We start from the raw sequence: 225,157 nt of genomic DNA, 5'->3' as shown, positions 1-225,157 counted from the left end.
TGCCCCCATCGGAAAGAACGTCGTGCTCAGCGGTTAAGCAAACTTATTATGTACTTCGCGTGGATACCGGATGAGGCGCTTGGCGTCCAAATCAAGATGTTTGAGACGCAGGGGAGTTGCTGCCCAATCCGTACGCCTGTTGGCATCAGCAATGCAATCAACGCCTTGTCGCTTTTGCTGACTGGTGCCATCTGGCATGGCGTCAAAAGCTTTATGGATAACGTCAACCACAGGGATCGGGCGCGGGGTTGAGATCCTCGCAATCCGCGCGCCCTTCAAGGGCTGTTTGAGATAGACCCGCTCATTGCGCCCTGGATCGCGCTTAGACCCACGCAACCCAGTGAGCCAGTGGAAGAACTCACACACAACACGCAGCATACCTTGGCGTCTCGAATAGCCGCTACCGGGTTCTCTCCCGATCTGAGACCCTTCGATTTCCCTACCACTGAATACGTACAAACGGCATCAATCGGAAGAAACCCAGAAAACGCAAGCTTTGCCAAAGTCCCTAGAAACAAAGATCAAAACCAATTTGAGCGACGTGGGGGAAACCCGGGAAAAAGGTTGGGTGGCGGACAGGAAGGGATTCGAACCCTCGAGACGGTCTCCCGCCTACGCACTTTCCAGGCGCGCGCCTTCGACCACTCGGCCACCTGTCCACCGCCGTCTCTATCCAATTCGGGTATGGGGATGCAAGCAGGTTAAGTACTAAATTTTTCAGCCGTCCAGATGCAGGTAAACACGGCGGTTCATCCGCCCCTTCTTTTCGATCTTGCCGATGCGCAGCGCGCCGATCTCGCCCGTCCGCGCAACGTGCGTGCCGCCGCAGGGCTGCAGGTCGACCGTTGCGTCGCCTTCGCCGATGCGAACCAGGCGGATGTCACCCGCCCCGCGCGGCGGTTGCACCGACAACGTCTTGACCATGCTCGGATTGGCATCCAGTTCCGCCTCATTGATCCACTCGGCACGCACCCGCATGTCGCTGGTCACGTGACTGTTCAATACGTCTTGAAGGCCTTCACGATCCTCCGGCGCGTCTGCCATGTCAAAATCCAGCCGCCCGCGCCCGGCCCCGACCGACCCTCCAGTCACACCAAAAGGCAGCGCCACTGACAGCAAGTGAAGCGCCGTATGCACACGCATATGGGCGTAACGGCGCTCCCAATCGAGGCTTTGCATGACGGTCGCACCAAGGCCGGGCAAGGCACGTGGCTCGGCCGGGACAAGAATGATGCTGTCACCGTCCCCCTTGATTGCGGTCGCAATGCTCAATGCACCACTATCCCAGCTGAGCGTTCCACTATCGCCGGGTTGCCCACCGCCCGTCGGATAAAAGATGCTCTGATCCAAGATAATCCCGCCCTCGGGCGTGTGACCCGTCACGACACCGCTGGCATCGCGCAAATAGGCGTCTTCGCGGAACAAGGGCGTTGTCATCTGCCATCTCCATCTTCGCCCGGCATATCCGGGTCCATATCACTTTCTTCCAGATGCGCTTTGGTCGGCGGCGCAGATGGGGGCGTTTTTACTTTGGGACCGGCCTGCAACACCTCGGGATTGCGTAGCCACACATCCCGCTGGGCAAAGGGTATCTCGATCCCCTCTTCTTCGAACCGGGCAGCGATCTGGTGGTTAATCTCGTTCTTGACGGCCAACATCCAGTTCACATCGCGGAGAATGATACGGATTTCGAAATCAAGGCTGTCGGTACCAAACCCCATGAACAGGACAGCCGGGGGTGGATTGGCCAGGGCCATGGGATGCGCATCGGCAATCTCTTTCAGTACGGCCTCGACCCGGCGGGTGTCAGTACCATAAGCCACACCGACCGGAATGATCACACGCCCCACCGTGTTGCCGCGCGTGTAGTTCGTGACAGTACCGGAAATAAGATCCGCGTTCGGAACAATGACATCCGTCCGATCAAAGGTTTCGATCCGCGTGGACCGGACAGAGATCGAGCGGACATAGCCCATCTGCCCACCCACTTCGATCCAATCGCCCTCTGATATTGGGCGTTCGATCAAAAGGATGATGCCCGACACAAAGTTCGACACGATGGTTTGCAGGCCAAAACCGATACCAACGGACAAGGCCCCGGCGACGATGGCCAGACTGGACAAATCAATACCGGCTGCAGTGATCGCAAACAGGGCAGCCAGAAAAATGCCGACATAGCCAAGACCAGATACAATCGCGACCTGACCGCCTGGGTCGATCCGCGTTTTGGGCAGGACTGACACCTTGAGTGCATTTTGTACGGCGCGCGTGATCAGGTACCCGACCGTGAAGACGATGAGGAGTGTAAAGAAACTGCCCGGCGAAATGGTCATGTCGCCGATGGTCAGTCCCGATCGAATGGTCGCCCACACCTCTGTCAGATCGGTGACACGTGCGCCCCAGATCAGGGATAGCGGGATGATCGCCAACAGAACGACCACAAAGCCAAGCAAAGTCGGCACAAGACTGTCTCGGGCGCCATCACCCGGTCGCAACGTGGCATAGGTATCGCGGATAACACCTTGCAACAGAACCACCATACCGATCAGCGCAAGCGTGAGGATCATGGGATAGGTCAGGAACTTGGCAGCCGCCCCGAACCCAAGTGCTGCCAGAATTGGGGCAACAAGCCCCACCAGGATAACCAACCGACCAACACTGGCGATGATACGGTCACCATATGGGACTTCCTGGTCCGCATCTTCCGCCGCGTCGCGCACGCGGCGGCGCAGCAGCCAGCCCAAGCGCGTCAGCATCAGACAGGCCAGAACGATCAGCGGGAAGTTCAGAACCGCATCCGAACCCGCATCGTAACGATCGAAGTCAGAAAACTCTGCCAGAAGGATGTAAAGTGCCAAAACAATGCCAAGAGTGACGGCATATATGCGCCCCTCGGCCCGACGACGCGCCGGGACCGTAAATGACACGCGCAGCGCTTCGTCCTTGGGAAACAGCCGGCTGGCGAGCCAGCGGGCAAAGAAAAGGACCAGCCCAACAACTTCCAGAGTATCCAGCAGCAGGTCACCGCGCGGGCCAAATAATTGGGTAGCGCGTACCGCGCGCACAAATGCAACCAGCCCCAGCATTGGGAAAAGGATTTGCCCAAGGGAAACGATGAAGCCAGCCACGCGGGCACCTGACCGCGTATCTGACCTTTGAATACGTACGGCCAGCAACTCTGACCAATACCGCGACCGCGCCAGAAGAACGACGCCCACAACCAGCAAAACAGCAATCAGCGGCAGGTTATCCCGGGCATTCGAGCGGCGGGACGGATTGTGCCATGCTTGCCGCACACCAGCGACTACAGCAATCATCGTATCCTGCGCATGGCGCATCGCCCCGGGCCAGTTGGCTGGATTGACCGGCCATGGTCCCATGTTCAGCAGCGCATCGGTTTGGCGCTGACGCAGGATGTCATCAATCTCGGTGATCACCCCGTTGGCGCGACTGAACGCTTCCTCGGCGGTCCGTCGCGGCGTGCTGAGCCGTTCCAGCTGTGCGTTCAGTTCAGCGCGGCGATCCGCGATCTCCGTTGCCTCGTCCTGACCGTCCTCTGGCGCCGGACCAAGGGCCGCAATCTGATCGCGCAGGGTTTGCAAGCGGCTGTCATTGGCACTCAGTTGGTTTTGAAACTGCTGCCGCCATCCGGCGACCTCTGCCCTCAGTATTTCAAATGCCTGGTCCGAGGCGCGGGCGGCTTCGACAGCCTGTTCCGCCCGGGTCGCCGTGTTTTGCCACCGGTCGTAGTCTGGTCCGTCAGCTTGCGCGACTGCCAGCGTTGCCAGCAGCGCCAGACAAACAGACAGAACCGCAGCGCGTAGCCACGTCAGGCCCATCATACATCCTCAAAAACGCCGGGAATACTTGAAGGACCTTGCTCAAGCCATTGTGGCACCGGCAATTCTTTCTCCCGCAAAAAATCCGGATTGAACAATTTGGACTGATAGCGCGTGCCAAAGTCACACAGGATCGTCACGATGGTGTGGCCCGGCCCCATATCCTTGGCCATACGAATGGCACCAGCGACATTCACACCCGAAGACGCACCAAGGCACAGCCCCTCATGTTCCAGTAGATCAAAGACAATGGGCAGCGCTTCGGCGTCCGAAACGTTGTAGTTGAAATCAGGCGTCAGCCCCTCAAGGTTCTTGGTGATGCGCACCTGCCCGATCCCTTCAGCAATCGAACTGCCCTCCATCGCGATCTCGCCCGTGGTGTAGTAGCTGAACAGGCCCGCGCCATCGGGGTCTGCCAAACCTATTTTGACGCCCTTCGGCTGCAAGACCTCGGCCACCCCTGCCAGCGTACCGCCGGAACCGACGGCACAGATGAACCCGTCAACCTTGCCATCTGTCTGTTCCCAGATCTCCGGCCCGGTGGTGTCGACATGGGCCTTGCGGTTAGCAACATTGTCGAACTGGTTGGCCCAGATGGCACCATTCGGCTCCGTCTTTGCCAGCTCCTCGGCCAAACGACCGGAGTAGCGTACAAAGTTGTTCGGATTGCGGTATGGCGCCGCGGGCACCTGCACCAGCTCTGCACCTGCCAACCGCAGCATATCCTTTTTTTCCTGGCTCTGCGTCTCGGGGATGACGATGACGGTTTTGAACCCCATCGACGCACCAACCAGCGCAAGGCCAATGCCGGTATTGCCTGCTGTCCCTTCGACAATCGTGCCGCCCGGGCGCAGTTCGCCGCTGGCCACGGCTTCCTGAATTATGGACAGCGCCGCGCGATCCTTTACCGATTGACCAGGGTTCATGAACTCGGCCTTGCCCAGAATCGTGCAGCCGGTCTCTTCGCTGGCGCGGCGCAGCTTGATCAGTGGCGTGTTTCCAATGGCCGAGGCCAGATCAGGCGCGTAACGCATGGGCGAGTTCCTTTTGTCATTCACGAAAGGTGTAGCTGTGGTATCCGACGACCTCAAGCCGCGTTGGGTCACACAGCGGCGCGCAAACGCGCACGGTGACGGGCCAACCAGTAGGTGAGCAAAGCCAGCGGGGCATTGGCAACCCGGCGATCATCGGCCATCTCAAGCAGATCTACAAAAGACAACAGGTGGCTGCGGATGTTTTCGCCTTCGTCTTCCTGACCACCAATACCGGCACTGTCATCGGGCAAATCGCAGATCCCGACAAACAGATGAAAGAAGTCAGTCGCTGCACCGGGCGAGGCATAACACTCGCCAGCAGGTTCAAGCAGGCGAAACTCAAGCCCAGCCTCCTCGGCCCCTTCCCTCCGCGCGGCTTCTTCCGCGGTTTCGCCAGGATCAATCAATCCGGCAACAGGTTCCATCTGCCATTGTACCGGGTCGTTCCGACCGATTGGACCCAGACGGATCTGTTCCACCAGCAAAACCCGATCTCGCACCGGATCATAAGGCAATACGATCGCAGCATCGGACGAGATAAATACGGCGCGCTCGATCTGGTCAGACATTTCGCCGCCAAAAGTCTCATGGCGCAGCGCCACCTCATCCATGGCAAAGAAATTCGTGTGGGCCCGCGTGTGCGACATGATATCCACGCGCCCATCCAGAACTCCCTGCCCGTGTCGGCCCGATTGCGCCAGTACCTTGCTCCAGGCCCGCGCGCGTATACGCGGAAACCGGCGGGCCACCTCTTTGGCATCCAGTTTGCCAAAGCCATCCATAACCTCATCGGCGGCCCAGACGGTCATTGCACCCCAGCGCTCTTGCCACGCGGAAAAGTCCCAGACATCGTCAGTGGATGAAACCGTTTGACCCGGAACATAGACATCCGCGGCCTCGCCAGAGGTCAGCGTAACGGCGCGCAACTCGTAATCAAAACCACCCTCATAGTAGTTCAGCCGTGCGAAATCCTCGGTCGAAAGGCCGCGCACAATGATACCTGCTGTTTCAGCGTTGGCACGTTGGCGCAGAACGGGGTAGTGCCCTTCCTGCTCGGACAAGGCGACGTAGTCACGCAAGGATGCAGGCGCCAAATCGATGCTGTCGGCGCTGCGTCCCAGAACGCGCTCAAGCAGCGGCACGTGCTGCAACGTGCCGTAGAAAAACAGGTTGTTCATTACCTCACCGCCAGGTGCGCCACGCATATTCAGTTAAAACACCCGTGATCGCCCCGCCGATTAGCAAAGTAGCCCAGATGGGGACCGTACTCATCAAAAGCGCCCACTCCGATCCGATCTGAAAAATCGCCAGCAAGGCCTCAAACGCGCCATCGTACCGGTTCTTCATGGCGATACGCACCATCTCGTTGCACGACTGCACGAACAGTGCCCAGAAGACCATGACAATCGGACCAGTAAGCCCGACATTGACAGCCGATGTAAGCCCACGCCCCGCGCGCGAGCCAATCACCATCCAACCGGTGATCGCGCCCACTAGGATATTCACGTAGGTAAACCAGCCAAAGTTCGTGTCTTCCTCGAACAACGGCATGATCATGCCCGACACGATAAAGGCCAATAGCCCAAGGCCCAAAGCGGCCACTAACTTGGCTGCGTCAGGCATATTTTTGGTCTTTCATGGCTATCCAGGTCGTTTGATCGTGATCTGCGTTACGTCGCAGTTGGCACTTTCAAAGGTCGCCGCGCAAGAGGTGAGGTAAAAATTCCACATTCTACGAAATCGGTCATCAAATCCCATATCGGCAATCTGGTCCCACCTCTGGTTGAACGCCTCATGCCAGCGTCTGAGTGAGATGTTGTAGCTTTGACCAAACTCAATGGATGTCTCGACGCCCAGACCTGCCTTGATGATCTGCTGACGCAGAACAGATGGGCTGGGAAGCATACCACCCGGGAAAATGTACTTCTGGATAAAGTCGACGCCACGTTTGTAAACCTTCCAACGGCGGTCCTGCACGGTGATGATCTGCAACGTGGCATTCTTACCGGGTTTCAAGCGCTGTTTGACCGTCTCAAAGTAGATGGGCCAGTACTTCTCTCCAACCGCCTCGAACATCTCGATCGAGGCGATGCCGTCATAAGTGCCACGCTCATCCCGATAGTCCTGCAGCTTGAAATCTACAACATCGGAAAGTCCTGCTTTTTCAATGCGATCTTGCGCATACTTAAACTGCTCTTCACTGATGGTCAGACCTGTGACCTTCAATCCGCGTTCCTTGGCTGCATATTCGGCGAACCCGCCCCAACCGCACCCGATCTCAAGGATATGATCCCCAGGCTGCGCCCCCATCTGGTCTACCATGCTGGCATATTTCGCGATCTGCGCAGCCTCATGGCTTTCCTGCCCCGTCTCAAACAGGGCTGATGAATATGTCATCGTGTCATCCAGCCAAAGGCCATAGAACTCGTTGCCAAGGTCATAGTGATAGCTGATGTTCTTGCGCGCTTGCTCGCGATGGTTGCGCTGCAACCAAAAGCGGAACTTCTCGAACCGGCGCACCAGACCCATGCCGGGGAACCCGTCATAGATGTCGTCGTTGTCCGCATGGACCCAATCCATAAAGGATTGCAGATCTGGCGTGCTCCACCACTCGTCAAGGTAAGCATCGCAAAAACCCAAGTCACCCTCACGGATCAGCCGGGCAAACAGGTCATCGTTGTGGATATGCACCTCTGCCACCGGACCGGGGTTTGGTCCCTCGGCCCGAAAGTGGCGACCGTCCGGCAGGATGAAATCCACCCGGCCATTGTTCATCCCCTGAGCCATGCTGAAAACACGGGCGAAATAGCGTGGCAAGCCCGTTTGGCCGTCAGTCGTAGTAAGGATCATACACGCTCCCCGTTCGTGTTTTTGTCAAGTTAGCTTGACACATTGAGCCGCGCAACCATGCGCACGCGGTTGTCATCAGAAATTACGGTTTTCATAAGCACTTAGCGCCCGTTTCCGCCCCTCATCCGCTGGTACAATCGGGCCGGGATAGATGTCATTTGGCGACAGATTCCAAGACCGCGGGATCGCGTCGAAATATGACAGCGCCTCCGGCGCCGGATTGCGCTGGCCTTCGGCAATCCACCGGCTGACATAGTCGCGGTTCTTGTCGAACTTATCCAGTTGGGTCACCGGGTTGAACACGCGGAAATACGGCGTCGCATCGGGGCCTGATCCCGCTGACCACTGCCACCCCATCGCATTGCTTGCCGGATCCCAGTCAATCAGGCAGTCATCAAACCATTGCTGACCGATCCGCCAATGCGTCATCAGATGCTTGCATAGATAGGATGCCACGATCATGCGGCCCCGGTTGTGCATGCGGCCTGTTACGTACATCTCGCGCATCGCGGCATCGACAAATTGAATACCGGTTCGCCCCTGTTTCCAAGCGAGGACCTGTGCGGTTTCGCCTTCGTTCCAGGGAAAACCGTCCCAGTGTTCTTTCCAGTTGCGATCCAGAATATGGGGGGTGTGATGCATCAGGTGGTACGCGAACTCACGCCATACCAGTTCCTTCAAGAATACTTCCGCCCCGGCTTTGCCTTCATGAGGCGCACGCATGCCTGCATGCCAACACTGGTGCGGGCTGATCTCACCCAAAGCCAGATTTTCCGACAGGTTCGATGTGCGATCCTCGGCTGGAATATCCCGGCCCTCGACGTAACCGGCGACTTTGGTTTCGATAAAATCGCCAAGCCGTGACTGTGCCGCGGTTTCGCCAAGCCGCACATGAGGGCGGACAACGCCTGCCCCGCGGTTCATCGCGGCACCAAGGGTCCAGTCAGCCAACACCTCGCTCTCAGGCCAGCTTTCAGGCGCTGGAATGCGCCCCGGCAGAGACAGCGGCGCATCAACTTCCCGGTCCTTCACTGATCGCCAGAACGGTGTGTAGACCTTGTAGAAGCCGCCAGTCTTTGTCTCCGTCGTCCATGGCTCGAACATCAGATGGCCACCGAAACTGCGCGCTTCAATGCTCTGATCTTTCAAGGCAGCTTTGATTGCTGTATCGCGCTCCACAGCTTGCGGATCGTAAAGGCGCGACCAATGAACCGCCCCTGCTCCAGTCTCGGCGATCAGCTTTTGCAAAACGTCCAAAGCGTCGCCCGAGCGGAAGATCAATCTGCTGCCTTTGTCGTCCAAAGACTGGGCAAGATGTTCAACGCCCAATCCCCAACGCCACTTTGGCGCAGCGCCCAGATCATCCACACTGGCGTCACGGATCACGACCGGAATGACGGGCCGATTGCTGTCACAGGCGGCTTTCAAAGCCGGATGATCGCTCAACCGCAGATCGCGGCGAAACCACATGATGATCGGTGTGCTGCTCAACGCCCCGTTCCCTTTTCTTACCGAGGCTTACGTAGCACGCGCGCCGATGGATCAAGTTGTCGCAGGTTGTCTTTACGTCAAAGGACCGCGTCAAGGACCGTCAGAAGCTGATCAATCTCTGCGTCATTCGTGTAGTGTGTGAAACTCAGCCGCAAAACACCCTGATCCGGATCGACCCCCATGGCGTGAAGCGCCCGGACTGCATAGAAATCCCCACCTCCGGCCATGATACCATGATCGGCAAGGCGGGCGGCTACTGCGACCGGGTCACGTCTCAGGTCCAACGCAACGGTTGGTGCACGGATCGCCGCGTCCGTGGGACCTATAACACGCAGATCATTGCGGTCTTTCACAGCATCCATGACCCGGGTCAACGCGTCGATTTCTCGTGTGCGCATGAGGTCATGAACGACTTGTCCCCGCGGGGACACTTGTGTCCCACCACCGCTTGTATGGTGATCGTAAAGCGCGTCCACATAATCTGCCATGCCCGCACATGCTGCCACTTGAGCATGATCGGGCCCAGCGGGAGTAAACCGTTTATAGAGGCTGTCAGCGTTGAAGTAGTGTCCCTGGTTCGGCAGCAGCTCTCCCAAGGCGCGCCGGATGACCATCAGACCCTGATGCGGACCGTAGGTTTTGTAAGCCGAGAACAGATAGATGTCGGGGCCAAGATGGCCAACATCGGGGAAGCCGTGCGGCGCGTAACTGACGCCGTCGACACAGACGAACGCCCCGGCGGCATGGGCAAGCGCGGTGATCTCGGTCACCGGGTTGATCTCTCCCACCACGTTTGAGCAATGGGGAAAGCAGACCAACCGGACCTTTTCGTCCAGCAGGTCTTCCAGCACTGCGGTATCCAGATGGCCGTTGCCGGGATCCATTTGCCATTCACGGATTTCGATCCCCCGATCCGCCAAACGTCGCCATGGGCCAGTATTGGCCTCGTGATCTTGATTGGTCACCACGATCGCTTCACCCGGCTGCATCATCTGGGCGAAGGCTTGCGCCAGGACATAGGTGTTCTGCGTGGTTGATGGTCCAAAACTCAACTCATCCGTATCCACACCAAGAACGGCAGCCATCCGCACGCGTGCCTCGTCCATCTCTTCCCCGCCTAGCCGTGATGCCTCGTAGTCGGCATAGGGCTGCACCTTGCGCTGCGTGTAAAACCGGAACAGGCGATCAATGACCTGTTTGCAAGTGTAGCTCCCCCCGGCGTTTTCGAAGAAAGCCTGTCCCTGCAACGATGGTTCGGCAAAGGCAGGGAATTGCGCGCGCACAAACTCAAGATCAAGAGGCATCGGCTGGTCCTTTATCTTAACAAGAAAAAGGCCCCAACCAATTGATCAGGGCCTTTCGATGCTATCCCAGCTGTCATCAAGGACAACTGGGAAGTCAGGTCTTACTCAGCCGGCAAGCCATTGCCCGTCGCACCCGGAATTTCCGAATGGACAGCAGGCACGCCTGCGGCCTCGCGGCGACCATCGTTATAGATCGCCTTGATCAGCGCGATGCACATCAACGCCATCACGATCGAGAACGGCAACGCCCCAATCACCATGGCCGTCTGAATGGCCCCGGTCCCGCCGGAAATCAGCAGGCCTGCCACAACAAGGCCAAGGGCTGAACCCCAGAAGAGGATGTGGGGACGCGCCTTAGGACCTTCGTCACCGGCCGCGTTGATGGTGTTCACGATCAGCACGGCAGAGTCCGCCGACGTCACGAGGAACGTCATCAGCAACACAACGATCAGAACCGCCATGCCCCACGCCAGTGCCTGTGCAATTGGTGCCAACATGAACTCGGTCATGGCAAAGATCTTGTCGCCATTGGCCGCGTCCAGAATGACGCCATTGGCATCGCCGTTCAGTTCCAGGTCAATGGCTGTGCCACCGGCCCATGAGAACCAGACAAAGCACATCAGCGACGGAACGATCATAGCACCCAGCACAAACTCGCGGATGGTCCGACCGCGCGAGATGCGCGCCAGGAACAGACCCACGAATGGTGCAAACGCGATCCACCAGGCCCAGTAGAACACGGGCCACCAGCCCTGCCACTGTGCCAGCAGGAACGCTTCGGATCCGTCCACACCGTCAGACGCGTAGACGTTGAAGCTGAGCCATGGCAGCGCGATCAGGTAGTCCCAGATCCCAACGAAGAAGGCCGCTGCACCAAAGAAGGTCGCGCCGAACAGGATGAAGAAGCCCAGAAGGACAATCGACAGAACCATGTTGATGTTGGAGAGCCACTTGATGCCCTTGCCCACACCGGACAGTGCCGACAGGGTCGACGCGCCCATGATGACCAGCAGCGCCACGATGATGCCGAGTGTCGTGGCAGAGCCATCGTCGAGCACCAGGCCGCCAATCCCGATCCGGGTCAGACCGGCCACGAATTGTTCAACGCCAAAACCAAGCGTTTGCGCCACACCAAGGATGGTTGCAACAACCGCCACGATATCGATGAGGTTGCCCAGAAAGCCCGACAGCGAAGAGCCAAACAGCGGCGTCAGCGAGGAGCGGATCGTCAGCGGCAGACCGCGGCGGTAGCTGAAGAACGCAAGCGCAAGACCCGCGATAGCGTAGCACGCCCAGGCGCCCAGACCCCAGTGAAGGAACGACCAGACATAGGCCTCGCGCACGTTATCCTCACCCAGCGCAGTGGTGGCGCCTTGGATGACGGAGGGGTTGTTCTTGAAGTGGGCCACCGGCTCGGCCACGGCCCAAGTCAGCATGCCGACACCGATCCCGGCACCGAACATCATCGAAAACCAGGAGAAGTTGCTGAACTCGGGCTTTTCGCCCGGTTGGCCTAGGTTCAAGCGCCCTGCAGTCGGCCAGAGGGCGAGCCCGAGGCAGACAAGCACGAAAAACGTCACGACCCAGATGTACCAGGCGGCGAAGTTTTCCAGAATTACGCTGTTCCAGTCGCCCAGAATCGTGCCGGCCTCGGTTGGCCAGACAATGCACCAGACGACGAGCATACTGATGATGATCTTACTGATCACCGCAACGTTGACGCTGAACCCTCGATAAAAACCGCTATCAGCGGTTTTGATCGGCAGCTCCGTCAATGGAGGTTGAATAGACATAGATACCTTCCTGTTGTCGTTTTTATGACAAGAGCAAAGCACGGGTAGAGACATAAACGAAGTGTTAATTCGAACAGTACAGGTCGCATTGGACACCAGAACGCCGTTTTTGTTTCTGATATGAAAAAACGGCCTTCAATTTTCAAAAACAGCGCCGTTTCTTGCGTCGAAAATGGCCGTATTGCCCGCAAAATATGTCTCATTTTTAGAGATTCGCGGCTTTCATTGCTCTGTGCATGGTCGGACCCGACGGTACCGTTCATCCTCGATAACGGCCCAAAATCGTCAAATCACACCCATTTACTGTCGCTGTTTCACCAGTATTCGCCCTGAACCCTGTCACCCTTAATGCACGCACCGCGCGAAGCCGCGGACAAAGGGTGTCGTTTTCAGACCTTACAAAACGATGACGCCCACACTGGTGCCGACGTCACACAAGATGGCAGGCCAACTCAGAAACAGGGAGCCAATCTCATGGCGATAAAGGAACCGTTCACGGACCTTGATATCAACAAACAGGAGTCAGGGTTCTATGAAGGCTACAGCCTTCCCATCGCCCTCAAGTCCAAAGCGATCATGGTCGCGCTTGTCTTGTGGGCCATCATTTTCCCGGTCAGTGCCAATGGCACTCTGGACAACTGGAACTGGGCGTTGTTGCAGGGCTTCAATGCATTCTACATCATCTCTGTGGGTGCATTTGCGTTTTTCCTGTTTGCCCTCGCCATACTCCCCACAGGCAGGCGAAAGCTGGGGGGCGTCGATACGGTCCCGGAATTCTCCAACTTCTCCTGGTTCTCGATGATGTTTGGCGCCGGACTTGGTGTCGGCCTTATGGTCTTTGCGACGGCTGAGCCGCTTGGGCTATGGGGATCCAACCCCGTTGTTATCGCGGGGAACGTCGAGGGGAATTCGTCCGAAGCCTTGACGTCAGCGTATCGCTACACGTTCCTGCACTACGGATTCCATGCCTGGGCTATCTACGTGGTGACGGGTTTGAGCCTTGCCTACTACGCCTACACCCGCGACATGCCTTTGACGATCCGGTCTGCCTTGACCCCGCTTCTGGGGAAGGTCGCCAACGGAATCGTGGGGCATGTTGTCGATGTGCTGGGCGTTGTCGCAACCATCCTTGGTGTATCTGTGACCATCGGATATGGGGTGAGCCAGTTCGTCGATGGTGTTTACGCCGTGACTGGCATGGATTGGTTGATGGGTGCCAGCGACGGGGATGCACCACCTGCCCCGTCCACCGTCGGCCTGTTGTCAGCGCTTGCCATCATCATGTTCCTGTCGATCCTGTCTGCAGTGTCGGGCGTCGGACGCGGGATCAAGTACCTGTCGAACCTGAACCTCGTTCTATCGATCATCCTGCTGATGACTTTCGTGATCTTTGGCAGCTTCGTGTTTGCCATGACGACCTATGGAACAGCGCTGGTAGATTACATCATCCAGTTCATCCCGCTCAGCTTCGAAGCGTATAGTCCTTTGGCGCAAGATGCCTTTGCCGCCACTCTGCCGGCCGACGCCGCACCGCTTGCGGCTGATCTGTACGGTGGGGCGACAAATGCGTGGGGCAGTCTGGATGGCTTTACCGAAGGGCTGGAGGGCGCCGCAGCCTCTCTGCCCCCCGAGACACAGGATGCGGTGTACGATGCAGGCAGCCAGGGACGGCTCTTTGGCTGGCAATCGGGCTGGACCACGTTTTACTGGGCCTGGTGGATCGCGTTCTCGCCCTTTGTGGGCCTGTTTCTCGCCCGCATCTCAAAGGGTCGCACGATCCGTGAGTTTATCTTGGGCTGCGTGTTCGCACCCGCATTGGTATGTTTTGCTTGGATGACTATCCTTGGCGGCACCGCCATTGATCTGGAGCTGCAAGGCGTGGCCGAAGGCGCGATCATCGGCGCGTCAAACACCAACAAACTGTTTGTCACACTCAGCTACATGATCGAGGGCGGCTTCCTGTCTGCCATCACCATCATGTGCGTTGTGCTTATTATGACGTTCCTTGTCACTTCGGCGGATTCCGGGATTCTTGTGATGAACACGATCATGTCCGGCGGCGCGCAGGAAACAGGTATCAAGCACCGGATCATCTGGGGTCTGATCATGACAGGGGTGATCGGCGGTTTGATCATCGCGGGGGCTTCAGGACGCGGGGGCGACCCCCTGGCATCGCTTCAGGACGCAATGATCATAGGCGCCCTGCCCTTTACCATCATCATGGTCCTGATGGTGTTGTCGCTGATCAAGGCATTGTTCAATGACAGCCGCCGCGCCAAGGAGGACGGTGCCATCGGTCAACCAGCCGAGTAAACGCAGGTATGAACGGCGAAGGGGCGCATGTTATGCACCCCTTCCACATCGCAGGTTCAAGCTTAAAGTGCCGCGCGCATCTTCTCTGCATGCGCCTTGATCGCCTCCATATCACCCATTTTGCCCGGTGGACGCATCGAAACACCGTCGTGACGTGGGTGGATATGAAAGTGCAAATGAAACACCTCTTGGCCGCCCGCCGTTTCATTGAACTGCTGAACGGTGATGCCATCGGCATCAAATGCGGTCTTGGCCGCGTTTGCCACCTTCTTGACCGTGGACATGACGGAGGCCAACTGTGCGTCGCTGGCATCCAGCACATTGCGGCATGGTGTTTTGGGGATTACCAGACAATGTCCGTCTGTGCGCGGCATGATATCCATGAAGCAAAGGGTGTCATCGTCCTCGTAGACGGTGACATTGGGGATTTCGCCCCTCAGGATCTTGGCAAAGATGTTCTGGTCGTCATAGGCGGTCATCGCGGGTCTCCGAAAACTGTTCGAAGACCCGTCTAGACCGATCAGGCGTTCACGTCGACCACGACGCGGCCCTTCACTTGCCCTTGCAAAATGTCTGCACCCAGCTTTGTCAGATCGGACAGAGTGGCGGGCTGAACCATGGCTTCAAGCTTGTCCATGGGGAGATCTTTCGCGATGCGACCCCAAGCGCGGACGCGGTTGTCATAAGGTTGCATGACACTGTCGATGCCCAAGAGGTTCACACCCCGCAGCAGGAACGGGACAACTGTCGCGGGCAGACCTGCACCCCCCGCGAGACCAACAGCAGCAACCGAAGCGCCATATTCCATCTGCCCCAATACCCGAGCAAGCATGGCTCCGCCCACGGCATCCACGCAGCCACCCCAGGTTTCAGATTCCAGCGGCCGCTTGACCGTTTCGTTGATCTCCTCCCGCGCCACGATCTGTGTTGCCCCGAGCGATGTCAGGTAGTCTGCGGTTTCTGGCCGTCCGGTCACACCAGCAACCTTGTGGCCCAGATTGGCCAGGATGGCCGTTGCCACAGACCCAACACCACCCGCGGCACCGGTCACAAGCACCGGACCAGGCTTGATACCATGATCTTCCAGCGCCATCACCGCCAGCATTGCAGTAAAGCCCGCCGTACCCACGGCCATGGCCTGCCTCGTATCAAGGCCTTCCGGCAGTGGCACCAGCCAATCCGCCCTGACGCGCGCCTTCTGGGAATAGCCGCCCCAATGCGCCTCGCCCACGCGCCAGCCGGTCAGCACGACCTTGTCGCCGGGTTTGTAGCGGTCATCATCCGACGCCTCGACCGTCCCGGCAAAGTCGATGCCTGGCACGTGGGGGTATTTGCGAACCAATCCGCCACCCGGACCAATGCAAAGACCGTCCTTGTAGTTCACGGTCGAATACTCAACCGCTACGGTCACCTCAGCCTGCGGCAGATCATCCAGCGACAGTTCCTGCACCGCAGCGGACGTTTTGCCACTTTCTTCGTCCTTGTTGACCACCAGTGCATTGAACATTTTGTTCTCCATTTTCCTGGGGATGATCCCCTGCTTCATCTTGCAAAGTAAACTTCGGGGTCCGGGGCAGCGCCCCGGTTCCACATCTATAACCAGAACGATTCTTGTACCGTGGCCCGGCGTATCCCATCGAGGGTGTCGACTTCGAGGTCAGTTCCGGGATCCCAATGCGTCATGCGCACCATACCGATGGCCACGTTGGTCTTAAAGTCCGGCGACCATGCAGCCGACGTTACCTGCCCCACGCGTTTACCGCCGGCCAGAAGTGGCCAAGGCCGGTCACAGGTCGGCACCGCATCCCCATGGATAACGATGGGGCGAATTTGCTGAACCGGCCCTTCCTTGGACACGCGCAAAAGCGCATCACGTCCAATACAACCGATAGCCGTCTGCGTGTCGCAGAACCGCCCCAACCCGCACTCATGCGGTGTGTTGTCGTCGGTCATGTCATTGCCATAGCTCAAGAGCCCACCTTCGATCCGCTCAATGGCATTGGGGCAGCCCGCACGGACCTGTAGGTCTTCGCCTGCGTTAAACAACGCGTCCCACAGCGGCATGCCAAGCGCGCTGTCTGGCACATAGATTTCGAACCCGCCTTGCTTGGAGTAACCTGAGCGGGCAATGGCCAGGTCCTGCCCCTCGAACTGGAACATATCGAAGCGGAAAAAGCGGATGTCGCGCACGCGGTCGCCAAACACGCGCTCCAGCAGATCATCGGCCTTGGGCCCCTGGATGGCCAGCGGCGACACGTCCGGCTCATCCACCAGCACGTCCAGGCGGTAGCCGTTAGCGATGCCCTTGACCCAGAGCAGCAGATCGCTGTCAGCAATGGAAATCCACCACCGGTCCTCGCTGAGCTTGACCGCAACAGGATCGTTGAGCATGCCGCCCGTCTCATCCACGATGGGCACGTAGTAGCACTGTCCCGGCAGCATCCGGCGCAGATCGCGCGGTGTCAGCATCTGCATCAGCCGCCCGGCGTCCGGACCGCGAAGTTCGACTTGCCGTTCGACCGAGACGTCCCAGACCTGAACGTGGTCTTTGAGATGGCGGTAATCTGCCTCGACGCTTTCGAACACGGTCGGCAGCAGCATGCGGTTGTAGATGGTGTAGGCTTTGACGCCTGCCGCCTCGACCCCTTCAGAAAAGGGTGTGCGGCGCAGGCGGCGTGACGGAGATATGACGGCCATCAGTCGTCCTTTGGCATGAACACAATATCAGTAACGGGAGCGGTCAGACCGGCGGCCGTCATCATGGCGTGGACCTGACCCCGGTGGTGGGCCTGGTGGGTGAAAAGGTGCACCACGCAGGTTTCAAGCGGCATTTCAAAGTCCTGCTGTAAGGTGCTGGAATGCCAAGACAAATCGCCCTTGAGCGCGACGGTGTCGAGGCGGTCGCCCCAAAGGCGGATCGTGCCGTCCATGCGGAAGCGCTCCGCACTCCAGACCGCGAATGTCGGGGTGAATTCCTTGTGCTGTTCGGGCGGAACCGACGGCGGAGGCAGGTCCGCGTCGAACCGGCTCATCCAGATCGTGTCGCCCCACAGGATGTGGTTGAGCGTCGCCATGATGGACCCGAAGAACGCGCCGCGATCCTTGCGCAGGTCCTCGTCCGGCACGCCTGTGAGCATTTCCGTCAGTTGGCGGTTCTGCCAGGCGTTGTAACGGGCCATGGTACGTACATAACCCGCGTCGATCATGGCTTGGGACCTTTCCAGTCGATCGGGCAGATTTCCGCGGATTTGCCGCCGAAATCCCAGATTCGGCCGTAGTCACGCACCTTGGATTTCACGCCGCGGGCTGCGATGATATCCGGCCCCATCCAGTACTTGGAGTTGGTGATCATCACCGGGTGATCCTCGGACTTGCCGGTGATCATCTCGATCTCGCCCTGGATCTTGCGCCCGATATAGAGGCCGCGTTTCTTGCCTTCGCGCACGATCTCGACCTTCTCGCGTTCGGCGCCCACGATGTCGCTGACCAGCATGGTGAAGAGGCCCGTAGTGCCGCCTGCGGCGCCAGAGAATATCTGCAGTATGCCATTGTAGGCCTTGCCGCTTGCGCGCTCGTCCACATAGGCCGCGACGCGCCAGCCGCCTTCCCCCATACGACCAGGGATATCGACCATCAGGCCGACGTTCAGGCCGCTCAGGTCCTCGCCTTCGAAATGCCCTTCGTCGATGGCAATGGCCATCCACGCGTGGCAATGCCCTTCAGTGGGGGGATGCGCGCCAAGCGAGACGACGCAGGGACAAAAGAGCTCGCACGAACAGTTGAGAAACAGTTCGCCCTTGATAGCCCATTCGGTGGGCGACATCTGCCGCCGGCCCGGGTTGGGCATCCGGCTGTCGATGCGCTGACTGACCGGCAACTTATCCGCGTCGGGGCGTTTTTTCACGGCCATCTTATCCTCCTGAAACAACGGGGTATGCGAGCACACCGATACCACCCAGCACCAGTAGAACCCCCATGGGTTTTGTAACAACATGCCCGATCTGGGGCAGTTTTTCGATCACCATAAACAGCGTGGCAAGGCCCATCCACAAAAGGCTCATCACCCCACCAACGAAGCCAAGGGCCATAAAGCCCCAACAACAGCCCACGCAAAACGCGCCGAGGCCGAGCCCCATGCGCAACCCGCCCGCAAAACCGGTGCGCCAGTGGCCGAGAAAATAGGTCATGGGGCTATGGCAAACGCCGTGGCAGATTTCCTTCGCTCGGGTGAATTGGAACAGACCGACGGCCAGCAGCAGCAGGCCCGCAAATGTGGTGGTCTTGGATATGCCCAGCATGTCGATGATGCCACCATAAAGCAAGACCAGTTGCACAGCCGATATCAGCGCAGCAAAGGCGACCCAAACCACGAAGTAGCCCAGTAGCACACCCAGCCACCCTGCCCGCGTGCCGTTTGCCGACACCATCAGGTCCTCGTAGCTGCGCAAGGTCGGCACCAGTGTTGGCAGCATCATCGCCGCCATCATGATCGCCCACATCGCGAACAGCGGACCGAAGTTAGCCATGGGCATGTACATGGGCATGCGCGGGTCCATAGCTGCCATGTGCGCGCCCATCTCTCCGGGCCGTCCGATCAGATCGAGGTCCATGTTCATCGACATGGAATACATGACCCACCACGACGCCAAAATCGCGCCGAAAAACCCAAGCCACAGGGTCGAACGAACGATGTGCGACATGTGTCCTCCCTGACCTCATGCGACTCAATGCTTGCCAGATTAAATGTCAGACATTAAAATGTAAGACAAATGAAAATTGATCCCGACAGCACAGTTGATCTTTCGGCCCAGATTGCCAAGGCGATCCGCGATGCCATCATAGCGGGTGATTTGATTGTGGATCAAAGGCTTCCGTCCGAAGCGGAGCTTGCCGACCACTTCGATGTGTCACGGCCTACGGTCCGCGAAGCATTGAAGCGACTCGCTGCGCAATCGCTGATCCGCACCCAGCGCGGCGCGACCGGTGGCGCGTTCGTAAACAGGCTGCGGTTCGAAGATGCCTACGCGCAACAAGTCACGACCTCGACCTTGTTGCTGTCCATGAACGCCGTCAGCTTCGATGTGGCGTGCGAAGCCCGGTACGCGCTCGAACGTGCCTGCGCTCCACTGTCTGCTGAACGTCGCACGCCGGATCAACTGGCGACCATGCGCGCTGAAATCCACCGTCAGGGGCAGCCGGGCCTCACGGATGAGGCATTTTGCGCCTCTGACGTTACCTTTCATCGAGCATTGGTGGACGGCGCAGGCAACAAGGTGCTCAGCTATCAGCTTGCGGGTGCCGTCGAGGCCATGCAGCCCCTGATGAACATGATCACCTTCACTGCCCGGTCGCGCGAAGCGATCGTGGCGCTGCACACAGACATCGCGGACGCGGTCGAGGCGCAGGATGCACCCAAGATCGACGCGACATTGGTCAAACTAGAAGCCTACACGCGAGAGCTGGCCCATTCGGTCGTCACTGCCCGCGCGCAAAAGGCCGCAGAAAAGGAGCACAAGACCGCCTGATCCTTCCCCAAAAAGTCGCAAAGGCATCCGAGGGGTCGGGCACTGATCGTCAACCATACGTCAGGGAGGACGCTATGAATTTAAGACCAGATCCCACATTTCACCCCTCGCCCAAGATGGCCATGGAAGCCCCGGTTGAGAAATTGGCGTTTACGCTGATGCTCAGCCCTGATGGGACCAAACCCGATGGCCTTGCGGTTGTCGATGTTGATCCCACGAGCGACACTTACAGCCAGATCGTCCATGAGCTTTATGTCCCCAACCTTGGTGACGAGTTTCACCATTTCGGTTGGAATGCCTGTTCTTCGGCGCTCAGCCCCCTCACCGGCCACGCGTTTCTTGAACGCCGTTACCTGATCATTCCTGGCATCCGGTCGTCGCGCATCTACATTATTGATGTAAAGGAACCGCTCAAAGCCAAGATCCACAAGATCATCGAACCCGAAGAACTGTTTGAGAAGACGGGCTATTCCCGCCCTCACACCATTCACTGCGGACCCGAGGGCATCTATGTATCGACCCTGGGCGGCGGTGGTGAGGATGGCACCGATGGCCCTCCCGGTATCTTCATCATGGATTGCGAAACCTTCGACATTCTGGGCCGCTACGAGATGGACCGCGGCATTCAGGACAAGCATTACGATTTCTGGTGGAACCTGCCGCGCGACTACATGGTCAGCAGCGAATGGGGCCTCCCGCCGCAATTCGAAAATGGTGTGGTGCCCGAGGATCTTCTGTCCAACAAATACGGCCACACGATCCACTTCTGGGACCTGCGCGGGCGCAAGGTAACGAAGTCCATCGACCTGGGAGAAAACCACCAGATGGCGCTGGAGATCCGCCCTGCCCATGACCCGGTCAAGGAATACGGCTTCTGTGGCGTGGTGGTCGACACCACCAACCTGCAGGGTGCGATCTTTACCTGGTGGCGGGATGAGGACGGTGAATGGCAGGCCAAGAAGACGATCACCATCGACCCCGTGCCTGCGGACGCGGACGACCTGCCCGATCTCCTCAAGGGCTTTGGTGCGGTGCCACCGCTGGTCACAGACATCGACCTGAGCCTCGATGACAAGTACCTCTACGTTGCCTGCTGGGGTCTTGGTGAAATGCATCAATACGACGTGTCCGATCCGATGAATCCCGTGCTCGCTGGCAAGGTCGAAATTGGCGGCATCGTCAAGAAAACCAAACACCCCAATGGCAAGGACTTTGGCTACGGTCCGCAGATGGTCGAGATCAGCCGCGATGGCAAACGCGTTTACTGGACCAACTCGCTTTATTCCACCTGGGATGACCAGTTCTATCCCGGCGAGCGTGGTGCGGCGATGGTCATGGCCCACGTGGGTGAAGATGGCGGACTGACGCTGGATGAAAACTTCTGGACCAAGTTTCCCGAAGGCTACCGCAGCCACCAGATCCGGCTTGAAGGTGGCGACTGTTCGACGGACAGTTTCTGCTACCCATCAGTCTAAATGGACATGACGACGGCGGCGGGCCTCTGGCTCGCCGTCATCCTCTCCGGCCTCTACCACGGCCTGAACCCCGGCATGGGATGGCCACTGGCTGTGTCGTCGGCCCTGTTTGAACGCAGGCGCAGTGCGCTCTGGCCCGCTCTGGGTGCCCTATCGCTCGGTCACTTCGTGGCTATGCTGGGCATTCTGCTGCCGTTTTCGATGATGACATTGCTGATCGATTACCAAGGCGAAATACGCATTGGCGCGGGGCTGATCGTGATTGCGATGGGCGTCTACCTTGCCATCACGCGCAAACATCCCCGTTTCCTTGCGCGCATTCCTCCGCACAAGCTTACGCTGTGGTCTTTCCTTGTCGCACTCGCGCATGGCGCCGCCTTGATGCTGGTGCCGATTTACCTGGGCCTATGTGCAATTGAGGAACTGGATGCGGGCCACCGCGCAGCCTCCGCCTTGATGGCAACAACAGCGCTGGCCCTTGGCGTGGCTGTGCTGCACACCGCTGCCATGATGGGGTCTGGCGGGGCCGTGGCCTATGCCGTGCACCGCTGGTTGGGCCTCAATTTCCTCAAGCGGGGTTGGTTCGACCTCGAGCTTGTCTGGGCACTCAGCCTGATTGTGGTAGGTGGTGTCGGGCTGTGGACCGCGTTCTGAAAAAGGCATTGACCTGGCGGCAACAGACCGCAACTGTCTGAGAAGAGACGTGCGGTACCGGAATGCCCAATATGTTGCGACTGATCGATAGAACATTGGGTAAATGGCTGCGCCACTTTTTCTTTGCCATTGTGCGCACGTATTTTTCGCTGTTCTACAATGTCAGCTGCTCGGGCAAACACCTGCTACAGGACACGCAAGGCGCGCTGATCCTTGCCACCCATGTCAGCCGCTTCGACGGACCGTTGATCGCCGCGATCCTCTATACGACGCAGCGTATCCGGCCCGTTGTGCACTACAAAGAATACTACAACTGGATGCAATGGTTCCCCATGTTCGTGGCCCGTGCGATCCCGGTCAGTTCACCCAAGTCCTGGCCAGCGGAAAAGCGGCAAGCCCAGAAAGAGGCAAGCATGCAACGTATTCTGTCTGCCCTCGATAGTGGCGAAAGCATCCTGCTGTTCCCCTCAGGTCACACACGACAACAGGAACCCGAGGTGATTGCACCACACCTGTCCGGTGCGCAAGACATCCTGCAAGCCAACCCCGATAGCCCCGTCCTGCTGCTCAGGCTCGACGGTTTGGGCCGGTTCCAACCCGCGCGATATGACTATTTCTGGACGTTCATCGGACGCAGCAAGGGGCGTCGCCATATCTCGGTCGACATCAAAACGGTCGATGACCTCGACCCGGGCATCGATCTTGCGGCCTTCAACAAAGATCTTGAGGACCGGTTTAACACACCCATACGCGACAGCTTCTAGACTTGCCTCGGGCCATACTTGGCCCTACGTGCCGCGCATGATCGACATACTGAACATCCTCGCCGCACTCCTGACTATCGCTTTCGGCCTCTTCGGTTTTGTAGCGCCGCGGTACACGGCCTCCGCTCTAGACCTTGCGCCGACAAACAGCACCATGGGGCTGAGCGAAATGCGCGCCTCTGTGGGCGGGCTTTTTGTGGTGGCGGGGCTCGCTGCCATCTGGATCGATGCACCATTGGCCTATGCAATGATCGGCTTTGCCTTTGCCGGCGCGGCCTTGGGGCGGTGTCTGTCTTTAGTGTTTGACAAACCTCCGGTGAAAAAAGTGTTGATCTTTGGTGGTATCGAAGCAGTGCTTGCAGGATGGTTTCTGATCGCTAATCCCTTTTGATCAGAGGCTTACATTCCAAACTTAATGAGCACCATTTCCATTTCCTATTTCAAAAAATTCCCGACTTGAGCCCCTCACAGATTGCAAAAGGTGCGCTCTTCACTTATCTAATCGGTGTCCTTCGGGACTATGGACATAAACGCGCTCGTAATAAACGGATCGGACCCGGGGGCGGTACCCGGCGGCTCCACCAAATATCCTGTCGTTTGCGGGATCATGGGGCCGAAATAGGATCGACGGACGTCTAAAGGTGTTAGCTTTGTCTCGGCTGTCTGCCACCGTTACCGGCGAAAACAGTACAATTGCAAACGACAATCGTGCTCCGGTTGCTATGGCTGCGTAAGCAGTCCTAGTCGAACCGACTTTAAGCCCTAGCGCCTAGCCGCGTTAGGCGGGGTTCGCAGGCACCTGGCAACAGAAGCCTGCACTTTCACAAAGATTTTCGTGTTTTCTGAATACCTTCAAGGATTGTTAAGTCCGTGGCGCTATCGCTGTGGTGTTAATAGTCCGATTGAATACGAGGGGCGCATGCCGCACAAGGTCAAGACCCTGCAAGGCTGGTACGACGAGGTGTGGATCAAGGGTGATCTTGACGCGATCCCCAAATTTCTTGCGCCCAACGCCCGCTCGCGCGGGATCATGGGCGATACTCCCTTTTCGATCGAGGACCTCAGCGAGCTTGTGACCATGGTCCGCGAACTGCTTGGCCCCATCGAAATCACCCTGCCAATCACCATGGAGCAAGACGACTGGCTATCGGCATTGGTTGAGATCAAAAGTCACTCGGCGGACACGGGTGATCCGGTACATGTCTTCGGGCAAGTGATCGCACGGTTCGAGGGAACGCAGATGGTCGAAATTTACACGGGCACAGATTCACTGACGCTATTTGAGCAACTCAGCTTACTTCCCGAAAATGCGATGGCTGTCATGCTTGGCGGGACGCGTCTGCGATAGTGGCTGCAAAGTGTTTTGTTCATACCTTCCTGTCAGCACTCCCATTTTCTCCAGTGTCCACACGAGAAACCTACCATTCAGTAAGCTCTGTTGTGCAGTTGACGATCGTATCCCACATCCGGCAGCCATTCTGCTTCGAAATTCCTTTCTGTTAAAACATGCTGAGCCTGCTACCGGTATGTCGACTTCGTTATGGGGTTGCATTTAAATCTGCAAAGCTTCCGGCAATCCAAAGGGTTGACGGACGCGACATCCAAGCGCAATTTTGTCAGCGGGGCCAACGCGACTGCCCCATCAGGCCGAACATCCTTACTGGCCCAAACGTCGCATCCTTTTGTTGTGCTCAAAGGATGCTGCAATGGACCATTCGTATTACTCCATATCTGCGTTTGAACTACTGACTTTGTTGGGAACAGACAAGGCGCCGTGCCTGATCGACGTATGCCTAACCGAAGACATTAAAGCTGAACCGTGGCGTCTGCCTGGCGCGCAACATGTCCAACACCGCGACGTCCAGCTGTGGGGTGCTGCACATGCCCGAGACAGACCAGTCATCACTATTTGCCAAAAGGGTTTGAAGCTGTCGCATGGCGCCGCAGCCCAATTGCGCAGCATGGGCTTTGACGCACGAGCACTGACAGGCGGGAACCGCGCATGGTGTACCGCCAATTATCCACGCATTGCGTTGAGCGACTCTCCTGCACCGGGAACATCATGGGTTTTGCATGCGACCCGCGACGCACATGCGTGTATTGCTGCTTGGGTGATCCTTCGCTGGTATGACCCCCGCGCCATACTGATGTGGGTGGCCTCCGAACATGTGCAGGATGTTGCCGCGCGCTTTGAGGCATATGCTCTGCCAGAAACCCCTCTTGCTCAGAGCTTCGCCGCAACCGGCCTCAGGTATCCTGATCTTTTGGATTTTGTCACATCCGTTGATACTCTGACAAATCCCGTCACATCACTGCTTGGCGTGTTGTCCAATCTTCATGAACGTGATGAAGACTTGATACACGCCGCCCTGCCGTTTCTTGACGCGGCCTGGCTGGTACATCGGCAATCCGATCGGCAGGAGGTCGCATGAGGGAACAGAGCTGGTCCCGACTGATCCAGGTCTTCGGACGCATCGGTTTGCTGTCTTTCGGTGGGCCTGCAGCACAAATTGCATTAATGCACGACACGCTCGTGTCGCGCGAAAAGTGGTTGACCGAGGATCAGTACCTGCGCGCCCTATCGCTCTGCATGCTGCTGCCCGGACCCGAGGCAATGCAATTGGCCACATATGCGGGCTGGCGGCTGCGCGGTGTGGCGGGAGGGCTGCTTGCCGGATTGCTTTTTGTCATTCCGGGGGCCGCCGTGATCCTTGTTCTCGCACTCGCCTATATTCGCTTTGGCGATATCCCTATGGTGCAGGCCGCGTTCCTTGGCATCAAGGCGGCTGTCATCGTCGTCGTGTTGCAGGCACTTATGCGGCTGGGACAAAAGGCACTGAACGGCCTTATCGCGTGGGGCCTTGCTGGCGCGGCCTTTGTTGCGTTGTTCGTGTTTGGTGCCCCTTTCCCTTTGGTCGTGATTGGCGCAGGCTTGGTTGGCGCGTTGCGTGCCGATGGTGCAGCCGCCGTGACAAACCCCGCCCCGGTCAGGACCCAAACTGCGCGCACCATCGCGGTTTTCGGGACACTCTGGCTCGCGCCGCTTGTTGCGCTATGGCTCACTGCCCAGAGTTTCCTGCTCGAAATCGGCCTGTTCTTTTCCAAACTTGCGGTCGTGACGTTTGGCGGGGCTTACGCCGTGCTCGCCTATATGACCCAGCAAGTCGTCCAGGATCACGGCTGGATTACAACCGGGCAGATGATAGACGCCCTGGGGCTTGCAGAAACCACACCCGGCCCACTGATCCTTGTAACCGAGTTCGTGGCACTGCTTGCGGGCTACGCTCAGGGCGGTCTGACACTTGCCCTTGCGGCAGGCGCGCTGACGCTGTGGGTGACTTTTGTGCCGTGCTTTCTCTGGATCTTTATGGCTGGACCATATCTGGATCACATCGCCACACGGCCCCGGCTGTCGGCCGCGTTGCAGGGTATCACGGCTGCCGTGGTCGGCGTCATCCTGAACTTGTCGGTATGGTTTGCGTTGCATGTCGTGTTTGCAGATGTCGGCACAGCCAAGATAGGCGCCCTGCCCGTCCCAGACCCTTCGACCCTCAATCCTTGGGCGATCGGCCTGACAGTTGCCGCAGGGCTTTTGATGCTGCGCTTGCGCGTCAGTTTGCTGGCGACATTGGCGATCATGGCGGCGTCAGGTTGCGCACTTTCACTTTTGGGGCTGGTTTAATCCCATTGAACGCGCGCCACCTCTTCCCTCTGCGTTAAATTGGGATATGGTTGATACACGCAGCACGAGGATCACCATGAGCCGGAGCATTGATTACGGCAACCTGATGCACGAGGCCATGCGCGGCCTTATCCGAAAGGTGTTGACGGATGTTGCACAGAACGGGCTACCCGGCACACATCATTTCTTCATTACCTTCGACACAAGCCACCCAGACGCCGAGCTGGCCGACTGGCTGAGTGATCGCTACCCGGGCGAAATGACGGTGGTGATGCAGCACTGGTATGACAAACTTGATGTCGGGGCCGAGGGCTTTGCCGTGACACTGAACTTCGGCGATGCCCCGGAACCCCTGTACATACCCTACGATGCGATCAAGACCTTTGTAGATCCGTCGGTCGAATTTGGGCTCCGCTTTGAGACCCAAGGCGAGGACGAAGACGAAACCGCGCCAGCGACACCGCCGGAAATCTTACCAAGCCGCGCACCCGCCGCCCCCAAACCAGCGCTTGAAGACAAAGCGAAGGCTGACGATGAGGGCAAAGATGCCGACATCGTGTCTCTCGACAGTTTCAGGAAGTAACCCGGCAATCAGTCCCGGGTCAGGAATGTTTCCACTGCACGCAGGATTTCCCCGTCCTGGATGTTCTGGAAGTTCAAGTCCAATCCGCCTTCAGTCAATGTGCGGTCATATTGCTGCAGGCTGTAACCACCATCGGTGCTCACGAACAGGGAATAGACCGTCAGCGTCTCTGCATCGATGCGCGCCCAAACATAGGGTTCGCCTTTCATCGGGTCGAGTTGCACTTCATGACCAAAAACGTTCTTTCTTTGAGCCGCTGCATAGACTTCGCCTCGGCCGCTTGGCACAAAATCGACGGAATATGATTTTTCTGACAGCTTACCGGATGCTCTACGCGTGACCGATGTCCACGTGACAGTGAACCCGTATTTCGTCGTATTGATCTTTACGCTCATATCGCGGGGAATCTTTGTTCCGTCCGCTTGAATAACATCGGCACTGCCCGAGTATTCACCGACAAACGGTGCAATATCCGCCCGTACAGGTGCCCCAAGTGCGAGCATGGTAAAGCCTAGTGCAAAGAGGGCAGCAAAAAAGGGCCGCGTCGAGCCGCCAACAAGTGCGCGTGAGACATTCATGAGGTGGTCCTTTTTCCTCCTGTTTCCCCAGATATAGGAACGCTCGCACACGGATGCACCCTCGGTTCGCCAATGTGTGATGACATCATCCATGATCCAGCGCACCAGTCCTTGTCTGCGCTGCCCTTGGCCGGTAGATGCATGACATCACGACGACACGCCTAAAAGGAGCCGCCCCATGGCCGACACCCGCACTGAATCCGACAGCTTTGGTCCGCTGGAGGTTCCAGCCGACAAGTATTGGGGTGCGCAAACGCAACGCTCCATCATGAACTTCCCGATTGGTTGGGAAAAGCAGCCTGTGGCTGTGGTGCGAGCACTTGGTGTGATCAAGAAGGCCTGCGCAATGCAGAACAAGGCGCAGGGCACGCTTGACGCGAAACTGGCCGATGCGATCATCGAAGCGGCGGGCGAAGTCGTTGCGGGCAAGCTGGATGACAACTTTCCGCTGGTGGTCTGGCAGACCGGGTCTGGCACGCAATCGAACATGAACGCCAACGAGGTGATCGCGAACCGTGCTATCGAAATTCTGGGTGGTGTGATCGGCTCAAAGGACCCGGTGCACCCCAACGATCACTGCAATATGGGCCAGTCGTCGAACGACACATTTCCGACGGCCATGCACATCTCGACCGCGATGACAGCGCGCGACGTGCTTTTGCCGGGTCTTGAGAAACTGCACGCGGCGCTCGAAGCCAAGGTCGCGCAGTTCGATGGGATCATCAAGATCGGTCGAACCCATACGCAGGACGCAACCCCGCTTACGCTTAGCCAGGAATTCTCGGGCTACAACCATCAGGTCGCCATGGGCATTCAGCGAGTCAAAGACGCGCTGGGCCGCATCTACGAATTGGCGCAAGGCGGCACAGCCGTTGGCACTGGCCTGAACACCAAGGTCGGCTGGGCCGAGGCGGTCGCGGGCCACATGGCTGACATCACCGGCCTGCCCTTTGTCACCGCCCCCAACAAGTTCGAGGCGCTGGCAGCCCATGATGCCATGGTCGAAATGTCCGGCGCACTGAAGACGGTCGCTGCGTCACTCTTCAAGATCGCCAATGACATTCGGCTGCTGGGTTCCGGCCCTCGCTGCGGCCTTGGTGAACTGGTTCTGCCCGAGAATGAGCCGGGTTCGTCCATTATGCCGGGTAAGGTGAACCCGACCCAATGCGAGGCACTGACACAGGTTTGTGCCCACGTCATGGGCAACGACGCCGCTGTGGGCTTTGCCGGGTCGCAAGGGCATTTCGAACTGAACGTCTACAAGCCGATGATGGCCTATAATGTGCTGCAATCCATGCAGTTGCTTGGAGACGCCTGTTCCGCCTTCACGGACAATCTGGTGGATGGGCTGCAGGCGGACGAAGTGCGCATTGACAAGCTGATGCGCGAGTCGCTGATGCTGGTCACCGCCCTGGCGCCCGAGATCGGCTATGACAACGCAACGAAGGTTGCCAAGACCGCACACAAGAACGGCACAACGCTGATAGAAGAAGCAGTGAAACTTGGCTTTGTCACCGAAGAACGGTTCAACGAGGTGGTGCGCCCAGAAAACATGATCGGCCCCAAGTGAGCACACCGATCAACCTAAACAAGGTTCGCAAGACCCGTGCGCGCGCTGAGAAGAAGGCGCGCGCCGACGCCAATGCGGTCACATTTGGGCTGACCAAGGCGGAAAAGGATCGCGCAAAGCGGGAAAACTCCCGGTCTGCGCGAGATTTGGACGGCAAAGCCGCCGAAACGTCCCCGTATGGTGCGAATGGGAACGACAAAAAGCCATAAATCTTAGTCAAGTTAGCGGCGTTGAGAGTTATAGGTGTTTCATGACACAGATCGATGACACAGCCGTGCGCGACCGTATCCGCGCCCTGCGCCGCGCGCGCCGTTATATTCGTGCCAACCAGGGATCGTTGGCGCGTCTGCTGAACACATATGAGCGTATTGCCGAACTCGACCCGTCACGGCGGTTCTGGGCAGAGCAGTGAGCACCCGGCCACAGAAGCACTCCCTCACCCTCAAGGGCCATCGCACCAGCGTGTCACTGGAGCCTGAATTCTGGAATGCCTTTCGCATGATTGCGGAAGAAGAGCGTCGCCCAATCAATGATTTAGCAGCTGAAATTGATGCGGGGCGCGGCACCAATGTTGGACTTGCATCCGCTATTCGGGTCTTTGTCCTCAAGCGGCTGATGGAGTAGTAAATACTTGCTTTGCCGCCGCGACCTTAGGCCCATAGCACGGATCACCGTCTTCAATGACAGTGGTCCGGTACGCACAATTCCGCTCCGAAACCACTATCTCAAAAAGTCACCGGGCTCGGAGCACTTTGTTTTTAGCGAAAAGCCTATGCAACAGATGCCTCGTAAATCTGATTGATATTGCCACCAAGCGCTGCGTGAAAGCCGTCGTCGCTCATGTCGCGCTGCAATCCTTCGGTCAGCGCACGGCTGAAGCTCGCGATCATCTTGTGGTTCTGGGCAAGCCGCGCACTGGCATCCTGCGTCGAGTATCCACCGGACAGCGCGACAACACGCTGCACACGCGGATGATCTGCCAACGCATCATAGATACCGGGTTGCTCGGGCAAGGTCAGCTTCAGCATGATGTCTTGGCCTTCGCCCAACGCCTCAGTCTGTGCCAGCAGGGCTTCAGCCAAGATCGCCTCAGCCTCGGCCTTGGTCTCGGAATGAATGTTCACTTCCGGCTCGATGATCGGGACCATACCAGCGCCTATAACCTCATGCGCGACGTCGAACTGGTTTGCGACAATCGCCTTGATCCCATCCGCATTGGCCCCGTGGATCACGGACCGTTCCTTGGTGCCGTAGATGCCCATCGCCTTAGCCGCCGCCAGCGTCTCCGCCAGCCCGGGAATGGGCTTGAGCAACTGGACCCCGTCGGCCTCGTCCTGCAGTCCCTTGTCGATCTTCAGAAATGGCACCACGCCACGCTTATCCCATAGGTACGATGGCACCGCCTGCCCTTCGATCTGTTCGTGCAGTGTTTTTTCGAACAGGATTGCGCCAATGACCTTGGCGCTTGTGAAATCCGGGCTCAGGATGATGCGTTCCCGCATTTTCTGGATCTCGCCAAACATTTCGTCTTCGGACCCATAGTCCGAAGCATCCACCCCATACAGCGCAAGCGCCTTTGGCGTGGACCCGCCAGACTGGTCCAAGGCAGCGATAAAGCCGCTTCCGTTTTCCATCTGGTCCTGCATCTTGGCAAAGTCGGTCATACCGTGCTCCAAAGTCATGACTTCAATTGCCCCAGACCTAACGCATTAACGCCGTGCAAGAAATCCCGCCAAGCCCCTGTTTGCGCTATCTTTTGCCGATATGAAGCCAGATTCCGTCTTTTGCACGAACGGTCAGGTGTGCCACAGGTACGGGCGCCCGTCCCTCCACGCATGATACCGTAACATCACGCAGCAACCGCGCCAGAATCAGCGGACCTTCGACCATGGCAAATCCGGCGCCCGTACAAACCCGTGCGCCAGCAGAAAATGGAATGTAGGCATCACGCCCACATGTCTTGCCGTTTTCGGTTTGCCATCGACCTGGGTCAAACTCGTCTGGGCGCTCCCACAACCGCTCGTGACGGTGCAAATGCCACGGACTCAGCACCAGCTGACTGCCCTGCGGCACCTCACGATCCCGGAACTTTTCAGGACAAGCCGCCTCGCGCACCATCATCGGGACAGGTGGATACAAGCGAAGCGTCTCGCGGAACACGTCTCGGGTCACCGGCAGTTTTGACATCACGGCGAAATCGCAGTCTGCCAGAGCCGTCGCCTCTGCAGCCACTTTTTCTTGCCACTCCGGGTAAAGGGCCATCAGATACAGCGCCCATGCCAGCGCGGATGCACTGGTTTCGTGACCCGCCAAGAAAAAGATCGCAACCTGGTCCATCATTTCTTCGGGGGAAAAGGTCTCGCCTGTTTCGGGATCATGTGTCGTCATGATCTTGGTCGCCAGATCATCAGGCGCGGTGCCGTCGGCAATCTCCTGTGCTCGCTGAATAACCAACTTGGCAATCAACGCCCGAATACGCGCCGCGCTGGCTCTTGTGTCGCGGCGAAACAGCCGTGGCATCCAACGCGGCAATGGGACAAAGGCGGCAAGGTTCAGAATTGGCTGGCTGCGCTGATAAGCGCGGAACTCGTGAAACACTGCGCTGGCCAACGCGTCCTCGATCGGAATGGAGAAGAGCGTGCGGAAGATGACATCAGCCGCCGCATGACTGGTCTGTTCTTCGATCTCAATCACGCCCTCGGACATACGACTGGCGGCGGCCTCCGAAGCATCCCACATGGCCGGGAACGTCTCGCGCAGGCGCCCGCCTTCAAACGCCGGATCAATAATGCGCCGCTGTCGTTTCCATGTCTCCCCATTGGTCAGAAACACTGAATTCCCAAGTAAAGGGCGCAGGCCCTCACTTACACGGTCAGACTTTGGAAAGTCCTCCGGCCGGTCCTTAAGGACCGTTTTCACCAACTCCGGTTGGTTCATCAGGTAACTGCGAAAAAACGGCGTCCGAAACTCGGCCATCCACGCGCGGTACAGACGTGCAGGCTGGGCCGATAGGATGTCCTGTCGAAAGAGCTGCATGTAGCGCCACAGCGACACACGGTCCGGGCGGCTGGGGGCTTGGGTGGGATCATGCGGCGACTGACGTGTACTTGGACACTGCGTGATCTATGCGTGACTTTGACGGTGGGCGATCTGCGTATCGATCCGCCAATGTCAGCGGCCCCGCCGTGATCCGGAAATAATCATAGTCCTTGGGCCGGTCGAAGGCACAGAGATACTGAAAATGCAGCCGGAAGAAACGCCAGCGCAATTCTTTCCAACGCGCCGGACTCAGGCTTTGAGTAAAGGCGGCAGAGAACACCAACGGCCAACGCTTGTTTTTGGGAGCAACACCCGAGACCGATACGGGATCACACAGCGCAAAGGCGCATCCGTCGCCCGGCGCCGTCACATCGACCCACGTCAATGCGTCCTGCACCGACAGAAATTGAAGATCGGCACGCAGGCGGTGTGCGTCCGGCAAGAAGGACACCATGGGAACCACCTGCCCTAAGGACAGGAATGCCAGTGCAGGTCCATTGGCGGGCACCTGCCCCGCCCGGATCAGGTCTGCCAGGATCGAAACGACCAGATGGGCACCGGATGAATGACCAACGATCAGCACTTCGTCGACGTCTTCTGACAAGGCCGCCGCTATACTGCTCCGGAAGTCGCGCATGCGTTCTTCCAATGCGGGTGGGTTCGCCCCTTTGGATGCAGCGGAATAGGCATAGTCATGCATGAGGTAGTAGGCAAAAATCTTGCCATCCTTGGACTTGAACCAACGCAATAGAGTGATGCAAGCCGCGGCGCCAAGAAGCAGCCCCCCCCATGAGCCAACGGAGCCAAATACCGCGCCAGCGCGCCACAGGGCATACCAGAGAGCGAAAGCCAGCAAGGCTTGTCCCAGCAACATGCCAACGGGGTACAAGGCGGCAATCACGGGCCCTTTCCGCAGTCGCATCAAGCGGCGCAACGCGCCGGAGGCAATGTAGGTCCACGCCGTACGCATCAATTGCAAATATGTGCCGGGTATCGAAGCCTCCATTGAGCCACGCACAATGTCGGACCAGACCAGAACCTCAATATCCGCATGCACATTGGTGCCATCCATCTCAGCATCGACCTGCCAGCCATAATGTTCAGATTTGGGTGCCGGACGCAGTGCAATCTGGTAGCCCGAGATATCCGCCTGTGTCGCCCCTTCCTTGCGATAGAGTTCGCGGTAGCGGCGGGGATGAATCGGATCGTAGCCAGGAATGTAGAACACCCGGCGACACGAGACGGATTTTGGATGCGGCCTGCTCATTCATGCACCTTTTGGTGCAATCTAGCGCGCTTCTACGGCCAAAGTAAGGCTGTGACTGCTTAGCCCAATGTGGCGAGTGCCGGGAACTGCTCGAGCAACCAGAACGAAAACCGGGTGAACAGTCCAAACAGCATCGCAGCACCGACCAGCAACAGCAGTCCGCCCATAACCTTTTCGATCAAGGCCATGTGTCGCTTGATCCTGTTCATGAAGCCCATCGCCCTGCTCATGAACATTGCGGCCAACAGGAACGGAATACCCAGGCCGGCCGCGTATATGCCAAGCAAGAATGTACCCCGTGTGACCGAGGCTTCAGATGCTGCAAGGGTCAGAATAGCACCCAATTGCGGACCGATACACGGCGTCCAGCCGAATGCGAAAGCCAATCCAAGAATATACGCACCAAACGACGACCCACCCTGATCTCCCGCATCCATCCGCGCCTCACGGTCAAGGAATGGAATGCGGAACACACCCAGAAAATGTAGGCCAAAGACCATGATCACGGCACCGGATATCTGGGCGAAGAGTATCTGGTTCTGCAAAAAGAACGCGCCAAAGGCTGACGCGGCAAAGCCGAGAATGATGAAGACAGTCGATAAGCCAAGCACAAAGAACAAAGCGGTGACAGTGGCACGGCTGCGGCCTGACTGGCCTTCTGACATCTCTCCGACAGTCATGCCCGACATGTATGCCAGATACGGCGGCACAATAGGCAGCACACAGGGGCTGAGAAAGCTGATGATGCCTGCCAGAAGCGCAACGCTCATGGCAGGAATCAGGCTTGCGTCGATGATATCGATTCCGAACATATCCCCCACCTAACCGTCCTTATCCCGCACGTCACGTGCAACACGGTCACATGTCTGTGGACAGGATGTAACATCGCGCCTATTTCGGCTTTTATGAATGACGCACACGAACTAGATGCGGTCGGGTTACTATGCCCCTTGCCCGTGCTCAAGGCACGCAAGCGCCTGCAAAAGCTTTCCTCCGGCGACTTGCTGATCATCGCCGCTGACGATCCTGCGGCAGTGGTGGACGTGCCCCATTTCTGCACTGAGGCGGGTCACGTACTTGTCTCAGCAGACACCAGCGGTCCAATCCAGCGTTACACAATCCGCAAAGGATAAGGGCGCGCCGCTGGCACGCCCCTTTGTTTACTTACCAAGCGACCACCAGCCGCGCTTTTTTGGCTTGGGTGGGTCGTCCGGAACAGATGCTGGTGCTTCGGCCACGGCTTCTGGCACCTTCACTTCTTCTGCCTGCACTGGTTTCGACACCGGTTCAGACGCAGACGCATCATCGGCTTTCACCGTCTTGGACTTCGTGCTGCGCGACCGTGTAGAGCGCGTCGAGGTTTTCTTGGGTGCTTCTGTCGCCTCTTCAACTGGCACCTCAGGTGCTTCGACCTCAGGTTTCACCTCAGCCGGTTCAGTTTCAGCGCTCTCCGCCTCTGTTGCCGCAGCCTTTGCGGCGTCCGCTTTGGCCTTGGTGGACGGACGAGACCGAGACGACCGGCTTCGCGTGGTCTTCTTCACCGGTTTTTCCGCCTGCTCCGTGGCCTCGTCTTGCTTCGGCTCCTCGGCAGTTGGTGCTTCGTCGGAAAGTGGTGCCGCTTCGTCAGACGCCGCTTCATTGGCCTCTGATGTTTCACCTTCTACCTGATCAGCCACCGTCTCCGTGCCGGACGACTTGCTGCGGCTCCGGCTGCGACGCCGACGACGACGACGTTTGGGCTTTGGTTCACCGTCCTCGCCTGTGGATGTCTCTGGAACAACCTCCGACAAGGCATCTTCGTCCTCGTCTATCTGGTCCATGATCGATGTATCGACGGACACCACGGGCGCCTCAACCGCGTTCACAACGCGAGTTGCGGTCTTGAATTTCTCGAGCGAGAAGTCGGGGCTCACGAGATGCGGGTCACCTTCAATCCGGACAGAAAGACCATAGCGGCCCTCAATCTGCGCGATATGCTCGCGCTTCTGGTTCATCAGGAAATTTGCGATGCCAACAGGCGCATTGATCAACACCTCGCGTGAGCGGCGGCGCGTCCCTTCCTCCTCAATCTGGCGCAGAATGGACAGGGCCAGATTATCATCCGACCGGATAAGGCCCGTGCCATGACACGCCTGACAGGGTTGCGTCGTTGCCTCGATCATGCCGGGGCGCAGACGCTGACGGCTCATTTCCATCAGGCCAAAGCCGGAAATCCGACCCACCTGAATGCGGGCGCGGTCGGTCTTCAGGCGATCCTTCATACGCTTTTCAACGGCGGAGTTGTTCTTACGCTCGTCCATGTCGATGAAGTCGATGACGATCAGACCGGCAAGGTCACGGAGACGCAACTGGCGCGCCACCTCGTCAGCAGCCTCCAGATTGGTTTTGAGCGCGGTTTCCTCGATCGACCCTTCCTTGGTCGCCCGGCCGGAGTTCACATCAATGGCCACCAAAGCTTCGGTCACGCCGATCACGATGTAGCCGCCCGACTTCAGCTGAACGGTCGGATTGAACATGCCACCCAGATAGGTCTCGACCTGGTAGCGGGCGAACAGCGGCAGGCTGTCCTGGTACTGCTTCACGTTCTTGGCGTGGGACGGCATGATCATTTTCATGAAGTCCTTGGCGATGCGATAGCCGCGCTCGCCCTCGACAAACACCTCGTCAATCTCGCGATTGTACAAATCGCGGATCGATCGTTTGATCAGGTCGCCCTCTTCATAGATTTTCGCGGGCGCGATGGACTTGAGCGTCAGCTCGCGGATCTGCTCCCACAAGCGTTGCAGGTACTCATAGTCACGTTTGATCTCGGCCTTGGTGCGCTTGGCCCCTGCTGTCCGAACGATCAGACCGGCACCCTGCGGCACCTCGATCTCGTTTGCGATTTCCTTGAGCTTCTTGCGGTCGGCAGCATTGGTGATCTTGCGGGAAATACCACCGCCACGGGCGGTATTGGGCATCAGTACACAATAGCGTCCAGCCAGCGAAAGGTAGGTGGTCAGGGCAGCACCCTTGTTGCCGCGTTCTTCCTTGACCACCTGCACCAGCAGGATCTGACGAACCTTGATGACTTCCTGAATCTTGTAGCGGCGCGGCCTGGGTTTGCGCGGCGGACGAATGTCTTCGCTGTCGTCCTCATCCGCGACAGATTCGATGCTGTCATCCTTGGATGTTGCATCCGCCCCCTTCGCTTTGACGTCATCGTCCTCAACGGCATCGGCAGTCGGAGCATCGTGCTCTGCTTCATCAGCCTCATCCGTATCTACAGCTTTTTCAGCTTCATCGGCTGCCGAGGTTTCAGATGCAGAGGTTTCATCCTCCGCTGCTGGTTCAACCTTCTCTGCGGTATCATCAGCCTCGGAAATCTCTTCGCCCGCTTCCGGCGTATCAACAGGCGTATCCTTGACCGTTTCCATTGGGGAAGAGGCCTCTCCCTCTGGAACGGCTACATCCGTTTCAGCATCAGCGCCTGTATCGAGGTCGATGGTCTCCATTCCCTCAATCTCGGTCGATACCTTGGCGTCCGTATCAGCGGCTTTTGACGCTTTGGACTTCGACCGCGACGACCGCTTTCGCGTCGGCTTGGGTTTATCCTCTTCGTCATCGCGCGCCTTCAACGCCTCGGCATAGGCGCGCTCTTCCTCCATCAACGCCTCGCGGTCAGCGACTGGGATCTGGTAGTAATCCGGGTGGATTTCCGAGAACGCAAGGAACCCATGGCGATTGCCGCCATAGTCCACAAACGCCGCCTGAAGCGACGGTTCGACCCGTGTTACCTTTGCGAGATAGATGTTGCCAGCAAGCTGGCGTTTGTTTTCGGATTCAAAGTCGAACTCCTCGACCTTGTTTCCGTCGACCACCACAACGCGGGTTTCTTCCGCGTGGGTGGCATCGATAAGCATTTTCTTTGGCATGAAATTCCATTGCGCGCCCGCAATCGTCTGGCGCCTGGCGGCGCAAGCGTGTTGGGGGCGTGTCTTGTCTGAGCGAATATGGACGCGCTGCAGATCAGGCCGGAGGGGCCTTCTGCCGGGAACTGTACTGTCCTCACGCGCGTCATCGCGGTTCTTCTCCGACACGGTGCTTCGTTGCATCGTGTCCGTTCATAAGCTGCGCCAGACCTTGGTCCGCGTCAGCAATTCGTGGCCATTGCTGGCCCAATCGGTCTGTGAACTGCGGCAGGGTGTCCTGTCCGTTCCGTCCAACAGCGAAACTCAAACGAAGCGACGCACCACAGGCGCATTTGCTTCGTCTCTTTAGATAAGAGTAAGGTGGGGTAAATGACAATGGGCAATCGCCCGAACCGGCAAATGACGCATCTTCCCATTCCCTCCCGGTACGAAAAAGTGCGCGCAACCTCTCTAGATGACGCGCGTGTCTCGCAGTTGACACCAACCGATCCGGGCAAAAACCAGCACTCGTTCAGGTTACCAAGATCAATGGGCGGTGGTCCGATACTTCGGGTTGATCCGGCACATCAAAGGCGCTTTTGGCCATTAAGTCATTGGACACCAACATGTAGTCGGCAAAGCGTTGGCTCTTTGTATAAAGCGTCGTGCGGGTATCCATGATGCGGTGATGGGCAATCAAGTCATGCAGGCCGTTCTGTGCAAATTGCGCAAAACTGGCACTGTCCGGTAAGAGGTTGAAATCCCCCGCGAGTACCGCCGGGATGTCTTGCTGCCAGAGCGAGCGAAAGAGAGCTATCGCGCGTTCGGTCTGCCGTGTACGGGCCGCCGTGTCGCCTTTGCCCGACGGGTCTCGCAATCCATGGAAATGGCCAACGCAAAGCGACTGACCTGTGCCGGGGTCCTGCACCCGTACCACCTGCATCGCGCGTGGCACGGGTTCTGCGCCCCAGCCATCTGGGCGAAACGTGCCATGGACAAAACCCTGCGCGAATTGTGTAACCGCCAAGTTCCGCCGAACCCACAAGCCCAAGCCATGCTCAGAGGGGACGGCAACGCCTTTGTCATCCATTAAAACACCGCGCGTCGCCGCCGCGAAAAAGGACTGGTGGTCCGGAAGCAGCGCAGAAATGTCACCGAACAGGTCCGACCGTTGTGCAAGATCGCGGTAGGGATCGACATAACGTAACCATTCAGGGCTTTGCACCGGGGCGCGTGTGACCTCCTGTAGGCACAAAACATCGACATCGAGGCTGGCAATCCAAGGTGCAAGTGCATCCCAGACCTGCCCACCCCAGGCATTCAGACTGACAATCTTCATCGTCGCATGACCCCACCAATGACCCGCTGCTCACGTCGGCACCGTCTCACTGGTGGCGGGGACAGACAAGTATGCTTCGCGGATCAACATCAGAGTGCCCTGACCAGGCTAAAGATGAATTCCAAATCCGCCGACTTCTTCGATAGCCGCCCACAAATCGGGCGCAACCCGTTGGCCAAGCGAGGGTAAGGGCGTGTCAACAGGACGCAAGTCCGGCACCTGTACAGCGATGCAACCGGCGCGCACAGCCGCTGTAATCCCGCTGTCGCTGTCCTCGAAAGCCGCACAGCGTGTGGGGTCCACGGCAAGGGCTGCCGCCGCCTGGAGATATGGGGCCGGATCCGGCTTGCGTGCTGGCACCTCGTTGCCGCCTACGACCGCCTCGAAATGTCGCAAAAGCCCGGCTTTATCCAGATGCTTGCGTGCAGTGTCACCATTGGTCGAGGTTACAACGGCCATCCTGGCCCCCTGCCCGGCCAACCGCTCGAGGCTGTCACGCACCGTCGGACGCAAGGGCACGGTCTGCGCCACCCGGCGGGACACCTCAGCATGCCAGGCCACATTAAACCCGGCCAAATCGAATTCCGGGCCCAGAAACGATTCCAGCCGCTGCCGCGCAGCGTCGCCCGAAACCCCGACCAACGTTAGAAAATGCGCATCAACGGCCTGAGCGGCGAACCCATGTGGCACCAGAATATCCCTTGCCACCGCGCCGTAGACCCGCTCGCTGTCCAAAATCAGCCCATCCATGTCAAAAAGGAAAGCATCCGGCATCATCACTGCAATCTCCCAACACCAATGCCGCACTCATGCCACGCCCGCATACGAAACAAAATGACCGCCGGGAAACCCGGCGGTCACTTGTTTCAACAGGCTGTCACGTAAGGTGATCAGAGATAGTCAGAACGCTGCAAACCGTATTTGGCCATCTTCTCGTTCAGAGTCCGACGCGGCAGGCACAACTCTTCCATGACGCTGGCGATGGACCCCTTGTGACGACGCATCGTATTGTCGATCAGCATGCGTTCGAAAGCCTCGACATATTCTTTCAAAGGCTTGCCTTCTGTGGTCATCACAGGCTGCATTTCCTCGTGATCGTTCATCAACAAGGATGCAATGGATCCGGTGCCGCGACGGGCCTGCAAGACGGCGCGCTCGGCAATATTGATCAACTGGCGCACATTACCCGGCCACGGGGCCTGCAACAGTTGAGCCGCCTCCTGCGCCGACACCTTGGGTGCCTCACAGCCATATTCATCCGCAAACTGATCGCTCAGCCGGGTGAACAGGGTCAGAATGTCCTCGCCCCGCTGGCGCAGCGGGGGCACAGTGATCTTCAGGGCCGCCAGACGGTAATAAAGGTCGGGGCGCAGCGCGTCCTCACAGGTCCGGCCGGCTTCCTGCATGTTGCAAATGCCCACGATACGGGTCTCTGCCGGGGTGCCCTGCTCGTTGATGATCGACAACAGTCGGGCCTGAAGCGCCTCACTCAGGGCTTCGATATCCTCAAGAACAAGGGTCCCGCCGCGTGCCTCCTCGATCGCGGGCAAGGCACTGTCCTCCGGCAACATGGGACCGAACAGACGCTTGGCCAGCGCCTCCTCTTCCCAAGCCGAGCAGCTGACCAATACGAATTTCTTGCCGGCGCGGCTGCCAACGGCATGCAGTGCATGGGCGACCAGCGTCTTGCCTGTGCCAGTTTCGCCGTCAATCAGCACGTGACCGTCGGCCTGCCCCAGATCCAGAATATCCTCGCGCAGACGCTCCATCACAGGCGACTGGCCGATCAGCTTTTTCATCAACTGGCCGCCATCGCTCAACTCGCGACGCAGCGCACGGTTATCCATAGTGAGACGGCGGGCGCCGGTAGCGCGCTTTGCAAGCTCACTCATGCGATCAGGGTTAAAGGGCTTTTCGAGGAAATCGAACGCACCCACCCGCATCGCTTCAACGGCCATGGGCACATCGCCGTGGCCTGTAATCATGATGACCGGCAACGCACTGTCATTGCCCATCAACTTCTTCAGAAATTGCATCCCGTCCATTCCGGGCATTTTGATGTCTGAAATCACGATGCCAGGATATTCCGGCCCCAGCACCTTGAGAGCATCTTCGGCGCTCGCAAAGGTTTCGGTGTCGTAGCCTGACAAGGCCAGCCATTGGCTGATGGATTGGCGCATGTCCTGCTCGTCATCGACGATGGCAATTTTCATGGCTTGTGTCATTGTGGCTTACTCCGCCGCTCTGATCTTGTTGTCTTCACCCCCCGAACCCTCGTCATCGAGAATCGGAAGCTGCATTTCAAAGACGGCACCGCCCGCTTGTCCGTTGCGTGCAACCAACCGTCCGCCTAAATCGTTTACAATGCCGGAAGAGATAGCAAGGCCCAACCCTACGCCATCGCCCGGCTGCTTGGTGGTGTAGAATGGTTCGAACAGGCTGTCCAAATCTTCGATACCCGGTCCGTTGTCGCGCACGGTCAGTGTCGCCGTCTCACCCGCCGACAGGATAATATCAACCTGTGGCTCCCGTTCCGACTTGGTGGCGTCTATGGCATTTCGCAATAGGTTCACCATCACCTGTTCGATCCGCATCCGGTCGCCAAGAACTTCTATCGGTTCCGGGGGAACAACGCGGTTAATCAGAACCCGGCGCTGCCGCAGCTGCGGCTCCATCATCGACAGGCTGGACGCCAGCGCATCGCCCATATTTACAGGGCTTAGCGCATCCTGACCTTTGCGTGCATAGGATTTGAGCTGGCGGGTGATCGCGCCCATCCGCTCAATCAGATCATCGATGCGACCAAAACCGACCAACGCCTCATCCGGGCGGTTTCTGCGCAGCAGCAGACGCGCACCGGCCAAATAGGTTTTCATTGCTGCCAGTGGCTGGTTCAACTCGTGACTGACCGCTGCCGACATCTCACCCAATGCCGCGAGTTTCGACGACTGCTCAAGGGTTTGTTCGGCCTGCGCAAGGTCTTCCTGAACCCGTTTTCGCTCGGCGATTTCTCGCTGCAACTGCACATTCAGGTGGCGAAGCTCTGCCGACTCCCGTGCGAACAACGCCAGCCGCAAAGCTGACCTGCGGCTCATTGCATAAAATGCGAGCGCTAGAAGAATGGCGAATCCCATAATCTCAAGTGCGAGAACTCCGTTCACGCGCTCACGAACACTAGCATAGGTGGTAAATGACGTCATTCGCCAGCCACGAAACGGAATGCGGGCTTCAAGACGCATCACACCCTCGCCCTGCAAGTAGGCATCGGGCGGCAGCGCGGTCCAATCCGCAGTTGCGCGAATGGCGCGTTCGATCGCACTCTGTGGAGTTTGGCGTGCCAGTGCATCCTCTTCCGTGCGTCCACGCCACCTCGGTTCAGTACTCAAGATGATCTGACCAGCGCTGTCGGTGACCAATACAGCAGCCGATATACCGGCCCAAGCCCGTTCGAACTTTTGCAAATCCACCTCGACGGCGATCACGCCCAGAACATCGCCCCCCGCCGTCACACGGCGAGAATACGTAAAGTCGAAGCCGCCTGCCTCACGTTCAGTAAGCGTAAAAATGGTACCACTCGCTCGCAGCGCATTAATGAAAAAGGGTTCAGTTCTGTGATTGGAACCAAGGCGATTGCGGTCCGTCGCAGCGACAGTCCGCCCGTCACGATCCAGCAGATATAGATTGGCCGCGCCAATCTCTTCTACAAAGGAAATCAGGCGTTGCGTAGATTGCTGATAATCTTGACTGTTCAGCGCCCCAATCAGAGTTGGGTCGCGCGCCAGAAGCTGTGGAACAATCTGACTCTGACGCAGTTCGCTTAGCAGGTTACCAGAGTACAGTGCGAGCCTGAGCTCTGCCCTGTTTCGCGTGGTTTCGGTAAACCGATCTGTCAGTAGCCGGTTCGTGAAAAAGACTGTTGTGACCGCTGCAACGGTCAAAAGGACAAGCGCAGCTCGAACACGCCAACTTGTGGCGGATGTGCGGGGCGCAGGGGATCGATCAGCAGCTGGCATGAAGAGGAACCTACGGCGTCGATGGTTCCGGCTCAAGTCACGCAGACGTCAATTGCCCCACCACTGCGCGAAAGAGCGCCTGTCCATCGGTCCCACCATGGCCTGAGTCCGCCGCCCGCTCCGGATGGGGCATCATACCAAGGACGCGGCGGTTCTCAGACAGAATACCCGCAATGTCATGGCGCGATCCGTTCGGGTTGTCGGTATAGCGGAACGCAATGCGATCATCGCCCTCAAGTGCATTCAACGTGCTGTCGTCTGCAAAGTAGTTTCCGTCATGATGCGCAATGGGAATGTCGATTACATCGCCAGCATTGTAGCCTTCGGTAAACGCCGATTGCGACGTCTCAACTTTAAGGCCAACCGTTTTGCAGATGTACTTGAGCCCGGCATTGCGTAGTAGCGCACCTGGCAGGATTCCGGTCTCGGTCAGGACCTGAAAACCATTACATACGCCAAACACATATCCGCCCTGCTCTGCATGCGCCTTAACGGCTTTGCAGATCGGTGAATTGGCCGCGATGGCACCACACCGCAAGTAGTCGCCAAAGGAAAAGCCGCCCGGTACACCCACCATGTCAACGCCCGCAGGAAGCTCGGTGTCTTTATGCCAAACCATTTCGACATCCGCACCCGCATTGCGAAAGGCGACGGCGAGATCTCGATCACAGTTCGATCCGGGGAAAACAACAACGGCAGCTTTCACGTTATGCGCTCCTTTGTATTCAGGTTTTGACAGCTACTGAGGAAAAGATTCCAATAAAGCTTGGCCAGCGAGCTACTGCACTAGATCGGTTTAAAATGCCGCGGGTGGCTCAGCTCATCTCCACCCGATAGCTTTCGATCACCGTATTAGCCAACAGCTTCTCGCACATCGCCGTCACGTCTGCTTCATTGGTGCCATCCGCCAGGTCGAGTTCGATCACCTTGCCCTGGCGCACCCCATTCACCCCACCAAAGCCCAATGCACCAAGTGCGTGACGCACTGCTTCGCCTTGTGGGTCCAGAACACCGTTCTTCAACATCACATGCACGGTCGCTTTCATGTTCGTCTCTTTCAGTTGATAAGCGTCGGTTTAGAAATGGGCGCCGCGTTCTTTGGCATCACACCCAGACGGCGGGCCACCTCGGTATAGGCATCGGTCAGGTTGCCGAGATCACGACGGAACACGTCTTTGTCGAGCTTCTGGCCTGTCTCAATGTCCCACAAGCGGCAGCTGTCCGGGCTGATCTCGTCCGCAACGATCAGGCGCATGAAGTCCCCGTCATAGACGCGGCCAATCTCGATCTTGAAATCGACAAGGCGGATACCGACCGCCAACATGACACCGCTCAGAAAGTCGTTTACCCGCAAGGCAAGGGACAGGATGTCGTCCATGTCCTGTTGGCTGGCCCATCCAAAGGCGGCGATATGCTCTTCGGTCACCAGCGGGTCGCCCAGCTTGTCATCCTTGTAGCAGTATTCGACGATCGGGCGTGGCAATTGCGTGCCCTCCTCGATCCCAAGCCGTTCGCTCATGGTGCCCGCCGCATAGTTGCGCACGATCACTTCAAGCGGCACGATCTCGCAGGCGCGCACCAACTGTTCACGCATGTTCAGACGCTTGAGGAAGTGCGTTGGCACGCCGATCTGGCCGAGGCCAGTCATGAAGAATTCGCTGAGGCGGTTATTCAAAACACCCTTGCCTTCGATCACGTCTTTCTTCTGGGCGTTGAAGGCGGTGGCGTCATCCTTAAAGTATTGAACAATCGTGCCGGGTTCGGGGCCTTCGTACAGAACCTTGGCCTTGCCTTCGTAAATCTTTTTGCGTCGCGCCATGGGCGTCCTTTCGCGTGTGCAGGGGTGATGAGTCTCCCTGCCGATGGGCACCTCATAAGCAATCGACCCAAATGCCGCAAGCAATGGGGTTGCGCGGCGTGCCTTGGCCTGCATATCTGGAGGAAAGACAAGCCAGAAAGGGGGTGACCAATGAGCACCTTTGACGAGCGCGAAAGCGCTTTTGAAAACAAATTCGCCCATGACGCGGAAATGCAGTTCAAGGCGGACGCCCGCCGTAACAAGCTGCTGGGCCTGTGGGCCGCCGACCTGATGGGCAAGACCGGCGACGCCGCCGAAGAATATGCACGTGAAGTTGTGAAATCCGACTTCGAAGAAGCGGGGCACGAGGACGTCTACCGCAAGGTGGCGGGTGATCTTGGTGCGAAGGCGGATGAGGCCACAATCCGCGCCAAGATGGCTGAACTGATGGCAGAGGCGAAAGCTCAGTTGATGAGTGAACTAGAGTAGTATCATTGGCTTGAAGCTTAAAATTGATGTGAAACGAAGCGCGCGCCTTTACCGGTGCGCGCTTTTTGATTTGCATTGTCACCAGTTGCCTCCCGCCCGTTAAGAAATAGCACACCCTTGCCCGCTAGCCCTTGATTGGGGACTGCGGGAAAGGGTCGGTACATGCACAGAATTCAGGCATTGGCGGTGGTGCGCACCGCCCTTCGGGTCGGCATGCCGATGACTATCCTTACGGCATGTGTCATGCTTCTGGCGCGCCAAATCCCGATGGACGTGGTGGCCAGTCTGCCACAACAGCTGGCCGAAATCTCGATCTTACAATGGGGCCTGGCCGCTGTTCTGACCCTTGGAAGCTTTTTCGCCGTCGCCCAATATGACGTACAGGCACATCGGACTCTTGGCACCGGTGTACCCGAAGGCCAGGCACGCATCACCGGGGCTGTCGGAATCGCCATTGGTCAAACGGTGGGCTTTGGCCTGGTGTCGGGTGCCCTGGCACGGTGGCGCATGCTGCCGGGGATGAGTGTGACGCAGGCGTTGAAACTGTCCACGCTGGTGTCACTAACCTTCGTCGTGGCCTGGGCGTGCGTGACAGGGCTGGTCAGCGCCGTTTTGCCAGCCCCCGCATGGACGATCCCCTTGTCTGTCGGCGCCATTGCCCTGCTGCCCGCCTGTGCCGCATTGCTATTCTGGTGCCCGACCTTGCGCATTGGACGCCACGCGATCCCACTGCCCAGCCTGCGCATCGCCGGTTCGATCCTGATCTGGGCGCTGGCCGACATGGCCCTCGCAGCGGCGGCGCTTTGGGTGCTGCTGCCCTCCGGCACAATGGCCTTTGAGGTGCTGTTACCGCTGTTCATGGTCGCCCTGGGCTGTGGATTGATGTCGAACACACCCGGCGGCGTCGGTCCCTTCGAATTGATCCTCGTGTCGGCGTTGCCCGCCGGTGCCGGGGTCGAGGCGGGTGTTCTGGCAGCCATCCTTGCGTTTCGCATCGTCTATTATGCCGCCCCGGCCTGTCTGGCCATCCTCGCCATGTTGCGTCCCCTGCCCGCCGTGACCAAGTGGCACCAAGCTGTGCCGCCGTGGCAAGCATTGCCACGCAGCGAAGCGCAGGCCCTGCGCCAGAACGGTGGTCAGGTCGATCCGGCAACATCCGGCAGCAGCGCACCGATCTGGCCCACATCGCAAACCCGCACTCTGTTTACGGACCCGGAGGGCCGCGCTGACACCTCTGTATTGACGTGGTTGTGCGGTACCGCGCGGGCACATGGGCGCATTCCATTGCTTTACAAATCCGGGCAGCGGTTGGCCCAATTGGCGAGTAGTGGCGGTTGGGCCGTGCTGCACATTGCCGATGATGCCATTATCGATTTGGCGCACTACGATATCGACACCCCCTACGCCGAAGATTGCGCCGCAAGCTGCGGGCGGCGCAAAAGGCCGGGATCACCTTGCGGTCGGATGCCTCTTTGCCGCCGCAATCAGCAGCCAATGTCGATGCAGAATGGCAAGCCCAATGCGGATCCGCGCGCGGCGGAAGTATGGGACGGTATTGCCCGAATTACATTTCGCAGCAATGGGTTGTCAGCGCATATTCAGGCAACAAACTCGTCGGGTTCGCCACATTTCATCATGGCCCATCGGACTGGTGCCTGGACATCATGCGTCATGGCGCCGACGCACCCGATGGTACGATGCATGCCCTTGTTCATCAGGCCCTGATGGATGCAAAGGCCATGGGGTGCAAGCGCGTCAGCCTTGCATCGGTCACTGCCTGCCCAGACCCGGCAAGCCCAATGTGGCGTTGGGCGGCTCAGGTGGCTGTCCGTCATGCCGGAGGCACGGGGTTACGCCAATTCAAATCCGCATTTGCCCCGCGCTGGGTTCCCCGATATGCCGCCGCTCCAACCTGGGCTGGCCTGGTGCTGGGCTTGGCTGATATCGCCCGTACCGTGCGCGCCCCTGATCCGTTGCCGAACCACATGCTAGAAGCAAATGCAAACGCAGCTCATCATGAAGATGAGAATTATGAACTGGCCTCACGTTCGGCGGCATGACATGTGATCGAAACTCTTCGCGCGAAAGGTTTCCCCATGTCGGATGCTCTGACCACTCTTCTGACCGAAAAAGGCACTTTGTTGGCCGATGGTGCCACGGGCACCAATCTGTTTGCCATGGGCCTGATGTCAGGTGACGCCCCCGAGTTGTGGAACGAGGAGGAACCCCAGAAGATCAAGGCGCTGTACAAAGGGGCCGTTGACGCGGGAAGCGACGTGTTTCTAACCAACTCCTTTGGCGCCAACGCATCGCGGCTCAAGCTGCATGACGCCGGCCACCGTGCCTTCGAACTGAGCAAGATCGCCGCCGAACTTGGTCGCGAGGTCGCGGATGCCGCCGGACGCAAGGTGATCGTTGCAGGCTCGGTTGGTCCGACTGGCGATATCATGGAACCTGTCGGCAGCCTGACCCACGCAGACGCGGTCGAGATGTTTCACGAAACCGCCGCCGGATTGAAGGCGGGCGGCGCAGATATCGGTTGGTTGGAGACCATTTCGGCCCCCGAAGAATACACGGCTGCCGCAGAAGGATTTGCCCGGGCGGAGTTGCCTTGGGTCGGTACCATGAGCTTTGACACCGCGGGCCGCACGATGATGGGTGTGACAAGTACAGATATGGCGACGCTGGTGGCTGGGCTGGATTTCCCGCCCGTGGCTTTTGGTGCCAATTGCGGCACGGGCGCCTCAGACCTGCTGCGCACGGTGCTGGGCTTTGCCGCCACCGGTACGACGCTGCCCATCATCGCCAAGGGCAATGCGGGCATTCCGAAATACCACGACGGGCATATTCACTATGATGGCACGCCGGAGTTGATGGGGGACTATGCCGCCATGGCGCGTAGTTGTGGTGCGACCATCATTGGCGGTTGCTGTGGCACGACCCCGGCCCATCTGGAGAAGATGCGCGAGGCGTTAGACACGCGCGCCGTGCAGGCGGCCCCGTCGCTGGATGCAATTGTTGAAGCGATGGGTGCATTTTCTTCCGCCAGTGATGGCACCGGTGATGATGACAACCGCCCGACCCGCAAGCGCCGTGGACGGCGTGCGGCCTAGAACAGGCTCAGCTGGGCACTGGGTGCGCGCGGCGGTCGAAACAGGTCGGTGCGCATCGGTGCCAGATTTTCCTTCAACCCCAGACGCTTGACGGCCACTTTGAACCGATGTGCGACAATCTCGGCATAGGGTCCTTCGCCCCGCATCCGGTGCCCCCAGCGGGCATCGTAATCCTTGCCCCCGTGCATTTCGCGCAGGCGCGACATGATGCGGTGTGCGCGGTCGGGATAATGCGCGGCAAGCCACTCCTGCCAGAGCGGCGACACCTCTTGCGGCAGGCGCAGCATGATCCAGCTGGCACTGCCCGCCCCGGCCGCCGCGCCCGCGCCAAGGATCGCCTCAAGCTCGGGATCGGTGAGTGCGGGCACCATGGGCGAGGCCATGATGCGGACCGGAATGCCCGCCCCTGTCAATCTGCGCATCGTTACGAGCCGTCGCTTGGGCGTGGGCGCGCGCGGCTCCATCGCGCGGGACAGTTCGGGATCGAGGGTGGTGACGGACAAGCCAACCCGCGCCAACCCCTTGGCCGCCATACGCGCAAGGATGTCGATGTCGCGTTCGATCAGCGTGCCCTTGGTCACGATGGCGACGGGATGGTCGCAGGCTTCCAGCACCTCAAGGCAACGGCGCATGATCTCGTGCGTGCGATCGATGGGCTGGTACGGGTCCGTGTTGGTGCCAATGGCGAGCGTTGCCACCTTGTAACCTTTGCGGGCCAGTTCGGCGCGCAGCACGTCTGGCGCATCAGGTCGCGCCACAAGTCGCGTTTCGAAATCCAGCCCCGGAGACAGCCCCAGATAGGCGTGGGTGGGCCGGGCAAAACAGTAGACACAGCCGTGTTCGCACCCACGGTAAGGATTGATCGATCGATCAAACGGCAGATCGGGAGACCGGTTGTAGCTGATCAAGCTGCGCGGGTGTTCGATGCTGACCTCCGTCCTCAGGGTCGGCAGGTCCTCCACCATTTCCCATCCATCGGCCTCGGCGTGACGGCTGACCTTGTCATACCGGCTGACTGCGTTGGACACGGCGCCGCGGGCCTTGGGGGTGTGAGTTTGCAGATCGGGTTTCATACGCCCACACTAGAACACAACGGGAACATTTTCCAGAATGAACGCATCACAAGACGCCGCATCGGCATACAACAGCACACAAAAGTGACACTCAGCGTCGCACGCGAAGCGGCCCATGTCGCAATTCAGACAGTCCACCTGCGACATTCTGAACGATAACTCAAAAAAACCAGGCACCGGGTCCGGCACCCACTCAAGAGGAATGCCCATGTCAGACGAAGACGAAATCATCCTGTCCGAACTTGATGACGAAGAGCTTGTCCAGCAGATGTTCGACGACCTCTACGACGGTCTCAAGGAAGAGATCGAGGAAGCGGTCAACATCCTGCTCGAACGCGGCTGGGCACCCTATGATATCCTGACCAAGGCGCTGGTCGGCGGTATGACCATCGTCGGCCACGACTTCCGTGACGGTATCCTGTTCGTACCCGAAGTGCTGCTCGCTGCAAACGCGATGAAGGGCGGCATGTTTATCCTCAAGCCGCTGCTCGCCGAAACCGGCGCACCGCGCGTTGGCAAGATGGTCATCGGAACGGTCAAGGGCGACATCCACGACATCGGCAAGAACCTTGTGTCGATGATGATGGAAGGCGCAGGTTTCGAGGTGGTTGATCTGGGCATCAACAACCCGGTCGAAAACTATCTGGAAGCGATCGAACAGGAAGGTCCTGACATTCTGGGCATGTCGGCGCTGCTGACCACTACTATGCCTTATATGAAGGTCGTGATCGACACGATGGTCGAACAGGGCATTCGGGATGACTATATCGTTCTGGTGGGTGGCGCGCCGCTGAATGAAGAGTTCGGCAAGGCCATCGGCGCCGACGCCTATTGCCGCGACGCGGCCGTGGCAGTCGAAACGGCCAAGGAATTCGTGGCCCGCAAGCATAACCAGATGGCGGCAGGCTAACTGTCCTGTCGCCCCGGCCCAACCGGAGGACGACATGCTGCTTGATACACCGATCTGCGACTTTGGCGCGCCAGCGCCACAGTTCAGCCTCGCGGACGCGCATGGCGCCGTGCATAACCTGTCAGAACACATGGGTAAGAACGGCGTGCTTGTGGCGTTCATCTGCAATCATTGCCCCTATGTCATCGCGATTGCGGACCGACTGGCGGCGGATGCAAAGGCCCTGAAAACACTGGGTATCGGCGTGATTGCCATCAACGCCAATGACTATGCCGCCTACCCCGCTGATGCCCCGGACAAAATGCCCGGTTTTGCGGCAAAACACGGGTTTGACTTTCCCTATCTCATCGACGCGGATCAGTCCGTTGCGCGCGCCTATGGCGCTGTATGCACACCCGATTTCTTCGGCTTCAACCGCGATGGACAGTTGCAATACCGGGGGCGGCTAGACGACACACGTATGGGTGACGCCAAAGATCGCGTGCCCGAGTTGCTAAACGCCATGCGGCAGGTGGCCGAAACCGGACACGGTCCCCAAGACCAGACGCCCAGCATGGGGTGTTCGATCAAATGGCGCTGACAGACGCCCAATTGACTGACTCCGGCCTGCCCGCCATGGGCGCGGGACGTATCTTGCTGATTGCCTGCGGTGCGCTCGCCCGCGAGATACTGGATCTCAAACGCACAAACGGCTGGGATCACATGGATCTGACCTGCCTGCCCGCCAAGTACCACTTGTTCCCTGACAAGATCACGGAGGCGGTGCGTGACGCGGTCACCAGGCACCGTGACGCCTATGAAACCATCTTTGTGGTCTATGCGGATTGCGGGACGGGCGGCCTGCTGCAAGCCGCCTGTGCCGAGATGGGTGTAGAGATGATCGCGGGCCCACACTGCTACAGTTTTTTCGAGGGAAATGAAAGATTTGAAGCGCAAAGTGAAAGTGAAATCACCACCTTCTACCTGACTGATTTCCTCGTCCGCCAGTTCGAAGCCTTCGTAATCAAACCCATGGGGCTCGACCGCCATCCCGAACTGCGGGACATGTATTTCGGCAATTATGAAAAGCTCGTTTACCAGGCCCAGACCAATGATCCGAGCCTTACCGAGAAGGCGCGCGCCGCGGCACACACACTGGGACTGACCTTTGAACGTCGCTTTACAGGCTATGGTGACCTGCAAACCACTCTGAAGCGACTCTAACAGCACCTTCTTCTGACCGGAAAATACGACTGGGGCGCCGCAGGCGGGGCAGCCCCCTGAATCATGGTGCCGCCTCTGGCGGCCTCAGGATCACGCAGCCGCGGCCACCAACTGGATCCGCGCGATCATGGCCCGAAGCCCATTTGACCGTTGCGCCGACAGGTGGTCGTTCAGCCCCAGCCGCGCCATTTCGGCCCGCGCATCCACGGCCCGCACCTCGGCCACCGGCAAGCCGTTGTATAGCCTGCGCAGCACTGCAATCAGCCCCTTCACGATCATTGCATCGCTTTCGCCGTCAAATCGGAATATCCCGTTTTCGATCTGCGGATGCAGCCAGACCTGGCTGGCACAGCCGTCAACCTTGGTTGCAGGCACCTTGAGCGCAGCGGGCAAAGGGTCCATCGCCTTGCCCTGCTCGATCACATAACGATAACGGTCTTCCCAATCCTCGAGAAACTCAAAATCTTCCACGATCTCTTCAAAGCTGGCCGTTGCCATCCGGTGTCCCCACATCATGCCTGTGCCTTTGTGACCTAGGTGCAGCAGCCGCAAAGGTCCAGAGCAGCAATGGATGCTTTTCAACAGCGCCTGCATCCGCTACCACATGTGCCAAAAGCAAATATGCGAGCGGACAATGCGCCTGATCTTACCTGCCCTTCTGGTTGCCACTTTGACCCTGTCGGCCTGCGCCGCTGTGCGTGACAGCCGGGTGAACCCGATCAACTGGTTTGGCAACAGCCGGTCCGGACCAGTTCAGCCCGACCCGAGGGCTGCGACCAACCCGCTGATCCCGGAAACGCGACGGGCGGGCCTGTTTTCCAGTCTGCGCGACCAGACGGAACTCTATGTCGGCACCCCTATTGATCAGATCACTGATCTGGTGATTGAACCGGTCCCCGGAGGCGCCATCGTACGGGCCACCGGCATCGCGGGCGAGGACCGTGTGTATGACGTGCGTCTGACCACCGAGAGCGACGAAAACCTGCCCGTTGACGGTGTGCTGACCTATCAGTTGCGAGGCATTCACTCTGACCGCCCCACACGCACGCTCAGCCAGCGTGTGCGCACGGTCACGGCTGCCCGCCGCCTGACCGATCAGGAATTGGCCGAGATCCGCGTGATCCGTGTTGAGGGATTGCGCAACGCGCAATCAACCACGCGGCGCTGATACAGCGCGTCAATCCAGTGGAATGATCTGAACATCGGCCCCGTTGGCCGTAAGCGCAACACGTCCGTCGCACAGCCTCAACGCATCCGTTCCGAACACTTCGGACCGCCAGCCCTGCAGCGCAGGAACATCCCGCACCCCTGCCGCCAACGCATCCAAGTCCGCAGCAGAGGCAATCAACTTGGCCGCAACACCCGCACTTTCCGTTTTGGCCTTGAGCAACACCCGCAGCAGGTCGGCCAGGGCCGGGTTTACCTGCAGCTTTTCGCGAGACCGGTCGGGACGCGGCATCATGTCGGGGTCCATGTCCACACCGCGCTGGACCGCGGCAAGGATGCCGTCAGCGATGTCGCCCTTACGCGCCTCACGCAGCAGCAGTCGTGAGCGGCTCAAGTCCTCAAAAGATTTCGGTTTGTTGCTGGCCAGTTCCACCAGCGCATCATCCTTGAACACCCGGTTGCGAGGGATATTGCGTGTCTGTGCGTGGGTTTCGCGGAACGCGGCCAATTCCCGGACCACCGCAAGGAACCGTGCCGAGTGCGTGCGTGTCTTGACCCGTTTCCAGGCGTCATCAGGCTTGATGATGTAGGTGTCGGGGCTGAGCAGCGTCTGAAGTTCTTCCGACACCCAACGCGCACGCCCGCTTTCTGACAGCTTGTCCGCGAGGAATTCGTAGATTTGCCGCAGGTGCGTCACGTCCGCAATCGCATAGGTTTTCTGCGCGTCCGTCAGAGGCCGCCGCGACCAATCGGTAAAGCGTGAGGTCTTGTCGAGTGACTGCTTAGCGATCTTGCGCACCAGTGTCTCATATCCCACCTGTTCGCCAAAGCCGCAGACCATCGCGGCCACCTGCGTGTCGAACAGCGGTTCGGGAAAGACCTGCGCATCAACATAGAAAATCTCGAGGTCCTGCCGTGCGGCGTGGAACACCTTGACCACCGATCTGTCGCGGAAAAGGTCGTAGAGCGGCTCAAGCGACAAGCCATCAGCCAGCGGGTCAACCAGCACGGCATTGCTGTCATCTGTGCCGGGCATGGCCAGCTGCACAAGGCAGAGTTTCGAGTAATAAGTCCGTTCGCGCAGGAATTCTGTATCGACGGTCACATACGGGTGCGCGCGGGCCTCGGTACAGAATTCAGCCAACGCGTCCGTGGTTGTGATAGTTCTCATGGGTGGTTCTTTTTGTTGCTTTTCACCGTCTGGTTGTCCGGTCCTACACCAACACGCGCACGCTGGCTAGAGCAGGAGGGGCGTTCGATCGCCAGAGGCAAATCGGCGCAGCACAGCCGGGTATAAAATGTGCTCTTGCTGCAGCACCCGGGCGGCCAAATCGTCCGGCGTATCGCCCGGCCGAACGGGCACACGCGCCTGTCCGAGAATCGGGCCATCATCCAGTTCGGGCGTGACCAGATGCACGGTGCAGCCGTGTTCGGTATCGCCCGCTTCAAGCGCTCGGGCATGGGTGTGCAAACCACGGTACTTGGGCAGAAGCGAGGGATGAATGTTCAACATGCGCCCGCGCCATGGCGTCACGAAACCTGCCGTGAGCACGCGCATGAACCCGGCCAGGCAAATCAGGTCCAACTCAAAGGGATCAAGGGCTTCCGAGATCGCCGCCTCAAACCCGGCACGATCCTTTCCGAAAGGCCGGTGATCGACCACCACCGTGGCAAGCCCGGCGTCTTTCGCCCACGCGATACCACCAGCATCGGCCTTGTTCGAAACAACGACGATCGGCGTGGCGGGATGCGACGCATCCATGTCCTCGACCAGCGCACGCATGTTTGATCCGCCACCCGAGACAAAGATCCCGACACGTTTGTTCAAAGAAGCGCCCCGGAGTAGCGCACGCCCTGCCCTGCTTCGACCGCGCCGATCCGGATCACGACCTGCCCTTCGGCTTCGAGTGCGGCTGTCACATCGGCTTCAGAGGCCGGGTCCACAACCACAACCATCCCGATACCGGCGTTGAAGGTCTTGAGCATTTCGGCTTGATCCATGCCGCCTTGCGCCGCAAGCCATTGGAAGACCGATGGCAGTTCCCATGCGTCCAAATCCACATGCACAGCCATCCCCTCGGGCAGCACACGCGGCAGGTTTTCGGTCAGACCACCGCCGGTGATGTGGGCAAAGCCGTGCACGCCGCCCGCCTTGATCGCAGCCAGCGCCGCCTTGACGTAAAGCCGCGTGGGCGTCAGCAGGGTCGTGCCAAGGCTTCCTTCGCCCCATGGGCAAGCATCGTCCCAGCCAAACCCAGAGGTTTCGACGATCTTGCGGACCAGCGAGTATCCGTTGGAATGCACACCGTCTGAGGCCAATCCCAAAAGCACATCGCCCTCGACCACGCCCGCTGGCAGGGCCGTACCCCGCTCCATTGCGCCAACGGAGAAACCGGCAAGATCAAAGTCACCCGCAGGATACATTCCCGGCATCTCTGCGGTCTCACCACCGATCAATGCGCATCCGGAGGCCTCACACCCCCGCGCAATACCTTCGATGATACGTGCTGCCTGATCGAGTTCCAGTTTGCCGGTGGCGAAGTAATCCAGAAAGAACAGCGGCTCCGCGCCTTGGCAGACCAGATCATTGACGCACATCGCCACCAGATCGACACCCACGCCGTCCACGTTTCCGGTATCGATAGCGATCCGCAGCTTGGTCCCGACACCATCCGTGGCGGCCACCAGCACCGGATCGACAAAACCGGCAGCTTTCAGATCGAACAATCCCCCGAAGCCACCCAGCCCGGATGCAACCCCTGCCCGTTTCGTGGCTGCGGCAGCCGGTTTGATCCGCTCGACCAGAGCGTTGCCTGCGTCGATATCGACACCGGCCTGCGCATAGGTCAGTCCGTTCTTGTTACTGGTCATTCTCAATCTCCCCGGGGGCTCGCCTGCCCCTTAACGTGAAGACAGGTGGCGTTGCAAAAGGAAATGCAGTTCTGCGCCGCTGCGCCGCGTTTCACGCGCCCCTCACAGCGCGTCACCCTCTCGTGACACCTCGTATTCGAGGCTGTGAGAACGTGACACAGTTCTTGCACCAACCACTCAAAGGACATCGCCATGACGTTTCACCGCCTGCTCATTGGATCATCCCTGACGGCGATCTCGCTTTCAGTGCCCGCTGCCCAGGCCGAGATTGTCGACGTTCAGGATGGCGGCTTTTCTTTCACCTTGGGTGGTCAGATCAACCGCGCCTTCCTGTTCACGGATGACGGAGTAGAGAGCAACGAGTTCTTCGTGGACAACGACAACTCATCGACACGGTTGACCGCGCGGGCAGCTTACAGCTTCGGAAACTATGTCATCGGTGCCCTGGTAGAGTATGAGTTCGAGTTCTCCTCATCAAATTCCGTCAGCCAATTGAATTCGGACATCAGCTCATCCGTTTCCAACGAACGCAAGTTCGAGCTGTTTGCGAACACGCCCTACGGTAACTTCGCCTATGGACAAGGCGACGCTGCCTCGAACGGGATTTCAGAGATTGACCTTTCGGGAACATCCCTTGGTAACTACTCCGACGTGGGCCTGATTGCGGGCGGCCAGATATTCCGCACGGCTGCGGGTGGTTTTAGCGGCAACACTGTCGGCAATTTCTTCTCAAACTTCGACGGTATCAGCAGGGTCGAACGTTTCCGCTACGACACGCCCACGTTTGGCGGTGGTCTTGTGGCATCCGTTTCCTTCGGCGAAGATAGCAATAACGACATTGCCATCCGGTACACTCGAACGTTCGGCGATGTGCGTGTGCGTGGCGGTATCGCCTATGCCCAGATTGACGAGGTGGATCGGGTTGCGGGCTCAGTTTCGGCCTTTCACGACCCTACTGGCCTGAATGTCACCTTTGCATCCGGGACCGACGACCTGGATACAGCCGGTCGTGAAGACCCCGGCTTTAACTATGTGAAACTGGGGTATCAGAAGCAGGATCTTCTGCCGTGGGGCAGCACGTCATTCGCTGTCGATTTCTATGATGGCAGCGATCAGGCGGTGAACGGCAGCGACTCTGAAAGCTACAGTATTTTCGCGGTGCAAAAGATCGATCGACTGAACACCGAGGTCTACGGCGGCTTCCGCACATTTAGCGCGGAAACGCCGACCGAATCCTTTCGGGATATTGACGCTGTCTTTATCGGTGCACGCTACCGGTTCTAAGCCGTCGCCTGTCTTGACACCCGGGGTGGCGATGCTATCCCCGGGATCAGGCGGGCCTGTAGCTCAATTGGTTAGAGCAGAGCGCTCATAACGCTTTGGTTGCGGGTTCAAGTCCTGCCGGGCCTACCAACCGCCCTTCATGCTTTGCGGACGTGCCAGCCGACCGTCATAGTGACAACCGTATCACCATCGTCGTCGCGGATATCAACAATGATGTCGAAGGCCGTCTTGCCCACTTCTTGCAGTTCCTTGACCAGTTCCGGCCCCGGACGTTCGGTTTTGGCGTGGGCCTCAAGACGCCCCTTCGCGATCTTGACGTAAGAGATGTTGGCGCCGGATGCGACGGGCCGCGCCTGAAAGATCATGGGACCAAAAGCACCAGCAAGGGCAGCACCTGATGCGGCTTCGCCCAGGGTGAACATGGCCCCTGCATGCTGGCTCTGGATGTGGTTGGATGTTTCAGGCCGTTGGTCCAGTGCTGCGACACCAATACCGTCGCCAACTTCAAGCAGTTCAACCCCAACGTGGTTGGCAAATGGCACCGCCTTGCCGAGTTGGTCGCGGATCATGTCATACGGTGTCATTTCAGGCGCTCCTGCTGTGCTGTGTCGCCAGTAAAACCGATCCGTCCTGCGCGGCAAGCGTGCCGCTGCGGCACGTCACCGGGCGATGACGATATCGGCACGCAGACCACCGAGCCGCTCGCTTTCGCCGAGGCGCAGCACGCCACCATGCGCGCGCGCAATGTCGGTGGCGATGGCCAATCCCAGCCCGACACTACCGCCTTTGTCCTGATTTCGCGACGGATCAAGACGGGTGAAGGGGCGCTGCGCATCAGCGCGGCGGTCTTCTGGAATGCCCGGACCATCATCTTCAACCCGGAAACGCAGCGACTTCTCGGTAAGTGCCACGCTGACCTCGGCGCGCCTGCCGTAGCGCACCGCGTTGCTGATCAAGTTACCAAGCGCCCGGCGCATCGCTATCGGGCGCAGCATGACCGTGCCCTGCCCATTCACCTCGTGCAACGTCACCGGTTGATCACCCCGCTGCGCATCTTCGACGAGTGTTTGGGCCAGTGCAATCGGATCTACCGCCTTTGGCTCGCTTTCCCCGTCGCCCTTCGCGAAGTCAAGAAACGCGTCGATCATGTTCTGCATGTCGTCGACATCCGCTTCCAAAGCGTCGCGCGTGTCGTCATCGACCATCGAAAGGGCCAATCGCATCCGCGTCAGAGGCGTGCGCAGATCATGGCTAACGCCTGACAACATGAGTGTCCGTGTCTCCATCTGCCTTTCGATCCTGTTGCGCATGTCGACAAAAGCAGTCCCGGCTGCCCGCAACTCAGTGGCACCCGCCGGTACATAGGCCAGATGACGTCCCCGGCCAAAAGCTTCGGCAGCCCTTGCAAGCCTCCGGATCGGGCGCAGCTGATTGCGCAGATAGATAAACGACACAAAGGTCGTCAGGACCGAGAAGACGACCATGTAGACCAGCAATTGGTGCGGGTTTCGAGCCGAAACGCGGCGTCTGTCAAAGGTGATGGAAACCGGCCCAGTCCCGCTTTCGACTGCAATCTGCACCAAACCGCTCCCGGACAGATCGAAGGAACGGATCGCTGGGATCGTCTCCCCCAGACGTCGGATCACAACACGCCCGGAAAAGTCATCCCAATCGCGTTGATTGGGCGCATCCAGTGCCTCCTCCGGAATACGCTGCACAATCATGGCCAGCGGACCGGTTGCATCTAGTACGGCCTGCGTCACATCGGCGTCAGGTGGCAGATCAGACAAAACGTTCAATACTAGGTTTATCTCGCGCTCGACCGTGTCAGCCATCTGAACCGTCACACCTTCGAAATGGCGCTGTGCGAAAAGGACAGACACGACAAGCTGCACGACCACAACCGGCAGAAGAAGGATCAGCGCGGCGCGCGCGTAGATGCCACGGGGCATATAATGTTTGAGCCAGGCAAAGGACATGGCGTAAACCCTATCGAGCCGCGATCCCAGACGAAAGACCACCATGCTGCCGTCAGACGATTTTGATCCACCCATAGGTATCTCCGAAGTACTGGAACTCGGCCTGCGCCGCATCGTGGCACCAAATCCATCGCCGATGACCTATCGAGGCACAAACACTTACCTTGTGGGCACAACCGCTCTGGCGGTGATCGACCCGGGCCCAGACAGCGCGGCGCACCTTGACGCGGTCATGGGAGCAATCGGTTCAGAACAATTTGTGTCGCATATCATCGTGACACATGCACATCTGGATCATTCTCCTTTGGCTGCCCCCCTTTCCAAGGCCACAGGCGCACCCGTGCTCGCGTTTGGAACGGCAACGGATGGGCGAAGCAGCGTCATGCAAGGCCTAGCGGACAACGGACTTGTAGGCGGAGGAGAGGGTGTCGATATCTCCTTTGCGCCCGACACCCGACTACGCGACGGGGATGTGATCAACGGCCCGGATTGGCACCTTGATGTCATTCACACACCGGGGCATCTCGGCAATCATATCTGCCTTGGGTTTGGCGACGCTTGCCTGACGGCGGATCACGTCATGGGATGGGCCAGTTCACTGGTGTCTCCACCTGACGGCGATCTGACAGATTTCATGGCCTCCTGCGAAAAGCTGCGCGGGAGGCGTTGGCGCGTTTTCTATCCCGGGCATGGAGGCCCAGTGATCGACCCGACCGCACGGCTGGAATGGTTGATCGCGCATCGTCGCACCCGGGAAGCCGCCATTCTTGCGACGCTTGACAAAGGGCCCGCCACCGCAGTGCAGATCGCCCAACTTGTCTATGTGGATACGCCCAAGGCTCTCTTGCCTGCTGCCACGCGCAACGTATTGGCTCATCTGATCGACCTGATGGGTCGATCAGAGATCGAAGCCAGCGATCCATTGGCACATGACGCCCGTTTTGCACGCATTGGTGGAGTTTGATTTTTTTGTTCACGGGCCTGCAAAACCCTCTGGACGACCTGAATCGGCCTTGCTATACGGCGCAAACCGTTCCGGCGTAGCTCAGCGGTAGAGCAGTTGACTGTTAATCAATTGGTCGTAGGTTCGATCCCTACCGCCGGAGCCAATTTCCCCAATAAAAGTGCATAGCCAGTACCGAAGCACCACATCCGTGGTCAATCAGATCGCATTGCTGATGCCTGTAACCGGTGTTGCAACGCCAGTGATAGCGGATAGCGCTTTCTGAAATTGGGTATACAGGGCCTCGGCCGCATACAGAATGTCACCATCCCCGATGTTGAACCGTCCGCCAAAGAACAGGCCAGATGGTTGGGTCAGATCAAAGGCATAGATGGCTTGCTGCTGTCCGGTAAAGGCCGCGCCTGCTAATTGTTGCAGCCGCTCCGGGGGCTCTTCGCGCAGGACAAACACGCTGCTGGGATAGCCCGATTGCGGTGCCAAGCCGCCGACGAGGCCAAGTGCTTCAATCAGGTTGATCGTTGGTTTCGGAAACTCGACAAGGGCCTGCCCGCTCACCGTGCCGATCGCGGTAAAGGCACGTCGGTCCTGCCGGACCGTGATCTGATCCCCCGGGAGCACAGCAACGTCAAACCGCAGCTCTGCCAAAAGATCATCCAGCCAAAATGCTGCCGGTCGTCTCACCGCGTTGTACCAGAACCTCGGTCAGTTCGGATTCGACCGTAAGCCCACCTGCACCTCGGTCAGCGTGGTGGATCCACCAACCGTTTCAAACAGTCCATCATCGACGTTTTTTGAGATCGTCACGCTCAACAGATCGCAGGAATAAATCAACTCCGGGTCAATGCGGCCACGGGCCAGAAAGCTGTTCGGAAAGCAGCTTCGCGCGCTGAAGTCCTCTGACCCAGCAATGCGTGCAACACGCGCGTCGACGGGAACAGCCAGCACTTCTGCATTCAACGCCTCTGCCAATGCAAGTATTTCACGTGCATTCGGTCCGGGACGCGGGAAGCCGCATGCGACAAGGGCGCAGCAAAGAAGCCCAAGTTAGAGAGTTTTCCACACCATCCCGATACCGCCGAAACAAATCTTGCGCACCTGTCGGTGCTGCCGAAAAAGCGAGCCGCTCAAATCCCAACGCGGGAAAAGCTCTGCCGAACATCCGGCCCTGTCCCGAGCCAACCGGCAATCACATTTGCAACATGGTTCACGATCCGAACGCGCTGGGTTTGCCCCGCCGCCTCCGCGTCCAGAGCCTGCTGCCCGCTAAAGGCGACAAGATCTGCCGACACGTCCGGCTCCGCCGCCAGAACCGCACCGCTGCGCGCATCGACGACCTGAATGGCAAAGTTGATGTTGTGCACGCCCGCAGCCGAAAGCTGCCGCCGCGTCCGATCTGTCACCGCGTGAAAGCGGGTCACCGTCACGCGCAGATCGACGGCACGTCCCCGGTTCCGCAACCCCGCGGCCCCCTTTTCGATTGCCTCGCGCATAATGCGTTCGACCTGTGCGTAGCGGTCACCGGGCAGCTCACCGCGCCACACGATATCTGCCTCAGCAGAGAACGTATTGGCTTCGGTAACGGTCAGCGTCCGCGGTACGTCCACCGACACAGCATTCAGTCGCCAACCTTTCGATTGTTCTGCGCTGGGATTCTGATCGTAGTTCGTTTCCCAAACCTGCGTGCAAGCCGAAAGCGCGAAGGCTGCGAAAACCCCCAAACTGATCTTCCGAAAAGCACGAACTCTTCTCGTCAAACTCACCGTCAAAGCCTTGTACACCTTGAAACCTCAAGCTCTTAGAAACGCAACTCCACACATTCAAAAATCCCGGACACCAGCATCAACGCGGCTTCGTTTAACGCAAGAGGGGAAAGGCCAAGAGCACGTACACAAGTACACCCTCGAAACTTCTCATGTCCCCCAATACGCAGCACCTGGCAGCATGTTCGGCACGGAGTATCTTTTTACGGTAACGTGTGCTGTCGCGATGTAACAAGCCAGTCGTTTTCAACCGGAACAATTCCGCCGACACGAAATCAAGCGGGACTTCTCCGTCATCAAACGGATCAACGTCGGCTGGCAATCAGTGCCTTGTGCTCCGCGCACCAGCTCAAGGGAATCGAGCCTACCAACCCGCACAACCACCGGCCTGGAACACCATGGTCTGCGCACCAAAGGAGCCTGTCAAAAACGCTTCGTCCGTCGCACATGCGTTCAAAAGGGAATAGTTCCACTCAAAGACCGGAATACACGCCGCACGACACAGGCAGCAAGGATCAAGGCAAGGCCAACGTTGCCGGTGGCGCAGATCTGCTTGTTCACAGGCGCACGTAACACGGTACAGGCGTTACGAGCCAGCCAAACAGCCAATCCGATATTTCAACACCCGGAAGCACCGCAGCCCACTTTGGCGTGCGGCAAAGCCCTGGCCTCGACCACACAAACAGTGTCAGCGTTTTGTATGCCTCAGGCCCCAGCGGTGAACCCACCGCGGAATACTTTGGTCACCCCAGCGAACACCCGCACATCCACGACACGCCATAAGGTGTCATTTTCATGGATGCACCGATTGAATACGATGCTTTCTAGCAGTTGACCAATCGCACGGATGGTCGTCAGCGTTCAGCCTTAATCAACCGTTTGTAGGCCGCGCGTAGGCGCAGGAACACAGGGCCGGCCTTGCCGCCGCCAATGACGCGACCGTCAATCTCGAACACGGGCGTTTGCGCACCGAAGGTTCCTGTCAGAAACGCCTCGTCCGCCGCATAGGTGTCGACCAGCGAATAGTTGCGCTCGAAGACCGGGATGCCCTCGGCCCGGCACAGATCAATGACCTTCTGCCGGGTGATCCCGTTCATGCAGTAATCCCCGGTAGACGTCCAAACCTCGCCCTTCTTCACGACAAAGAAGTTGCAGGCATTGGTGGTGTTCACAAAGCCAAAGGGGTCCAGCATCAACGCCTCATCCGCCCCTGCCCGCACGGCATGGTTCAAGGCGATGATGCAGTTGAGTTTGGAATGAGAGTTGAGTTTCGCATCCTGCGTCAGCGGCAGCCCCCGGTGATGCGGCACCGTATGCAGACGAATGCCCCGCTCAACGACGCTTTCATCGGGCTTCGAGTGCTCGGCAATGATGACGATGGTCGACCCCCACAGGCTCAGATGCGGGTGCTGGAACGGCTTGGCCTTGCGGCCCCGCGTCACCATCAGGCGGATATGGACATCCGTCTCCATCCCGTTGGCCGCAAGCGTATCCCAAACGGCCTGCTTCAGCGCTGCACGGTCCAGCCCAATCTCGATCTCGGTATAGGCCGACGCCTCGAACAGCCGATCCAGGTGATCATCAAAGAACGGGATATGCCCATCATACAGGCGCAACCCTTCCCAGATCCCATCACCCAACATGAAGCCACTGTCGTAGACAGACACGACAGCCTCCGCCCGCGGGACAATGCGCCCATCCACATAGATCAGGATGTGATCGTTGCGATCATCCGCCGCCGCATCGTGGGTCGAGATTGGTGTGTCTGTCATGGATGGCCCCCTTGCAGAACCTCATGCCACCGCATTGCGGTACGGGGCAAGAGTGCGCGACAGCAAAACCCGCAGCACGAGGATACGACCGCGTTTAAAGACGCTCCATCAACTCGATCCGATTGCCAAATGGATCAAAGACATAGGTGCGTGCAAACCCCTCCAATGGCTGGTCGTCAACACAGGAAACACCCGCCGCGTCGCACCGCCCGCGCATCTCGGACAGATCATCAACCACAAAGGCAGGATGCGCCTTTGTGGCCGGACGAAAGTCCTGCATCACGCCAAGGTGCACCTTCACACCACCACGCTGGAACCAGCAGCCGCCGCGTTTCGCAAGGTTCTCGGGCTTCGAAACTTCGGAGAGCCCCAGAACGCCGGCATAGAAGGCGCGCGCCGCATCTTCCTCGCCTTGCGGCATGGCCAGTTGCACATGGTCGATGGTTTTTAGCATGCCGCCTCCCGGGTGGGACTGTCGCTCCAAGCTGCCATTGCGAACAGGAAAACGAAAGTAGGGACCCCATCGCACAGCGGACGTTTGCCGGAACATGACGAATGCACATTTGCGTCACTCGGTGCACCTTGCCATTCTGTCTGCAAGTGCGGCGCCAAAGTGACCCGCTCCAACCGCCAAGAGCCAGACAACGGGGAACCTCAAAATGATCGGGTATGTGACACTTGGAACCGATGATCTGGACGAAGCCAGGGCATTCTATGCGCCCCTCTTTGAACATATGGGGCTTCCGCTCTGCTTTGAGGACCCGCAGGTGGTATCATGGGGTGACAAGGATGACGAAACCGTGCCCCGGTTCTTTGTCTGCTATCCATTTGACGACAAACCTGCCAGCACGGGCAATGGGACCATGACAGCCTTCCGGGTCAAAACCGCGTCCGAGGTCGACACGCTGTACGAGACTGCCATGCGTGGTGGCGGCTCTGACGAAGGCAAACCGGGCTTCCGCCCAGAAAGTTACGGCGACAAATTCTATGTGGCCTATGTGCGCGATCTGGACGGAAACAAGCTCGCCTTTGCGTGCTATGATGGCAAAGTAAATCCATAGAATTCAGAGGGATAAACGCGCCTCACTCGGCGCCACGGTCACGCAGAAAAACACGTCCGTCGGTATCCCGCCTAGCCCGTATTGCCTGTTTGCACCTGACTGTTCCCTTTGACATTGTGCAGGCATGAGCACCACATACTCCATCCGTTCCAACCGTCTGATTGCCACCTTCGATCCCGACGGGGCGCGCATGCGCAGCCTGTGTTTGGACAATGGGCCAAACCTTGTTCTGGACGTAGATGATACAACGTCCCAAGAGCTGCGCGATGCCTATGGCGGCACCATCGTGGGACCAGTTGCAAACCGGGTTTGCGGGGGACAGGTATCCATCGGCGAAACGACGCATCAGATGCCATGCAACGAAAACGGAGCCACGGCGCTTCACAGCGGACCGGATGGGCTGGATCGGGCCATATGGACAGTCGCCGCACAGGACCGCACCGCATTGCAACTGACCCATCACCTGCCAGACGGTCACGGCGGTCTGCCGGGAAACCGCGATATCGAAGTATGGTTCGAGGTGGCCGACAACACGCTGACATTCCGGGTCACGATGACAACGGACGCGCCGACACCCGCTTCTATCGCGCACCACCCCTATTGGCGCGTCACGCCCGAACATACGCTCCACATCCACGCCTCGCACTACCTCCCCACGGATCATGCCAATCTGCCAACAGGTGTCATTGCGCCCGTTGAGGATACCCCATTTGACCACCGGACCGCGCGGCCCATCGACCCGGGCACAGATCATAATTTCTGCGTTGCCAAACAGGCGAAGGCTCAGCCAGCCCCCATGGCAACACTGACAACACCCTCGTATATTCTTGAGATTGCCAGCACCGAACCGGGGTTGCAGGTCTATTCTGGAGCTTTCCTTCCAACGATCCCCGAGGCGGACATTGCCCCGCTGACTGGCGTTGCGCTGGAACCTCAAGGTTGGCCCGATGCCGTGAACCACCCCCACTTTCCAAACGTGATCTGCACGCAGGATCACCCGTATTCACAAGTCACACAGTTCACACTGCAACCCGCCACATAATTGCCACATTTGAACCATCCCGGCGGCACAATTCCATGCTGGGCTGTGTTTACCGCGCACACGAACGCGGAGTGTTCAATGTATGAGGTACCAAAATGTCGAGCAAAGAACGTCCCAAGCCTCCCAAACAGGGGTCCAAGAAGGACACGAAACCAGCGCCCTACTTTACCGACTACGCCAGCATCTGATCGCGGGTGACAGCGCCCGGGGCTGCGGCTAATCTTGCGCCATGAGCGATCCCGTTTCTTCGATCCGCAACCTTGGGCCTGCCATGGACGCAGCCTGTGCCAAGGCCGGCATACCGGATGCTGACACATTGCGTACGCTTGGTGCGGATGACGCATATGCCCGCCTGCTGCGATCCGGCATTCGTCCCCATTTTATCGGCTACTACGTGCTGGTCATGGGGCTGCAAGGCCGCCCATGGAACGACTGCAAGGGCGAAGAGAAGAAAGCGCTGCGCAAACGCTTTGACGCGATCAAGGCCCAAGCCTTCGACAAGGGGCTCAGCGATTTCGAGCGTACCTTGAACGAAATCGGCGTCATTGCCAAAGCCTGACCCGTGCCCCTGCCACCGCACGGTGCAGTGACGCGATCTTAACCCGAACCAACAACAGTCTTGGCCGCGCAACATGTTGTATCGGCATCTCTCGTGACCCCAAAGCCGGTGTACGGGGGGTGCACAGGGGGTGTACGCATGGTGTACAAAGGGCACCGATGAAATGAGATGGTAAATCTGTTTAATTACAGAATATTAAAGAATGATCCTCATGTTGCTCTCTGCAAAAATGATAACCGTTGCCCGCCCGCTCCGTTAATCCTTGATCAACAAAAGAAAACCGGCGCGCCCATGGGGCACGCCGGTGTCATGTCTCTGCACGGGATGTGCGGGTCGCTTAGCCCACCAACTCCAGACCCGAGAAGAAATACGCGATCTCAACCGCAGCCGTCTCAGGCGCGTCCGACCCGTGAACCGAGTTCTCGCCAACGCTCTCGGCAAACTCGGCGCGGATGGTGCCGGGGGCTGCGTCGGCGGGGTTGGTGGCACCCATCACTTCACGGTTCTTGGCAATGGCGCCTTCGCCTTCCAGAACCTGCGCCACGATCGGGGCCGACGCCATAAATTCGCACAGCTCGTCATAGAAGGGACGCTCAGCATGCACCTTATAAAATTCGCCCGCTTGCGCCTTGGTCAGGTGGATGCGCTTTTGCGCAACGACACGCAGGCCAGCTTCTTCGAACTTGGCGTTGATTGCGCCTGTCAGATTGCGGCGGGTTGCATCGGGTTTGATGATGGAAAAGGTGCGCTCGAGGGCCATGGGTGTCTCCTGTCAGCCGCAGCCGGGACCGTCCCGGCGCGAAAATCTGGGCCCCCGTATCATGGGGTTTTGTGCTTGGAAACCCCTGTCTCGCCCGGCTCCCAAGCAGCGGCGGCGGCCGCCATTGCCAACGCCAGAGCAAGCGCCGAAAGCATCAACAAGAGCAGGCCCTCGGGCGTCGCGCCATCGCCCAACACGGCTGTGGTAAACCAACTCAGCACCGCGCCAAGCCCCAGCGCGACCGCTCCGCTGAACCCCGATGCGCTGCCCGCAAGGTCGGGTCGAACGGATAAGGCACCGGCATTGGCGTTGGCCAGCGACAGCCCATTGCCAATGCCAACCACGATGGTGCTCAGGAACAGCGGCACCACCAAAACGCCCCCATTCATGTAGTAGATGATCGCCGCCCCCAGCGCCAAAATTGGCAACGTCCGCCCGATCAAGATCAGGCGCATTGGTCCAACCCGCTCAGCCAATCGCGCCGACAGACCAGCACCGAACATAAAGCCAGCAGTTGTCGATCCGAGCGCGATGCCGATCTGGGCGGGCTCCAGACCAAACACATCCGCCGCAACAAAAGGTGCCCCCGTCAAAAACATGTAGAACGCGCCGACCCCCAGCGCCTGCACCCCGACATAGGCCCAGAACAACCGTTCACGCAGCAACGCGCCCACCCGCATACTGCGCCCCGGGCCGGGCGCGTGCGTCTCTCCCAGATCGCGAAGGCACCACAGCAGCAACACGGTTCCAAGCAGCGCATAGGTCACAAAGACCGAACGCCAGCCAAATGCAGTTTCCAACAGCCCGCCCACCATCGGGGCAAGCATCGGCGCAATCGCCATGGCTGAGGCAATCAACGACAACTTCGCCGCAGCCTGTCGCCCCTCGTACATGTCACGCACCACGGCAGAGGCCAGAATACCGCCACCCACCGCCACGGCCTGACCGGTCCGCGCAATCAGAAAAAGCGTAATGTTCTCGGTCAACAGACACAGGATGGACGCCACAGCGTAAAGGACCAGAAGCCCCAGAATGACAGGCCGCCGCCCCAACCTGTCCGACAGCGGACCCAGCAGCAGTTGCAGCACCGCCGCCGCCAACATGTAAAGCGAGATCGATCGCCCCATGACCGCCTCGGACACGCCAAATGCCTCGCGCATGGCAGGCAAGGCGGGCAGGAACATGTTCAACGTCAGCACGCTCAGCGCCGTCAGCAAAACAAGGGTCGCAAGGTGTGGTTGGGTTCGGGTCATCCGCAGGGGCTAGCACGCCTCTGCCCCCTCTGCTAGAGCGCGGCCATGCTGCGAATATCAGACATCACCTACGCCATTGCAGGACGCCCTTTGTTCGAGGGTGCCAGCGCCGTAATCCCCGAAGGACACAAGGTTGGCCTCGTGGGCCGCAACGGCACGGGCAAGACCACGCTCTTTCGCCTGATCCGGGGGAGTTGGCCTTGGAGTCCGGCGATATCGCCCTGCCCTCCGGCGCGCGGATTGGTGGTGTGGCACAAGAAGTTCCAGCCTCCGACACATCCCTGATCGACACAGTTCTGGCGGCGGATACGGAGCGCGCAGCCCTGTTGGCCGAAGACACCGATGACGCCACACGCATTGCCGAAATCCAGACGCGCCTGGCCGATATCGACGCTTGGTCAGCCGAGGCGCGCGCCGCCACGATCCTCAAGGGTCTTGGTTTTGACGATGACGAACAGCTCAAGCCCTGCGCAGATTTCTCCGGGGGCTGGCGCATGCGCGTGGCACTGGCTGCGGTGCTCTTTGCACAGCCCGACCTGCTGCTTCTCGATGAACCAACGAACTACCTCGACCTCGAAGGGGCGCTGTGGCTGGAATCCTACCTTGCCAAGTACCCGCACACGGTCGTCATCATCAGTCACGACCGTGGTTTGCTGAATCGGGCGGTGAGCGCGATCCTGCACCTCGAGGACCGCAAGCTGACCTACTACCAGGGCCCCTATGACCAGTTCGCGCGGCAACGGGCCGAAAAGTTGGCCAATGCCGCCGCGATGGCCAAGAAACAGGAAGCCCGCCGCGTCCACCTGCAATCCTATGTCGACCGCTTCCGCTACAAGGCCGACAAGGCGCGGCAAGCGCAATCGCGGCTCAAGGCATTGTCCAAGATGCAACCCATCACAACACCGCAAGAAGCGGGTCTGAAGCGGTTCGACTTCCCCAACCCCGAGGAGTTGTCGCCGCCCATTATCCACCTCGACGGCTTAAGCACCGGCTATGGCAACACCACCGTTCTGTCCAAGCTAAACCTGCGCATCGATCAGGACGACCGCATCGCGCTTTTGGGCAAAAACGGTCAGGGCAAATCCACCTTGTCCAAGCTGCTCAGCGATCGCCTGCCGTCCATGTCTGGCAAGATGACCAAATCGTCCAAGCTGCGGATCGGGTACTTTGCGCAGCACCAGGTGGACGAATTGCATGTGGATGAAACCCCGCTTGATCACCTGCGCCGTGAACGCCCGTCGGAATCCCCTGCGAAATGGCGCGCACGTCTGTCGGGTTTCGGCCTGATGGCCGAACAGGCGAACACTTTGGTCGGCCAACTGTCTGGCGGGCAAAAGGCACGCTTGTCTCTGCTATTGGCAACGCTCGATGCGCCTCACATGCTGATCCTCGACGAACCAACCAACCACCTAGACATCGAAAGCCGCGAAGCCTTGGTGGAAGCCCTGACGAACTACACGGGTGCCGTCATCCTGGTCAGCCACGACATGCACCTCCTAGAACTCGTCGCGGACAGGCTGTGGCTGGTGTCGAACGGCACGGTCAAACCGTTCGAGGACGACCTCGAAGCGTACCGCAAGCTGCTGCTTAGTGATGGCAAACCTGCAAAAAGGGCCAAAACCGAACGTCCGAAAACCAAAAAGCCCAGCCGTGAAGCTGTCGTCGCGCTGCGGTCAGAGGCGCGCAAATCCGAGGCGCGCGTGGAAAAGTTGAACCAGATGCGGAACAAGCTCGCCAACAAACTGGCCGATCCGGACCTCTATGAAGACGCCAAGATCGGAGAAATGGAAGTCTGGCAAAAGAAGTATGCCGAGGTCATGGATGCACTCGACCGCGCCGAAGCCCTATGGATGCAAGATCTGGAAAAGTTGGAAACCGCGGAAAACGCCTGACCTTTCTTCTGACCGAAAATACCACGGGGAGTGTGAGGGGCAGCGCCCCTCATCCCAAAAGGATCAAACGCGCCGCAGGCGCGCAATGTGAAAACACCATGATAGACACCGCTTTCCTTATCACCGCCTTCGTGACCATGTTCGTGGTGATCGATCCCATCGGCCTTGCCCCGCTCTTCGTGGCCCTGACCCAAGGCGTGCCCGAACGCCAGCGCCGCGCCATAGCGGTGCGGGCCTGCGCCATCGGCATGATCATCCTGATTGTCTTCGCCCTGTTTGGCGAGGCAGTGTTGGGTTTTGTCGGTATCTCGATGCCTGCGTTCCGGGTCGCAGGTGGTGTTCTGTTGTTTCTCACCGCGCTCGACATGCTGTTCGAACGGCGCACCAAGCGCCGCGAGGATCAAGCTGACGACGAGGATCATGACGACCCGTCGGTCTTCCCCCTTGCAATCCCCCTGATCGCCGGTCCCGGTGCCATTGCATCGGTCATCCTGCTGACAGGCCAGAAACCGGGGGTTGAGGGATTGGCGCTCGTCCTGGCGATCACCGCCCTCGTATTGGGCGTTTGTCTTGTGCTATTTCTTGCGTCAGGCATACTGGAACGCGCGCTGGGAAAGACAGGGATCACGGTCGTGACGCGCCTTCTCGGCATGTTGCTGGCCGCGCTTTCGGTCCAATTCGTGCTGGATGGTCTCAGTAATTTCGGGCTGATGCCGGGCTAACAAACCCCAACACTTTATATATATGTGACCCATGAGTGGCGATAACATTGCACAACTGATCTATCTTGGAACCTTCGCGCTGGTGTTGGGGGGCGGATTTCTTCTGACCTCGAAACTCAAGCTTGGCCAGACGATGCAGATGGCAGCGATCTGGGCTCTGATCTTTATCGGCGCTGTTGCGGTTGTGGGGTTGTGGGGCGACATCCAGGACGATCTGCTGGTCAATCAGACCCGGTTTGATGACAGTGGCACAATCACCATCCCGCGCAGCTTTGACGGGCATTACTACCTGACCCTCGACATCAACGGTCAGTCCACCGATTTCATCATCGATACCGGCGCGACAGATATCGTGCTGAACCGTGCCGATGCCGCTGGGGCCGGATTGGACCCGGCAAATCTGAATTTCCTTGGCCGCGCCGCCACAGCCAATGGTGAGGTGCGCACAGCGCCCGTACGTCTTGATACAGTGGCCATCGGTCCGCATGAGGACACCAACGTACCTGCTGTCGTGAATGACGGTGCGCTTGATCAATCCCTGCTCGGGATGGGATATCTGCAGCGCTGGGGCCGCATCGAAATCGCAGGCGGAGAGATGACACTCAGCCGCTAAGCGGCCAAGATTTTTCGCCGAAAAATCTCGCCCTAGATCAGGTTTCGGCCTTCTTTTCCCACCGTCCGCTTTCTTCGGACCAGTATTGCGCGGATGCACCTGCGTCCTTCAATGCCTTCCATTGCCCCCGCGCAACATCCAGCGCAGCAGGATCATTCCCGTCGAACAGGACGCAGACCCGATCCAGCTGAGCCACCTCATCGGCTGTCACCTCTGCTCCATCAATACTCATCACGCAGGTTGCCCCATTGGCCGCTGGTCCGGTGGTCAGCAAGACCGGCTGATCGGCATCGTGCGGGCCACCGGCCATCCCGTGCGGCAGAAAACCTTCATCCGCTCCCAGCCACAGCTTTTCATCCAGCCACCCCAACCGGGCAACATCGGGCCCACGCACGGCCACACGCCAACCCGCTTGCAAGGATTTTCCCAGAAGCATGGTCAGCGTGGCCTCAAGCGGTCGCCGAGTCAGGTGATAGAAATAGGCAGCCCCCATATCACTCCGTCTCGTAACTATCGGCCACAAGGCGGCTCAATGCCATCACCCCCCAGCCGGTCGCACCGGCGGGTGCCAACGCGGTCGCTGACTTGACCGATGCCACGCCCGCAATGTCCAGATGAATCCAAGGCGTTTCGGCTTTGACAAAGCGTTGCAGGAATTGCGCCGCTGTGACGGAACCTGCAGGCCGGCCGCCGATATTTTTCATATCCGCAATCCGCGACTTGAGCAGATCGTCGTAGGCTTTGCCCAACGGCATGCGCCATGCGCCTTCATGCTCTTTGTCCGCCGCCTTCAGGAAAGCATTGCAGAAGTCATCATTGTTGGAAAACACACCCGCGTTCTCGTGCCCCAAACCAATGATGATGGCACCGGTCAATGTCGCTAGGTCAATCATGCCAGCAGGTTCAAAACGTTCTTGCGCGTACCACATGACATCACACAGCACCAAACGACCCTCGGCATCCGTGTTTATGATCTCGACCGTGTCCCCTTTCATCGAAGTCACGACGTCTCCGGGCCGGGTCGCATTGCCGGAAGGCATGTTTTCGACCAACCCGACCAGTCCGACCACATTGGCCTTGGCCTTGCGCTTGGCGAGTGCGCGCATGGTGCCTGCGACGACACCGGCACCGCCCATATCCATGGTCATGTCTTCCATGCCCGCTGCAGGTTTCAGGCTGATGCCGCCGGTATCAAACACGACCCCTTTGCCGACCAGCGCCAACGGCGCAGCGTCCTTGGCCCCGCCCTTCCACTGCATGACCACGACCTTGGACGGGCTGTCAGACCCCTGCCCCACGGACAAAAGCGTGCGCATGCCCAGTCGCTCCAGATCGGCCTCTTCCAACACCTCGACCTCGAGCCCAAGGTCTTTCATGTCGGTCAGGCGATTTGCAAATTCTGTCGTCGTCAGCACATTGGCTGGTTCATTTACCAGATCGCGAGTCATGAAGGTGCCATCCGCAATTGCCATTAGCGGACCGGCCGCTTCTTCGGCATCTTCCGGTTTTGAGCACATGACCAACACACCGGTGTCCTTGACCTCTGCATCGGTCTTGTGAGCTGAGAAGTCGTAATCACGCATTACCAGTCCAAATACGATCTCGGCAACGCGCCGCGCACCATCGGCAGCCAGCAGCGCAGCCTTGCCACCGCGCAATTTCCCGAGAGCCGCACCAGCCTTGCGTGCATCTTCCACGGAATGGTTGCGCGCCAAGCAGATCACGTCGAGCGATTCTGCTGCTAGGCCAACGGGCCAATCAAAGGTCGTAACCTGCCCCGCTTTGACCTTCTCAAACGCAGCACTGTCGACAAACCGTTGAATTGCCCCTTTGGTTAGGCGGTTCACGCGACGCGCGCTTTGCTCCAACTTGCCTTCGGGTGTGACAATAACGGCCACCCGTCCTTCGTGCCCGGCAAGAGCATCCAAATCTGTGGCGGTGAAGGTGACGGGGGTCAGGTCAGTCATCATATGCTCCGTTGGTTTGTCTCAGACAGACGTAACCCGGCGCTGCTGGACTGACCAGCACAATGGACAGTTTAGGAGTTTTCCCCGCCGATCGGTTGAGTTAGGTTCGCGGCACACGCTGCCGCGTCTAACTGTAACAAAAAGACACAACCGGGGGGCCCTTGGTCAAGTTCGACCGCTATATGTTGTCACAGCTTCTGTGGCTCTTTGGCTTTTTCGCCCTTGTGCTGGTGGCCGTATTCTGGATCAACCAGGCCGTGCAATTGTTTGATCGCTTGATCGGTGATGGACAAACAGCGCTGGTCTTTCTGGAATTTTCGGCCCTTGGCCTGCCGCGGCTAATCACCACGGTTCTGCCGATCGCAACCTTTGCAGCGGCCGTTTACGTTACCAATCGCATGAACAATGAGAGTGAACTGACGGTGATGCAGTCCACCGGGTCATCCCCATGGAGGCTTGCGCGACCGGTAGCCGTGTTCGGCTTGATTTCGGCGTTGATGATGTCCGTTCTTAGCCACATGCTTGTCCCTGCCGCCAGTCAGCAACTGTCGGAACGTGAGGCCGAAATATCAAGGAATGTAACGTCGCGGCTGTTGACTGAGGGCGCGTTCCTAAACCCGACTCGCGGCGTTACCTTTTACACGCGTGCCATCGGCGAAGACGGCGTTCTGCAGGACGTGTTCCTCGCAGATCGACGCGCTCCGAATGAGCGCGTGATCTACACAGCAGCCGAGGCATATCTCATACGCAATGGCGACGGCACATCGCTGATTATGGTGGACGGGCTTGCTCAGCGTCTTGCAACGTCTGACAATCGGCTCTCAACTGCAAAATTTCAGGATTTCTCCTTCGATATTTCGCCGCTGATGAACACCGATGAACAAGTCGCACTGTCACTTCAATTCTTGCGCACAAGTGCATTGCTGACCAATTGGGATCTGTTGGCGACGTCTCTTGGAACAACGACTGGTTCGATCGCCGAAGAATTGCATAGCCGCTTCGCCCGTGCCGCATTTTGCTTTGTCACGGCTATGATCGGCTTCGCGACGCTTCTTGTTGGTGGGTATTCGCGTTTTGGCGTCTGGCGCGAGATCGTCATCGCCTTTCTCTTGCTGATCGCACTCGACGGAATGCGCAGCACGTTGTCTGGCCCAGTGCTTGCAGATGCGCGTATGTGGCCGATCCTCTATACGCCTTCAGTCATCGGGCTGGCGCTGATCACGGGGCTGCTTTGGGTCTCATCGAGCGGTGGCCTTAAGCTGCGTAGATTGCGGGAACGCTTTACATGATCCTGCACCTTTACTTCGCGCGGCGTTTTGCTCTGGCTCTGCTCACGATCGCCGCAGTTTTGACCGCTCTTGTTGTTCTCGTTGATCTCATCGATCAGACCCGTGAGTTCGCGGATTTCGATGTTGGGTTTGGTCAGCGGATTGGCCTGACCATGCTCAACGTGCCGAAGACGCTCAATCAGATCCTGCCTCTGATCATGATACTCGGTACGATCGCCCTTTTTGTTTCTCTCGCCAGGTCATCTGAATTGGTGGTGACACGTGCGGCAGGACGATCCGCGATACGCGCACTTATTGGCCCGGTGGCGGTTTCTATCGTTATTGGAGTTCTGGCCACCACAACACTCGGTCCTATCGTTGCGGCCACGTCCAAGCAGTACGCAACCCTCGCTGAAACCTATCGTTCAGGTGGTGTATCTGCAGTATCCATTTCAGAAGAAGGCCTTTGGCTTCGGCAAGGTGGAGAAACGGGCCAAACCGTTATCCGTGCGGCGCGATCAAATGCAGATGCGTCGGTGCTTTATGACGTTACATTCGTTGCCTATGCACCGAATGGCGGACCCGTCCGTCGAATCGAAGCAGGCAGCGCGGCACTGCGGGACGGTGCGTGGTCGCTGCGCAATGCAAAAGCCTGGCCTCTGGCCACCGGGATCAATCCAGAGGCAAACGCAGTCGAGCAGGATGTCCTCGAGATTCCTTCGACCCTAACGCTCGACGGCATACGCGAACGTCTTGGCACACCGGCGGGTGTGTCAATTTGGGATATGCCCGAGTTCATCACGCAGCTGGAACAGGCAGGATTTTCTGCACGCAAGCATGTGGTCTGGATGCAATCCGAACTCGCACGCCCAATCTTCCTCATGGGCATGGTTCTTGTTGCCGCAGCGTTCACGATGCGCCATACCCGCTTTGGGGGGACCGGCACGGCCGTGCTCGCTGCAGTGTTGCTGGGGTTTGGTTTGTACTTCATCCGGAGCTTTGCACAGATACTGGGCGAAAATGGCCAGATACCAGTGCTCTTGGCGGCATGGGCACCACCTGTCGCCTCCATTCTTCTGGCACTGGGCCTTCTGTTACAGGCCGAGGACGGGTGACGTGCAGGTGACTATCAAACACATTGTCACCGCCGTAATTCTTCTGCTGGGAGCGGCCGGATACGCCAACGCACAGGCACAACCTGAGACGCCGACAGATCGACCAGCCCCTGCTGTCCTTGTTGCAGATGATATTGAAGTCACTCGTGATCGACGACTGATCGCCCGGGGCAATGTTGAGGCATTCCAAGGCACCACACGGTTGAGCGCGCAGTCCATCGAATACGACGGAGACACCGGGGCACTGACCATCACCGGACCTATCGTAATCGATGATGGCGCGGGCATCGTCATACTGGCCAGCCAGGCAGAACTGAGCGAAGACCTTCAGAACGGCCTGCTGACGGGCGCAAGGCTTGTGCTGAACGATCAGGTGCAATTGGCATCGGTGCAAATGAACCGCGTTGGCGGGCGGTACATCCAGCTCTACAAGACGGCCGTCACCTCCTGCCGTATATGCGAAAATGACACACGCCCACCCCTTTGGCAGATCAGAGCCAAGCGTGTTGTGCATGACCGAGAAGCACGCCAGCTCTACTTTGATGGGGCGCAAATCCGGGTACGAAACACGCCAATCATCTACTTGCCGCGTCTTCGCCTTCCGGACCCGACACTTGATCGGGCATCCGGTTTCCTATTTCCCGAGATACGGTCAAATTCGCGATTGGGTAACGGGCTCGCAGTTCCCTATTTCATCAAGATTGGCGACCATAGAGACCTGACCCTGATTCCGTACTTGACAAGCAAGACACGGACACTCGAATTCCGATATCGTCAGGCCTTCGAACGCGGTCGTATCATAGTACAAGGCGCATACTCCGACGATGACCTGCAACCCGATGACAAACGCGGATACCTGTTCGCCGCGGGCGAATTTGCGTTGAATCGCGGCTTCGTGCTCGAGTTCGATCTCGAATCCGTGTCTGATGATGCGTACCTCAATGACTATGGTTTTTTTGGCAAAGACCGCCTCGACAGCACGATCCAGGTATCCCGCACGCGCAGGGACGAATTTATCCAACTCTCTTACGTCAACTTCAAGTCACTCCGGGATGATGAAGATGACGACCTGCTGCCATCAGACGTTGTTGATGTGCTCTATGAAAGGCGCTTCCACCCAAGCCTGATCGGGGGTGAGATCCGCTTGTCAGCCGAAGCGCATGGGCACGAGCGTCCCTCAAATGTGAACTTCGATGCCAACGGGGATGGCATCGTGGATGGGCGTGATGTCTTGCGTTTCAATTTCGAAGCAGAGTGGTTGCGCACGTACCAACTGGGTGGGTTACAAGTACAAACCGATCTGGGTATCGCTGGTGACATTATCCGGGTGAGCGATGACATAACCTTCGACGAAGATAATGGGTTGGCACCAAAGGTTGGTGTGACTTTGCGCTATCCGCTCGTGCGCCCTGGAAACAACGGGGTAAGGCAATTCTTTGAGCCGCTGGTTCAGTTGTCATGGGTCGGCGGCGATGGTCTGAACGTCCCGAATGAGGAAAGCACACGAGTCGAGTTTGACGAAGGCAACCTGCTGTCGCTCAGCCGCTTTCCGGCACCGGATAGGCGGGAACGCGGCTGGGCTATCGCATATGGCGGCACGTGGGCGCGACTTGATCCGGACGGATGGTCTGCGACCGTGACGGCGGCGCAGGTGCTGCGGGAAGAGGCACAGGCTGGTTTCAATGACACGTCCGGGCTTTCCGGCACCACCTCGGATTTCCTGCTGGCCGGGAAACTGGAATTCGAAGGTGGATTTGCCATGTCGAGTCGCACGCTGTTTAACGAAAGCTTTGATGTGGCAAAGGCGGAAGTACGGGGTGATTGGAGCAACACTCGTGTGGATGTTGGCGGCAGTTATGTCTGGATCTCGGAAGATACGGACATTGATTTACCTTCCCCTATCGGTGAGGTCACATTTGACGGGTCGTACAAGATTGACCGCTTCTGGACGGCAAGTGCGAACTGGCGCTACGATCTTGAGGAAGGGCGCGCCGCCACTGCAGGGGCCGGAATTGCCTATTCAAATGAATGCGTACGCGTGGGGTTGTCGATCAATCGCAGCTTCGCGGACTCGACAACTCTTGAGCCCTCGACCAGTCTGGGGTTAACAGTGTCCTTGCGCGGGTTTTCGGTCAACACCGGGGACCGGGTGGAAACACGATCATGCGGAAAGCGGGCGAAATGAGCGGTAAGAGAATTCGGCAATCGGTGATTGCGGCATGTGCCTTGGCACTTTGCACAGTTCAGGTATCTGCACAGAACCTATTTGCCCCTGTGGCGGAGGTGGACCAGCGCGTCATCTCGGAATTTGAAGTGCAACAGCGTCAGCGCTTTCTGCGGGTGCTGGGAGCCAGCGGTGGCACTCGGACGGAAGTCATCGAAGAACTGATCCGGGATCGGCTGCGCGAGACTGAAACGCGCCAGGCCGGCATCGTTTTATCCCAGGAAGAGCTCGCACAGGGGCTAAGCGACTTCGCTGCGCGCGCTGAACTTTCGACTGAAGAATTTGTTCAGGGCCTCGCCAGCGAAGGCATCGCGGAAGAAACATTCCGTGACTTCGTGAACGTGTCTCTGGTGTGGCGCGATTACATCCGCGCCCGCTATGGCAATAGAGTGCAGATTGATGACCGTGAAATTGACCGCGCTGTTGCCAGTGCGCGCGGCAATTCCGGCATTGAGGTTCTGGTGTCCGAGATCATCATTCCCGCCCCGCCAGCAGAGGCAGAGCGGGTACTGGAACAAGCGGAAATCATTGCGCAAACCACATCAGAAGCCGAATTTTCCAACTTTGCGCGCCGCGTCTCCGCAACGGCTTCGCGCGGTGCCGGGGGCCGTTTGCCCTGGACCCCAATCAGTGATTTGCCACCTGTGTTACGTCCCCTGCTCTTGGCGCTTGGCCCGGGCCAGGTCACGGCTCCGCTTCAGATTCCTAACGCGGTGGCGCTTTTCCAACTGCGTGACATCCGTGAAACTGAAGCGCCTCAACAAACGTTTTCGTCTATTGAATACGCGGCATATTACATCAATGGCGGTCGCACGCCGGAAGGTTTGTCACGGGCCCGTGCCATTTCCGCCCGTGTGGATCGCTGCGATGACCTATATGGCATAGCGCAGGGCCAACCTGAGAATGTGCTGGATCGAGGCAGCCTGCCGCCCGAAGAGATCCCGGATGACATCGCGATCGAACTTTCAAAGCTCGATCCGGGCGAAGTGTCGACTGCATTGACCCGCGCCGGAGGCAATACATTGGTGTTCCTGATGCTCTGTGGCCGTACACCGGCATTGGAGGAAGATCAGGAGATTGACCGCAATGCGATCGCCAATCAGCTACGCAATCAACGTCTGAACGCGTTCTCCGAAACGCTGCTGGCCGACCTGCGTGCGGAAGCCGACATACGCATCCTCGAATGACCACAGCTCCGGTCGCCATCTGCTGTGGCGAACCCGCAGGTGTCGGTCCGGAAATTGCGGCCAAAGCATGGGCCACTCTCCGGCATGACGTGCCCATGCTATGGATCGGCGACCCCCGTCACCTACCCGGCGACACACAGTGGACCGAAGTGACGCGATGCGCAGACGCGGTCGGCGCAGAAGCGCTCCCTGTTTTGCGTCACGACTTCCCAGCCGACGCAACGCCGGGTCACCCAAATATGGAAAACGCGCAGGGTGTCATCGACGTGATCGCGCGGGGGGTAGATCTGGTAATAAGCGGCGAGGCATCTGCGTTGTGCACGGCCCCCATCCACAAGAAAGTTCTGATGGACGGCGCGGGTTTCGCATACCCGGGCCACACCGAGTACTTGGCCGCTTTGACACAAGCACCACGCCCGGTGATGATGCTGGCATCAGACGCGTTGCGCGTTGTCCCGACAACGATCCACATCGCCCTTGAAGATGTGCGCACAACTCTGACGCCAGACCTGTTGCGCGAGACGATCATGATCACCGCACAATCACTCCGGGATCAATTCCATATCCCTGAACCGCACATCGCAGTCGCTGGTCTGAACCCCCACGCAGGCGAAGGGGGGGCCATGGGTACTCAGGAAGTGGAGTGGATCACGGCACTGGTTACCGAGATGGCGGCGGATGGTATCAATGTCACCGGCCCATGGCCTGCCGATACAATGTTTCATGCCGCAGCGCGTCGCCGCTATGACGCTGCCGTGTGCATGTACCATGATCAGGCCCTGATCCCGATCAAGACGTTGGACTTTGATCGCGGCGTCAACGTAACGCTGGGCCTGCCCATCATCCGGACCTCGCCAGACCACGGCACCGCCTTTGACATTGCAGGACGCGATATGGCCAATCCCACCAGCATGATCGAAGCAATCAAGCTGGCGTATCAAATGGCAAGTGGCACATGAGTGCCATTGATGATCTGCCGCCCTTGCGCGATGTGATCGCGACCCATGGGCTGAGCGCGCGCAAGTCGCTTGGGCAGAACTTTCTTCTGGACCTGAACCTGACAGCCAAGATCGCGCGGCAAGCCGGAGACTTGAGCGGGTCTGACGTACTCGAGATCGGCCCCGGCCCCGGCGGTCTGACCCGCGGCCTGTTGTCCGAAGGTGCGCGCAAGGTTCTTGCCATTGAAAAGGACGCGCGCTGCCTGCCCGCCCTCGCCGAAATCGCTGACCGCTATCCCGGTCAGTTGCAGGTCATCGAAGGTGACGCACTGGATATCGATCCGCTTGAACATCTGACGCCACCGATCAGGGTGGCTGCCAACCTGCCCTATAATGTCGGCACCGAACTTTTGGTTCGCTGGCTCACGCCCCCCACCTGGCCACCCTTCTGGCAGTCTTTGACGCTAATGTTCCAGCGCGAAGTAGCGGAGCGTATCGTCGCGCAGCCCGGATCGAAGGCATATGGCCGCTTGGCCGTCCTGGCGCAGTGGCGGTCTGATGCCCGGATCGTCCTGTCGCTGCCACCGGAGGCATTTACGCCACCCCCCAAAGTATCCAGCGCAGTTGTCCACCTGACTGCCCTGACCGCGCCAAGGTTCGACGCGGACGCGGCTGTCCTGAGTCGCGTCGTCGCCGCCGCCTTCAACCAAAGGCGCAAAATGCTACGCGCTGCTTTGAAGGGCACGGCGCCCGACATCGAAGATCGGTTGCTTGCTGCGGGCATCAAGCCAACGGACCGGGCGGAACAAGTGCCACTTGAAGGTTTCTGCGCCCTTGCACGTGAAGTGGCCAAAGGCTGAAACGAAAAAGGCGCGCCGGCGGCGCGCCTCGTTTCGAATCGGAAGCACAGCTTACTCTGCCGCTTCAGGTGCTGGCCCATCCGCATCGGGTTGCGGCGCTTCAGGCTGCTCGGCAACCGGTTCGGCCTTGGGTTTGCGCGAGCGGCTGCGCGTTGATTTCGGCTTGGGCTTGAGTTGGCTTTCCGGTGTTTCGACCAAGCCGGTTTCTCCCGCAGGTTCGACAATGTCGGGCTGCGGGGCCTGCGCAGGATCGGCACTCGCTTCCTGCTCTTGCCGAGAGGAGCGCTCACGATCACGCTCTGCCTGACGCTCGCGGTTCTGGCGCTCCTGCTCTTCACGGCGCGCCTCAATCTCGCGTTGGGCTTCGGCCAGCATCCGCAGATAGTGCTCTGCGTGCTGCTGAAAGTTCTCAGTCGCGACGCGGTCACCAGACAGCTGTGCGTCGCGCGCCAACTGGTTGTACTTGTCAATGATCTGTTGCGGCGTACCGCGGACCTTGCCCTCCGGGCCGGAACTGTCGAACACGCGGTTGACGACGTTGCCGCCACCCCCACCGGAATTGCGGTTGCGGTTGCTCTTGGACCGGGACCGTGATCTCGAAGACTTCATGGATATATATGGCTCTCTGGCATAACTCTTTGTGATCGCCCGTGCCGCATCATCTTGGTTGCGTGTCACAGTCTCTTGGCGATCTTGTGGATGGGACGCTGTTGCAAGGCAGAAGCCGGTACATCCGCGTCTGATAGATGAATAAACACGGACATGGCCCGCCGACAAGGGTTAAAGCCAAATTTTCGCTACTTTTGATCGTTTCATGCTGGATTCCGCGCAAGAATGACACGGTCACGTCCATCCAGATCTGGCAACACGTCCACAGTACCCCACCCGCTCCGTTCAAAAATGGTGCGCACTTCAGCGCCCTGTTGCCAACCAATCTCGCACAGAACACGGCCATTGGCCGTCAGATAGCTACCTGCTTGGTCTGCAATCGTTCGATAGGCCGACAGCCCGTCGCCCTCATCGGTGAGCGCCATGCGCGGTTCGTGCTCGCGCAACTCGGGCGACACCTCCTCCATCTCGAAAGCAGAAAGATAAGGAGGATTCTGCCACAATTAGGTCAAAACGACCATCGACGGGATCGAACCAATCCCCCTGCTTGATCTGCACGCGTGACGCGACCTCGTGTAGCGCAACATTTGCAGACGCCTGCAAACATGCCGCTTCAGACAGATCGACCCCCACCCCGATGGCGTCCTCGTGTTCCGCCAGCAACGTCACCAGCAAACAGCCTGACCCAGTACCAAGATCCAAAACACGTTCGAAGTCTTCGCTCAATGCCGCTTCGACCAGCGTTTCGGTTTCAGGCCGAGGATCCAACACATCGGCACTGATCTTGAAACGGCGGCCATAAAATTCGCGCTCACCTATCAGGTGGCTGACAGGCACCCGCACTGCGCGCAGGGCAATCAGATGGTCATAGCGGTCCGCTATGTCAGGCGCGATGTCCTCTGGGGCAATGAGTGTGATGCGGGCGGCATCGACTTGCGCCGCATGCGCCAGCAGCACACGTGCATCCCGTGCAGGGTCCGGCACACCCGCTGCGCGCAGCCGCGCCGTGGCGGCCACCATGGCTTCGGCGGCGGTGGTCACGTGCCCATCTCGGCCATCAGGCGGGCCTGTGCGTCCGCGGTGAGCGCATCAATCACCTCGTCCAGATCACCCTGCATCACTTGGTCCAGCTTGTAGAGCGTCAGGTTGATCCGGTGATCAGTCATGCGCCCTTGCGGAAAGTTGTAGGTGCGAATGCGCTCGGACCGGTCCCCCGATCCAACTTGCGCGGCCCGGTCAGCCGAGCGTTCGCTGTCTACCCGCGACCGCTCCAGATCATAGAGCCGCGCCCGCAAAACCTGCATGGCCTTGTCGCGATTGCGGTGCTGCGATTTCTCAGAACTGGTCACGACAATACCTGTGGGCAGGTGTGTGATGCGCACGGCGCTGTCGGTCGTGTTAACGTGTTGCCCGCCCGCCCCGGAGGATCGCATGGTGTCGATTCGAATGTCTTGCGATGCAATTTCGATATCGACGTCCTCAGCCTCTGGCAGAACCGCAACCGTCGCTGCCGAGGTATGGATGCGCCCTCCGCTTTCGGTCGTTGGCACACGCTGCACCCGGTGCACCCCGCTTTCATATTTCATTCGGGCAAAGACATTGTCGCCGGTGATGTGGGCCACAACCTCTTTGATGCCGCCAAGTTCGGTGGCCTGCTCTTCGACAATGTCGATCTTCCAGCCCCGCGCCTCGGCATAGCGCTGGTACATGCGCAAGAGGTCTCCCGCAAAAAGCGCGGCCTCGTCTCCTCCGGTGCCCGGACGGATTTCCAGCATGGCAGGCCGCGCGTCCGCTGCATCCTTTGGGAGCAGCGCAAGTTGCAAAGCGGCCTCCGCATCCGGCAACGCCGCCTTGAGTCGCGGCAGCTCTTCTTCGGCCAGTTCAGCCATGTCCGGGTCGGACAGCATCAGCTCGGCCTCTTCCATGTCCGTCACGATCTGCTGATAGGCTTCGATCTGATCAACAACAGGTTTGAGGTCAGAGTATTCCTTGGCCAATGCGGCGATGTCGCCTGACCCATCGGCCATGGCGGCTTCAAGATACTGAAAGCGCTGGGTGATCTGGATAAGGCGGTCTTGGGGGATCATAACGTCGGTTTGATCCAAGGCAGGGTATTGGTCAAGGGGCCGGGTGTGCTATATTGCGCGCCATGATGCGTAACGCCTTGATATTCTTGCTCATGGCCAGCCCGACGTTGGCGGATGTCACCTCACCTTCTGGCAAGACGGTCGAGTGTTATTGCACCGACAAATCCGGCGCCCGAGTCGAGTTAGGTCAAACCATCTGTCTTCAAGTGGATGGGCGTATGTTCATGGCGCAATGCCAGATGTCTCTGAATTCGCCCATGTGGCGTGAAGTTCAAGAAGGGTGCCTCAGCTCATCCCTCTTGGGCGGCAGCCAGCAACCGCTCCAGTCGTTCCCTGTTGACGCCAAAATCTGAACGGCCAAACCGCAGTCTGGCGTGCATCTTTAGTAGGTCGTCGCTGTATTCGACCGTCGTATAGTCGGGAAAACCAATCCATTTGGACCGAGTCACATATGTCACGCGTCCTTCATCGACAGAGCCGGCGACAACTTGGGTGCGAGGCAGAGCGCGCGCGGCAGCATCAACGCGTGCGAAAGCCATATCGTCCGCCTCTACAACGCGAATTGCACCGCCCACCATGTTCTGACTGTTCGTCTCGGCAATGAGCACATGCCACCGCGCAGGATCGGTCGGTGCCAGGCGTACGAAAGCAAGCAACCCCACCAAAACAATACAAATTAAAACAGTGGCATACATTGCGAACTTCATTTCCTCCTTCAATTCTGCCTGATGGGTCCCAATCGGGATGTTTCCAGCTCAACGGTAGGTAACACCCGGAAGAACACACAACAGTTCGTACAGAATATTGGCCCCAGTCAGGGCAGTGTTGCCTGAGGTATCGTAGGGTGGCGAAACTTCAACAAGATCACAGCCCACAATGTTCAGACCCTTGAACGCCCGTATCAGCTGCAGTGCCTGCGGAGTCGTCAATCCACCAATCTCAGGTGTGCCCGTACCCGGAGCAAAAGCTGGATCAAGGCTGTCTATGTCATAGGTGACATAGGTTGGTACGCTGCCGATATCACGCCTGATCTCCGCGCCCAATTGACCCAGATCGCGCCCCCACAGCTCATGCGCAGGAAACTGTTGGAACCCCCACCCCTGCGCTTCGGTGAAATCCTCGGCGGTGTATCCGGTACCCCGCAAACCAACCTGATAGACCTTTGACGGTTGGATCAGCTCTTCTTCATAGGCACGCCGAAAGACGGTTCCATGCGTTTCCCGCTCGCCGAACATTTCGTCGTTCACATCCGCATGGGCGTCCACGTGGACCAGCGCGACGGGCCCATGCCGTTTGGCAATTGCCCGAAGAATCGGGAGTGTGATCGAATGGTCGCCGCCAATCGCCAAGGGGATCGCATCGTATTTCAAGATTGCGTCGTAACTCTCTGCAATAATGCGTAAACTGTCAGTCAGGGAGAATGTATTGATTGCCAGGTCACCAATGTCTGCGACATGCAGATTGTCAAATGGTGCTGCCCCTGTTTGCAGATTGTAGGGGCGGATCATGGCAGATTCCGACCGAACCTGCTTGGGACCAAACCGTGTGCCCGATCGCCAGGATGTGCCGATATCCATCGGCACCCCCAGAACCGCGACATCCAGCTTTTGCAACTCGTTCGAGAATGGCAAACGCATGAAAGTATTGGGGCCGGAAAACCGGGCCAGGTCATTTCCGCTGAGCGGTTGGTTCTTAGGCGCCACCGCGCATCCTCCATCCCAAAAGCTGGCAAATTTCGGTCGCGACATGCGCGCCTGCGATGGCGGTGGCCCCGGTTGTGTCAAAGGGCGGCGACACTTCGACCACGTCGCCCCCCTGGATATTGATCCCGGCAAGCCCGCGCAGCAAGGCCGCTGCCTGCGCCGAACTCAGGCCACCCCACACGGGCGTTCCTGTGCCGGGGGCAAATGCAGGGTCAAGTCCGTCGATATCAAAGCTCAGATAGACGGGCCTGCCGCCAACGATCTCACGCGCGCGCTCAGCCGCTGCAGCGGGCCCAATGCGATGAAATTCGGGGGCGTCGATGATGTTGACGCCAAGCGTGTCCTCGTTCGTGGTGCGAATGCCGATCTGAACCGAGGTCGCAGGATCCACGATGCCGGATTTCACCGCCTTGTAGAACATGGTGCCATGATCCACCCGGCTCATGTCATCATCAGCCCATGTGTCCGTATGCGCGTCGATCTGGATCAGGGACATCGGCCCGTGTTTTTCTGCATATGCCTTGAGAATGGGGAAAGAGATGTAGTGATCCCCCCAAGCACCACGCTCGCTGCACCGGCGTCCAGAATACCGCGAATATGGGCGGTCAGAGTGTCTGGGAAGGCAGGGATGTTGGCGTAATCAAAGGCCACATCACCATAGTCGATGATCGTACGTTCGCTAAGGACGTCAAAAGGCCAGCCATAGGGCGCATCCGGTGCCTGCAGGCTCGATGCCTCGCGGATCGCGCGAGGGCCCAACCGGGTGCCCGGCCGGTTCGTAACCGCCTGATCAAACGGCACACCGGTCACTGCGATATCCACATCAGTCAGATCCTTGGTGTAGCGCCTTCGCAAAAAGGATGTTGCCCCGCCAAAGGTCAGTTCAAACGACGGCCCGCGCGGATCATCACGTGTAAACGCATGATCCATCTGGTTCTTTGCATCTTCCAGAGCCATCAGCGCCCCACCGGCTGCGCTGTTTCGACAAGACGCGCAAAGAACGATGCGCCGATGGGCGCAATCTCGTCATTGAAATTGTATTTCGGGTGGTGAACGCCTGCTCCGTCTCCCTGCCCCAGCATCAGATAGGCGCCAGGCCGCGCTTCCAGCATGTACGAGAAGTCTTCGGCGCCCATGACGGGCTCGACATCAGGATCAACCCCCGGCTCCCCCGCAACATCGGCGGCGATGCGCGCTGCAAACTCAGCCTTGTCCGCATCGTTGACCGTTGGGGGATAGCCAAATTCGAGCTCTAGCTTGGCCTCGCATCCGTAGGCTGCCGCGGTGCCGTCAACGACCGCCTCCATGCGACTTACAACCATTGCCTGCACCTCTTTACTGAAGGTGCGGACGGTGCCGTTGATATAGGCGGTCTCGGGGATCACATTGTCCGTGGTTCCGGTATGGATCTGTGTGGTGGAAATCACCAACTGGTCCAGCGGCTTGTGATTGCGGCTGACGATGGTCTGCAAAGCCGTGACAATCGCGCAGGCAGCGACCACCGGGTCGACGGTGTCATGGGGCCGCGCCGCATGTCCGCCCTTGCCGTTAATGTGGATATGAAACGTATCCGCCGCCGCCATGATCGGACCGCTACGGGTGTGGAATTTGCCGAAATCCTTGCCGGGCGCGTTGTGGATGGCATAAACCTCGCCAACCTCGAAACGCTCCATGATGCCCTCCTGCACCATGACCTCGCCACCGCCGCCATCTTCTTCAGCGGGCTGAAAGATCAACGCAACGCGGCCCGAGAAATTCCGCGTCTCGGTCAGATACTTCGCCGCCCCCAGCAGCATTGCGGTATGACCATCATGGCCACAGGCATGCATTTTGCCCGGATGGGTCGAGGCATAGTCGACGCCTGTTTCCTCCTCGATGGGCAGTGCATCAAAGTCGGCACGCAAACCAATCGTCGGACCATCCCCTTGGCCGTTGATAATGGCAACGATGCCTGTCTGCGCGATGCCGGCATGCACTTCATCCACACCGATCTCGGCCAGCCGTTCTTTGATGAACGCTGACGTCTTGGGACAATCAAAGGACAGTTCAGGGATCGAATGCAGGTGCTGCCGCCACGCGGCCATGTCGGGCGCAAGATCGCCGATGCGGTTGATGATGGGCATGGGTGGACTCCGGTCCCTGAGATACGTCACATGTCAGCAAACCTGAAACCGCGAGGGGCTGCAATGGGTGACGATCTGATCCACGATCAAACGGCGGGCATCGAACGGCTTTTGGAAATCATGCGCCGCCTGCGCGACCCGGAAACGGGCTGCCCCTGGGATGTCGAACAAACCTTTCGCACCATCGCGCCCTACACCATCGAAGAAGCCTACGAAGTTGCCGATGCGATTGAGCGCGAGGACTGGGGTGAGCTTGAGGGCGAACTGGGCGATCTGCTGCTGCAATCGGTGTATCACACGGCCATGGGGGAAGAGGCCGGACATTTCAGCTTTCAGTCTGTTGTGACCAACATCTCGAACAAGATGGTGGACCGTCACCCTCATGTCTTCGGTGACGAGTCTCGTGACAAATCATCGGAACAGCAAACCCGCGACTGGGAAGCCATCAAAGCCGCGGAACGCGCTGGCAAGGCGCAAAAAGGGGCACTGGATGGCGTGGCACCCAACCTGCCCGCACTTCTGCGTGCTGTGAAGCTGCAAAAGCGCGCCGCCCGTGTGGGCTTTGATTGGCCAGAGACAGCGCAGGTGCTGGACAAGATCAAGGAAGAAGCCGCCGAGCTGGTCGAGGCCCGAGACAGGATGGACCACGAGGAAATGGTGAACGAGATGGGCGACTTGCTGTTCGTCGTTGCCAACCTTGCCCGCCACCTTGGGGTTGAGCCGGAGGAAGCCTTGCGACGCACAAATGCAAAGTTCACACGCCGGTTCACTGCGATCGAAGCGGCACTTGCGGCCAGGGGACACGCGCCGCAAGACAGCACGCTCGAAGAAATGGACATGTTATGGGACGCGGCAAAGGCCGCTGAACGCGCTAGGCGAAATTAACGCTTGTCATCCACTCGATCTGCTTCACGTCTGATGCGTAGCGGGCTGAAAGTTCTGCTTTTTCATCCTCACTGAATGCCGCAAAGCCAGTCTTTGCCGTTTCACGAGCATACTGACTGATAACCGCCTGCCAATCGCTGCGCGACAGAGTTTTCACCGCGACGATACCGGACTTGAAGCGCTTCCAAGGCCGCATCCGTGGCACTTTGGTTCAAGATGCGCTGAGGTTCCACCAACTCCTCTCCCGAGAGGCTTGGCACAAGCCGCTTGAGCAAATCTGTGCTGGTTCCACGCGCCTCGTAGGGGACAACTGTTAGGGCTTCGGGCTTCAATATGTCTTGCATCAGTTGGACAAGGTCGGGCCACCCTCTGTCCATATCCATGTAGTTACCACTTACGTCGCAGAAATCAGACATTTCGTTATCTTCGGCGCGTTTGCGGAAAGCGGACTCAAACAGCTGGTCATATGGGCGCACGACCAGCATCAAATGCGCAATTGGACCTGTCCATGCCGCCCGTAGAGCGGTGCAGCGCATCTCTGCAAAAGGATAGAATTGACCTTGCAGAAAGTGAAACATGCGACCGGGAATATTCTCCTCGGACAAGATGACTGGACGGCCATCCCGATAGGCGTCCAGACCCAGCTTGGCCTTGATCGCGGCGGCAGCGTGATCAACGCGATGACCGGACGGAAGGCGCAGCGCCAACTCTCCCGAAGGGTTGCCATCACGCCCAGGATAAGCGGTTGTCCATCCCTGGCGATCCAATAACTGCCAGTTCTCATGCAAACACATCTGGAAAGACGAAGTGCCCGTGCGATGCGCGCCAGCGTGAATATAGATCGGAGCATCAGCCATAATATTTGCCCTTACGCCAGCCACCCCGCGTCACGCAAGGTTTTGCGCACGGCTGTTCGCCGCTTCTGGACAAGAGTTGCCAAAGAGGCCACGTTGCGCGGAAATCGGCTGGAGAGACCATGGCACCCCGCAAGATCATCATTGACACGGATCCCGGACAGGATGATGCGGTCGCAATTCTGCTGGCTCTGGCCAGCCCGGAAGATGTCGATGTGTTGGGGATCACGGCTGTTGCGGGCAATGTTCCGCTTGAACTGACAGCGAAAAATGCCCGCATTATATGCGAATTGGCTGGCAAAACTGATGTTCCGGTATTTGCCGGATGTGACCGGCCCCTTGGTCGAGACCTCGTGACGGCAGAGCATGTTCACGGCAAGACCGGGCTGGACGGGCCAAGTTTGTCGGACCCCCAAATGCCCCTGCAGGAACAGCACGCCGTCGACTTCATCATCGAAACGGTGAGCGCTCATGATACTGGCACCATAACCCTGTGCCCCTTGGGTCCGTTGACGAACGTCGCGACAGCATTTCAACGCGCCCCGGACATCGTTGAGAAGGTTCAGCAAATCGTGCTGATGGGCGGGGCGTATTTTGAAGTTGGCAACATTACCCCCACCGCTGAATTCAACATTTATGTCGATCCCGAAGCCGCTGATATCGTTTTTAAAAGTGGCGTCGATATCGTCGTCATGCCGTTGGATGTTACGCACAAGGCACTGGTGACAAAACCACGCAACGACGCCTTTCGCGCTTTGGGCACACCCGTTGGCGTAGCGGTGGCCGAGATGACCGACTTCTTTGAGCGGTTCGACAAAGAAAAATACGGCTCTGCCGGGGCGCCACTGCACGATCCCTGTGTCACGGCCTATCTGATCCGGCCGGACCTGTTCACTGGGCGGCATGTCAACGTTGAGGTTGAGACGTCGTCAGATCTTACCATTGGAATGACTGTCGCGGATTGGTGGCGCGTGACTGGCAGGCCTGCGAATGCCATGTTCATGGGCGACATAGACGCCGATGGCTTCTTTGGTTTGTTGACCGAACGGTTGGCCCGACTGTGAGCGCCGCACTTACCCTTGCCACGCCAGAGCATTTTGCACGGCTTGATGCGTTGGTCGCTGCTTTTCACGCAGAAGAAGGGATCACCCTGTCTGACGACGCGCGGGCTGCCGGGTTGCAACCGCTGTTGGATGGTATCCCGCATGGGGCCGCATATCTGATTGGTCCGCCGCGTGCGCCCATTGGATATGTTGTGGTCACCTTCGGCTGGTCGATCGAATTCGGTGGAATGGATGGGTTCGTTGACGAAATATTCATTCGACCCGGCGTGCGCGGTCGCGGCATTGCCACCGAGGTGCTGTTGGCCCTGCCCCGCGCTTTAGGGGGTGCTGGCGTCAAAGCCCTTCATCTCGAAGTCGCATCCGACAACATCACTGCACAGCGTCTCTACGCCCGGGCTGGTTTCCGTCTGCGTGATGGATACCACCTGATGACACGTATGCTCTAGTCACGCGGTGCATCGCCGCCTATCTCATGACCATGAGCTTACACATCCCCTTCGATAACAGCTACGCCACCCTACCGAGTGGGTTTTTCAGCCGTCTTGACCCAACACCCGTCAAAGACGCGCAAATGCTGGCGTGGAACGAAAAACTCGCTGCCGAGTTGGGGATTGAAGGCACCGACCCCACCGTGTTCGCTGGATCCCGCGTCCCAGACGGGGCGGCACCGCTGGCACAGCTCTATGCAGGGCACCAGTTCGGTAGCTATAACCCGCAACTTGGCGACGGGCGTGCCATCCTATTGGGTGAAGTGGTCGACACGCATGGTGAACGCCGCGACATACAGCTCAAGGGATCAGGTCCCACCCCCTATTCCCGGATGGGTGACGGGCGGGCTTGGCTGGGCCCGGTCCTGCGCGAATATGTGGTCAGCGAGGCCATGCATGCCCTCGGCATCCCTACGACACGCGCGCTCGCGGCTGTCGCAACGGGTGAGCCTGTGTACCGTGAGCAAGGCGCATTGCCCGGCGCTGTCCTGACCCGCGTAGCGTCAAGCCATCTGCGCGTCGGGACATTCCAGATCTTTGCCCATCGTGGGCAAGTCGACGAATTGCGCACGTTGGCCGACTATGCCATCGCGCGCCATCACCCCGACGCAGACGGCCCCATGGGCTTGCTCAGCGCCGTATGCGCGGCGCAAGCCGAACTTGTCGCTGGATGGATGTCTGTCGGCTTCATTCATGGCGTGATGAACACCGATAACTGCACGATCTCTGGTGAAACGATCGACTATGGCCCATGCGCATTTATGGATGCCTTTCACGAGGGCCGCGTGTTCTCCTCCATCGACCAGATGGGACGCTATGCATTTGGCAACCAGCCCCGCATCGCCGTTTGGAATATGGCGCAGTTGGCCACGGCATTGATCCAGCTTTTTGAGGACAAGGATAAGGCTGTAAAGGATGCGACAGCCATCGTTCACGCCATGCCGCAGCAGTTGGAAGACGCATGGCTGCACCGCTTCGGGGCCAAGCTGGGCCTGGCCGATGTCACTGCAGATGATCAGCCCTTGATCGAAGACCTCCTGAACCTCATGCAGGCTGACGGTGCCGATTTCACCAATACGTTCGCGGCCCTGCACACAGATGCTGCGCGCGATCAATTCACCGACTGCGATGCGTTTGACACATGGGCCCAGCGATGGTCGCAACGCGGCCCGGCCGTGGATTTGATGCAACGTACGAACCCACGGATCATCCCGCGCAACCATCGGATCGAAACGATGATCGAAGCAGCCGTGTCAGGCGACATGGTACCCTTCGAACGGCTCATGTCGGCACTGGCAACACCTTATGACGTGCACAGTGACTTTGACGACCTGCGCCGCCCGCCAACACAGGCCGAGATCGTGCCCGCCACCTTCTGCGGCACCTAGCGTCTGTTGATCAGCACCAGTCCGACGGCCACCAAAGCAAGAGCCGCCCAGATTGTGACTGTGATATCCTCACCCAGGATCAACCAGCCAAGAACAACGGCAAAGACGGGTGACAAAAAGCTGAACGATGCAACACCTGAGGCCGGGTAAATCTTCATCAGGAAGAACCAGAACAGAAACCCAAAGCTCGCTATAAACACGATCTGATAGGCAAGACCGATAACGTGAATCATCTCCAGATCACGCAAAAGCGGACCGAAGGTAGGCGCAAGGATCAGCAAGACTGGGGCTGAGATCAGCAGCTGCCAGAACAGCTGCTGCTCTGCCGGAATACGGCTTAGTGGAGTGATACGCACGCACAGAGCAATACCCGCCCAGCACAGCGCCGCCCCCAACGCAAAGACGTCTCCCAACAGATTGCCCTGCCCCGCATCGCGGTCCGCCAGTGCCAGCACCACGCCCCCCATGGCAAAGGCAAGACCGATCAGGCGCGTGCCGTTCAGGCGCTCGCCCGGCAGCAGCGCATGTGCTGCAAGGGCCAACCAGACAGGCATTGAATAAAACAAGATCGACGTTCGCGCGACGCTGGTCAGATCCAGCGCGATAAACAGGCAAATGAACTCAACCGCGAACAGCACACCGGCGACAATTCCGCCAGTCCTGCCTTCGATTGGCAGGCGCAATGGTATCCCGCGCGCGCGCATCCAAAGCCCCAGCAACACAAGCGCCCCAAGCGAGCGCAGGCCAGCGAGGAAGACCGGTTGAAAGCCAGCGTTCGACACTTTGATAACGACCTGATTAAAGCCCAGGTTCAACGAAAACAGCGTCAGCGCCACGGCACCGATCAGGTCGATATGCGACTTTCGATTCATCGGTGCAGAACGGCCGGTTTAAGGGTCAATGTCAATCGACCCCGAACATTCCCCCCCGTTTGGTCAGCAATCTGTGCAAGACTGCGTCCCAACGATTCCCCGGGGAGATGGAGAACATACATGAGCTTGATGAAAACACTGGCAAAAGTGGCCATCGGTGTTGCGGTAGCCAAAGGTGCAAGCGCGATGATGCAAAATCGTAGCGGGTCTGGTCGAGCAGCGGCTGGCGGTGGCCTTGGCGGCTTGCTGGGCGGACTGAGCGGTGGGCGAGCCCAGGGCGGCGCGGGTCTACAAGATATGTTGGGCGGACTGATGGGCGGCGCGCAAGGTGGTGGGTCCACTGGTGGCATGGGCGGACTTGGCGGCTTACTCGAGGGGCTTGGCGGCAGAGGCGGCCAAGGTCAGGGCTTGCAGGGTATGCTTGGCGGTTTGGCAGGTGGTGCGGGCGCAGGCGGCCTTCTTGGTGCCTTGGGCGGTGCCATGGCCAAACGGCCAGCCGATAATGGCGCAAGCTTCGGTCAGGTTCTGAACTCCAACTTCGACCAAACGCCAGAAGACCCGATTGAACCGACGGCAGATCAAGAGGCCGCCGCTGCCCTTATGCTGCGTGCAATGATCCAGGCGGCCAAGTCCGACGGCCAGCTGGACGATGCCGAACAGGAAAAGCTGATGGGCCAATTGGGTGGCGACGTGGATGCGGAAGAGGCCGCTTTTCTCCGCACAGAGATGCAACGGGATGTCGATGCAACCGCCCTCGCCCGAGACGTTCCAAATGGTATGGGCCCGCAGGTCTATGCCATGTCGGTCCTTGCCATCGATCTCGATTCACAGGCCGAGGCAAAGTACCTGCATGGCCTTGCGCAAGCGCTTGGGATGGACGCAGCAAGCGTAAACGACATCCACGCGCAGCTGGGCGTACCCTCACTTTACGCCTGAGCAACCAGACATATCAGGTGCGCGGCCCCTTGGGCTTCGGTTTCCGACGCCGACGGTTCGATGGTTTGGACGTACCGGGCGCACCGGGTCGCCCACCACCGGGCTTGCCGCCCGGACGGCCGCGCCCGCCACCCCCCCGACCACCTGCAGGCTTCGCGTTGGGATCCGCCATCGGTTCCCATGCGCGGCCCGACAGCACAGGAATGGTCATCTTCATGACCTTCTGAATGTCCTTGAGATGATCCATCTCTTCGGGCGCACAGAACGCCACGGCAGATCCGTCCTTGCCCGCCCGCGCCGTGCGACCGATCCGGTGCACATAGGCTTCGGGCACGTTCGGCAGTTCATAGTTGTAGACGAATTTGACGTCCGGAATATCCAATCCGCGGGCGGCTACATCAGTTGCAACCAGCACACGCACCTCGCGCGCCTTGAACGCCGCAAGGGCACGTTCCCGCTGGCCCTGGCGCTTGTCGCCATGAATGGCCGCCACGGCAAATCCCTTGCGTTCCAGCGCCCGCGCCAAACGATCCGCTCCATGCTTGGTGCGGGTGAAAACCAATGCTCGGTTTTCCCGATGTTTGTCGAGTAGCTCAATCAGAAGTGCCGATTTTTCGGCTTTGGCGATGAAATGCACCCCTTGGGTGACCTTGTCGGCCGCCTTGCCTGGTGGGTTCACTTCGATCCGCATGGGCTCTTGCAGATAGGATTGTGCAATCTCGTTCATCTGCTTTGGCATCGTGGCCGAAAACAGCATGGTCTGACGGTCATCTCCCATCAGCGATGCGATCTTGCGCAAGGCATGAACAAAACCAAGGTCCAGCATCTGGTCCGCCTCGTCCAGAACAAGGAACCCGGTATGCTCAAGCTTGACAGCCTTGCGCTCAACAAGATCCAGCAAACGCCCTGGGGTTGCCACCAGAATGTCGGCCCCCTTTGCCAACCGCTGGATTTGCGGGTTGATCGACACACCACCCACCACGATCTGCACACGCATCTGGGTCATGGCCCGCAGCACTTGCGCGATCTGGCCAGCCAGCTCCCGTGTCGGCGCGAGGATCAACCCGCGCGCGGTCTTGGGGGCAGCACGTCCGCCCTCTTCCATTAACCTTGCAATCAAGGGAATGCCAAAGGCAGCTGTTTTGCCTGTACCCGTCTGGGCCAACCCCATCACATCGCGCCCGTTCAACGCGTGCGGGATCGCCTGCGCCTGAATAGGTGTCGGTTGGGTCAAGCCCATCTCGGCCACGCGTTTCGCAAGGTCCGCGGGCAGGTTCATCATGTCAAAATCGCTCATGCCCCCCAGTGAACCCATACCATACCAGCGTCAACCGCAATTGCCCCTGCCTGCAAGCTTCGTTAAACCCCACGGCATGACAGCAAATCGTGCCAGTATCCGCGACCGCAGCGAAGCCAAGGGGCTGCGCATGACCCAGCCCCGCCGGATCATTGCCCAGGTGCTTGAAGAGTCCGACGACCACCCGGATGTCGAAGAGCTGTACAATCGCGCGAGCGCCGTCGACCCCGGCATTTCCATCGCCACGGTGTACCGGACTGTCAAATTGTTCGAAGAGGCTGGCATACTCGACAAGCTGGAATTCGGAGACGGTCGCGCCCGGTACGAAGACGCGGAACGTGAACACCATGATCACCTCATCGACATGAACTCTGGCGAAGTGATCGAGTTCGTCGATGCAGAAATCGAAGCCCTGCAGGAAAAGATTGCGGAAAAGCTGGGCTATGAGTTACGTGGCCACAGGCTGGAACTTTACGGCGTGCCGCGCAAGCGCCAGTAAACAAGCACATTCTTCTTCATCTTTGTCGCGGCTATATGCGCGACCAGAATAAACCCGGCATATCGGCCAAAAAACTAAGGTCACCAGACATATGGACAACTTGCGTGGCGCCGGGCTGATGGTTCTGGCGATGCTGTGTTTCGCCATCGAAGACATGTTCATCAAGCTGCTGGGCGGCGTGATCCCGGTTGGTCAATTGCTGGCCCTTCTGGGCGCGGGTGGTGCCGCGATCATGGCGTGCGCCTGCGTGTGGAAAGGACAACCACTGGTCAGCCGCGCGCTGCTGGGCCGCGCCATGCTGATCCGCAACGCGGGCGAAGTGATTGGGTCCTTGGGTTTTGTGACCGCCCTCGTGTTGGTGCCATTGGCCACCGCCTCAGCGATCTTGCAAACCACCCCGTTGATGGTCACGCTCGGGGCTGCCGTCTTTTTGGCAGAGCCGGTCGGCTGGAAGCGATGGGTCGCCATCATCGTAGGTTTTTTCGGAGTGCTGTTGATCGTACGACCCGGGTTTGCCGGTTTTGATTGGAATGTCCTATTTGCGGTTCAGGGCATGATTGGTTTGTCCGTTCGCGATCTGGCCACACGCCGTGTGCCTGCAACACTTTCCGCGCTCCAACTCAGCTTCGTGGCTTTTGCATTGCTTGTACCCGCAGGTGTGGGCGTCATGTTGGCGTCCGGCACAGCTTTTGTTGCCCCGACCCTGAACGAATGGGGCCTGCTGGCGATCGCCGCAGTTATAGGGGCGATCTCTTACCGCTTCATCGTTATGGCGATGCGTATGGGCGACGTCAGTTTCGTCACGCCATTTCGCTATACGCGGATGGTGTTTGCACTGATCATCGGCGTTCTGATCTTTTCCGAAGCACCCGACATGTTGACGCTGATCGGCGTGGCAATCATCATTGCGTCCGGCCTCTTCACCCTATGGCGCGAGCATATCAGGAAAACGCCAGATGCGGCGTAAAGACCCTTGTTGTTAGCGCCAACATCACGTTAGACGCTGCGTAACTTCCCGCTACAGGAGCCTCCTCATGAGCACCATCATCGACATTCACGCCCGCGAAATCCTCGACAGCCGGGGCAACCCCACCGTCGAAGTCGACGTGACACTTGAGGACGGCACTATGGGCCGCGCCGCAGTTCCTTCTGGCGCATCGACCGGCGCCTACGAAGCGGTGGAAAAGCGTGACGGCGACAAGGCCCGTTACAAGGGCAAGGGCGTGCTGGAAGCTGTCACGGCGGTGAATGGCGAGATTGCCGAGGCACTGGTTGGCATCGACGCCACCGAACAGGTCGAACTGGACCGCGCCATGATCGAACTGGACGGCACAGACAACAAGGGCCGTCTGGGCGCCAACGCGATCCTTGGTGTTTCACTTGCCGCCGCCAAGGCCGCTGCCGATTGGACCTCGCAACCGCTCTATCGCTACGTCGGCGGCACCTCGGCCCGTGTCCTGCCCGTTCCGATGATGAACATCATCAACGGCGGTGAACACGCCGACAACCCGATCGACATCCAGGAATTCATGATCATGCCGGTGGCCGCCGCGAATATCCGCGAGGCGGTGCGTATGGGGTCCGAAGTCTTCCACACCCTGAAGAAAGAACTCAGCGACGCAGGTCTGTCGACAGGTATCGGTGACGAGGGCGGCTTTGCCCCCAACATATCGTCGACCCGGGACGCGCTGGATTTCATCCTGAAATCGGTAGAGAAAGCGGGCTACAAGCCGGGCGAAGACATCCATCTCGCCCTCGACTGTGCCGCAACCGAGTACTTCAAAGATGGTGCATATGTGCTTGCAGGCGAAGGCAAAACATTGTCCTCAGATGAGAATGTCGCCTATCTCGAAGCGCTGGTGAATGACTATCCGATCATTTCGATCGAAGATGGCATGGGCGAAGACGACTGGGATGGCTGGAAAGCACTGACCGACGCCATCGGTGATAAGGTCCAACTTGTGGGCGACGACCTGTTCGTGACCAACCCGGTGCGCCTGGCCGACGGCATCGCACGTGGCTGCGCGAACTCCATGCTGGTAAAAGTCAACCAAATCGGCAGCTTGACGGAAACACTTCAAGCCGTCGATATGGCTCATCGCGCGCGCTACACCAACGTTATGTCCCACCGCTCGGGCGAGACCGAGGACGCGACTATCGCCGATCTCGCCGTCGCCACGAACTGCGGTCAGATCAAAACCGGATCTCTCGCACGGTCGGACCGGCTCGCAAAGTACAATCAGCTGATCCGGATCGAGGAGATGCTGGGTGAAAGCGCGGAATTTGCAGGTAAGTCCATCCTGAAGTAATCGATGGTGTCGTCGAACCGTGGGCAGTTGCGTTGCCCACGGACGCAGCAGCGCAGACCCAAAACCGACGCGGCGCACAGATTGGGCACTCAACGATCCCTTTTGCATATTGCGCCAGAACGTCTGTGCGATTTACTCCTGTGCCATGATCGATCTTGAAATCCATTCAGCCCGCCCCTCCGACATGGACGATGTCGCACGCTTGTGCTGGGCCTACCGTGACCTTTTGATCGAACGATCCGTTGACCTGCCGCAGATGGTCGAAGCCTACTATGCCAAGGACAGCTATGCGGCGCTGGTTGCGGACCTGCCGCGCATCCACGCGCGTCCCAAGGGTGACATTCTTGTCGCGAAACTCGGCAATCAAATCGTCGGCTGCGCCATGTACTACCCATTGACCGCGGCGGGCACGACGGAAATCAAACGCGTCTATGTCGCTCCATCCGCTCGGGGATCAGGGGCTGGCCGCGCGTTGATCCAGGAGTCCATAGCCCGAGCCAAGTCCGACGGTTACGCCCGAGTTGTTCTTGATACCATGAGCGGACTGACGGAGGCCATTGCGCTCTACGAACGGCTCGGCTTCCAACCCTGCCCACCCTACTATGACGCAGAGCCTTCTTTCCTTCCCTATCTGCGCTTCTTCGAGCATCCTCTTTGAACGATGACCATGAACGCTGAACAAATCATTGCTCACCTGAACCTACAACCGCACCCGGAAGGTGGACATTACCGCCAGACCTGGGTTGCTGAAAATGATGGGCGACCGACCGGCACCTGTATCTATTTCCTGCTCGCCGCGGGAGAGCAAAGCCACTGGCACAAGGTCGATGCAACCGAGATTTGGCTTTATCACGCAGGCGCCCCACTGATCCTATCGATGAGCAGCAGTGACACTGGCCCCGCACAGGATCATGTGCTGTCCCCCGATCTGAACGAAGGCGCGCCCCAGATCATCGTGCCCGAGGGGCATTGGCAAGCCGCACGCAGCGCCGGTGACTACACGCTAGTCAGTTGCACCGTCTCACCGGGCTTCCAATTCGAAGGATTCACGCTTGCAGAACCGGGTTTCGACATCCCACGTCAGGGATAGCTGACCGTCCCGCCCCCCACGGCGGCCCGGACACCGGTTGTCCCGGGACAAGATGTCGGCAAACCACGCGCGACGCGCACCGCCAGATAGGCAAAGGCCTGCGCCTCCAACATATCACCGTTCAGTCCCACGGCTTCGACGGGTTGCACCGGGCAATCCAACGACACCTCAAGCATCTTCATCAGAACCGGGTTATGCCGCCCGCCCCCGGTCACGAGCACCGTCGATGGCGGACGCGGACAGTGCTGCATGGCTTCTGCAACCCCCGCAGCACACATGGCTGTCAGCGTGGCCGCCGCATCCGCATCGCTGAGTTCGTGGACCAGTTTCACCATTTCGGCAAAATCGTTCCGATCGAGTGACTTTGGAGGGATGCGCGCAAAATACGGCTCCGCCAGGAACAATTCCAGCGCGCCATTCTCGACTGTGCCCGAGGCCGCAACACGCCCCCCTTCGTCAAAGGCAAGGCCAAGCCGCGTCTGCATCAGGTCATTGACCGGCGCGTTGGCTGGGCCCGTGTCAAAAGCCAACAGCGCGCCATCAACTTCGGGTGCATCCGCCGACGGATCAACCCATGTCAGGTTGCCGACTCCACCCAGGTTCAAAAAAGCGACCGGGCCCTCCGCCCCCATCCACTTGGCGCAGGCAAAATGAAAAAACGGGGCCAGAGGTGCGCCCTCGCCCCCCAGTTCAACATCCGCAGTCCGAAAGTCCCAGACAACAGGCACTTGCAACGCCTGCGCCAGCGCCGCGCCGTCGCCCAGTTGCAAGGTTCCCTGCGCTCGGGGTGCATGGGCCACGGTCTGACCGTGAAACCCAACCAGATCGACCTTGTCAAAGCCTCCCAGCAGTTCTTGATGCGCGGACATCATGACGTCGGTCGCCGGTTTCAACGACGGCCCGGCCCAATGCCCAAGGGCTGCGCGCAAAACTGTCTGTTCCTCGGCGGAGTATGCGCGGTAGTCATGCGCACCAAATCCGTCGATGACCACTCCATCCGTTCGCAGAACTGCCGCGTCAACACCATCCAGCGATGTGCCTGACATTGCTCCGAGCGCAGCAATTACCGCGCCCTTGTCTCTGACCTTATCCATGGTCTTTTCCTTTGCCCGTCCCCCGCTTATAGACTGCGACGGAGCCGTTCCAAGGACAAGCCAAATGACTTACACACCCCGATCCGATTTTTTGCACGTGATGCAAAGCCGCGGGTTTCTGGCCGACTGCACAGACATGCAGGCGCTGGACGACGCATTGCTGGTTCCGGGGCAGACCGCCTATATCGGCTTTGATGCGACAGCAAAATCGCTGCACGTTGGATCGCTGATCCAAATCATGATGCTGCGCTGGTTCCAGAAAACCGGGCACAAGCCGATCACGCTGATGGGTGGCGGCACAACCAAGGTGGGCGATCCGTCTTTCCGGGCCGATGAACGCCCCCTGCTCGACTCTGCCGCGATTGATGCCAACATCGCTGGGATCAAACAGGTGTTTTCCGCTTACATCGACTACGACGATGGCGCGCAGATGCTGAACAATGCCGAGTGGTTGGATGATCTGAACTACCTTGATTTTCTACGGGATATCGGGCGGCACTTCTCGATCAACCGGATGCTGTCGTTCGAAAGTGTGAAATCCCGGCTAGACCGCGAACAGTCGCTGTCGTTCCTCGAATTCAACTACATGATCCTCCAAGCCTACGACTTCATGGAGCTGAACCGACGCTATGGCTGCATCCTGCAGATGGGTGGGTCGGATCAATGGGGCAATATCGTCAACGGCATCGACCTGACACGCCGGGTGATCCAGAAAGAAGTGTTTGGCCTGACCTCCCCGCTCTTAGAGACGTCAGATGGCAAGAAGATGGGCAAGTCACAGTCGGGGGCGGTCTGGCTGAATGCGGACATGCTGTCACCTTACGAGTTCTGGCAGTTCTGGCGGAACACGACAGACGCGGATGTGGGTCGGTTCCTGAAACTCTACACCGAGCTACCGCTTGACGAATGCAACCGTTTGGGTGCCCTTGAAGGGTCCGAGATCAACGAGGCCAAAGCCCTGCTTGCTTCTGAGGTGACAACCATTTTGCACGGTGCTGAAGCCGCAACAGCGGCTGCGCAGACGGCCAGAGAAGTGTTCGAAAAGGGCGGCGTGGGCGACGACCTCCCAACCCTGATCCTCAGCGCGGATGACGTGGGCGATGGAATTTCCATCGTGCAGCTGATCGTAAAGTCCGGTCTAGCTGGGTCCGGAAAAGAGGCCAAGCGTCTGATCGCCGAAGGCGGAGCGCGGATGAACGACGCGCCGCTGACCGAAGCGGGCACGATGATTGATCGGGCCGCTCTGGCCGCACCGATCAAATTGTCAGCGGGCAAAAAACGCCATGCGCTTGTCCAAATTGGTTAAGGTTTGACCGTACGGTAAATTCTGTCCCCGCGGGGACAGATCACCCCAACCGTCCGAGGACGGCCCGTGCAGCGCGCAGTCCGGGGTCCTTCCCACCGCGTCCCAGGCGGTCCATCGTCAGCTCCATGGCTGCGCGTTGATCCTCAGCGCCTGCGAGCAGGCCCTCCATCGCCGACACCACGTTCTCAACGTTGAAGTCCTTGCCAACGACCTCAGGCACCACTCGGGTATCCGTCACATGATTGATCAAACTGCCCGTGTCGGTCGTCACCATTCGGCTGATGATGGCACGGCTGAGCCAGTGCAGATCATAGGCGCTGACCATCGGGGTTCCAGCCGCTGCCAGTTCCAAAGACACCGTGCCAGAGGTTGCCAGCGCCACATCCGCCGCCGCGAAAGCAATCCGCTTTTCCGTCAGCGCCGCATCGTGGTCTTTCCCTGTGGGATCAAGAACCAGGGGTGCAACAGGCCACTTCGCAACCTCGTTATGCACCAGATCTACAACTGATCCGGCAGCGGGTAGAACCATTTTCAAGGCTGGCCGCGTCTGCGCCAATCGACCAAGGGCTTGGCCGAAGACGGGGCTCATCCGCGTGATCTCTCCTCGGCGAGAGCCCGGGAGGACAAGCACCAACGGATCGGCGGCCTCCAGCCCATGTTGTGCTCGAAAGGCGGCCTGTTCCTCTGACGTAGCACGCGGAACTGTTGCGGCGGGGTGTCCGACGAAATCGCACTCCATCCCTTCCGCCTCCATATACGGAGGCTCAAAGGGGAACAGAGCGAGGACCTGATCGATGACCTTCGCCATCTTCTTGGCCCGCCCGGGCCGCCAGGCCCAAACGGTCGGTGCCACATAGTGCACGGTCCGAATATCGGAGCCTACCTTGACCAGCTTGGCAACACGAAGCGAAAAATCCGGGCTGTCGATTGTGATCAACACGTCGGGCCGCGTGTCGATCACGGCCTGCGCCGTCTCGGCAATGCGTCGTTTCAAATGACGGTACTTTGGCAGCACCTCGGCAATGCCCATGACCGTCAGTTCGGACATGTCGAACCGACTTGTCAGACCCTGTGCCTGCATAAGCGGCCCGCCGATGCCGTCATAAGTCACGTCCGGCGCTTCCCGGTTCAAGCCAGCCATCAATGCGCCACCCAAGGCATCACCCGAAGGTTCGCCCGCAAGGATAAAAACCTTCAACGCACCCAAAGAAACAGCCCCGCGTCATCCAAGAGGCGCACGACCTTTTCTCGCTCAAGCACCATCACGCCTTCTGCAGCGATGACCATACCATCAAGCCGTGCTTGGATTACGGCGCGCGCGGTTTCAGGCCCGATCGTGGGCAAGTCGATCCGTCGATCCTGACCTGGTTTGGGCGCTTTGAAGAACACGCCACCCTTAGGTTTTGCCCGCGCTTCCGCTACAGGACCAGAAAGCCAGTCCGCCGCGTCGTCGAGCATGTCACCAACAAAATCCATTGCCGCCCCGAATGGATCGCCTTCGGTTGTCGGCATCGGTCGCACATCGTTTTGACACAGGCCGCGCAGCATCGCGTCAGTGCCCCGAGCGTCTTCACGCGCAATGACCTGTTCGTCGCGAATGACACAGGACTGGCCCTCATCCGCGCGGCCCTGTTCTATCGAAACTTGCTCGGCAGCCTTGATGTGCGCCTCAATATCCTGGGGGACCGGTGTACGCGTCAAAATACCCGGCTGCGGCAGCAGCTCGGGCGCAAGAGCATGAGCGCCTTTCGCGATCATTCCGCGTTTCTCGAACAGTCCAAGGATGGCCCGCAGCGCGGCATCTTCACCATCTTTGACCGCCCTTGCGAGGGTCGGCACCAGTGGCATCGTGCGCGCATCCAGTTTCAGGGGGCTGAAGCCGGGCCTTTGGATGGCACCACAAAAACAGACTTCAGTTACGCCCCGGGCAACGAGCTTATGTAATAAGGTCCCGATGGTTTCGAGGCGGAACCAGACGTCCACCTCCAGCCCGTCCGGCTTGTGCCCATCAAGGGCACAAATGATTGGTGGGGTTGGCTGGTGCGCTGCAACGACCGAAGGTAACGCCCCGGTCCCGGAGATCAGGGCCAGCATCAGCGCGGCGTCAGGAACGACCGGTCACTGTCGCCCATGACGAATTCGACTATCTCGCGGACATAGGCGCTGTCGGTTTCCTTGCCCAATCGCTCAGCCCGATTGTGGAACGTACCCTCGCCTTGCGCCAGCATCTGGAAGGCCGCACGCAATGCCGTGATGTCACTGCGATTGACACCTCGGCGTTTCAGGCCGACAAGGTTCAACCCATCCAGCTCTCCGCGGGGTGCCTGAACCAGTCCGTATGGGATCACGTCATTTGTCACCATGGTCACTGCCCCAATGATCGCACCCCGACCGATGCGTACAAATTGGTGAATGCCCGACAGGCCCCCAACAATCACGTCGTCCTCAAGGACGCAGTGCCCGGCGACCGCGGCTGAGTTCACAACGATGACCCTGTCGCCGACATGCGCGTCATGTGCGATGTGGCAGCCCGCCATGAACAGACCATCATCGCCGATCCGCGTGACCCCGCCGCCACCTTCGGTGCCACAGTTCATGGTCACATGTTCGCGAATGCGATTGCGTTTGCCGATAACCAGACGACTTGCCTCGCCCTTGAACTTCAAGTCCTGCGGCACTTCTCCGATCACGGCGAAAGGAAACACGATTGTTCCCTCACCCACCTCGGTATGGCCTGTGACAACCACGTGGCTTTTCAGCACGACGTCTGGGCCGATCACAGCATTCGGGCCAACCACGCAAAAAGGCCCTACAACGGCCGTTGGATCAACCTGCGCGCCCGGTTCCACGACCGCCGAGGGGTGAATACCTGCATCGCTCATGTGGTTGGCAAATCCATCATCGCGGTGAACTCGACCTCACAGGCCATTTCACCATCAACCTCTGCAACACCGGCGAATTTCCAAACTTTTCCCCCGGCTTGCCGCGGGTTGTTTTGAGGTTCAGTTTCAAAACATCGCCGGGAACAACCATCCGGCGGAATTTGCATTTGTCGATGGCCATAAAGTAAACAAGCAGGTTCTTGTCAGCCAGATCAAGGGCAACGCCGACCATGACTGCCGCCGTTTGCGCCATCGCTTCGACGATCGTCACGCCTGGCATGATGGGTTGCCCCGGGAAATGGCCCTGAAAGTGCGGCTCGTTCATCGTGACATTCTTGATGCCAGTTGCCGACTGATACCCGTCGATGTCTTCGACACGATCCACCAGAAGGAAGGGATAACGGTGCGGGATCAGGCGTTGTATCATCCCGATGTCGGCGGATTGCAATTCTGTTGTCATGGGACGCCCGAGCCTTTTGTCGTTGGTCTTATCATCGAAACGTGCCTAGCAAGACAAACACGGCCTCGCAAGCGCGCGGCTATTGCTGCTCGGCTCCGTCACCCAGGGTCGCATCCATCCGTGAAATCGCAAGATCCGTAATGTCGATTGCATTCGCGCTAACAAATACACTGCGTTGTTCAAGGATAACGCCAGCGCCGGCTTCGCGCATGATGACTTCTAGAACGGGCGCGGCTGACACCAGAAACCGATCGCGGTTTTCTTCCAACAAGTCGGCGATTCTGCGACTTCTGGCTTCGCGTTCATTGCGTATGCCCTCGACCCGGGCATCAAACGCATCCGCGAGTGCGCGAAACGCCTCTGGTTCCATATCCGGACGTTGATCCGTTAAGGCCTGCTCTTCCGCTTCCAACTCTGCCTCAAGACGGCGGTTGTCTTCAGCGAGTATCGTTGTCTGTTCCTCGATCTCAGCAAGTACACGCTGGCCGAACGCGCTGTCCCGATAGAAGCGTTCGCTATCAATTGTCAGGATCGGGCTGCGAACGTCTTGCGAGAGAGTTGCCGTGGCCCAAATCAGGGCCACGACCAAGAGTGCACTGGCTTTGACAAGCCTGCTCATCACATCAGAACGTGGTGGAGATGGTCAGGTCGAACGACTGCTCACGGTCGAACTCTTCTTTGCGCAGGGCATTGGAAAAGTTCAGACGCAATGGCCCGATGGCCGTATCCCAGAAGATCGAGAAACCAATCACGTGACGGAAGGATCCGCCTTCGCCCCGAACATCCCCACCGGACAGATCGACCTCGTCCAGATCCCACAGATTGCCAACATCGTAAAACAGCCCGCCACGAATGCCCAACTCTTCTGGCAGACCGAGCGGGAATTCAGCTTCAAACCGTGCAGCAACGAACAGGTTACCACCCAGCGGATCGGGATCATCGCCCGCCGCATTGAAATCGCGGGGTCCAATGCCGCCTGGCTCAAACCCGCGGATGATGCTTGGCCCGAGTATGAATCTGTCGACCGTCCGGTTGGTACCACCATTCCATGCCAAGTATCCGCCCTCGAGCGTCGCACGGAGTGTGACCTCCTCATTGAACGCAAGTCGTTGACCAACAATGCGGCCACGCGTTCTTATGAATTCGGCATCACCACCCAAGCCAGCAAAATCCTGAGAAAGCTCAAGGAGGACGCCCGCCGTTGGGTTCAAGCCACCTTCGCGGGTGTCATACGTGTACGTATATCCAATCGACGATGAAGACTGTTCGCCGACATCAATCTCGCGCTGAACGATCGGGCCATTCGTCACTGTGTCGCGTGCGAGCATTTCGTTTGCTTGGTAATTGTAGTTGACCGACAATCTTGACCGCTCCCCGATGGGGAAGGTCAAACTTGGCCGCAACAGGAGAGATTCTGTGTCGTAGTTGGCGAAACTAGAATCCGATTCGCTGTATTGAAGATTCAATCCAAAGGCGACATCTCGGCCCAAGAAAGCGGGCTCAATGAAGTTGACGCCATATTGCTCGGACTCCTCCGCAGTAGAGAAGTTGAACCCAAGGGTTTGGCCACGGCCCAAGAAGTTGCGCTCGGTGAAGCTCACAATCAGCCCAAAGCCGTCGTCCTGCGAGAATGCGCCGCCGAAGTTGAGCGAACCAGTCGGGCGCTCTTCCACATCGACATCGATCACCACTTGATCTGGGCTCGATCCCTCGCGCGCATTCACGTTAGCAACTTCAAAGTACTGCAGCGCACGAATACGTTCCGCCGCATCGCGGATTTCCCGCGGGTTGAAGGGATCGCCCTCGACAACCCTGAACTGGCGGCGGATCACGCGGTCAAGAGTCGTTGTGTTGCCCTCTATATCAATACGCTCAACAAACACTCGTTGGCCACGGCTCAGTACGAATTCAACATCGAGCGTGAGATCGCGATCACTTCTGATAACGCGCGGCTCAACGCGTAGAAAATCTACGCCGTCCCGCTGTGCTTGTCGCTCGAGGCGCGAAATTTCCGCTTCGACCAGCGTTGGTGAATACACAACACCAGGACGCACCTTAATGAGCTCTTGGTACGCATCCCCGTCCACGTCGGTCAGTTCACTTACTACGGATACTTCACCAAAGGAGAACTGCTGCCCTTCTTGAACGTTAAACGTAAGGAAAAACCCATCACGCTCCTCAGTCAGTTCAGCATTCGAACTTACGATCCGGAAATCAACATATCCACGCGAATTGTAGAAGTCGGTCAGAACCTGTTTGTCGAACTCGATGCGATCCTCGACCAAAGTATCAGTTTGGATCAGCGCCCGTAAAAACCCTGCTTGTTTGGTCTCAAGAACTCGGCGCAACCTGCGGTCAGAATAGACCCTGTTTCCGACAAAGCTGATGCGTTCGACTTCGACAACATCACCTTCGAAAATCTCAAAAATCAGATCAACGCGGTTGTCCGAACGTCGAATGATGCGGGGGCTTACACGCGCCGCGACGCGGCCTTGAGAGCTGTAGGCTTCGGCAATGGCACTGGCATCCCGTTCTGCCTGAGCAGGTGAAAACACCCTTCTCTCCTGGCTTTGAATAATTGCGGACAGTGCCTCGTCATCTACGCGCCGGTTTCCTTCGAATGTCAGGCGATTGATCGTTGGAAACTCAGTCACGGTGATCAGAAGTGTGCCGCCTTGCGGTTCGACGGACACGGTTTCGAACAGGCCACTTGTTTCAAGGTTGCGGCGTGCATCGTTCACTTGCCCGGCTGACAGCGTTTGCCCCGGAGCGATTCCAGCTCTTGCCAGGACCGCAGAGTCGCCCACGCGCGTGTTTCCATCGACAACAATGCGACTGAATTGAAAATTCTGCGCCTGTGCAGGGGTCAGTGTTCCGACCCAAACCGCTGACAAAAATACGAAAAATGCTAGAATACTCTGCGCCATACGCCAGCACGATTGTGCTCGCCCTGCTGCGCCCCTCATCCCCAGTCCCATGGTTTTGCCCCACGTGTTCAGACATACAATAGTCACGTGACTAACGGCATTGCGAGGTGTTGTCAAAAGCGCAAAACCCCGTGGGTCACCACGGGGTCACTGGCACATCTTGTGGATAAATCTGCGTTTTAGAGGCTGCCCAGCCATGCACCTGCCGCAAGAGCGGCCATCAATGTCAGGCCATGAAGTGCACGATCCCAATTCAGCAGCATCAAAAGGCTCAGGCCACGGTATCCGGTTTGAATCATCTGCATCGGTTCATCCTCTGTGTCGAAAACGGGATACAGCGTTAATGCGGCAGGACATGGGATTAATGATGGCAAGAATAAGGCGCTCAAACCCAATCTTCTTAGGGACAGAAGATATCGTTCCCCAACGCAAATAGCATGAGCGACAACACGAGGGTCAGCCCAACTGCCATCAAAACACGCAGGGCGCCATCGCTTGGCGGCTTACCCGTGACCGCCTCATAGGCGTAAAACACCAGATGACCGCCGTCCAACGCCGGGATTGGAAACAGGTTCAGAAGGCCAACGGCAGTCGAAAGCACCGCGATAAACCAGATGAAGTCGCTGAGGCCATGACTTGCTGTCGTACCTGCAACCTGTGCAATGCCGATAGGCCCGGACAGATTGCAGGAACTGATTGCACCTGTAATCAAGTGTCCAAGACCGTTGATGGAACCCGTGATGACCCCAATCATGCGTTCATATCCGCCAGACAATGCCTGCAGCGGTGCGGGTGCTTCGCGGCCCATTTCAAAAGCCTGGCCTCCGCCAAGGCCGATCCGCCATTTCTTTTCAAAGCCGCCCTGCCCGTCTGGTTCGTCAACCAGTTTGGGCGAAAGTTCGATTTGCATTTCTGCGCCTGCGCGCCAAACGGTCAGTTGCACGGATGCACCGTCAGCGTTCTCGATGACCTCTGGCAGTTGCCCAAATCGAAATACGGGCGCACCATTGATCGATGTGATCACGTCGCCTGCTTCGAACCCGGCCGCAAGCCCTGCGCTGCGCGGAACGACCCGCGTCACGAGCGGTGGGAACAGATAAGGTCCCGTGACCGTCATGACGTCGCCGTCACGATCGACAAGATATTCAAGCTGCGGCTTTTCCGGGATCGTTTCAACAAATGCGGCATAGTCCTCGGAGTTGATGCTGGGCACGGCTTGGCCCTCGATTTCGCGAACGATATCCCCTTCGCGAAGTTCGTACGCGCCAGCCGGGAGCGGCTTGATCTCACCAACTGTCAGCGGATCACGCGGCACGCCCGTGAAGAAGATCACGGCGGCAAAGACGATAATCGACAGCGCAAAGTTGAAAACGGGGCCTGCGGACACTGTAGCAGCGCGCGCCCAAAGAGGTGCACCGTGCATTGTGCGACGCAAGGCAGCGGGATCAGCGGCTGCGTCCTCCATCGCGTCAACATCTTTGCCAGATGCCGCATTCGCATCGCCAGCGAACTTCACATAGCCGCCAAACGGCAAAGCTGCGATCTGCCAGCGGGTGCCCCGCTTGTCCATACGGCTCCAGATCACCGGGCCAAAACCGATCGAGAACACATCCGCCTGAATGCCTGACCAGCGACCAACAATATAGTGTCCATATTCATGAATGGCGACGATGACACTCAGCGCCACGACGAAAAAGAAAATGGTCCAGGCAAAACCGCCAAAGGCGGGAATCACGGCCGAAATATCCAAGGTTTTATCCTGCTCTTTGCTCGATCACGTCGCGGGCGGCTTGTCGTGCCATTTGGTCCGCTGTGAGTACATTATCAAGGGTCATTGGGGCATCAATATGGCCCGGATCAGTGCAGTTGAGCACCTCATCGACCACTTCAGCCATCGCAGGAAAGCCTATGTTGCCCGCTATAAACCCATCCAACGCGGTTTCTTTGGCGGCGTTGAATACGGCGCCGGATAGCCCGCCGCGTTCCATCACTTCGCGGGCCAGCCGCAGGGCGGGCCAACGCACTTCGTCAGGCGCACGGAACGTCAATGAACCGATCTGCGCCAGATCAAGGCGCTCGACGGGCAATGGCTGGCGATCGGGCCAATTCAGGGCATAGCCAATTGCGTGGCGCATGTCGGGCGGACCAACATGCGCCATCAACGCGCCGTCATTGAAGCCGACCATCGCGTGGATCATGGATTCCGGGTGGACAAGCACCTCGATCTGATCACCTCTGACGCCGAAATATTCTCGTGTTTCAATCAGTTCCAAGGCCTTGTTGAACATCGACGCGCTGTCGATTGTGATGCGTTGCCCCATGTCCCAGTTTGGGTGCGAAGATGCCTCTGCCAATGTCGCCTTCGCCAGCTTGTCCAGCGGCCAATCGCGGAAGGCGCCGCCGCTGGCGGTGATGATGATCCGCTCAACTGCTGACATATCTTCGCCGACGAGGGCCTGAAAGACAGCTGAATGCTCACTATCGACGGGCAGCAAGCGCGCATCATGAGCCTTAGCCGTAGAGAGGATCAGTTGACCGGCGCACACTAGGGATTCCTTGTTGGCCAAAGCGAGGGTCGCCCCCTGCTCGAGCGCGCACAGCCCCGGTGCAAGGCCAGCAGCCCCCACAATTGCGGACATGACCCAGTCGGAGGGACGGCAACCCGCCTCGGTCAATGCGGCCTGCCCCGCGGCTGCTTCAACATCGCTGCCGCTGAGGGCTGCACGCAGGTCATCCAGCCGTGCCTCATCTGCCGTCACAGCCACATCAGCGCGCAGGCGGATGGCGTCCCCGGCAAGCTGTTCAATGTTCGATGCCCCTGTCAGCGCCACAACATCGTAGGCGTCCGGTTCTCTAGCAATCAGGTCGATGGTGTTTTGACCAATCGACCCGGTTGCGCCGAAAATCGACACGCGGCGCATGTTAACCAAGCCCCCAAGGGAAAGCCGCAATCTGAGCAAACATCAGGAAGAATACCGAAGCACCCAGCATGCCGTCAAACCGGTCCAGCACGCCGCCATGCCCGGGGATCAGCGACGAGCTGTCCTTGACGCCCATTCGCCGCTTCATCGCGCTTTCTGCGATATCGCCCATTTGGCTGGCCATGGACACGGCAATGGACACGCCAATCAATTGCAGCGAGACGCCCGTATTGATCGCGAAGAGTGCACCGACAATGCCTGCGCCAACCCAGCCTGAGGCGGTGCCAGCCCATGTCTTCTTGGGGCTGACGCGCGGCCAAAATTTCGGTCCCCCGATCAAGCGACCCGCGAAATAGCCGACGACATCGGTCACAACGACCACCGCCACAAGCCAGACCATCCAGCCAAAGCCGAGATCATCGCGGACATGCATCATTCCGTATCCGGCCATCAACACAAGCAGCGTAAAGATCATGTAGATTGACCGGTTATGCTGCAGTTGACCAAGGCCAACCATGCAAGGGGCCAAGAGCAGCGGCAGCGCAAAACCAGTCGGTAGATACACGGCAAGAATCGTGGCAACGCCAGACACTGCGCCCAGCTGGACAGCGAGCGGTGGGTGATCAGGCGAAATGATGCGGACCAACTCCCACACCATCAGGCCGCAGATCAACGCAATCAGTACATGGAAAACGTCACCGCCAACCCAGATGCCCCAGATGCCGACAAGGACCATGACCAGACCGGACGCCATGCGTGCCGCAAGATCTGACCACCGTTCGGTCACCGCTTCACCCCACCGAACCGGCGTTCACGCCCGCCATATGACGCACAAAGACGCGTGAACTCTTCCCGACTGAAATCAGGCCAAAGCGTATCGATGAACTCGTATTCGGCATAGGCCGATTGCCAGAGAAGGAAGTTTGATATGCGGGCCTCGCCACTGGTCCGGATCACCAGATCAGGATCGGGCAGTACATAAGTGTCCAGGTATTTCGGAAGTGTTTCCTCGTCCACGCTCTCTGGCCGCAGTTTTCCATCAGCAACGTCTTGCGCCAAACGTTTGGTCGCGCGCGCAACCTCATCCCGCCCGCCGTAGTTCAAGGCAATTGTCAAGTTCACGCTTGTATTGCCAGATGTCAGCGTCTCCAACTCATCCATGAGGGAGATCAGCTTGGCGTCCAAACGCACACGATCCCCAATAAAGCGCACACGTACCCCAAATTCGCTAAGTGCGCGGGCTTCTTTCGAGATGTAGCGGCGAAACAGGCTCATCAGCCCAGCCACTTCGACCTGCGTCCGTTTCCAGTTTTCGGTCGAGAACGCGAAAATGGTCAGGTATTCGACACCTATATCGGGGCAGGTTTCCACAACTTCGCGGACCCGCCGCGCACCGGCGTGGTGGCCAAACAGGCGCGGCCGTCCTCTTTGCGTTGCCCAACGGCCATTGCCGTCCATGATAATGGCAACGTGGCGCGGGCCGGTATGTACGGTGTCTGTGATAACGCTGTCCTTGGAATGTCTGCGCAAATCCCGTCAGCCGGGGGTCTCCAACTTTGATGACCCAAACACTCCCAAGGAGCGTTTGCCCCGACCACATGGCCGAGGTCCGGTTTTCAAACCTGCATGATCTCGGTTTGTTTGGTTTCAAGTGCGCTGTCCACGGACTTGATGAACTTGTCCGTCATCTCTTGCACCTCATCTTCCCAAAGCTTCTGGTCGTCCTCGGACATCCCGTCACCCTTGGCTTTCTTGATCTGGTCCATGCCATCGCGGCGCACGTTGCGGATGCTGACGCGGGCATTTTCGGCGTAGCTGCCAGCAACCTTGCCCAACTCACGGCGGCGTTCTTCGTTCAGTTCGGGGATTGGCAACATGATGATCGTGCCGTTCAGCTGGGGATTGATGCCCAGACCACTTTCGCGGATGGCCTTTTCCACTTTTCCGACCAGACCTTTGTCCCAGACATTGACGGTCACCATGCGCGGTTCAGGTACATTCACCGTACCAACCTGGTTGATCGGCGTCAGGGACCCATACGCATCCACCATCACCGGCTCAAGCATCGAAGCCGAGGCTCGGCCCGTCCGCAACGATGCGAATTCGGTCCTGAGGTTCGCCATGGCACCATCCATCCGGCGCTCAAGGTCATCAGTGTCGAGCATGAAGTCGTCAGACATTGTATTCCCCGTGTTCGTCCTGGCCCGTTCGGGCGTCTTTCATTTGGGTATAGTGCAACGGGCGGGCGAATTGCCAGAGGGGTTTGAGCTATGCTCAATTTGGCGCTCTGGCGCGCAATAGCGTCAAACTGCAAACACAATCTCTGGTTATCTGAAATCCGCTTTGATCCGGAATCTGAAGATGTCAGACAGTTTAAATGCAATAGTCGAAAGAACCGCCCGCATGCTTGGTGTCGCTGAGGCGGATATCGATGTGAATGCTGACGTTGCCGACCTTGGTCTCGATGCAGACGACGTGCATGACATCTTGGAAGAAGCCGCAGAAATGTTCGGCGCGCCTTTGATCGACATCATCAACACGCTTCCCGTCTATCAGATCAAGCGCGGCGACATGACGATGGCCAGCTTGCGGGACATCGCCGCGTTCTCGCCCTGGGCGTCAGCGCTGTTGTCGGAACTGACGACCAAAACGGATATCGAGACGTTGACCAGTTTGGCCGCATCCATTGATGCAGGACGCTATGTCCCGAGTGGACGAAAGTCAGACGACCTGCATCGCCCCAAACCGCCAGAGTGGGTCATCGCAAAGGCTGTTGGTATCTGGGCCACGGCGCTTTTGGTTCCGTTGTTCAACGTATTTCGTCCGTGCAATCCACTGGCGCAGTTCTGTTTCACGCCAGCGGCCGAGAAGTTCTGGAATGTCGCCAGTTACTCACTCACGATTGCGGCGGTGGTGACACTGGTTTGGCTGGTGCCAGGTTTGCACGAATTGTCAGACGACATTCGAAAGCAGAAGGCTCGGCTCAAACGCGGTGCGGGTGAAGCGTAACGCGCGAACAAGTTTCACTGCGGATTACCCCTGCACCCGTGTGAAGGTCCCCTTGCCTTCCAGGATCTCCTTGAACCCGCCGGGTGTGTCCAGCGGGAAGACGATCAAGGGAAGGTTGTTGTCACGCGCGAGCGCGATGGCTGATGCGTCCATGACGCCAAGGCGCTTTGCCAGAACCTCGTCATAGGTCACGACATCATAGCGTTTGGCATCATCATGCTTGGCTGGGTCCTTATCGTAGACCCCGTCCACACCGTTCTTCCCCATGAATATAGCCTCACAGGACATCTCATTGGCGCGCAAGGTCGCGGCTGTGTCAGTGGTGAAATATGGGTTACCCGTCCCGGCGGCAAAGATGCAGACACGTTTCTTTTCAAGGTGGCGCACTGCGCGGCGGCGAATGTAGGGTTCTGCAACCTCGTTCATCGTGATGGCGCTGATGACGCGGGTAAAAACGCCCAGCCCCTCAAGCGCGGACTGCATGGCAAGGGCGTTCATCACGGTGGCAAGCATGCCCATGTAGTCGGCCGTTGTACGCTCCATCCCCTGAGCCGAACCCTGTAGACCGCGGAACACGTTGCCGCCGCCAATCACCATGCAAATCTCGACCCCCATATCGTGAACGGCCTTCACTTCCTGTGCGATGCGTTCAACCGTTGGAGGGTGGAGCCCGAAGCCCTGATCGCCCATCAGCGCCTCGCCCGAGATCTTTAGCATCACCCGTTTGAAGGTGGTTGGTGTCTCTGTCTCGGTCATGGTGCGCCCCCGCTCTTTCAAATTGCGCGCAACCTGTCCTAAATGCGATGGGTTTTCAATGGATGACACCACATGATCCGCGATGTAATCGCATCTTTGCCAAGCGAGCTTCCAATACTGATCGCCGGACCGACCGCGTCGGGGAAATCTGCGCTCGCCCTTGCCATTGCGGAGGCGCAGGGCGGTACCATCGTGAACGCGGATGCAAGCCAAGTGTATAACTGCTGGCGGGTCCTCACCGCGCGCCCCTCGGCGGAAGAGGAATCACGCGCTCCACACCGGCTGTATGGACACCTCCCCTTTGATGCGCCCTATTCCACTGGCCACTGGTTGCGTGAGGTAACGCCTCTCTTGTCTGGCGAGAGGCCGATCATTGTTGGGGGGACCGGGCTTTACTTTACCGCGCTGACACAGGGTTTGGCTGATATTCCGGAAACGCCACCAGAGTTGCGAAAACATGCGGACCAGATGGACATGGCCGCGATGCTTATGGAGTTGGATACAGACACCATGGCGCGGATCGATGTCGCAAATCGCGCGCGTGTGCAGCGCGCTTGGGAAGTCCTGACCTCCACGGGTCGCGGGCTTGCCCATTGGCAAGACAACACCGCATCGCCGTTGTTGCGGGCGGGGACATATGCCGGGATCGTCATGGACAGTCCCAAGGAGTGGCTAACGCCCCGCATTGCGACCCGGTTTGACGACATGCTGCGTGGCGGTGCACTTGAAGAGGCGCGCGCCATGCAGGACCGCTTTGACCCGGCCCTGCCTTCGTGCCGGGCCATCGGGGTCATGGAAGCGATGGCCCTTCTGCGCGGTGAGATGGACCACGACACGGCTGTTGAGCAGGCCACCATTGCGACGCGACAATATGCAAAGCGCCAGCGCACTTGGTTTCGAGCCAGGATGGCGGATTGGCGCTGGATCGCGTCATCTGAGCTGGCCAAAATTTGACGTTTTACGCGTTTAGCGGCACAAATGTCAGTGTAAACCGCGCGCCATATTGTCGAAAACGGACAAACACACATGTCCCTGCCTCCGATCGAGATAAAGCCGCTGGTCCAGTTGACCGCTGGTCAAGATTGGCGCGTGTCGCTTGCGCATGACCGACCGCAACATGTCATCATCTGGATCACCCGCGGCCAAGGGCGGCTCTTGCTCAACGGCACCCGACGCGGTGTGGGAACACACAACGCGCTTACCATACCTCCACACACGCTGTTTGCGCTTGAGTTAGGTCGGCAGGGCAGCGGGATGGTGGCGTTGATCCCGGACGGGACGGAGATTCGGTGGCCGACCCGCGCACGGCAGTTGCGTGTGAGAGACGTGGACAGCATTGGCGAAATGACAGCCATATTCGAGGCAGCCCATCGTGAGGTCACACAGGCACGCCCACTGGCCCAAGATGCAATCGACGCGCACATGGCGCTTATGTCAGTTTGGTTGCGGCGACAGATCGCCCTGCCCGATCACCTGCCCATCACGATGAACGCAGCCGCGCGGTTGAATGCGCGGTTTTGCGAACGTGTCAGCAAAAACTACGCCGACGGATTGACGATGGCCGACCATGCTGCCGCACTGGGTGTCACTGCAACCCACCTGACACGCGCGTGCAAAGCCGCCACAGGACGGACTGCGGCAGATTTGCTGACCGAGCGTACGCTTTACGCGGCGCGCATTGCCCTTACAGAAACCTCCGTGCCCGCACAGGACATTGCAAGACACCTCGGCTTTGGATCCGCCGCATATTTTACGCGCTTCATGCAACAGCACACCGGACAAACACCAACCGCTTTGCGAAAGGCAGCGCGGCAAACTCATTGACGCTTTACGTTGCGTAAGCCGGTAGATGTCGCAAATAGAACAGGCAAATGTCGCAAACGTGTAATGATTTTTGAAACCGCACCGTTGACCTGTGTGCGCTTCTGTTGCCTCATGCGGTCAGGGAACAAAATGATCGCACGCGCATCGCAGCACCTCAGCCACTTTGAGGAACATGCGCCAAGCCCAAATCAATGGGGCACGCGAACACGGGGGAAGTAGGTGTAAACAAAACCGTCACATCACGAGGCTAGCCCGCAAGGGCAGCACCCGAGGCGTATCACAAAAACAAATTGCGCCCGGCAAGCAACAAAGGCGGCACGCACCCGCCTAAAGCCACCCAACAGGGGCACTAAATGGGACTCTTCATACTCAGACGGCTGGGCGTGATGCTACTGACGGCAATTTGCCTGACGTTCATCGTGTTCTTTCTGACCAATCTCTATCCAAACCTTGAGAAACTGGCCAAGACCCAAGGCAACTTCCGCATGACGGACGAAGCTGTTGCAAGCTGGTTGGATGATCGGGGTTATATCGACAATACATTCATAAAATACGGGCGCTGGCTGGGTGTAGCGCCCGGTTGGGTGACCGAGAAAGAGGATGGCACTGTCACCGGGCAGTGCTTCAAAGAAAATGCGCCTGTAGAAGAGCGGCCCACGTTTTGCGGTGTTTTGCAGGGCGATTGGGGCTTTTCACTGGTGTTCAAGGATGAGGTCAGCAGTCTGGTCGCAATACGGCTTGGCGCCACCGGCAAACTGATGGGATTTGTTCTTTTGGTCATGGTGCCGATGTCGCTGATCGTCGGTGTGCTCGCCGGTATGCGCGAGGGTTCGGGTCTGGATCGGTCCCTCTCTACCTTCTCGATCGCGACGACGGCCACGCCTGAATATGTCTCGGGCGTTATCTTTATCGCCATATTTGCGTCATCCGCATTCGGGCTCAAGTGGTTCAAGGGATCCGCAACGCAAGCCATTGAGAATGCAACTTTTGAGAACTTCACGCTGCCGGTCCTGACCATCGCGCTTTATGGCATGGGGTACATTGCACGGATGACACGGGCGAGCATGACCGAGGTGATGACCGCCCAATACATCCGCACCGCGCGGCTCAAAGGGGTCAGCTTTGGCAATATTGTCCTGAAACACGCGCTCAGGAATGCGCTCATCGCGCCCTTCACCGTCATCATGTTGCAGATCCCATGGCTGTTGAATGGCGTGGTGATTGTCGAGACGCTCTTTAACTACAAGGGCTTTGGTTGGTTGCTGGTGCAGGCAGCGGGCAACAACGACATCGAACTGCTTCTGGCCGTGTCGGTTGTGTCGGTTGTGGTGGTGCTGATCACCCAGCTGATTTCCGACATCGGCTACGTGTTCCTCAACCCGCGCATCCGCATTTCTTAAGGGAGGCTAACCATGGAACCTTTGACATGGACCGGCCCTCTTGGGCAATTTTTGGACCCGGTGCTGTATGTGCTGTCTGCAATCTTCTTGGTGGCGATCGTCATACAGATCGTACTGGGCCTTGCCAGCGGTGGATCCCGCGTGGTGACAAACCCCGATGGCACACTCAGTTCTGCCGGAGGAGCCTATGACTTTTCTTCGACGGCAACGCGATGGCTGGGCCTTGGGCTGTTCCTGATTGTATTGGCATATGTCGTCATCGGCATTTTTACCGGCCCGCAGGTCGCCGGGATCATTGGTGGGATGAGCCAGCAACTCATGCCGGTCTGGATCGCGCTGATCCTGACCTTCATTGTGTCGATCAGGTTCAAACGCAAGCTGGGTCTCTACGGCAAACTCTTTGACTCCACTGTCGGCATGATCGGCTTTGCGCTTGTGATGTTCTGGGTCTACGCCGGTGTGATGGCTGGGCTGTTCGATTGGATCACGACACATGACAGCCTGAGTCAGGTGTCAGGTATGAAAAACAAGGTGCCCGGGACGCCGATGCGTAGCACTGAGGACGGTGAATATGCCTGGTATCTTCTGGGCGGTGACAACCTGGCCCGCGATGTGTTCAGCCGCCTGTTCAAAGGGGCTTGGGTCGTGGTGCAGATCGCCCCGCTCGCCACGGTCTTTGCCTTCATGGTTGGCATCACTTTGGGTCTGCCAGCCGGGTTCTATGGCGGTCGCCTCGATACGCTGCTGTCGTTCCTAGCCAACCTCATCCTCGCCTTCCCGGTCATCCTGCTGTTCTACCTGCTGGTGACCCCGGAAATCGTAGCGACGGGCATTCCGAACTACATGGCGACGGTCCTGTTCGTCTTCCCACTGATCTTTGTGGGTGTGCTTCTGAACTCGCGCTATTACACGCAACCCAGTTTCCGCACACCGCTGCTGATTGTGGTTCTTGGGATCATGGGATGGATATATCTGTCGCTAATCTCCGACGGCGGCACTAAAGTGGCTGTGCTGCCGGAGTTTCTGGACCTGTTCGACATTGATCCCGGAATTCTTGTCGTGTTCGTCTCGGTTGTCTTTGTGAACGCACCCACCGTTTTCCGGATCGTCCGTGGCCTCGCCATGGACATCAAGACGCGGGACTACGTGGCGGCGGCGCAAACCCGTGGTGAGGGTCCCTGGTACATCATGCTGTGGGAGATTTTGCCCAACGCGCGCGGGCCCCTGATCGTCGATTTCTGTCTGCGGATTGGATACACCACGATCCTTCTGGGCACTTTGGGCTTCTTTGGGTTGGGCTTGCAAAGCGAGAGCCCGGATTGGGGCACAACGATCAACGCCGGTCGGCGCTTGTTGTCCGCCTATCCGCACCCGGCGATCGCACCTGCCCTGTCCCTGCTGACCATGGTTCTGGGATTGAACCTGTTGGCGGATGGGCTGCGTGAAGAAAGCTTGAAGGACTGAGTTGAAGCGGGCGGACCGGGGGCCAGCCCGTTCGGGCAGGCCCTCACCCCCGAAGTTTATTTGGCAAGATGAAGGGCAAGACATCTTCACGGCCAAACGGGAGAGATGAGAATGGCAAAACTGGACTATGACGGCCCGATCCTTGAGATCAACAAGCTGAGCATCTCCTTCTTCACGCGGTTGCGGGAAATTCCGGCGGTCATGGACTTTTCGGTGACTGTGAAGCCGGGAGAGGCCGTGGGTCTCGTTGGTGAATCCGGGTGCGGCAAGTCCACTGTCGCCCTCGGGGTCATGCAGGACCTTGGCAAGAACGGGCGCATCGTCGGCGGGTCGATCAAGTTCAAGGGCCGCGACCTGCAAGAGATGAGCGCGGAGGAGTTGCGCGACATCCGCGGGTCCGAGATTGCCATGATCTATCAGGAACCAATGGCATCGCTGAACCCGGCCATGAAGATCGGCAAGCAGTTGATGGAAGTGCCCATGATCCATCAGGGCATGTCGGAAAAAGACGCCCGCGCGCGTGCGCTGCAGGTGGTCACAGACGTCAAGCTGCCCGACCCCAAGCGTATATTGAACAGTTTTCCGCACCAGCTGTCTGGCGGGCAGCAGCAGCGTATCGTGATCGCCATGGCACTGATGTCCGAGCCATCGCTTCTGATCCTTGATGAACCAACCACTGCTTTGGACGTGACCGTAGAAGCTGCGGTTGTCGAACTGGTCAAGGACCTGGGCAAGAAATACGGCACCTCGATGCTGTTCATCTCGCACAACCTCGGCCTTGTGCTCGAAACATGCGACCGGATCTGCGTGATGTATTCAGGCGAAGCCGTTGAACGCGGATCGATCAAGCAGGTGTTTGACGAGATGCAGCACCCCTACACCCAAGCGCTGTTCCGTTCGATTCCCCTGCCCGGCGCAGACAAGAACGCGCGCCCGCTTGTTGCTATCCCCGGCAACTTCCCCTGCCGCACGAACGTCCACCGGGTTGTAACTTCGGCCCTCGCTGCGACTACTTTGAAGAAGGTCGGTGCAATCAGGACACGACCATCCCAATGGCAGCCGCGAATGAGGATGCAAGCCACGAAACCCGCTGCCTTCGCTTTCAAGAGATTGATTGGAATGCGCCGATCACCCTGGGTGAGCAGAAGGAAAAGGGCGAAGTTGGCGATGTTGTTCTTAAGATGGACAATCTCAAGAAGTACTACGAGGTCGCTGCATCAGCCTTGTTTGGGGGTGGTGACAAGAAAGTGGTCAAGGCCAACGAAACGCTCAGCTTCGAAGCACGCGAGTCCGAAACACTCGCCATCGTGGGCGAATCCGGTTGCGGTAAATCGACCTTCGCCAAGGTGTTGATGGGCCTTGAGACAGCGACCGAAGGGACCATCACACTCGGCAACAAAAACATTCAGGACGTGCCAATCGAGGACCGAGACACGCAAACGATCGCGGACGTGCAAATGGTGTTTCAGAACCCGTTTGACACATTGAATCCATCAATGACCGTTGGCCGTCAGATCATCCGGGCACTTGAGATTTTCAAGGTCGGCAATAACGAAGCCGACCGCAAACAGCGGATGCTGGAGCTGTTGGATCTTGTGAAACTGCCACGCGCCTTTGCGGATCGTATGCCGCGTCAGTTGTCCGGGGGACAGAAACAACGCGTCGGCATCGCCCGCGCCTTTGCCGGAGACGCCAAGATTGTCGTCGCGGACGAACCTGTTTCAGCGCTCGACGTATCGGTTCAGGCCGCTGTGACCGATCTTTTGATGGAAATCCAGCGCGAGCAGAAGACGACATTGCTGTTCATCTCGCACGACCTGTCGATCGTCCGCTATCTCAGCGACCGAGTTATGGTGATGTATCTGGGACATGTGGTCGAACTTGGCTCGACCGAACAGGTCTTTGCCCCGCCCTACCATCCATACACCGAGGCATTGTTGTCAGCCGTACCAATCGCGGACACATCGGTGGAGAAGCAGCACATCGTGCTGGAGGGTGACATTCCATCCGCAATGAACCCGCCACCGGGCTGCCCGTTCCAGACGCGATGCCGGTGGAAGTCGGACGTGCCTGGCGGGCTCTGCGAGAAAGAGGTGCCGCCGGTGCGTTTCCTTGCTGAAGGGCATCAGGTCAAATGTCACTTGGCAGAAGACATCCTTGAGCGGATGGAGCCTGTCATCAAGGTTGCCGCAGAGTGATCAGAGATATTCCGACGCGGCCGTGTAGTTTGTCATGAACTGCCAGAAGGCGGGGATGGCAACCGTTTCGACCCAATAGCGCAGATCGGTGTAGTTGGCAGCCAAAACACTGATCATGTAAGCCGTCCAGAACTGCCACGCCCGCTGTGCCGTTCGTGAAAAGATCAGGGTCGCCAGAAATGAAAACGGTGCGATCACCACTGCTGCGATGTAACCCGCAATTTTGAAGTCGGCGAGGATCAGGCCGTAAAGCGTCAGGTAGTCCAGCGTGATAATGAACAGGAACCCGATATTGGATGCAAAGAGAAGACCCGCGATGCCACCCGCAATCGCCCCTGCCACCAACATGTCAAAGTGAAACCTCCGGTCCTTGTACGCCTCGTGCACAAGCTTTGCCCGGGGTGACACGACATCACTGGCGTTTCGCGCTTGGCCACTGTTAATACGGCTCAGTCGTTCTTCGAAGGTGGATTGACCAGGTTTCATGCATGCCCCTCTCGCTACTGCTCAGTTCCCGGGTTACGTGCATGGGATGGCGTATTTAAGGCAAAATTGGCACAATCAATGGGCGCTTGTGGAACAAGTACTGAATAAGCGGATCAGCTGCCCCAGATGACTTTCACGTAGTTCCGGGTTTCACGGAATGGCGGCACGCCGTTGTATTTCTTCACAGCCCCCGGCCCCGCGTTGTAAGCCGCCAACGCAAGGCGCCAGCTGCCAAAGGTGCGGTACTGCGCCATGAGGTAGCGTGCACCGCCATCAAGGTTTTCGGCTGGATCGTTTCTGTCCACGCCCAAACTGCGCGCGGTTGCAGGCATCAATTGCGCAAGGCCGTACGCACCTTTGTGCGATTTGGCTTTCGCATTCCAGCCGCTCTCCTGTTGTACAAGGCGCAAGAACAGGTCCTCGGGCACCCCGTGACGGCGCGCAGCATCCTTGGCCATGTTCAGATACGGGCCGCGGTATTTTCCGCGAAACTTCTTCGTCTCAGTGTCCCACTTGGTTGGGGTCACCACCTTGGGCGGCTGCAAACGCACGGAATTGGAATACTGCGTCGAAGCGCGGCTATCCAACACCTTGGTTTGAGATTTGAACAAAGAACCACGGCTTTTGGTCGAAAGCGTCTGCGCCGCTCCAGTCTCAACCATGAAGGCAGCGATAATCGCCCCAGCCCAGAGTGCTCTCATCTTTCACTATCCCCAGATCGTACACTGCCACCATTTCTTGACGCGCAATATACGGCTTTTTTGCCATCGCGCCAGTCTTACGCGGTTTTACCCTGCATTAACCACGTGTAGTCTAGCCAGAACGCAAGGCCGTGGCACGGAATCAGCCCGGCATGGGACAAAAGGGGAAGAACATGGCAGGGTCCGTGAATAAGGTCATTCTGATCGGCAATCTGGGGCGTGATCCCGAGGTGCGGACATTCCAGAACGGCGGCAAGGTGTGCAACCTGCGCATCGCAACGTCCGAGACATGGAAAGACCGCAACACCGGTGAACGCAAGGAGCGCACGGAATGGCATTCCGTTGCGATTTTCTCCGAACCGCTGGCACGGGTGGCCGAGCAATATTTGCGCAAGGGCTCGAAAGTATATCTGGAAGGTCAGCTTGAGACACGCAAATGGCAGGACCAGTCGGGTCAGGACCGGTATTCAACCGAAGTGGTGCTGCGTCCCTATACCTCGACCCTGACCATGCTGGACGGCCGTGGCGAGGGTGGCGGCGGCGGTAACGTTGGCGGCGGCGGTGGCGGTGGCCAGATGGGTTATGATGATCGTGACGGCGGCTACGGTGGCGGTGGCAGTGGCAGCAACCAACCCAGCCCGGCCCCAAGCCGCGATCTGGACGACGAAATTCCGTTCTAAGCAGCTCAGTCAAAAACAAAGGGCCCGTGTTGAAGACGCGGGCCCTTTGCTATTCATACGCTGTATTTAGTACAGTGTGTCTCGATACAATTTCTCGACTGCATCCTGATCCGTTCTTTCGTCCGGAAGCGAGGTGTGATCCCTAAGCATCTCAAGCAGGGTCGCAACCGGGCGGTTCGACGGCCAGCTGTCGGGCTTCCACAACCCACCCCGCATCGGGGCCTTGCCGCAATGGGTATAGGTTTCGTCTGCTGTGACCCGCAAAACCGTCTTTGGGCTGCGACCGTTCACTTGGAACTGTTCACATAGCGCAGGGTCATCACTGATCTCCGCCGTCCCATTCACGCGCAAGGTTTCATCCACAGTCGGGATCAGAAAAAGCAGCGCCACTTTCGGATGCGCCAGAATGTTCAACAAGCTGTCGATACGGTTGTTGCCGGGACGGTCAGGCAACAGCAGGGTGGTGTCCGTTTCAACCGTGACGAACCCGGCCGGATCCCCTTTGGGTGAAATGTCGAGGTTTTGCCCATCAGACGTGGCAAGCACGAGAAAAGTGGCATGTTCGATGAACTGTCGGCAATGCATATCGAAGGATGTTATGACCTTTGCTGCAGCCCGTTCATGCACCTCACCATAAAGTGCCCGCAATCGTTCCGGTGTCATCTTAAAATCTCCCTCTTCAAATGGTCACTTGTCCCGCAGTGCATCCTTCAAAACAGACATCACAGTATCCTCAGGGACATCCGATGTGACAAAGGCCTGACCTATGCCGCGGGCCAGGATGAAATTCAGCGTACCCGCCACAACCTTCTTGTCCTGCCCCATCAGGTTCAACAGACCAGCCGCATCCGGCAAATCGCCCGGAATGTCGGCAATGTCTGCCTTCATCCCCATCGCCTTGATATGCGCGCGCACCCGGCTGGGATCTTCCTGCGAACACAGGCCCAATCGTGCCGACAACTCGAAGGCCAGACCGCAACCGACGGCAACGCCCTCGCCATGCAGCAAGCGGTCCGAGTATCCAGTAGCAGCCTCTAGCGCGTGGCAGAACGTATGGCCGAGGTTCAAAAGCGCCCTGTCCCCCTGCTCCGTCTCGTCACGGGTCACGATTTCAGCCTTCATTTCGACAGATCGTTTCACGGCCGCCACACGCAGTTCCATGTCACCTGCCGCCATCGCAGGCGCATTCTCCTCGAGCCATCCAAAGAACGCGGCATCGCCTAACAGGCCGTATTTCATCACCTCGCCGTATCCCGCAAGGAAATCGCGCGCGGACAGGGACGCCAATACGTCTGTGTCAGCCAGAACGAGGCTGGGCTGGTGAAAGGCGCCTGCAAGGTTCTTGCCCTGTGCCGTGTTGATCCCGGTTTTGCCCCCGACCGAACTGTCGACCTGAGCCAGCAAAGACGTTGGGACCTGCACAAACCGCACACCACGGCGCAGGATGGCACAGGCAAAGCCCACCAAGTCGCCAATGACGCCTCCGCCAAGGGCCACAACAACGTCGCGACGCTCAATCTTTTGATCCAGCAACCACTCGGTGACCTGAGCGAGATGGGCCCATCCCTTTGTGGCCTCACCGGGTGGCAACTCCATTGCAACCGCCTCGATCCCCGCATCGGCCAGGCCCGCGCGCAAAGCGTCAAGATGCAGCGCCGCGACCCGCGTTTCCGTCACGATGGCAACACGTGGACGCGGCAAGAGCGGCGCAATTAGCCTGCCAGCCTCAGCCAACAAACCGGGCCCGATCAGCACATCATACGCCCGGTCGCCCAGAGGCACATGGACAGTCTCACGCATCCGTCTTCTCCAACACATCAGGCCGTTCCGCCAGCAACGTGGCAATCACACGGTCCACCATTTCCTCGATACTCAGGTTCGGCAGCGACACAACGGTCACATCCGCCAGCGCATAAAGCGGCACGCGTGCATCGTAAATCTCGCCAAGGGTCGCGCGCGGATCAGGTGTGCGCAGCAACGGGCGTGTGTCCTTGTGGCGAACCCGTTGCCACAGCAGATCAAGGCTTGCATTCAACCAAACCGACACACCACGAGCCGTGATGTTTGTCCGGTTCTCTTCCGCCAAAAAAGCCCCGCCACCGGTCGATAAAATACCCCGTTCTTCGTCCAAAAGACGGGAAATCACCTGTGTTTCCTTGCCCCGAAAGAAAGGTTCGCCATCACGCGCGAATATCTCGGGCACGGTCATGTTGGCGGCGCTTTCAATCTCTGCGTCGCTGTCCAGAAACCGCACTCCCAGCCTCTGCGCCAGCGCGCGACCCACGGCCGTCTTTCCCGCCCCCATCATGCCAACCATGACAACGGTCTTGTTCAGTCGGAAGCCTGCCCCCAAGTTGTTATTATGCTGATTTTCGCTCATATGGCCGTCAATGACGTGATTTTGCGAAAAAGGCCATATATGCTTTGAGCAAAACAAAGAACCACCAACAAGAATTCTGGGGCAGGCAAAAACATGATCCGTCTATTCAAGCTGTTGATCTTTCTAGCGATCATCGGATTCATCGGGCTGGTCGGTTATGCCTATGTGGGCGAGTATTTCGGCGCCAACTTCTCGCCCCCCCAGGATGAAACACGTGTGCCAGTCACATTGGATGCAGAATAGTTTTGGTCCTCTTCTCGCCGTGCTGATCAGCGCTGGCACCGGTCTGAGCGGACAGGAACAGGCAACAGCCCCGCTGAGCGTGATCGACTGGCTTGATACGCAAGAGGCGGTTCAGGCGGCTCAACCCGTTCAACCTGAACCCGATGTCACGTCCAGCGGCATCGTACCGCAAGTCACCGTGCAACCGTTGGGCGATGAGGCGGCACAGCGCGTCGGGCTCGCACCCTCAAACGTGACCGGCCTTCCCGATACGCTTTGGTCTGCCAGCAACGGATCCGACTTGGCCGAGGCGGTCAAAGATCTGCCCGATACGTCATTACCTGCGCTGCAATCCCTCATCATGACCTTATTGCTGGCTGAAGCGAACCCGCCAGGTGGCGATGCGTCGGCCTTCGATCTGGCAAGGGTTGATGCACTTATGCGGTTCGGGGCGTTGGACCCCGCGCTTGCACTGCTTGAACAGACTGCCGTGAACCGCAGTTCCGCACACCTGAAACGCTACCTCGATTTGTCGCTGATCGCGGGAACCGAGGGGGTGCTTGCGCTCTAACCACGCAAAACCCAAGTCTTTCACCCGCCAAGGTCTACGATGTCTTTTGTTCGGCGCGAGCCGGGGATTGGGATGACGCCGTACTGGTTTTAGGCACATCTCGCGCCCTCGGCCTCATTGAACCAGCGATGGCAGACGCGCTGGAGCGATTCCTAGATACCGAGCTGTTCGAAGGTGAGCCGCCCCTGCCCGTCCCGTCTACACCGGATCCGCTGGCTTTCCGCCTGTTCCAAGCCATTGGCACGCCAATCCCGACACGCGGATGGCCCGTTGCCTACGCCAACGCTGACTTGTCGCCCAACTCTGGCTGGAAGGCACAGTTGGAGGCAGCAGAGCGTCTGGCGCAACGCGGTGCGCTTGGCGACAACCGCCTTCTGGGCCTTTACACACAACGTCGGCCTGCGGCATCGGGCGGCGTGTGGGACCGGGTCGCCGCCGTGCAACGGTTCGAAACCGCGCTTTCGACAGGCAGCCCGGCCGCTGTCTCCAAGACGCTTCCCCGCGCATGGCGCGCAATGCGTGATGCTGGCTTGCAAACCGTCTTTGCCGGACTGTTCTCCGAAAAACTTTCCGAATTGGTCCTAAGCGGCGCAACAGCCGATCTGGCATTCGAGGTGCTATTGCTGTCCCCAAACTATGAAATGGCCGCCGCACAATTCCCCGCCCGCGCCATGCGCCGCCCGGTGTTAAGTGCCGTCGCGGCGGGTGCCATACCGCCCGGTCTCAGCGCAGATGGGATTGAAGGGGCGGTCGTTACCGCATTCTCTGATGCACCACCAGACCCTCAGATCGTAGAATTGGCGCAGTCGGACGCTCTCGGGAACGCACTCCTGCAAAGTGTTGCACTGGCCCATGCCGGCAGTTCAGGCGACGTGGCGCAACTGACCACCGGTCTTGCGACCTTGCGCGCGCTTGGCCTCGAAGACGTGGCGCGACGCACTGCGCTTCAGGTTCTTTTGCTGAGAGGAACAGGATGAGCGACCGCTGGATCTCGACCTTTCTGGATGCGCAAGCGGCTGAACTGGGCGCTGCGCGCAACACGCTGTTGGCCTACGGTCGCGACCTCAAGGATGTTGGCGCTTGGCTGGCAAAGCAGAATGCCGCATTTGAAACCGCAACAACCGCGCAGATCGAAGCCTACCTGATCCATTGCGACGCGCAGGGCCTTGCCAAGTCCACCCGCGCGCGGCGTCTGTCCGCCATCAAACAGCTTTATCGCTTTGCCTTCGAAGAAGGATGGCGCAGCGAAAATCCCGCAATCCAGATCGCAAGCCCCGGTCAGGACAAACGTCTGCCCAAAACGCTGGACGAAGATGAGGTGGAGCGCCTTCTGACATCGGCCCGCAGTTTTGGGCGTGGCGAACATGACCAGCTGCGGGACACCTGCCTGATGGAACTGCTCTATGCCACAGGCATGCGGGTCAGCGAGCTGGTCAGCCTGCCTGTGTCGTCAGCCCGTGGCGATCCCCAGATGCTTTTGATCCTGGGCAAGGGCGGCAAGGAACGGATGGTTCCCCTGTCGTCTTCGGCCCGTCTTTCGTTGTTCGAATGGATCAAGCTGCGCGACGCCAAACAACAAAAACTGGAAGACAAGGGCGCCGCGCCATCTCGCTTCCTCTTTCCCTCCCGCGGGGCATCCGGTTATCTGACCCGCCATTGGTTCTACGCCCGGATCAAGTCTCTAGCCGTGCACGCGGGTGTCGATCCAAACAAAGTGACCCCGCATACCCTACGCCACGCCTTTGCAACGCATCTTTTGGCAGGCGGCGCTGATCTGCGGGCCATTCAGACGATGTTGGGCCACGCCGATGTCGCCACAACCGAGATTTACACACATGTGGTAGACGAGCGACTGACACAGCTTGTTTTGGATCATCACCCGCTGGCCAAAGACAGCCGTAAATCAGGGGGCAACACATCCTCCGACGGCCAGTGACCCGAGCGCAGAGCCTCGTGATATCCGTGCGTCAAACCGGCGGCCTCCATGTCTCTGACAGCACCGCCCACATCATATTTCAGACGATGCAGGCTGAGCTGCCCAGATGTCAGCATTGCATAGGCCGTATCACAGCTGCCGTCATGTGGAGGCATGCCAACGACGCCCGCATTGATCCATTCACCTGTGCCAACCGGACGCCGAAACGGAATGCCCGAATGGCCGGCGATCACATGATCCAGTGGACCAATGATGGCCTCCAAAGCCCGGCACTCGACCTCGAACGCATCTGAGGGTGAGGTTGACCACAAAAAGCGGGCCACATCCGTAACACCGCCGTGAATGACCCCATAGCGCGCGCCGCAATGTGAAAAGGTTATGATGTCGGGCAAGGCCCGCATCCAGTTGCGATCCTCAGCCCCGACCTGACCGTCGGCAAACCGATACCATCCAACAGACAGCAGGTCGCATGAGCTTCCCTCTTCAAACCCGCATCCGCAATCAGCGGCTCCCTCCGCCAACTGTATCTCGCAATTGCCTGCAACCACCGCGCATCCCGCAGCGCGGATCGCGGCAACCGTTTCGGCAGGCCGCCCGCAATAGGCAACTACGTCGCCTGTGCAAATGGCATATGCGCCTCGCGTCCCGACCTCGGCCAGAACCGCCTCAGTCGCCTGAAGGTTCGAGTACGGCCCCCCAAAGACCAACACCTGATCATCAATCACACCCAGATCCTGCACGCGCATCCTGTCGCATCCCTTGATTGCGTCGTCTGTCACCCCCATAACCGATCCAAGATCAAAGGATAAATCACGAATGGACGACCCCTCATCGACGCTCGACGCGGCGTTCTGGATTACAAGCGCTGTGATCCTCGGCTTGCTGGTCATGTCCGGCTTCTTCTCAGGCTCGGAAACAGCACTGACCGCCGCGTCGCGGGGCAAATTGCGGGCCAAGGCCGACAAAGGATCTCGCGGTGCCGAACGGGCACTTCAGATCACCGAAGACAACGAACGGCTGATCGGCTCGGTCCTGCTGGGCAACAACCTCGTCAACATCCTTGCCACGTCGCTGGCAACGGCGATCTTCACGCGGGCCTTCGGCGAATCCGGCGTGGCCTTGGCCACGCTGGTCATGACACTGCTTGTCCTGATTTTCGCAGAGGTGCTGCCAAAGACCTACGCCATCACGAACTCCGAAACCGCCGCATCGCTTGTCTCGCGCCCGATCTCTCTGGTGGTGACCGTCTTTTCACCGATCGTTTCGGCGGTTCGCCTCTTGGTGCGCGGCGTGCTGCGGGTGTTTGGGGTCACGATTGATCCTGACAGCCACATCATGGCGGTGCGCGAGGAGATCGCGGGCGCCCTGCAACTGGGCCATTCCGAAGGCGTTGTCGAAAAGGAAGATCGTGACCGCATCCTCGGCGCACTGGATCTGGGTGACCGTGTGGTCGAAGAAATCATGCTGCATCGCTCTGGTATTGAAATGATCGATGCAGAGGACGATCCGCAGGCCATCCTGGAACAGTGTCTGAAATCAAACCACACGCGCCTCCCCGTCTATCGCGGAGAGCAGGAAAACATCACCGGTGTGATCCACGCCAAAGACCTTTTGCGCGCCATGTATCAAGTGATTGGCGGACCCGAAGGGGACGCAGCGGCGCTTAAATCATTCGACATCAGTCAGGTGGCAATGCCGCCCTACTTCGTGCCCGAGACGACCACTCTCGATGACCAGATGCGACAATTCCTGCGCATGCGTACCCACTTTGCGCTGGTGGTGGACGAATATGGCTCGCTCCAAGGTCTGATCACGCTTGAGGACATCCTCGAAGAAATCGTTGGTGAGATCACGGATGAGTTCGACCCGGACGGTGAGCATGCCGTACAACGTGGCGAAGACGGGCATTTCCACATCGACGGCGCCATGACGATCCGCGATCTCAACCGTGCAACGGATTGGAACCTGCCAGATGACGAAGCAAACACCGTTGCGGGGTTGGTGATTCACGAGGCCCAGACAATCCCTACAATCGGTCAGGTCTTCAGCTTCCATGGTTTCCGGTTCGAAGTGACAGCGCGCGAAGGAAACCGGATCACTGCGTTGAGAATTCAGACACTCGACTAGCGTGTCTTACAAAAGCTCTTTGGTATCGCTGTGCGTGTTGACCCACGCGCGCACATCATCGAGACGACCGCGGGCAACGGGGATTTCCTGACCATCGGTCAGGGTCAATTTCGAACCGGACAAGGATCGCGCAGTCTGGCGAGCAACCCAATGTGACCGGTGCGTTTGGATTCCATCTTCCGGGCTGACCTGGTCGAGGAATGTCGCCATACGTTCTCGGATAATCTCGACCTTGCCCGACATGTAAATTTCCAGATGGTGCTCAGCCGCCTTGACGCGCGAAATTTGTGTCAGCCCCACTTTGCGGCCTGCCAAAGTGATATCGCGACCCGCACTCTTGATTGCCTTGCGTGCACGCTGCGCTGGTAACAGCCAAAGCAAGGCCACAGTTTCGAAGACATGAGCAACGAACACGTTCCTCAAATTCATCTGCCACGTCATGGAACCAAATGCAGGCTTGCCAGGTTCAAACAAGATCGTCAGTCCGCCGGCCGTAAGGTAAGTGGAAGCCAGCACCAATGGAGATGAGAGAATAATCAAGGGAATCGGGCCGCCAAAGGTCGACCGCCAGATGCGGCAGGTGGCCAGCGCATAGAACATGGACAAGAACAGGTACAAAAAAAGCGCTACAAACCAGAACGCCAATCGTAGCCCGAAGCTTTCAAACTGCGGCAAAGTCACAGGATGGCCGGTTGCCATGATGAAGAAGCCGACGAGCACCAGAAGCCACATCTGCCAAGACGTATACAGCTCGTGCATTTCGCGTATCGTGAAGTGCGTTTGGTCGCCATTCGAGACAAAAACCTGCACTTCGTGGTTGAAAACCTTCCCCAACATGAGCGCTGCCTACCATGTGACGCTAATTAGAGTAAATGCGTTGCAAAGGTCTATTGGGTGTAGACGGCAGGCAATTCGGTGTCAGTTACAGGTTTGTATCGATTGGTGTTTCCTTTCGTCTACACCGTGCACATCATGATCTCAGGCGAGTACCATCCGGGTCGAACGGAGGTTTTTCAAGTATCTTTGCCCTATGGCTCCTCCCAAGAACCATAACGTCAACCAAATCCCCCGGCTTTGCCCCACTAACGAACCCCAGCGCGAGGCTCATTCCGACGCTGTAACCATACGCACCCGACGTGACCCTGCCAATTCCAACACCGTCTCGAAAAATGGGCTCTCCGCCCGTGGCGTCAGCACCGGATGCACGCACGTTCGCCTCATCCAGATGCAATAGCACCAGCGGTTCGCGTGAAGGTTCAGCGATGGTTTTCTCGACAGCAGCCTTGTTCAGGAAATCCTTGTCCATTTTCACCAAACTGTCCAAGCCAACTTCTTGCGGCCAGTATTCCGGACTGTATTCCCGGCCCCAGGATCCGTACCCTTTCTCAATCCGAAGGCTCGTCAAAGCGCGACTGCCAACGGGGCCAACACCCATATCCGCGCCCGCATCGATCAATGCAGTGTATAGCCGTATTTGATCTTCGGCGCGGCAATGCAATTCCCAGCCCAGATCTCCTGTGAAAGAAACACGCAGAGCCAGGGTTTTGACCCCCGCAACCTCAATCCACTGCGACCGCATGAACGGAAACGCATCAGTGCCCAAGGACGTGTTGGTCAAGCGCTGCAACAGCGCGCGGCTGTCTGGTCCGGCCACATTGAACCCACACATTGCGTCTGTACAGCTTTCAAAGGTGGTTCCAAGGGGCAGAGGTATCTCTTTGAAAAAGCGCTGGTGATAGCGCTCGGCCATGCCAGAACCGATGATCCAAAACTCTTCCTCTGCCAGTCGGGTCACAGTGAAGTCCCCGGCAATTCCACCGCGTTTTCCGATCAACGGCGTCAGACAGGAACGTCCAACAGCTTTCGGCATCCGGTTGGCAAAGACCGCGTTCAGCCAGTCCTCTGCGTCCGGGCCGTTGCACACATATTTGGCGAAATTCGAGATATCGATGATCCCGGCCCGGTCGCGCAGCATGCGGGCTTCGGCCCCGACCACATCCCACCAGGGCTGACGCGTAAATCCGGCGGTATCCTCCACATCACCGAAGTACAACGGATGCTCCCATCCGTAATTCAGGCCCATCTTGGCCTTCATGTCGCGCTGCATCTCGTAAACGGGACGGGTACGCACGGGCCGACCGGCCTCACGCTCTTCCCCGGGAAAATGGATCTTGAACCGATGCGCATATTGGTCACCGACACGCGCCTTCGTGAATGCTTTGCCCGCCCACTGGCCGAACCGGGCCATATCCCAGGCAAACATGTCGTACTTGGTTTCCCCCTCGACAATCCACTCTGCCGCCAACAGCCCCATACCCCCGGATTGCGAGAAGCCCGGAATGATACCGTTGCAACAAAAGTAACCGGTCAGTTCCGGCACCGGGCCAAACAAAACATTCGAGATCCGGTGACCAGATCATCGGGCCATTGATCACCCGTTTGATCCCGGCGGTCCCCATGACCGGCACCCGCTCAATGGCGCGCATCATGTTATCTTCGATACGCTCAAGATCATCCGCAAACAATTCATGGCCAAAACCCTGCGGCGTGCCGTCCTCCGCCCAGAACCGCACGTCCTTTTCGTAGGCGCCCACAAGCAGGCCCTGCCCCTCTTGGCGCAGGTAATATTCGCCATCCCGATCCGCGACAGAGGGCAAACGGCGGTCCATCGCCGCCACCTCTGCGATGGTGTCCGTCACGAAATACTGATGCTCTGTCGGTTGCAAAGGCAGGTCAACCCCAGCCAGTGCAGCCACCTCACGTCCCCACAGTCCGGCAACATTCACAACCCACGGCGTTGCAATATCGCCCTGCTCTGTCCGGACAATCCAAGTGCCATCCGCTTGCTGCTCTGTCCCGGTGACCGGGCAAAACCGGATAATCTCCGCCCCGTTCTGGCGCGCACCGGTCGCATAAGCATTGGTGACACCAGATGGATCGACATTCCCTCCATCCGGCTCCCACATGATGCAACGCACACCGTTGAAGTCCACCAGCGGATGCAACCGCTCCGCCTCGTCTCGACTGACCTCGTGGAAGTTCATCCCGTACAGCTTGGCCTTCGCCGCTTGCAGTCGCAGCTGATGGTCACGTGCTTCGGTCTGGGCCAGGTACAACGACCCCGGCTGAAACACCCCGCAGCCCTGCCCGGTTTCCTGCTCCAACTCCTTGTACAGGCCCATGGTATAGTGCTGGATGCGGCTGATGTTGGTGCTGTCATGCAGCCCGTGAATGTTGGCGGCCGCATGCCAGGTCGACCCACTGGTCAACTCATCCCGTTCCAACAGGACAACATCGGTCCACCCCAGTTTCGTCAAATGATACAGGATGGAACAGCCAATGACGCCACCGCCAATCACGACGGCCTGTGCATGGGTACGCATGGGGGGTGCCTTTGCCACTGTTTCGCTGACGTTCACCCTGCGTCCGGGTGCGGCCCGTTGATTGCCCCGGCGCGACATGCCGCGTCGCTCGCGGAATAACGCGGGCGGATTGCCCATTCTCCGGCTCCCGGAACAATCGGGATGTTGCTGTTGGCATATCAGGCGCGTGCCAGCGCATCAAAACACCCGCAGGATGCCTTGAGCGACATGACCCGTCGCATTCGCGCTTTCCTCCAGCGCATCCATTGGGCTCTATCGGCGCATCAATCAAGGGAAAGCCCATGCAGACCACAACTCGTGTCGCCGTCATCGGCGGTGGCGTCGTCGGCGCCTCTGTCCTTTATCACCTGACGAGAACTTGGCTGGTCCGACGTCATGCTGCTGGAACGGTCCGAACTGACCTCTGGCAGCACGTGGCATGCGGCGGGCGGGTTTCACACGCTGAACGGCGACACCAACATGGCCGCGCTGCAAGGCTACACGATCCGTCTCTATAAAGAGCTGGAAGAGATCACGGGGATGTCCTGCGGGCTGCATCATGTGGGCGGGATCACGTTGGCCGACAACCAGGACCGGTTCGACATGCTGCTCGCTGAACGGGCCAAGCACCGGCTCATGGGGCTGGAAACTGAAATCGTCGGTCCCGAAGAGATCGCCAAAATCGCCCCGATCACCAACACCGAGGGCATCATCGGTGCGCTCTACGACCCGCTCGACGGGCACCTCGATCCTTCCGGCACCACGCACGCCTATGCCAAGGCCGCGCGCATGGGCGGCGCCACCATTCACACCAACACCATGGTGCGGGACACCAACCAACGTCCTGACGGCACATGGGATGTAGTCACGGACAAGGGCACCATCCATGCCGAACACGTGGTCAACGCCGGTGGCCTTTGGGCGCGCGAGGTGAGCGCGATGGCAGGCGTCTACCTGCCCCTGCACCCAATGGAACACCAGTACATCGTCACTGACGACATCGCCGACATCTACGAACGGGGCCAAGAACACCCCCATGTCATGGACCCCGCAGGCGAAAGCTATCTCCGACAAGAGGGCCGCGGCCTCTGCATCGGGTTCTACGAACAGCCCTGCCGACCCTGGGCCGTTGATGGCACACCATGGAGCTTCGGCCACGAACTCCTCCCCGACGATTTCGACAAGATCGAAGACAGCATCGCCTTTGCCTACAAACGCTTCCCTGTCCTCGAAACCGCTGGGATCAAATCGGTCATTCATGGCCCGTTCACCTTTGCGCCGGACGGCAACCCGCTGGTCGGCCCTGTTCCCGGTATGCGCAACTACTGGTCCGCCTGCGGTGTCATGGCGGGGTTTAGCCAAGGCGGCGGTGTCGGCCTGATGCTGGCGCAATGGATGATCGAGGGGGAATGCGAACGCGACGTGACCGCCATGGACGTGGCCCGCTTCGGCGACTGGATCAGTCCCGGCTACACACGCCCCAAGGTCATCGAAAACTACCAAAAACGGTTCAGTGTTGCCTACCCGAACGAAGAACTGCCCGCCGCCCGTCCCAACCGCACAACGCCCATGTACAACATCTTCACCGATATGGGCGCCGTCTGGGGCCAACAATACGGGCTGGAAGTGCCCAACTACTTTGCGCGGGGCGATGAGCCCGCCCACGAGACCCCAAGTTTCCACCGCTCCGATGCATTCGCTGCCACTGCGCGCGAAGTGGCAGCAGTCCGAAACGGCGTCGGCATCAACGAAGTCCACAATTTCGGCAAGTACCTCATCACGGGTCCAAGGGCGCGCGCATGGCTCGACCGCATCATGGCAGGCCGCGTGCCACAGCCAGGCCGTGTCTCACTGACACCCATGCTCAGCCCCAAGGGCAAACTGATCGGTGACTTCACGATGTCCTGCCTGAGCGAGACAGAGTTCCAGCTTACCGCCAGCTACGGCGCACAAGCGGTGCATATGCGTCACTTTCAGTTACATGAGGAAGAAGGCGTAAGCATCGAAAACATAAGTGATAAAAGGAACGGCTTCCAAATGGCCGGACCAAGGGCACGCGATGTGCTACAGGCCTGCACGCGCTCGGATATCGCGGATATGAACTTCCTCGACATCCGGCCCCTCACCGTCGGCATGACCGACTGCATCGTGCAGCGGGTCAGCTACACCGGCGATCTGGGCTACGAAATCTACTGCGATCCCATGGCCCAACGCCAATTGTGGTGGACATTGTGGGATGCCGGACAGGCCCGCGACATGGCGCCGTTTGGCATGCGGGCCATGATGTCTCTGCGCCTCGACAAGTTCTTCGGCTCCTGGCTGTCGGAATACTCACCCGACTACACAGCCGCCGAAACCGGACTGGACCGCTTCATCTCGTGGACAAAGAACGCGGATTTTATCGGCCGCGCCGCGGCAGAAACCGAACGCGCAAAGGGCCCCGCGCGCCAGCTCTGTTCCTTCATCGTTGATGCGGATGATGCCGACGCCCATGGATATGAACCCATATGGCTGGACGGGTCCGTTGTCGGTTTCTGCACCTCCGGCGGCTTCTCGCATCACATGAACGCATCCATCGCGCTGGGGTTCCTTCCGCCACAGTATGTGAAAGAAGGCCAGGACGTAGAGATCGAAATCCTCGGCAAAATGCGCAGGGCGACAATGACCAAAACACCACTCTTTGACGCTGACGGCGCCCGCATGCGCGGCTGATCCCTTGCTTCCCTGTTTCAGGAAAATCCTGGGGGAGGCGCAGCCGGGGGGCTAGCCCCCCTCATAATGTCGTCGCGCGCAGGCGCGGCTGTGTTGCGACAGATGTTTGACAGCCCTAGGGTTCAAACATGATGCCGATCCTCATCCTCGCCGCCGGTGCCGCCTCGCGCATGCGTGGCGCAGACAAGATGATGCAAGACGTGGACGGCCAGCCACTGCTGGCGCGGCAGATCAAAATCGCACTGGCGCTCAGTGATGATGTACGTGTGGCCCTGCCGCCAGAACCGCACCCCCGCTATGCCCTTGTTGCTCAAACGACGGCGCGCCCCGTGACCGTGCACGACGCCGCCGAAGGAATGGGCGCAAGCCTGCGCACGATCTTTGCCACGCTAAGCCCACCGGACACACACGCCATGTTGCTCCTGGGTGACCTACCCGACATCACCGAAAACGATCTGCGCACCGTGCAAGACGCGACCCGCACCCACCCGGACGCGCTGATCTGGCGCGGCGCAACCGAAGATGGGCGCGGTGGGCACCCGATCATTTTCGAACGCGCGCTTTTTCCGGCGTTCGCAAAGCTGCGCGGAGACGATGGCGGGCGCGATATTGTCAAGCAGGCGGGCAACAAGGTTCACTTGGTTCCCCTGCCCGGCACGCGCGCGCGTCTGGATTTGGATACGCCCGAGGACTGGGCCGCATGGCGCGCGGCCCGTCATATCACCTGAGGCGATCCACGAGGGTGCGTGCCTCGTGTTTCTTCAACGACAATCGCGCCGAACTATACGTGTCCAGCCCTGTGAGCGTGTCGAGCTCCGGGAACAAGGCCAGGATCTCTTGCCGTTGCTCTGCACCAATGCCGCGCAACGAATGATCACCCGGCTGGAAGCTTTCTGACCACGCGCCCTCTGCCAGCACAACCTCATGCTGATCGAACATCAGGTGCAGATAACTGACAGCACCGGTCTGGACCTGGTCCACACCGTCCAGACCCGTCAGGTGCTTGGCGGCAATCAGAACTTCACGCTCCTGGAACATCATCTCCGCCAGATCGGATTTGACCAGCATACGGTGCTGCGGCGACACAAGCATGTCGCGATCGGGCAGCTCCTTGCCAAGCGCACCAGCGCGGATCAGGACTGGTTGGAACGCCGCGTTCATGCGCATTTCGTCCGGGGCCAGATCACGGCGTCCAGCCCAGCGCAGGGTCTGCGCGCCATTGTCACGAGTAATGACCTTGTCGCCCGCTTTCAGTCTCTCAACGGCGATCTCGCCCTTCGGTGTTGCAATACGCGTACCGGGGGTGAAGCAAATGATGATCTGCTCGATCTCGGAATAGGTGACGCGACGCGCCACGTTCCCATTGTCGTCAAGCAATTCGACCGTGCCGGATTCCGATCCCGGCCCATCGGGCAGAACATTCGCCCGCACGCCAGACAGATCAAGAACGTCGATATCCATTCCATCGGCATCTTCACCGCCGACGATGCTATGATTGCCCAACCCGTCAAAAGTGAAGCGGTCAGATCCTGTTCCACCCTGCGCCTGGTCATTATCCGGACCAAGGGTGATCAGATCCTCGCCGTCGCCGCCCAACAGCGTATCATCACCGGTGCCGCCAATCAGCGTGTCGTTGCCCGCACCACCGATCAACTCGTCCTGACCCTGGCCACCGTCCAGCACGTCGTTGCCTTCGCCACCGTCGATGTCATCGTCGCCCTGACCACCGGACAGGCTATCGTCACCACCCTGACCAAAAATCACGTCCTGGCCGGCACCACCGTCAATCGTGTCATCTCCGGCTTCAATCGGCGTCACCACCACATCGTCAATCAGATCGCCCGAGAACGAGAAACCGGAATTGGTGTTGCGCGCTTCAAGCGTAAACTCGATGAATTCGCGATTTTCAAACGAGGCTGAGAACCACGCATCCTGATCGCTTGGGTTGTTCTGTTCGGTCCCGGCCGCAGTGACGGTGCCGCCACTGGTCGTGACATTCAGTGACGTGTTGGCATCTGTCGCAAATGAAGTGAAACTGTTTGCATCAATTGTCACCGCTTCCTGGTCGCCTGGGCTGTTTCGGTCCAGATCGTTGACGGTTGCGGTCGAATTCAATGCGACGGGCGTGCCGGTCGTTGCATTCGGGCTATCGGGAATAAAGAATTCCATACGGAAGCTGGCGGTATCACCCGTTCCGTTGCCGTTCATCAGAATTTCAGAGCCATTGCCACCCGACAAGTCGACCCGCAAGTTCGGGTCGGATTTGGACACCAAAACAAGCCGGGCCGAAACCTGCGTGCCGTCCTCCAACTGAGCAACATTACGGTACACAGCCGAGGCACCCGCTTGCGCATTGTTGTCAGCACTGTCGCGCGTCACCAGGTTGTTGATGTCGATGACAAGAGGGGTCGCATCATTGCCCGGCGCGGTTCCCTCGCCCACATCGCCGAACAACGTGTCATTGCCACCGCCGCCCTGAATGCTGTCGTCGCCACCTTCCCCTGAAACCAGATCCGCACCTCCAAGGGATTGGATCGTGTCATCCTCATTCGTTCCCTGCAGGGTGTCGTTGTTCGACGTTCCGTTGATATCGGCCATAGCAGTTGCCCTTCATATCCGCACACAATGAAAGGGGTTATGAACTGCCCCCACAGACCAAACACCCAGGCCACAGTATTAATTTAAAGTTGAGCCAAATTCAGGGGGAAAAACTGCAAGAAAGTAAACGTGCACGTTATTCGTGCACAAAGATGCTGCAATGCAGCGCCATACGCCGCCGTAGAAGAAACAATTCGGCATTATTGCCCGTATTGAACACAGAAAAAGGGTGCACCCCCCAATGCCCCGTTCCCTGCGCCCCCGCGAATCATCGCGAGGAACTGCGCATATCTCTCAACACTCTGGCGAATGCTCAATGCGAGAGAAGATGCGCTTCGTGTCTCTTGAGGCTCCGCCGAGCGGAAGCGTAAACACCTGATCCTTGGCCGTTTTCCAGTTCCGGGAACAGCTCCAGGATTTCGCTGCGCTGCGCATCCGTCATCGCATTCAACGTCATATCACCCGGCTGGAAGCTTTCCGTCCATGCACCGTCGGACAAGATGACCTCGTGCTGCTCAAACATGACGTGGATGTAGGTAGTGCCCGAAACTTCGACGACATCGATGCCATCCATGAAGGTCAAGTGCTTGGCAGCCACCAGAACTTCGCTTTCGTCGAAATACAGTTCCGTCTTGTCACTGGCCATCAACACCCGATGCTGAGGTGACACAAGCATGTCACGCTCCGGCAGACCCCGACCAAGCGCACCTTGCTGGATTAGGACCGGGCGAAGATGCTGTGCTCGGGCAAGCTCTTCACCTGACATCTCACGGCTGCCAACCCAACGAATTTCCTGAATTCCATTGTCCCGGGTGATCACCCGATCGCCAACCCTAAGGTCCTCGATCCGACGCTCACCTGTTGGTGTCGCAATCAAAGTGCCCGGTGTGAAGCAGGGAATGACCTCTTCGATGTCGGTGAAAGTTAACGTGCCAGCAGGATCGCCGTTCTGGTCGAAGTAATTGACCACACCGTCAAAGCCGTCACCCCCAGCGTCGGGGTTGGTGAAGACCACCTGAAGCGACCCGTTGTTCGGCGCTGAACCACGCAGGTCGAGCGTGTCAAAGTCGTCACCGCCGCCGCCGCCGTCAACGACTTCACCCGCATCGACATTGATGAACAGGTCACGGTCGTCGCCACCGGATATGATGTCTGATCCGCCGTTACCGCCGTCGATGGTGTCGTTGCCTGCGCCACCGTCAATCAAGTCGTCCCCGGTTGATCCAAGGATCGAATCGTTACCTGCGTCGCCACTCAGCGTGTCGTCACCGGTGCCACCATCGATAATGTCATCGCCCGCTCCGCCGGACAGCACATCAGCGCCGTTGCCGCCCAGAATGGTGTCGTTGCCGTCACCGCCATCAACCGTGTCGGCCTGACCCTGACCATCGATGAAGTCGTTGCCTGCGCCGCCAAGAATGGTGTCATTGCCTTGACCACCAAGCAGGCTGTCATCACCGATACCGCCGTCGATCAGGTCATCGTCGATCTCACCGTCGATGGTGTCGTTGCCTTCCTCACCAAACAGCTCGTCATCATCATCGGCACCAAAGATCAGGTCGTTGCCTGCGCCCCCGAACACTGTGTCCATGCCGTTGTCAGGGCGCGGATCGGCCGGGAAGATCGGGTTCGATCCGTCATCTTCGATATTCAACTGGTCCAGACCCAGATCGGGGTCATTGCCCGCAAAGATGGTATCGTCGCCAACGCCGCCTTCGATCAGGTCATTGCCCTCACCGCCCACGATGCGGTCAGTGCCCTCATCGCCGGAAATCTCGTCATCGTCGATGCCGCCGTCGATGACATCGTTGCCGGTGCCACCCACGATGGTGTCCGCATCGTCGCCGGTGCTGATCGTGTCGTCGCCCGCACCACCATCAACAAAGTCGAGGTCGTTGTTCGGATCATCATCCGCCGGGAAGCCGAAGGGGAAGCCGGGAACAGGTGTCCCATCGTCGTTGGGGAAGCCAAGATCCGGCGCAATGTCACCGTTGCCGGTTTCGATCAGGTCATCCCCGTCGCCGCCGTCAACCACGTCATCACCCTGACCGGCGATCACCGTGTCGTTGCCGCCACCCGCTTCGATGATGTCATCATCCGCGTCTTCAGGATCGTTCGAGAAGATGTTGTCGCCACTGTCAACCATATCCCCTTCGGGATCGCCCTCGTAATCCTCGTCGATCAGTTCGCCATCATCACTGCCCTCGACAATCCCGTCGAGCGGGTTCGGCTCGACCGTCACGGTGACCTCAGCGCTGTCAAAGCCGCCCTGATCATCCGTAATGGTGTAATCGATGACCGCGTCGCCCTCGAACCCGTCATTGGGTGTGAAGGTCAGCGTTCCATCGCCGTTGATGACCACGTCCCCGTCGGGCGATGTTGCCTCGGTCAAACGAAGCGCGTCGCCGTCCACGTCAGTATCATTGTCCAGCACGGGAATGGTGACGGCCGTATTGAACGGCGTGGTTTCAGCGTCGTCAGCAGCCTCGGGTGCATCGTTGACCGGGGTTACTTCGATGACCAGATCAGCGGTGTCATTACCGCCATTGCCGTCTGCGATCGTGTAAGTGATCGTCGCGGTACCGTTGAAATTCTCAGCCGGAGTAAAGGTGATCGTACCATCGGGATTGATGGCAGCCTCACCCTGCTCGGACGGAACGACAGCGGAAATGACAGTCAGATCGTCGCCGTCCGCGTCACTGTCATTGCCAAGCACATCTACAGTGAGGGGTGTATCTTCGTCAGTCGTGTCAGCGTCGTCCTCTGCAACCGGACCGTCATTGACGGCACCGACGGACACAACGGCCTCGCCCGTATCTTCCCCGCCATTTCCGTCAACAACCGTGTAGCTGATTGTCGCCGGGCCGTTGAAGTTCGGCGCAGGTGTAAAGGTCACGGTGCCGTCGCCATTATCGACAACCGAACCTTCAGCAGGATCAACGCTCAGCGATCCGATGCTCAGGTCATCGCCGTCCACATCGGTGTCGTTGCCCAACAGGTCCACGACCACGGCCACGTCCTCGTCCGTGGTTTCGATATCGTCTACAGCAACCGGATCATCATTGACCGGGTTCACCGTCACAGCGACTTCGGCAGTTGACGTGCCACCATGTCCGTCCGTGATCGAATATGTGATGGTCGCATCGCCGTTGAAATTCTCGGCAGGGGTGAACAGCAACTCGTTGTCCACAATCTCGACCGTACCCTGATCGGCTGGCACCGATGCGCCCGTGATCGTCAGATCATCGCCGTCCGGGTCCGTATCATTGCCAATCACGTCGATGGTGACAGGCGTATCCTCATCCGTCGTCGCGGTATCGTCGTTGGCCGTTGGACCGTCATTGACCGCGCCAACATTCACGATGGCCTGACCATCATCAGTGCCGCCATTGCCGTCCGATACGGTGTAGTCGATGGTCGCGGTACCGTTGAAGTTCGGTGCCGGGGTAAAGGTCACGGTGCCGTCACCGTTATCGACAACCGAACCCTGATCTGCGGGGACAGAGACAGACGCAAGTGTCAGATCATCACCATCCACGTCGGTGTCATTGCCCAGCAGATCAATGACAACCGCTTCATCTTCCATCGTGTCGGCCAGATCATCGACCGCGACAGGATCGTCATTGACCGGGTTGACCGTGACCACGACCTCGGCCGTGTCAGTGCCGCCATTGCCGTCCTCGATGGAATAGGAAATGGTCGCATCGCCATTGAAGTTCTCCGTCGGTGTGAACAGCAATTCATTGTCCACAATCTCGACCGTACCCTGATCCGCAGGGACCGATGCGCCAGTAATGGTCAGCGCGTCGCCATCCAAATCCGTGTCATTTGCCAGCGCGTCGATGGTGACGGGCGTGTCTTCGTCCGTCGGGGCGGTGTCGTTGACCGCATCAGGTGCGTCATTGACCGGGTTCACCGTCACGTTGACGGTCGCTGTGTCTTCACCACCCTGATCATCGGTCACGGTGTAGGTAATGATCGTCGGGCCGTTGAAGTTCTCGTTCGGCTCAAAGGTGAGCGTGCCATCAGAGTTGATCGTGACAACCCCGTCAGGCGACGTGGCTTCCGTCACGCGCAACGGATCGCCATCGGGATCGCTGTCGTTGCCCAGCACAGCGATATCGACGCTGCCGTCTTCATCAACTTCTGCAGTATCATCAACAGCATCGGGACCGCGGTTGATCTCGTCGCCAACGACCTCTTCGATTTCGGTAAAGGTCAGGGTCAGCCCATTCGGATTGCCGTCCGCATCCACGAACACGACCGTACCGTTGATGCCGTTGCCATTGCTGTCAGGCGTCACGTTGTCCAGAAAGAACGGCCCCTGCCCGGTCAGATCCAGAACATCGCGGTCCGTGTTGTTCGCCGGGTTGGTGCTGAAGCCACCGGCACCACCGTCCACGTCATCGCCCGCACCGCCAAAGATCGTGTCAGCATCATCGCCGCCGCTCAGCACGTCAGCGCCGGCACCACCTGAAATGACGTCATTGCCCTCTTCGCCAAAGACCATGTCTCTGCCGGCACCACCGTTCAGCGTGTCATCACCCGATTGACCGTGGATCCAGTCGTTGCCTTCCCCGCCATCAACCGAGTCGTTGCCCGAGCCCATCCAGATTTCATCATTGCCAGCGCCACCAAAACCGGTGTCATCACCCGATCCGCCAATCAGGAAGTCGCGCCCGGCACCACCGTCCAGAACGTCATTGCCCCGGCCGCCCTCAAGGCGGTCATTGCCGTCGCCGCCAACAAGGCTGTCATTGTCATCTTCACCGCGCAGCGTGTCATGGCCGCCCTCACCGAAAATGGTGTCGTCGCCGCCACCACCTTCCAGCGTGTCATTGCCATCGGCGCCATCATCAACGATGGGTGCATCGAAATAGACGTCGGTGATGTTGATGCCTGAATTGTCGCCGCCGTCCTGTTCATGCTCGATGACAATGCGGGACACGGGCCCCGGAATGCTGACAAGCAGCGAATACTCTTCGGACGTGTCCGCCAGATAGCCGCCATTGCTGTCCGCCGTATCGTTGCCCGCTACGCCATCCGTGTCCAGCAGCGTCAGATTGCTGCCACCTTCAAGGTCGACGATGATCTGCTGTCCAGCAGCGTCATATGCAATGACGCGCACGACACCATCGCCGTCGATGTCATTGATACGGAAAGACACGTCTTCGACCGAGGCCGAGAACTCAAGTTGGTATTCCGCCGAATTTCCCTGACCATTCAGAATGTTGTCGAGCGAACTGTTGTTATCGATCGAATTGCCGTCGCCATCGATGTTCTGAATATTCTGCGTGTCGTTCGATTGGATCGTGCGGGACGCACCGGATTGATTGAGGACTGAAAACGACACTTCGACATTGCCGGTGTCCTGCGTGAAATTGCCCAGAGTGTTGTCGTCGCCGAACGGTGACTTTTCCCACTCAAAGACTTCACGTTCGGACACGCCCGCACCCGGGCCCGCATAATTGCTGTCGCCAAAGATGACATCATCACCGTCACCGCCCTGCACGCTGTCATTGCCGCTGCCAGCATAGACTTCGTCGTCCGCTCGACCGGCCTCAACCGTGTCGTCCCCACCCAGGGCATCCACAATGTCATCATCCCGGTCTTCGCCCGGGAGTATCTGATCGTTGGCGTCGATGCAGTCGCCTTCAGGATCTTCGTCATAGGCCGCGTCGATCAGGTTGCCGTCGTTGTCCCCTTCCACCACGCCATCAAGGCCCGAGGTGTCGAACACAAGGTTGTCGATGGCGCCCGAACCTTTCAGTTCGACTTCCATCCGCGTCACACCTGATACATCGAAATCGACGATCGACTGACCATTGTCGTCCGTATCTTCGATCTTGATCTTGTCGATCTCATTCCCGTGGGCATCATAAAAACGCACATACGCGCCTTCCTCGATGTCGAGGAAGGTCAGCCGGTTGATGACGGAAGGTTCGTCAAAGACAAAGTTGATCTTGCCACCGCTGCCATTGTCATCCGGGTCACTGCTGTCGCCGTCTTCCGAGATGATCAACGCACCCCCGAGGTTCGTGGTCGCCAGATCGCTATCCTGCCCAGTCGGCTGCGCCGTGTTGAACACCATGGCTTGATTTGCCCCACCAGTGGCCGAAATCGTCACGCCTTGGGTGCTGAATTCGTTGTCGACAACAGTGCCCGAAGCGAGGGCGTTGAAATCAATGAACTTGGTCATGTGTCGGAACTCCTAGGCGTGGTTGCGCGCAGCACGCAACGCGACCGGAACAATTGCACAATAAACGGAGATCTTGGCCGCTACGGCCAGGACAGCGAAACGGCGGGTGATTGCCATCTTAGGCATCAACTCTCGGGTGATTTGCCACATCGGTCCGTCTCCATCATTAACTCACTCTTCACCAAAGACGAAGCGACGCACCTATCGGTCGGGCGATCCGCATCCACGCCTGAACAAATGGAGGGAGAAATGATCGGCTGCGACACGCAAACCGGTACGGACCCGGCAAACGCATCTTTCAGCGGTTGCTCGGCAACGTAGCGAACACACTCCCCACATCTTTCAATGCGTCTTGTGCGGTCGCCCCCTTGACCTAAAGACATCGCCCCCCAGTTGGGCAAGATTGTTCTTACGGTCAGCTTTGATGCAAAAAAAGGGAAAAATGTCCGAAAAGTGGCACTATCCACGCAAACAGACGCATACATCGCCCATTTATGTGAAAATTTTTGCCACCCCTGATTGTACTAATATACGCAAAGTACGCACATGTATGGGCAAATACCCGCCTAAATCACTGTAGAAGAACATTTTAAGTGCATTCCCGTTTTTTAACAGATTCACCTTCAAGTTCGCCCCATCACGACAGTTGACCACAGATAATTTTGCCGTGTTTCTGCCAGATTTTGTGGTGCTTATGTTCTCAAACCGCGATCAATGGACAAAAAGATACCATAATGATGCGATCTGCCCAACAAGACAGCGGTTGCCGCGAATCGCTTGGGATCGATTTTCCATAATGACATCGCCGTATAGCGATCTTGCAGTTTCCAAAGCGCTTCGAAAAGGCAATGTCGTCCTCGCCGTCTAACGCAAAGCACTGTCAGGGTTCTAGACAATTGTTATTCAAGATATCGAACAGACCAATCTGAGCACGCCAAAACTGGTCATGCATGATCACATTAGTAGTCAGAGGCTGGTACCCAAGGCCGGACTCGAACCGGCACGCCCGCAAAGGCGGGGGATTTTGAATCCCCTGCGTCTACCATTCCGCCACTTGGGCCTCAGAACTGCCGGATACCGAAGTGCTGCGTCAGGGGCAAGTGCAAAGCGACTTGACCTCCCTTCCCGCCCATGGTCTGCCGCCCCGCATGATAAAGCGACTGTACGACTGGACCATGGGATGGGCCAATCACCCCGGCGCGCTCTGGGTTTTGGCCATTGTTGCGTTTGTGGAAAGCTCGATCTTTCCGATCCCGCCCGACGTCCTGATGATCCCGATGATCCTTGCCGCGCCACACCGTGCGTGGCTCATTGCAGGTGTGGCCCTGATCGCGTCGGTCCTGGGCGGATTGCTGGGCTACGCCATCGGGATGCTGGCGTTTGACACGATCGGACAACCCATTCTAGCCGCCCTGGGCAAAGCCGACGCGATGGAGGCGTTCAACACACGTTTCAACGACTTTGGCTTCTGGGCTGTACTGACAGCTGGCGTGACCCCCTTCCCTTACAAGGTGATCACGATCATGTCCGGCTGGACGGGCATGCCGCTAGCCACCTTCATGGCCACATCCGTCCTGGCCCGCGGTTTGCGCTTCTTCATCGTTGCCGGATTGCTTTGGAAATTCGGCGCACCCATTCGTGATTTCATCGAGCGTCGTCTCGGGTTGATGTTCACCCTGTTCGTCGTGATCCTTGTGGGCGGATTCCTAGCCGTGGGGGCACTATGAAACGGCAAAACCTCGTTGCATTGGCCGCAGGTGGCTCGGTGGCGTTGCTGTTGGGGGCGTTTGCCTTCCAGCACCTCGGCGGTCTGCCGCCTTGCAAACTGTGTATCTGGCAGCGCTATCCACACGCGGCAGCCATCGCCCTCGGTGCTCTGGCGTTTTTTGTGCCTCTCCCCATTCTGATCGCATTGGGCGCAATCGCGGCTCTCAGCACGGCAGGCGTCGGAGCCTATCACGTTGGTGTCGAGCAAGGCTGGTGGGAAGGACCGACCAGCTGTTCGTCCGGTGCCGTCGACAGTCTCGACCCCGATGCACTTTTCGATCAGATCATGGCCGCGCCGCTGATCCGCTGTGATGAAATCGCCTGGCAGTTTGCAGGGCTGAGCATGGCCGGATGGAACATGGTCCTTTCGATCCTCATCGCCGCGGTCTGGATCGCGGCCCTGCGCGTCAGGCCGACTTCCGCGTAGACAGCAGCAACGACGTTTCGCTCGCCACCACCCCATCCAGCTTCCGGATGCGAAACAGAACACTGTCAAACTGCTCCAGCGTGTCGGTGCCAATCTCGACAATCACGTCCCAACGGCCATTGGTCGAATGAACGGCACGTATTTCAACCATACCCTGCAACTGGCGTATGATACGTTCGGTCCCCCGCCCCTCGATCCCGATCATCATCAGCCCACGCACCGGATCGCGGGCAGTGTCTGCGCGCACAACAACGGTAAACCCCAATATGTCACCGCGCGCCTGCAACTTCTCGATCCGGGACCGCACCGTTGTGCGCGACAGCCCCAGGCGGATGGACAGATCGGACAGGGACGCGCGTGCATCGTGACGCAGGGCAGCAATCAACCGATTGTCAGTTTCATCCATTTCCGCCTCCATTTTGATCAATCATAGTTCGATACGGACAAAATGATCGCTTGTCCACGACACGAATTGCGCAAATTTGTGGTGCAACAGCGATGAGGTGCGGAATGGAAGCCAGAACAATCGATTTGATCGGCGTGCCGATGGACAGTGGCAAGCGCCGCCAAGGCTGCCTCATGGGCCCGGATGCCCTGCGCACGGCTGGCCTGCACCGGGCTTTGGCCGATCTCGGCCACACCGTTTCAGATCACGGCAACGTATCACCTGCTCCCTTCACCGAAGAAGCGGACGGACGACTACACGCGCCGCAAGAAACAATCGCATGGACCCACGCCCTGTCCGATGTGGCCCAGAGCGCGTCCGCAACGTCCGTCCCGATCTTCATGGGTGGCGATCATGCGCTGGCGCTGGGAACAGTCCGCGGGGTGGCGAATGCTGCGGCTCAACGCGGTCGCCCCCTCTTCGTCCTGTGGCTGGACGCACATACCGATTACCACACACCGGCAACCACCGCGTCGGGCAACCTGCACGGCACTCCGATGGGATATGTGACCGGGCGGCCCGGGTTTGACGGCTTTCCCGAGATCACGCACCCGGTCCAGCACGAACACATCGCCATGCTTGGACTACGCTCCGTCGATGCGGAAGAGCGCGCCGCGCTCGAACAAAGCGACGTTACTTACGTCGACATGCGCCAGATTGACGAACATGGCATCGCAAAACCTCTTGCCGCGTTCCTCGACCGGGTGACCAGGGCAAACGGCCTGCTGCATGTCTCGCTCGACGTCGACTTTCTGGATCCTTCGGTTGCCCCGGCCGTGGGCACAACAGTGCCAGGCGGCGCCACAATCCGCGAAGCCCACCTGGTAATGGAGATGATCTGCGACAGCGGGCTTATGACGTCACTCGATATCGTGGAACTCAACCCTTTTCTGGATGAACGCGGACGCACCGCCCAGCTGATGGTCGACCTTGTCGCCTCGGCCTTTGGCCGCCGCATCTTCGACCGCCCCACCCGCGCCTATTAAGGACCCCGCCGCATATGCTCCAAGCGCCCACTGATGTGGTTATGATCCGACCACACAACTTTCATCCCAACCCCGAAACCGCCAAAGACAATGCGTTCCAGACGGCGGCCACAGGCGACATTGCAGCACAGGCCCGGCAGGAACACGACGCCGCCGTGACCGCACTCCGCGCAGCCGGGATCACAACCCACGTGTTCGATGATCTTGGCACCGACACCCCGGATTCGGTTTTTCCAAACAATTGGTTTTCCACCCATTCCGGTGGCCGCGTCGCGGTCTACCCGATGTATGCCCAAAACCGCCGGCGCGAGCGGCGCTGGGATGTGATCGATACGCTCAAGACCCGTTACAGGGTGCAGGATGTCATCGACTATTCCGGGCTGGAACACGATGGCCTCGCGCTCGAAGGGACTGGCGCCATGGTGCTCGACCATATCGCCCACGTGGCATATGTCGCGCGCAGCAACCGCGCCGATCCGCTCTTGCTGGAACGGTTTTGCACCCATTTCGGATTCGAACCCATCGCCTTCGATGCGTGCGACGCCACCGGCACAGCGATCTATCACACAAACGTTCTGATGTGCATCGGCACACGCTTCGCCCTGATCGGGGCCGAGATGATCCGCGACAGCGCCCGCCGCCACGAGGTTATCGCACGCCTCGCCGAAACAGGGCGCGACGTGATCCAGCTCAGCGGCGAACAAATCGGGGCCTTTGCCGGCAACGCCATCGAACTGACAGGGTCCGAAGGGTCGCGCCTCGCCCTGTCGACAACCGCTATGGCTGCGCTGACCCCCGATCAACAAAACATCCTGGCGCGGCACACGACCTGCCTGCCACTTGATATCCCCACCATCGAAACAGCCGGAGGCTCGGTGCGCTGCATGATTGCAGGGCTGCACCTAGCCCGCCGCCAAGGAGTAACCCCATGACCCCATCCGACAAGGCCCTCGTGCCCTTTGTGTCCGTCGATCACATGATGCAGCTGATCCACCACGTCGGTGTGCAGGATATGCTGCGCGGGCTCGCAGGCTATATCGAAGACGATTTCAAACGGTGGGAGCGGTTCGACAAAACACCGCGCATCGCCAGCCATTCTGCTGAAGGGGTGATCGAGCTGATGCCGACCTCAGACGGCGAAACATACGGCTTCAAATACGTCAACGGCCACCCCAAGAACATGGCTGAAGGGCTGCAAACGGTCACCGCATTTGGCCTCCTGGCGGATGTGGACACAGGCTACCCGGTGCTTTTGACCGAGATGACGATGCTGACGGCCCTGCGCACGGCAGCGACATCCGCCATGGTGGCGCGTGCACTTGCGCCCAAGGGCGCCAAGACGATGGCGATGATCGGGAACGGTGCGCAATCCGAATTCCAGTCGATGGCCATGCAGGCCATTGCCGGTATCAGCGAAGTAAGGCTTTATGATATCGACCCAGCGGCCACCGCCAAATGCGCTGCCAACCTCGCGGGTTCGGGGCTCAAGGTGACGGCCTGCACGACCGCCGAAGACGCCATTCAAGGCGCCCAGATCCTGACCACCTGCACCGCGGACAAGGCCTATGCCACGATCCTGACGGACAACATGGTAGGTGCAGGCGTGCACATCAACGCCATCGGCGGCGACTGTCCCGGCAAGACGGAAATCGCGCCAGCCATTCTGAAGCGCGGCGACATCTTTGTTGAATACCCGCCCCAGACCCGCATTGAAGGGGACATTCAGCAGTTGGAGGATGACCACCCAGTGACCGAGATCTGGCAGGTCCTTGCTGGCCAGGCACAGGGCCGTACATCGGACAAGCAGATCACGATCTTTGATAGCGTCGGTTTCGCAATCGAGGATTTCTCAGCCCTGCGGTTTGTACGCGATCAGATCGAAGATACAGCATTTTTTCACCCGCTTGACCTGTTGGCGGACCCAGATGATCCCCGCGACCTGTTCGGAATGCTCACACGGGCCAAGGGGTAGCGACCAGGGCAGATACCCAGCCATTGTCGACCCGGTTTGATGGGTCGAAATGCAAAGTAAAGCCAGGTTTGCGGATAAGCTGCTGATCGCTGATCTTATCTTACCGAGTTGCGAGCATTGGCAGGATCAGGCCCCACTGTGTTTCTTGAGGTGGTCCAACCGGTTCAAAGCCCAGTTTTCGATAGACCGAAATCGCAAGCTTGTTTTCAGGGTGTGGATCAGTCGCGATCACCGGAGCGCCTTCACTAAAGAGGGTTTGCATTCTCATCCCGATAAAGGCTGACCCATGCCCGATGCCGACCAGTTCTGGATAGCCGATATACTGATCAATCCCCCGTGATCCGTCGGGAAGGTGAGCAAAATGATGATTTTCCCATCCGTGCACGGAGTAGTCCTGCATGAACGCAAAGGGACTTTCACCAACTGAAACGATCCAGCGAGACACACGAGGATCGCTTATCGTTTCCTGAACATATGGTTCGTCCGAGTCCCACCATTCTCGAACATGTGGCTCTGCCTGCCACTTCATCAGCAGATCGAGGTCGTCCATCGTCACATGGCGAAAACGGTATCTTTTGTCAGCAATCACTCCAACAGACTAGCACAGTGTCGGTCGACCCGGGTTCAAAGCGGCATCCAATTTGCGGGGCACCTTTATAAAAGCGCTTTCACCAGACCAGTCTTTCATCGTCTCGAGTGACTCGGCTCCGCCTGCGCACCTATTCTGACAATATACCCAGGCGCGGTTCTGTCAGTGACGTGACCACAACCCGACCGTCGGGCAGGGTCACGGCGCCTGTGGTCAATGCATAGGCTCCGCTGGGGTCCTGAAGCGTTTCGATCACCTCGCCGTTCTCTGTCACACGCAACACAAAGCCATATCGCGTGGGCGCGGGACGCAACGCGTCTGGAAGGCGCATGATCATGCGGCGCCAAAAAGGCGCCTCTGACAAACTGTCCATGATCGCGTTGCGCGGGCTCACGAGCCCAACCCAGAACGTCCCGTCTGACGCCGGATTAATGTTGTCCGGAAAACCTGGGAGATTGTCCAAAATCACCTCTCCTGATGTTCCATCCAGCGGAAAACGCCAGATCCGGTAATCTCCTGTCTCGACAACAAAAACTGCATCTTCGCTTTCGTTAAGCGCCAAGCCATTGGCAAAGGTCAAATCTGACGAGAAAACTGTCGTTTCGCCCGTAACGGGATCATATTTCAACACGCGTCCATTTGCCGAATGCTCAACCAAATCCAGCACGGAGGCTGCCAGCGTTCCACCGCTTGCTTCAGCGCCAAAACGGGTTGAGGCATCGGTGAAGTAGACCACACCGTCCGCCGTTACGTCGAGGTCATCGGCATAAAGGATCGGACTGCCGTCATCCGCCGCGTCCGTCAGCAGTGTGACCACGCCTGCGCGATCAATAGCCAGAAGACCACGGTAAGCGTCCGCCACATAAAGTGTACCTTCGGCACCAAACTCAATGCCCAAAGGCCTGCCAGCTGTTTGCGCAAAGGAAGTGATGTTGCCATCGTTTTCGATGCGGATGATTTCGCCCTCATGGGTCGCTGCATAGACCAGGCCATCGGGCCCGACATCCGCATCCTCCGGCCCGCTGCGCCCATCGAGGTCGATGAACTCTAACGCCGTGAGCCGGTTGTTCGCAGCAAACGCTCCAACATAGCCTGCATCCTCTGGCGCTGACCATGCTACAGGTTCCACCGGTACCGGCCAAAGCGCCAGGTAGGCGATAAGGGCCACGGCGATCGCTGCAATTCCACGAAACACAAGCTTCATGCATCCTCTCCGTCAGGCAGCATAACACCGCCGAAGCCAAACCGTTCTGCAAGCATATCAAGCGCCATCCGGCGGTACCTTACATCATCGTGAGCAATCCGTACGCTACCCTTCGAACGCAAACACAAGGCGCAGCTTTGCGCGCAAGTGGCCGCGGACAGCGCTCCGAGTTCCGAAAACCTCGATGTACTTGCGCATACGTTAACCTGCCGAGCTAAAACAAAAAGGTAGTCAAAGCGCGCGCGCCATCAAAGGGCCCAGATCGCCGACGCCCATAGAGACTTCTCGACACAGCCCACTTTCGAGAATTTGGTCAGCCGCAAGACAAACAGTTTTTTTGCCACATGTCGTCTTTCGGGACAGAAACCCGCCCCGACAACTCGCCACATTGCCGAAACATCGGCTCAGTCGTCGCGATGCACCTTCTCACGGCGTTCGTGACGTTCCTGAGCTTCCAGGCTCATCGTTGCGATCGGACGCGCATCCAGACGTTTCAGCGAAATCGGCTCGCCCGTCACGATGCAATACCCGTACTCACCTTCATCGATCCGGCGCAATGCGCTGTCGATCTTGGCGACCAGCTTGCGCTGGCGATCACGGGTGCGCAGTTCAAGCGCGCGGTCCGTTTCCTCGGATGCGCGATCCGCGACATCGGGAATGTTGCGCGTGCCATCCTGCAACCCTTCGATTGTATCCTTGCTGCCTGCCAGCAACTCGGACTTCCAGTTCAGCAGTTTGCGACGAAAATACTCGACTTGCCGGTCATTCATGAACGGCTCGTCTTCTGCCGGGCGATAGTCATCCGGCAGGAACACTTCCTGTTTCATTAGCTTCCCCTCGATACGACTGACGTTGGCCATCAACGGTTCCCCAGTTGGTCCAGTGTTTTGCCCCGATCAGCTCCCTGCCGCAGCGTCTATCCGAGGGGCGGAGGATTGTCACTACCCATTCCCGCACCAGATTGGCTAAAAGCAGCTTGATCAACACAATGCCGCAACAGGATGAACAAACATGAAATTCCAAGGCACCGATGCCTATGTCGCGACCGACGACCTGACCATTGCGGTAAATGCTGCCGTTACGCTTGAACGGCCCCTGCTGGTCAAGGGCGAGCCGGGCACCGGCAAAACCGAGCTGGCCAAACAAGTGGCCCGCGGCCTGGGATTGCGGCTGATCGAATGGAACATCAAGTCAACGACACGGGCACAGCAAGGCCTTTATGAATATGACGCTGTCAGCCGTTTGCGTGACAGCCAGCTGGGCGAAGACAAGGTTCACGATGTCTCGAACTACATCAAGAAAGGCAAGCTCTGGGAGGCGTTCGAGGCGGACGAAAAGGTCGTTCTGCTGATCGATGAAATCGACAAGGCGGACATCGAGTTCCCCAACGACTTGTTGCAGGAACTCGATAAGATGGAGTTCTTTGTCTACGAGACCGGCAAGACGATCCAAGCGCGCCAGCGCCCTGTGGTGATCATCACCTCGAACAACGAAAAGGAACTTCCCGACGCGTTCCTGCGCCGCTGTTTCTTCCACTACATACGTTTCCCCGACATGGAGACAATGAAGCAGATTGTTGCCGTTCATCACCCAGGCATCAAGGAAAGCCTGTTGACCACAGCGCTCACACAGTTCTTCGAAATCCGCGATCAGCAAGGGCTGAAAAAGAAACCATCAACGTCCGAAGTGCTGGATTGGCTCAAGCTGCTTCTCGCCGAAGATATGAGTGCCGAAGATCTGAAATCAGACGGTGCCAGCGCCCTGCCCAAACTGCATGGCGCATTGCTGAAGAACGAACAGGATGTTCACCTCTTTGAACGCCTGGCTTTCATGGCGCGGGGTCAGCGGTAGCCCTGAACCTTCCGCATTGACATGGGACGATCGACAACGCGCTGGCCACAACGTTGCCAGCGCGTTGTCGTTTGTATCGACTTGAGAGGACGGCAAGCGGTGGGTCCATTTCGACCCCCGTCAACTCCGCCCAAGAACACGTAAACCGAGTCTTTTCCGCCACAGAAATTCACTGCGTTCGGACCGCACAAGAATTGTGGATAAAAAGTCTTTCTTTTGCCTGAATTGCTCCATACCTTGACCGCGATGAGAGGCGAAAACGCCCACATCCAAAATGCTAAAAGGCAGGCAGGCAGTAATAATGACCGGTTCCGACGCACTGACTGTGCGCCCTCTTATCTTGTCGGATCGCCCCGCTTGGGGTGATCTGTGGACAGCATATCTGGCCTTTTACGAAACCACTCGCCAGCAAGACATCTACGACACATATTTTGAACGCCTGTTGGGTGACGACCCGCAAGACTACAATTGTCTTGTTGCGGAACTTGATGGCAAACTCGTCGGTCTGACCCACTTCCTGTTTCACCGTCACGGCTGGAAAGTCGAAAATGTCTGTTATCTACAGGACCTTTACGCGGACCCCGCGGTGCGTGGCCGCGGTATCGGGCGGGCACTGGTCGAAGGCGTGTATTCGGCTGCGGATGCTGCAAGTGCACCGTCCGTCTACTGGCTGACCCAGGACTTCAACACCGAGGCGCGCAAGCTCTATGACCGCATCGGCACGCTGTCCCCCTTCATCAAGTATGATCGGGGATGACCATGATGCGCCGTTTTGTTCTACCACTCGTGCTTGCGCTCAATGCGTGCGTGCCAGTCACACCTGGTGATACGCCGACCCGCGCCTTGCCTTACAGCTCGGATCTGCCGCCGATGAAAACCTTCGGGGCACCGCGTCCTGACAAACCAATCCGGTCCAACAATGACCTGGCACTGGATTTCGTTGAGCTTAGCTTCCAGCTTGAATCCGGGCGCGCCCTACCCGTGTTCACCCGGTTCGAGGGGCCGATCTCCGTCCGCGTAACGGGTCAACCGCCCGCTTCGCTTGGCGCCGATCTGCGCCGTCTGATGCACCGCTTGCGCACCGAAGCCGATATCGACATTTACGAAGCCGCCCCCGGCAACACGGCCAACATCACGATTGAGGCACTATCGCGCAGAGACATTCGCAAGGCCCTGCCCCATGCAGCCTGTTTCGTGGTCCCGAATATTACGACAATATCGGAATACAAGGCGAACCGCCGCACACCACGCACAAGCTGGAGCAATCTGCGGACGCGCGAGAAATTGGCCATCTTCCTGCCCAATGATGCCAGCCCGCAAGAAGTACGTGATTGCCTGCACGAAGAACTTGCTCAGGCCATTGGTCCACTGAATGACCTGTATCGCCTGCCCGACAGCGTGTTCAACGACGACAATGTGCATACCATTCTGACCGGTTTCGACATGCTGATGCTCAAGGCATATTACGCGCCCGAGCTGAGATCAGGCATGACCCGCGGCCAAGTCGCTCAGCGCCTGCCGCAGATCTTTGCCCGCATCAACCCCGCGGGGGAGAACCTGCCTGCGAAGTTCGCAACCCGCACGCCGCGTGCTTGGAGCCAAGCGGTGCAAACCGCCCTCGGTCCAGGAGCGACCACAGGACAACGCAAGGAAGCTGCTGAACGCGCGCTGGAAATTGCACGGGCCATGGGATGGCGCGACCACCGCCGCGCCTTTGCACATTACGCCAATGGGCGCTTGCTCTTGTCCAGTGATCCCAAGGCAGCGCAATCGCATTTTCGTGCTGCCGACCAGTTCTATGCCGCCACGCCCGGTGCCAACCTGCACCGCGCATATGTTGCAACCCAGTTGGCCGCCTATGCAATCAGCCGTGGCGATGGGGATACAGCTCTTGTCACGCTGGCCCCCCACATCGATCTGGCCGCGCGCAACGAAAACGCCGCGCTGTTGTCGACGCTTCTCTTGCTCCGCGCAGAAGCGCTTGATCTGCAGGGCCGCACCGCAGAAGCACGTGCCGTCAGGCTGGACAGCCTGGGGTGGGCGCGCTACGGATTCGGCTCTGACTGGGCGGTGCGGGCCAAGCTGCGGGAAATCTCGTCGCTAAGCCCGCTCAAGGGGTGAACTATCCGCCCCAACACATTGAGGGGCAAGAAAAATGATTGTTATCGCAGCGGCTGTGCTTGGCGCCCTGATCGGTGGTTTCACTGCAAAAAAACGCGATGGAAATCGACTGGACGTCCTGCAATACGCAGCGGGTTACGCCCTGGCCTTCGTCATCGTGGGCATGATCGCGACGGTTCTGGTCGATCGCGCGATGCGGGGCTGATATGTTTTTGCCCTTCTTCGAAAGCTTGCGAAAGAACGGTGTACCAGTGTCCTTGCGCGAATTCCTCGTATTTCTCGAGGGCATGAAGGCGGGCCTTGCCACATATGATGTCGAGGCGTTCTACTACCTTGCCCGCGTGGCAATGGTAAAGGACGAACGGAACATCGACAAGTTCGACCGCGCTTTTGCCGCCGCATTCGAAGGGTTGGAACAGATCAGCATCGATCAGGTGCTTGAAGCCGTCGACATCCCACAGGACTGGCTGGAAAAGCTGGCCGAAAAGCATCTGTCTGAAGAAGAGCGGAAAGAGATTGAAGCCTTGGGCGGCTTCGACAAGCTCATGGATACGCTCAAGAAACGCCTCGAAGAACAAAAGGGCCGACACCAAGGTGGCAACAAATGGGTTGGTACTGCAGGTACGTCGCCCTTCGGCGCTTATGGCTACAATCCGGAAGGTGTGCGTATCGGCCAAAAGGAAAGCCGTCACCAGCGCGCGGTCAAGGTCTGGGATAAGCGTGAATTCAAGAACTTGGACGACACAGTTGAACTTGGCACGCGCAATATCAAGGTCGCATTGAAGCGTCTGCGTCGCTGGGCACGCGATGGTGCCGCCGAAGAGCTGGATCTGAACGGCACGATCCGCGCGACCGCCGAGCACGGCTATCTTGATGTTAAGACCCGGCCAGAACGGCGCAACGCCGTGAAGGTGCTGCTGTTTCTTGACGTGGGCGGCTCAATGGACCCGCATGTGAAGATCGTTGAGGAGCTTTTCTCGGCAGCCAAATCCGAGTTCAAGCATCTCGAACACTTTTACTTCCACAACTGCCTGTATGAAGGCGTATGGCGCGACAATCGCCGCCGCTGGGACGCACAAATACCCACACACGAGGTGCTGCGCACCTATGGCCCCGACTACAAATGCATCTTCGTAGGGGATGCCAGCATGTCCCCTTACGAGATCGCCTATCCCGGTGGTGCAAACGAACACTGGAACCAGGAAGCGGGGCAAGTATGGCTGGCCCGTGCCCGCGACCAATGGGCGTCGAACCTGTGGATCAACCCGGTGCCCGAGAAGTATTGGCCCTACACCCATTCCATCAGCATGATCCAAGAGATCTTTGGAGCCGAGGCGATGGTGCCCATGACGCTCGAAGGGCTCGGCCGCGGGATGCGCGCCCTGACACGTTAGGCCGGACAGCGGGCCCAAGTGATTGGCTGATGCCAAACAACCGGTTGGTTTTCCAAACGCACACGACGGATCTACAGGACTTTCCCCAATACGCTGCGGGTCGTAGTGTTCCGCACATGTCCAATGCTCCCGTTGTCTCCATCGACCCAGCGGCCTTTCACGCTGATCCCTATCCCACCCTGGCACGGATGCGCGAAACGGGCCCTGTGTGCTTTGTGCCGGAATTGGGTGCGACTCTGTTCACTCGGCGCGACGACGTGTTTCGCGAAGAAAAACGGATCGACCTGTTTTCGAGCCATCAGCCAGATGGATTGCTGACCAAGGTCATGGGCTCAAACATGATGCGCAAGGACGGTGACGCGCACATGCGTGAACGAAAGGCGCTGTTTCCTGCACTCAGCCCCCGAACAGTACGAGACATACTGGCACCGCAGTTTCTGGACATCGTCCAGCATCACATCGACCGCCTGAAGCCACTTGGTGGCTGCGACCTGGTGACCGAGTTCGCAATGCCTGTTGCTGCCGATGCTTTGCGCCTCATGACGGGCCTGACCAATATGGAAGCCGCCGAAATGGATGCGGCGAGCCAAGCGATGCTGGATGCAGCAGCGAACTACCAGCGTGACCCTGACGTAGACACGCGCGGATATCGCTATGCAGATCGTGTACAATCCCTGATTGAGGCGCGTTTGCCAGAACTGCGGGCGGATCCGGATCACTCCATCATTTCAGTTCTTGATCAGGCGGGGCTGACACTCGATGAGATCGCGGGGAATGTTCGTGTCATCATCGGCGGCGGCCAGAACGAACCGCGCGACGCCATCGCTGGAACCGTTTGGGCACTGCTGACCCATCCAGACCAATATGCCCGGATTGCGAACGGCGCGGCGACATGGGGTGATGCCTTTGACGAATATGTGCGCCTTGTCGCGCCAATCGGTATGTCGCCTCGTCGTGTTGCCCGGAATGACGCGGCCTGCGGCGTCGACTTTGACGAAAATGAACTGATCTTTTTCATGTTTGGATCAGCGTGCCGGGATGCAGCCCATTTCCATGATCCAGACCGTTTTGACCTGAGCCGCGACACTGGTCCTGCCATCCCGTTCGGGGCTGGCCCGCACTTTTGCGCGGGTGCCGCTGCCTCTCGCAGCCTGATCGCGGGTCATGCCCTGCCCATGCTGTTTGATCAGTTCCCCAACCTGCGCTTGGAGGGTGATGTCACCTTTGCCGGATGGGCCTTTCGCGGTCCCTTGACCGTTCCTGTCAGCTGGGATGTCACAGCAAGCTTGCCGATGTCTGAAAACGCCCCCATATCCTCAGTATGATCAAGTTTCTGCCAATCCTCCTTGCCCTTGTTTATGGGCTGGCAATGTACCGCTTTTCCGTCTGGCGCACCGCACGCGAACTGGACGAGAAATCCACGGAACTCGTCGATCCAATGTTGCGTCAGATGTGTGATCAGATGGCAGCCGCGCTCGATCTGGATCGCATTCGGGTCCACATCTACGAGATCGAGCCGGTAAATGGCCTCGCAGCGCCAGATGGGCGTATCTTCATCACGCGCGGGTTCTACAACAAGTTCAGGCAAGGTGGTGTTTCTGCGTCCGAAATGGCGAGTGTGATTGCGCACGAGTTGGGTCACGTCGCACTTGGGCACAGTCGGCGTCGGATGATTGATTTTTCCGGGCAGAACGCATTGCGCACGGCGCTGGCCATGGTGCTGTCGCGGTTCATCCCCGGTATTGGCGTTTTGATTGCCAATGCCTTGACCACACTATTGGCAGCGCGCCTGTCACGCAGCGATGAATACGAAGCGGATGCATACGCCGCAGCTTTGCTGACAAAGGCCGGGATCGGGATTGGGCCCCAGATATCACTTTTTGAGAAGCTCGAGGTGTTGACCAAATCCAATTCCGGTGCTGTCCCGGCGTGGCTGATGAGCCATCCGAAGACAAAAGAACGGATCAAGGCGCTCGAAGCACTGGATGCCAAGTGGAAACGTGTCCCCGCGCCCTAGACCATCGGCGCAGTTCTGGCATTCCATTGACGGTCCAGCGACCTTATGCAGACCGTTCCAATGCTTTACCCAAGCGCGGCAAACGCGCCTTTTTCATCAGACCTCGCATCTGCCACTCCTCACCAGACAATCGCCGCGCTTCGGACAGCACGTTTTGAGCGGCATCGTTCACAGCATCCGGCTGCGCCTCGAAACACCCCAGAAGAAACCCGTCAGGATCAGCACGCGACAGCCCTTCCTCGGCCAGAATGTTGCGCGGGAAATCCTTGGCATTTGACGTCAGAATGATATCGGACGATCCGGCAATTGCGGCTGCCAGAACATGCACATCCGCAGGGTCCGGTAGCCACAGCCGATGCTCCAACTCGGGCGGGTGCTTCACATTTGAACTTGGCCACCGCGCGCCAAGCATCGCAATCTCACCCCGTGCCTGTGCCTCACCATCGAGGCCCAACCGTGCAGCGGCGCGCGCCCATTCTTCAAGAATTCGGTCAGACCACTGCGGCGCGAACAGACCAGCCGCAGCCACGCCAAGGACCACTTCGCGCATGACGGTGGGGTATAGAACGTTGGCGTCGATCAGCACCTTCATAGGCGGAAAAACAACGCCTTGAGGTAACCGCTTTCGGCCAGTTGTGGCAGCTGAGGGTGATCGGGGCCTGCAAATCCGGTGTGAAGCAGAGCTGGCGATCGCCCTGCCCGCCCGATGCCGCGCGCGGATGCTGCACGGAACTTAGCCAAATCCGCGGCGTGCGAACAGCTGCAAAGCCCCAGAATGCCCCCCTCGGCCACCAAGGGCGCGGCAAGGCGCGCAATCCTTTCATATGCCCGCAAACCGGCATCAAGCGCCTTCTTGGAGGGCGCAAACGCCGGTGGGTCGCAGATCACGACATCGAATTGCGTGCTTTCATCATGCAAGGCTGCCAAGACGTCAAAGGCGTCGCCCTGTCTGGTCTCGAACCTGTCCGCTGCACCCATCTCCTTTGCGCCATCAGATGCAAGCGCCAGCGCTGGCGCAGACCCGTCAACACACAGGGCGGACTGCGCGCCTCCGGCAAGGGCTGCCAAGCCAAACCCGCCCACATGCGAAAACACATCCAGCACGCGTGCGTTGGATGAAACAGACTTGGCAAAAGCGTGGTTCGGTCGCTGGTCGTAAAACAGACCCGTCTTTTGTCCAGCAGCGACATCCGCCATATAGGTCGCCCCGTTCATGGGAACCGGAATGGGATCCGCAGGCATCTCACCTGCAAGAACAGAATTCTGATCATCCAACCCCTCGAGCGCACGTGTCCGCCCGCTTGCATTCTTGATCAGATTGGGAATCTGAGTGACCCTTTGTATCGCCGCAACAAGATCATCCAAACGCGTGTCAGCCCACGCCGCGTTTGGTTGGATCACGGCGGTATCGCCAAACCGATCAATAATCACGCCAGGAAGCCCATCCGCTTCTGCATGGATCAAACGATAGTATGGCGCCTCGAACAACGTCTCGCGCAACGCCAAGGCACGGGCAATGCGTCCTTCGAACCACGCTTGGTCGACAACAGCATTCGGGTCACGGTCCAGCACACGCCCCACGATCTTCGACAACGGATTGACCGCCACGAGACCAAGCGGTGCGCGACCATCGTCTTCCAAAACGGCAAGCGTGCCCGGCGGCAATGCCTTGGTTCGACGGTCCAAGACCGTTTCATTGCCATAGACCCATGGAAACCCGTGCCGAATGCGACGCGCATCTGTCTTGGGACGCATACGCAGTTTCGGGCGGTCGGACGGAAAAGAGGGCGCTGTCATGGCGCCCTCCTCTAATCCCATCGACTGTCTTGTGAAAGATCAGATTTGATTCATCGCCTGGATGAAGCCCAATTGCGGGTTCTTGTACCCTTCAACTGTCGTCAATTCCTGACGGATGACTTCAGCCAAGTGGTTGGTGATCCGCACCTTCTGCGTCAGGCCGCGCGCTTCAGCTCGTAGGGCCTGCTGTCCGCCAAAGCCATCCAGATCGGCACGCACGACGCGGGGCTCGGTCAACAAAGCTCCTGTCTCGGCATGGCGGAGGGTCAGTTCGAAATTGATATTGTGCACACCGCCCACGGTGTAACGGGCCTTTTCCGTCAGAGCGTGGAAACGCAGCACCTTGATGTCCAGTGCAACCGGCACAGCGCCGGAGAGTGGATCCGTACCGCGACGCATAGCCGCGTCAAAGATCGCCGCAACTTGTGCATGACGATCACCGATCGCATCGCCACGCCACACGATATCGGCTTTGGGCAGATAGCGGTTTGCCTCGGAGACAGACAGAGCACGCGGCACACGCACGGTGACGCTGTCCACCCGCACATCGGTCAGCCGGGCAACCAGAGACGTGGTTTCCACCGGTGCAGATTGCGCAAATGGCAGCGCAGGTGCTTCGAAGGGAACGTTACGCGAGGCAACATTTGTATTTGCACAGGCCGAAACAAGGCCACCCATCGCCAACAGCAATACCAGTTTCATGCGTTTCATCTTGGTCTCCAGTCAGGCCACATTCACTGCGCCCTTTATGTTCTGGAGTTCAACCTGCGGGGAGAATGGGGCAGAAATTGGACAAATTTGGTTCAAATAAGCGATTGTTTAGAGACGTGGAACAGTTTCAGGCATCGCGCTGGCGGCTGCGCCAACCACCGCGACGGCGAGGTTGCGCGATCTGTTCCTGCCCGTCGCGTAAGGTCTGTGTCATCGGGTGATCGGGGAAGTCATCCCCGTACTGTTTCAGCAAGCCCGACAACAAATCCGCCGGAACATGTGTGCCCGGTACGCTCAGCGCCCAATCTAAAAAAATGGTCCTGCATTCAGCGGTAGTGATCCCATCAATGCGGTAAGCCTCGAAAATGAGACCCTTTGGGTCCAGATCATCACCTTTCGGCATCACTCACGTTCCTCGCCTTGCGTGGCCGCATCAATGATCGCAGCGGCACGTTCCGTCATCTCAATCAGTCGGTTTTCTGCCGCGCTCCGTGTTTCCAACTCCACCGCCCGCATCAATACCTCTTGACCCCCTGCCCCTAGCGCATCCGGATCAACCGCATCCACGCTGAGCAAGCGCGAGGCAATCTGCACACGCCACAATAGCGCGTGGGTTTGGGAAAGATGCTGTGCATCTACGTCACTCAAAATGCCTGCGGCGACACAGGCATTCAGACCGTCCCGAACCCCAGACCTTACCTCGCCCGTCAGCACGGCACCAGTTTGTGCGAAAAGCTCGATGTCCTGCAGACGTCCAGCACCAGTCTTTGCATCCCACACAGATGAGGGTTGTCTGGCACCTGCGATGCGTGCCCGCATATCTGAAAGTTCAACGAGGACCGCGCGACGATCACGCACTTGACCAATTATCGAACGACGAAACTGCTCTACATCTTCAGCAAAGCTGTCAGGCCCTGCCACAACTGTTGCACGCACCAGGGCCAAATGCTCCCACAACCATGCATCTTCGCGCTGATACCGCTGGAATGCGGACCAGCTCGTCGCGACAGGCCCCTGATTGCCTGATGGGCGCAGCCGCATGTCGGCCTCGTAGAGCCGTCCTTGAGCAGTTTGTGTTGTGATCGCCGTAATCATGGCTTGCGTCAGGCGTGCGTAGTAGCTGCGGGTTTGTAGCGGTCGGGGGCCATCGGACTGATCAACACCATCCGGATCATAGACCACAATCAGATCAAGGTCGGATTGAGGGGTCAGGTGCCCCGCCCCCAAACTGCCCATACCAAGCATGACGCCGCCTCGTCCCGGTGGTGGACCGTGCCGTTTGGCAAAATGCGCCTGCACTTCTGGCCAGAGCGCCGCGATGCTCGCCCTGGCAAGATCGCTGTATTGCTTCCCAGCCTCTGTCGCGGTTGTAAGCTGGCGCAAATGGTGCACACCAATACGAAAATGCCATTCTTTGGCCCAGGCTCGTATGGCGTCCAACTTGCCTTCGTAGTCCGGTTCAGCCGCCAAACGGGCGATGGCCAGATCGGTCAGAGCAGAGCCGCCCGGCCACGCGTCAAAGAAGCTGCCGCCAATCACGGCATCGAGCACACCGGCATTGCGCGACAAATACTGTGCCAATGCGGGCGACGTTCCAACGATATCGACCAACAGGTCGATGAGCTGCGGGTTCGCCTCGAACAACGAAAAGAGCTGCACACCTGCAGGCAGACCTGCAAGAAATCCGTCAAACGCGGCCAGCGCCTCTTGCGGTTTTGTGGCCGACGACAGACGCTCAAGCAATACAGGCTCAATGCGGTCAAACAGGGCCGCGCCCCGCACGCTACGAAGTGCGGGATAGCTGCGCCAACGCGCTTGCATCGCATCATCCAGTACCATGCTCGGTTTGGGATCGCGGGCGTCCGGAGCGAAGAAGCCCTCGGTCTCTGCGTGCACGGACGACAGACGATCCTTCAACTCTCCTTCAAGCGACGCCCGCTCTGTACCCATCATGGCAGCCAGCCGCTCGAACCCCTCATCGCTGCCCGGCAACTTGTGGGTTTGCGCGTCGCGCTGCATCTGGATGCGGTGTTCAACGGTGCGGGCGAAGCGGTAATGATCCGTAAGTGTCTCGGCAGTGGCAGCAGGCACCCAGTCCTTAGCGGCGAGACGGCTCAGCCCCGTGACCGTATCGCGCACCCGCAAGTCCCGGTCGCGCCCGCCCGCGATCAACTGCCGGGTTTGAGTGAAGAACTCGATTTCACGAATGCCGCCCCGTCCCAATTTCATGTCATGACCGGGCAAGGTTATGGGACCGCCAGTGCCCTTATGCGCGCGGATGGCAAGACGCATATCATGCGCGTCTTGCACAGCAGCAAAGTCCAGATGCCGACGCCAAACAAAGGGACGAAGTTCGTCCAGAAAGGCTCTCCCTGCTGAAAGATCGCCTGCACAGGGACGCGCCTTGATGTAAGCCGCCCGCTCCCATGTCCGGCCCAGGCTTTCATAGTAGCGCTCTGCCGCGCCCATCGACAATACAACCGGCGTCACCGATGGATCAGGCCGCAAGCGCAGATCGGTACGAAAAACATACCCATCCTCGGTCAGGTCGCTAAGGAGCTTGCACATCTCCTGCACCGCACGCACGCATCCTTTGCGCACACTTGCATAGTCCGACGGATCATGCCGCGTTTCATCAAAAAGGCAGATGAGATCAATGTCGGATGAATAGTTCAGCTCAAACGCGCCCATCTTGCCCATGGCCAGCACGAACAGGCCGACCTCAGTGTCCGGCAGGCGCCCACGGCGCACCTGCTCTTCGACGGCGGCAGACAAAGCAGCGTCACAGGCCATATCTGCAAATCGCGTCAACGCGCCCGTCACATCCTCAAGCGACCACGCCCCTGCCAAATCTGCCAAAGCCGCCAACAGGGCAACACGGCGCTTCGCCTGCCGAAGGGCCGGCTTCAGCCTGCTCAAATCTTGGCTTGGAGGCCCAAGCACTTGCTCAATAGCAGCATCAAGGTCGTCCAACGCTGTTGGCAGCCAATCGGCCTCTTTTTCGATCAACCCTGCCAGATAAGGACTGCACCCTGCCGTTCCCACAATCAGATCGTGCAAAGCTCCGCTGACTGCGGGGACTGAAGACGCCGCCGCCTGTCCCCGTTCGAGGTCAAACGGGCGGGGCATCCGCATGATATGATCCTTCAAACGCATGGCCGCACCATCAAAGGCAGACCAAGCGCCGTCAATGGCCCTTGCGCATGGTAGCGCGCTAAACGACAACTTCAGATCATGAGCAAAAGCTTGAAACGTGTACGCGCTGCGCTGGACGCGGCAAAGACTGATACCCGGATCATGGAAACGCCGCTGGCCCGTACTGCTGCCGATGCTGCAAACGCCATCGGATGCGAGATTGACCAGATCGCGAAGTCGATCATTTTCCGGGGGCAAGACAGCGGCAGGGCCGTTCTGTTCATCACAGCGGGCGGCAACACCGTTGATGCGACCAAGGCGGCTGTCGTTGCGGGCGAGGCGTTGGGCAAGGCAAATGCTGCCCTCATCCGCGCCCAAACAGGCTTTGCGATCGGTGGCGTTTCTCCCGTGGGACATCTGAATCCGATCCGCACATATTTGGATCCACGCCTTGTGGATTTCGATGTTGTGTGGGCTGCTGCGGGCACACCGCATCACGTTTTCAGGATCAAACCCGACGACTTGCGCGAAATTTCGGGCGCACAACCATCTGATTTTACATCACAATAAGCGGGTATGTGAAAAAGATTTACATTAACCCTTGCAACCCGGGCCCGTGATGCCAATTTTTAGTGATGTGAAACGGCTTCACATACAATCACACATCTTCGGGGCGCCGACCCCGCATCACGCGAAAGGTTCGAAAATGACGTCCATGTCCACCACTGCCCCCGCCCAGCACAGCGCAGGCGGTTGGTTTTCCAAGACCGAACGCTGGCTTGACGACCGCGGCAAAGGTGCCTGGATCGCGGCGATGGTCCTCGGTTTCATCTTCTTCTGGCCCATCGGCCTTGCCCTTCTGGCCTACATGATCTGGAGCAAACGCATGTTCTCTAAATCCTGCACGACGCGCCGCATGAGCGGTGCAATGACCACGATGCGTTCGACCGGCAACTCGGCATTCGATGCCTACAAGGCGGATACGCTGCGTCGGTTGGAGGAAGAACAGCACAATTTCGAAGCCTTCCTTGAGCGCCTGCGCGAAGCAAAGGACAAGTCCGAGTTCGACCAGTTCATGGACGAACGCGCAAAGGCCGCGAAGTCCGAAGACTAAGTACATCGGTCCCGGCATTATGTCCGGGACCGCCTCCATTCTCCCCTTCGGAGCATATGAATGCACCTCGCTGACCCAATTACACAACCGCAGTTTTATCGCGACGTGGCCGGGAAACGGTTCATGGCGTGGATCTTAGACACGATCATCATCGGCCTCATCTGCGCCTTGGTTTTGCCCTTTACCGCCTTTCTCGCCGTATTCTTCTGGCTTGGTTTGTACGCAGTTGTTGGCTTTATGTATCGAACAATCACCCTGGCGATAGGATCGGGCACCTGGGGCATGCGCCTTATGGCAATCGAAATCCGGGATCTCGTCGGGTGCTCGTCTGGATTTGGGTCAGGCATTCCTGCACACACTGGGATACACGATCAGCTGGGCCGTTGCGCCCCTTCAACTGATTTCAATCGTGTTGATGGCGACATCCAACCGCGGTCAGGGTTTGACCGATATTGTGATGGGAAGCGCTGCATTAAATCGGCGCGCGCGTGCCTGAAGCCACGTTACGCACTTGCCAGCAATGCGTGCACTGGTATCATTTGCGCGAACTTTTGCTGGATACCGATGCGCCACACGCTTCCCCTTGCCCCGCAGTTTTATGTGACTGCGCCTCAGCCCTGCCCGTATCTGGACGGGCGGATGGAGCGGAAGCTGTTCACGGCCCTGCAGGGTGAGAACGCTGAAAAACTGAATGATAGCCTGAGCCAACAAGGCTTTCGACGGTCGCAAAATGTACTGTATCGTCCATCTTGCGCCGATTGCTCCGCCTGCTTGTCCGCACGCATCGACGTGTCCGCCTTCAGCCCGTCAAAAAGTCAAAAACGCACCATCAAGCGCAATGAAAGCCTTGAACGCCGCGCGACATCGCCATGGGCGACCGAGGAACAATACGCCCTTTTCCGGGACTACCTTGATAGCCGACACGCCGACGGTGGCATGGCGGATATGGACGTGTTCGAATTCGCCGCGATGATCGAAGAAACGCCGATCCGCAGCCGGGTGATTGAATATGTCGACAAGACGTCAAACGATTTGACTGGCGTCAGTCTGACCGATGTGCTGACTGATGGGCTGAGCATGGTCTACAGCTTTTACAAGCCGGGCCTGCAACGCCAATCCTTGGGAACGTACATGATCCTCGATCACGTTCGGATCGCGCAGGAAGCTAATCTACCGTACGTATATCTTGGCTATTGGGTGCCCGGCAGTCAGAAAATGGGCTACAAATCCAAGTTCTCTGGGCTTGAGGTTTATATTGGTGGTCGCTGGCAAAAGATGCGCAACCCGGAAACTTTCAGCCCGGATATGCACCCCCTTTCTACCGATCCCATTGCAGAACAAGTCGCAAATATCTCGCTGCCGGACACACGACCCACACGCTAATCTTCAGGGACGCCGCTGGCCCTTGATCTGGTACGCAATGGTATTGCCGCACATGCATTTCCTCAGGCGTCCGAATACCTGACTGCCGTCCGTCTCCGCGAACGGATCAATCCAAGTCTCTTCCGCCGTGCTAAGCCTTTGGCATCGCCAGCAGTGCAGCAGCACGAACCGCCCTGCAAACAGGTCCTGGTTGAAATCTACCGGCACTTCTGCAGCTCCGATGTCTATGTGCAATGGACGGCCTTCAAGACCTGCCACGCGCTTCTGAAATGCACGCAATCGGCCAAGCTCTTCCGAAGGTTGCGACACACCGTTGTCCAGTGACGGATACTGACGCATCTGCGAGATCTTGTTGTTCAATGCCTGCGCAACCCGGTCCAGTAAATCGTCAACCGGTAGATACGCACGAAACCGGCCGTCCAGCGCGGAGTAGTTCCAACTGTCGTTTCGAACAGACACCAGCCAGGCCGACATCATCACATCCTCATTCGAACCCCTACAGGTACTACCTGTCATCCACCACCAACGGAGGCCAGCGGATACATCGCATCGCGTTTGGAACGAGACGCCAAACGCTGCGCGTTATAGAAAAAGGGCGGCCTACTGGCCGCCCCATATTCGGTTCACTGAACACTTAGTTCGGAATGAGGTCCGGTATCAACGTCACGATGCCAGGGAACGTCCAAAGCAAGGCCAGCCCAGCCACCTGGATCAACACGAACGGAATGATCCCACGGTAGATGTGGCCCGTCGTCACTTCCTTCGGCGCGACCCCTCTTAGATAGAAAAGCGCAAACCCGAAGGGTGGTGTCAGGAACGACGTCTGCAGGTTCACCGCGATCATGATCGTGACCCATTTCGGATCAAACGTGCCGCCGTAGATAACCGGCCCCACGATCGGGATCACGATGTAGATGATCTCGAGGAAATCGAGCACGAAACCCAGAATGAACAACACCAGCATAACGATCAGGAACACCGTGAACTCGTTGTCGAAAGACTTGAGGAACTGCTGGATGTAGTGTTCGCCGCCGAAAGAGATCACGACGAGGTTCAAAAGCTGCGACCCGATCAGGATGGTAAACACCATCGACGTCACCTTGGCCGTTTCTCGCACAACCGGGCTTAGCACGCCCGAAGTGTATAGGATCCAGCACGAGAACAGCAGACCGAACAGGGCATACAGGTACGCACCGTAGGCTACGAAGAACGCGAACCAGCTTTGTGCAGACACACCGCTTTGGTTGATACGCAGGTCAAAGTTCACACCGACGAGGATACAAACGATGATCGCCAGCGTGGACCAGATGATCACTTTCGGACTGCGATCCATATCCGTCAGCTTGCGGTAAGCCGCCAGCATGATCGCACCACCCGCGCCCAATGCCGCTGCAGGCGTTGGGTTCGTGATACCACCCAGGATCGAGCCAAGCACGGCCACGATCAACACCAGCGGCGGGAACACAACGCGCACCAGTTCGTTCTTTGCACATCGCTTCACGCCCTCAACCGCGCCGTAAATGATCAGTGCAAAGGGGATGAACATGACCGCCACATAGTACCCTGCACTGTTGAGCGGCCCGATGAACAGTATGTCGGCCAGCAGGGCAAGGACCACACCAATGCCACCAATGATCAGTGGCTGGTTTTCCTTGCTTGGCGCGATGCCCTTGGCCGTGGTCAGGATCAAACCAAGCAGGATCAGCAGGATCGCTGTGCCAGTGCCGATGGGGGCAGCCGACGCAACCTTGGCCTCGATCGCTGCGGCGAGTTCTTCCTCGCTCAGACGTTCAGATTGCTGGACGCCACCCGATGAGTCGATTTCCTCTTGTTGTGCAACAGCGTCGTCCCATGCAGCTTGGCCGTGCAACTCGATCATGGACGCCTTGCACTCTTCTCCGACATTCGTGCGTAGGCTGGCTGATTGGCCAATGTCGGAAAACGCCGACACGGTTGAGGATTGGCTGCCGACAATGTTCAGGTTCCCCAGCAGAATGGTACCCACAATGATCAGGACAGGTGCACCCAGGAACCACGTGAATGCCTCACCGCGCGTAATCGGTTCGGCGTTGGTTGCGCCCATTTCGACTGCAGGTGCCTTCTCAGGATTCAAAAGCGCATAGCCGAAGGCATACAGAGCATAAAGCAGCGCGAGCATGATGCCCGGCAACAGAGCCGCTTGGAACAGCGTACCCACCGACACGACCGCAGGCTCACCCAGATAGGTCAGCGCATCTGTGCAACCGGCAACCTGTGCCCGATTTTCCTGAGCGGCCGAGTAAAGGTCGCCAGCAAGTGTGCCCAGAAGAACGATCACGATGGACGGCGGAATGATCTGCCCCAAGGTGCCAGAGGCTGCAATCACGCCTGTCGCGATCTCGGGTGAGTAGTTGTTCCGCAACATGGTCGGCAGCGCCAAGAGGCCCATGGTCACAACCGTCGCACCCACGATGCCGGTCGATGCGGCAAGGAAGGCACCCACAACAACGATGGACACAGCCAGACCGCCCGGCAGCGGACCAAAGACGCGAGCCATGGTTGTCAGAAGGTCATTGGCAATCTTCGAACGTTCTAGCGTGATGCCCATCAGAACAAACATCAAAACGGCCAGCAGCGTTTCGATGGATTGACCCGCCAGCACACGCTCGTTCATCCGGTTCACGACAAAGGACACGTTCCGGTCCAGCGCGACTTCCCAACCGTTGGGGAACACAGGTTCGCCAATGCGCGGCAAGTCGGGGTATCGGAACACGCTGATCGTATCGGGTTTGACCCCCGAATTGACCAGATCACGGTAGGCTTGTGCACTTTCGTCAATCGCCTGGTGGATCAACAGCCCGGCACTGTCGAGCGACGCGATGATCCCGAAGGAGATGACCCCTGCCCCAGCAATCGCAAACGCAACGGGAAAGCCGGAAAGAATGCCTCCAAAGAGGCAGACAAAGACGATGATCAGGCCAATTTCTACGCCATCAAGTCCAAACAACATTGTTTACTGCCCCTAACTCAGTGTGTGCCTTCGTAGGCTTCTTCGCCCTCGCCCAGCGTATCGCGATCGAGATATTTGCCTTCGCTCTCTTCGCCTTCCCTCCACTCAAGATACGAGCGGTAGAAGAAGGCGATTGCGTGCAGGAATACGAGCCCCGCAAAGGCGACCAGCAGGATTTTGAACAGGAAGTACCCGTTGAAGCCGTTGGGGCTGAACCCGATCGTTTCAACGTTCCAGCGCACTGCGCGGGCCGACCGCTCAGCGCGCTCAATATCCCAACTTGCGGCCGGTTTGGGCGTCACCAAGTGGCGCCACAGGAAGTACCAGCCGTACATCCAGATCAGCGTGGCCGAGGGCAGCATGAACACCAACGAGCCAAACATATCGATCACGCGCTTGGTGCGGAACTTCACCGCGGAATAGAAGAGGTCCACACGCACATGCCCGCCCTGCACGAAGGTGTAGGTGACGCACATGCAGACAACGAGCGCGTTATAGAGCTTCAACTCTTCTGCGAACCAGGAGATGTCGAACTGCAACGGGATGCCGAAGCCGATTGAGATATCTGGCCGGGTAAAAATCCGCTGCATGAATACAATGATGATCTGCTGCAGCACCATCAAAAGGCCAGCCCAAGCAAAAAGGCGTCCAGAGGTGTTGGCAATCCCCTCCATCACCCGAACGCAGCCCCACATGAACTCGCGTTTCCAAAAGCCGACGGCGGTGGCAACAAGGATAATGGCGAGGACAGCAAAGAAGAATTGCGTCGACCCGCCATAGTAGACGAATTTCATCAGGGACAGTTTGTCCTCAGGCGTGTTGGCCCAAGTGACCCAATCCAGCCATGACCCCGGATGGGTGATGGCATAGGCGATGTTGTAGAAGGCCAGGCCCAGGCTCTGAAAGAACCACAGAACGCCATCTACAAGCGTTGCAAAGGTGCCCGCGGCTTCTGCGCCGTTTTCGTTTTCCATGGATGTGCCCCCTACGATCTGGCCAAAGTGTGGCAGTCTGATCGCCTCAGTTCCTCACGTGAACCAAGGGCCCCGATCATCGGAGCCCCTGGCGTTTTCAGAAAAAGTCGGCTTAGCCGCCCAGCACGCGCACGCGCTGTTGGACATAGTAGCCGTCGGATTTGTTGATCCAGCTGGCCGAGGTGGCGAGGCTTTCTTCGAACGAGGCGCGTGTTTTTGCAAACAGCTCGTCGCCCATGTTCTCGTCCATGACTTCGGCGGACGCAGCACCGAATGCATCCCAGACATCATCCGAGAATTGCAGCGTTTTTACGCCTTGCTGTTGCAGACGCGCCAAAGCCGCACCGTTGTTGGCAAGTGTTTCGGCCAACTGGTAGTGCGTGGTTGCACGTGCACCGTTCGTCAGGATTGCCTGGTGCTGTGGTGTCAGGTCGTTCCAGACGTCGAGGTTGACGTTGGCGGCCAGCGCCGATCCCGGCTCGTGGAAACCAGCGGTGTAGTAGACTTTCGCCACTTCCTGGAAGCCGGCGCGTTCGTCAGCCATCGGGCCAACCCACTCCAGACCATCCAGAGCACCGGACGACAGCGCTTGGTACAGTTCACCACCGGGGATGTTCTGCACGGATGCGCCCAGTTTGCCCAGAACCTTGCCACCTAGACCGGGCATACGGAACTTCAGGCCGTTGAAGTCAGCCGCCGAATTGATCTCGTTGCGGAACCAGCCACCGGATTGCGAACCGGAGTTACCCGCCAACAGACCTTTGAGGTTGAAGATCTCGCCCAGCTCGTCGTGCAGCTCTTGGCCGCCGCCGTGCTCATACCAGTTGGTGACTTCCTGCGCGGTGCCACCGAACGGCACAGCCGTATAGTAGGCATATGCAGGGTGTTGACCGATGAAGTAGTAGTCAGCCGAGTGATACATGTCAGCCTGGCCGGACGACACGGCGTCAAACACTTCGAACGCGCCAACTAGCTCGCCAGGGGCTTTCTTGTCGATGGTCAGCTGACCATCAGACATCTCGCCCACGAATTGCTCAAGGTAGCTTGCCGCGTCATCCAGAACGGCAAAACCGCGGGGCCACGATGTAACCATTGTCAGGGTGCGCTTGCCCTGCGCATAGGCCGGCGCGGCCAGAGTTGTTGCCGCGGCGGCGGACCCACCAAGTGCAGACGTCTTTAGAAAAGAACGACGATCCATAGAGATACTCCTCCCAAATATGATGCCCTTCCCCTCCCAGGGGGGCGGATCGTTTCGAGTGCCGATACACTAGCGATGGCGGCCACGATGAAAATACCTAGTACTGCGTAGAAAGTCGGCAATTCCACGCGTTTGGTCAGTTTTTTCACCAATTTTGCCCGCATTTCATTCTACCCTGATCCTGTTAGCGCACGTAATTTTCGCTGTTCCCCTTTGATTCGAGCGGTAATCCGCGTATCGAATCGCGTTGTGCGACGTACCCTTTCCAACCTGCGCCTGAGCTATGCGCAAAAGCTGTCACTCGTGGCTGCGGTTCCGCTTATCCTTGCGGTCGCGGCAATCGCTGTCTTGGTTGCCATACAATCCCGCGCGTTGGCCGAACGGGAGATACAGGCTCTGGAAACCCAGTTGATCGAGGCCAAGAAAAGGGAACTGCGCAACTACGTGACGCAGGCCCGCAATGGTTTCTACTTCATCTATGGATCCGCCGCACCCGACGATCAGGAAGCCAAAGATCAGGTGGCCCAGATTCTGTCTGCCATGATCTACGGGGATGAGGGGTTCTTTTTCGTCTATGACTATGACGGCACAAATCTGGTCAACCCGCGCCAGACCGAGATGATCAACAACAATCATCTTGCGCTCACCGACAGCCGGGGCACGCATGTCGTTTCCAACCTGATCGATATCGCGCGCCAGGGCGACGGGTACCTGACCCACCTTTGGCCGAAGCCGTCCAACGGTCAGGAAGCGGAGATGATCACCTATGTCACCTCCTTCCCCTCGTGGCGTTGGGCTGTTGGCACCGGCGTCTATATTGATGACGTCCTGACCTCGGTTGCTGAGGCGCGCGCCGATGTTGAAACCCGGGTGCAACGCACGTTCTACTATATATCCGCCATCACGTTGGCTGCCCTGCTGATGGTCTTTGGCTCCGGCATGGCGCTGAACTTTCGTGAACGCCGTCTGGCCGATGCCAAGCTAAAGAAACTGACGCAACGAGTCTTTGACGCGCAGGAAGAGGAACGTGGCCGCGTCGCCCGCGAGTTGCATGATGGCATCAGCCAGATTCTTGTCGGTGTCCGCTATGCGCTCGACAGCGCGCGTCGGCGTTTGGACAAAGGCAGCGGCGACGCCACAGCTCCGCTGACACAAGGAATAGACAACTTGGGCACGGCCATTTCGGAAGTGCGGCGTATCAGCCGTGACCTTCGTCCGGGCGCATTGGACGACTTGGGACTCGGTCCCGCCCTCAAGGCCCTGATCGAAGATTTTGCAAACCGGACCGAGATCGAGACGGATTTTCAGACTGTGGTGTTCCGCAACCGACTGGACCAGGATGCAAAAATTGCGCTCTATCGCATTGCGCAGGAAGCGCTCACAAACATTGAACGGCATGCCGCAGCAACAAACGTATCCGTCGATCTGCGTGGTCACAAACGGGGAGCAACGCTGCGCATCTCTGACAATGGTGTCGGTCTTGATCAGTCTCTAAGCCGGAGATCCGCAGGAATTGGATTGCGAAACATGCAAGAGCGTGTGGAGCAACTGGACGGCACGTTGCGTATTTTGTCTGGAGCGGGCCAGCAGGGTGGTACCGTGATCGAAGCAACGGTACCATTGACGCACCTGCTGCCACCAGAAAGCTCGACACCCGGTAAGGAGCGCGCACGCGCATGACTGAATTAGTTCGCGTTCTGATCGTCGACGATCACCCCATGGTCGCGCAGGGCATCCAATCTGTGCTTGAGGACCATGACGGGATTTCAGTCGTGGGGACACTCGGCACCGGTCGTGCGGTGATTGATCAGTTGGACGCCCTAGATCCCGACGTCATTCTGATGGATCTCAACATGCCCGAAATGGGTGGCCTGACCGCAACCGAGCTTGTGCTGGAAAAACGCCCGGGCACACGCATTCTTATCTTATCCATGCATGACAGTCCCGAATACATCTCATCCGCCCTGAGCCACGGTGCGATGGGTTACGTGTTGAAAGACGTACCGACCGAAGAGATTGCACAGGCGATAGAAACTGTCATGAAAGGTGAACGTTACCTGTGCACTGGGGCAGAAGGGGCCATTGCGCCCAAGCGCGCAGATGTCGCCAGCGCGCTCACCGGGCGCGAGCAAACCATCCTGCTGCAACTCGCACAAGGGCTGTCCAACAAGGAAGTGGCAAACGCCTTGGACATCTCCGTACGGACGGTTGAAACCCACCGCAAGAATATCAAGCGCAAGCTAGGCATATCGTCCACCGCCGGTCTGACACGCTATGCACTTGAGCATGGCGTGCTGCAGGGCACCGGCAACGCGCTTTAGGCGGCGCTTCCTAACGATTTCTAAAGTGATCAGTGGCAATGCTCGGGCATGTCACAGCTGTCTTTTCAAACCAAGTCTGCACCTGAGACGGACGCAGAACGCTTTGCACAACGGCGGGCTGCCATCGACTTGATCGCAACCACCCGGGCAAGGGCCATACGTTCGGCATTGTTTGGATCATATCTGTTTCGTGTAAATCCACTTGGTCCCGAAACCAGTGAAAAGCGGGCGCAATGGCGGGCCGTCCTGAACGAACAGCGTGACGCTATCGCACGTTCGGCGGCACTTGTGCAGGGAACGGACCCCCAAAAGGCCGTGCCTGACTGGGTCTGTGAGTGGATTGGACAGCATGGATCCGAAAACCCCAAGACGGTCGCTGCCTTTGTGAGAATGAGCGACCTCACAAACGATGTCGCCCTTGCCGCTGGCGGCGATGATGTCCGACGGTTGCGCGACGCTCTTGATGTCCATTTGCGGGTTGGACGCGGTGGTTTCTTCGAAAGCGTCACTGGGTTTTGCGACGGTCTTTGGGCTAAGCTGGACGCAACGCGCCACGCAGAGGTGGAACGCGCAAGTGCGGCCGGGAACGCCATTTCCAAAACTCTGACGCGGCTTGAGCAGATCGGCAAACATGTCCGCCTTGTGTCTCTCAACGCCTCGGTCGAAGCAGCACGCGCCGGCGATGCAGGCCGCGGCTTGGGGGTGATCGCGGTCGAATTCAAAACCCTGGCCGAAGAGATTCAGATGCTGGCCACCACAGCCCGCTCCGAGATAGCGGCCATGACTGGCAGTGAGGATGGCTGCAGCATCGCAAAAAGAGGCAAAAATTACCTTTAATGTCGGCAAGAAGACCTCACGCGAAACAAAGTTTCACATTTTTCCAGCCGCGGGACAGTTTTTTCTGTTTTTCCACTGTTGACCCTCCTTTGGGGTACGCATAATGTTCGCTCACGCAGAAAAGGACCTCAGGGTTAATGACTGAACTAGTCGTCATTGTAGTGGACATGCGCATGGGCCGGTAACGGAAATCCAGATCGACACCCATGCGCCCCCGAAACCCGGGGGTTTTTTTATGCGCAACAGAAACCGCAAATCGGAGCACGCGGAACATGACACGTCAAATGACCGGAGCGAAAATGGTCGTCCAAGCCCTCATTGATCAGGGTGTGGACACGGTATTCGGATATCCCGGTGGCGCTGTGCTACCGATCTATGACGAGATCTTTCAGCAGAACTCGATCAAGCACATCCTTGTGCGTCACGAACAAGGCGCAGTGCACGCAGCCGAAGGGTATGCACGTGCGACAGGCAAGCCCGGCGTGTGCCTTGTTACCTCCGGTCCCGGTGCGACAAACGCCGTGACCGGTTTGACAGATGCGCTGATGGACTCGATCCCGATCATCGTTCTTACAGGTCAGGTTCCTACATTCATGATCGGATCGGATGCGTTCCAGGAAGCGGATACGGTCGGCATCACCCGCCCCTGCACAAAACACAATTGGCTTGTGAAGGAAACTGACGGCCTGTCAGGCGTCATTCATGAGGCATTCCACGTGGCAACCGCTGGCCGCCCCGGCCCAGTGCTGATTGACATCCCAAAAGACGTGCAGTTCGCAACCGGGACATACAACGCGCCCAAACCTTCAACCTCCCACTACCAGCCGCAGGTCAAGGGTGACATGGAGGCGATCACAGAGTTGGTTGCCGCGATTGAGACAGCCAAACGCCCGATTTTCTATACAGGTGGCGGCGTCATCAACTCCGGCGCGGGCGCGAGCCAGCTGCTGCGGGAGCTTGTGGATGCGACAGGCTTCCCCATCACGTCGACCTTGATGGGTCTCGGATGCTACCCTGCCAGTGGGAAACACTGGATGGGCATGCTTGGCATGCACGGTCTTTATGAGGCAAACATGGCGATGCACGATTGCGATCTGATGATCAACATCGGCGCACGGTTCGATGACCGGATCACCGGCCGCATCGGCGCGTTTAGCCCTAAATCAAAGAAAGCGCATATCGACATCGACCCGTCCTCGATCAACAAGGTGATCAAGGCGGACATCCCGATTGTTGGCGATGTGGGCCATGTCTTGGAAGACATTTTGAAGGTCTGGAAATCACGTGGACGCAAGACCAATCAGGCTGCGGTGGCACAGTGGTGGTCCAAGATTGATGAATGGAAGGCTGTTGATTGTCTGAAGTTCACGCAAGAAGGCAAAACCATAAGACCCCAGCACGCGTTGGCGCGGCTGGAAGCTTTGACCAAAGACCACGATCGCTACATCTGTACCGAAGTGGGCCAGCACCAGATGTGGGCGGCACAGTACCTCGACTTCGAAGACCCAAACCGCTGGATGACATCCGGCGGCTTGGGCACAATGGGCTACGGATTCCCTGCTTCGATTGGGGTACAAATGGGACATCCCGAAGCGTTGGTGATCAATGTGGCGGGCGAAGCGTCTTGGCTGATGAACATGCAAGAACTGGGGACGGCGATGCAGTTCAACCTGCCGGTCAAGCAATTCATCCTCAACAACGAACGCTTGGGTATGGTGCGTCAGTGGCAGGAGCTGCTGCATGGCGAACGCTATTCACATTCGTGGTCCGAAAGCTTGCCCGACTTCGTAAAACTTGCCGAGGCGTTTGGCGCCAAGGGCATCATCTGCTCCGATCCGGACGACCTGGATGAAGCAATCATGGAGATGATCAACCACGATGGACCCGTCCTGTTCGACTGTCTGGTTGAGAAACACGAAAACTGCTTCCCGATGATCCCATCAGGCAAGGCGCATAACGAGATGCTGCTGGGCGAGGCCGAGACACAGGGTGTAATTGATGCCAAGGGGAGCGTTTTGGTCTGATGCAGCGTAGTGTGGTTTCGGTAATCTCAGCAGTTTTCGCACTGTCTGCATGTGACGCGCCGGCCCCTTCAAAGGACGGTCAATCATCCCGCGCCGAAATCTCGTTCATCGACGACCCGCAACTGAAGCAACATTCAAATGTCACGCTAGATGCAAAGACACGCGCCGCATTTGAAGATTTCAAAGCGGAACCCAACGCTCATGGCGCATTCTATGTGCCACGAGACGGCAGAAGCTGGGGATGGCACAGAAACACCGCCACTGCGGCGGATGCCAAGAAGACAGCCAAGGTGACATGTGAGTTCTTTGCGAAGCGGACCTGTATTCTCTATGCGACATGGGAGGGTGGTCCGACAGATGCGCTTGACGCCCTGCCCGCGCAATACAAAGAGAGACTAGGCAAAGCGCTTCGAGAGAACCGCCTTGGCAACGACTTGGCGTTGGCGGTTTCTCCCATTGGGTCATATGGGTGGTCATGGAATTACGGGTTTGACGCCGAGGCGAAGGCCAGTGCGCTAAAGCAGTGTAATGAAAGCGTCGACAAGCGGCGCCCAAGTTTCGATCCGCCGCAACGAGAAGCCTACGAGCAGAACGGCGTTTTCGATTGCCGCATCCAATTGTTCTTCTGAAGCAACCTCGAAAGACACCGCCATGTCCGCACTAAAGATCAAAAAAGGCTCCACCAGCCACTCGGCCTACAACCTGCGTCCTACCTTTTCGGACGTGGAAGAGCGTCACACCCTAGCGGTACTGGTCGAGAACGAACCAGGAGTTCTAGCCCGTGTCATTGGTCTGTTCTCGGGGCGGGGCTACAACATCGAAAGCCTGACGGTGGCCGAGGTAGATCACACCGGCCATCTGTCCCGCATCACAATTGTGACCACTGGTACGCCGCAAGTGATCGAGCAGATCAAGGCGCAGCTGGGACGGATCGTATCTGTGCACGAAGTCCACGACCTTACAGTCGAAGGACCGTCTGTTGAACGGGAACTGGCCATGTTCAAAGTCTCGGGCCAAGGTGAGAAACGCGTGGAAGCGCTGCGCCTGGCTGATATTTTCCGCGCCAACGTGGTCGACAGCACTCTGGAAAGCTTCGTGTTTGAGATTACCGGCGCCCCGGACAAGATTGACGCTTTTGCTGACTTGATGCGTCCACTTGGGCTGGTAGAGGTGGCACGGACGGGCGTTGCCGCCCTGCCCCGTGGCGACTAGGCAAAGGGTTCGCCTACCTTCAGCAAACGCTTTTCATAGGGTGTTAACTCATCTTGCGTGCAGTATCCCGACGCGCGCGCTGCGGCCTTTGCGGCTCCAATGCTCGTACCGAGATGCTCATAGATCATGCGCACGACCCGGTCATTGCTAAGTGTCTCTTGTACGGTGCGCGCCACATACCCAACCCAGACATTGTTTTCAAAAGATGTCACCCGGCTCAGATAATTGAACGATGCTGTGTGAGACCCCCGACGCGAGATCAGTGCACTCACGCCGTCTTCCTGACGCAAGACCAACCCACGAAACTCGCGCGCCTGCCGCGTGATGGGCATTCCCTGCACACCCAAGGCTGCTTTGGTTTCGTACCCCCGCACAATCGTGGCCCCGTCATCTCTGAAGACGCGTACCAGTCCCGTCACAAATCTGTCGGTGTCTAGAAAGCTGGCCCGGACGAAACGATAAAACCCACTAGGAAAAAGGTTTTCATCAATCAGCCCAACCCCCGCTCCGACGAAATCCTTAAGGAGCGGACCAGTAAGTGGATCAGACCCCGGCATAATGTTTTGAACGGGTTCAAGCAGCACGCGTGCATCAACATCAAAGAAGTCACAGATGCGTGCCAAGACATCAGGCCGCGGAAAGCTCTCTCCAGAAAGATAGCGATTGAACTGTGTCCGGTTGATACCCAACTGGCGGGACAGCTCGGAAATGGACGGATAGCTTTCGGCAAGAATCCGCAAGTTTTCACCGAACATGCTGCGCAATTCCGCCGGTGATCTGCGCGTTTCAGGCATAGTTGTCTCTTCGTTTTGTGCTCGAATCGGAATGTAATCGTTAATCCGACGCCAATCCGAGCCACTTGCTCAAAACGTGACGCCAATTCGCATCAAGGGTGACGCAAAACTGCTTCTGAACGATACTGTTCCAGACACAAAATGCAAGCGAACGTTACCGACTTAGACATGTCGTAAATGTCTAGAATTGAGTTTGATAAAAATTGTCTAACTCTGGGTAGAGCAATGATTGGTGTCATCCTTTGGAGCGATCCAACAACTGAGAAAGCAGTCATCTGGTGTGAGGACCACGGCGACCTCGCTTTCCTGTCGCGAGACGATTGTGATTCACTACCGGAAGCATTCTTTGATGTTGGCGACATGGTCGAGTTTGATGCTTTTGCCGAACGCAATCTACGCAAGGTACGGCGCGCGCATCTGCTGCAGCAAAACCATGACACAACCCTACCCGACAGCCTGCATCAAATAAGACACGAGAAGCGCGCACTTGTCGATGTCACGGACTCGGCAGAAATCATTCCTTTCCGCCTTCATTCCAAAGCCCATCCAGCTCCGGAGCGTATGCCGCAACAGATGCGCAGTGTCTAAACCTTAGACAATATGTCGGACACGGAAAAATTCTGTCGAAAATCTACACACCTCAACCGCCGTGACACATACCTTGTGTGTCAAACAGCAGGTGGGGAATGCGAATGGAAACGACAACCCTGAGTTCAGTGCGCCGCCCGATTTCGTCTGCACATGGCCTGCCGAACGAACACTACACCAGCCCGGCTGTGTTCGATGAGGAGCGCGAGGCGCTTTTGATGGCAGGCTGGTCAGGTTTGGCCGTTGCGGCAGACGTTCCGACACCAGGCGATGCCGTTCCGCTCACCTTTCTTGGGATTCCCTTGCTCCTGATCCGGGACAAGTCGGGTACGGTACGCGTGTTTCACAACATCTGCCGCCATCGGGGCATGATCCTGGTCGATGCACCCCGCAAGATCGAAGGGGCCATACGCTGCCCATACCACAGCTGGTGTTACTCAACCGAAGGACGACTGGTTTCAACGCCCCATGTGGGCGGACCGGGTCAGAACACAGCCGAAGGTATCGACAAGTCCCTTCTGGGGCTGATCGAAGTGCGCAGCCACCTGTGGATGGATGTCGTTTGGATCAATCTGTCTGGTGATGCCCAGCCCTTTGAAAAAGCCAACGCAGATTTGCTTGCCCGTTGGATTGAGTTCGACAAACCATTGTATCACGGGGGCGAAGACAGCCATTTCCAACTCAGCGTGAACTGCAACTGGAAACTTGCCGTCGAGAACTACTGCGAGAGCTATCACCTGCCGTGGGTACACCCGGATCTCAACACGTACTCGCGGCTCGAAGATCATTACCACATCGAAGCCCCCAATAGATACTCAGGGCAAGGCACGCGCGTTTATCGGCAATTATCTGGTGACGACAATCGCACATTCCCAGACTTCGAGGGATTGAGCGACAAGTGGGACACCGCGGCGGAATACATCACAGCCTATCCAAATGTGCTGCTAGGTGTGCATCGCGATCATGCCTTTGCCATCATATTGGTCCCACAGGGCCCAGGGCAAACGACCGAAAACGTCCACCTGTATTACGCGCAGCCTGACACCGATCCCGCTTTGAGGATGCGCAACGCCGCGCAGTGGAAGCAGGTTTTCGAGGAAGATATTTTTGTTGTGGAAGGTATGCAGCGCGGCCGTCAAACACCGGCGTTTGACGGCGGTCGCTTCTCACCGGCGATGGATGGGCCGACGCACCTGTTCCACACCTGGGTTGCAGAACGGATGATGGCCCATCGCGCGGCGGCCAATGCGGCCGAATGAATGATCTTGAGCAGCGTCTTCTGGCGGCACATACCGATGGCAAACACGCTACTTTGGTCGGTCTGTATCAAGAGGCTGCGACTGCGGCGCCGTCGGAGAATGAACGCGCCTTTTTGCTGACGCAAGCACACGTCTTTGCCTTGGACACGGCACATCCGGATGCCCCGCTTCTGCGTCAAATGCTGATCGACATGGGGCGCGAGACACCGCTTTAACGCGCACCTGCCGCCATTTGCGCATAGATGTGCCAGGATGCGTGCCCAAGCCACGGCAGAACGATCACCAGCCCAAGCAGTCCGGGTAGCATCGCCAGAAACAGCAAAACCACGATGACAGCCGCCCAACTTAGCATGGGGACAATGTGGGCCTGCACATGCCCCCAACTGGCGAGGATTGCGGTCATGTAATCCACCTCGCGCGCCAGTAGCAGCGGCAGGCCAAATACGCACATCGAAAAGAAGATAAAGGCAAAGATGCCTCCGACAACGGTGCCAAGCGCAATCATCATCAAGCCATCTATGGTCAGGAAAACATCAAACGATGTCGTGACGTTCACCATGGGTTTGAGGCCCAGAAACAGTGCGAAAATCATGTGCCCCAGAAAAAACCAAAACAGCAGCGCAACCACCATCAGCATGGACAGCCATGGCAGTTGTCTCCCCCGTTCTTCCCGCAGCTGTGCAAGGATTACGCCGATGCCCGCAGGTTGCCCCATCCCGATCCGCCGCGACACTTCGTAAGTTCCAAGTGCACAAAGTGGAGCCACCAGAGGGAACCCGAAAACGGCCAGGATCAGCCAGAACGTGTGACCGGCCCACATTGTCAGGCCAATCAAACCCCAACCCGCAATGACCGAGGCAATCCCGGTCAACAGACCAAAGCCGGGGGCTGTGCGGAAATCACTCCAACCCGCGGATAATGCATGGCGAATAAACGCAGGCCGTGGCGCATCAAATGGTGGCACACCTGCCGGGAGGCTGGGATACGGATTCGCTTCCATTATATGAAACCCTCCATTCCGGGACGGCGCGCAGGCCAGTCCGTCATATCGTGCCATGCCTGTGACAATCGCAGCAAGAGCGCGTCACTGCCGCGCCGCCCAATCAATTGTAGTCCCATGGGCAGATCGCGCGGACCACCAAAACCGGCCGGTACACACACAACAGGCAAGCCAAGCAAACTCGCAGGCACCACGACTTCCATCCAGCGGTGATATGTATCCATCGCCGTGCCACCGATCTCGCGCGGCCAATCAATTGAAACGTCGAAAGGCCACATCTGGGCCGATGGCAGTACAAGCACGTCGTAGCGTTCGAACAAGGTCGTGGCGGCCCTGAACCAGCTTGATCTTACCACACTAGCCTGGTGCACTTCCATGGCAGACAAGGCAAGACCGCGTTCGATCTCCCAAATCGCTGTGTCTTTCAGTTGGTCGCGCTTGGCTGGGTCCGCATACAGAACCTCAAGGTTCCCTGCCACAGCCCAACTGCGCAACGTGATCCAGGACGACCAAATAGCATCGCGATCAAACGGAGCCGGCAAGGCGTCCACCGTGACGCCCAGCCCTTCCATCTCCGTCAACGCCGCTTTGCACAGGTCCAACATACCAGCCTCCATGGGCAACGCGCTGCCCCAATCGCCCAACCAGCCAATGCGTAAGCCGTCGGCACCGCCACCGATCTGTGGCAATGCGGGCGGCGCATCGACACCATGCGGCTGGCGTGGATCGGACCCTGTCATCGTATCCAGAAGGGCTGCCAGATCGCTCGGTGTACGGGCCATCGGCCCATTTGTGGAAAGCTGATGCAAGAAGCTATCGCCCATCGGTTCCGACGGCACGAGGCCCCAGCTTGGCCGCATCCCATACACATTGTTCCATCCCGCCGGGTTGCGCAAAGACCCCATCATGTCCGAGCCGTCGGCGACGCTCAGCATCCCAGTGGCCAAGGCCACCCCTGCCCCACCAGATGACCCGCCTGCACTGCAATCAACATTGTATGGGTTCCGCGTGGCGCCAAAGACCGGGTTGACGCTGTGCGACCCCAGGCCAAACTCCGGCGTATTTGTCTTTCCGATGATGATGGCTCCGGCAGCACGCAACCGGGCCACCATGATATCATCGGATTGCGCCACCTGTCCGGCAAACAAAGGTGACCCCATAGAGGTCGGCAGGCCCTTGGCGTTTGCCAGATCCTTGATAGCCATCGGGATGCCATGCAACCAACCTGCCTTAGGCGCTGCATCAGCCGCGCGCGCCTCGGACATCAAAGCGTCGGCATCTCGCAACGACACAATCGCGTTGACCTTTGGATTGATTGCAGAAATGCGGTTAAGCGTCTGCTCCATGAGCGCTTCTGCAGTGATGTTGCCCGCATCCAACTGTGTCCGCAGTGCGAGCGCACCTTGCTGGATCATGTGATTGGCCTCCCTTCGAGTTGGCAGGCCAAAGGCGGGTTACTCCGCCTGCGCCTCTGCCCGGGACTTGCCCGATACATCCAAAGCTAACGTGGCCGCCATCAACCCATCAAGGTCTCCGTCCAGAACGCCCTTGGTGTCGGACGTCTCGTAATTGGTACGCAGGTCTTTCACCATCTGGTAGGGCTGCAAGACATAGGACCGAATCTGGTTGCCCCACCCCGCATCGCCCTTGTTCTCATGCATCTCGTTCACAGCAGCATTCCGGCGGTCCAACTCCATCTGATAAAGGCGGCTTTTCAACGCCTTCATCGCAATGTCGCGGTTCTGGTGCTGGGATTTTTCAGAGCTGGTGACGACAATACCCGTGGGCGCGTGGGTGATCCGCACCGCCGAGTCGGTTGTGTTCACGTGCTGCCCGCCCGCGCCGGACGACCGGTAAGTGTCGATGCGAATGTCGGCAGGATTCACCTCAATCTCAATATTGTCGTCCACCACGGGATAGACACCGACGGAGGTAAAGCTGGTGTGGCGTTTCGCGGCACTGTCAAACGGGCTGATGCGCACAAGTCGGTGCACGCCGCTTTCCGACTTTAGCCAACCATAAGCATTCTGGCCGCTGATCTTGTAGGTGGCCGACTTGATGCCAGCCTCTTCCCCCGCGCTTTCGGACTGCAGTTCAACCTTATAGCCCTTCTTTTCCGCCCAACGGACATACATCCGCGCCAGCATTGCGGCCCAGTCACAGGATTCTGTTCCGCCCGCGCCCGAGTTGATCTCAAGGAAGGTGTCGTTGCCGTCAGCCTCACCATCAAGCAGCGCCTCAAGCTCTTTCTGAGCCGCCGTTTCGGCCAGTGCCTTAATCGCAGCTTCCGCGTCAGCGACAACCTCGTCATCTTCCTCCATCTCACCCAACTCAATGAGTTCGATATTATCTGCCAGATCCTGCTTGATGCGATCATGCGTTTCCATGGCATCCACAAGCATCTGGCGGTCACGCATCAGCTTTTGCGCAGCCTCGGGATCGTCCCACAGGTTGGGGTCCTCGACACGCGCGTTGAACTCTTCCAGCCGGTGCTGGGCCGTTTCAACATCCAGCCGCTGAGCCAACAAAGCCACCGACTTTTCAATCTCTTCGACGACATTCTGAATTTCGGCGCGCATGTCCCATCCTTCTTGGCAGAGCTTCGAGATAGCCCATGCAAGACTGCGCGACAAGATCAGTTGGAGTGCTCCGGACGGTCAGCTTAGTACAGACCGCCCGAACTCAGCGTACCAAAGTTTGCCTTGGGGCCTACAACTGCTTTCTTGCCGGTCGAGGTGGTCACCTGACGGCCACCGCTGCCCACTTCTTCGAACAAGGGCAGATCAGCACCCATCGCAAATCCACCATCGAAAGTGATGCCGAACGTCGGCTCAAACCCATCCCGGAAACACTCGCTAACCACGTTGTCGCCTGCCACCGCATCGCTCAAACGCGCACCGGAAAAGCGGTCGATTTTGATGAACATACATTCCTCAGGCACATCGAATGAACCGCCACCATACTTGGCAATCGCTTCTTGCATGAAGGTGTTGAACACGGGGCCACACATACCGCCGCCAGACGCGCCCTTGCCAAGGCTGCGCGGTTGGTCGTAGCCAATGTAGCAGCCTGCAACGATGTCGCTGGAAAATCCGATGAACCAGACGTCCTTGGCGTCGTTTGTGGTCCCTGTTTTACCGGCAATTGGAACTGGAAGGTTCACGCTTCGTGACGCGGTGCCGCGATCGACCACGCCCTTCATCATCGATGTCAATTGATAGGCTGTCACGGGGTCCATTACGCGCTCGCGATTGGATACCACCCGCGGCGCAATGCCCGGATCAAGGCTGGCCAGTTGCGTGCAGTCACGGCACTCACGTTCATCATGGCGATAAACGGTGCGACCAAACCGGTCCTGAACCCTGTCAATCAGCGTGGGCTGCACCCGTTCACCACCGTTCGCGAACATCGCGTAGGCCGACACCATCTGGTACAGCGTCGTTTCTTCGGACCCCAGCGAGTTGGCGAGGAACAGCCCCATGCGGTCATAAACGCCGAAGCGCTCTGCATAGTTGGCAACAATGTCCATACCGACCTCTTCCGCCAGACGGATGGTCATCAGGTTCCGCGACCGCTCGATACCAGTGCGCAGCGGTGTGGGGCCGTAGAACTTGTTGGACGAATTACGCGGGCGCCACAGGCCCTGAGGCGTGTTGATCTCGATCGGAGCGTCCACGACGATGGTGGCCGGGGAATACCCGCTGTCGAGGGCGGCCGCATAGACAAACGGTTTGAATGACGACCCCGGCTGCCGCTTGGCCTGTGTGGCGCGGTTGAAGACCGAGTTCTGGTAGCTGAACCCACCCTGCATGGCGATCACACGGCCCGTGTTCACGTCCATGGCCACAAAGCCGCCCTGCACGCGCGGCACCTGACGCAAGGTCCAACGGATAAAGGAACCATTGTCATCGGCCGTCATGGCACGCACATGCACCACGTCACCAACTTCGAAATTGTCAAAGAAGTTGCCCTGGATCCACTTGATGTCTTCGCGCGGAACAACCGCGGCCGGTTCGCTGTCCGTCCACCCTTCGATACCAATGCCCAGCTGCTGGTCTTCGACCTCCAAGACGACAGCGGGCCGCCATGCGCCGTTCAGGTCGATGTCACGCGCAACAGAAACACCCCTGAGGGCCTCTTCCCAATTCTCAAGCTGATCCGCTTCGATGCTCTCGCCGGTGCCGCGCCAGACGCCCTGCCCCCGATCATAGCTTTCAAGCTGGCGCCGCAATGCATAGGCCGCGATGGGTTGCATCTGTGCATCAATGGTTGCCCGCACGGTGTAACCGCCGGTAAAGAACTCGCCCTCGCCGTAGTCCTCGCTCAGTTGACGGCGAATTTCGTCAGTAAAATAGTCACGCGGCGGCAGCTCAGCCTTGAAGCTCTCGAAGTCGCCATTTTGCACGGATCGCAGCGGCAGCGCCACCTCTGTCTCGTACGTGACGGCATCGATATATCCGTTCTCCATCATCTCCTTCAGAACGAAGTTTCGACGGGATAACAGCCGATCCGCACGTCGCACCGGGTGAAAGTCCGACGGTGCCTTGGGTAAGGATGCGAGAAAAGCTGCCTCATGCGGTGCCAATTCGGTCAGCGTCTTGTTGAAATAAGTCTGACTGGCTGCAGCTACGCCGTAGGAGTTCTGACCAAGAAAAATCTCGTTCATATACAGTTCGAGGATTTTTTCCTTGCTCAACGCCTCTTCCACGCGGGCGGCAAGAATGATTTCCTTAATCTTACGCTCAGCTTGTCGGTCGCCGGACAGCAGGAAATTCTTCATCACCTGCTGAGTGATAGTCGATGCGCCGCGGACATCCCGCCCGCGGCTACGTACGGCATCGTATGCGGCGGCGCCGATACCACGAAGGTCATAACCGTCATGCGTATAAAAATTCTTGTCCTCGGCCGAGATAAACGCCTGTTTCACCAGGTCCGGGATCGTCTCGGCCGGTGCAAACAGGCGGCGTTCTTGGGCAAACTCGTCAATAATCTGACCTTCACCCGAATAGATGCGGCTGATTGTGGCCGGTTGATATTGGGCCAACGACTCGTGGCTGGGCAAGTCCCGGCCATACATCCAGAATATGGCCCCGATCGACAATGCGACCATGGCAATGCCCATCGTTACGGTGGTGAAAATCCCACCAAAAAAGGAAAGAATGAACCGAAACATGACCGCTCGCACCTGTTTTCAACGGTTGCTTTTGTTCCGGTATACGCGAGGGCGCGGACAGGGTCAAAAGCGAACGGCAGCGCGATATCGCCGATGTGAACGACTACTGTCGGATCAGCGGTTGCATTGCCAGATCATCATCCCGCCATTGCAGAATGCCCGCCGCCAATGCCTCGACCATGACCGCGCGCCAAACAGGATCGCGCAAGTTGGCAAGGTCACGCTGGTCGGACAAGAATCCCACCTCGACAAGAACAGATGGGATGTCTGCACTCTTGAGCACGGAGAACGCTGCCTCGCGCCGCGGGCGTTTGTTCATCGGACCACCTGCCGCGGCCATACTGTCGATAAGTGCGGTGGCCAGAGTGTCCGTGCGGGGCATGGTTTCGGTGCGTGCCAAATCCATCAGAACCGACGCAACTTGATCATCCGTGCCACTCAGGTCCACACCAGCCAGAATATCAGCACGGTCGTGCTGCGCCGCCAATTGCGCTGACGCTGCATCACTTGCTTCATCGGACAGGGTATACACCGTGGCACCTCTTGCCTGACCCTGGCTCAAGGCGTCGGCATGCAAAGACACGAAAGCATCCGCACCAACATGATGTGCCAAAGCAACCCGGCCGGTCAGCGAAACAAAAGTGTCCGTGTCGCGGGTCAATACAACTTTGATACCACCAGCCCTGCGCAATGCGTCGCGCAAGGCCAATCCAATGCCCAGCATCAGTTCTTTTTCGCTGGTGGTCTCGCGCACGGCCCCCGGATCGATCCCCCCATGACCCGGATCGATGACAACCACGAAACCGTCTTCCAGCATTCCGGGCGGTTCGTCTGCAGCCTGCACCCCCCAATCGGCATCACCCGGTGGGCCTGCCCTTTCAGCGAATTCCCTCGCCGAAACCTCATCCAATGCGATATTCAGAACTGCTCGACCCGAGGAAGGATCGACAGGCATTGCAATTTCTCTCGGCACCATCGGGCCGTTCAGATCCAACACAAGCCGCGACCAGCCAGGTTTGAAAGCTCCGAAACGAATAGCTGAAATGCGGCCCGGCTCTGGCAACAAAGCCTCCGGCGAAACACCGGAGAAATCCACCTCTCGGAAATCAACAACGAGCCGCGCCGGGTCTGACAACGAAAAGACACGGAAAGGCACGCCCTGGCTCAACGATAATGTCAGATCAGTCGAACCAAACCAGCCGTCAGAAATCTCACTTTGAGTGACATCCACTCGCGCCAGACCGGACAGGTCTTGCGCTATGGCCGAGAAGGCAAAAAACCACATCACTACTGCGATCAAGATCGCCCGCATCGCCACTGCCCTTTTCGTTTTGCGTGCAGCATAGCGGCACCCGCTCCTTGCGGGAATCCCCGATTAACGCCCATCCATGAATGTTTTCAGTCGGCGCAGGCCTTCCGCAATGTCATCTGTTGTACGCGCGTAAGAAAAACGCAGGGTCTGGTGCCCCCGGACGGGATCGAAATCAAGGCCCGGTGTTACAGCAACCCCTGCCTCGTCCAGTATCCGCGCTGCAAATGCACGGCTGTCATCGGTCAGCTCCGACACATCGGCGTAGACATAGAATGCGCCGTCAGGTGGCGCGATCCGCATAAACCCAGCCTTCGGCAACCCTTCCAACATCAGGGCACGGTTGGTGCGGTAGACATCCAGATTTGCCTGCAACTCGTCCGTTGCGTCCATGGCAGCAAGTGCGGCCACCTGACTGGCATGCGGAGGACATATGAACATGTTTTGAGCCAAACGCTCGACCACACGCACATGATCCTTGGGCACCACCATCCATCCGGCACGCCAGCCTGTCATGGAGAAGTATTTGGAAAACGAATTGATGACATAGACATCATCACTGACATTCAGGGCACTGACTGCTTTGGCCTCGTATTCGATGCCGTGATAGATTTCGTCGCTGATAAAGCTGGCCCCAACATCCTGCGCAGCACCAACCAAATGCGCCATGGCGGTATGGTCCAACATTGTCCCGGTCGGATTGGCCGGCGAGGCAACAAGCAAGCCCTGCAAATCATGCCCTGCAAAGTCATCAGGCACTGGTTGGTAACGGTTGGCGGCGGACGTCGGCAAATCAACCGGTGTCAAACCCAAGCCTGTCAGGATTTGACGATAGCTGGGATAACCCGGAGCACCAATACCCACACGATCCCCGCTGTCGAACAATGCATTGAAAGCAAGTATAAAACCGCCAGACGCACCTGACGTTACGATCACACGGTCTGGGTTCAGATCAACATCGTACCAGTCGCCATAGAGCCGCGCGATGCGCGCCCGAAGTGCAGGTAGCCCCAATGCAACGGTATAGCCAAGCGGCCCTTCATCCATTGCCTGACCCAATGCGCGGATCGCCGCCTGAGGTGCACCGGTCCCAGGCTGCCCCACTTCCATGTGGATTACATGGCGTCCAGCGGCTTCCGCCGCTCGGGCGGCCTCCATCACATCCATCACAATGAAGGGATCGACATCGCTGCGTCTTGAGGTTCGCATGGCGTCTCCTATGATCGCACCATGACCTTTCATACCCTGGCGCGGGTGGCGTCAATCCTGATCGTGTCGCTTGCGCTTGCCTTGCCTGCGCGCGCGGTAACCCTGTTGCGAGATGCAGACATGGAATACGCGCTGGCACAAGTGGCGGCGCCCGTGCTCAAGGCTGCCGGATTGAGCGCGTCACGCACCAAAATCCTCGTGGTCAATGACAGCTCGCTCAACGCTTTTGTGATCAGCAACGATGCGATCTACATCCATTCGGGCCTGATCAGTCGGATGGACCGGGCCGCAATGCTGCAGGCTGTGATCGCACACGAGGCGGCGCATATTACCAATGGCCACATCACGCGAAGGATTACGAACCTCGGCAACGCCCGCACGGCTGCAACGCTTGGCCAGGCATTGGCAATCCTTGCGGCAGCAGCAGGCGCCGGTGAAGGAGCGGCGGCTATCAGCCTCGGGACGCAAAGCGCGGCACAACGCAACTTTCTGAGCCATACCAGGGCAGAAGAAACGGCCGCTGACCAATCAGGCGCGCGGTACCTGCGCAGCGCGGGCATCGATCTGGGCGGCATGCTGGACGTATTTCGCCTTTTCCGGGGCCAAGAGGTTTTGAGCGCAAGCAGACAGGACCCTTATGTCCGCTCCCACCCGCTGAGCCGTGATCGCCTGCGCACAATCGAAGGGTTTGCAGCGGCGTATGGCAGCTCTGCCACCGCAGACTCCGCCACGTCAGACTATTGGTTTGCGCGCGCAAAGGGCAAGCTGACATCCTTTACCCGTCGCCCGAGTTGGACACTGAACCGATTGGGCGAAAGCGGCTACCGCGACATTGCCTTGATGCGTGAGGCTGCTGCACGACACCAGAACTCGCAAACACGTCGCGCGATTGCTGCCATCGACAAAGCCATCGCTCTGCGTCCGGAGGATCCATTCCTGTACGATCTCAAGGGCCAAATTCTGATGGAAACTCGGCAGTTCGCAGCAGCAGCGAATGCGCACGGTCGTGCGGTACAGTTGCGCCCGAACGATGGGCTGCTGCAGGCCGGGTATGGCCGTGCGCTTTTGGCCAGTGGAAATGTCAGCGCGGCCCTGCCAGCTCTCGAACGCGCACGTCGCATTGATTTCCGAGATGGATCAATGTTGCGCGATCTAAGCGTAGCTTATGCGAAATCCGGCCAGCGCGGCATGGCGTCACTTATCACTGCAGAGCGCTACGCCCTGCGTGGTCGGCTCGAAGATGCCGGTATTCATGCAAAGCGGGCCACCGGCCTCCTGTCAGAAGGGTCTGGCCCTTGGCAACGGGCACAGGATGTGGTCCTTGCATCTGAACGCGCAGAAAAGCGCAAGAAACGGAGATAAAGCATGTTCTTCCGCCCCCTCGCAGCAGCCTCTTTTGCCATGGCGCTCGCCTTACCCGCCCAAGCGCTTGATCTGAGCCAGATGACCGACGAAGAGCGGCAAATTTTCCGTGAGGAAGTACGCGCATACCTGATGGACAACCCACAGGTGATTATGGATGCGGTGCAAGTGCTGGAACAAAGGCAAGCTGCAGCACAAACTCAAGCCGACCTTTCACTCGTGTCCGACAACGCCCAAGACATTTTCAACGACGGCTTCAGCTTTGTCGGCGGCAACCCCGATGGGGACATCACCCTGGTCGAGTTCCTCGACTATCGCTGCGGGTTCTGCAAACGCGCCCATGGTGAGGTTGCCAAACTATTGGAAACAGATGGCAACATCCGCCTGATTGTCAAAGAATTCCCGATCCTTGGAGAACAGTCGCTGCTTGCCTCGCGATTCACTATCGCAACCAAGCAAATCGCCGGTTCAGAGGCCTATAAGAACGTCAGCGACGCTGTAATGGAAATGTCAGGGGATGTATCGATGCGCACGCTGCGGCGCATGGCATCGACCTTTGGCCTCGATGCCACCGCGATCGAAGCGCATATGGACAGCGAAGCGGTGACGGATGAAATCCGTCGCACCCGCGCTCTAGCCCAAAGACTGCAGATCACCGGCACGCCTACATTCGTCCTGCAAGACGAACTTGTGCGCGGCTTCCTTCCCTTTGATGAGATGCAGGCGCTGGTCGACGAAAAGCGGGGATGACCCGCTGACGTCTTCGGGGCGTTCAGTTCCTTCTAAAAGTAAGACCTATTCTGCCGCTTGCGCCTCGGCTGCGCTTGCGGCGTCCAGTTCCGCTGCTTTTTTCTCGACCTCGTCGACGATGTGATCGACCATCTGGTCGTTATCCATCCGGTGGCTTTGTTTGCCTGCCAGATAAACCATCCCGTGCCCGGCCCCGCCGCCTGTAAAGCCAACGTCCGTCATGAGCGCTTCACCCGGTCCGTTCACGACGCAGCCGATGATGGACAGGCTCATGGGCGTCTTGATATGCGCCAACCGTTCTTCCAGCACTTCGACAGTCTTTATCACATCAAAGCCTTGCCGTGCGCAGGATGGGCAAGAGATGATGTTCACACCTCGGTGTCGCAGACCAAGTGACTTGAGAATTTCGTAACCGACTTTGACCTCTTCCACCGGATCGGCAGACAAGGACACGCGGATGGTGTCGCCGATGCCCATCCACAGCAGGTTGCCAAGGCCAATCGCGGATTTGATGGTGCCGGACATCAAGCCGCCCGCTTCGGTGATCCCAAGATGGATCGGCGCATCCGTGGCCTCGGCCAACTTCTGATACGCCGCGGCCGCCATGAACACATCAGACGCTTTGCAGCTGATCTTGAACTCGTGAAAATCGTTGTCTTGCAAGATCTTGATGTGATCGAGACCACTTTCCACCATCGCGTCGGGTGTGGGCTCACCATATTTCTCGAGCAGGTGCTTTTCGAGTGACCCCGCGTTCACACCGATACGGATAGAACAGTTGTGGTCGCGCGCAGCCTTGATGACTTCTTTGACCCGCTCTTCGGACCCGATATTGCCCGGGTTGATACGCAAACAGGCAGCGCCAGCCTCGGCCGCTTCAATGCCGCGTTTGTAGTGGAAATGGATGTCAGCGACGATTGGTACTGGGCTTTCTGCCACGATCTCTTTCAACGCCTTGGAAGACGCCTGGTCCGGGACTGAAATACGCACGATATCCGCGCCAGCTTCTGCTGCCGCCTGCACCTGCGCCACGGTCGCGGCGACATCGGTGGTCAGGGTGTTGGTCATGGTCTGGACCGTAATCGGCGCATCGCCACCAACCGGCACCGATCCGACCATGATCTGACGGCTTTCCCGACGGTAGATGTTACGCCACGGACGGATATGGTTAAGCGACATGAAACACCCTGTTCAGCATCGGCAGTTGTCACGGAAGATAGACAGGTGAAGGCACACCGGCAATGGGGCGCGAAGACTATTCGCTGATCGCTGTGGATGTTGCTTGTGCTTCGGCGTAGCGGGTCAGCCCCTCGTCGGTGCTGACATCAACAGGCAGATACGTCTCTTTCAGACCTGCAATCTCCAGCGGCAAGTTGGATGTCACAGCGCCAGTCGGGCCAACCGGACCATAGAACTTGTTGTTCATTGCGAAGTAGATTGCACCACTCTCGCCAGTGCGCAACGTAGGTGCCTCTTCGGTCAGAGGCGCTTCCCATGTGTCGCCCGCCTGCATCGTTGCTTCGTAGATCACGGTGCCATCGGCGGCACGCACGCGAACCCAGGAGGGTCGCACGGCAACCATTGTCAGCGCAGGCGCAGTTTCCTCGACCACTTGAGGCACGGTAGGCGCAATTGCCTCCGCCAGGGCGCGATCTACCGCCCCGATAAGCGGCGTATTGTCTGCCGGTTCAGGCGCAGCAAAAGTCCCAATCTCGCGCGGGTCCAAAGTGGCGATTGGCGCATCACGCGCAACCAGCACAGGGACATCCAGCGCTTGCGGTCGGTACAGACGGTCCAGCGCATCCGCACGCGGTGTATCAATCGTGGGTCCCTGCTCGGTCTGATCTAGGTTTGAGCCGCTCAATGGATCAAGGTCGGACAGAACCACCGGCGTTTGATCCACGGGCGCAACCTGTACGCGCTGCACCTCCTGAAGGACAGAATAGCCGCCAAACCCGATGCCGCCAATCAAAGCGAGCAACACAAGAGATGATCCAACGGCTCGTGGCTCGATCCTCGACCAAACGGCTTCGCCCGTCGGAACGAACGGCGTCGCAGGTGCCGCAAAAATATCAGCGCCATGCGGCTTTTGCAGCCGATCCTCGCGGGCAGCTTTCTTGACCACAGAAGCTTCGGCAGACATGCCATGGGCAACGGCAAAGCCGCTTTCCGCACAGAACGTGTGAAATGAACGATCGGGGTCCATGTTCAGGTAGCGGGCATAGGACCTGACATACCCGGCAATGAAGCCCGGAGTGTCAAACGCATCGGGATCACAGGCTTCTATGGCAGCGATATAGCTTGCCTTGATCCGCAACTCACGTTGAACATCCAGTAGGGATTTGCCCATCGTTGCACGTTCGCCGCGCATGATGTCGCCTAGGCGCAACTCGAAGTCGTCAAAGCCCTTTGGCTCGACGTCTTCTCGAACTTTTGCGATGTCGGATTTCCGCCCGATCATACAGCTGCCCCGTTGTACCAAGTGATGACAAATCGATCCCACTCGATTCGCTTCACCTCTGTTGTTTAACAGACGGTAACATATGGCAATGTTATTTGCGAATATTAGTGAATTATCCTGCGCTCTCGGCGCGATTTAGCGCACAATGAGACCACAGTTTATCCATAGCTTTTACAAGCGCATCGATCTCGTTCGGACCGTGCACCGGCGATGGGGTAAATCGCAGCCGTTCGGTGCCGCGTGGGACCGTCGGAAAGTTGATCGGCTGGACATAAATACCGTGCTCTTCCAACAGCATGTCGCTGAGCATCTTGGTGTGAACAGGGTTGCCGACCATGACAGGAACGATGTGACTGCCGTGATCGATAATGGGCAAGCCCATGCCCTTCAGTCGCAATTTCAACGCCTTGGCTTGTACCTGATGGTCCGCGCGCAGGTTTTCAGCTGTTTTCAAGAACGCAACCGATGCAGCCGCCCCGGCAGCGACGGCGGGTGGCAGCGACGTCGTAAAAATAAACCCAGGCGCATATGACCGGATCGCATCGCACATCTTGGCCGATGCGGCGATGTAGCCCCCCATAACCCCATACGCCTTCGCCAGCGTGCCGTTGATGATGTCGATGCGGTGCATCACCCCGTCACGCTCAGCAACACCTGCACCACGCGGACCGTACATGCCCACGGCGTGCACCTCATCGATATATGTGAGCGCGCCGAATTCGTCGGCAAGATCACAAATCTCTTCGATTGGTCCAAAATCGCCATCCATCGAATAGATGGACTCGAATGCGATCAGTTTGGGCGCATCAGGATCGTCAGCCTCCAAAAGCTCCCGCAGATGCTCGACATCGTTGTGGCGGAAAACACGCTTGGCACCACCGTTGCGACGCACACCTTCGATCATCGACGCATGGTTCAATGCATCCGAATAAATAATAAGGCCCGGAAAGAGCTTAGGGAGCGTGCTTAATGTCGCGTCGTTGGCGATATACGCGCTCGTGAACAGCAGCGCCGCATCCTTGCCGTGCAGATCGGCAAGCTCGGCCTCAAGCCGTTTATGGTACACCGTCGTGCCCGAAATGTTGCGCGTCCCGCCAGAACCGGCACCGGTCGCATCAATCGCCTCATGCATGGCTTGCAGCACAATGGGGTTTTGACCCATGCCAAGATAGTCATTGCCGCACCACACCGTGATCGGTGCCTTGGTGCCATCTGGCCGCGTCCATTCCGCATGCGGGAACTGGCCCTTCTGACGCTCGATGTCGATGAAGGTCCGGTAGCGGCCTTCGTCGTGCAGGCGTTGCAGGGCGGTGTCCAATTTGGCGGTGTAGTCCACGCGAGGCTCCATTTTGGTCTTTGCGTCTATGTCATTCCGCTGACGCAGTATTTAGAATGAATATAGACAGCGAGATTGGGCTTCAATGCTAATCAAATGCGCGTCATGTCGCAGGTCTGGTATTCCCCACCCAGGCAACCTTCGCTTTGACCCAGATCAACCACTGGACACTGCCCCGCCGCATCGTAGTGTTGCCGCAGCAGTCAAACCAAAGGAAAACCCATGACCCTCGACGCCGTTCTGTCCCGCATTGATGCTGATTTGCCCCAAGCGACTGAACGGTTGCTGGAGCTTTTGCGCATCCAGTCGATCTCGACCGATCCGGCATTTGCGGATCATTGTCAGACCGCGGCGGACTGGTTGGTGAGGGATCTGCAAAGCATTGGTATCACAGCAGAAAAACGGGAAACACCGGGGCATCCAATGGTTGTGGGTCACCTAGAAGGCGACGGACCGCACCTTCTGTTCTACGGGCACTACGACGTACAACCTGTTGATCCGCTTGAACTTTGGGATCGCGACCCGTTCGACCCACAGATCGAAGAGACAGCCAAGGGCAAGGTTATCCGCGGGCGTGGTTCATCTGATGACAAAGGTCAGCTGATGACCTTTGTTGAAGCATGTCGCGCCTGGAAGTCCGAGCACGGCGCCCTGCCATGCCGCATTACCTTCTTCTTCGAAGGCGAAGAAGAATCAGGCTCTCCGTCACTGGTCCCCTTCATGCAGGAGAACGCGGAAGAGCTGAAATCCGACCTCGCCCTGATCTGCGACACCGGCATGTTCGAGTCCCGCGTGCCCTCCATTGTCACTATGCTGCGTGGGCTGCTAGGCGAAGAGATCACGATCACCGCCCCAGACAAAGACTTGCATTCGGGCATGTATGGTGGGGTCGCAATGAACCCGATCCGTGTACTTACCCGCGTCCTTGCCTCACTGCATGACGATCAAGGTCGCGTTACGGTCCCTGGGTTCTACGACGGCGTACACGAATTGCCGGATGACATTCGCAGCCAATGGCAAGGCCTCGCCTTTGACCATGGCACGTTCCTCGGGGATGTAGGTTTGTCTGAGCCAGCGGGTGAACAGGACCGTACCCCAATCGAAATGATCTGGTCCCGCCCGACCTGCGATGTGAATGGCATCTGGGGCGGTTACACAGGCGACGGCTTCAAGACTGTCCTACCATCCAAGGCGCACGCCAAAGTGTCTTTCCGCCTTGTCGGCGATCAGGACCCGCACAAGATCCGCAACAGCTTCCGTCAATTGGTGCGCGACGCCCTGCCCGCCGATTGCGAGGTTGAATTCTCGGGCCATGGAGCCAGCCAGGCATCGACGACAGAAACAACCGATCCGGCCTTCGAAGCGGCGCGTGTTGCGCTCACGAATGAATGGAATGTCCCTGCCGCCTATGTCGGCTGCGGTGGCTCGATTCCGATCGCGGGTCATTTCCAAGACATTCTTGACACCACCCCCATGCTCGTCGGCTTTGGCAAGGATGACGATCAGATCCACTCACCCAACGAAAAATACGACATGGAGAGCTTTCACAAAGGTATCCGCAGCTGGGCCCGTATCCTAGACGCCCTGACATGATGACGTTCACGACCGCCGAAGGCGTCACCATCGCCCATGAAGTATGGGGCAATGGTCCTCCTGTTCTGTTGCTGCATGGGTTTCCACAAACGCGGGCCATGTGGCACGCCATTGCACCGCAACTGGCCCGGGGCTTCACCGTCGTCACCGCCGATTTGCGCGGCTACGGTGCCAGCACCAAACCCGCGCAGATGGAGGATATGAGCTTTCGCAACATGGCCACTGATCAACGGGCGCTTATGGAACATCTCGGCTTTGATCAATTCCACCTCGTCGGTCACGACCGCGGCGCGCGCACCGCACATCGCATGGCTTTGGATAGTGCCAACAGCGTCCTGTCCCTCACCTTGATGGATATTGTACCGACCCATTTGCTGCTGAACGAGGTGACGCAGCAGTTTGCGCGCGCATACTATCACTGGTTCTTTCTGGCTCAACCTGCACCGTTTCCGGAAACGCTGATCGGCCATGATCCCGATGCCTATTTCGATAGCTGCCTAGCCGGTTGGGGCGGTGGTATGGGCGGGTTCGACGCCGACGCGCTTGAGGCGTATCGCACTTCATGGCGCGATCCCGATTGCATCCGCACGATGTGCAACGACTACCGCGCCAGCATCGATGTTGATTTCGACCTCGACGCGTCCGATCTTGGGCGATCGGTCGATTGCCCTGCCCTTGTCCTCTACGGCGCAGACAGCGTTATGGGACAATCCTATGACGTGGCAGCCACCTGGGCGGATCGGCTGACAAACATGCAAGCGAAGGGACTGCCCGGCGGACATTTCTTCCCAGACACACACTCCGTGGAGACTGCAAAGGCTCTTACCGATTTCTTGAGTTCGCAAAAGTAAGGCGCACCTGCCGGTGCGCCCCGCACGTCAAATCACGCCCACAAACCTCTCGGGCAACACATACTGGGTAGCATAGTCCGGGCGGTCGAAATGATAATATCCAGTATCGCCACGCGGTTTGAAACTGCGCTGCATCTTCCGACGCAACGGGCGCATGTCGAACTCATCGACCATTTCGAGCTTGGCGAAGTCTTCGAAAACCTCTCGATCCTCCCCCCGCGCTTCTGCAAACCAGTGGCGACCTATCGAGGCTTCCTTGACCGATGCATTCACCTCATCGGTGACCGCGTTGCGGTGATCCATGACCCCGACATAGGCACCGAAATCACAGAACTTCAGATGCATGAGGTACAAATCGTCCGGTGTGAACAGCTTGTCGGCCTGCGTGAAATGCCCGCCCCGCGCGATCTTGACTGGGGCAGAGATGATGCAAGGCTTGGAATAATGTGGTGCCGGACGGACATGGCGACGCGGACCAATGATGTGATCCGTGATTTCATCCTTTTCAAGATCAATACGGTGGATCACCTCAAGACCAAGCGGCGTCAACACACGACCATCAGGCGCATCTTCCAGAAAATCCAGCAACGTACCGCCCGCCTCCGGGTCACGCACGATCAGTTCATCCACGTCACCAACGATCAAATGACGGTAGTAGCGCCGTAGTCCCCCAACGAGGTTGTTCAGCAATCCCCAACGCTTGATGTCGAAATTCTTGTGCGGGTCCCCCGGAATGCCGATGATGTTGCACCCGGCGGCCAGCTCGGCCACTTCGGCACCACGACCGTGATTGATGACATAGCAATTCTCGCGGCCAAACATCTCACCGTAGTGGCGCAGCCACGCTTTCAGGAAAAACGCATCATCGCGCACCATGGTCACGACGGCCACTGTCTGCATCTGCTAAGGTCCTGCTCAAAGGGTTATTTTTGCGCACCCTATCGCAAGGACCCGGCCAAGAGAATCGTTATTTTGCCCCAGAGGCTGCGCATGACACTCACCTCAGACTTTCCCACGACCGGCCTGCATGTCAGGCGTGCGGGTGAAACGCCGATCACGGGCTATCAGGTTATCGGGGAACGGTCATCGGGCACGAATTTCGTCAAGCGCTTGTTGGGCCGGAACACAAACCTAATACCAACCGAAGCACTGGGCTGGAAACATGGCTTTCCCCACATGATGGCGATCCCGTCAGACTTGGCGGTGATCGTCGTTGTACGAAGGGCTGACACATGGGCGCGGTCCATGTTTTCCAAACCATGGCACACGACACCCGCCATGCAGGCCATGCCTTTTTCAGAGTTCATTCGCGCACCATGGGACACGATCATTGACCGTCCCCGATACTTCGAAGGGCTGGTCCCGGAAGGCAGTGTCGGCCTGCCTTTGCAACATGACAGGCATCCGGCAACGGGCGCACATTTCGAAACACTGTTTGCCCTGCGCACCGCAAAACTCAACGGGATGTTGTCGCTGCTGAACCGTGACTGCACTTGCGCCATTCTCCGTATGGAGGATGCGCAAGAGCGACCACGGGCGACACTCGATGCTTTGACGTCCGGTCTTGGCTCTGCTCAACCGCATGCCGAATACCGCCCCGTGGTCAAACGGCTTGGCTCAAAATTCAAGCCAGCCGTTGCAGATCGCCCCGCCCTGCCCGACCGCTGGAGCCCAGAGGACATGACGCACCTGCGCAGCTCTGTAGACACAAACCTCGAAGCGCAATTGGGCTACATCTACTGATCCTCTTTCATCTTGCCAGGTAAACTTCGGGGAGCACGAGGGGCTGGCCCCTCGTTCCACCGCAAGGCAATCACAGAGCAATCAGCATGGCTTGGAGGTTGGGAAAAGTGGCGCGGTTGACGGGGCTCGAACCCGCGACCCCCGGCGTGACAGGCCGGTACTCTAACCAACTGAGCTACAACCGCGCATTTTGCCTTTCGGCGTGCCCATTCCTCCGGGACCAGAGAGCAGCAGTGGCGCGGTTGACGGGGCTCGAACCCGCGACCCCCGGCGTGACAGGCCGGTACTCTAACCAACTGAGCTACAACCGCCCGCTGCGTTTGGCGGGTTTATGATCAGCCCCCCGCCCCGTCAAGCGTCTTTTCCCGCTTGGCAGTCGAAATCTGCTGCCAGAATGTCAAAGGCGGCACCAGACCAACGAAACGGCACCATGCGTACCGTCGCCCCAAGCAGTGTTTCGTCGATAAGGGTGTCCTCTTGTCCACCCATGCGGACATAGAAGCGGCGGGCACGCGCATTGTCGGCAATCACGATCAAACGCAAGGACGTTGCGCCCTCTTCCGCCAGACACGCAGCCATCATCTTCAGCAGCCGCGCACCAACACCGCCGCTGCGCGCGTCCGGATCGACGTGCAGATTGTCCAGAAGCGGCACATCCTGCCGCACCACGGCGGCGAACCCCAGCACGGCATCGCCGTCTTCGGCCAGCAAGATCAACCGGTCGGCAGGCCAGCTATCCCACCGCGCGCGCATATTGTCATCAAGCGGCGCACCCAGGGCCTCTGCCGGAACATATGGCGCATAGGACGCCCGCCAGCTTCGCGCGTGCAAGGCCGCAAGCGCAGGTGCATCTTCTGGCCCCGCACGGCGCAAGCGTACCGTCATTTGTCCGGCAGTGGAATGAACTCGCTTTCATCCCCGGGCGGCAATTGAAACCGGCCATGCGCCCAATCGCCCGCGCGCCAAGCCTCCTTGGCCGCATCAATGCGGTCCTGTGATGACGCCACAAAGTTCCACCAAATGTACCGCGATCCCTCCAACGTCGCTCCACCAAGAAGCATCAGTCGCGCGCCCTGCTCACCTGCCGCCAGCGAAATAGCGTCTCCGGGACGAAAAACCATCATCTGCCCCGCGTTGTAGACATCTCCGGCTACAGTCACCGACCCTTCGACGACGTAAACACCACGATCCTCATGGTTGTCGGGCAAAGGAATACGGGCGCCTGCCTCAAGAACAGCGTCCGCATAAAACATCTCGGAAAACGTCTGCACGGGCGCCGTCTCGCCCCACGCATCCCCGAGGATCAGGCGCACCTCTTTGCCTTCCCCTTCCAGAAACGGCAGCGTGTCCTTGGGCGCGTGCTGAAAATCGGCCGGCTCATCCTCGGCGTCCTTGGGCAAAGCAACCCAAGTCTGAATGCCGAACAGGTTATGCGGTTTCTTGCGGATCTCGCCATCCGTGCGTTCAGAGTGTGTAATCCCGTGGCCTGCCACCATCCAGTTCACAGCGCCCGGTTCGATCCACTGATCCGTGCCAAGGCTGTCCCGGTGATGTATTTTACCTTTGTAGAGGTACGTGACAGTGGCCAACCCGATATGCGGGTGCGGACGGACATCAATGCCTTTTCCAGTCACGAACTCCGCCGGCCCCATCTGATCAAAAAAGATGAACGGGCCCACCATCTGCCGCTTGGGCGCTGGCAAGGCACGACGCACCTCAAACCCACCCAGATCACGGGCACGCGGCACAATGACAGTTTCAATTGCGTCAACGGCATCCCCTTTGGGGCAATCGGGATCAAGGGCCGGGTTCCAGCTCATAGCATGTCTCCTTACGCGTCATATGATCAAGATAGTTGGGGGATGCTGACCAACAAGCAATTGTCGTACACGGACCATGTGCACCCAAGCACGGTTGGCGGTGACCATGTCCACCTCACAACTCGAGATTGATTCAAAGCGCAACTTCTACGAGTAAATTCCTTTGTGATAGGATCAACCTCCCGTATAACGAGCGCAGGTACCCACAATTGCAGGTACCCAGAAAACAGAGGATAATATGAAGACTTTAGTATGTTTCACAGCGGCTTGTGCAGCCGTTGCAGGGCCGGTTTGGGCCGATAGTATCGTACCCACAGACATGGCCCCCACCTGTGTCGTGTCGTCGGACACTATAAACGGCTGGTTCGCCGGAGGGTCAGTTGCAGAAAACGCTGCCATCGACGCACCGGACTCCGTCACATTTACATCGACGTACAACGACGACCCTGACAGATGCGATTTCTACACTTGGGGTGCGCAGATGTTCCTCTGGCTGACGTCTACAGACGGCACCAAACTGGTACTGGACAGCCCAAATTTCTTCACGATTGCCCCCGTCGACAGCAGCGGCAACCGCGTGTTTATTGAAAACACCGCATCCACCCCAACGGCTTTGCAGGTCCGCAGTGAAAAGGCTGACACACCTGCCGGTGACGATATTGGCGAAATCGGCCAGGCCGGATCATCCGGTGTCCTGATGTCGCAAGACAGTTCCTTGGTCTACTACGGGCTGGCGGCGAACGATGCCTATGCCTACTTCCTGACAGGACAGAAGGATCCGACCTCGAACCTCGCGTCCAAAACGACCTTTCCATACACGCAGGCAGATCTGACCGACTTGCAGACCTACATGAGTGACAGCTGGAGCGGCACCACACTTCTGACTGGCAATCAGCTGGCAATGGAACTCAAGACGTCATGGGTTGAAGCCAGCACGCTCTCGGACAGCAGCACCTACCTGACGATTGAGGGTACGATTCCAAACTTCGTCGCGAATGCCGACAACACGGCCATGTCCGTCGATGCAACAACCCCCACCAAAACCGTGACACTCGCCCTCACCGGCATGCACGTTGTGGGCACGGTCCAAGATCACCCGGAATTTGTCTGGGCGACGTTCGAACACTACAACAATGCGCCCGACGCGCCCTATTACTACTTGGCGGATGACGGCACGATCACCCTGAACGATTTTGACAGCAATCACGACTTTCTCTTCATGGCCGAAAGCGGCGCGCAGGACGGTGCCAACATCGAATGTATGAAGGCCAACAAAGATGGCACGATTGCAGTCAATGTCAGCGGTACCGGAGAGCCGGTCTGTGAAGGCGGAATCGTCCCGTCGAATACGGTGCGCGAATATCCTTGGGGCAGCCTTGCCAATGATCCGTCAAGTGCAACGGTCACCAACAACACGCTGTTGCTGTCGATCAATAACTCGGTGCGCAGCCAATTGGCGACGGGTGACACTCGCGCAAACTATATCCAGACCGGCAGCGTCTGGACAACGACACCTCCGGGTGGCGGCGCCGCACCAATTCCCAACCAAACGGCGAACCAGGCCCTGAACCTGCGTGGTTCGACCACCATCGCGAACATGACGATGGAGACTTACACGCAAGGGACCAACTGCTTTAGCTGTCACAACCTCACAGAAGGCACGCCAAACAGCTTTGAAGCGTTCGGTCTGTCGCACGTCTATTCCGAGATTGAGCCGCTGAAACCGGCCCAATAAAATACCGGACGCCGCGCACATATGCGCGGCGTCCAATCGCGCCTCGTGGCACAGACGTCATCCGCTCCAATTGACAAGCATTGGTCAAGACAACGGCTTGCCCTTCAACTGCAACGCCGTCCGTTCCATATCCGCCGCCAAAACGATCAGCCGCGCCACTTGTCGGGCTTCGTCTGACTGAGCGACCTCGAATGCCGCATATTCCAAAAGGTGTGCCGTGACGGCCAACACGGCACTTGTCCTGCCCTCTTGCGGCAGGTCATCCAGCTCACGCAACAAGCTTTGAACGTAGGTGCCCAGCGGCGGACTTTGACTCTCGGTTTCCAGCATGTCCCGGGCCCTTTGAACACATGTTTGATGACTGTATTTTATGAGCGATACCAACAGCCTGTCATGTCACGCAGTTACGTTACAGCCATCAAGGCAAAATAAGCCCTGCCCCGATCCCCTTGACCGCCGCGGTTGTTCGATCAGTCACCCCTAGCTTGGAAAAGATGCGGCGCACCAGAGTATCCACTGTATGAGGCGACAAAAGCAGAATGTCCGCAATACTGCTGTTAGACTTGCCACGTGCAATCCACCGCAGGATTTGGCGCTCGCGCGGGGACAGGTCAACGCCGGAAAAAGACGTCGGGTTCAACTCGCAATACCGGATATGCCCCGCTTGTGCGACAACCTGAAAATCCAGGACAAGCGCATCGCTTGGAAAATCACCAGCCGCATTCACGCCTAAACCAACATAGCCATTGCGCACCCCCGGGCCAAAAACCTGGAATGCAAGACCATCGCCCACTCCAGCATCGCGCATGTCGTTCAGGTATCGCTTCTGATCTACGGTCAGGCGCACAAGATTGCGAATGTTCGACCATCGGAACGGTGCTGTCACGCTTTGCGCAAATTCAGTGATCGGGTCGATGGTATAGAGCTTCTGCTCGACATAATGACACACCCACTCCTCGGAAAAACCATCTGCATTCACGTTCACCGCATCCTGCGCGCGCACGTCTCCGGTAAAATGGTGATAACTGACCTTGGTGATGCCCCGCTCGTGGAAATAGAGCAACAACAGCGCCCACAAGGCACCCGTATCCGTTTCAGCGCGAATGGCCTCCAAGGCAGTATGTGTCATTGCAATCCCTTACCTTGAAAACAGGCTAGCACGCCCAGGGCCAAGATCGCCGCCATCCCAGCTCAAATCAGAGATTTGATAACGTCACTGCACGCTTTCAATGCGAACAAGCCACTCGATGCCAAACGAATGTGAGTGAGGCGCAGACAGGCAACAGGAGTGCAGCACAACGAACCCAACACGATGGCTCTGCCCCAAAATTATCTTGGCGCAACAGATCAGTATTCCTATGCTTGGTCCATTTTTAAAAAGGGAACTGATTATGCTTCAATATTTTCGTGAAACCGCCACCGGGCACTCCATGACCAATGCCTATCTTCTGTCCGTTCTCAGTTTTTATGCCTACCATCAACCATCCGTCGTCAACGGCAAATGGTCGGATGTTATACGGGCTCAAGTGCGGGCACTAAGTGATCCGGACGACAAGGCCGAACTGGAAACGGTAGAGTCCAGCGGGTCAATTACCTCAATCTTCGACGTCGAAGTGGCAATTGTCGCCACCAGTCGGGTGATCTTTGTTGTCTTTCGCGGCAGCGAAAGCAACCCGCAGGACTGGATCAGCAATATCAACCATCGCATGGTGGATGCTCCCACGCATTTAGGCGGGGTGACCAACGTGCGTGTCCATCGCGGTTTCTGGGCGTCCCTCAATTCGCGCTATCCTGAGATCTTCGCCAAGGTGAAGTCACGCCGCAACAACAACCAAAAGGTGTTTCTGACTGGGCACAGTCTTGGTGGTGCGCTCGCAACCCTTTGCGCGTACCGATTTGCCCGAGCCGAACCATTACCCGTCGACGGCGTATACACATTCGGCGCCCCTCGCGTCGGAAATCACAAGTTCCGCGATGCCTACAAACACCATGTCAAAGGCCCTACATTCCGCTGGGTAAACAACAAGGAATTCGCGGCCTATCTGCCCATATCCGACAACTTCGGCGTGGACGAAGAATACTACCATGTCGGCCAACTGAATTTCATTGAACCGGATCAGTCCGTGACACTGGATCGCGATGAACAGATCCTTGACGCCATCCCAAGCCTCTCAGTTATCAAGGACCACGAATTGCAAAGGACCTGCCAGATTCTGCGCAAACATCTGAGTAAAAAGACGCGTGAAAGTCCCACGGACCCTACGCATCTTGTTTACAAGGATCCCGCGCGGGCCCTGTCGATCATGTAGGCGATTGCATGGCCTGCACCGCGTTCTTCAGCCAATGGACCCGCGCGAAATTGGCGACGATCATTGCGCGGACCTGATACCATCGAGGCAATTTGACCCGCATTTTAGCCATCGACAAAATGGTACGAAGGGTGCCGTCATGCGTGTTGCGTCAACTCCATGTCGAACCCCGGCATATGCAGACCAGCCGGGGATGACGTAAACACTTCGCACCCCTCCGCCGTGACACCGATGGAGTGTTCGAATTGTGCTGATAGCGTCTTGTCACGCGTAACTACTGTCCACCCATCGGCAAGGACCTTCACCTCGGGGCGGCCAAGGTTGACCATCGGCTCGATCGTGAAAATCATGCCCTCGCGGAGCTCCACTCCAGTGCCGGCGCGCCCAAAGTTCAGAATGTTCGGAGAGTCGTGAAAAACCTGCCCAATGCCATGCCCACAATAGTCGCGCACGATCGAACACCTCTGCCGTTCCGCAAAGGATTGGATCGCATGGCCCACGTCACCAAGCGTTGCGCCAGGGCGCACAACGCCAATGCCGGACATCATCGCCTGATACGCAATATCCGCCAACCGGACAGCCGACCGGCGCGGTGTGCCGACCGCATACATCCGGCTTGAATCTCCAAACCAACCATCACGGACAAGCGTAACGTCGACATTGACGATATCCCCGTCCCGCAGCTTTTTCGTAGTCGGAAACCCGTGACACACAACGTGATTCACTGATGTACAACATGCATAATTGTAGCCATTGAACCCCAACGTCGCAGGCCGTGCACCATGCCTTTCCGCGAAGTTGCGAACAAAGGCATCGATATCAGCCAAGGCGATACCGGGGCGGACAAATTCCGAAATCTCGTCCAGACATTGCGCCGTCAACTGTCCAGCCAGCCGCATGCCGGCAAAAGCATCGGGCCCATAGAGCTTGATACCCTCCGTTCGAAATGCCGTGGCGGGATCAGGGGCAGTCGGAACATCGATGTACGTATTCATAAGGCGCATCCCCCATGTCTGGCCTCCGGGCAGCATCAGAGTTGCGCGCTGATTGGCCAGATGATATACAGAATCGTATACAAATCATATACACCCAATATAAGGAGAACGTCCATGGGTATCGTAAAGATTGCAGATGACCTGCACGAAGACATCCGCCGTGCAAGCGGCGCGATGTGCCGCTCTATCAACGCGCAGGCCGAATTCTGGATGAAGATGGGTATGCTGGCCGAGGCTAACCCGACACTTTCATTCAACGCACTTGTGGCGATGCAATTGAAAGAGGCAGACGTGCGCCTACCCGATGTTCACGCAGCTTGACCGGGGTCTGTCAGCACCAACAACGTCATAGCCGCGGCAAAAACGTCATCGACCAAAACATTCACAAGCCGAGAGTATGGTGGGTCGTGAGAGGCTCGAACTCCCGACATCTTCGGTGTAAACGAAGCGCTCTACCAACTGAGCTAACGACCCGTTAGACGCCTCTTAGCGCAAGGTTGTCGGGACCTTCAACCCCCTTCTGCAAGACAGCTCTGTGACCCGTTCGACATGTGGTAAATCACACCCTGCCCACCCGGCAGATCGGCAAAGGCCGCAGGCTCAAGGCCAAGATAGTGACACCGCAGGATGCGCGATGTAATTCCGTGCGTCACGATAACCGTGGGTGCGTTCAATTCTGACAGAAACGCGCCGGTGCGCGCGTAGAGTCCTTCCAAACCCTCGCCGCCGGGTGCGTGGTCATACCACTCCATCCCATCACCCTGGTCGAACAGGTACGGCACCTCTGCAGCGATCTCGGTCCGCAGTTTTCCGGTCCAATCCCCCAACGTGATCTCGACCAGACGCGAGATCCTCCTGGGCACCCTCGATCTTGCGGCCCAAGGCAATACGCGCCGTTTCACGACATCGCCCCAGCGGGCTGACGCGGTACCCCCATCCGGTCAGATCACGCTTGGCCAACAACCGTCCCTGCGCTTTGGCCTGCGTACGGCCAAGGTCGGTCAGAGGGCTGTCTGCCGCGCCCTGCATACGCCCAATACGGTTCCACTCGGTTTCGCCGTGGCGCAGGATCAGAAGATCGGGATACCTCATCCCACCCGGCTACCCCTGCAAACGGGTCTTCACAAGGGGCAACAACCCCTCCACAACCGCGCGGATTGCGGGCGCATGTCTGCTGCGTGGGTGCAGAATGCACCACAAGGGGCGCACACGCCGTCTGGCAGTAGTCACAGGCAGATCTTCTGTCTTGCACAATGGCAACCACGCCTTGCCCAAACCCTGGCGCACAGCTGCATGTGCCGCATCCACATCCGAAACACGCAGACAGACAGCCCCGGGTTCAGCCTCTGACCATTGGGCTTGGGGCAAATGCGCCATCTCTTCCACATAACCCACCCAATCGCCGCAACCCGCGACCACAAACGGCACGTCACAGATCTTGCGCGCGACAGCATCCCCCTCGTCTCGCGGCTCGGCCATCCGCAATGCAATATCTGCTTCACCGTGCATCAGGCGAAGATTTGAGTGATCCGACAACAGGGACAGCCGGATATTGGGGGCCTTTTCGGACCAGTGCGGCACAACTGGCAACACAGCGCTTTCAACGATCCACGGCACTGCAGTGATACAAACCGAACCAGTCGGCCAACCCTGCCCCGACAATGCACGGGCGGCCGCTGCAGCTTCGGCCCGCATCCGGTCGATATGAGACAACAACAGGGTCCCCTCTGCCGTTGAACCTGCGTCCGCACCGCGCCACAGAATATGACCCGTTACCTGTTCCAGCCTGCGCACACGGCGCGCAACCGTGGTTTCATGCTGCCTCATTTCGTCGGCTGCCTTCGCAAAGCTGCCGGCGCGCGCAACAGCCTGAAGTGTTCGAAGATCGTCCCAGTCCCAATCCTGCATTTTTGCAACCCACTACCTTGAAGATATCCATTCACACAGGATTTTCGCAGGTCGATACAGGTACTGACAACAGTGGAGCCGGTAAATGCCCTACCTCATCCTTTTCGAAGATGCGCCAGACCACGATCACGTGCGGGCGCAGTACATGCCGGATCACTTGGCATTCCTGACAGCGCACGCAGATGCAATTCAATCTGCAGGCCCGTTATTTGATGGTGATATCGCAGCTGGCGGCGCATGGATTGTGAATGTCGGATCCATGGACAAAGCACGTGCACTGGTCGAAGCGGACCCATTCTGGCCGACCGGCTTGCGCAAATCTGTTCGCATCCTGCGGTGGAACCACGTGTTCGCCAACGGTGTGGCCATGCCGCCGAAGGCAACATAGGCGGCCCATCCACCGCACTGCCTGCTCACTCACAAGATGATGTAAGGCGCATGGAAGCCAATAAAGGAGGGGTGGTGGGTGATAACAGATTCGAACTGCTGACATCTTCGATGTGAACGAAGCGCTCTACCACTGAGCTAATCACCCAAAGTCCGCGCGTCTTAGCCAACTGCACCAGACCATGCAAGGCCCCGGAGGGTAGAATTCTACTCGGCTGCGGCCTTGTCTGACGTATCGGCTGTCTTCGTGACTGTCGTGGTCTCGTCCGTTTGCGTGGCAGCCGGTGTGTCGTTCTGACGAATGCGCGCAACAAACATGCGGCCTGACGCCAACTTTTTCTCGCGATTGATCTTGACCTTGCCCATCGGATGCAGATTGAGCGCGCGCCCGTCTTGCAGAGCCTCGCCGAGAACCGCCAAAGTGGCTTCGACCGCCGGTTTAACGTCTTTCTTTTTCATGCCGCTGCGCGCAACAACCGCATCAATCAACTCTTTCTTACGCATCATCGGTCCTGCCACCACCGGAGTGGGTGCATCCACAACAACGGGTGCCGCCGTGGCCGCCTTTGTTGTGGCTGTGGACGGCTTGACCGTGGTCTCGGGTTTTGTGGCCACTGCCTTGGACTTGGTCGTTGTCGTCTTCGGCTTTGTTGCAGAGCTGCGCGTCGACGTGGTCTTGGTTGTGGTTTTTGTTGTGCGGGTTGCCATTTTGGCCTCTTCCGTTCTGGACTGCTTGATCCCTGCATAGCGCGGAACGGTGACTCAATCCATAAGTTAGCAACAAAACAATAAAAGGAACTTCGATTGTCGCGGTTTTGGCAACAGAATTGACCAAGCACAACGGTTAGATAGGCATAAAAAAAGCGCGCAAACAAAAGCTTGCGCGCCGATCTTCATTTCAGACTGATCAGTGGGCAGTTGCACCAGCACCAGTATCGCGAGTAGCTGCCGCGGCGGCTGCGGCCGCTTCTTCGGCTGCCTCGTCCCATTCAATGGCGTCCGGTTTCGACACCAATGCACGTTCCAGAACCTCGGTGACGTGGGTGACAGGGATGATCTCCAGCCCCTCTTTCACGTTGTCTGGGATGTCGGCCAGATCCTTTTCGTTCTCTTCAGGGATGAGAACAGTCTTGATCCCGCCACGCAGGGCCGCCAGCAGCTTTTCTTTCAAGCCACCGATAGGCATCGCGTTACCACGCAGACTGACTTCGCCGGTCATGGCGATGTCCCTGCGCACCGGAATACCGGTCAGAACGGACACGATAGATGTCACCATCGCAAGACCGGCACTTGGCCCATCCTTGGGCGTTGCACCGTCCGGCACGTGCACGTGAATATCCGTCTTGTCGAACAATGGCGGTTTTACCCCGATTCCCGGGCTGATCGACCGGACATAGGACGAAGCTGCATCGATGGATTCCTTCATCACATCGCCCAGCTTGCCGGTTGTCTTCATCCGACCTTTCCCGGGCAGCTTCAACGCCTCAATGTGCAGCAGGTCGCCCCCCACCGACGTCCAGGCAAGCCCGGTGACAACACCGATCTGATCATCCTGTTCGGCCAGACCGTAACGATGCTTGCGCACGCCGAGGAAATCGTCGAGATTTTCTGAGGTTACAACAACCTCTTCAACCTCTTTCTTGACGATCTTGGTCAGCGATTTCCGCGCCACCTTGGCGATCTCGCGCTCCAGGTTCCGCACGCCCGCCTCGCGGGTGTAGTAACGGATGATGTCGCTCAGCGCCTCATCGGTCAGTTCAAACTCCTTGGCCTTCAGACCATGGTTCTTGATCTGCTTGGCGATCAGGTGTTGCTTGGCAATCTCGCGCTTTTCGTCCTCGGTGTAGCCGGCCAGCGGAATGATCTCCATCCGGTCCAGCAGCGGCCCAGGCATGTTGTAACTGTTCGACGTGGTCAGGAACATCACGTTCGACAGGTCATATTCGACCTCAAGATAGTGGTCGACAAATGTGCTGTTCTGTTCCGGATCCAGTACCTCCAACATGGCCGACGCCGGGTCCCCACGGAAGTCCTGACCCATCTTGTCGATTTCATCGAGCAGGATGAGCGGGTTCGTAGTCTTGGCTTTTTTCAGCGCCTGAATGATCTTGCCAGGCATCGAGCCGATGTAAGTCCGGCGGTGACCGCGAATTTCGCTCTCATCCCGCACGCCACCAAGCGAAATGCGGATGAATTCGCGCCCCGTCGCCTTGGCAACCGACTTACCAAGCGAGGTTTTACCCACGCCCGGTGGACCAACCAGACACATGATCGGGCCCTTCATCTTTTTCGAGCGTTGCTGCACCGCCAGATATTCGACGATCCGTTCCTTGACCTTCTCAAGGCCATAGTGATCGGCGTCCAGAATGGCTTCGGCCTTGCCCAGATCCTTCTTCACGCGGGATTTCACGCCCCACGGGATCGACAGCATCCAGTCCAGATAGTTGCGCACAACCGTCGCCTCGGCGGACATGGGCGACATGTTCTTGAGCTTCTTCAGCTCAGCCTCAGCCTTGTCCTTGGCCTCTTTCGACAGCTTGGTCTCGGCAATTTTCTCTTCGAGTTCAGCGACTTCGTTCTTGCCGTCCTCGCCATCGCCCAGCTCTTGCTGGATCGCCTTCATCTGTTCGTTCAGATAATACTCGCGCTGCGTCCGCTCCATCTGGGACTTCACGCGGGTCTTGATCTTCTTCTCGACCTGCAGGACCGACATTTCGCCCTGCATCAGGCCATAGACTTTCTCAAGCCGCTCGCTCACCGCCAGTGTCTCAAGCAGGTCCTGCTTCTGATCGACCTCGATGCCCAGATGCCCGGCCACAAGGTCGGCCAGCTTCGCAGGCTCGGTCGTCTCCCCAACAGCGGCTAATGCCTCTTCGGGAATGTTCTTTTTCACCTTGGCATAGCGCTCGAACTCATCAGCGACGGACCGCAGCAGCGCTTCGGTCGTCGCGATATCTCCCGGCATCTCGGTCAGATACTCGGCACGCGCTTCAAAGAAGTTGTCGTTGTCCAGGTATTCGGTGATGCGCACCCGCGCCTGCCCCTCAACCAACACCTTCACAGTGCCATCGGGCAGTTTCAGCAGTTGCAGCACATTCGCCAGCACCCCGGCTTTGTAGATGCCAGACGCTTCCGGGTCGTCAACGGACGGGTCAATCTGGCTCGACAGCAAAATCTGCTTGTCGTCAGCCATAACCTCTTCCAGCGCGCGGACCGACTTGTCGCGGCCGACAAACAGCGGCACGATCATGTGGGGGAAAACCACGATATCGCGCAGCGGCAGCACCGGGTAAGAGGCGTTTAAAGGCTCTTGCATGCTCTTTTCCTTATCATTGGCAAGACAGCGTGGCCCCGCTCTGCGGCAACCTTGTGCTGTCTCCGTGCTTCGGACTGTCTGATCTGTGATCCCAGCCCCTCGGTTTCAAGGTGTATCCTGACGTGGCAACGACAAGGGTGCAATGGCCCCCGGCAAACTGTCCCCAGTTTTTTGACACAATTTGTCGTGGAAAAGCAGGTTCCACCCCCAAGATACGGCATTCGCCCAGCGCTCTGCGGCACTCCGCACGAACACATTTGCTTGATCTTTGGGCAACAAGGCGACCTCACCGCTTTGACCAAGCCCATTCATATCTAAGCCCGCTCCGCTATCGGCTGACCTTCTCTGCCCAGGCATGGCCCTGCCTTCATTTGGTTGTGCCGTTGCACTCGTTGCCTCATGAGATCCCGAAGCTGCGCGTAAGGGCGCATTTTCGCACAGGGGGGGCAGTGCGTCGCTTGTCGCCGGGGATGGTGGGCGGGGCGTCGTGGCGCGCCAAGCGACACGCGCGCCGTCTCTCATCAGTCACACCAGAGTCAGGACCGCCAAGACGGATACTGAGAACCAAACAAACGAAAAAACAACAAATGGCATGGCGGTCCCTCCCCAGGGTGCGTGACTGCATTCAATATAGGCCACGCATGCAGCCCGCACGATGGGGGAATTCCTGACCATCGGTCCCCGCTGCGACACCGAGATGGGCATTTACCTGTCACTCAGCGCCCCCCATAGTCACGGCACAAGAAAACGACTCCCTTATTACGGGAATTCGCTGCTACACTTTCACCCTGCGCGGTGATTCCCGCGTTTTTTTGAAATTATTTTTGGGAGCAGATTATGGGATTTCCGGCAGACTACGCGAAAGCGATGGAAAAGCAGTTTGGATTTCAGGTCATGTGGCCGCCCAACAGGTTGGTGCAGATCGGGGACTACGGCACCATCCACGGCGGCAAGGGCAAGGGCGGAGCGTTCACCAAACTCGGTAACATTGCACGAGACTTCAGCCTCGCGTTTGAAACCGAAACCAGCGCCCGGGTCGAAGTGGAGTCGCTGCAATCGGACGGTGTGTCGATCGTGAACGCCACCGCCGATGGCGGAGGCAAGGTCGACGGCGTGGATTTCGCCGTCCAACTGTCTGTCCACTTCGAAAAGAAGAACAGCATGGTCTACAACGGCTCCGGCATGGTCCTCAGGTCTATGAAGGACATCGGGTCCATCGGAACCCAATTGGCAAGGAAACTGGCCTCCGGTGACTGGAAGAAGAACTATCTCGTCGTCACCGATGTACACGAGACGGAAGGCATGACCGTCTTGCTGTGCCAGACAAAAAACACCCAGGTGACATTGGGTGGCTCGGCGTCGCTCACCACTGGCGACATCGGCAAGGCCTCCGCCAATGTCGAGGTGATCTCAAACCAGTCTTCGATTGCACACTACATCGCGTCGACGCCGACCACACCACTTCTCAAGGCGCGTGCAGTCAACAAGAAGGGTCTGAAACTGCAGAACGATATGCTGACAAACGGGGCGCTGGCAGGCACCAACGCCATTCCGCTTGAGGATGGCGACACGTTCGAAGAGGTCCTTTTCGACTATTGCGATCTGGACCACTTGCCAAACGCCGACGGCGATTGACACAAAAACAGGTCAGAGCGGCGGGATATCACCTTCCGCTCTGCCCGCATGAAACGCGGCCTGCCACGCCTCGAACGTCCCCGCAGCAATTGCGCCGCGCATCCCTGCCATCAACTCCTGATAATAATGCAGGTTGTGCCATGTCAGCAGCATGCCCGAGATCATCTCCTGCGCCCGAAACACATGATGCAGATACGCGCGGGAGTAGTTGGAACATGCGGGACAGGTACAATCCTCATCCAAAGGACGCGGATCATCGGCGTGTCGCGCATTCTTGATATTGACCACACCGCGGCGGGTAAAGACCTGCCCCGTCCGCCCCGACCGCGAGGGCAGTACGCAGTCCATCATGTCGATGCCACGCGCAACTGCGCCTACAATGTCATCCGGCTTGCCCACCCCCATCAGGTAACGGGGCTTGTCCTGCGGCAACTGCTCCGGCGCATAGTCCAGGCAACCAAACATCGCCTCCTGCCCCTCGCCAACGGCCAGACCACCCACGGCATAGCCTTCGAACCCGATCTCCCTGAGGGCGTCGGCACTCTCGGCGCGCAAATCTTCCTCAAGCCCGCCCTGCTGAATGCCAAACAGAGCGTGGCCCGGACGGTCGCCAAAGGCGTCGCGGGACCGCTTCGCCCAGCGCATCGACAGACGCATACTCTCTGCAATCCGGTCGCGATCGGCCGGCAAAGCCGGGCACTCATCGAAACACATCACGATGTCCGACCCCAGCAGCCGCTGGATGTCCATGGACCGCTCGGGCGTCAAGGCATGCTTGGACCCATCAATATGCGATTTGAAGGTCACCCCCTCCTCGGTCAGCTTGCGCAGGCCCGCCAGGCTCATCACCTGGAACCCACCACTGTCGGTGAGAATGGGGCGATCCCAGTTCATGAACTTGTGGAGCCCGCCCAGACGATCGATCCGCTCAGCCGTCGGGCGCAACATGAGGTGATAGGTGTTGCCCAGCAGGATATCGGCTCCGGTGGCGCGCACACTCTCGGGCAGCATCGCCTTGACGGTGGCGGCCGTCCCTACGGGCATGAAGGCTGGCGTTCGGATCTCGCCCCGCGGCGTGGTGATGGTGCCGGTGCGGGCGCGGCCATCGGTGGCATGCAAATCAAATGAAAAACGGGTCATGGCCCCTCATGCCGCGCAGATGAAGAAATGCCAAGACCCGCTGGGAAGACGCACAATCACCACGCAATCGCCCAACCTGTGTACGATTTATGAACAAGTTAAGACAAATTGCTGCGATAGGCCTCCGGTTCAAACTCCTTTCCCGGTGAGGGAAATGATCTGTCAACAAGACACAAGGCCTTGTCATGCCCACCCCAGAAGAAAACTTCACGACGACAACGGTCGAAGACGTCGACAACACCCAGGGTTGGACCAGTATCACCACCAGCGTGGACAGCTCTGGCCTTTTCATGATCAGAACCACGCTCATGGACAGCGGCAGCGCGGTGTTCGAGGCGTTTCTTGGGCCGCAACGGCTGAGCCAAACGGTCACGGACACAGCAGCCAACGACGCCGATTGGGACAGTCGCTCGACCGAGTGGAACTGGTTGGGTCAAAAAACCGCCCGGACCATCAATTATGACAATGGTGACCAACGGATCGAACGGTTCGATGAAGCCACCGGCGCACGCACAGAGCGCATCGAGATAGACGGGAACGACGACAAGCCGTGGGCCTCCCTTACAACAAGCTATGATGCCGCGACCGGCGCACGCATCGGCTCGGAAAAGGTGCTGGACAGTGGCCGCATCGAGACGCTGACGTTCGACGCAGATACAGGCACCCGCACCAGCCGCACCATCACCGATGGCGGCGATGACAATCCCTGGCAGTCCAAGTCACTGACTTACGACGCGGACACAGGACGGCTGACAGAGCGTGAAATCGTTTATGACGACGGTCGCAGCGACACCATCACCTACCAGAATGGCAGAAAGACCTCTCAGGTGCTGACCGACGGGGACAATGACACTTTTGACTGGGTGACCCGCGAAACCACCTACGATGCCAACGGGCGCATAGCTCTGACCGAAGAGGTCCGCGACGATGGCGACCTGATCGTGGAATCCTATGCGGGCGGGCGGCTGACAGAACAAACCACTTACGACAACTCGGGCGACGAAGCCTGGCATGTCGAAGAGATCGCGTTCAATGCCGCCGGCGACGTCGTCGACACAACCTACTACGATGAGTCGGGCAATATCCTGATCTTCTGATCCCGCGCACTTGTCCGCCCCTAGGGACAACCACAAAGACAATGCGCCGCCCTATCACAGGGCGGCGTTTTTTTGGGGGCCAAGCCATCCGACTTGCATTTTGCGTGGGCTTCATGTCTGCCCAAGCAAAGCCTGTCCGTTGTGAGCAGACATCGCCCACGCTACGGTGCTTAAAAATACTAAAACAAAAAATGGGGACAACATGGACACGTTGAACTTCGGCTGGGAAGAATGGATGTCACTGCCCGAACTGGGACTGCCCGCTCTCAAGGCAAAGATCGACACCGGCGCGCGCACATCTGCACTCCATGCCCACGACATCGAAGTGTTCGGCCCCGCCAAGCAACCCAAGGTCCGGTTCAACGTCCACCCCATCGCGGGCAAGGACCATGTGTCGATCACCTGCTCCGCGCCGATCCTCGACCGGCGCGAAGTCACGTCCTCCAATGGTGAGGCGGAACTGCGCTACGTGATTGAAACCCGGCTGGACGTGGGCGGACAATCCTGGCCCATCGAGGTCACGTTGACAGACCGCTCCTCCATGACCTCACGCATGCTCCTGGGGCGTCAGGCCTTGCAGGACCACATTACGATCACAGCGTCGGAAAAGCGGCTGCAACCCGAACTCAGTTATGACGTCTACCACTCCTCTGCGATGCGGAAAGTGGCTCCGGCGCGATCCCTGCGCATCGCCGTGCTGAGCCGCGAAAACAACTACTCGACGCGCCGATTGGTGGAAGTGGGCGAAGCGCGCGGCCACACGGTCGAGGTGATCGATACCACCCGCTGCTACATGGCGATCAATGCGATGGCCCCAGAGGTGCATTATGACGGCAAGCGCCTGCCCCGCTACGACGCCGTGATCCCCCGCATCGGGGCGTCCATCACCGCCTATGGCACTGCCGTCATCCGACAATTCGAAACGACCGGCACCTATTGCGTGAACGGCAGCGCCGGGATCACGGCCAGCCGGGACAAGCTGCACGCCCACCAAATCCTCGCCTCAAAGAAGATTGGCATGCCCACCACGGCCTTTGCCGCGTCGCCCAAGGATACGGCGAACATCATGGGGCTGGTCGGCACCGCACCCGTGATCGTGAAGCTACTGGAGAGCACCCAAGGCAAAGGCGTTGTGCTGGCCGAAACCAAGAAGGCGGCGGAATCGGTGATCGGCGCGTTCCGGGGCCTGCGCGCCAACTTTCTTGTGCAGGACTTCGTCAAGGAAGCGGCGGGCGAAGACATCCGCTGCCTTGTCGTGGACGGCAAGGTCGTGGCCTCGATGAAGCGCACCGGAGCTGATGGCGACTTCCGCTCGAACCTGCACCGCGGTGGCAGCGCCACGTCGGTGCGGATCAGCAAGGCAGAACGTGAAGCCGCCGTCCGGGCCGCCCGGGTATTCGGGCTGGGCAAGGCGGGCGTAGATCTCCTGCGGTCCGAAAGCGGCCCAAAGGTGCTGGAAGTAAATTCAAGCCCCGGCTTCGAAGGGATCGAAAACGCGACCGGCAAGGACATCGTGGGCAAGGTCTATGACATGATCGAAGCACGCGTGAAACCGCGCCCGGTGCGACGGCGCAGTTGATCCCGCTTGCGCTAGGCCAGGATGCCGAAAAGCAGGACCGACCACTAACGTTTCAACTGATACGTGATCCAATTGCTCCTGTTCGCGTGCCGATCATAGACCGCCCGCGCACGGTAGTTGGTATCGGACGTCATCCAGCGCACCACGTCCCACCCCTGCTCTTTCGCATAGGCGCCGACGCCCTCGATCATCAGATCGACGACACCCTGCCCGCGTGCCGCAGGAGCCACGAACATATCGTCGATGTAACCGCCGATAGCCGCGTCCATCGGGCGCTCGAAAGACCGGAAGTGGACAAAACCGACCAACTGCCCATGCGCATCCGCAACAACAAAGCACCGCGTTTGCGCTGACGGGTCGTGTATCCAAGCCCAGACACGGTCACGCATCTCAGACGTTTGCCGCGCCCCGCCGAATGCGCAATAGGCTTCGAACAGCGTGTCCCATTGCGCGCGATCACGCGCTTCTGCCCACCGCAGTGTCACTGCCACGCCAGCCTCCATTGCTTGGTGCATTTCGCAACTTCCGACATTTGGTCGCCGGCAACAAGTGAATGACGCAACGAGCGGATGGACCACAGCACGAATACATCAAGTCACACGCCCTTTACCGGCCACGTCCCGTTCCCTATATAAACACTCAGGAACAAGTCCGGGGATCCCATGAACCAGCCCACCGAACAGATGGAAGGCACGCCGCTGATCGCGCCCTCGTCAACCGACCACCCTTTGCATGAGGCCGTGGTCGAAGCCTGCCGCACGGTCTACGACCCCGAAATTCCGGTAAACATCTTTGAGCTTGGCCTGATCTACACGATCGACATCAATGCCGAGAACGAAGTGAAGGTGATCATGACGCTCACGGCACCCGGTTGCCCCGTCGCAGGCGAGATGCCGGGCTGGGTTGCAGACGCCATTGAACCGCTTCCCGGTATCAAACAGGTCGATGTGGAACTGACATGGGAGCCGCCTTGGGGTATGGAAATGATGTCGGACGAAGCAAGGCTCGAACTCGGTTTCATGTAAGAAGCGTCACAAAACCATCACGAACGCATTGAGAAACCGTCATATCGGCGCTTCATCCTGCATGGATAAACACCGTCGAAGGATTCTCAAATGCGACTTGCTGCTGCCTGCATTCTGCTTACCACGACCCCAGCCACCATTATGGCCGAAACGGTCGCCATCGATTACGGACCCCGGCCTGCCTACCTGATCGATAAACTTCCCGAAGGCGATCTGAAGGCAAAGCTGCAAAGTTGTCAGAGCCAGACACCCGCCAAGTCGGACTTTTCAATTGGCCACCGCGGCGCACCCATGATGTTTCCCGAACACACGGTGGAATCGAACGTCGCAGCTGCACGGATGGGGGCCGGTATCCTCGAATGTGACGTGACCTTTACCAAGGATCACGAACTGGTCTGCCGCCATGCGCAAAACGACCTGCACACGACAACCAACATCCTTCTGACCGATCTGGCCAGCACATGCGCCACGCCCTTCTCGCCCGCCAGCGGCGATGAAGAGGCGACCGCCGAATGCCGCACATCCGAACTGACGCTGGCCGAGTTCCAAACGCTCACTCCCAAAATGGACAGCGCAAACAAGGCGGCCACTACAGCGGAAGAGTACCAAGGCGGCATCGCCGGCTGGCGCACCGACCTTTACACAGACGGCGCACAACTGATGACACATGCCGAGTCCATCGCGCTGTTCAAGTCCCTCGGTGCCAAGTTCACGCCCGAACTGAAATCACCCTCGGTCGACATGCCGCATAACGGCTTCTCCCAAGCCGACTATGCGCAAAAAATGGTCGACGAATACAAGGCTGCAGGCGTCGCCGCCTCGGATGTCTGGGTGCAAAGCTTCGACCTCAACGACGTACTTTACTGGATTGAAAACGAACCGGAATTCGGCGCGCAGGCTGTCTATCTCGACGACAGCTACAACGTTGATGGCTTCGACCACAACGATCCAGCGACCTACCCGGACAGCATGGCAAGCCTCTATGAACGCGGCGTGCGCTACATCGCACCGCCCATGTGGATGCTGGTCACGATGGAAGATGGCCAAATCGTACCCTCGGCCTACGCGGACGAGGCAAAAGCTGCCGGTCTGAACATCATCACATGGACGCTCGAACGCTCGGGCCCTCTGGGCAATGGCGGCGGCTGGTACTTCCAGTCGATCAGCGACGCGACCACGCATGACGGTGTGTATTATGAACTGCTGGATGTGCTGGCACAGGATGTGGGCGTTGCCGGCGTCTTCTCCGACTGGCCCGCCACGGTGACGTATTACGCCAACTGCATGGGCCTGTAACCCGTACCCGGCGCCATCCCCCGCGCTTCTACAGGTCTGCAAAGGGCCGCCGATCCCCCGGCGGCCCTTTTTTGCTGGTTTCACAAACGACGCAAAACCCACATCAGCACCCGGCGTCGGCGCCGACTGCGCTTGCGAATTCGCTCCTGCTCTTGCATTTTTGCAAACAGGTCCTGTTCTTTTGCGTAAAGGCTGTTCATTTCCATTGATTTATAAGGGTGCAGCATAATCACTCCTTTCGTTGATAATGACCATATGGCAGCAGCCATGCGGCATTGTCAGACCCCGGATTCGCACCTACATTTGCAATCATGCAAATCACTGACTGGACAGACTACGGACTATTCGCCGCCGTCGCCCGCCACGGCTCGCTCGCGCGCGCAGCCCGGGAAACCGGGCTGAGCCAGGCCACCCTGTCACGGCGCATGACAGCGCTGGAACAACGCACAGGCCGCAGGCTTTTTGCCCACGGCGCTGCGGGCTACACCCCCACGACAGAAGGACGCGCCCTTCTCGAACGGGCAAAGAAGATGGAGGCCGCCGCCCGTTGCATCGCTCACTGGTCCGCGGAACAATCCGGCGCCCCGCGCGTGCGCGTCTCTGCTGGCACCTGGACCACGCTCTACCTCAGCCGGAACCTGTCCACCTACTGGACGCGCAGCGACCGCTGGACGCCCGAATTTGTCTCCTGCAACCTCGACATGGATATCGAGCGGCGCGAGGTCGATATCGGCATCCGCAACCGCCGCCCCGATCACGATTGGCTGGCCGGACGGCGCACAGGCCACGTCGAACACGCCGTCTACGCCGTGTCCGAAGACGTTGAAGGATGGATCGGCCCGAGCGACGATACAGCCACCCTGCCCTCCGAGGCCTGGACAGTCGCCAATCACGGCTCTGAACTGGTTGCTGTATCGAACGATCCACAAGTCCGCATGGCACTGGCCCAAAGCGGCGTGGGCCGAGTTGTCCTACCCACCTTTGCTGCCGACACAGCACCCGGTCTTACCCGCGTCTCAAGCATCATCGAGGCCCTCACATCAGAGGAATGGCTGGTCTGTCACCAGGACACCCGCCACGACCCGGCCATCCGCGCAGCACTCGACGCAATCGCCGGTATGCTGGCTCGCCCACGCCCCTTGCGGGATGACGCTGAAAGCCCTACCTTAAACGTCGGATAAGCAAAGAGGCGCCCATGTTCTCGATCCCCGGCAAAAACGCTGTCAGCATCACCCCCCGCGCCGCCGCGCAAATCTCCAAACTGATGGAGAAAGAGGGCCATTCGGGCCTGCGCATCGGCGTGAAAAAGGGCGGCTGCGCAGGCATGGAATACACTATGGAATACGTGGACGAAGCCGACCCGAACGATGAAACCGTCGAACAGGACGGCGCGCGGGTGATGATCGCGCCCATGGCGCAGATGTTCCTTTTCGGCACCGAAATCGACTACGAAACATCACTTCTGGAATCCGGTTTCAAGTTCAACAACCCCAACGTGACCGACGCATGTGGCTGTGGCGAAAGCATTTCGTTCAAGGACGTGGACGCGCTCGCCGCCGAGCAAAACGCACAATAGAATGGCCGTCAGCGCCGAAGAGATCGACCACGCGCTCGACCTCTTCTCCGGCCTCGGCCCTCTCAGCACCCGCAAGATGTTCGGCGGCCTGTCGATCTACTGTGACGGCATCATTTTTGCCATCCTGATGTCAGACGGGCGGCTCCTACTCAAAGGTCAGGGCAAGATGCAGGACAGGTTTGAGGCCATGGGCCTCGACCGTTGGGACTACAAGCGCAAGGACGGCAGCGACACGCATATGCCGTATTGGTTCCTCCCTGACAGCGCCCAGGATGACGCCGACGAAGCAACAGACCTCGCCCGCGAAGCCCTGACGTATCTATAAGGCGTGCGGGTTCACCGGGTACCCTACACACGCGCCTCCCGCGCCAGCGTTTCTTGAAAGACCCGCATGAACGCCACGCGCTCCGTCGCCATCCCGCGCGCCGGCGCTGTATTGAGCGTATCGGCCACGCCAAACAGTTTCACCCGGAAATGGTCGAGGGCAAAGGCGGCATCGTCCAACGCCCGCGTCTCTGCCAAGGGATCATTCCCTTCCACCAACCCGGCTCCCATCTGACCGGCCACATTGAAACAGCGGGAAATGCCAATCGCGCCCAAAGCCTCCAACCGGTCCGCATCCTGCAAAACCTGCGCCTCCAGCGTCTCGCAAGGATGACCGGCTGAATAGCTATGCCCCAGAATGGCATGGGCAACTGCATCCAGCCGCGGCAATCCACGCGCCGCCATCCACGCAACGGCATGGTCGGCAGAAAGCGCCGCAGCTTGCGTCCGGCGCGGGTCATCTTTGGGGACATTGACGATGTCGTGCAGATAGGCGGCAATCAAAAGCACCTGGCGATCTACCGGCGTGTCCAAGGCCTCTGCAATCCGCTGGCAATTCACCCAAACTTGCCGCACATGCCAGATGTCATGCGCCCCGTCCGTCTGCTCTTTCCACTGCGCCGCAACCTCAGCTTCAAGTTCAGCCTGTAAATTCATGATTTTCCCTGAAGATGCACATAGGTCTCTTCAAACCGCGCGCTCAAATGATCGCCCGCCAACATCACCTCATCCGACCCTTCCGGGGCCACATTGGTGTCATAGGTCGGATTGAAAAACAGCGGGATGGAAATGCGCTCCGCCAGCCCACCGACAACCCGGTGCGGTGTCGCCTTGACCTTGCCCCCGGTCCAGAATTCCAGCATCTCACCGAAGTTGATGATGAACTCACCCGGCGGCGCGCTGACAGGAATCCACCCGCCGCCGCGCTTGCGCACCTCCAACCCCGGCGATCCATCAGTCGCCAACAGGGTCAGACAGCCATAATCGGTATGGGTCGCAATCCCGAAATCCTTGGCCCCTGCCCAGTCGGGCCGCGCCGGATAGAAATTTCCACGCAACAGGGCCATGGGTGTCTCGAACGCGCCATCGAAATGGGCCGGATCAGCGCCAATGGACCGTGCAATGGCAGTCAACAACCCCTTCGCAACACTCAAAGCATCCCCATAATACCTTGAAATTACGCTCTTAAATGTGGGATCATCCGGCCACAAGTTCGGCGCATAGAACCGCTTGTCCCCAAGGGGATGCCCCTCTGGCAACTGAAACCCCACATCGAAAAACTGCTTGTAGTCAGGGTTGGCATTGGGATCGACCTGCTCCGATCCGGGCGCACCCCAGCCCCGGTTCGACCCGGTGCGGGCCATATCAACCGCTCGCTTCTGCGCCTCGGGCAAGTGAAAGAACGCACGATAGGTCTCGATTGCCTCCTCCACACGCGCCGCCGACAACGCGGTGTTGTAAACGGTGGCAAAGCCCACCCCGGTCGCTGCTTCGCCCAAAACCTTCAGGCTCTCTGCTTCGCCAGCAGCCAATGCCGCCGCATCCAAACGTGGGATCATCTCATGCCCTCCATCCTGCGCGCGCAGCCCTAGCGCAGCCACACCCGCGATGCTAGGACCAAGGCAACAAAACCGGAGAGAGACATATGCGGCGCACATTGGCAGCAGGCAACTGGAAGATGAACGGCACCCCCGAGATGTTGGCAGACCTGGCCACGCTCACAGGCGGCACGTCGAACAACGTACCACAGATCATCATCTGCCCGCCCGCGCCCCTTCTCACCCGCGCCGCCGAGGCCACGGAAAACAGCCCCGTCGGAATCGGCGGCCAAGACTGCCACGCCAATGCCAAGG

General features: G+C 58.4%; 218 protein-coding genes, 8 tRNA genes, 1 other RNA gene and 6 pseudogenes (1 of these 233 cut by a window edge). 107 read left to right on the top strand and 126 right to left on the bottom strand.

The window, feature by feature from the left end:
• Positions 1-569: 569 nt before the first annotated feature.
• From ACZ1HN_RS13830 to ACZ1HN_RS13785, 10 genes are all read right to left on the bottom strand, one after another.
• Positions 570-659, bottom strand: a tRNA-Ser gene (locus ACZ1HN_RS13830).
• 58 nt (positions 660-717) lie between these two features.
• On the bottom strand, positions 718-1,437 hold the full coding sequence (locus tag ACZ1HN_RS13825; protein ID WP_472727914.1) for an alanyl-tRNA editing protein: 720 nt from the start codon (positions 1,435-1,437) through the stop codon (positions 718-720).
• The gene (locus ACZ1HN_RS13820) at positions 1,434-3,842 is read right to left on the bottom strand and encodes a DUF3772 domain-containing protein (protein WP_472727913.1); all 2,409 of its coding nucleotides are present in this window, start codon (positions 3,840-3,842) and stop codon (positions 1,434-1,436) included. Before ACZ1HN_RS13820 ends, ACZ1HN_RS13825 begins: the two co-directional genes overlap by 4 nt.
• A complete protein-coding gene (locus ACZ1HN_RS13815) occupies positions 3,839-4,873 on the bottom strand; it encodes a cysteine synthase A (RefSeq protein ID WP_299605569.1) in 1,035 nt (344 codons plus the stop codon). The genes ACZ1HN_RS13820 and ACZ1HN_RS13815 overlap by 4 nt, the downstream gene beginning before the upstream one ends.
• A 68-nt stretch (positions 4,874-4,941) precedes the next feature.
• Positions 4,942-6,051 (bottom strand): NUDIX domain-containing protein, encoded by a 1,110-nt coding sequence (locus ACZ1HN_RS13810; protein ID WP_472727912.1) that lies wholly within the window; start codon positions 6,049-6,051, stop codon positions 4,942-4,944.
• Between the two features lie 4 nt (positions 6,052-6,055).
• Positions 6,056-6,496 (bottom strand): TrgA family protein, encoded by a 441-nt coding sequence (locus ACZ1HN_RS13805; protein WP_299196304.1) that lies wholly within the window; start codon positions 6,494-6,496, stop codon positions 6,056-6,058.
• Between the two features lie 18 nt (positions 6,497-6,514).
• Positions 6,515-7,723 carry a class I SAM-dependent methyltransferase gene (locus ACZ1HN_RS13800; RefSeq protein WP_472727911.1) on the bottom strand — a complete coding sequence of 403 codons (1,209 nt, stop codon included), beginning with the start codon at positions 7,721-7,723 and terminating at the stop codon, positions 6,515-6,517.
• 75 nt (positions 7,724-7,798) lie between these two features.
• Complete coding sequence (locus ACZ1HN_RS13795; RefSeq protein WP_472727910.1) at positions 7,799-9,214, bottom strand: cryptochrome/photolyase family protein; 1,416 nt, start codon at positions 9,212-9,214, stop codon at positions 7,799-7,801.
• Positions 9,215-9,291: 77 nt separating this feature from the next.
• Positions 9,292-10,518 (bottom strand): aminotransferase class V-fold PLP-dependent enzyme, encoded by a 1,227-nt coding sequence (locus ACZ1HN_RS13790; RefSeq protein ID WP_472727909.1) that lies wholly within the window; start codon positions 10,516-10,518, stop codon positions 9,292-9,294.
• 101 nt (positions 10,519-10,619) lie between these two features.
• Positions 10,620-12,311, bottom strand: coding sequence for a BCCT family transporter (locus ACZ1HN_RS13785; protein ID WP_299196295.1), 1,692 nt, complete (start codon positions 12,309-12,311; stop codon positions 10,620-10,622).
• Positions 12,312-12,785: 474 nt separating this feature from the next.
• Between ACZ1HN_RS13785 and ACZ1HN_RS13780 the strand changes: the two genes are divergently transcribed.
• Complete coding sequence (locus tag ACZ1HN_RS13780) at positions 12,786-14,624, top strand: BCCT family transporter (protein WP_472727908.1); 1,839 nt, start codon at positions 12,786-12,788, stop codon at positions 14,622-14,624.
• Between the two features lie 62 nt (positions 14,625-14,686).
• On the opposite strand, the gene ACZ1HN_RS13775 is transcribed toward ACZ1HN_RS13780, so the two are convergent.
• From ACZ1HN_RS13775 to ACZ1HN_RS13750, 6 genes are all read right to left on the bottom strand, one after another.
• Complete coding sequence (locus ACZ1HN_RS13775; protein WP_299196291.1) at positions 14,687-15,103, bottom strand: HIT family protein; 417 nt, start codon at positions 15,101-15,103, stop codon at positions 14,687-14,689.
• A 41-nt stretch (positions 15,104-15,144) separates the two neighbouring features.
• The gene (gene acuI / locus ACZ1HN_RS13770; protein ID WP_472729327.1) at positions 15,145-16,131 is read right to left on the bottom strand and encodes an acryloyl-CoA reductase; all 987 of its coding nucleotides are present in this window, start codon (positions 16,129-16,131) and stop codon (positions 15,145-15,147) included.
• Between the two features lie 86 nt (positions 16,132-16,217).
• Positions 16,218-17,321, bottom strand: a complete 1,104-nt coding sequence (locus ACZ1HN_RS13765; protein WP_299196287.1) for a dimethylsulfoniopropionate demethylase — start codon at positions 17,319-17,321, stop codon at positions 16,218-16,220.
• Entirely contained in the window at positions 17,321-17,830 is a 510-nt protein-coding gene (locus tag ACZ1HN_RS13760) for a DinB family protein (RefSeq protein ID WP_472727907.1), read from the bottom strand. The genes ACZ1HN_RS13765 and ACZ1HN_RS13760 overlap by 1 nt, the downstream gene beginning before the upstream one ends.
• Positions 17,827-18,534: a DUF1326 domain-containing protein gene (locus ACZ1HN_RS13755; protein ID WP_299196282.1), complete on the bottom strand. Its 708-nt coding sequence runs from the start codon at positions 18,532-18,534 to the stop codon at positions 17,827-17,829. Before ACZ1HN_RS13755 ends, ACZ1HN_RS13760 begins: the two co-directional genes overlap by 4 nt.
• A 1-nt stretch (position 18,535) precedes the next feature.
• Positions 18,536-19,324, bottom strand: coding sequence for a DUF2182 domain-containing protein (locus ACZ1HN_RS13750; protein WP_472727906.1), 789 nt, complete (start codon positions 19,322-19,324; stop codon positions 18,536-18,538).
• 69 nt (positions 19,325-19,393) lie between these two features.
• Between ACZ1HN_RS13750 and ACZ1HN_RS13745 the strand changes: the two genes are divergently transcribed.
• From ACZ1HN_RS13745 to ACZ1HN_RS13700, 10 genes are all read left to right on the top strand, one after another.
• Entirely contained in the window at positions 19,394-20,149 is a 756-nt protein-coding gene (locus ACZ1HN_RS13745) for a FadR/GntR family transcriptional regulator (RefSeq protein WP_472727905.1), read from the top strand.
• Positions 20,150-20,223: 74 nt separating this feature from the next.
• Positions 20,224-21,624: a selenium-binding protein SBP56-related protein gene (locus ACZ1HN_RS13740; protein ID WP_299605597.1), complete on the top strand. Its 1,401-nt coding sequence runs from the start codon at positions 20,224-20,226 to the stop codon at positions 21,622-21,624.
• A 6-nt stretch (positions 21,625-21,630) separates the two neighbouring features.
• Positions 21,631-22,278, top strand: coding sequence for a hypothetical protein (locus ACZ1HN_RS13735; RefSeq protein WP_299702452.1), 648 nt, complete (start codon positions 21,631-21,633; stop codon positions 22,276-22,278).
• Positions 22,279-22,349: 71 nt separating this feature from the next.
• Positions 22,350-23,042 carry a lysophospholipid acyltransferase family protein gene (locus ACZ1HN_RS13730; protein WP_472727904.1) on the top strand — a complete coding sequence of 231 codons (693 nt, stop codon included), beginning with the start codon at positions 22,350-22,352 and terminating at the stop codon, positions 23,040-23,042.
• Between the two features lie 37 nt (positions 23,043-23,079).
• Positions 23,080-23,433, top strand: a complete 354-nt coding sequence (locus tag ACZ1HN_RS13725) for a DUF4345 family protein (protein WP_472727903.1) — start codon at positions 23,080-23,082, stop codon at positions 23,431-23,433.
• A 77-nt stretch (positions 23,434-23,510) separates the two neighbouring features.
• Positions 23,511-23,862, top strand: a transfer-messenger RNA (tmRNA) gene (gene ssrA / locus ACZ1HN_RS13720).
• A 99-nt stretch (positions 23,863-23,961) separates the two neighbouring features.
• Positions 23,962-24,390, top strand: a complete 429-nt coding sequence (locus ACZ1HN_RS13715) for an ester cyclase (RefSeq protein ID WP_299206817.1) — start codon at positions 23,962-23,964, stop codon at positions 24,388-24,390.
• 358 nt (positions 24,391-24,748) lie between these two features.
• A complete protein-coding gene (locus ACZ1HN_RS13710; protein WP_472727902.1) occupies positions 24,749-25,474 on the top strand; it encodes a rhodanese-like domain-containing protein in 726 nt (241 codons plus the stop codon).
• Positions 25,471-26,724 carry a chromate efflux transporter gene (chrA, locus tag ACZ1HN_RS13705; protein ID WP_472727901.1) on the top strand — a complete coding sequence of 418 codons (1,254 nt, stop codon included), beginning with the start codon at positions 25,471-25,473 and terminating at the stop codon, positions 26,722-26,724. Before ACZ1HN_RS13710 ends, chrA begins: the two co-directional genes overlap by 4 nt.
• 76 nt (positions 26,725-26,800) lie before the next feature.
• Positions 26,801-27,307: an SspB family protein gene (locus ACZ1HN_RS13700; RefSeq protein ID WP_299206823.1), complete on the top strand. Its 507-nt coding sequence runs from the start codon at positions 26,801-26,803 to the stop codon at positions 27,305-27,307.
• An 8-nt stretch (positions 27,308-27,315) separates the two neighbouring features.
• Here the strand turns inward: ACZ1HN_RS13700 and ACZ1HN_RS13695 are convergent, their stop codons facing one another.
• Positions 27,316-27,885, bottom strand: coding sequence for a hypothetical protein (locus ACZ1HN_RS13695; protein ID WP_299206825.1), 570 nt, complete (start codon positions 27,883-27,885; stop codon positions 27,316-27,318).
• Between the two features lie 178 nt (positions 27,886-28,063).
• Between ACZ1HN_RS13695 and fumC the strand changes: the two genes are divergently transcribed.
• The 4 genes from fumC to ACZ1HN_RS13675 are packed head-to-tail and all read left to right on the top strand — an operon-like array spanning position 28,064 to position 30,079.
• Positions 28,064-29,455, top strand: a complete 1,392-nt coding sequence (gene fumC / locus ACZ1HN_RS13690) for a class II fumarate hydratase (protein WP_472727900.1) — start codon at positions 28,064-28,066, stop codon at positions 29,453-29,455.
• The gene (locus tag ACZ1HN_RS13685; RefSeq protein ID WP_472727899.1) at positions 29,452-29,664 is read left to right on the top strand and encodes a DUF4169 family protein; all 213 of its coding nucleotides are present in this window, start codon (positions 29,452-29,454) and stop codon (positions 29,662-29,664) included. The genes fumC and ACZ1HN_RS13685 overlap by 4 nt, the downstream gene beginning before the upstream one ends.
• Positions 29,665-29,705: 41 nt before the next feature.
• Entirely contained in the window at positions 29,706-29,867 is a 162-nt protein-coding gene (locus ACZ1HN_RS13680) for a hypothetical protein (RefSeq protein ID WP_299605614.1), read from the top strand.
• The gene (locus ACZ1HN_RS13675) at positions 29,864-30,079 is read left to right on the top strand and encodes a ribbon-helix-helix domain-containing protein (RefSeq protein ID WP_299702475.1); all 216 of its coding nucleotides are present in this window, start codon (positions 29,864-29,866) and stop codon (positions 30,077-30,079) included. Before ACZ1HN_RS13680 ends, ACZ1HN_RS13675 begins: the two co-directional genes overlap by 4 nt.
• A 146-nt stretch (positions 30,080-30,225) precedes the next feature.
• On the opposite strand, the gene ACZ1HN_RS13670 is transcribed toward ACZ1HN_RS13675, so the two are convergent.
• The 4 genes and pseudogenes from ACZ1HN_RS13670 to ACZ1HN_RS13655 form a co-directional block, all read right to left on the bottom strand.
• On the bottom strand, positions 30,226-31,119 hold the full coding sequence (locus tag ACZ1HN_RS13670; RefSeq protein ID WP_472727898.1) for a fructose bisphosphate aldolase: 894 nt from the start codon (positions 31,117-31,119) through the stop codon (positions 30,226-30,228).
• An 85-nt stretch (positions 31,120-31,204) separates the two neighbouring features.
• A pseudogene (locus tag ACZ1HN_RS13665) lies at positions 31,205-32,544 on the bottom strand (cytochrome P450).
• The gene (locus tag ACZ1HN_RS13660) at positions 32,541-33,761 is read right to left on the bottom strand and encodes a hypothetical protein (RefSeq protein ID WP_472727897.1); all 1,221 of its coding nucleotides are present in this window, start codon (positions 33,759-33,761) and stop codon (positions 32,541-32,543) included. The pseudogene ACZ1HN_RS13665 and the gene ACZ1HN_RS13660 overlap by 4 nt, the downstream one beginning before the upstream one ends.
• 59 nt (positions 33,762-33,820) lie before the next feature.
• Positions 33,821-34,573: a cytochrome c biogenesis CcdA family protein gene (locus tag ACZ1HN_RS13655; protein WP_299206840.1), complete on the bottom strand. Its 753-nt coding sequence runs from the start codon at positions 34,571-34,573 to the stop codon at positions 33,821-33,823.
• Between the two features lie 93 nt (positions 34,574-34,666).
• Between ACZ1HN_RS13655 and ACZ1HN_RS13650 the strand changes: the two genes are divergently transcribed.
• Positions 34,667-34,894, top strand: a complete 228-nt coding sequence (locus ACZ1HN_RS13650) for a sulfurtransferase TusA family protein (RefSeq protein ID WP_299605630.1) — start codon at positions 34,667-34,669, stop codon at positions 34,892-34,894.
• Positions 34,895-34,921: 27 nt separating this feature from the next.
• On the opposite strand, the gene ACZ1HN_RS13645 is transcribed toward ACZ1HN_RS13650, so the two are convergent.
• From ACZ1HN_RS13645 to purC, 8 genes are all read right to left on the bottom strand, one after another.
• Positions 34,922-37,675 (bottom strand): Rne/Rng family ribonuclease, encoded by a 2,754-nt coding sequence (locus tag ACZ1HN_RS13645; RefSeq protein ID WP_472727896.1) that lies wholly within the window; start codon positions 37,673-37,675, stop codon positions 34,922-34,924.
• Between the two features lie 508 nt (positions 37,676-38,183).
• Positions 38,184-38,990, bottom strand: a complete 807-nt coding sequence (locus ACZ1HN_RS13640) for an endonuclease/exonuclease/phosphatase family protein (RefSeq protein ID WP_472727895.1) — start codon at positions 38,988-38,990, stop codon at positions 38,184-38,186.
• Between the two features lie 108 nt (positions 38,991-39,098).
• Positions 39,099-39,764, bottom strand: coding sequence for an HAD family hydrolase (locus ACZ1HN_RS13635; RefSeq protein ID WP_472729326.1), 666 nt, complete (start codon positions 39,762-39,764; stop codon positions 39,099-39,101).
• Between the two features lie 116 nt (positions 39,765-39,880).
• Positions 39,881-41,215, bottom strand: coding sequence for a sigma-54-dependent transcriptional regulator (locus ACZ1HN_RS13630; protein WP_299206848.1), 1,335 nt, complete (start codon positions 41,213-41,215; stop codon positions 39,881-39,883).
• Positions 41,216-41,221: 6 nt separating this feature from the next.
• Positions 41,222-43,003, bottom strand: coding sequence for a sensor histidine kinase (locus tag ACZ1HN_RS13625; protein ID WP_299605638.1), 1,782 nt, complete (start codon positions 43,001-43,003; stop codon positions 41,222-41,224).
• Positions 43,004-43,040: 37 nt separating this feature from the next.
• The gene (purQ, locus tag ACZ1HN_RS13620) at positions 43,041-43,709 is read right to left on the bottom strand and encodes a phosphoribosylformylglycinamidine synthase subunit PurQ (RefSeq protein WP_299206852.1); all 669 of its coding nucleotides are present in this window, start codon (positions 43,707-43,709) and stop codon (positions 43,041-43,043) included.
• 109 nt (positions 43,710-43,818) lie between these two features.
• Positions 43,819-44,049 (bottom strand): phosphoribosylformylglycinamidine synthase subunit PurS, encoded by a 231-nt coding sequence (gene purS / locus ACZ1HN_RS13615; RefSeq protein ID WP_299702501.1) that lies wholly within the window; start codon positions 44,047-44,049, stop codon positions 43,819-43,821.
• A gap of 11 nt (positions 44,050-44,060) precedes the next feature.
• The gene (gene purC / locus ACZ1HN_RS13610) at positions 44,061-44,822 is read right to left on the bottom strand and encodes a phosphoribosylaminoimidazolesuccinocarboxamide synthase (RefSeq protein ID WP_299206856.1); all 762 of its coding nucleotides are present in this window, start codon (positions 44,820-44,822) and stop codon (positions 44,061-44,063) included.
• Positions 44,823-44,972: 150 nt separating this feature from the next.
• On the opposite strand from purC, the gene ACZ1HN_RS13605 reads away from it, so the two are divergent.
• A complete protein-coding gene (locus ACZ1HN_RS13605) occupies positions 44,973-45,290 on the top strand; it encodes a DUF1476 domain-containing protein (protein WP_299605644.1) in 318 nt (105 codons plus the stop codon).
• A 458-nt stretch (positions 45,291-45,748) separates the two neighbouring features.
• Here the strand turns inward: ACZ1HN_RS13605 and ACZ1HN_RS13600 are convergent, their stop codons facing one another.
• Positions 45,749-46,285, bottom strand: coding sequence for a hypothetical protein (locus ACZ1HN_RS13600; RefSeq protein ID WP_472727894.1), 537 nt, complete (start codon positions 46,283-46,285; stop codon positions 45,749-45,751).
• A gap of 417 nt (positions 46,286-46,702) precedes the next feature.
• Between ACZ1HN_RS13600 and ACZ1HN_RS13595 the strand changes: the two genes are divergently transcribed.
• Positions 46,703-47,350 carry a DUF2156 domain-containing protein gene (locus tag ACZ1HN_RS13595; RefSeq protein ID WP_472727893.1) on the top strand — a complete coding sequence of 216 codons (648 nt, stop codon included), beginning with the start codon at positions 46,703-46,705 and terminating at the stop codon, positions 47,348-47,350.
• A 36-nt stretch (positions 47,351-47,386) separates the two neighbouring features.
• Positions 47,387-48,403: a betaine--homocysteine S-methyltransferase gene (bmt, locus tag ACZ1HN_RS13590; RefSeq protein WP_472727892.1), complete on the top strand. Its 1,017-nt coding sequence runs from the start codon at positions 47,387-47,389 to the stop codon at positions 48,401-48,403.
• Here the strand turns inward: bmt and ACZ1HN_RS13585 are convergent.
• Positions 48,400-49,476, bottom strand: a complete 1,077-nt coding sequence (locus ACZ1HN_RS13585) for a PA0069 family radical SAM protein (protein WP_472727891.1) — start codon at positions 49,474-49,476, stop codon at positions 48,400-48,402. The two genes, bmt and ACZ1HN_RS13585, sit on opposite strands and share 4 nt — an antisense overlap.
• A 208-nt stretch (positions 49,477-49,684) precedes the next feature.
• Between ACZ1HN_RS13585 and ACZ1HN_RS13580 the strand changes: the two genes are divergently transcribed.
• From ACZ1HN_RS13580 to ACZ1HN_RS13570, 3 genes are read left to right on the top strand one after another with little or no spacing between them, the layout of a single operon-like run.
• Positions 49,685-50,386: a corrinoid protein gene (locus ACZ1HN_RS13580; RefSeq protein WP_299748937.1), complete on the top strand. Its 702-nt coding sequence runs from the start codon at positions 49,685-49,687 to the stop codon at positions 50,384-50,386.
• A gap of 34 nt (positions 50,387-50,420) precedes the next feature.
• Positions 50,421-50,966 carry a thioredoxin family protein gene (locus tag ACZ1HN_RS13575; RefSeq protein WP_472727890.1) on the top strand — a complete coding sequence of 182 codons (546 nt, stop codon included), beginning with the start codon at positions 50,421-50,423 and terminating at the stop codon, positions 50,964-50,966.
• Positions 50,957-51,589 (top strand): DUF1638 domain-containing protein, encoded by a 633-nt coding sequence (locus tag ACZ1HN_RS13570; protein ID WP_472727889.1) that lies wholly within the window; start codon positions 50,957-50,959, stop codon positions 51,587-51,589. Before ACZ1HN_RS13575 ends, ACZ1HN_RS13570 begins: the two co-directional genes overlap by 10 nt.
• Positions 51,590-51,679: 90 nt before the next feature.
• Here the strand turns inward: ACZ1HN_RS13570 and ACZ1HN_RS13565 are convergent, their stop codons facing one another.
• Positions 51,680-52,087, bottom strand: coding sequence for a SufE family protein (locus ACZ1HN_RS13565; protein WP_299703717.1), 408 nt, complete (start codon positions 52,085-52,087; stop codon positions 51,680-51,682).
• A gap of 136 nt (positions 52,088-52,223) precedes the next feature.
• On the opposite strand from ACZ1HN_RS13565, the gene ACZ1HN_RS13560 reads away from it, so the two are divergent.
• Complete coding sequence (locus ACZ1HN_RS13560) at positions 52,224-52,757, top strand: hypothetical protein (protein ID WP_299206871.1); 534 nt, start codon at positions 52,224-52,226, stop codon at positions 52,755-52,757.
• Positions 52,758-52,766: 9 nt separating this feature from the next.
• On the opposite strand, the gene rnd is transcribed toward ACZ1HN_RS13560, so the two are convergent.
• The 3 genes from rnd to purM all read right to left on the bottom strand — a co-directional run bounded on the left by rnd (position 52,767) and on the right by purM (position 55,627).
• The gene (gene rnd / locus ACZ1HN_RS13555) at positions 52,767-53,927 is read right to left on the bottom strand and encodes a ribonuclease D (protein ID WP_472727887.1); all 1,161 of its coding nucleotides are present in this window, start codon (positions 53,925-53,927) and stop codon (positions 52,767-52,769) included.
• Positions 53,928-53,993: 66 nt separating this feature from the next.
• A complete protein-coding gene (gene purN, locus ACZ1HN_RS13550; RefSeq protein ID WP_299206875.1) occupies positions 53,994-54,584 on the bottom strand; it encodes a phosphoribosylglycinamide formyltransferase in 591 nt (196 codons plus the stop codon).
• The gene (gene purM, locus ACZ1HN_RS13545) at positions 54,581-55,627 is read right to left on the bottom strand and encodes a phosphoribosylformylglycinamidine cyclo-ligase (protein ID WP_472727886.1); all 1,047 of its coding nucleotides are present in this window, start codon (positions 55,625-55,627) and stop codon (positions 54,581-54,583) included. The genes purN and purM overlap by 4 nt, the downstream gene beginning before the upstream one ends.
• 192 nt (positions 55,628-55,819) lie before the next feature.
• Here purM and ACZ1HN_RS13540 point away from each other — a divergent pair, with 192 nt between their 5' ends.
• Together ACZ1HN_RS13540 and ACZ1HN_RS13535 are read left to right on the top strand one after the other, a co-directional pair.
• Positions 55,820-56,911 (top strand): hypothetical protein, encoded by a 1,092-nt coding sequence (locus ACZ1HN_RS13540; protein WP_472727885.1) that lies wholly within the window; start codon positions 55,820-55,822, stop codon positions 56,909-56,911.
• 52 nt (positions 56,912-56,963) lie between these two features.
• Positions 56,964-57,040, top strand: a tRNA-Ile gene (locus ACZ1HN_RS13535).
• Between the two features lie 8 nt (positions 57,041-57,048).
• Here ACZ1HN_RS13535 and ACZ1HN_RS13530 read toward each other — a convergent pair.
• Positions 57,049-57,495: a PaaI family thioesterase gene (locus ACZ1HN_RS13530; protein WP_472727884.1), complete on the bottom strand. Its 447-nt coding sequence runs from the start codon at positions 57,493-57,495 to the stop codon at positions 57,049-57,051.
• A gap of 75 nt (positions 57,496-57,570) precedes the next feature.
• Positions 57,571-58,890 (bottom strand): ATP-binding protein, encoded by a 1,320-nt coding sequence (locus tag ACZ1HN_RS13525; protein WP_299749145.1) that lies wholly within the window; start codon positions 58,888-58,890, stop codon positions 57,571-57,573.
• A 43-nt stretch (positions 58,891-58,933) separates the two neighbouring features.
• On the opposite strand from ACZ1HN_RS13525, the gene ACZ1HN_RS13520 reads away from it, so the two are divergent.
• Together ACZ1HN_RS13520 and ACZ1HN_RS13515 are read left to right on the top strand one after the other, a co-directional pair.
• Positions 58,934-59,854 carry an MBL fold metallo-hydrolase gene (locus ACZ1HN_RS13520; RefSeq protein WP_472727883.1) on the top strand — a complete coding sequence of 307 codons (921 nt, stop codon included), beginning with the start codon at positions 58,934-58,936 and terminating at the stop codon, positions 59,852-59,854.
• Positions 59,855-59,924: 70 nt separating this feature from the next.
• Positions 59,925-59,999, top strand: a tRNA-Asn gene (locus tag ACZ1HN_RS13515).
• Positions 60,000-60,052: 53 nt separating this feature from the next.
• On the opposite strand, the gene ACZ1HN_RS13510 is transcribed toward ACZ1HN_RS13515, so the two are convergent.
• From ACZ1HN_RS13510 to ACZ1HN_RS13490, 5 genes are all read right to left on the bottom strand, one after another.
• Positions 60,053-60,535, bottom strand: a complete 483-nt coding sequence (locus ACZ1HN_RS13510; RefSeq protein ID WP_472727882.1) for a hypothetical protein — start codon at positions 60,533-60,535, stop codon at positions 60,053-60,055.
• A 21-nt stretch (positions 60,536-60,556) separates the two neighbouring features.
• Positions 60,557-60,823 carry a hypothetical protein gene (locus ACZ1HN_RS13505; RefSeq protein WP_472727881.1) on the bottom strand — a complete coding sequence of 89 codons (267 nt, stop codon included), beginning with the start codon at positions 60,821-60,823 and terminating at the stop codon, positions 60,557-60,559.
• Between the two features lie 155 nt (positions 60,824-60,978).
• Positions 60,979-61,572: a DUF6778 family protein gene (locus tag ACZ1HN_RS13500; RefSeq protein WP_472727880.1), complete on the bottom strand. Its 594-nt coding sequence runs from the start codon at positions 61,570-61,572 to the stop codon at positions 60,979-60,981.
• A gap of 896 nt (positions 61,573-62,468) precedes the next feature.
• A complete protein-coding gene (locus tag ACZ1HN_RS13495; RefSeq protein ID WP_472727879.1) occupies positions 62,469-63,386 on the bottom strand; it encodes an aminotransferase class IV in 918 nt (305 codons plus the stop codon).
• A gap of 94 nt (positions 63,387-63,480) precedes the next feature.
• On the bottom strand, positions 63,481-63,840 hold the full coding sequence (locus ACZ1HN_RS13490) for a VOC family protein (protein WP_472727878.1): 360 nt from the start codon (positions 63,838-63,840) through the stop codon (positions 63,481-63,483).
• Positions 63,841-64,045: 205 nt separating this feature from the next.
• Here ACZ1HN_RS13490 and ACZ1HN_RS13485 point away from each other — a divergent pair, with 205 nt between their 5' ends.
• The 3 genes from ACZ1HN_RS13485 to ACZ1HN_RS13475 all read left to right on the top strand — a co-directional run bounded on the left by ACZ1HN_RS13485 (position 64,046) and on the right by ACZ1HN_RS13475 (position 66,048).
• Entirely contained in the window at positions 64,046-64,447 is a 402-nt protein-coding gene (locus ACZ1HN_RS13485) for a VOC family protein (RefSeq protein WP_472727877.1), read from the top strand.
• Positions 64,448-64,571: 124 nt separating this feature from the next.
• Positions 64,572-65,489: an aldose epimerase family protein gene (locus ACZ1HN_RS13480; RefSeq protein WP_472727876.1), complete on the top strand. Its 918-nt coding sequence runs from the start codon at positions 64,572-64,574 to the stop codon at positions 65,487-65,489.
• Positions 65,490-65,718: 229 nt separating this feature from the next.
• Entirely contained in the window at positions 65,719-66,048 is a 330-nt protein-coding gene (locus tag ACZ1HN_RS13475) for a TfoX/Sxy family protein (RefSeq protein ID WP_299702579.1), read from the top strand.
• A gap of 337 nt (positions 66,049-66,385) precedes the next feature.
• Here the strand turns inward: ACZ1HN_RS13475 and ndk are convergent, their stop codons facing one another.
• Complete coding sequence (gene ndk, locus ACZ1HN_RS13470) at positions 66,386-66,808, bottom strand: nucleoside-diphosphate kinase (protein WP_265020699.1); 423 nt, start codon at positions 66,806-66,808, stop codon at positions 66,386-66,388.
• A gap of 59 nt (positions 66,809-66,867) precedes the next feature.
• Entirely contained in the window at positions 66,868-68,061 is a 1,194-nt protein-coding gene (locus ACZ1HN_RS13465; RefSeq protein WP_472727875.1) for a multidrug effflux MFS transporter, read from the bottom strand.
• Positions 68,062-68,106: 45 nt separating this feature from the next.
• Between ACZ1HN_RS13465 and ACZ1HN_RS13460 the strand changes: the two are divergent.
• The 3 genes and pseudogenes from ACZ1HN_RS13460 (at position 68,107) to ACZ1HN_RS13450 (ending at position 71,288) form a co-directional block, all read left to right on the top strand.
• Positions 68,107-69,953, top strand: a pseudogene (locus ACZ1HN_RS13460) (ABC-F family ATP-binding cassette domain-containing protein).
• Between the two features lie 98 nt (positions 69,954-70,051).
• Positions 70,052-70,675, top strand: coding sequence for a MarC family protein (locus tag ACZ1HN_RS13455; RefSeq protein WP_472727874.1), 624 nt, complete (start codon positions 70,052-70,054; stop codon positions 70,673-70,675).
• A 31-nt stretch (positions 70,676-70,706) separates the two neighbouring features.
• The gene (locus ACZ1HN_RS13450) at positions 70,707-71,288 is read left to right on the top strand and encodes a retropepsin-like aspartic protease family protein (RefSeq protein ID WP_472727873.1); all 582 of its coding nucleotides are present in this window, start codon (positions 70,707-70,709) and stop codon (positions 71,286-71,288) included.
• A 37-nt stretch (positions 71,289-71,325) separates the two neighbouring features.
• Here the strand turns inward: ACZ1HN_RS13450 and ACZ1HN_RS13445 are convergent, their stop codons facing one another.
• Together ACZ1HN_RS13445 and ACZ1HN_RS13440 are read right to left on the bottom strand one after the other, a co-directional pair.
• The gene (locus tag ACZ1HN_RS13445; protein ID WP_472727872.1) at positions 71,326-71,781 is read right to left on the bottom strand and encodes a DNA polymerase III subunit chi; all 456 of its coding nucleotides are present in this window, start codon (positions 71,779-71,781) and stop codon (positions 71,326-71,328) included.
• Between the two features lies 1 nt (position 71,782).
• Positions 71,783-73,255: a leucyl aminopeptidase gene (locus ACZ1HN_RS13440; RefSeq protein WP_472727871.1), complete on the bottom strand. Its 1,473-nt coding sequence runs from the start codon at positions 73,253-73,255 to the stop codon at positions 71,783-71,785.
• Between the two features lie 161 nt (positions 73,256-73,416).
• On the opposite strand from ACZ1HN_RS13440, the gene lptF reads away from it, so the two are divergent.
• Genes lptF through rsmA form a run of 6 tightly spaced genes read left to right on the top strand, consistent with a single transcriptional unit; the run spans position 73,417 to position 80,847 of the window.
• Complete coding sequence (lptF, locus tag ACZ1HN_RS13435) at positions 73,417-74,544, top strand: LPS export ABC transporter permease LptF (protein WP_472727870.1); 1,128 nt, start codon at positions 73,417-73,419, stop codon at positions 74,542-74,544.
• Complete coding sequence (lptG, locus tag ACZ1HN_RS13430) at positions 74,541-75,638, top strand: LPS export ABC transporter permease LptG (protein WP_472727869.1); 1,098 nt, start codon at positions 74,541-74,543, stop codon at positions 75,636-75,638. Before lptF ends, lptG begins: the two co-directional genes overlap by 4 nt.
• A 7-nt stretch (positions 75,639-75,645) precedes the next feature.
• Complete coding sequence (locus ACZ1HN_RS13425; protein ID WP_472727868.1) at positions 75,646-77,823, top strand: LPS-assembly protein LptD; 2,178 nt, start codon at positions 75,646-75,648, stop codon at positions 77,821-77,823.
• Positions 77,820-79,049, top strand: a complete 1,230-nt coding sequence (locus tag ACZ1HN_RS13420; protein ID WP_472727867.1) for a peptidylprolyl isomerase — start codon at positions 77,820-77,822, stop codon at positions 79,047-79,049. The genes ACZ1HN_RS13425 and ACZ1HN_RS13420 overlap by 4 nt, the downstream gene beginning before the upstream one ends.
• On the top strand, positions 79,046-80,008 hold the full coding sequence (pdxA, locus tag ACZ1HN_RS13415) for a 4-hydroxythreonine-4-phosphate dehydrogenase PdxA (protein ID WP_472727866.1): 963 nt from the start codon (positions 79,046-79,048) through the stop codon (positions 80,006-80,008). The genes ACZ1HN_RS13420 and pdxA overlap by 4 nt, the downstream gene beginning before the upstream one ends.
• Positions 80,005-80,847, top strand: coding sequence for a 16S rRNA (adenine(1518)-N(6)/adenine(1519)-N(6))-dimethyltransferase RsmA (rsmA, locus tag ACZ1HN_RS13410; protein WP_472727865.1), 843 nt, complete (start codon positions 80,005-80,007; stop codon positions 80,845-80,847). The genes pdxA and rsmA overlap by 4 nt, the downstream gene beginning before the upstream one ends.
• A gap of 51 nt (positions 80,848-80,898) precedes the next feature.
• Here the strand turns inward: rsmA and ACZ1HN_RS13405 are convergent, their stop codons facing one another.
• The 4 genes from ACZ1HN_RS13405 to prfA all read right to left on the bottom strand — a co-directional run bounded on the left by ACZ1HN_RS13405 (position 80,899) and on the right by prfA (position 83,543).
• Entirely contained in the window at positions 80,899-81,456 is a 558-nt protein-coding gene (locus ACZ1HN_RS13405; RefSeq protein WP_472727864.1) for a DUF4167 domain-containing protein, read from the bottom strand.
• 203 nt (positions 81,457-81,659) lie between these two features.
• Positions 81,660-81,881, bottom strand: coding sequence for a hypothetical protein (locus tag ACZ1HN_RS13400; RefSeq protein WP_472727863.1), 222 nt, complete (start codon positions 81,879-81,881; stop codon positions 81,660-81,662).
• Positions 81,865-82,497: a N5-glutamine methyltransferase family protein gene (locus ACZ1HN_RS13395; protein WP_472727862.1), complete on the bottom strand. Its 633-nt coding sequence runs from the start codon at positions 82,495-82,497 to the stop codon at positions 81,865-81,867. The genes ACZ1HN_RS13400 and ACZ1HN_RS13395 overlap by 17 nt, the downstream gene beginning before the upstream one ends.
• Positions 82,494-83,543, bottom strand: a complete 1,050-nt coding sequence (gene prfA, locus ACZ1HN_RS13390; RefSeq protein ID WP_299702611.1) for a peptide chain release factor 1 — start codon at positions 83,541-83,543, stop codon at positions 82,494-82,496. The genes ACZ1HN_RS13395 and prfA overlap by 4 nt, the downstream gene beginning before the upstream one ends.
• 62 nt (positions 83,544-83,605) lie before the next feature.
• Here prfA and ACZ1HN_RS13385 point away from each other — a divergent pair, with 62 nt between their 5' ends.
• The gene (locus ACZ1HN_RS13385) at positions 83,606-83,896 is read left to right on the top strand and encodes a hypothetical protein (RefSeq protein ID WP_299206930.1); all 291 of its coding nucleotides are present in this window, start codon (positions 83,606-83,608) and stop codon (positions 83,894-83,896) included.
• Here the strand turns inward: ACZ1HN_RS13385 and ACZ1HN_RS13380 are convergent.
• The 4 genes and pseudogenes from ACZ1HN_RS13380 to ACZ1HN_RS13365 form a co-directional block, all read right to left on the bottom strand.
• A complete protein-coding gene (locus tag ACZ1HN_RS13380; RefSeq protein WP_472727861.1) occupies positions 83,834-84,262 on the bottom strand; it encodes a DUF1499 domain-containing protein in 429 nt (142 codons plus the stop codon). The genes ACZ1HN_RS13385 and ACZ1HN_RS13380 overlap by 63 nt on opposite strands.
• 36 nt (positions 84,263-84,298) lie before the next feature.
• Positions 84,299-85,246 carry an agmatinase gene (gene speB / locus ACZ1HN_RS13375; protein WP_472729325.1) on the bottom strand — a complete coding sequence of 316 codons (948 nt, stop codon included), beginning with the start codon at positions 85,244-85,246 and terminating at the stop codon, positions 84,299-84,301.
• Positions 85,236-86,203: pseudogene (speB, locus tag ACZ1HN_RS13370) on the bottom strand (agmatinase). Before speB (ACZ1HN_RS13370) ends, speB (ACZ1HN_RS13375) begins: the two are co-directional and overlap by 11 nt.
• On the bottom strand, positions 86,203-87,369 hold the full coding sequence (locus tag ACZ1HN_RS13365) for a M20 aminoacylase family protein (protein ID WP_472727860.1): 1,167 nt from the start codon (positions 87,367-87,369) through the stop codon (positions 86,203-86,205). Before ACZ1HN_RS13365 ends, speB (ACZ1HN_RS13370) begins: the two are co-directional and overlap by 1 nt.
• Before the next feature lie 63 nt (positions 87,370-87,432).
• Here ACZ1HN_RS13365 and mazG point away from each other — a divergent pair, with 63 nt between their 5' ends.
• Complete coding sequence (gene mazG / locus ACZ1HN_RS13360; RefSeq protein WP_472727859.1) at positions 87,433-88,254, top strand: nucleoside triphosphate pyrophosphohydrolase; 822 nt, start codon at positions 87,433-87,435, stop codon at positions 88,252-88,254.
• Positions 88,255-88,355: 101 nt separating this feature from the next.
• Here mazG and ACZ1HN_RS13355 read toward each other — a convergent pair whose 3' ends face one another.
• Positions 88,356-89,111: a hypothetical protein gene (locus ACZ1HN_RS13355; protein ID WP_472727858.1), complete on the bottom strand. Its 756-nt coding sequence runs from the start codon at positions 89,109-89,111 to the stop codon at positions 88,356-88,358.
• Positions 89,112-89,230: 119 nt separating this feature from the next.
• Here ACZ1HN_RS13355 and ACZ1HN_RS13350 point away from each other — a divergent pair, with 119 nt between their 5' ends.
• From ACZ1HN_RS13350 to ACZ1HN_RS13340, 3 genes are read left to right on the top strand one after another with little or no spacing between them, the layout of a single operon-like run.
• Positions 89,231-90,172, top strand: coding sequence for a nucleoside hydrolase (locus tag ACZ1HN_RS13350; protein WP_472727857.1), 942 nt, complete (start codon positions 89,231-89,233; stop codon positions 90,170-90,172).
• The gene (locus ACZ1HN_RS13345; protein ID WP_299206944.1) at positions 90,169-90,618 is read left to right on the top strand and encodes a GNAT family N-acetyltransferase; all 450 of its coding nucleotides are present in this window, start codon (positions 90,169-90,171) and stop codon (positions 90,616-90,618) included. Before ACZ1HN_RS13350 ends, ACZ1HN_RS13345 begins: the two co-directional genes overlap by 4 nt.
• A 32-nt stretch (positions 90,619-90,650) precedes the next feature.
• Positions 90,651-92,048: a protein adenylyltransferase SelO gene (locus ACZ1HN_RS13340; RefSeq protein ID WP_472729324.1), complete on the top strand. Its 1,398-nt coding sequence runs from the start codon at positions 90,651-90,653 to the stop codon at positions 92,046-92,048.
• Here ACZ1HN_RS13340 and ACZ1HN_RS13335 read toward each other — a convergent pair.
• The gene (locus ACZ1HN_RS13335) at positions 92,045-92,920 is read right to left on the bottom strand and encodes a DMT family transporter (RefSeq protein ID WP_472727856.1); all 876 of its coding nucleotides are present in this window, start codon (positions 92,918-92,920) and stop codon (positions 92,045-92,047) included. The genes ACZ1HN_RS13340 and ACZ1HN_RS13335 overlap by 4 nt on opposite strands.
• A gap of 120 nt (positions 92,921-93,040) precedes the next feature.
• Between ACZ1HN_RS13335 and ACZ1HN_RS13330 the strand changes: the two genes are divergently transcribed.
• Positions 93,041-93,856, top strand: coding sequence for a DUF533 domain-containing protein (locus ACZ1HN_RS13330; RefSeq protein WP_472727855.1), 816 nt, complete (start codon positions 93,041-93,043; stop codon positions 93,854-93,856).
• Positions 93,857-93,869: 13 nt separating this feature from the next.
• Here ACZ1HN_RS13330 and ACZ1HN_RS13325 read toward each other — a convergent pair whose 3' ends face one another.
• Positions 93,870-95,153, bottom strand: coding sequence for a DEAD/DEAH box helicase (locus tag ACZ1HN_RS13325; RefSeq protein WP_472727854.1), 1,284 nt, complete (start codon positions 95,151-95,153; stop codon positions 93,870-93,872).
• Positions 95,154-95,229: 76 nt separating this feature from the next.
• Here ACZ1HN_RS13325 and ACZ1HN_RS13320 point away from each other — a divergent pair, with 76 nt between their 5' ends.
• The 5 genes from ACZ1HN_RS13320 (at position 95,230) to ACZ1HN_RS13300 (ending at position 99,051) form a co-directional block, all read left to right on the top strand.
• On the top strand, positions 95,230-95,652 hold the full coding sequence (locus ACZ1HN_RS13320) for a Fur family transcriptional regulator (RefSeq protein WP_299206952.1): 423 nt from the start codon (positions 95,230-95,232) through the stop codon (positions 95,650-95,652).
• Between the two features lie 91 nt (positions 95,653-95,743).
• A complete protein-coding gene (locus ACZ1HN_RS13315; protein ID WP_472727853.1) occupies positions 95,744-96,619 on the top strand; it encodes a DMT family transporter in 876 nt (291 codons plus the stop codon).
• A 67-nt stretch (positions 96,620-96,686) separates the two neighbouring features.
• Complete coding sequence (gene eno / locus ACZ1HN_RS13310) at positions 96,687-97,961, top strand: phosphopyruvate hydratase (RefSeq protein WP_299605766.1); 1,275 nt, start codon at positions 96,687-96,689, stop codon at positions 97,959-97,961.
• A gap of 145 nt (positions 97,962-98,106) precedes the next feature.
• Positions 98,107-98,619: a GNAT family N-acetyltransferase gene (locus ACZ1HN_RS13305; RefSeq protein ID WP_472727852.1), complete on the top strand. Its 513-nt coding sequence runs from the start codon at positions 98,107-98,109 to the stop codon at positions 98,617-98,619.
• A gap of 9 nt (positions 98,620-98,628) precedes the next feature.
• Complete coding sequence (locus ACZ1HN_RS13300; protein WP_472727851.1) at positions 98,629-99,051, top strand: cupin domain-containing protein; 423 nt, start codon at positions 98,629-98,631, stop codon at positions 99,049-99,051.
• Here the strand turns inward: ACZ1HN_RS13300 and ACZ1HN_RS13295 are convergent.
• On the bottom strand, positions 99,042-100,145 hold the full coding sequence (locus ACZ1HN_RS13295; protein ID WP_472727850.1) for an anhydro-N-acetylmuramic acid kinase: 1,104 nt from the start codon (positions 100,143-100,145) through the stop codon (positions 99,042-99,044). The two genes, ACZ1HN_RS13300 and ACZ1HN_RS13295, sit on opposite strands and share 10 nt — an antisense overlap.
• 64 nt (positions 100,146-100,209) lie before the next feature.
• Between ACZ1HN_RS13295 and tyrS the strand changes: the two genes are divergently transcribed.
• Positions 100,210-101,451 carry a tyrosine--tRNA ligase gene (tyrS, locus tag ACZ1HN_RS13290; RefSeq protein ID WP_472727849.1) on the top strand — a complete coding sequence of 414 codons (1,242 nt, stop codon included), beginning with the start codon at positions 100,210-100,212 and terminating at the stop codon, positions 101,449-101,451.
• A gap of 40 nt (positions 101,452-101,491) precedes the next feature.
• Here the strand turns inward: tyrS and lpxB are convergent, their stop codons facing one another.
• The 12 genes and pseudogenes from lpxB to frr form a co-directional block, all read right to left on the bottom strand.
• Complete coding sequence (gene lpxB, locus ACZ1HN_RS13285) at positions 101,492-102,649, bottom strand: lipid-A-disaccharide synthase (protein WP_472729323.1); 1,158 nt, start codon at positions 102,647-102,649, stop codon at positions 101,492-101,494.
• Entirely contained in the window at positions 102,646-103,545 is a 900-nt protein-coding gene (locus tag ACZ1HN_RS13280; protein WP_472727848.1) for an LpxI family protein, read from the bottom strand. Before ACZ1HN_RS13280 ends, lpxB begins: the two co-directional genes overlap by 4 nt.
• Entirely contained in the window at positions 103,545-104,333 is a 789-nt protein-coding gene (gene lpxA, locus ACZ1HN_RS13275; protein ID WP_472727847.1) for an acyl-ACP--UDP-N-acetylglucosamine O-acyltransferase, read from the bottom strand. The genes ACZ1HN_RS13280 and lpxA overlap by 1 nt, the downstream gene beginning before the upstream one ends.
• Positions 104,330-104,793: pseudogene (gene fabZ, locus ACZ1HN_RS13270) on the bottom strand (3-hydroxyacyl-ACP dehydratase FabZ). The gene lpxA and the pseudogene fabZ overlap by 4 nt, the downstream one beginning before the upstream one ends.
• Before the next feature lie 79 nt (positions 104,794-104,872).
• Entirely contained in the window at positions 104,873-105,412 is a 540-nt protein-coding gene (locus ACZ1HN_RS13265; protein ID WP_472727846.1) for an OmpH/Skp family outer membrane protein, read from the bottom strand.
• A gap of 4 nt (positions 105,413-105,416) precedes the next feature.
• A complete protein-coding gene (gene bamA / locus ACZ1HN_RS13260; protein WP_472729322.1) occupies positions 105,417-107,720 on the bottom strand; it encodes an outer membrane protein assembly factor BamA in 2,304 nt (767 codons plus the stop codon).
• A gap of 179 nt (positions 107,721-107,899) precedes the next feature.
• Positions 107,900-108,025 carry a hypothetical protein gene (locus tag ACZ1HN_RS13255; protein ID WP_299206976.1) on the bottom strand — a complete coding sequence of 42 codons (126 nt, stop codon included), beginning with the start codon at positions 108,023-108,025 and terminating at the stop codon, positions 107,900-107,902.
• A gap of 95 nt (positions 108,026-108,120) precedes the next feature.
• The gene (gene rseP, locus ACZ1HN_RS13250) at positions 108,121-109,470 is read right to left on the bottom strand and encodes an RIP metalloprotease RseP (protein WP_472727845.1); all 1,350 of its coding nucleotides are present in this window, start codon (positions 109,468-109,470) and stop codon (positions 108,121-108,123) included.
• A gap of 4 nt (positions 109,471-109,474) precedes the next feature.
• Positions 109,475-110,641 (bottom strand): 1-deoxy-D-xylulose-5-phosphate reductoisomerase, encoded by a 1,167-nt coding sequence (dxr, locus tag ACZ1HN_RS13245; RefSeq protein ID WP_472727844.1) that lies wholly within the window; start codon positions 110,639-110,641, stop codon positions 109,475-109,477.
• 1 nt (position 110,642) lies between these two features.
• Positions 110,643-111,395: a phosphatidate cytidylyltransferase gene (locus ACZ1HN_RS13240; protein ID WP_472727843.1), complete on the bottom strand. Its 753-nt coding sequence runs from the start codon at positions 111,393-111,395 to the stop codon at positions 110,643-110,645.
• A gap of 29 nt (positions 111,396-111,424) precedes the next feature.
• Entirely contained in the window at positions 111,425-112,171 is a 747-nt protein-coding gene (gene uppS / locus ACZ1HN_RS13235; protein WP_299206983.1) for a polyprenyl diphosphate synthase, read from the bottom strand.
• An 86-nt stretch (positions 112,172-112,257) separates the two neighbouring features.
• Complete coding sequence (frr, locus tag ACZ1HN_RS13230; protein WP_472727842.1) at positions 112,258-112,821, bottom strand: ribosome recycling factor; 564 nt, start codon at positions 112,819-112,821, stop codon at positions 112,258-112,260.
• Between the two features lie 223 nt (positions 112,822-113,044).
• On the opposite strand from frr, the gene ACZ1HN_RS13225 reads away from it, so the two are divergent.
• On the top strand, positions 113,045-113,650 hold the full coding sequence (locus tag ACZ1HN_RS13225; protein WP_472727841.1) for a hypothetical protein: 606 nt from the start codon (positions 113,045-113,047) through the stop codon (positions 113,648-113,650).
• Positions 113,651-113,674: 24 nt separating this feature from the next.
• Here the strand turns inward: ACZ1HN_RS13225 and pyrH are convergent, their stop codons facing one another.
• Positions 113,675-114,406, bottom strand: coding sequence for a UMP kinase (gene pyrH, locus ACZ1HN_RS13220; RefSeq protein ID WP_299206990.1), 732 nt, complete (start codon positions 114,404-114,406; stop codon positions 113,675-113,677).
• A gap of 72 nt (positions 114,407-114,478) precedes the next feature.
• On the opposite strand from pyrH, the gene miaA reads away from it, so the two are divergent.
• From miaA to ACZ1HN_RS13195, 5 genes and pseudogenes are all read left to right on the top strand, one after another.
• A complete protein-coding gene (miaA, locus tag ACZ1HN_RS13215) occupies positions 114,479-115,360 on the top strand; it encodes a tRNA (adenosine(37)-N6)-dimethylallyltransferase MiaA (RefSeq protein WP_472727840.1) in 882 nt (293 codons plus the stop codon).
• Positions 115,361-115,432: 72 nt separating this feature from the next.
• A complete protein-coding gene (locus ACZ1HN_RS13210; protein ID WP_472727839.1) occupies positions 115,433-116,230 on the top strand; it encodes a helix-turn-helix domain-containing protein in 798 nt (265 codons plus the stop codon).
• A 353-nt stretch (positions 116,231-116,583) separates the two neighbouring features.
• A complete protein-coding gene (locus tag ACZ1HN_RS13205; protein ID WP_472727838.1) occupies positions 116,584-117,630 on the top strand; it encodes an ABC transporter permease in 1,047 nt (348 codons plus the stop codon).
• Between the two features lie 12 nt (positions 117,631-117,642).
• Entirely contained in the window at positions 117,643-119,094 is a 1,452-nt protein-coding gene (locus ACZ1HN_RS13200) for an ABC transporter permease (protein ID WP_472727837.1), read from the top strand.
• A gap of 111 nt (positions 119,095-119,205) precedes the next feature.
• A pseudogene (locus tag ACZ1HN_RS13195) lies at positions 119,206-121,292 on the top strand (dipeptide ABC transporter ATP-binding protein).
• Here ACZ1HN_RS13195 and ACZ1HN_RS13190 read toward each other — a convergent pair.
• Both ACZ1HN_RS13190 and ACZ1HN_RS13185 read right to left on the bottom strand, forming a co-directional pair.
• Positions 121,293-121,778 (bottom strand): hypothetical protein, encoded by a 486-nt coding sequence (locus ACZ1HN_RS13190; RefSeq protein ID WP_472727836.1) that lies wholly within the window; start codon positions 121,776-121,778, stop codon positions 121,293-121,295.
• A gap of 113 nt (positions 121,779-121,891) precedes the next feature.
• Positions 121,892-122,479 carry a lytic transglycosylase domain-containing protein gene (locus ACZ1HN_RS13185; RefSeq protein ID WP_472727835.1) on the bottom strand — a complete coding sequence of 196 codons (588 nt, stop codon included), beginning with the start codon at positions 122,477-122,479 and terminating at the stop codon, positions 121,892-121,894.
• A gap of 173 nt (positions 122,480-122,652) precedes the next feature.
• On the opposite strand from ACZ1HN_RS13185, the gene ssb reads away from it, so the two are divergent.
• Positions 122,653-123,159 (top strand): single-stranded DNA-binding protein, encoded by a 507-nt coding sequence (gene ssb, locus ACZ1HN_RS13180; RefSeq protein WP_472727834.1) that lies wholly within the window; start codon positions 122,653-122,655, stop codon positions 123,157-123,159.
• Between the two features lie 66 nt (positions 123,160-123,225).
• Here the strand turns inward: ssb and ACZ1HN_RS13175 are convergent, their stop codons facing one another.
• Genes ACZ1HN_RS13175 through ACZ1HN_RS13165 form a run of 3 tightly spaced genes read right to left on the bottom strand, consistent with a single transcriptional unit; the run spans position 123,226 to position 125,539 of the window.
• Complete coding sequence (locus tag ACZ1HN_RS13175; RefSeq protein WP_472727833.1) at positions 123,226-123,822, bottom strand: pyridoxamine 5'-phosphate oxidase family protein; 597 nt, start codon at positions 123,820-123,822, stop codon at positions 123,226-123,228.
• A gap of 24 nt (positions 123,823-123,846) precedes the next feature.
• Positions 123,847-124,959: a 3-dehydroquinate synthase gene (gene aroB / locus ACZ1HN_RS13170; RefSeq protein ID WP_472727832.1), complete on the bottom strand. Its 1,113-nt coding sequence runs from the start codon at positions 124,957-124,959 to the stop codon at positions 123,847-123,849.
• Positions 124,952-125,539 (bottom strand): shikimate kinase, encoded by a 588-nt coding sequence (locus tag ACZ1HN_RS13165; protein ID WP_472727831.1) that lies wholly within the window; start codon positions 125,537-125,539, stop codon positions 124,952-124,954. Before ACZ1HN_RS13165 ends, aroB begins: the two co-directional genes overlap by 8 nt.
• A 93-nt stretch (positions 125,540-125,632) precedes the next feature.
• Here ACZ1HN_RS13165 and ACZ1HN_RS13160 point away from each other — a divergent pair, with 93 nt between their 5' ends.
• The 4 genes from ACZ1HN_RS13160 (at position 125,633) to ACZ1HN_RS13145 (ending at position 128,268) form a co-directional block, all read left to right on the top strand.
• The gene (locus ACZ1HN_RS13160) at positions 125,633-125,782 is read left to right on the top strand and encodes a hypothetical protein (protein ID WP_189368471.1); all 150 of its coding nucleotides are present in this window, start codon (positions 125,633-125,635) and stop codon (positions 125,780-125,782) included.
• The gene (locus ACZ1HN_RS13155; RefSeq protein WP_472727830.1) at positions 125,772-126,332 is read left to right on the top strand and encodes a hypothetical protein; all 561 of its coding nucleotides are present in this window, start codon (positions 125,772-125,774) and stop codon (positions 126,330-126,332) included. Before ACZ1HN_RS13160 ends, ACZ1HN_RS13155 begins: the two co-directional genes overlap by 11 nt.
• Positions 126,333-126,460: 128 nt before the next feature.
• The gene (locus tag ACZ1HN_RS13150) at positions 126,461-127,309 is read left to right on the top strand and encodes a hypothetical protein (RefSeq protein WP_472727829.1); all 849 of its coding nucleotides are present in this window, start codon (positions 126,461-126,463) and stop codon (positions 127,307-127,309) included.
• On the top strand, positions 127,306-128,268 hold the full coding sequence (locus ACZ1HN_RS13145; protein ID WP_472727828.1) for a site-specific tyrosine recombinase XerD: 963 nt from the start codon (positions 127,306-127,308) through the stop codon (positions 128,266-128,268). The genes ACZ1HN_RS13150 and ACZ1HN_RS13145 overlap by 4 nt, the downstream gene beginning before the upstream one ends.
• On the opposite strand, the gene ACZ1HN_RS13140 is transcribed toward ACZ1HN_RS13145, so the two are convergent.
• The gene (locus ACZ1HN_RS13140) at positions 128,208-129,053 is read right to left on the bottom strand and encodes a metallophosphoesterase family protein (RefSeq protein WP_472727827.1); all 846 of its coding nucleotides are present in this window, start codon (positions 129,051-129,053) and stop codon (positions 128,208-128,210) included. The two genes, ACZ1HN_RS13145 and ACZ1HN_RS13140, sit on opposite strands and share 61 nt — an antisense overlap.
• A 31-nt stretch (positions 129,054-129,084) precedes the next feature.
• Here ACZ1HN_RS13140 and ACZ1HN_RS13135 point away from each other — a divergent pair, with 31 nt between their 5' ends.
• Positions 129,085-130,395 (top strand): HlyC/CorC family transporter, encoded by a 1,311-nt coding sequence (locus ACZ1HN_RS13135; RefSeq protein ID WP_299207023.1) that lies wholly within the window; start codon positions 129,085-129,087, stop codon positions 130,393-130,395.
• Positions 130,396-130,401: 6 nt separating this feature from the next.
• Here ACZ1HN_RS13135 and ACZ1HN_RS13130 read toward each other — a convergent pair whose 3' ends face one another.
• The 3 genes from ACZ1HN_RS13130 to ACZ1HN_RS13120 all read right to left on the bottom strand — a co-directional run bounded on the left by ACZ1HN_RS13130 (position 130,402) and on the right by ACZ1HN_RS13120 (position 133,895).
• The gene (locus tag ACZ1HN_RS13130) at positions 130,402-130,995 is read right to left on the bottom strand and encodes a LytTR family DNA-binding domain-containing protein (protein ID WP_472727826.1); all 594 of its coding nucleotides are present in this window, start codon (positions 130,993-130,995) and stop codon (positions 130,402-130,404) included.
• A gap of 370 nt (positions 130,996-131,365) precedes the next feature.
• Entirely contained in the window at positions 131,366-132,703 is a 1,338-nt protein-coding gene (locus ACZ1HN_RS13125) for a glycine cleavage T C-terminal barrel domain-containing protein (RefSeq protein ID WP_472729321.1), read from the bottom strand.
• Positions 132,588-133,895: an NAD(P)/FAD-dependent oxidoreductase gene (locus ACZ1HN_RS13120; protein ID WP_472727825.1), complete on the bottom strand. Its 1,308-nt coding sequence runs from the start codon at positions 133,893-133,895 to the stop codon at positions 132,588-132,590. The genes ACZ1HN_RS13125 and ACZ1HN_RS13120 overlap by 116 nt, the downstream gene beginning before the upstream one ends.
• A gap of 164 nt (positions 133,896-134,059) precedes the next feature.
• Between ACZ1HN_RS13120 and ACZ1HN_RS13115 the strand changes: the two are divergent.
• Together ACZ1HN_RS13115 and ACZ1HN_RS13110 are read left to right on the top strand one after the other, a co-directional pair.
• A pseudogene (locus ACZ1HN_RS13115) lies at positions 134,060-136,469 on the top strand (GcvT family protein).
• 128 nt (positions 136,470-136,597) lie between these two features.
• The gene (locus ACZ1HN_RS13110) at positions 136,598-137,197 is read left to right on the top strand and encodes a nucleotidyltransferase family protein (RefSeq protein ID WP_472727824.1); all 600 of its coding nucleotides are present in this window, start codon (positions 136,598-136,600) and stop codon (positions 137,195-137,197) included.
• Here ACZ1HN_RS13110 and ACZ1HN_RS13105 read toward each other — a convergent pair.
• From ACZ1HN_RS13105 to ACZ1HN_RS13095, 3 genes are all read right to left on the bottom strand, one after another.
• Positions 137,190-139,067: a Hint domain-containing protein gene (locus ACZ1HN_RS13105; protein ID WP_472727823.1), complete on the bottom strand. Its 1,878-nt coding sequence runs from the start codon at positions 139,065-139,067 to the stop codon at positions 137,190-137,192. The genes ACZ1HN_RS13110 and ACZ1HN_RS13105 overlap by 8 nt on opposite strands.
• Before the next feature lie 313 nt (positions 139,068-139,380).
• Positions 139,381-145,266: a cadherin-like domain-containing protein gene (locus ACZ1HN_RS13100; RefSeq protein WP_472727822.1), complete on the bottom strand. Its 5,886-nt coding sequence runs from the start codon at positions 145,264-145,266 to the stop codon at positions 139,381-139,383.
• Between the two features lie 974 nt (positions 145,267-146,240).
• Positions 146,241-146,326, bottom strand: a tRNA-Leu gene (locus tag ACZ1HN_RS13095).
• An 88-nt stretch (positions 146,327-146,414) separates the two neighbouring features.
• Between ACZ1HN_RS13095 and ACZ1HN_RS13090 the strand changes: the two genes are divergently transcribed.
• Positions 146,415-146,993, top strand: coding sequence for a YqaA family protein (locus ACZ1HN_RS13090; RefSeq protein ID WP_299605854.1), 579 nt, complete (start codon positions 146,415-146,417; stop codon positions 146,991-146,993).
• Complete coding sequence (locus tag ACZ1HN_RS13085) at positions 146,990-147,460, top strand: disulfide bond formation protein B (RefSeq protein ID WP_472727821.1); 471 nt, start codon at positions 146,990-146,992, stop codon at positions 147,458-147,460. Before ACZ1HN_RS13090 ends, ACZ1HN_RS13085 begins: the two co-directional genes overlap by 4 nt.
• Here the strand turns inward: ACZ1HN_RS13085 and ACZ1HN_RS13080 are convergent.
• On the bottom strand, positions 147,441-147,866 hold the full coding sequence (locus ACZ1HN_RS13080; RefSeq protein ID WP_472727820.1) for an Lrp/AsnC family transcriptional regulator: 426 nt from the start codon (positions 147,864-147,866) through the stop codon (positions 147,441-147,443). The genes ACZ1HN_RS13085 and ACZ1HN_RS13080 overlap by 20 nt on opposite strands.
• A 104-nt stretch (positions 147,867-147,970) precedes the next feature.
• Between ACZ1HN_RS13080 and rocF the strand changes: the two genes are divergently transcribed.
• The 3 genes from rocF to ACZ1HN_RS13065 are packed head-to-tail and all read left to right on the top strand — an operon-like array spanning position 147,971 to position 150,863.
• The gene (gene rocF / locus ACZ1HN_RS13075) at positions 147,971-148,891 is read left to right on the top strand and encodes an arginase (protein ID WP_472727819.1); all 921 of its coding nucleotides are present in this window, start codon (positions 147,971-147,973) and stop codon (positions 148,889-148,891) included.
• Positions 148,892-148,932: 41 nt separating this feature from the next.
• A complete protein-coding gene (ctlX, locus tag ACZ1HN_RS13070; protein ID WP_472727818.1) occupies positions 148,933-149,823 on the top strand; it encodes a citrulline utilization hydrolase CtlX in 891 nt (296 codons plus the stop codon).
• The gene (locus ACZ1HN_RS13065; RefSeq protein ID WP_472727817.1) at positions 149,820-150,863 is read left to right on the top strand and encodes an ornithine cyclodeaminase; all 1,044 of its coding nucleotides are present in this window, start codon (positions 149,820-149,822) and stop codon (positions 150,861-150,863) included. Before ctlX ends, ACZ1HN_RS13065 begins: the two co-directional genes overlap by 4 nt.
• Before the next feature lie 100 nt (positions 150,864-150,963).
• Here the strand turns inward: ACZ1HN_RS13065 and ACZ1HN_RS13060 are convergent, their stop codons facing one another.
• The 3 genes from ACZ1HN_RS13060 to dksA all read right to left on the bottom strand — a co-directional run bounded on the left by ACZ1HN_RS13060 (position 150,964) and on the right by dksA (position 153,483).
• Positions 150,964-151,413 carry a GNAT family N-acetyltransferase gene (locus tag ACZ1HN_RS13060; protein ID WP_472727816.1) on the bottom strand — a complete coding sequence of 150 codons (450 nt, stop codon included), beginning with the start codon at positions 151,411-151,413 and terminating at the stop codon, positions 150,964-150,966.
• A 169-nt stretch (positions 151,414-151,582) separates the two neighbouring features.
• Positions 151,583-152,656 carry an SMP-30/gluconolactonase/LRE family protein gene (locus tag ACZ1HN_RS13055; protein ID WP_472727815.1) on the bottom strand — a complete coding sequence of 358 codons (1,074 nt, stop codon included), beginning with the start codon at positions 152,654-152,656 and terminating at the stop codon, positions 151,583-151,585.
• Positions 152,657-153,060: 404 nt separating this feature from the next.
• Positions 153,061-153,483 (bottom strand): RNA polymerase-binding protein DksA, encoded by a 423-nt coding sequence (dksA, locus tag ACZ1HN_RS13050; protein WP_222520910.1) that lies wholly within the window; start codon positions 153,481-153,483, stop codon positions 153,061-153,063.
• Between the two features lie 184 nt (positions 153,484-153,667).
• Here dksA and ACZ1HN_RS13045 point away from each other — a divergent pair, with 184 nt between their 5' ends.
• From ACZ1HN_RS13045 to ACZ1HN_RS13015, 7 genes are all read left to right on the top strand, one after another.
• On the top strand, positions 153,668-154,507 hold the full coding sequence (locus ACZ1HN_RS13045; RefSeq protein WP_472727814.1) for an AAA family ATPase: 840 nt from the start codon (positions 153,668-153,670) through the stop codon (positions 154,505-154,507).
• Between the two features lie 301 nt (positions 154,508-154,808).
• The gene (locus ACZ1HN_RS13040) at positions 154,809-155,264 is read left to right on the top strand and encodes a GNAT family N-acetyltransferase (protein ID WP_472727813.1); all 456 of its coding nucleotides are present in this window, start codon (positions 154,809-154,811) and stop codon (positions 155,262-155,264) included.
• A 5-nt stretch (positions 155,265-155,269) separates the two neighbouring features.
• Positions 155,270-156,628 (top strand): DUF2927 domain-containing protein, encoded by a 1,359-nt coding sequence (locus ACZ1HN_RS13035; protein ID WP_472729320.1) that lies wholly within the window; start codon positions 155,270-155,272, stop codon positions 156,626-156,628.
• A 34-nt stretch (positions 156,629-156,662) separates the two neighbouring features.
• The gene (locus tag ACZ1HN_RS13030) at positions 156,663-156,833 is read left to right on the top strand and encodes an apolipoprotein acyltransferase (RefSeq protein WP_472727812.1); all 171 of its coding nucleotides are present in this window, start codon (positions 156,663-156,665) and stop codon (positions 156,831-156,833) included.
• 1 nt (position 156,834) lies between these two features.
• Positions 156,835-158,022 (top strand): vWA domain-containing protein, encoded by a 1,188-nt coding sequence (locus ACZ1HN_RS13025; RefSeq protein ID WP_472727811.1) that lies wholly within the window; start codon positions 156,835-156,837, stop codon positions 158,020-158,022.
• A 116-nt stretch (positions 158,023-158,138) separates the two neighbouring features.
• Positions 158,139-159,347: a cytochrome P450 gene (locus tag ACZ1HN_RS13020; protein ID WP_472727810.1), complete on the top strand. Its 1,209-nt coding sequence runs from the start codon at positions 158,139-158,141 to the stop codon at positions 159,345-159,347.
• Positions 159,344-160,039 (top strand): M48 family metalloprotease, encoded by a 696-nt coding sequence (locus ACZ1HN_RS13015; protein ID WP_472727809.1) that lies wholly within the window; start codon positions 159,344-159,346, stop codon positions 160,037-160,039. The genes ACZ1HN_RS13020 and ACZ1HN_RS13015 overlap by 4 nt, the downstream gene beginning before the upstream one ends.
• Before the next feature lie 43 nt (positions 160,040-160,082).
• Here ACZ1HN_RS13015 and ACZ1HN_RS13010 read toward each other — a convergent pair whose 3' ends face one another.
• The 5 genes from ACZ1HN_RS13010 to ACZ1HN_RS12990 form a co-directional block, all read right to left on the bottom strand.
• Positions 160,083-160,631 (bottom strand): RSP_2648 family PIN domain-containing protein, encoded by a 549-nt coding sequence (locus ACZ1HN_RS13010; protein WP_472727808.1) that lies wholly within the window; start codon positions 160,629-160,631, stop codon positions 160,083-160,085.
• Positions 160,628-161,836, bottom strand: coding sequence for an RSP_2647 family RNA methyltransferase (locus ACZ1HN_RS13005; protein ID WP_472727807.1), 1,209 nt, complete (start codon positions 161,834-161,836; stop codon positions 160,628-160,630). The genes ACZ1HN_RS13010 and ACZ1HN_RS13005 overlap by 4 nt, the downstream gene beginning before the upstream one ends.
• A gap of 39 nt (positions 161,837-161,875) precedes the next feature.
• Positions 161,876-162,547: a DUF6778 family protein gene (locus ACZ1HN_RS13000; RefSeq protein ID WP_472727806.1), complete on the bottom strand. Its 672-nt coding sequence runs from the start codon at positions 162,545-162,547 to the stop codon at positions 161,876-161,878.
• A gap of 127 nt (positions 162,548-162,674) precedes the next feature.
• Positions 162,675-162,950, bottom strand: coding sequence for a hypothetical protein (locus ACZ1HN_RS12995; protein WP_299702803.1), 276 nt, complete (start codon positions 162,948-162,950; stop codon positions 162,675-162,677).
• Complete coding sequence (locus tag ACZ1HN_RS12990; RefSeq protein ID WP_472727805.1) at positions 162,950-165,703, bottom strand: [protein-PII] uridylyltransferase family protein; 2,754 nt, start codon at positions 165,701-165,703, stop codon at positions 162,950-162,952. Before ACZ1HN_RS12990 ends, ACZ1HN_RS12995 begins: the two co-directional genes overlap by 1 nt.
• A 78-nt stretch (positions 165,704-165,781) precedes the next feature.
• On the opposite strand from ACZ1HN_RS12990, the gene ACZ1HN_RS12985 reads away from it, so the two are divergent.
• From ACZ1HN_RS12985 to ACZ1HN_RS12975, 3 genes are all read left to right on the top strand, one after another.
• The gene (locus ACZ1HN_RS12985; protein ID WP_472727804.1) at positions 165,782-166,252 is read left to right on the top strand and encodes a YbaK/EbsC family protein; all 471 of its coding nucleotides are present in this window, start codon (positions 165,782-165,784) and stop codon (positions 166,250-166,252) included.
• Between the two features lie 136 nt (positions 166,253-166,388).
• Positions 166,389-166,796 carry a DUF2852 domain-containing protein gene (locus tag ACZ1HN_RS12980; RefSeq protein WP_299207077.1) on the top strand — a complete coding sequence of 136 codons (408 nt, stop codon included), beginning with the start codon at positions 166,389-166,391 and terminating at the stop codon, positions 166,794-166,796.
• A gap of 564 nt (positions 166,797-167,360) precedes the next feature.
• Positions 167,361-168,179, top strand: a complete 819-nt coding sequence (locus ACZ1HN_RS12975; RefSeq protein WP_299702812.1) for an arginyltransferase — start codon at positions 167,361-167,363, stop codon at positions 168,177-168,179.
• A gap of 3 nt (positions 168,180-168,182) precedes the next feature.
• Here the strand turns inward: ACZ1HN_RS12975 and ACZ1HN_RS12970 are convergent, their stop codons facing one another.
• The 4 genes from ACZ1HN_RS12970 to ACZ1HN_RS12955 all read right to left on the bottom strand — a co-directional run bounded on the left by ACZ1HN_RS12970 (position 168,183) and on the right by ACZ1HN_RS12955 (position 173,340).
• The gene (locus ACZ1HN_RS12970; protein ID WP_472727803.1) at positions 168,183-168,656 is read right to left on the bottom strand and encodes a hypothetical protein; all 474 of its coding nucleotides are present in this window, start codon (positions 168,654-168,656) and stop codon (positions 168,183-168,185) included.
• Between the two features lie 157 nt (positions 168,657-168,813).
• Positions 168,814-171,168, bottom strand: a complete 2,355-nt coding sequence (locus ACZ1HN_RS12965) for a TRAP transporter large permease (protein WP_472727802.1) — start codon at positions 171,166-171,168, stop codon at positions 168,814-168,816.
• Positions 171,169-171,185: 17 nt separating this feature from the next.
• A complete protein-coding gene (locus ACZ1HN_RS12960; protein WP_472727801.1) occupies positions 171,186-172,142 on the bottom strand; it encodes a TRAP transporter small permease subunit in 957 nt (318 codons plus the stop codon).
• A gap of 112 nt (positions 172,143-172,254) precedes the next feature.
• Positions 172,255-173,340, bottom strand: coding sequence for a TRAP transporter substrate-binding protein (locus ACZ1HN_RS12955; RefSeq protein WP_472727800.1), 1,086 nt, complete (start codon positions 173,338-173,340; stop codon positions 172,255-172,257).
• Between the two features lie 249 nt (positions 173,341-173,589).
• Here ACZ1HN_RS12955 and ACZ1HN_RS12950 point away from each other — a divergent pair, with 249 nt between their 5' ends.
• The 6 genes from ACZ1HN_RS12950 (at position 173,590) to ilvN (ending at position 179,734) form a co-directional block, all read left to right on the top strand.
• Positions 173,590-175,020: a cache domain-containing protein gene (locus ACZ1HN_RS12950; protein WP_472727799.1), complete on the top strand. Its 1,431-nt coding sequence runs from the start codon at positions 173,590-173,592 to the stop codon at positions 175,018-175,020.
• On the top strand, positions 175,017-175,661 hold the full coding sequence (locus ACZ1HN_RS12945; protein ID WP_472727798.1) for a response regulator transcription factor: 645 nt from the start codon (positions 175,017-175,019) through the stop codon (positions 175,659-175,661). Before ACZ1HN_RS12950 ends, ACZ1HN_RS12945 begins: the two co-directional genes overlap by 4 nt.
• A gap of 48 nt (positions 175,662-175,709) precedes the next feature.
• Positions 175,710-176,498, top strand: coding sequence for a methyl-accepting chemotaxis protein (locus tag ACZ1HN_RS12940; protein WP_472727797.1), 789 nt, complete (start codon positions 175,710-175,712; stop codon positions 176,496-176,498).
• A 272-nt stretch (positions 176,499-176,770) separates the two neighbouring features.
• Positions 176,771-178,522 carry an acetolactate synthase 3 large subunit gene (locus tag ACZ1HN_RS12935; protein WP_472727796.1) on the top strand — a complete coding sequence of 584 codons (1,752 nt, stop codon included), beginning with the start codon at positions 176,771-176,773 and terminating at the stop codon, positions 178,520-178,522.
• Positions 178,522-179,151, top strand: a complete 630-nt coding sequence (locus tag ACZ1HN_RS12930; RefSeq protein ID WP_472727795.1) for a hypothetical protein — start codon at positions 178,522-178,524, stop codon at positions 179,149-179,151. The genes ACZ1HN_RS12935 and ACZ1HN_RS12930 overlap by 1 nt, the downstream gene beginning before the upstream one ends.
• Positions 179,152-179,173: 22 nt before the next feature.
• Complete coding sequence (gene ilvN / locus ACZ1HN_RS12925) at positions 179,174-179,734, top strand: acetolactate synthase small subunit (RefSeq protein WP_299207102.1); 561 nt, start codon at positions 179,174-179,176, stop codon at positions 179,732-179,734.
• Here ilvN and ACZ1HN_RS12920 read toward each other — a convergent pair.
• Positions 179,731-180,528 (bottom strand): helix-turn-helix domain-containing protein, encoded by a 798-nt coding sequence (locus ACZ1HN_RS12920; protein ID WP_472727794.1) that lies wholly within the window; start codon positions 180,526-180,528, stop codon positions 179,731-179,733. The genes ilvN and ACZ1HN_RS12920 overlap by 4 nt on opposite strands.
• Positions 180,529-180,705: 177 nt before the next feature.
• Between ACZ1HN_RS12920 and ACZ1HN_RS12915 the strand changes: the two genes are divergently transcribed.
• The 3 genes from ACZ1HN_RS12915 (at position 180,706) to ACZ1HN_RS12905 (ending at position 182,590) form a co-directional block, all read left to right on the top strand.
• Positions 180,706-181,116 carry a hypothetical protein gene (locus tag ACZ1HN_RS12915; RefSeq protein WP_472727793.1) on the top strand — a complete coding sequence of 137 codons (411 nt, stop codon included), beginning with the start codon at positions 180,706-180,708 and terminating at the stop codon, positions 181,114-181,116.
• Positions 181,117-181,214: 98 nt separating this feature from the next.
• On the top strand, positions 181,215-182,375 hold the full coding sequence (locus ACZ1HN_RS12910; RefSeq protein ID WP_472727792.1) for an aromatic ring-hydroxylating oxygenase subunit alpha: 1,161 nt from the start codon (positions 181,215-181,217) through the stop codon (positions 182,373-182,375).
• Positions 182,372-182,590 carry a hypothetical protein gene (locus ACZ1HN_RS12905; protein ID WP_299207110.1) on the top strand — a complete coding sequence of 73 codons (219 nt, stop codon included), beginning with the start codon at positions 182,372-182,374 and terminating at the stop codon, positions 182,588-182,590. The genes ACZ1HN_RS12910 and ACZ1HN_RS12905 overlap by 4 nt, the downstream gene beginning before the upstream one ends.
• Here ACZ1HN_RS12905 and ACZ1HN_RS12900 read toward each other — a convergent pair.
• The 6 genes from ACZ1HN_RS12900 to ACZ1HN_RS12875 all read right to left on the bottom strand — a co-directional run bounded on the left by ACZ1HN_RS12900 (position 182,587) and on the right by ACZ1HN_RS12875 (position 191,066).
• Positions 182,587-183,375: a DUF2189 domain-containing protein gene (locus ACZ1HN_RS12900; RefSeq protein WP_299702841.1), complete on the bottom strand. Its 789-nt coding sequence runs from the start codon at positions 183,373-183,375 to the stop codon at positions 182,587-182,589. The two genes, ACZ1HN_RS12905 and ACZ1HN_RS12900, sit on opposite strands and share 4 nt — an antisense overlap.
• Positions 183,375-184,790 (bottom strand): amidase, encoded by a 1,416-nt coding sequence (locus tag ACZ1HN_RS12895; protein ID WP_472727791.1) that lies wholly within the window; start codon positions 184,788-184,790, stop codon positions 183,375-183,377. The genes ACZ1HN_RS12900 and ACZ1HN_RS12895 overlap by 1 nt, the downstream gene beginning before the upstream one ends.
• Before the next feature lie 39 nt (positions 184,791-184,829).
• Positions 184,830-185,954, bottom strand: a complete 1,125-nt coding sequence (prfB, locus tag ACZ1HN_RS12890) for a peptide chain release factor 2 (RefSeq protein ID WP_299207116.1) — start codon at positions 185,952-185,954, stop codon at positions 184,830-184,832.
• A gap of 83 nt (positions 185,955-186,037) precedes the next feature.
• Positions 186,038-188,548 carry a penicillin-binding protein 1A gene (locus ACZ1HN_RS12885; RefSeq protein WP_472727790.1) on the bottom strand — a complete coding sequence of 837 codons (2,511 nt, stop codon included), beginning with the start codon at positions 188,546-188,548 and terminating at the stop codon, positions 186,038-186,040.
• 103 nt (positions 188,549-188,651) lie between these two features.
• Positions 188,652-189,860 (bottom strand): N-acetylmuramoyl-L-alanine amidase, encoded by a 1,209-nt coding sequence (locus ACZ1HN_RS12880; protein ID WP_472727789.1) that lies wholly within the window; start codon positions 189,858-189,860, stop codon positions 188,652-188,654.
• 63 nt (positions 189,861-189,923) lie between these two features.
• Positions 189,924-191,066, bottom strand: coding sequence for a pyridoxal phosphate-dependent aminotransferase (locus ACZ1HN_RS12875; protein ID WP_472727788.1), 1,143 nt, complete (start codon positions 191,064-191,066; stop codon positions 189,924-189,926).
• A gap of 21 nt (positions 191,067-191,087) precedes the next feature.
• Here ACZ1HN_RS12875 and ACZ1HN_RS12870 point away from each other — a divergent pair, with 21 nt between their 5' ends.
• Both ACZ1HN_RS12870 and ACZ1HN_RS12865 read left to right on the top strand, forming a co-directional pair.
• Positions 191,088-192,428, top strand: coding sequence for a M48 family metalloprotease (locus ACZ1HN_RS12870; protein WP_472727787.1), 1,341 nt, complete (start codon positions 191,088-191,090; stop codon positions 192,426-192,428).
• Positions 192,429-192,431: 3 nt separating this feature from the next.
• Complete coding sequence (locus tag ACZ1HN_RS12865) at positions 192,432-193,178, top strand: DsbA family protein (RefSeq protein WP_299702859.1); 747 nt, start codon at positions 192,432-192,434, stop codon at positions 193,176-193,178.
• A gap of 45 nt (positions 193,179-193,223) precedes the next feature.
• On the opposite strand, the gene ispG is transcribed toward ACZ1HN_RS12865, so the two are convergent.
• From ispG to hemA, 3 genes are all read right to left on the bottom strand, one after another.
• Entirely contained in the window at positions 193,224-194,357 is a 1,134-nt protein-coding gene (ispG, locus tag ACZ1HN_RS12860; RefSeq protein ID WP_472727786.1) for a flavodoxin-dependent (E)-4-hydroxy-3-methylbut-2-enyl-diphosphate synthase, read from the bottom strand.
• Positions 194,358-194,433: 76 nt separating this feature from the next.
• Positions 194,434-195,639 (bottom strand): helix-turn-helix domain-containing protein, encoded by a 1,206-nt coding sequence (locus tag ACZ1HN_RS12855; RefSeq protein WP_472727785.1) that lies wholly within the window; start codon positions 195,637-195,639, stop codon positions 194,434-194,436.
• 112 nt (positions 195,640-195,751) lie between these two features.
• A complete protein-coding gene (gene hemA / locus ACZ1HN_RS12850; protein ID WP_299207131.1) occupies positions 195,752-196,975 on the bottom strand; it encodes a 5-aminolevulinate synthase in 1,224 nt (407 codons plus the stop codon).
• Positions 196,976-197,197: 222 nt separating this feature from the next.
• On the opposite strand from hemA, the gene ACZ1HN_RS12845 reads away from it, so the two are divergent.
• Positions 197,198-198,568, top strand: coding sequence for a M20/M25/M40 family metallo-hydrolase (locus ACZ1HN_RS12845; protein ID WP_472727784.1), 1,371 nt, complete (start codon positions 197,198-197,200; stop codon positions 198,566-198,568).
• Positions 198,565-199,419 carry an alpha/beta fold hydrolase gene (locus ACZ1HN_RS12840; protein WP_472727783.1) on the top strand — a complete coding sequence of 285 codons (855 nt, stop codon included), beginning with the start codon at positions 198,565-198,567 and terminating at the stop codon, positions 199,417-199,419. Before ACZ1HN_RS12845 ends, ACZ1HN_RS12840 begins: the two co-directional genes overlap by 4 nt.
• Positions 199,420-199,446: 27 nt before the next feature.
• Here ACZ1HN_RS12840 and ACZ1HN_RS12835 read toward each other — a convergent pair whose 3' ends face one another.
• The gene (locus ACZ1HN_RS12835) at positions 199,447-200,319 is read right to left on the bottom strand and encodes a glycosyltransferase family protein (RefSeq protein ID WP_472727782.1); all 873 of its coding nucleotides are present in this window, start codon (positions 200,317-200,319) and stop codon (positions 199,447-199,449) included.
• Between the two features lie 90 nt (positions 200,320-200,409).
• On the opposite strand from ACZ1HN_RS12835, the gene ACZ1HN_RS12830 reads away from it, so the two are divergent.
• Complete coding sequence (locus tag ACZ1HN_RS12830) at positions 200,410-201,162, top strand: hypothetical protein (protein WP_472727781.1); 753 nt, start codon at positions 200,410-200,412, stop codon at positions 201,160-201,162.
• Positions 201,163-201,270: 108 nt separating this feature from the next.
• Here ACZ1HN_RS12830 and ACZ1HN_RS12825 read toward each other — a convergent pair.
• The 4 genes from ACZ1HN_RS12825 to ACZ1HN_RS12810 all read right to left on the bottom strand — a co-directional run bounded on the left by ACZ1HN_RS12825 (position 201,271) and on the right by ACZ1HN_RS12810 (position 202,982).
• Positions 201,271-201,347, bottom strand: a tRNA-Asp gene (locus ACZ1HN_RS12825).
• Between the two features lie 49 nt (positions 201,348-201,396).
• Positions 201,397-201,473, bottom strand: a tRNA-Asp gene (locus tag ACZ1HN_RS12820).
• Between the two features lie 40 nt (positions 201,474-201,513).
• Complete coding sequence (locus tag ACZ1HN_RS12815) at positions 201,514-202,047, bottom strand: GNAT family N-acetyltransferase (protein ID WP_472727780.1); 534 nt, start codon at positions 202,045-202,047, stop codon at positions 201,514-201,516.
• A complete protein-coding gene (locus tag ACZ1HN_RS12810; protein ID WP_472727779.1) occupies positions 202,044-202,982 on the bottom strand; it encodes a pirin family protein in 939 nt (312 codons plus the stop codon). The genes ACZ1HN_RS12815 and ACZ1HN_RS12810 overlap by 4 nt, the downstream gene beginning before the upstream one ends.
• A gap of 238 nt (positions 202,983-203,220) precedes the next feature.
• Between ACZ1HN_RS12810 and ACZ1HN_RS12805 the strand changes: the two genes are divergently transcribed.
• Complete coding sequence (locus ACZ1HN_RS12805) at positions 203,221-204,717, top strand: hypothetical protein (RefSeq protein ID WP_472727778.1); 1,497 nt, start codon at positions 203,221-203,223, stop codon at positions 204,715-204,717.
• Positions 204,718-204,801: 84 nt separating this feature from the next.
• On the opposite strand, the gene ACZ1HN_RS12800 is transcribed toward ACZ1HN_RS12805, so the two are convergent.
• Positions 204,802-205,047, bottom strand: a complete 246-nt coding sequence (locus ACZ1HN_RS12800; RefSeq protein ID WP_472727777.1) for a hypothetical protein — start codon at positions 205,045-205,047, stop codon at positions 204,802-204,804.
• Positions 205,048-205,135: 88 nt separating this feature from the next.
• Positions 205,136-205,846, bottom strand: coding sequence for a helix-turn-helix transcriptional regulator (locus tag ACZ1HN_RS12795; RefSeq protein ID WP_472727776.1), 711 nt, complete (start codon positions 205,844-205,846; stop codon positions 205,136-205,138).
• Between the two features lie 205 nt (positions 205,847-206,051).
• On the opposite strand from ACZ1HN_RS12795, the gene ACZ1HN_RS12790 reads away from it, so the two are divergent.
• Entirely contained in the window at positions 206,052-207,026 is a 975-nt protein-coding gene (locus ACZ1HN_RS12790) for a lipase family protein (RefSeq protein ID WP_472727775.1), read from the top strand.
• Between the two features lie 137 nt (positions 207,027-207,163).
• Here ACZ1HN_RS12790 and map read toward each other — a convergent pair whose 3' ends face one another.
• A complete protein-coding gene (gene map, locus ACZ1HN_RS12785; RefSeq protein ID WP_472727774.1) occupies positions 207,164-208,021 on the bottom strand; it encodes a type I methionyl aminopeptidase in 858 nt (285 codons plus the stop codon).
• Between the two features lie 114 nt (positions 208,022-208,135).
• Between map and ACZ1HN_RS12780 the strand changes: the two genes are divergently transcribed.
• On the top strand, positions 208,136-208,342 hold the full coding sequence (locus ACZ1HN_RS12780; protein WP_472727773.1) for a ParD-like family protein: 207 nt from the start codon (positions 208,136-208,138) through the stop codon (positions 208,340-208,342).
• Positions 208,343-208,419: 77 nt separating this feature from the next.
• Here ACZ1HN_RS12780 and ACZ1HN_RS12775 read toward each other — a convergent pair.
• From ACZ1HN_RS12775 to ACZ1HN_RS12760, 4 genes are all read right to left on the bottom strand, one after another.
• Positions 208,420-208,495: transfer RNA gene (locus ACZ1HN_RS12775), tRNA-Val, on the bottom strand.
• Between the two features lie 35 nt (positions 208,496-208,530).
• On the bottom strand, positions 208,531-208,884 hold the full coding sequence (locus ACZ1HN_RS12770; RefSeq protein ID WP_472727772.1) for a histidine phosphatase family protein: 354 nt from the start codon (positions 208,882-208,884) through the stop codon (positions 208,531-208,533).
• Positions 208,778-209,113, bottom strand: a complete 336-nt coding sequence (locus ACZ1HN_RS12765) for a phosphoglycerate mutase family protein (protein WP_472727771.1) — start codon at positions 209,111-209,113, stop codon at positions 208,778-208,780. Before ACZ1HN_RS12765 ends, ACZ1HN_RS12770 begins: the two co-directional genes overlap by 107 nt.
• A gap of 9 nt (positions 209,114-209,122) precedes the next feature.
• The gene (locus ACZ1HN_RS12760) at positions 209,123-209,929 is read right to left on the bottom strand and encodes a LysR family transcriptional regulator (RefSeq protein ID WP_472727770.1); all 807 of its coding nucleotides are present in this window, start codon (positions 209,927-209,929) and stop codon (positions 209,123-209,125) included.
• Between the two features lie 85 nt (positions 209,930-210,014).
• On the opposite strand from ACZ1HN_RS12760, the gene ACZ1HN_RS12755 reads away from it, so the two are divergent.
• Complete coding sequence (locus tag ACZ1HN_RS12755) at positions 210,015-210,317, top strand: YciI family protein (protein WP_299772434.1); 303 nt, start codon at positions 210,015-210,017, stop codon at positions 210,315-210,317.
• 72 nt (positions 210,318-210,389) lie between these two features.
• On the opposite strand, the gene ACZ1HN_RS12750 is transcribed toward ACZ1HN_RS12755, so the two are convergent.
• The 3 genes from ACZ1HN_RS12750 to lon form a co-directional block, all read right to left on the bottom strand.
• Positions 210,390-210,464: transfer RNA gene (locus tag ACZ1HN_RS12750), tRNA-Val, on the bottom strand.
• Between the two features lie 59 nt (positions 210,465-210,523).
• Positions 210,524-211,024 carry an HU family DNA-binding protein gene (locus tag ACZ1HN_RS12745; protein ID WP_472727769.1) on the bottom strand — a complete coding sequence of 167 codons (501 nt, stop codon included), beginning with the start codon at positions 211,022-211,024 and terminating at the stop codon, positions 210,524-210,526.
• 199 nt (positions 211,025-211,223) lie between these two features.
• The gene (lon, locus tag ACZ1HN_RS12740; RefSeq protein WP_472727768.1) at positions 211,224-213,632 is read right to left on the bottom strand and encodes an endopeptidase La; all 2,409 of its coding nucleotides are present in this window, start codon (positions 213,630-213,632) and stop codon (positions 211,224-211,226) included.
• A gap of 837 nt (positions 213,633-214,469) precedes the next feature.
• On the opposite strand from lon, the gene ACZ1HN_RS12735 reads away from it, so the two are divergent.
• Complete coding sequence (locus ACZ1HN_RS12735; protein WP_472727767.1) at positions 214,470-215,267, top strand: hypothetical protein; 798 nt, start codon at positions 214,470-214,472, stop codon at positions 215,265-215,267.
• A 12-nt stretch (positions 215,268-215,279) separates the two neighbouring features.
• Here ACZ1HN_RS12735 and tgt read toward each other — a convergent pair whose 3' ends face one another.
• The gene (tgt, locus tag ACZ1HN_RS12730; RefSeq protein ID WP_299602884.1) at positions 215,280-216,407 is read right to left on the bottom strand and encodes a tRNA guanosine(34) transglycosylase Tgt; all 1,128 of its coding nucleotides are present in this window, start codon (positions 216,405-216,407) and stop codon (positions 215,280-215,282) included.
• Positions 216,408-216,592: 185 nt separating this feature from the next.
• Here tgt and ACZ1HN_RS12725 point away from each other — a divergent pair, with 185 nt between their 5' ends.
• Entirely contained in the window at positions 216,593-217,504 is a 912-nt protein-coding gene (locus ACZ1HN_RS12725) for a hypothetical protein (protein ID WP_472727766.1), read from the top strand.
• A 202-nt stretch (positions 217,505-217,706) separates the two neighbouring features.
• On the top strand, positions 217,707-219,083 hold the full coding sequence (rimK, locus tag ACZ1HN_RS12720) for a 30S ribosomal protein S6--L-glutamate ligase (RefSeq protein ID WP_472727765.1): 1,377 nt from the start codon (positions 217,707-217,709) through the stop codon (positions 219,081-219,083).
• A gap of 44 nt (positions 219,084-219,127) precedes the next feature.
• Here the strand turns inward: rimK and ACZ1HN_RS12715 are convergent, their stop codons facing one another.
• Positions 219,128-219,574, bottom strand: a complete 447-nt coding sequence (locus ACZ1HN_RS12715; protein WP_299602895.1) for a GNAT family N-acetyltransferase — start codon at positions 219,572-219,574, stop codon at positions 219,128-219,130.
• Positions 219,575-219,745: 171 nt separating this feature from the next.
• Between ACZ1HN_RS12715 and ACZ1HN_RS12710 the strand changes: the two genes are divergently transcribed.
• Together ACZ1HN_RS12710 and ACZ1HN_RS12705 are read left to right on the top strand one after the other, a co-directional pair.
• Entirely contained in the window at positions 219,746-220,108 is a 363-nt protein-coding gene (locus tag ACZ1HN_RS12710; RefSeq protein WP_299206415.1) for an SUF system Fe-S cluster assembly protein, read from the top strand.
• A 90-nt stretch (positions 220,109-220,198) separates the two neighbouring features.
• Positions 220,199-221,404, top strand: a complete 1,206-nt coding sequence (locus ACZ1HN_RS12705) for a glycerophosphodiester phosphodiesterase family protein (protein ID WP_472727764.1) — start codon at positions 220,199-220,201, stop codon at positions 221,402-221,404.
• 80 nt (positions 221,405-221,484) lie between these two features.
• Here ACZ1HN_RS12705 and ACZ1HN_RS12700 read toward each other — a convergent pair whose 3' ends face one another.
• A complete protein-coding gene (locus ACZ1HN_RS12700) occupies positions 221,485-221,631 on the bottom strand; it encodes a hypothetical protein (protein ID WP_472727763.1) in 147 nt (48 codons plus the stop codon).
• 84 nt (positions 221,632-221,715) lie between these two features.
• Between ACZ1HN_RS12700 and ACZ1HN_RS12695 the strand changes: the two genes are divergently transcribed.
• From ACZ1HN_RS12695 to ACZ1HN_RS12685, 3 genes are read left to right on the top strand one after another with little or no spacing between them, the layout of a single operon-like run.
• The gene (locus ACZ1HN_RS12695; RefSeq protein ID WP_472727762.1) at positions 221,716-222,585 is read left to right on the top strand and encodes a LysR family transcriptional regulator; all 870 of its coding nucleotides are present in this window, start codon (positions 221,716-221,718) and stop codon (positions 222,583-222,585) included.
• A 14-nt stretch (positions 222,586-222,599) separates the two neighbouring features.
• The gene (locus tag ACZ1HN_RS12690; RefSeq protein WP_299206421.1) at positions 222,600-222,980 is read left to right on the top strand and encodes a HesB/IscA family protein; all 381 of its coding nucleotides are present in this window, start codon (positions 222,600-222,602) and stop codon (positions 222,978-222,980) included.
• A 1-nt stretch (position 222,981) separates the two neighbouring features.
• Complete coding sequence (locus tag ACZ1HN_RS12685) at positions 222,982-223,305, top strand: TfoX/Sxy family protein (RefSeq protein WP_299206423.1); 324 nt, start codon at positions 222,982-222,984, stop codon at positions 223,303-223,305.
• Between the two features lie 23 nt (positions 223,306-223,328).
• Here the strand turns inward: ACZ1HN_RS12685 and ACZ1HN_RS12680 are convergent, their stop codons facing one another.
• Positions 223,329-223,961, bottom strand: a complete 633-nt coding sequence (locus ACZ1HN_RS12680; RefSeq protein ID WP_472727761.1) for an HD domain-containing protein — start codon at positions 223,959-223,961, stop codon at positions 223,329-223,331.
• Positions 223,958-224,863, bottom strand: a complete 906-nt coding sequence (locus tag ACZ1HN_RS12675) for an isopenicillin N synthase family dioxygenase (protein WP_472727760.1) — start codon at positions 224,861-224,863, stop codon at positions 223,958-223,960. Before ACZ1HN_RS12675 ends, ACZ1HN_RS12680 begins: the two co-directional genes overlap by 4 nt.
• A gap of 86 nt (positions 224,864-224,949) precedes the next feature.
• Here ACZ1HN_RS12675 and tpiA point away from each other — a divergent pair, with 86 nt between their 5' ends.
• Positions 224,950-225,157: the 5' end (the start) of a triose-phosphate isomerase gene (tpiA, locus tag ACZ1HN_RS12670; protein WP_472727759.1), read on the top strand. 539 nt of this gene lie beyond the right edge of the window; the window shows 208 of its 747 coding nt (coding positions 1-208); its start codon is at positions 224,950-224,952; its stop codon lies off the right edge, out of view.

The organism is Tateyamaria sp. GN1-10 (assembly GCF_055693845.1).
This window is presented reverse-complemented; position numbering and strand designations above follow the sequence as displayed.

Bases quoted from the DNA above. Each gene is read 5' to 3' on its own strand.
- ACZ1HN_RS13825 (WP_472727914.1), bottom strand. From the start codon at position 1,437: ATGACAACGCCCTTGTTCCGCGAAGACGCCTATTTGCGCGATGCCAGC.
- ACZ1HN_RS13820 (WP_472727913.1), bottom strand. From the start codon at position 3,842: ATGATGGGCCTGACGTGGCTACGCGCTGCGGTTCTGTCTGTTTGTCTG.
- ACZ1HN_RS13815 (WP_299605569.1), bottom strand. From the start codon at position 4,873: ATGCGTTACGCGCCTGATCTGGCCTCGGCCATTGGAAACACGCCACTG.
- ACZ1HN_RS13810 (WP_472727912.1), bottom strand. From the start codon at position 6,051: ATGAACAACCTGTTTTTCTACGGCACGTTGCAGCACGTGCCGCTGCTT.
- ACZ1HN_RS13805 (WP_299196304.1), bottom strand. From the start codon at position 6,496: ATGCCTGACGCAGCCAAGTTAGTGGCCGCTTTGGGCCTTGGGCTATTG.
- ACZ1HN_RS13800 (WP_472727911.1), bottom strand. From the start codon at position 7,723: ATGATCCTTACTACGACTGACGGCCAAACGGGCTTGCCACGCTATTTC.
- ACZ1HN_RS13790 (WP_472727909.1), bottom strand. From the start codon at position 10,518: ATGCCTCTTGATCTTGAGTTTGTGCGCGCGCAATTCCCTGCCTTTGCC.
- ACZ1HN_RS13785 (WP_299196295.1), bottom strand. From the start codon at position 12,311: ATGTCTATTCAACCTCCATTGACGGAGCTGCCGATCAAAACCGCTGAT.
- ACZ1HN_RS13780 (WP_472727908.1), top strand. From the start codon at position 12,786: ATGGCGATAAAGGAACCGTTCACGGACCTTGATATCAACAAACAGGAG.
- ACZ1HN_RS13775 (WP_299196291.1), bottom strand. From the start codon at position 15,103: ATGACCGCCTATGACGACCAGAACATCTTTGCCAAGATCCTGAGGGGC.
- acuI (WP_472729327.1), bottom strand. From the start codon at position 16,131: ATGTTCAATGCACTGGTGGTCAACAAGGACGAAGAAAGTGGCAAAACG.
- ACZ1HN_RS13765 (WP_299196287.1), bottom strand. From the start codon at position 17,321: ATGGCCGTCATATCTCCGTCACGCCGCCTGCGCCGCACACCCTTTTCT.
- ACZ1HN_RS13760 (WP_472727907.1), bottom strand. From the start codon at position 17,830: ATGATCGACGCGGGTTATGTACGTACCATGGCCCGTTACAACGCCTGG.
- ACZ1HN_RS13755 (WP_299196282.1), bottom strand. From the start codon at position 18,534: ATGGCCGTGAAAAAACGCCCCGACGCGGATAAGTTGCCGGTCAGTCAG.
- ACZ1HN_RS13750 (WP_472727906.1), bottom strand. From the start codon at position 19,324: ATGTCGCACATCGTTCGTTCGACCCTGTGGCTTGGGTTTTTCGGCGCG.
- ACZ1HN_RS13745 (WP_472727905.1), top strand. From the start codon at position 19,394: ATGAAAATTGATCCCGACAGCACAGTTGATCTTTCGGCCCAGATTGCC.
- ACZ1HN_RS13740 (WP_299605597.1), top strand. From the start codon at position 20,224: ATGAATTTAAGACCAGATCCCACATTTCACCCCTCGCCCAAGATGGCC.
- ACZ1HN_RS13735 (WP_299702452.1), top strand. From the start codon at position 21,631: ATGACGACGGCGGCGGGCCTCTGGCTCGCCGTCATCCTCTCCGGCCTC.
- ACZ1HN_RS13730 (WP_472727904.1), top strand. From the start codon at position 22,350: ATGTTGCGACTGATCGATAGAACATTGGGTAAATGGCTGCGCCACTTT.
- ACZ1HN_RS13725 (WP_472727903.1), top strand. From the start codon at position 23,080: ATGATCGACATACTGAACATCCTCGCCGCACTCCTGACTATCGCTTTC.
- ACZ1HN_RS13715 (WP_299206817.1), top strand. From the start codon at position 23,962: ATGCCGCACAAGGTCAAGACCCTGCAAGGCTGGTACGACGAGGTGTGG.
- ACZ1HN_RS13710 (WP_472727902.1), top strand. From the start codon at position 24,749: ATGGACCATTCGTATTACTCCATATCTGCGTTTGAACTACTGACTTTG.
- chrA (WP_472727901.1), top strand. From the start codon at position 25,471: ATGAGGGAACAGAGCTGGTCCCGACTGATCCAGGTCTTCGGACGCATC.
- ACZ1HN_RS13700 (WP_299206823.1), top strand. From the start codon at position 26,801: ATGAGCCGGAGCATTGATTACGGCAACCTGATGCACGAGGCCATGCGC.
- ACZ1HN_RS13695 (WP_299206825.1), bottom strand. From the start codon at position 27,885: ATGAATGTCTCACGCGCACTTGTTGGCGGCTCGACGCGGCCCTTTTTT.
- fumC (WP_472727900.1), top strand. From the start codon at position 28,064: ATGGCCGACACCCGCACTGAATCCGACAGCTTTGGTCCGCTGGAGGTT.
- ACZ1HN_RS13680 (WP_299605614.1), top strand. From the start codon at position 29,706: ATGACACAGATCGATGACACAGCCGTGCGCGACCGTATCCGCGCCCTG.
- ACZ1HN_RS13670 (WP_472727898.1), bottom strand. From the start codon at position 31,119: ATGACCGACTTTGCCAAGATGCAGGACCAGATGGAAAACGGAAGCGGC.
- ACZ1HN_RS13660 (WP_472727897.1), bottom strand. From the start codon at position 33,761: ATGAGCAGGCCGCATCCAAAATCCGTCTCGTGTCGCCGGGTGTTCTAC.
- ACZ1HN_RS13655 (WP_299206840.1), bottom strand. From the start codon at position 34,573: ATGTTCGGAATCGATATCATCGACGCAAGCCTGATTCCTGCCATGAGC.
- ACZ1HN_RS13650 (WP_299605630.1), top strand. From the start codon at position 34,667: ATGAATGACGCACACGAACTAGATGCGGTCGGGTTACTATGCCCCTTG.
- ACZ1HN_RS13645 (WP_472727896.1), bottom strand. From the start codon at position 37,675: ATGCCAAAGAAAATGCTTATCGATGCCACCCACGCGGAAGAAACCCGC.
- ACZ1HN_RS13640 (WP_472727895.1), bottom strand. From the start codon at position 38,990: ATGAAGATTGTCAGTCTGAATGCCTGGGGTGGGCAGGTCTGGGATGCA.
- ACZ1HN_RS13635 (WP_472729326.1), bottom strand. From the start codon at position 39,764: ATGCCGGATGCTTTCCTTTTTGACATGGATGGGCTGATTTTGGACAGC.
- ACZ1HN_RS13630 (WP_299206848.1), bottom strand. From the start codon at position 41,215: ATGACACAAGCCATGAAAATTGCCATCGTCGATGACGAGCAGGACATG.
- ACZ1HN_RS13625 (WP_299605638.1), bottom strand. From the start codon at position 43,003: ATGCCAGCTGCTGATCGATCCCCTGCGCCCCGCACATCCGCCACAAGT.
- purS (WP_299702501.1), bottom strand. From the start codon at position 44,049: ATGAAAGCGACCGTGCATGTGATGTTGAAGAACGGTGTTCTGGACCCA.
- purC (WP_299206856.1), bottom strand. From the start codon at position 44,822: ATGGCGCGACGCAAAAAGATTTACGAAGGCAAGGCCAAGGTTCTGTAC.
- ACZ1HN_RS13605 (WP_299605644.1), top strand. From the start codon at position 44,973: ATGAGCACCTTTGACGAGCGCGAAAGCGCTTTTGAAAACAAATTCGCC.
- ACZ1HN_RS13600 (WP_472727894.1), bottom strand. From the start codon at position 46,285: ATGCGAAACGCAAGGATGGCTGCCAGAACACCCGCCTCGACCCCGGCA.
- bmt (WP_472727892.1), top strand. From the start codon at position 47,387: ATGTCGGATGCTCTGACCACTCTTCTGACCGAAAAAGGCACTTTGTTG.
- ACZ1HN_RS13585 (WP_472727891.1), bottom strand. From the start codon at position 49,476: ATGAAACCCGATCTGCAAACTCACACCCCCAAGGCCCGCGGCGCCGTG.
- ACZ1HN_RS13580 (WP_299748937.1), top strand. From the start codon at position 49,685: ATGTCAGACGAAGACGAAATCATCCTGTCCGAACTTGATGACGAAGAG.
- ACZ1HN_RS13575 (WP_472727890.1), top strand. From the start codon at position 50,421: ATGCTGCTTGATACACCGATCTGCGACTTTGGCGCGCCAGCGCCACAG.
- ACZ1HN_RS13570 (WP_472727889.1), top strand. From the start codon at position 50,957: ATGGCGCTGACAGACGCCCAATTGACTGACTCCGGCCTGCCCGCCATG.
- ACZ1HN_RS13565 (WP_299703717.1), bottom strand. From the start codon at position 52,087: ATGGCAACGGCCAGCTTTGAAGAGATCGTGGAAGATTTTGAGTTTCTC.
- ACZ1HN_RS13560 (WP_299206871.1), top strand. From the start codon at position 52,224: ATGCGCCTGATCTTACCTGCCCTTCTGGTTGCCACTTTGACCCTGTCG.
- rnd (WP_472727887.1), bottom strand. From the start codon at position 53,927: ATGAGAACTATCACAACCACGGACGCGTTGGCTGAATTCTGTACCGAG.
- purM (WP_472727886.1), bottom strand. From the start codon at position 55,627: ATGACCAGTAACAAGAACGGACTGACCTATGCGCAGGCCGGTGTCGAT.
- ACZ1HN_RS13540 (WP_472727885.1), top strand. From the start codon at position 55,820: ATGACGTTTCACCGCCTGCTCATTGGATCATCCCTGACGGCGATCTCG.
- ACZ1HN_RS13530 (WP_472727884.1), bottom strand. From the start codon at position 57,495: ATGACACCGTATGACATGATCCGCGACCAACTCGGCAAGGCGGTGCCA.
- ACZ1HN_RS13525 (WP_299749145.1), bottom strand. From the start codon at position 58,890: ATGTCCTTTGCCTGGCTCAAACATTATATGCCCCGTGGCATCTACGCG.
- ACZ1HN_RS13520 (WP_472727883.1), top strand. From the start codon at position 58,934: ATGCTGCCGTCAGACGATTTTGATCCACCCATAGGTATCTCCGAAGTA.
- ACZ1HN_RS13495 (WP_472727879.1), bottom strand. From the start codon at position 63,386: ATGACAGACACACCAATCTCGACCCACGATGCGGCGGCGGATGATCGC.
- ACZ1HN_RS13490 (WP_472727878.1), bottom strand. From the start codon at position 63,840: ATGCTAAAAACCATCGACCATGTGCAACTGGCCATGCCGCAAGGCGAG.
- ACZ1HN_RS13485 (WP_472727877.1), top strand. From the start codon at position 64,046: ATGATCGGGTATGTGACACTTGGAACCGATGATCTGGACGAAGCCAGG.
- ACZ1HN_RS13480 (WP_472727876.1), top strand. From the start codon at position 64,572: ATGAGCACCACATACTCCATCCGTTCCAACCGTCTGATTGCCACCTTC.
- ACZ1HN_RS13475 (WP_299702579.1), top strand. From the start codon at position 65,719: ATGAGCGATCCCGTTTCTTCGATCCGCAACCTTGGGCCTGCCATGGAC.
- ndk (WP_265020699.1), bottom strand. From the start codon at position 66,808: ATGGCCCTCGAGCGCACCTTTTCCATCATCAAACCCGATGCAACCCGC.
- ACZ1HN_RS13465 (WP_472727875.1), bottom strand. From the start codon at position 68,061: ATGACCCGAACCCAACCACACCTTGCGACCCTTGTTTTGCTGACGGCG.
- ACZ1HN_RS13455 (WP_472727874.1), top strand. From the start codon at position 70,052: ATGATAGACACCGCTTTCCTTATCACCGCCTTCGTGACCATGTTCGTG.
- ACZ1HN_RS13450 (WP_472727873.1), top strand. From the start codon at position 70,707: ATGAGTGGCGATAACATTGCACAACTGATCTATCTTGGAACCTTCGCG.
- ACZ1HN_RS13445 (WP_472727872.1), bottom strand. From the start codon at position 71,781: ATGGGGGCTGCCTATTTCTATCACCTGACTCGGCGACCGCTTGAGGCC.
- ACZ1HN_RS13440 (WP_472727871.1), bottom strand. From the start codon at position 73,255: ATGACTGACCTGACCCCCGTCACCTTCACCGCCACAGATTTGGATGCT.
- lptG (WP_472727869.1), top strand. From the start codon at position 74,541: ATGATCCTGCACCTTTACTTCGCGCGGCGTTTTGCTCTGGCTCTGCTC.
- ACZ1HN_RS13420 (WP_472727867.1), top strand. From the start codon at position 77,820: ATGAGCGGTAAGAGAATTCGGCAATCGGTGATTGCGGCATGTGCCTTG.
- pdxA (WP_472727866.1), top strand. From the start codon at position 79,046: ATGACCACAGCTCCGGTCGCCATCTGCTGTGGCGAACCCGCAGGTGTC.
- rsmA (WP_472727865.1), top strand. From the start codon at position 80,005: ATGAGTGCCATTGATGATCTGCCGCCCTTGCGCGATGTGATCGCGACC.
- ACZ1HN_RS13405 (WP_472727864.1), bottom strand. From the start codon at position 81,456: ATGAAGTCTTCGAGATCACGGTCCCGGTCCAAGAGCAACCGCAACCGC.
- ACZ1HN_RS13400 (WP_472727863.1), bottom strand. From the start codon at position 81,881: ATGGCGCTCACCGATGAGGGCGACGGGCTGTCGGCCTATCGAACGATT.
- prfA (WP_299702611.1), bottom strand. From the start codon at position 83,543: ATGATCCCCCAAGACCGCCTTATCCAGATCACCCAGCGCTTTCAGTAT.
- ACZ1HN_RS13385 (WP_299206930.1), top strand. From the start codon at position 83,606: ATGATGCGTAACGCCTTGATATTCTTGCTCATGGCCAGCCCGACGTTG.
- ACZ1HN_RS13365 (WP_472727860.1), bottom strand. From the start codon at position 87,369: ATGCCCATCATCAACCGCATCGGCGATCTTGCGCCCGACATGGCCGCG.
- mazG (WP_472727859.1), top strand. From the start codon at position 87,433: ATGGGTGACGATCTGATCCACGATCAAACGGCGGGCATCGAACGGCTT.
- ACZ1HN_RS13355 (WP_472727858.1), bottom strand. From the start codon at position 89,111: ATGGCTGATGCTCCGATCTATATTCACGCTGGCGCGCATCGCACGGGC.
- ACZ1HN_RS13350 (WP_472727857.1), top strand. From the start codon at position 89,231: ATGGCACCCCGCAAGATCATCATTGACACGGATCCCGGACAGGATGAT.
- ACZ1HN_RS13340 (WP_472729324.1), top strand. From the start codon at position 90,651: ATGAGCTTACACATCCCCTTCGATAACAGCTACGCCACCCTACCGAGT.
- ACZ1HN_RS13335 (WP_472727856.1), bottom strand. From the start codon at position 92,920: ATGAATCGAAAGTCGCATATCGACCTGATCGGTGCCGTGGCGCTGACG.
- ACZ1HN_RS13330 (WP_472727855.1), top strand. From the start codon at position 93,041: ATGAGCTTGATGAAAACACTGGCAAAAGTGGCCATCGGTGTTGCGGTA.
- ACZ1HN_RS13325 (WP_472727854.1), bottom strand. From the start codon at position 95,153: ATGAGCGATTTTGACATGATGAACCTGCCCGCGGACCTTGCGAAACGC.
- ACZ1HN_RS13320 (WP_299206952.1), top strand. From the start codon at position 95,230: ATGACAGCAAATCGTGCCAGTATCCGCGACCGCAGCGAAGCCAAGGGG.
- ACZ1HN_RS13315 (WP_472727853.1), top strand. From the start codon at position 95,744: ATGGACAACTTGCGTGGCGCCGGGCTGATGGTTCTGGCGATGCTGTGT.
- eno (WP_299605766.1), top strand. From the start codon at position 96,687: ATGAGCACCATCATCGACATTCACGCCCGCGAAATCCTCGACAGCCGG.
- ACZ1HN_RS13305 (WP_472727852.1), top strand. From the start codon at position 98,107: ATGATCGATCTTGAAATCCATTCAGCCCGCCCCTCCGACATGGACGAT.
- ACZ1HN_RS13300 (WP_472727851.1), top strand. From the start codon at position 98,629: ATGAACGCTGAACAAATCATTGCTCACCTGAACCTACAACCGCACCCG.
- ACZ1HN_RS13295 (WP_472727850.1), bottom strand. From the start codon at position 100,145: ATGGATAAGGTCAGAGACAAGGGCGCGGTAATTGCTGCGCTCGGAGCA.
- tyrS (WP_472727849.1), top strand. From the start codon at position 100,210: ATGACTTACACACCCCGATCCGATTTTTTGCACGTGATGCAAAGCCGC.
- ACZ1HN_RS13280 (WP_472727848.1), bottom strand. From the start codon at position 103,545: ATGCTGGCCCTGATCTCCGGGACCGGGGCGTTACCTTCGGTCGTTGCA.
- lpxA (WP_472727847.1), bottom strand. From the start codon at position 104,333: ATGAGCGATGCAGGTATTCACCCCTCGGCGGTCGTGGAACCGGGCGCG.
- ACZ1HN_RS13265 (WP_472727846.1), bottom strand. From the start codon at position 105,412: ATGAGCAGGCTTGTCAAAGCCAGTGCACTCTTGGTCGTGGCCCTGATT.
- bamA (WP_472729322.1), bottom strand. From the start codon at position 107,720: ATGGCGCAGAGTATTCTAGCATTTTTCGTATTTTTGTCAGCGGTTTGG.
- ACZ1HN_RS13255 (WP_299206976.1), bottom strand. From the start codon at position 108,025: ATGCAGATGATTCAAACCGGATACCGTGGCCTGAGCCTTTTGATGCTG.
- dxr (WP_472727844.1), bottom strand. From the start codon at position 110,641: ATGCGCCGCGTGTCGATTTTCGGCGCAACCGGGTCGATTGGTCAAAAC.
- ACZ1HN_RS13240 (WP_472727843.1), bottom strand. From the start codon at position 111,395: ATGGCGTCCGGTCTGGTCATGGTCCTTGTCGGCATCTGGGGCATCTGG.
- frr (WP_472727842.1), bottom strand. From the start codon at position 112,821: ATGTCTGACGACTTCATGCTCGACACTGATGACCTTGAGCGCCGGATG.
- ACZ1HN_RS13225 (WP_472727841.1), top strand. From the start codon at position 113,045: ATGCTTGGTGTCGCTGAGGCGGATATCGATGTGAATGCTGACGTTGCC.
- pyrH (WP_299206990.1), bottom strand. From the start codon at position 114,406: ATGACCGAGACAGAGACACCAACCACCTTCAAACGGGTGATGCTAAAG.
- miaA (WP_472727840.1), top strand. From the start codon at position 114,479: ATGATCCGCGATGTAATCGCATCTTTGCCAAGCGAGCTTCCAATACTG.
- ACZ1HN_RS13210 (WP_472727839.1), top strand. From the start codon at position 115,433: ATGTCCCTGCCTCCGATCGAGATAAAGCCGCTGGTCCAGTTGACCGCT.
- ACZ1HN_RS13205 (WP_472727838.1), top strand. From the start codon at position 116,584: ATGGGACTCTTCATACTCAGACGGCTGGGCGTGATGCTACTGACGGCA.
- ACZ1HN_RS13200 (WP_472727837.1), top strand. From the start codon at position 117,643: ATGGAACCTTTGACATGGACCGGCCCTCTTGGGCAATTTTTGGACCCG.
- ACZ1HN_RS13190 (WP_472727836.1), bottom strand. From the start codon at position 121,778: ATGAAACCTGGTCAATCCACCTTCGAAGAACGACTGAGCCGTATTAAC.
- ACZ1HN_RS13185 (WP_472727835.1), bottom strand. From the start codon at position 122,479: ATGAGAGCACTCTGGGCTGGGGCGATTATCGCTGCCTTCATGGTTGAG.
- ssb (WP_472727834.1), top strand. From the start codon at position 122,653: ATGGCAGGGTCCGTGAATAAGGTCATTCTGATCGGCAATCTGGGGCGT.
- ACZ1HN_RS13175 (WP_472727833.1), bottom strand. From the start codon at position 123,822: ATGACACCGGAACGATTGCGGGCACTTTATGGTGAGGTGCATGAACGG.
- aroB (WP_472727832.1), bottom strand. From the start codon at position 124,959: ATGCGTGAGACTGTCCATGTGCCTCTGGGCGACCGGGCGTATGATGTG.
- ACZ1HN_RS13165 (WP_472727831.1), bottom strand. From the start codon at position 125,539: ATGAGCGAAAATCAGCATAATAACAACTTGGGGGCAGGCTTCCGACTG.
- ACZ1HN_RS13160 (WP_189368471.1), top strand. From the start codon at position 125,633: ATGATCCGTCTATTCAAGCTGTTGATCTTTCTAGCGATCATCGGATTC.
- ACZ1HN_RS13155 (WP_472727830.1), top strand. From the start codon at position 125,772: ATGCAGAATAGTTTTGGTCCTCTTCTCGCCGTGCTGATCAGCGCTGGC.
- ACZ1HN_RS13150 (WP_472727829.1), top strand. From the start codon at position 126,461: ATGGCAGACGCGCTGGAGCGATTCCTAGATACCGAGCTGTTCGAAGGT.
- ACZ1HN_RS13145 (WP_472727828.1), top strand. From the start codon at position 127,306: ATGAGCGACCGCTGGATCTCGACCTTTCTGGATGCGCAAGCGGCTGAA.
- ACZ1HN_RS13140 (WP_472727827.1), bottom strand. From the start codon at position 129,053: ATGGGGGTGACAGACGACGCAATCAAGGGATGCGACAGGATGCGCGTG.
- ACZ1HN_RS13135 (WP_299207023.1), top strand. From the start codon at position 129,085: ATGGACGACCCCTCATCGACGCTCGACGCGGCGTTCTGGATTACAAGC.
- ACZ1HN_RS13130 (WP_472727826.1), bottom strand. From the start codon at position 130,995: ATGTTCTATGCGCTGGCCACCTGCCGCATCTGGCGGTCGACCTTTGGC.
- ACZ1HN_RS13120 (WP_472727825.1), bottom strand. From the start codon at position 133,895: ATGGGCAATCCGCCCGCGTTATTCCGCGAGCGACGCGGCATGTCGCGC.
- ACZ1HN_RS13110 (WP_472727824.1), top strand. From the start codon at position 136,598: ATGATGCCGATCCTCATCCTCGCCGCCGGTGCCGCCTCGCGCATGCGT.
- ACZ1HN_RS13105 (WP_472727823.1), bottom strand. From the start codon at position 139,067: ATGGCCGATATCAACGGAACGTCGAACAACGACACCCTGCAGGGAACG.
- ACZ1HN_RS13100 (WP_472727822.1), bottom strand. From the start codon at position 145,266: ATGACCAAGTTCATTGATTTCAACGCCCTCGCTTCGGGCACTGTTGTC.
- ACZ1HN_RS13090 (WP_299605854.1), top strand. From the start codon at position 146,415: ATGATAAAGCGACTGTACGACTGGACCATGGGATGGGCCAATCACCCC.
- ACZ1HN_RS13085 (WP_472727821.1), top strand. From the start codon at position 146,990: ATGAAACGGCAAAACCTCGTTGCATTGGCCGCAGGTGGCTCGGTGGCG.
- ACZ1HN_RS13080 (WP_472727820.1), bottom strand. From the start codon at position 147,866: ATGGATGAAACTGACAATCGGTTGATTGCTGCCCTGCGTCACGATGCA.
- rocF (WP_472727819.1), top strand. From the start codon at position 147,971: ATGGAAGCCAGAACAATCGATTTGATCGGCGTGCCGATGGACAGTGGC.
- ctlX (WP_472727818.1), top strand. From the start codon at position 148,933: ATGATCCGACCACACAACTTTCATCCCAACCCCGAAACCGCCAAAGAC.
- ACZ1HN_RS13065 (WP_472727817.1), top strand. From the start codon at position 149,820: ATGACCCCATCCGACAAGGCCCTCGTGCCCTTTGTGTCCGTCGATCAC.
- ACZ1HN_RS13060 (WP_472727816.1), bottom strand. From the start codon at position 151,413: ATGGACGACCTCGATCTGCTGATGAAGTGGCAGGCAGAGCCACATGTT.
- ACZ1HN_RS13055 (WP_472727815.1), bottom strand. From the start codon at position 152,656: ATGAAGCTTGTGTTTCGTGGAATTGCAGCGATCGCCGTGGCCCTTATC.
- dksA (WP_222520910.1), bottom strand. From the start codon at position 153,483: ATGAAACAGGAAGTGTTCCTGCCGGATGACTATCGCCCGGCAGAAGAC.
- ACZ1HN_RS13045 (WP_472727814.1), top strand. From the start codon at position 153,668: ATGAAATTCCAAGGCACCGATGCCTATGTCGCGACCGACGACCTGACC.
- ACZ1HN_RS13040 (WP_472727813.1), top strand. From the start codon at position 154,809: ATGACCGGTTCCGACGCACTGACTGTGCGCCCTCTTATCTTGTCGGAT.
- ACZ1HN_RS13035 (WP_472729320.1), top strand. From the start codon at position 155,270: ATGCGCCGTTTTGTTCTACCACTCGTGCTTGCGCTCAATGCGTGCGTG.
- ACZ1HN_RS13030 (WP_472727812.1), top strand. From the start codon at position 156,663: ATGATTGTTATCGCAGCGGCTGTGCTTGGCGCCCTGATCGGTGGTTTC.
- ACZ1HN_RS13025 (WP_472727811.1), top strand. From the start codon at position 156,835: ATGTTTTTGCCCTTCTTCGAAAGCTTGCGAAAGAACGGTGTACCAGTG.
- ACZ1HN_RS13020 (WP_472727810.1), top strand. From the start codon at position 158,139: ATGTCCAATGCTCCCGTTGTCTCCATCGACCCAGCGGCCTTTCACGCT.
- ACZ1HN_RS13015 (WP_472727809.1), top strand. From the start codon at position 159,344: ATGATCAAGTTTCTGCCAATCCTCCTTGCCCTTGTTTATGGGCTGGCA.
- ACZ1HN_RS13010 (WP_472727808.1), bottom strand. From the start codon at position 160,631: ATGAAGGTGCTGATCGACGCCAACGTTCTATACCCCACCGTCATGCGC.
- ACZ1HN_RS13005 (WP_472727807.1), bottom strand. From the start codon at position 161,836: ATGACAGCGCCCTCTTTTCCGTCCGACCGCCCGAAACTGCGTATGCGT.
- ACZ1HN_RS13000 (WP_472727806.1), bottom strand. From the start codon at position 162,547: ATGAAACGCATGAAACTGGTATTGCTGTTGGCGATGGGTGGCCTTGTT.
- ACZ1HN_RS12995 (WP_299702803.1), bottom strand. From the start codon at position 162,950: ATGCCGAAAGGTGATGATCTGGACCCAAAGGGTCTCATTTTCGAGGCT.
- ACZ1HN_RS12990 (WP_472727805.1), bottom strand. From the start codon at position 165,703: ATGCGTTTGAAGGATCATATCATGCGGATGCCCCGCCCGTTTGACCTC.
- ACZ1HN_RS12985 (WP_472727804.1), top strand. From the start codon at position 165,782: ATGAGCAAAAGCTTGAAACGTGTACGCGCTGCGCTGGACGCGGCAAAG.
- ACZ1HN_RS12980 (WP_299207077.1), top strand. From the start codon at position 166,389: ATGACGTCCATGTCCACCACTGCCCCCGCCCAGCACAGCGCAGGCGGT.
- ACZ1HN_RS12975 (WP_299702812.1), top strand. From the start codon at position 167,361: ATGCGCCACACGCTTCCCCTTGCCCCGCAGTTTTATGTGACTGCGCCT.
- ACZ1HN_RS12970 (WP_472727803.1), bottom strand. From the start codon at position 168,656: ATGATGTCGGCCTGGCTGGTGTCTGTTCGAAACGACAGTTGGAACTAC.
- ACZ1HN_RS12965 (WP_472727802.1), bottom strand. From the start codon at position 171,168: ATGTTGTTTGGACTTGATGGCGTAGAAATTGGCCTGATCATCGTCTTT.
- ACZ1HN_RS12960 (WP_472727801.1), bottom strand. From the start codon at position 172,142: ATGGAAAACGAAAACGGCGCAGAAGCCGCGGGCACCTTTGCAACGCTT.
- ACZ1HN_RS12955 (WP_472727800.1), bottom strand. From the start codon at position 173,340: ATGGATCGTCGTTCTTTTCTAAAGACGTCTGCACTTGGTGGGTCCGCC.
- ACZ1HN_RS12945 (WP_472727798.1), top strand. From the start codon at position 175,017: ATGACTGAATTAGTTCGCGTTCTGATCGTCGACGATCACCCCATGGTC.
- ACZ1HN_RS12940 (WP_472727797.1), top strand. From the start codon at position 175,710: ATGTCACAGCTGTCTTTTCAAACCAAGTCTGCACCTGAGACGGACGCA.
- ACZ1HN_RS12935 (WP_472727796.1), top strand. From the start codon at position 176,771: ATGACACGTCAAATGACCGGAGCGAAAATGGTCGTCCAAGCCCTCATT.
- ACZ1HN_RS12930 (WP_472727795.1), top strand. From the start codon at position 178,522: ATGCAGCGTAGTGTGGTTTCGGTAATCTCAGCAGTTTTCGCACTGTCT.
- ilvN (WP_299207102.1), top strand. From the start codon at position 179,174: ATGTCCGCACTAAAGATCAAAAAAGGCTCCACCAGCCACTCGGCCTAC.
- ACZ1HN_RS12920 (WP_472727794.1), bottom strand. From the start codon at position 180,528: ATGCCTGAAACGCGCAGATCACCGGCGGAATTGCGCAGCATGTTCGGT.
- ACZ1HN_RS12915 (WP_472727793.1), top strand. From the start codon at position 180,706: ATGTCTAGAATTGAGTTTGATAAAAATTGTCTAACTCTGGGTAGAGCA.
- ACZ1HN_RS12910 (WP_472727792.1), top strand. From the start codon at position 181,215: ATGCGAATGGAAACGACAACCCTGAGTTCAGTGCGCCGCCCGATTTCG.
- ACZ1HN_RS12905 (WP_299207110.1), top strand. From the start codon at position 182,372: ATGAATGATCTTGAGCAGCGTCTTCTGGCGGCACATACCGATGGCAAA.
- ACZ1HN_RS12900 (WP_299702841.1), bottom strand. From the start codon at position 183,375: ATGGAAGCGAATCCGTATCCCAGCCTCCCGGCAGGTGTGCCACCATTT.
- ACZ1HN_RS12895 (WP_472727791.1), bottom strand. From the start codon at position 184,790: ATGATCCAGCAAGGTGCGCTCGCACTGCGGACACAGTTGGATGCGGGC.
- prfB (WP_299207116.1), bottom strand. From the start codon at position 185,954: ATGCGCGCCGAAATTCAGAATGTCGTCGAAGAGATTGAAAAGTCGGTG.
- ACZ1HN_RS12885 (WP_472727790.1), bottom strand. From the start codon at position 188,548: ATGTTTCGGTTCATTCTTTCCTTTTTTGGTGGGATTTTCACCACCGTA.
- ACZ1HN_RS12880 (WP_472727789.1), bottom strand. From the start codon at position 189,860: ATGCGGGCGATCTTGATCGCAGTAGTGATGTGGTTTTTTGCCTTCTCG.
- ACZ1HN_RS12875 (WP_472727788.1), bottom strand. From the start codon at position 191,066: ATGCGAACCTCAAGACGCAGCGATGTCGATCCCTTCATTGTGATGGAT.
- ACZ1HN_RS12870 (WP_472727787.1), top strand. From the start codon at position 191,088: ATGACCTTTCATACCCTGGCGCGGGTGGCGTCAATCCTGATCGTGTCG.
- ACZ1HN_RS12865 (WP_299702859.1), top strand. From the start codon at position 192,432: ATGTTCTTCCGCCCCCTCGCAGCAGCCTCTTTTGCCATGGCGCTCGCC.
- ispG (WP_472727786.1), bottom strand. From the start codon at position 194,357: ATGTCGCTTAACCATATCCGTCCGTGGCGTAACATCTACCGTCGGGAA.
- ACZ1HN_RS12855 (WP_472727785.1), bottom strand. From the start codon at position 195,639: ATGATCGGGCGGAAATCCGACATCGCAAAAGTTCGAGAAGACGTCGAG.
- ACZ1HN_RS12845 (WP_472727784.1), top strand. From the start codon at position 197,198: ATGACCCTCGACGCCGTTCTGTCCCGCATTGATGCTGATTTGCCCCAA.
- ACZ1HN_RS12840 (WP_472727783.1), top strand. From the start codon at position 198,565: ATGATGACGTTCACGACCGCCGAAGGCGTCACCATCGCCCATGAAGTA.
- ACZ1HN_RS12835 (WP_472727782.1), bottom strand. From the start codon at position 200,319: ATGCAGACAGTGGCCGTCGTGACCATGGTGCGCGATGATGCGTTTTTC.
- ACZ1HN_RS12830 (WP_472727781.1), top strand. From the start codon at position 200,410: ATGACACTCACCTCAGACTTTCCCACGACCGGCCTGCATGTCAGGCGT.
- ACZ1HN_RS12815 (WP_472727780.1), bottom strand. From the start codon at position 202,047: ATGACGGTACGCTTGCGCCGTGCGGGGCCAGAAGATGCACCTGCGCTT.
- ACZ1HN_RS12810 (WP_472727779.1), bottom strand. From the start codon at position 202,982: ATGAGCTGGAACCCGGCCCTTGATCCCGATTGCCCCAAAGGGGATGCC.
- ACZ1HN_RS12805 (WP_472727778.1), top strand. From the start codon at position 203,221: ATGAAGACTTTAGTATGTTTCACAGCGGCTTGTGCAGCCGTTGCAGGG.
- ACZ1HN_RS12800 (WP_472727777.1), bottom strand. From the start codon at position 205,047: ATGCTGGAAACCGAGAGTCAAAGTCCGCCGCTGGGCACCTACGTTCAA.
- ACZ1HN_RS12795 (WP_472727776.1), bottom strand. From the start codon at position 205,846: ATGACACATACTGCCTTGGAGGCCATTCGCGCTGAAACGGATACGGGT.
- map (WP_472727774.1), bottom strand. From the start codon at position 208,021: ATGAATACGTACATCGATGTTCCGACTGCCCCTGATCCCGCCACGGCA.
- ACZ1HN_RS12780 (WP_472727773.1), top strand. From the start codon at position 208,136: ATGGGTATCGTAAAGATTGCAGATGACCTGCACGAAGACATCCGCCGT.
- ACZ1HN_RS12765 (WP_472727771.1), bottom strand. From the start codon at position 209,113: ATGAGGTATCCCGATCTTCTGATCCTGCGCCACGGCGAAACCGAGTGG.
- ACZ1HN_RS12760 (WP_472727770.1), bottom strand. From the start codon at position 209,929: ATGCAGGATTGGGACTGGGACGATCTTCGAACACTTCAGGCTGTTGCG.
- ACZ1HN_RS12755 (WP_299772434.1), top strand. From the start codon at position 210,015: ATGCCCTACCTCATCCTTTTCGAAGATGCGCCAGACCACGATCACGTG.
- ACZ1HN_RS12745 (WP_472727769.1), bottom strand. From the start codon at position 211,024: ATGGCAACCCGCACAACAAAAACCACAACCAAGACCACGTCGACGCGC.
- lon (WP_472727768.1), bottom strand. From the start codon at position 213,632: ATGCAAGAGCCTTTAAACGCCTCTTACCCGGTGCTGCCGCTGCGCGAT.
- ACZ1HN_RS12735 (WP_472727767.1), top strand. From the start codon at position 214,470: ATGGGATTTCCGGCAGACTACGCGAAAGCGATGGAAAAGCAGTTTGGA.
- tgt (WP_299602884.1), bottom strand. From the start codon at position 216,407: ATGACCCGTTTTTCATTTGATTTGCATGCCACCGATGGCCGCGCCCGC.
- ACZ1HN_RS12725 (WP_472727766.1), top strand. From the start codon at position 216,593: ATGCCCACCCCAGAAGAAAACTTCACGACGACAACGGTCGAAGACGTC.
- rimK (WP_472727765.1), top strand. From the start codon at position 217,707: ATGGACACGTTGAACTTCGGCTGGGAAGAATGGATGTCACTGCCCGAA.
- ACZ1HN_RS12710 (WP_299206415.1), top strand. From the start codon at position 219,746: ATGAACCAGCCCACCGAACAGATGGAAGGCACGCCGCTGATCGCGCCC.
- ACZ1HN_RS12705 (WP_472727764.1), top strand. From the start codon at position 220,199: ATGCGACTTGCTGCTGCCTGCATTCTGCTTACCACGACCCCAGCCACC.
- ACZ1HN_RS12700 (WP_472727763.1), bottom strand. From the start codon at position 221,631: ATGCTGCACCCTTATAAATCAATGGAAATGAACAGCCTTTACGCAAAA.
- ACZ1HN_RS12695 (WP_472727762.1), top strand. From the start codon at position 221,716: ATGCAAATCACTGACTGGACAGACTACGGACTATTCGCCGCCGTCGCC.
- ACZ1HN_RS12690 (WP_299206421.1), top strand. From the start codon at position 222,600: ATGTTCTCGATCCCCGGCAAAAACGCTGTCAGCATCACCCCCCGCGCC.
- ACZ1HN_RS12685 (WP_299206423.1), top strand. From the start codon at position 222,982: ATGGCCGTCAGCGCCGAAGAGATCGACCACGCGCTCGACCTCTTCTCC.
- ACZ1HN_RS12680 (WP_472727761.1), bottom strand. From the start codon at position 223,961: ATGAATTTACAGGCTGAACTTGAAGCTGAGGTTGCGGCGCAGTGGAAA.
- ACZ1HN_RS12675 (WP_472727760.1), bottom strand. From the start codon at position 224,863: ATGATCCCACGTTTGGATGCGGCGGCATTGGCTGCTGGCGAAGCAGAG.